This window comes from Xanthobacter versatilis (assembly GCF_043193975.1).
GTDB classification, from domain to species: Bacteria; Pseudomonadota; Alphaproteobacteria; order Rhizobiales; family Xanthobacteraceae; genus Xanthobacter; species Xanthobacter autotrophicus_E.
Genome location: NZ_JBAFVB010000002.1, coordinates 57,213 through 284,397 on the forward strand (window position 1 = coordinate 57,213; position 227,185 = coordinate 284,397).

Sequence of the window (227,185 nt, forward strand, 5' to 3'; positions counted from 1 at the left end):
AGCGGCCCAGGAAGCCGAGCCGGGGCAGGGGGGCGCCGATCCGGCGGTGCGCGAGATAGGCGAGCGCGTCGCGGATGGAGACCAGAAGCAGCCGCGCGCCTTCCCCCGCCTGCCGCAGGATGACAGGCGCGGTGCCGGGACGGGACGGGGGCACGCCGGGCGCGGCCTCTGCCGTCACGGGGCGGCCTCGTCGGAGCGGTAGACGGTGATCGCCACCTGCCGCCCGCCATTGTAGGTGAAGCCGGAAAGGGTGGCGACGGCGTGATATTTCAGGCCGATCTCGGTGGCCTTGGTCTCGAACCAGGTGTGGAAGCGGGTATCGATGAAGGCGAGGGCGCAACCGCCCTGCTTCAGCAGCACCGCCGCCGCGTCGGGCAGGATGTAGTTGATCTTGGTGCCGACCAGGAAGACGAGGCTCGGCTCCTGATAGGGGAAGGAGGCGATCTTCTCCGCAGGGCAGCCTTCCTCCCGCGCCACCTGGGCGAGGCGCTCGGAGATCCACAGAGCCCGCATCTGCGGCAGCATCACCTGATAGATGGCGAAGAACAGCACCAGCGTTCCCACCAGCGCGGTGAGGAACGCCCCCTCCACGCCCTCCCGCGGGAAGGCCCGCGCCGCGCTCCACAGCAGCACGACGGCGAGGGCAAGCAGCGGCCACGCCGCAAGGCCGAAGCCGCTGCCGAACCACAGATAGGCAGCCCCGAGCCCCAGCGACAGCACGATGGCGAGCACCGGCCAGATCCACACCAGGCCGGCGAGCCGGCTGCCCGCCTTGGCCATGGCGCCCCGCTCCACCGCCAGCGCGGTGAGGATGGCGAGGGCCGGATAGAGCGGCAGCACATAATGGGGAAGCTTGGTGACGGCGATCTCGAACACCAGCCAGGTGGGCACCAGCCAGCACAGCAGGAAGCGCACCTTCTCCTCCCGCCGGGCACGCCAGGCGAAGGGCGCGGCCATGGCCACCAGCACCACCGACGGCCAGAAGGTGCCCCAGGCGGCAAGGAAATAGGTGCCCGGCGGACCCCAGTGGCCCTCCGCCCCTTCCGCCACCTTGCCCAGCATGTCCACGCCCACGGCGTGCTGGTAGAAGGCGCCGTTGGTGATGAAATAGATGGCGACGAACCAGGGCAGCACCAGCAGGGCGCACCACGCGAGGCCCATAAGCGGCTTCAGCGGCTTCAGGAACCCGCCCGAGCGCTCCACGATCGCCAGCGCCAGGATGGGCAGCCCCACGAACAGGGGCGCCATGGGCCCCTTGATCAGGATACCGGCGGCAAGGCCCGTCCAGAAGATGGCGGCAAGCTTCAGGTCGCCCGCGCGCTCGGCGGCCGGGCGCATGTAGGCCCGCGCCAGCGCGCCGAAGGAGGCGATGATGGTGAAGAGCAGCACCGCGTCGGTCTTGGCGAGTCGCGCCTCCACCCCCAGTAGCACGCAACCGGCCATCATCAGGCCGGCGAGCAGCGCCCCCCGGCGGGTGACGAAGGCGAGCGCCGTCCAATAGGTGAGCAGCACCGCGCCGATGGCAGCGAACAGGGACGGCAGGCGATAAAGCCAGATGGAATAAAGCGCGGAGGGGCCGATGACCGCCTCGCCGGCCCGGACCGTCGCGGCCTGGAGCCAGTAGATGCCCACCGGCTTCTTGTGGCGCGCCTGGGTGTGGAAGCGGATGTCCACATAATTGCCGCTCTCCAGCATCTGCTTGGTGGCCTGTGCGAAGCGGGCCTCGTCGCGGTCGATGGGGGAGAGCTGGAAGAAGCCGGGCAGGAAGGCGAGCAGCGCCACGGCCACGAGCAGCAGGCTGGCGCGGCCATGGCGCGCCGAGGCACCGTCCAGGAGGCGCACGAGGCGCCGGGGCAGGTCGAGGTCGAACGCCCGGCGCGTGTTGGACGCGGGCTCTGAGATGGCCATGCTTCTGTCTGGATCCGCTGAAATCGGCGCGGACAATAGCAGAAACGCCCGTGCCGAAAAGGGCCGGGCAATCGGCGCGCGGCGCGCCTTTCCCCGGGGGCGGCCCTGATGCAGGCGAAACGCGGCAAAGGAAAGGCACGCGCCTTATTCCCATGGCCGCGGTCTTTGCCCCGGCGCCTGCACCGGGCGGCTATTTGGTGAGGATCAGCTTGTTCTGTGCCGTGAGGCGCAACTGGTAGGTGTGTTCCCCATGGGTGATGGTGATGAGGCGGCCCGCAGCGAACAGGTCGCGGCTGTCGAGCTGCGCATCGGTCATGGGAATGGTGCGGCAGGACCCCCGCGCGCCCCGCAAGGCGCCGTCATTTCCCATGGTCACGCCGAAGACGCCGGCGTTCGCGTGTTCATGCCTGCTCATTTTTGAATCGCTCCAGATCAGCAGGTGCACCCCTCAGCACAATCGGAGCATTGGGGCAGTTTAGAAGTATTCAATACTAGAATACCACTCCATATGATGGGCGTAATACATCGATGGCTTGAGATCAACTCCTCGCACGCTTGTTTGTCATAGCTCCATTTGAGCGAAGCGGTAGGCCGCATAGGGCGGGTGCCGGCGCCTCATCGCCGCGCGCTGGGCGGCCGTGTCGCCGCAGGGCTTGGGATGGCAGGATCGACGATGGGTGGCCGCATGTGCGGGCAAAAAACTGAGGCGCACGAAACGCCTTCCAACGGCCGACATCACCTGCGGGGCGGTGTGAAGGCGGGCCGGCCTTGCATGCCGGCTAGGGCCGGCAAGGCCGGCGGCATCGCTCATGCCGCCCGGCGCTTCCTTACCGGTGGTGTCCGAGTTGCGAGCGCCGCAGCCATCCCACCCGCTCGCGTCGGAGGGGTGGCTGCGGGAGGGGGGATCGGCTAGTCCGCAAGCACAGAGGCCGGCAGCGTGTGAACAGGAACAGCGTCCCGCTGCCCGGCCCCGCCTCAGTGCAGGATCTGGCTGAGGAACAGCTTGGTGCGCTCGTGCTGCGGATTGGAGAAGAAGGCGTTGGGCTCGTTCATCTCGATGATCTGGCCGGCGTCCATGAAGATCACCCGGTTGGCCACCTGACGGGCGAAGCCCATCTCGTGGGTCACGCACAGCATGGTCATGCCGTCCTGGGCGAGGCTCACCATGGTGTCCAGCACCTCCTTCACCATTTCCGGGTCGAGGGCGGAGGTGGGTTCGTCGAACAGCATGATGCGCGGGCGCATGCACAGCGCGCGGGCGATGGCCACGCGCTGCTGCTGGCCGCCGGAAAGCTGGCCGGGATATTTGTGCGCCTGGTGGGGGATCTTCACCTTCTCGAGGAAGTGCATGGCCAGGTCCTCGGCCTCCTTCTTCGGCATCTTGCGCACCCACATGGGGGCAAGCGTGCAGTTCTCGAGAATGGTGAGGTGCGGGAACAGGTTGAAGTGCTGGAAGCACATGCCCACCTCGCGGCGCACCTCGTCGATGCGCTTGAGGTCGTCCGTCAGCTCGATGCCGTCCACCACGATACGGCCCTTCTGGTGCTCCTCAAGCCGGTTGATGCAGCGGATGAGGGTGGACTTGCCCGAGCCCGAGGGCCCGCAGATGACCAGTCGCTCGCCGCGCTCCACCGTGAGGTTCACGTCGCGCAGCACGTGGAAGTCCCCGTACCACTTGTTCACGCCGGTCATCTCGACGGCGATCTTCGGGGCGGCGGCCTCGCTGGCCGCGATGATGGGATCTGCGCTCATGGGTCGCCCTTTCAATCAGTGCCGCTGAGCCCGGTCGAGGCGCTTTTCCAGCGCCATCGAATACCGGGACATGCCGAAGCAGAAGACGAAGTAGATGATGCCGGCGAAGCCGAAACCGGTGAACAGGGTGGTGGGCGAGGCCCAGTTGGGGTCGGTGAAGGCCGCGCGCATGGAGCCGAGCAGGTCGAAGATCGAGACGATCAGCACCAGCGTCGTGTCCTTGAACAGGCCGATGAAGTTGTTGACGATGCCGGGGATCACCAGCTTCAGCGCCTGCGGCAGCACCACGAGCCGCAGCATGAGCGAGGACGGCAGGCCCACCGCCATGGCGCCTTCATACTGGCCCTTGGGGATGGCCTGCAGGCCGCCGCGCACCACCTCCGCCATATAGGCCGAGGCGAACAGGGCGACGCCCACCAGGGCCCGAAGCAACCCGTCGATGGTCAGGCGCCCGGGCAGGAACAGGGGCAGCATGTAGGTGGCGAAGAACAGCACCGTGATGAGCGGCACGCCGCGCCAGAACTCGATGAAGATGATGGACAGCGCCTTCACCAGCGGCAGCTTCGAGCGCCGGCCGAGTGCCAGCAGGATGCCGAACGGCAACGACACCGTGATGCCGGTGACCGCGATGACGAGGGTGACCAGCAGGCCGCCCCACAGCCGGGTTTCCACCTGCGGCAGGCCCACGTCGATGTCCATGGCGAAGATGACGAGGCCGAGCAGGACGAAGACCGAAAGCGTGGTCTTCGCCGCTCCCGGCGCCGCCTCCGGCCCGGCGACGATGCGCGACACCAGATAGGCGATGCCGGTGACGATGGCGGTCGACAGCAGGAAGTCGATCCAGAAGCTGATGCGCATCCCCTGCACGATGCCGGCACCGGCGAACAGGTCGGTGGGGCCGAAATAGCCGATCAGGAAGCGCTGCATCTCCAGATTGCCGCCGGTGAGCAGCACGAAGGCCACCACCGGGTAGATGCCGAAGAACAGGATCGCGTTGAGGCGCTTGCCCGGCAGCTTCTGGATCAGCAGCGGCAGCAGCAGGATCACGCCCAGCGCATAGACCACGTTCACGCGCCAGCGCTCGCTGGCGGGATAGAAGCCGTAGATGAGCTGGTCGAGCTTCGCCCACACGAAGGGCCAGCAGGCGCCGACGGCGCGGCCCACCTTCTCGGGCAGGCAGGCCTCGCGGTTGGTGCCGGTCCACACCGCGTCGATCAGGAAGAATTTGATCATCGGCGGGACGGTCACATAGACCAGCCAGATGCCGAACAGGGTCAGGAGCACCTGCGGCACCGAGCCGACCAGGTGCTTGCGCACCCACAGCACGGGGCCGCGGGTGGCGACGGGGGCCGGCTCCTGCTCGCGCAGGGTTGTCGACACATAGGCCTGCGCGGGGGAGACCCGGGGGGCGGAGAGGGGCACGGTGGTGTCGCTCATCTCACCGCTCCACCAGCGCGACGCGCTTGTTGTACCAGCCCATGATCGCCGACGTGAGGATCGAGATGGTGAGGTAGACCGCCATGGTCACCGCGATGATTTCGATGGCTTGGCCGGTCTGGTTCAGCGTGGTGCCGGCGAAGACGGCGAACAGGTCCGGATAGCCCACCGCCACGCCCAGGGACGAGTTCTTGGTGAGGTTGAGATACTGGCTGGTGAGCGGCGGCACGATCACCCGCATGGCCTGCGGGATGATGACGAGGCGCAGCGTCGGCCCGTTCCTGAGGCCGAGGGAATGCGCCGCCTCGCTCTGGCCCTTGGAGACGGCGAGAATGCCCGAGCGGACGATCTCGGCGATGAAGCCGCCGGTGTAGATGGCGAGCGCCAGCAGCAGCGCGACGAATTCGGGGATGACCTTCAGCCCGCCGGCGAAGTTGAAGCCGCGCAGCTCCGGGGTTTCGATGGTGACGGGGTTGCCCGCCGCAAAGGAGGCCGCGAGCGGCAGGGCGATGAGGAGGGCGAGCCCCGCCCAGAACGCCGGGAACGGCTTGCCCGTGGCCTCGCGCCGCTTCTTGGCCCAGCGGGCGAGCACAAAGCTCGCCACCACCGCCGCGATCAGGGCGTAGAGGATGGCCATGGAGCCCTCCTCGAACACGGGACGCGGCAGCACGAGGCCGCGATTGTTCACGAACACGGAAGGCGCCGCCAGGCCCGCCGCGAAGTTCGATATGGGCGTACCGAGGAAACCCAGCCCGATGGCCGAGAGCCCGGAGCCGATGGCGCCGAACAGGGGCTGGAGGCCGAAGCCCCAGCTCTGCCGCGGGCCGGGCAGGGTAGAGAGCACCGCCAGATACCAGAACATGATCTGGAACAGGGGCGGCAGGTTGCGGGTGATTTCCACGTAGGCGGAGGCCAGCGCCTTGATCACCACGTTCTTCGAGAGGCGCGCGACGCCCATCACGAAGCCGATGAGGGTGGCGAGGACCACGCCGAGGAAGGCCACCAGCAGGGTGTTGAGCAGGCCCACCACGAAGGCGCGGCCGTAGCTCATGGATTCATTGTAGGGGATGAGCGTCTGGCTGATGGCGAAGCCGGCGCGATTGTCGAGGAAGCCGAAGCCGGAGGCGATGCCGAGGCGGGAGAGGTTGGCCTGCGCATTGGCATAGAAGGACCAGACCAGCCACACCATGATGAGAGCCAGGACGATCTGGATCACCGAGGAGCGCAGCTTGGGATCCGTCCATGACCAGCGACGGCGCGACGCCGCCGGTGGCCCCGAAAGGCGAACATCCGACATGGTACCCCCGAAAGTGTGGGCTTTTGAGCCCTTTATCTTTGGTGGTGGCGGGCGCCGCCCCGGGCGTCCGCCACCGTCAGCTTAAGTGTGCAGGCTGAGCTGGGTCAGCGCACCGGCATGCCGTACTGGATGCCGCCCTTGTTCCACAGGTTGTTGAGGCCGCGCTCGATGCCGAGCGGGGTGGCGGGGCCGACGTTGCGGTCGTAGATCTCGCCGTAATTGCCGGTGGCCTTGATGATGCGCACCGCCCAGTCGGCGGTGAGGCCGATGCCCTCGCCATACTTGCCGTCGGTACCGAGCAGGCGCTTCACGTCCGGGTTCTGGGAGTTGACCTGCTCGTCCACGTTCTTCTGGGTCACGCCCAGTTCCTCTGCGTTGAGCAGGGCGAAATAGACCCACTTCACGAGGTCGAACCACTGGTCGTCGCCATGGCGCACCAGCGGGCCGAGGGGCTCCTTGGAGATGGTCTCGGGCAGGATCACGTGATCGGCTGCATTGGTCAGCTTGAGGCGCACGGCGGCGAGCTGGGAGCGGTCGGCGGTGAACACGTCGCAGCGGCCCGATTCATAGGCCTTCACCGTCTCGTCGATGGTGCCGAACGCGATCACCTCGCCGTTCTTCATGTTGTTCGAGCGGAAGAAGTCGGACACGTTGAGCTCGTTGGAGGTGCCGGTCTGCACGCAGATCGAGGCACCCTGCAGCTCTTTGGCCGACTTCAGGCCCAGCGCCTTGCGCACGAGGAAGCCCTGGCCGTCATAATAGATCACGCCGGCGAAGTTGAATCCCAGCGTGGTGTCGCGCGACATGGTCCAGGTGGTGTTGCGCGACAGCACATCGATGGCGCCGGAGGTCAGCGCCGTGAAACGGTCCTTGGCGGACAGCGGGCTGAACTTCACTTTCGCGGGATCGTTGAAGATCGCCGCCGCAATGGCGCGGCAGAAGTCCACGTCCAGGCCGCCCCACTCATTCTTGTCGTTCGGGCTCGAGAAGCCCGGCAGGCCCTGCGACACGCCGCAGTTGACCGAGCCGCGCGCCTTGACCTCGTCGAGCGTGGCGGCATTGACGGCACCGGCCAGAGACAAAAGCCCAACTGCTGCGAAGAGGATGCGTTTCACGGAAGGTTCCTTCTCTGAGATGACGCCTCCGCCTCCCTGCCGTCCGGTCGAACCGCCAGGGCGGCGGGTCAGGCTCGACGGGGCGACCCAAGACGTCTATCCCGCCCATCACAGCCCCTCGGCGCGGGCGGGTCAATAGTAGGGCCGTGCACCGGCCGACCATCGGCACAGGAGAATTGCATGTCGCATGGGCACGATGATGGAACAGGCAGCGGCACCGGTCTGAGGCCTGCGACGAAAGTCGTACACTCCGGCCGTGATCCCAAGCGTTTCGACGGTTTCGTCAATACGCCGGTGGTGCGCGGATCGACCGTTCTTTCGGCAACCTATGACGATCTCATCCACCATCGCGGCCGCTACAGCTACGGCCGGCGGGGCAATCCCACCACCGAAGGCTTCGAGACGGCGCTGAGGGCTCTGGAGGGCGGCGATGGAATCGCCCTCACCCCGTCCGGGCTTTCGGCCTGCTCCATCTCCCTGCTCTCCGTGCTCGATGCCGGCGATCACCTGCTGATGGTGGACACCGCCTATCGTCCCACGCGCACCTTCTGCGACCAGGTGCTGAAGCGCCTCGGGGTGGAGACCACCTATTATGATCCGCTGGTGGGCTCAGGCATCGCGGAGCTTATCCGCGACAACACCCGCGCCATCTTCCTCGAATCGCCGGGCTCCCAGAGCTTCGAGATGCAGGACGTGCCGGCCATCACGGCGGTGGCGCGGGCGCGGGGCATCACCACTCTCATCGACAACACCTGGGCGACGCCGCTCTTCTTCAAGCCTCATGCCTTCGGGGTCGATATCTCGATCCAGGCCGGCACGAAGTACATCGGCGGCCATGCGGACCTGAATCTCGGCACCATCTCCGCCGTGGGGCCGGCGTGGAAGAAGGTGATCGCCACCCACGGCACCCTGGGCATCACCATCAGCCCGGATGACGCGGCGCTTGGCGCGCGCGGCCTGCGTACCCTTGCGGTGCGGCTGGCGCACCACCAGCGCGCCGGGCTGGAGGTGGCGCAGTGGCTTCAGGATCGGCCGGAAGTGTCGCGGGTGCTGCATCCCGCCCTACCCACCGATCCCGGCCACGCCATCTGGAAGCGCGACTTCACCGGCGCTACCGGCCTGTTCAGCCTGATCCTGAAGGAGGTGCCGGAGCGCGCCGTGGCGGCCTTCTTCGATGCCCTCGCCCTGTTCGGCATGGGCTATTCGTGGGGCGGCTACGAGAGCCTCGCCATTCCGTTCGATTGCCGCGACTATCGCACGGCGACGGTCTGGGACGTGGAAGGCCCCGGCGTGCGCCTGCACATCGGCCTCGAGGACGTGGCCGACCTGAAGGCCGATCTCGACCAGGCCTTCGCCAGGATGCGGGCGGCGGCCTGACGCTGCCCGTACATCCACCAACAGGGACCGTTCTCCCGGTCGGATAGGGTGCCCCGCCCGACCGGAACGTGCATCAGCCATGATCGTGCGGCCGCGACCGGGATTGCTCCGGCTGTTCTTCATCCTGCGGGGATCGGTGCTCCAGCGCATCTTCCCGCAGGTGGTGGTGGTGCTCGCGCTGTCGGGCGCAGTGGTGCTGGCCCATCGCTCCGATCCCGGCCGCATCCCGAGCTTCGACGGGGCGCCGTTCGCGCTGCTTGGCATCGCCCTGTCGGTGTTCCTCGGCTTTTCCAACAACGCCTGCTACGACCGCTGGTGGGAAGCGCGCAAAGCCTGGGGCCAGCTCATCGCCATGGCGCGGGACCTGCTGCGCCAGACCCTGCTGCTGGAGCAGCGCGGGCCCGAGGCGGTGGCGGGCCGTCGCCGGCTGGTGGACCTCGCCATTGCATTCCCCCATGCGCTGGTGGTGCATCTGCGCGAGGGGGCCGCGACGGCAGACCTTTTGCGGGTCCTTCCGGCCGGCCTGTCGCAGACGCCGCCGGGCGTGCCGGACCGGTTCCTGCCCGATCGCATCCTGCGCGAAATGGGCGCCGTGCTGGCCAGGCTGCGCAGCGCGGGCCATCTCTCCGACATGGAATTCGTCATGCTCGACGGAATTCTTGGCCGCATGACCGAGGCGCTCACCACCTGCGAGCGCATCAAGTCCACGCCGGTGCCCTTCGGCTATACCCTGCTGCTCCACCGCACGGCGTATCTGTTCTGTTTCCTGCTGCCGTTCGGGTTCGCCGATGTCTTGGGCTGGGGCACGCCGCTGGCGGCGGCGCTGGTGGCCTATACCTTCTTCGGCCTCGATGCCCTGGGCAGCGAGCTGGAGGAGCCATTCGGCACGCTGCCCAACGATCTGCCCATCGCGGCGCTGGCCACCGGCATCGAGATCATCCTGCGTGAGGGCATGGGCGAGAGCGGTCTGCCGGCGGCGCCCGAGCCCGTGGACTTCATGCTGCTGTAGGGACCTTCCGCGCCTTCCCCAGCGTTATCCCTGTTCGAGAGCAACGATCACGGAGAACGATCATGGAGACAGCGATGCCCGATCCCGCCGAAAGGAAGCAGAACCGCGAATTCCACCAGCCGGACACCCGCACGGCGGACGGCGGCGCGGTGAAGTCGGCGGTCCGTGCCCGGCAGGGCTTTTCCACCGGACGCATCCTGACGGTCCTGATCGTGAGCCTCGTGCTGGTGGTGATCGGTTTCGCCGCGAGCTACATGGGCGCCGTGTGAGGCGACGCGCGCCTCACGCCGGCCAGCCTCACACCGGGATGTTGTCGATGAGCCGGGTCTCGCCGAGCCACGCCGCCGCCAAGAGGCGGATGGGCTCGCGGCCGGCCTCCGGCCCTTCCTTCAGGGGCGCGAGGGTGTCGGCGTTGCGCGCGGCCACATAGTCCACCTTCAGGCCCAGCGCTTCGATCATGCCGCGGGCCACGCTGACCGCCGCCTGCGGCGCGGTGCCGGCGCGGATCGCGTCGGCGGCGCGGGAGAGGGCGGTGTAGATCACCGGCGCGATGGTGCGCTGCTCTTCGTCCAGATAGGCGTTGCGGGAGGACAGGGCGAGGCCGTCCTCTTCCCGGATGGTGGGCAGGCCCACCACCTCGACGCCGAGGTCCAGGTCCCGCGACAGACGGGTCACCACCTTGAGCTGCTGGTAGTCCTTCTCGCCGAACATGGCGTAGTCCGGCGCGCACTGGATGAACAGCTTGCCCACCACCGTGGCGACGCCGCCGAAGAAGTGCGGGCGGAAATCCGTCTCAAGCCCTTCCGAGGGGCCGCCCACCGCAATGCGGGTGACGAAGCCGGCCGGGTACATCTCGGTTGGCGTCGGTGCGTAGACGAGGTCCACCCCCACGTCCGCCAGCTTGTAGAGGTCGGCCTCCAGCGAGCGGGGATATTGCGAGAAGTCCTCGTGCGGGGCGAACTGGGTGGGGTTCACGAAGATGGACACCACGGTACGCTGGGCCAGCTCGCGTGCCTTTTCCGCCAGCGCCACATGGCCGGCGTGCAGCGCGCCCATGGTGGGCACCAGCGCCACCCGCGCGCCTTCCGCGCGGAATTCCGCCACTCGCGCCCTGAGGTCGCGAACGCGCCCCACCACCTTCGGCAATGTCGCCATGGTCTCAAGCCTCTCCTGCCGCCCGCCGGAACACGCGTTCAGGCCGGCAGCGCCGGGAGGAGATAGGGCGTCGGTGTCCGCGCATCAACTGCTGAGTTGGCGTTTCCGTGCAGGCGGCCCCGCCCCTTGGTTCAGCGGGCGGGCCGGCTTATGTGTGGACCAAGAGGCCCCGATGGCGAAGATCGACGACAAGTACGCGCGCCTGCCCAAGGCGAAGGATACGGCATCCCCGGTGGTTTCCGGCGCCGACGACGTGGCGCGATTCCTGGCGGCGGCGCGGGCCATGCCCCCGGCGCGGCCGGCGGACGGGCGCGGACGCCTCGCCTTCGCCCTCGATGCCACCGGCTCCCGCCAGCCCACCTGGACGCTGGCCTGCGACATCCAGGCCGACATGTTCGCCTCCGCCGCCGCCCATGGCGGGCTCGACATGCAGATCGTTTATTACCGGGGGCAGGGGGAATGCCGGGCCTCGCCCTTCGTGAAGGACGCGGCGACGCTTGGCGCCCTCATGCGCCGCATCGCCTGCCAGGGCGGGCTCACCCAGATCCATCGCGTGCTCGCCCACCTGTCGCGGGAGGCTGAGCGCTCCGGCCTCAAGGCGGCGGTGTTCGTGGGCGATGCCATGGAGGAGGATGCCGCCCGCCTCATAGAGGCGGCGGGCCAGCTGGCGTTGCGCGGGGTGCGGCTGTTCATGTTCCAGGAGGGGCGCGACAGCCGGGTGGAGGAGGTGTTCCGCACCCTGGCGGATGTCACCTCCGGCGCCTATTGCCGGTTCGATGCCCATGCCCCCGACGAATTGCGCCAGCTGCTCTCGGCGGTGGCGGCCTATGCGGCGGGGGGGCGCCTCGCCCTCGCCAACCGACGCGATGCCGGGGCGCGCCTGCTCATCGCCGCGCTCGGCCGCTGAGGCGGACATCCTGCGCCCACACCTTGAACCCGTTCGACCTGTGAGGTGGTTTTCGTGATCAGCCTGATTGCCGGTGCCCTGCTGCTGATCATCGGCCTCTACGGCCTCAAGATCTGGACCAAGGCCGACCCCAAGGTGCTGATGGCCATCCTCATGCGCTCGCTGGCCTATGCGGCCTTGCTGGGCGCGGCGGGGGCGCTGGCCATGGGACGGTTCGGGGCGGCGATCCCGCTGGCGGCGGTGGGCATCGGCCTGCTGGGCCGGCTCGATCCGCAGGGGGTGGGCGGCTATCTCGGCAGCCTGTTCCGCAAGCGAGGCGCACCGCAGGTCTCGAAGGTGCGCACCCAGCTGCTGGAGATGGAGCTGGACCTTTCCAGCGGCGAGATGAAGGGCGTCGTCGTTTCCGGTCCCGATGCGGGCACCACGCTCGATGCGCTGGACGTGCCGGCCCTGCTTGCCTTGCGCCGCATCTGCGATCCGCAATCGCTGGCGCTACTCGAAGCTTATCTCGACCGCCGGGCGCCCGCCTGGCGTGAGCACGCACAGGCGAATGCGGGTGGCGGGAATATGGGCGCGGGTGAGAGCGTCCGCGCGGGCAGCGACGCGATGACCGAAGAGGAAGCCTATCAGATCCTTGGCCTTGAGCCGGGTGCGGACACCGAGGCTGTCCGCGCGGCGCACCGCGCCCTCATGAAGAGGCTCCACCCCGACCTGGGCGGATCCAGCTATCTCGCGTCGAGGATAAATCGCGCCAAGGACGTGATCTTGCGCAAGCATGGCTGAGTCCCGTGCATGACTTCAATTCTTGAAAGTCATACAGTCGAAGTCATTACGCTTGAGTAAACGGCAGGCTTCGCGGGCGCCCTTTTCATCCAGCCCGGCAAAGCGGGCGCGGTAGAGGTCGGACGACCCCTTGGTCACCTTCTCGGTATAGGGATCGGCGCTGCCGAGCACCGACTTGGCGCGGGCCTTGGCGGCATCGAGCTTGGCCTTGGCCTCGCGCTCGGCACCGAAGGCGCCGATCTGGATCTGCCAGCCGGAATGGGCGGAGGCGGGCACCGGGGACTTCGCCGGGGCGGATTTGGCCGTGGCAGAAGTGGCTGTCGGCTCGGGGGCGGCCATCGGGACGAGGGAGGCGGTGCGCACCGGCCGGGCCGGGGCGGCGGCTGCCTGCTGCGGCGCGCTCTGGGTGCGCTGGGCGGCCTTCATGGCCTGGGCATAGGCGTCGTCCGGTTCCATGGCGGCGATGCGGGCGGCGCGCAGCGCCTGCTCGGAGGCGCCGCTGGCGACCGCCGAGGCAAGCCGCGAGGTGTCCTTGCCGGTGGGCGCTGCGGCCTGCGGGGCGGCTGCGGGCTGAAGGGACGCGGTCTGGACCGGAGCCTCCTTGACCGGAGCCTGCCGCGCATGGCCCTGGGCCACGGCCTGCACCGCAGAGGCGGCCGGCGAAAGGGTGTTGCCGGAGGGGCCGAGATAGCCGAGCACGCCGGCGGGGGCGGCAAAGCTCGCCGGGGAGGGAGCAACGGCCGTGGTCGTGGCCGACGCCTGGACCGGACGCTGCACCGCCACCGTCTTCACCGCCACCGGGCGGATGGGTTCGGCGGAACCGGGCTTCACCTGCTGGGTGGCGGGCTGCTGGTTCTGGCTCCGGTGGCTGGCCGGGGGAATGGAGGCGGTGGTCGCCGGCTCGGCGGCGGCGATCTGCACGGCGGCCGGCTTGGGCAGGGGGGCGACGGCGTGGGGCGTGTCGTCGTCGCGCTGGGCCACCACCGGCATGGGCGCGGCAAACGAGCGGTTCACGGGAATGGCGGCCTCGGCCACCTCGGTGACCTTCGGCGCGGTGCGCCCGCCGGCATAGGCGACGTTGAGGTTCTGGCTGATGAGATTGGTCATGCGCGCATCGCGCGCCCCGGCGCTGGAGCCGCCGAGCACCACGCCCACCAGAAAGCGCCCGTCGCGCTTGACCGAAGTGACGAGGTTGAAGCCGGAGGCCTGAGTGTAGCCGGTCTTGATGCCGTCCACGCCCTCCACCCGGCCGAGCAGGCGGTTGTGATTGCCGATGGCCTGCCCGCGATAATAGAAGGTGCGGGTGGCGAAATACTTGTATTGCTTGGGGAACCTGTCCTGGATCGCGCGCCCGAGGATGGAGAGGTCGCGGGCCGTGGTCACCTGGTTGGGATTGGGCAGGCCGGAGGCGTTGCGGAACACGGTGCGGCTCATGCCCAGGGCGCGGGCCTTGCGGGTCATCATCTCCGCGAATTCGGATTCCGAGCCGCCGAGGTTTTCCGCGATCACCACCGCCACGTCGTTGGCCGAGCGTGTCACCAGCGCCTTGATGGCGTCTTCCACCTCGATGGCGGAGCCGGGCTTGACGCCGAGCTTGGAGGGCTGCTGCGAGGCCGCCTTGGCCGAAACCTGAAGATCGCTGTCCAGCTTCAGGTTGCCTGCCTCCAGCTGCTCGAACAGGAGGTAAAGCGTCATGATCTTGGTGACTGAGGCGGGATGTCGCAGGGCGTCCGGATTATCCTCGTAGAGCACCTTGCCGGTATTTGCGTCCACGATGATGGCGGAGGATCCATACCTCCAGCGGCTGGCGTCCTCGCTGTCCTGGGCGGACGCGGGCTGGGTGGAGCGCTGTGCGGTGCGGCTCTTGGAACGCTCCTTCGAGCGCTCCACATGGGCCTTCTTGCGCGGCTTTGCGTCGGCCACGGTCGCGGTCAGGGAAAACGCCGCAAGCACCGCGAAAGCAAGGGCTTTCGAGGTCATGGAGAGGCCGGCCGACGATATACGCATGCACTTTTGTCCCGTGTCGCTGGTCGCAAACCTGAGCCAGTTCCCGCGCCCGTTGTGACACTGGAGCCTTGAGTAAGGCTTGTGCGTCGCACCGAGGGTTGGAGGAAGCGACCAAGTGCAGAGCGTAAAAACGCGGAGTTACCAAGGCGTAAACCTGGCGGCGCCGCCATATTGTGCGATGCACAAAAACTGCTTGACGTTCGTGCTGCAGTGCATATTATCCACAGCTGAGCGGAGGCAATAATCACTCTGCGCGGGGCCGGCCCATTTGCCGGCAAAAAAGGGGACTCCCAATGGTTCAGACCGCTGAAGAGCTGCAGAAGATCAGCAAGGACAACATCGAATCCGCCCTCAAGAGCTTCGGCACGCTGTCCAAGAGCGCCCAGGCGATCGCGGTGGAAATCGCCGACTACACCAAGACCTCCTTCGAGCAGGGCACCGCTGCCCTCGAGAAGCTGCTCGGCGCCAAGACCGTTGAGCAGGCCATCGAGATCCAGCAGACCTACCTGAAGTCGGCCTACGAAGGCGCCGTGGCCCAGGCCACCAAGCTCGGCGAGCTCTACACGGAGCTGGCGAAGGAGAGCTACAAGCCCTTCGAATCGACCCTCAGCAAGACCGGCTTCAAGTTCCCGGCCTGAGACTGACGTTTCGCCTGCAACAGGCATCGTGCCGGAAGGCTGTTCTCGCGTCCCTCCGGCGCGCCGGCTCCCTCGGGAGCCACGCGTAGGTGCGTCTGGCGTAAGTGCGTAACGCGTTCTGCGTATGCGTTCGGTTGCGTAAGTTGCGTAAAGAAGTGTTGCGTCACAAGGCCCGGCCCAGCGCCGGGCCTTAGTCGTTCTGGCCGCCCGCAGGGGGGCCTTGTACCGCCGCACCCGGCGTGGATGCGGCGCTGTGCGGCCCTGGATTGGGCCGTGGCACTGGCGAAGACGCGTCGCTCTTCCTATTATTCTCCTCATTCAGGGAGCTGCGCCAAACTCCGCCCGACGGCCGGAGCAGCGGAACAGGGCGCGACGGACATGATGCATATTTCCATTTCCACTTTTCAGGCGCCGGCTCTGGCCGGCCCCGACACGCCACCCCGCAGGGGCGGCGATGGTCCCGGCACGGCGGTCATTTCCCGCACCAAGCCGCAGACCAAGCGGCCCTCGCTCTATCGGGTGCTGCTGCTGAACGACGACTACACGCCCATGGAGTTCGTGGTGCATGTGCTGGAACGGTTCTTCAACAAGGACCGTGACCAGGCGAACACGATCATGCTCCACGTGCACAATCACGGGGTCGGGGAGTGCGGCGTTTTCACCTATGAGGTCGCCGAGACCAAGGTGACGCAGGTGATGGATTTCGCCCGCAAGCACCAGCACCCGCTCCAGTGCGTGATGGAAAAGAAATAAGCCGGCTCACGCCCTTCGCTAAAAAATCGTGATGAACGAATTTCGGGTCGCTGAGGCCCGGAATGCGAGGCGCTGTCTTGTGCTCGCCATGGGCGACAGGCTAAGGGAAGCGTTTTTCCATCGCAGGAGGGGCTTGCGCACTGCGGCATCCGGTACGAAGTTTGTGTGAATGGTGCACGCGCTCCCCAAGCTGGCGGGGTTTCCGAGGGCCGGGAGCGATGCGCGAAAGAGGTGTCGATGCCTACATTCTCACGCAGCCTCGAACAGTCGCTCCATCGCGCTCTGGCCCTCGCCAACGAACGCCACCACGAATATGCGACCCTCGAGCATCTGCTTCTCTCCCTGGTGGACGATCAGGACGCCGCCGCCGTCATGCGGGCCTGCAACGTCGACATGGAGAAGCTTCGTCGCAATCTCATCGAATACGTGGACACGGAACTGGAAAATCTCGTCCAGTCCGGCTCGGATGATTCCAAGCCCACTGCCGGCTTCCAGCGCGTCATCCAGCGCGCGGTCATTCACGTGCAGTCCTCCGGCCGGGAAGAGGTGACAGGGGCCAACGTGCTCGTCGCCATCTTCGCCGAGCGTGAGAGCCATGCCGCCTATTTCCTGCAGGAGCAGGACATGACGCGGTACGACGCGGTCAACTACATCTCCCACGGCATCGCCAAGCGCTCGGGCATGTCCGAGAGCCGCCCCGTGCGCGGCGCCGAGGAGGAGACCGAGACCAAGTCCGGCGACGACACCAAGAAGAAGGCCGACGCGCTCGACGCCTATTGCGTCAACCTCAACAAGAAGGCGCACGAGGGCAAGATCGATCCCCTCATCGGCCGCGACCAGGAGATCACCCGCACCATCCAGGTGCTGTGCCGCCGGCAGAAGAACAACCCGCTGTTCGTGGGCGACCCGGGCGTGGGCAAGACCGCCATCGCCGAGGGCCTCGCCAAGCGCATCAACGACGGCGACGTGCCGGAGGTGCTCGCCACCGCGACCGTGTTCGCCCTCGACATGGGCGCGCTGCTCGCCGGTACCCGCTATCGCGGCGACTTCGAGGAGCGCCTCAAGCAGGTGGTGAAGGAGATCGAGGCCTACCCGAACGCGATCATGTTCATCGACGAAATCCACACGGTCATCGGTGCCGGTGCGACCTCGGGCGGGGCCATGGACGCCTCCAACCTGCTGAAGCCGGCGCTCGCCTCGGGCAGCCTGCGCTGCATGGGCTCGACCACCTACAAGGAATACCGTCAGTATTTCGAGAAGGACCGGGCGCTGGTGCGGCGGTTCCAGAAGATCGACGTGGCGGAGCCGTCTGTCGCCGACGCCATCGAGATCCTCAAGGGTCTCAAGCCCTGCTTCGAGGACTATCACAAGCTGCGCTACACCAACGACGCCATCAAGGCGGCGGTGGAGCTGTCGGCCCGCTACATCCACGACCGCAAGCTGCCGGACAAGGCGATCGACGTGATCGACGAGTCGGGTGCGGCGCAGATGCTACTGCCCGAGGCCAAGCGCAAGAAGACCATCGGCCTGAAGGAGATCGAGGCCACCATCGCCACCATGGCGCGGATCCCGCCCAAGACCATCTCGAAGGACGATGCCGAGGTGCTGGCCACCCTGCGCACCACCCTCAAGCGCGTGGTCTACGGGCAGGACAAGGCCATCGACGCGCTGGCCGCCTCCATCAAGCTGGCCCGCGCCGGGCTGCGTGAACCGGAGAAGCCCATCGGCTCCTACCTGTTCTCCGGCCCCACCGGCGTCGGCAAGACCGAAGTGGCCAAGCAGCTCGCCTCCGTGCTGGGCGTGCAGCTGCTGCGCTTCGACATGTCGGAGTACATGGAGCGCCACACGGTCAGCCGCCTCATCGGCGCGCCTCCCGGCTATGTGGGCTTCGACCAGGGTGGCCTGCTCACCGACGGGGTGGACCAGAACCCGCACTGCGTGCTGCTGCTGGACGAGATCGAGAAGGCCCATCCGGACCTCTTCAACATCCTGCTGCAGGTGATGGACCACGGGAAGCTGACCGACCACAACGGCAAGCAGATCGACTTCCGCAACGTGATCCTGATCATGACCACCAACGCCGGCGCGGCGGATCTGGCGAAGCCCGCCTACGGCTTCACCCGCACCAAGCGCGAGGGCGACGATTCGGAGGCCATCAACCGGACCTTCGCGCCGGAGTTCCGCAACCGTCTCGACGCGGTGATCCCGTTCGGCCACCTGCCGCCCGAGGTCATCACCCAGGTGGTGGAGAAGTTCGTGCTCCAGCTGGAGGCCCAGCTGGCGGACCGCAACGTCACCATCGAGCTGTCCGACGAGGCCGGCGCGTGGCTGGTGGATCGCGGCTACGACGAGCACATGGGTGCACGGCCCATGGCCCGCGTGATCCAGGAGCACATCAAGACCCCGCTCGCCGATCTCGTCCTGTTCGGCGCGCTGAAGAATGGCGGCCATGTCCGCGTGGTGGTGGAGGGCGAGGGCACCGACTCGAAGCTGGGCTTCGAGTTCCCCGAAGGCCCCGTCACCCCCAAGCCGGACAAGATCGCCCCGGAACCGGCCAAGCGCCGCAAGCCGGCGGCCAAGGCGAAGGCCTCCCGCCCCGGGTCCAAGGGGCCCAAGAGCGGGCCCAAGGGGCCCAAGTCCGGCGGTCCCGCGGGTGGCTCCGGCCGTTCCGGCAGCCCGGTGCCCAAGCTGCCGCTGGTGAAGGCCTGAGCGCCCAACCGGCTGAGACAAAAAGAAAGAGGCGGCTTCGGCCGCCTCTTTTCGTTTCCGGGGGATGGTGCGGGAAATTGGAAGCGGGCGAAGGCGCCTATTCCGCCGCCTCGTTCTGCTTCAGGCTGCCGCCGTGCAGCTTCTTCAGCTTGGCCTTCAGGTCGGCGGGCGGCGGGGCATAGATGAAGCCGAAGGAGACGCAGCCCTCCTTGCCATCCACCGCATGGTGCAGCCGGTGGGCCTGCACCAGGCGCTTGAGATAGCCGTTGCGTGGCACGTAGCGGAACGGCCAGCGCTGGTGGGTGATGCCGTCGTGCACGAAGAAATAAAGGAAGCCGTAGACCGTCATCCCCACGCCCACCCACAGCAGCGCGCCGCCATTGCGGAACGCGTAGATGAGGGCGATGGCGATGCCGGCGAACAGCAGCGCATACAGGTCGTTGCGCTCGAACACGCCCTCGCGCGGCTCGTGGTGGGACTTGTGCCAGCCCCAGCCGAAGCCGTGCATGACATATTTGTGCGCGGCCCAGGCCACCCCTTCCATGGCGGCGACCGTGGCGATCACGATGAGCGCGTAGACGAGGAAGGCGAGGCTGGTGGACATGAGGTTCCCATCGGCTGCGGCCCGCGGGGGCATATGCGCGCCCGGCGGCAGGCTGGATATACAGCATCGGCCGGCCCGCCGCGCCCTGTGGCAGATCAATCCTGCGTACGGTTTCTTTCCATTCCCGGATCGCACCGCGCCGGTGGATACCGATGCGCGCACAGAAAATGCGACAAACAAATGAGATAGATAAGTCCCCCGGACCGGCCCGGCCGGACCCCGATCAAGGAGGCCATCCCATGACTGTCGACCGCAAGCACACCTTCAGCCCGGAAGAGATCGAGGCCCGCCTGAAGGCCGACCTGCCCCACTGGCGCCTTGAGGACGGCTGGATCCGCCGCACCTACAAGACCAACAGCTGGAAGGGCACGCTGATGGTCATCAACGCCGTTGGCCACCTGGCGGAAGCCGCCTGGCACCATCCCGACCTCACCGCCTCCTACGCCTGGGTCGAGGTGCGCCTCATGTCCCACGATGCCAAGGGCATCACGGTGCGCGACTTCGCTTTGGCGCAGAAGATCGAGGAGGTGGTGATGTGGCAGCCGGGCGCGGCGCCCGACGCCCCGCTGGAGGGCACGCCCCAGCACGACCTGCGCTTTTCCTACCTGAAGTACGATTGAGCGGGCCGCCGCCGGGGTTTCGGCTGCCCCGTCCGGATCCGGCAGCGGCCGCGTTCGGGCGGGGGAGACGAGGCAGAGATGGCTCGGCCGCAGGCTTGAAGTCGGATCGTGGTGCGCAGATGTGACCGGTTAAGGCCGCGTTCTTGCATGCGCATGCTGTCGCGATTGCCGCCGGTTTTTGTCGGCGCCGGAGGTGCCATGTCCCAGTCTACGTCCCAACCTGCGCCGGAGCCGCCCGGGGAAAGCGGCGAGACGCACCTTGCGCCCCTCGATTTTTCCGGCGCCTGCCTCGTCGCCACGGCCGAGCCGGCGCAGGGGCCTTTGGAGCCCGCGCCCAACCCGGATGCCGCCGCCCTCGCGGACCTGCTGGTGGCGCATTCCTTCGGCGACACCGCGGTGCTGCTGCCATCGGCGGCCACCGTGCGGCGGGTGATCCTCGACACCGTCCGTGCCCAGCACCGTATCGCTGGGCGGCCCAAGCGGCGGGAGTTGCTGGTCTGCGCCGGGGATGGGCCTTTGGCGCTGGAATTTGCCGGCGATGCGGAGGTCAGCCGCATGCCTGATGAGATCGGCGCCATCCGCGCCGCCATAGGGCCGAAGACGGCCGGCCTGTTCGTCGCTCCGGTCCGGCTTGCGGCGGGCATCGAGATGCTGCCGGGCTCCTTCCTCGCTGAACTGCGCGAGGCGGCGGACGAATATGGCCTCGCCCTGATCTTCGACGAGACCGACGCGGGCCTCGGGCGTACCGGCATGGCCTTCGCCCATGAATGGACCGGCGTGACGCCGGATCTCATGCTGGTGGGGGAGGGGGCAGGCCTGCCGCTGGCGGCCCTCGTGCTCACCGCCAAGTGGGCGCGCGGCCTGCCCGGCACCCTGCCCGTGGTTGGGGAGGAGGCGCTGGCCGACGAGGCCGGCATTCTGGAAACGGCCTTTGCCCCGGGCTTCGAGGGGCGGGTGCAGGGCCTCGGCTGGCTTCTGGAAGACCGCCTTGCGACCCTGCGCTACCGGCGGTCGGACCTGTTCAGCGGATTTGTCGGCACCGGGCTGGCGCAGGGGCTCGTGTGCGCCGTGCCGGCCGAGGATCTGGCGGTGCGCCTCGCCGGGGCGGGGCTTGTCGTCAGCCTGCTCGGCAACGTGCTGGCGTTCGTGCCGCCGCTCACGGTGACGGAGGCGGAGATATCCGCCGCGGCGGATATTCTGGAGCGCGTGGCGGCGGAGCTGGAGCCGGCCATGCCCTGAGGGGCGCGCCCCTCAGAACCCCACGGCGGTGCCGGAGAGGTCGTAGGGCCCGGCCGCCTCGATCTTCACGGTGGCGATCTCGCCCACGCGCAGGGGCCGGCGGGCGAACACCTTCACCGTGCCGTCGATCTCCGGCGCGTCGCCCTTGGTGCGGCCGATGCCGCCGTCGGGCGTCACGGTATCGATGATCACGCTCTGGCGGGTGCCCACCTTGCGCTTCAGGCGTCGGGCGGAAACCTTCTGCTGGGTGCGCATGAAGCGGTCGTAGCGCTCGGCCTTCACCGCGTCGGGCACGGGGTTTTCCAGCGCATTGGCATCGGCCCCGCGCACCGGCTCGAACTTGAAGGCGCCGGCGCGGTCGATCTCCGCTTCTTCCAAGAAGGCGAGCAGTTCCTCGAACTCGGCTTCGGTCTCGCCGGGGAAGCCGACGATGAAGGTGGAGCGCAGCGTGAGGTCCGGCACCGCCGCGCGCCACGCCTGGATGCGGGCCAGCGTCTTTTCCTGCGAGGCCGGGCGCTTCATGCGCTTCAGCACGGTGGGGCTCGCATGCTGGAATGGGATGTCGAGATAGGGCAGCACCTTGCCGGCGGCCATCAGCTCCATCACCGCATCCACGTGCGGGTAGGGGTAGACATAATGCAGGCGCACCCATGCGCCGAGGTCCCCCAGCGCGCCGGCCAGGTCCAGGAAGCGGGCGGCCACCTCCCTGTCGCCCCACGGGCTGGTGGCGTAGCGCAGGTCAACGCCATAGGCGGAGGTGTCCTGCGAGATGACGAGCAGTTCCTTCACGCCCGCCTTCACCAGCCGCTCGGCCTCCCGCAGCACGTCCCCCGCCGGGCGCGAGACCAGATCGCCGCGCAGCTTGGGGATGATGCAGAAGGTGCAGCGGTTGGAGCAGCCCTCGGAAATCTTGAGATAGGCATAGTGGCGGGGCGTGAGCTTCACGCCCTCGGCGGGCACGAGGTCGAGGAAGGGATCGTGGGCCGGCGGCACCGCCTCGTGCACGGCGGCGAGCACGCTCTCGTATTGCTGCGGGCCGGTGATGGCGAGGACGCTCGGGTGGACCTCGCGGATCTGCTCGGGCTCGGCGCCCATGCAGCCGGTGACCACCACCTTGCCGTTCTCGGCCAAAGCCTCGCCGATGGCATTGAGGCTTTCCGCTTTGGCGCTGTCGAGGAAGCCGCAGGTGTTCACCACCACGAGGTCCGCGCCCTGGTGGGTCTTGGTCAGCTCATAGCCTTCCGCGCGCAGCCGGGTGACGATGCGTTCTGAATCCACCAGCGCCTTGGGGCAGCCCAGCGAGACGAAGGAGATGCGGGGCGCAGCCTTGGATGGCGCGGAGTTCAGGACGGTGTCGGCCATGGGGCAGGCGGGTTTCTCTTGGGCAAGATGACAGCTGTGCGAAGGGCTGGCGCGTAACCGAGCGCCCGCGCCCCGTCAATCCCGCGACTTTGTGGCCGAAGCAGGGTGCGGGGGGAGAGAGGCGCCTCAAGAGGAGAGAGCACCGTCGCTGTCCGGCTTGGCCGGACGGCCAATGGACCGGCTGGGGCAAGGCTGCCGGGTTTGGACAAGTGGCGGGATGGGCTCTTCGGTCAAGCCGGAGGGCGACGATGGGGGGTGGGGAAGCGCCAGCCAGTCGCTCACCCGCCGCTCCGAAACCGGAAACATCCGGCTTTGGCTCTTGGGCACCGAACGCGGCACCAGCCGAGTTCGGGCGGGAGAGGGGACGAGATTGCCTCCGGGCAAGCGTCCGGGGTGCGTGTCCTCACACCGGCTTCAGCAGCACGTGCTTCTTCTTGCCCAGCGAGAGCTTCACCACGCCTTCCGGCGTCAGCGCGGCAAGGTCGAGCGTCGCCTTCTCGTCGGTGACGGCGGCGTCGTTCACCTTCAGGCCGCCGCCCTTGATCTGGCGACGCGCCTCGCTGGTGGAGGCGACGAGGCCAGCATCCACGAAGGCTTTGGCGACGGGAAGGCCAGCCTCCAGCGTCGCGCGCGGCACTTCCACCGTGGGCAGGTCCACCGCCAGTGCGCCGTCGGCGAAGGTGGCGCGGGAGGTCTCCTTCGCCTTCTCGGCGGCCTCGCGGCCGTGCAGCAAGGCGGTGGCCTCGGTGGCCAGCACTTCCTTGGCGTGGTTGATCTCCTGGCCTTCCAGCGCGGCGAGGCGGGCGATCTCGTCCAGCGGCAGCTCGGTGAAGAGCTTCAGGAAGCGCTCCACGTCGGCGTCGCCGGCGTTGCGCCAGTACTGCCAGTATTCGTAAGGCGACAGCAGGTCGGCATCGAGCCACACCGCGCCGCCGGCGGTCTTGCCCATCTTGGCGCCGGAGGAGGTGGTGAGCAGCGGCGTCGTCAAGGCGAACAGGTCGGCGCCGCGCATCCGGCGGCCCAGCTCCATGCCGTTGACGATATTGCCCCACTGGTCCGAGCCGCCCATCTGCAGGATGCAGCCGTGGCGGGCATTCAGCTCCACGAAGTCATAGGCCTGCAGGATCATGTAGTTGAATTCGAGGAAGGTGAGCGGCTGCTCGCGCTCCAGCCGCAGCTTCACTGAATCGAAGGTGAGCATGCGGTTGATGGTGAAGTGCGGCCCCACCTCGCGCAGGAGCGGGATGTATTTCAGCTCGTCGAGCCAGGACGCGTTGTTCTCCATCTTCGCGCCCGCCCCGAAATCGAGGAAGCGCGCGAACACCTTGCGGATGGAGGCGATGTTGTCCTCGATCTGCTGGTCGGTCAGCATCTTGCGGGCCTCGTCCTTGCCGGACGGGTCGCCGATCTTGGTGGTGCCGCCGCCCATGAGCGCGATGGGGTTGTGCCCGGTGCGCTGGAGCGTGCGCAGCATCATGATGGACAGGAGGTGCCCGGCATGGAGGCTGGAGGCGGTGGCGTCGAAGCCGATATAGGCGGTGATGGGCCCTTCCGCGGCCTTGGCGTCGAGCCGCTCGAGGTCCGAGCACTGGTGGATGTAGCCGCGCTCGGAGAGCGTGCGCAGGAAGTCGGAGCGGAAGGTCTGAGTGGTCATCGCTGGGTTCGGTCTTTGGATCGGACGTGAGGCGGGCGCTCACGCGCCGGAAAGGAGCGGTGGTGTATCAGGTCCGGCGCAAGATTGCACAGGGCGCGCTTTTTTGGGGCGCGCGTTCCTGGGGCAGGATGCTGGGGGTGAGCGGATGCGTGTAGTGGGCCTGATGAGCGGCACGTCCATGGACGGCATCGACGCCGCGCTGATCGATACCGACGGCGAAGAGGTGCAATGGCTCGGCGCCGCGCTCACCTTGCCCTATGACGCGACGACGCGGGCGCTGCTGGTTCAGGCCATGGAGGATGCGCGCGGCATCAACCATCGCACCGACCGGCCCGGCGTGCTGCGCGCGGCCGAAATCCGCATCACCGACCTGCATGCGCAGGCCGTGCGCCAGCTCCTCGACCAGCTGCGCCTCACCCCCTCCGACATCGACCTCGTGGGTTTCCACGGCCAGACTGTGTTCCATCGCCCCGACGCCCGCCTCACCGTGCAGATCGGCCTCGGCCAGCGTCTCGCCGAGAGCCTTGGCGTCCCGGTGATGGCGGATTTCCGCGCAGCCGACGTGGCGGCGGGCGGGCAGGGGGCGCCGCTGGTGCCGGTGTTCCACCGCGCGCTGGTGCGGCGCCTTTCGCTGCCCCATCCGGTGGCGGTGCTGAATGTGGGTGGGGTCGCCAATGTCACCGTGCTGGACGGCGACGCGCCGCCCGTCGCCTGCGACACCGGGCCGGGCAATGCGCTGATCGACGATTTCCTGTTCGCCCGCACGAAAGTGCCCTTCGATGCGGATGGCCGCACGGCGGCTCGCGGCACCGTGGACGAGGCGCGCATCGCCGAGGTGCTGGCGCATCCCTTCTTCCGCCAGCCGCCGCCCAAGTCCCTCGACCGCAACGACTTCCGCCTGTTTGTGGGCGAGCGCATGGGGCTTTCCGGCATGGGGCTGGAGGACGGGGCAGCGACCCTCACCGCCCTCACGGCCGCCACGGTGGTGGCGCTGGTTCCGCTGCTGGCCCGGCCGCCGGCAAGCTGGATCGTGGCCGGTGGCGGCGCGCGCAACCCGACGCTGCTCGCCATGCTTGCGGCGCGGCTGGGGGTAGACGTGCGCACGGCGGATGCGGTGGGCTGGTCCGCCGATGCGCTGGAGGCCCACGCCTTCGGCTATCTCGCCGCCCGCGCCCTCAAGGGCCTGCCGCTGACCTTCCCCACCACCACGGGGGCGCCGGAGCCTATGACCGGCGGGGTGCTGTTCCGCCCGTGAGGGAAGGGGAGCGGGACTGTGGGGTCAAGCGGTCCTCCATTTGGGTTTTTGCGCGCAGCATGACGTTGAGGATGGGGACCGGAGCGCGCCCTAAGGCGAAAGAGGAGTCGCCGTCTGGGCTTGACCGGACGGTCCATGGCCCGGCCAGGACCACGCGGCGAGGGCTTGGTACGCGGCGAGATGGTCCCTCCGGTCAAGCCGAAGGGCGACGGGGTGGGAAGTCGAACGACGGGGAAGGTACGCAGCGTCCTCCGTCGAGCCATCAGCCCCGGAATGCGCCCGGCGTTTCCTCTCCCACAAAAACACGCGGGTACCGCACGCGACAAGGTGCATGCGGCAGCGGTTCAGCTTAGTCTTCCGTATAGCCGGGGCCTGAAAGCCGGTGCGGGCGGGGGGATCGATGGGCAAGCTGAAGCGCGAGATCGGGCTGATCGGCCTCACCTTCGTGGCCGTGAGCGGCATCATCGGCTCCGGCTGGCTGTTCGCGCCGCTGCTGGCCGCCCAGCATGCCGGCCCCGCCGCCCTGATCGCGTGGGTGATCGGCGGGGCCGCCATGCTGCTGTTCGCCCTGACCTTCGCGGAAATCTCGGCCATGCTGCCGGTGGCCGGCGGCATCGCGCGGGTTCCCCAGTTCAGCCACGGCAATGTGGTGGCCATGGCCATGGGGTGGAGCGCCTGGGTGGGCTACAACACCACCGCCCCCATCGAGGTGGAGGCCATGCTGCGCTACCTCGGGCCCCATCTGGGCTGGCTCTATACGGCGCCGGGCAGCGGCACACTGTCGTGGGCGGGGGTGGCGGTAGCAGGGCTGATGATGGTCGCCTTCACCGTCATCAATGCCTTCGGCGTGCGCTTCTTCACCCGCGTGAACACCGCCATAACCTGGCTCAAGATCGCCATTCCCCTCGTGGTCGTCGCGGCGCTGCTGGCGGCGCGGTTTGAGCCGGCCAATTTCACGCAAGCGGGCGGCGGGTTCGCGCCGTTCGGGGTGGCCGGCGTGCTGGCGGCGGTGTCGTCCGGGGGCATCGCCTTTTCCTTCATCGGCTTTCGCCATGCCATCGACATGGCGGGAGAGGTGAAGAACCCCGGCGTCACCATTCCCATCGCCCTCGTGCTGGCGCTGGCCATCGCCTTCGTGGTCTATGGCGGCATCCAGTTCGCCTTCACCGGCGCGCTGCTGCCGGCGGATCTTGCCCACGGCTGGGGAGCGCTGGCGCTGCCGGGGGATTTCGGGCCGCTGGGCGCGCTCGCCGCGGCGCTGGGGATGCTGTGGTTGGTGAGCCTTTTGAACTTCGGCGCGGTGGTGGGACCGTTCGCCGGCGGCCTCGTCTCGGTGGGCTCCAACGCACGCCTCGCCTTCGCGCTGGCGGAGAACGGCTTTTTTCCCGAGCGCTTCGCCTCGCTCTCGGCGCGGGGCGTGCCGGTGGCCGCGCTGTTGCTGAACCTCGTGTTCTCGCTGGCCACCTTCGTGCTCTTGCCGTTCAGCGAGGTGGTGCAGCTGAACTCTTCAGCCGTCATCCTCTCCTTCGTGGTGGGGCCGGTGGCGGTGGTGGCCCTGCGCCAGCTGCTGCCCGACGCGACGCGGCCGCTGCGGGTGCCGGCGGTGAAGCTGGTGGCACCGGTGGCCTTCATCATCGCCACCTACATCATCTACTGGAGCGGATGGCCCACCGTGTGGCGCCTGGGCCTGTGCCTGCTGGCGGGTCTGGCGCTGTTCCTCGTCCATGCCCGCAATCGTGCCGCCGGCAGCCTGGATCTGGCGGAAGCGGTGTGGCTCGCGCCCTACCTCGCCGGGCTGGGGCTGGTGTCGTTCCTCGGCAGCTTCGGTGGCCGGGGCCTCATCCCCTTCGGCTGGGACCTGCTGGTGCTGGCCGCGCTCGGGGGCGGTGCGTTCGCGCTGGCGGTGCGTGAGCGGCTGAGCCAGGCCAAGTTCGATCGCTACATGAGCGAGGAGCGGGTCCTGGACGCGGCCACGGAGGAAGAGCCGGAGGTCCGGGTCTAGTCGGATCTTCTCGCAAAAACGGCCGACCCACAGGGCCGGCCGTTCAGGAAAGCTGGGACGGCGGAAGGATTGCCCTCAGGCGGCGCTGTCCTTGCTGTCCTTGCGGGTGCCGGGCAGGCGCTTGTCGAGATAGGTGCCCACCACGCCCATCAGGTCTTCGGTCTTGCCGTCGAAGAAGTGGTTGGCGCCGGGCACCACCTGCTGCTCGATGACGATGCCCTTCTGCGTCTTCAGCTTTTCCACCAGCGTCTGGACCGCGGAGGTGGGTACCACCGCATCCTTGTCGCCATGGACGAACAGGCCGGAGGACGGGCAGGGGGCGAGGAAGGAGAAATCGTAGAGGTTCGCCGGCGCGGCGATGGAGATGAAGCCCTCCACCTCCGGACGACGCATGAGCAGCTGCATGCCGATCCACGCGCCGAAGGAGAAGCCGGCGATCCAGCACGCCCGCGCATCCGGGTTGATGGACTGGGCCCAGTCGAGCGCCGCGGCGGCGTCGGACAGTTCGCCCGTGCCGTGGTCGAACGACCCCTGGGAGCGCCCGACGCCCCGGAAATTGAAACGCAGCACCGAGAAGCCGCGGTTCGCGAACTGGTAGTACAAATTGTACACGACAGGATTGTTCATCGTCCCGCCGAACTGCGGGTGCGGATGAAGAATGATGGCGATGGGCGCATTGCGGGTCTTGGCGGGCTGGTAGCGGCCTTCAAGGCGCCCCTTTTCGCCGGGGAAGATCACTTCTGGCATGGAAGTTTTACAACCTCTGGGTGGCAATGACGCACAGGATGAAGCGGATCCCGCCCGGAAAGCGCGACTCTCGGGGACGAACCTGCCAGCATCACCCTAACGACTTGACGCCGAAACGGTAATGCTTGACTTACAGATCGGAACGACCTATCGATTTAGAATAATTCTAATCTGTTCCTGCCGGCTGCGCGAACCGTAGGGCGCTGCAATGCGGGATCGGGTGAAGTTTGAGCTATGACCGAGATTGCCGGCAATTGCAAGTCTGGCGCGGGTCCGGAGCGTGTTTCGCGCGAGGGGCCAGGAGGCGGAGATGAGCGCGGGCGGCATCCCGGGATCGCAGGATCCTCGGTCGCAGGATCGGTCTGAGGTCGGGGCAGGTGTGCCCGCGGCCAATGCTGCCGCGCGCCGCGCCTATCTCGATCACAATGCCACCAGCCCCCTGAAGCGCGAAGCCCGTGACGCCATGCTCGCGGCGCTGGAATGCGTGGGCAATGCCTCCTCCGTCCATGCCGATGGCCGCGCAGCCCGAGCGCGCATGGAGGCGGCGCGGGCACATGTGGCCCGCCTCGTGGGCGCCGCGCCGCGTGGGGTGGTCTTCACCTCCGGCGCTACGGAGGCGGCCGCGCTGGCGCTGCATCCGGCGGTGGAGATGGCCGGCCGGCCCAAGCCCTGCGACGTGCTGCTCATGAGCGCGGTGGAGCATCCCGCCGTGCTGCGCGGCCATCGCTTTGCCGCCGAGGCAGTGGAGGTGCTGCCCGTGGACGGCGCCGGCCGCGTCCAACTCGATGCGCTGGAAGAAACCCTCGCCCGCCATGCCGCCGCCGGCCGCCGCGCTTTGCTGGCGCTGATGGCGGCGAACAACGAGACCGGTGTGGTCCAGCCGGTGGCGCAGGCTGCGCGGCTGGTGAAGGCGCGCGATGGCGTGGTGTTCTGCGACGCCGTGCAGGCCGCTGGCCGCCTGCCGCTGGACATGGCTGCGCTGGGCGTCGATTTTCTCAGCCTCTCTGCCCACAAGATGGGCGGCCCCCAGGGCACCGGAGCGCTGGTGGCGGCGGGGCCCGATGATCGCACACCGGCCCTCATCGCCGGTGGCGGCCAGGAGCGCGGCCGTCGTGCGGGGACCGAAAACGGCCCGGCCATCGCCGGCTTCGGCGCCGTCGCCGGCGTGGCGCGCGCCGATCTGGCCGAAGAGGCCGCCCGCCTTGCGACCTTGCGCGATGCGCTGGAACGGGCGGTGCTGGCCGGCGTTCCCGAAGCAGAGGTCATCGGTTCCGGGGTGGAGCGGCTACCCAATACCAGCATGCTCACTTTCGCCGGACTTCGGGCCGAGACACTGGTGATCGCGCTCGACCTTGCCCACGTAAGTGTCAGTGCGGGCTCGGCCTGCTCCTCGGGCAAGGTGGGTGCCTCCCACGTGCTGTCGGCCATGGGCGTTCCCGAGGACCGCGCGGCGGGCGCCATCCGCCTCTCGCTGGGCTGGTCCAGCACCCGGCAGGATGTGGACGAGGCGGTGGCGGCCTTGCAAAAGGTGGTGCCGCACCTGAGAAGCCGCGCGGTCCGCGCGGCGTAGAAGTAAGAAGTAAAGAGCCGGGACCCGCGCGTCATGCGCGGCATGAGACGTAAGACGTGAACTTGACCCGCGGGCCTTGACCCCGCGCGGGAGAGGAGAAGAGAAGATGCCTGCGGTTCAGGAAACGGTTGAACGCGTCCGCGCGCTCGACGTGGACCAGTACAAGTACGGTTTCGTCACGGACATCGAGAGCGAGAAGGCCCCCAAGGGCCTGTCCGAGGACACGATCCGCTATATCTCCGCCAAGAAGAACGAGCCCGAATGGATGCTCGAATGGCGGCTGGAAGCCTATCGGCGCTGGCTCACCATGGTGGAGCCCACCTGGGCGCGGGTGAGCTATCCGCAGATCGATTTCCAGGACTATTACTATTATTCCGCGCCCAAGGCGGCGCCCAAGTCCATCGACGAGATCGATCCGGAAATCCTCAAGACCTACGAGAAGCTGGGCATTCCGCTGCGCGAGCGCGACGCCCTGCTGGGCATCGAGAGTTCCGGCGGCTCGAAGGTGGCGGTGGACGCGGTGTTCGACAGCGTGTCGGTGGCCACCACCTTCAAGGCGGAGCTGGCCAGCGCAGGCGTGATCTTCATGCCCATCTCGGAGGCCATCCGCGAGCATCCCGAGCTGGTGAAGACCTATCTCGGCTCGGTGGTGCCGGTGTCGGACAATTTCTACGCCACGCTGAATTCGGCGGTCTTTTCTGACGGGTCGTTCGTGTACATCCCCAAGGGGGTGCGCTGCCCCATGGAATTGTCCACCTACTTCCGCATCAACGAGCGCAACACCGGCCAGTTCGAGCGCACCCTCATCATCGCCGACGAGGGAGCCTATGTGAGCTATCTGGAAGGCTGCACCGCGCCCCAGCGCGACGAGAACCAGCTGCACGCCGCCGTGGTTGAGCTGGTGGCGCTGAAGGGCGCCGAGATCAAGTATTCCACCGTCCAGAACTGGTATCCCGGCGACAAGGACGGCAAGGGCGGCATCTATAATTTCGTCACCAAGCGCGGCGACTGCCGGGGCGACAATTCCAAGATCTCGTGGACCCAGGTCGAGACCGGATCGGCCATCACCTGGAAGTATCCGAGCTGCATCCTGCGGGGCGACAACTCGCAGGGCGAGTTCTATTCCATCGCCATCTCCAACGGTCATCAGCAGGTGGACAGCGGCACCAAGATGATCCATCTCGGCAAGAACACGTCGAGCCGCATCATCTCCAAGGGCATCGCCGCCGGCCATTCGGAGAACACCTATCGCGGGCAGGTCTCGGCCCACCGCAAGGCGACCGGCGCGCGCAACTTCACCAATTGCGACTCGCTGCTCATCGGCGACCAGTGCGGCGCGCACACCGTGCCCTACATGGAGGCCAAGAACGCCTCGGCCCAGTTCGAGCACGAGGCCACCACCTCCAAGATCTCCGAGGACCAGCTGTTCTACTGCCTCCAGCGCGGCCTCGGCCCGGAGGAGGCGGTGGCGCTGATCGTCAATGGCTTCGTGCGCGACGTGCTCCAGCAATTGCCCATGGAGTTCGCCGTGGAGGCCCAGAAGCTCATCGCCGTGAGCCTCGAGGGAAGCGTGGGGTGAGCTTTTGGCCCTTGTAACGATGCGTCATGGCCGGGCTTGTCCCTGCCATCCACGCCCGGCGACCGGGAACAGGCTTCCCTCCAGTGCGCCAGCGGCACGGCGTGGATGCCCGGCACAAGGCCGGGCATGACGGCTTCCAGAACGACGCGGGGCGCGGCCCCGCAGCGCTGACATTCCCGCCCGGCCCGGCCGTGGCGCACCAACGGACACAGCACATGCTCGAAATCAAGAATCTCCACGCCCGCATTGGCGACAACGAGATCCTCAAGGGCCTCACCCTCACCGTCCCGGCGGGGGAGGTGCATGCCATCATGGGGCCGAACGGCTCCGGCAAGTCGACCCTGTCCTATGTCCTCTCGGGCAAGCCGGACTATGAGGTCACCGAGGGCACCGCCACCTTCAACGGGCAGGACATCCTCTCCCTCGCCCCCGAAGAGCGGGCGGCGGCGGGCGTGTTCCTCGCCTTCCAGTATCCCATCGAGATCCCCGGCGTCGCCAACATGCAGTTCCTGCGCGCCGCCATGAACGCGCAGAAGAAGGCGCGCGGGCAGGAGGAAATCTCCACCCCCGACTTCCTCAAGCTGGTGCGCGCCAAGGCCCCCGACCTCGGCATCACCCAGGACATGCTGCGGCGCGGGGTCAATGTGGGCTTCTCCGGCGGCGAGAAGAAGCGCAACGAAATCCTCCAGATGGCGCTGCTGGAGCCCAAGCTGTGCATCCTCGACGAGACCGATTCCGGCCTCGACATCGATGCGCTGAAGGTGGTGGCGCAGGGGGTGAACGCCCTGCGCTCGCCCGACCGCGCCATGCTGGTCATCACCCATTACCAGCGCCTGCTCGACCATATCGTGCCGGATGTGGTGCATGTGATGCACAAGGGCCGCATCGTCCGCTCCGGCGGCGCCGAGCTGGCGCTGGAGCTGGAGGAATCCGGCTATGCCGCCTACGGGCAGGATGCGGCGTGAGCGCGGCCATGAACATTCCCGTCCGTCCCGCCCGCACACCGGCCGAAGACGCCATCGCCGCCACGCTCCAGGCCCGGCTCGCCGTCGCGGCCGGGCAGGGGGACCTTGACGGGCGTCTCGGCGAGCTGAGCGCCGATGCGCTTGAGGCCTTCCGCGCCCACGGCCTGCCCAACCGGCGCGTGGAGGAGTGGAAATATACCGACCTGCGCGCTGCGGTACGCGACTTCCCCCCGCTCGCCGGCTCCCCCGGCACCGCGGCGGAGGCGGAGGCCGCCTCGCAGGCGCTCGACGTGCCCCATGCGGCGCGCCTCCTGTTCGTGAGCGGGGCGCTGGCGCGAGGCGCCTCCGACTTCGCCGGCCTGCCCGCCGGGGTCAGCGCCCTGCCGCTTGATGCGGCCAAGGCGGCGCACGATCCGCTGGTCGACCGCATCGGCTCGCTCCAGCCGGACCGCTATGACGGCGCGCTGGCGCTGAACACCGGCTTCCTCGGCGAGGGGCTGGTGATGAAGGTGGATGCCGGCACCAAGGCTGCAAAGCCGGTGCATCTCGCCTACGTCTTCCCCGCCGAGGAGGCTGTCGCCGGCTTCACCCGCACCGTGGTGGTGGTGGGCGACGGCGCCGAGCTGACGCTGGTGGAAAGCTTCACCGGCCGCGAGGGCGTGGCCTACCAGGCCAACCACGCGATGGAACTGGTGGTGGGCGATGGCGCCACCGTCAATCTGGTGCGGCTGCAGGAAGAGGGCGCGGCCGCGCTGCATCTGGGCACGCTCATGGTGGAGCTGGGCCGTGCGGCGAAGCTCAACGTGTTCTCGCTGGTGCAGGGCGCGGCGCTGTCGCGCCATTCCGTCTACGGCCGCTTCCAGGGCACCGGGACAAATCTGGGGGTGCGGGGCGCTACCCTGCTGAAGGGCCGCCAGCACGCCGACACCACCATGTTCATCGACCATGCGGTGGCGGGCTGCGAAAGCCGGGAGCTGTTCAAGACCGTGCTCTCGGACGAGGCCCACGGCGTGTTCCAGGGCAAGATCGTGGTGCGGCGCGATGCCCAGAAGACGGACGGGCGCATGATGAGCCAGTCTCTGCTGCTGAGCGACGGCGCCGAGATGGACAACAAGCCCGAGCTTGAGATCTTCGCCGACGACGTGCAGTGCGGCCACGGCGCCACGGTGGGCACGCTGGACGACAAGATGCTGTTCTACCTGCGCTCGCGCGGCCTGCCGCTGAAGGAGGCCGAGCGCCTGCTGATCCAGGCCTTCGTGGGCGAGGCCGTGGAATTTGTGGAGGACGAGGCCCTTCGGGAGGTCCTCATCGCCCGCATGGTGGCTTGGCTGGAGAAACGGGCGGCCTGAAGGGGCCTCTCCCGTTGTGTTCTCTACCTCTCCCGCCTGCGGGAGAGGGCTTAGCTCGCGATTTCACGAGGACAGGATTGCCATGAACACCGCGTCTTCCACCCTCCACCCGGCTGTCCGCAACGGCAGCTTCGACGTGGAGGCCGTGCGCGCCGACTTTCCGGCGCTGTCGCTGGAGGTGAACGGCCATCCGCTCACCTATCTGGACAATGCCGCCTCCGCCCAGAAGCCGCGGCAGGTGATCCAGCGCATGGTTACCGCCTACGAGCGGGAATATTCCAACGTCCACCGTGGCCTGCATTATCTCGCCAATGCCGCCACCGAGGCCTTCGAGCAGGCCCGCGAGAGCGTGCGCGGCTTCATCAACGCCGCGTCCGTGGACGAGATCATCTTCACCCGCTCGGGCACGGGGGCCATCAATACGGTGGCGAGTTCCCTCGGCCAGTCCATCGAGGCGGGCGACGAGATCGTGCTCTCCATCATGGAGCACCATTCCAACATCGTGCCCTGGAATTTCCTGCGCGAGCGCAAGGGCGCGGTGATCAAGTGGGCGCCGGTCACCGAGGACGGCTCGTTCGACTTCGAGGCGTTCAAGGGCCTGCTCACCGAGCGCACGAAGATCGTCGCCATCACCCAGATGTCCAACGTGCTCGGCACCGTGACGCCCATCAAGGAGATCGTGGCGGCAGCCCATGCGGTGGGGGCCAAGGTGCTGGTGGACGCCTGCCAGTCCATCGTCCACATGCCCGTGGACGTGCGCGACCTCGATGTGGATTTCCTCGCCGTCACCGGCCACAAGCTCTATGCGCCCACCGGCATCGGCGTGCTCTACGGCAAGCTCGACCTGCTGGCGCAGATGCCGCCCTATGAAGGTGGCGGCGAGATGATCCGTGAGGTCACGGAAGATTATGTGACCTATGGCGTGCCGCCCCACAGATTTGAAGCTGGAACTCCTCCAATTGTTCAGGCCATCGGGCTCGGCGCGGCGGTGGAATATGTGAACTCCATCGGCCGCGAGCGCATCGCTGCCCACGAGCATGATCTGTCCGTCTATGCGCACGAACGCTTGGGAGCGCTCAATTCCCTGCGCATCATCGGTACCGCGCCGGGCAAGGGCGGCATCATTTCCTTCGAGATGAAGGGCGCCCATCCCCACGATGTGGCCACCATCATCGACCGCTACGGTGTTGCAGTGCGAGCCGGCACCCATTGCGCCCAGCCGCTTTTGGCCCGATATGGGACAACAGCGACGTGCCGCGCATCCTTTGCCCTTTACAACACGCGCGCCGACGTGGACCGTCTGGTGGACGCTCTCGTCAAGGCGCAGGATTTGTTCGCATGACCGAGACGAAGACCACCGAGCAGGCGAATGCGCCGCAGATCAAGTCCTCCATCGCCGAGGCTGAGCTGGAGCGCCTGACTGACAGCATCGTCAGCGCGCTGAAGACCGTCTATGACCCGGAAATCCCCGTGGACATCTACGAGCTGGGCCTGATTTACAAGGTGGACATCGCCGACGACCGCACCGTCGCCGTGGAAATGACCCTGACCACCCCCAACTGCCCCGCCGCCGCCGAGCTGCCGGGCATGGTGGAAAGCGCCGTGGCGTCAGTGCCGGGCATTTCCGACGTGAAGGTGGACATCACCTTCGATCCGCCGTGGGACCAGGGCCGCATGTCGGAAGAAGCCCGCGCCACCCTCAACCTGTGGTGAGATGACGATGGGCGGCGGCGCTTCCAAAGCTCCGCCCCCGCTCGGCCGGGTGGTGGAAGCCGGTCTTTACGTGGACGACCTGCCGCGCGCCACCGCCTTCTATGAAGGCGTGCTGGGTCTGAAGCCCATGCTCTCCGACGCCCGCTTCGCCGCCTATCCGGTGGGCGACACGGTGCTGCTGCTGTTCAAGCGCGGCACGGCGGACGAAGCCATAGCGCTGCCGTTCGGCGGCGCCATTCCGCCCCATGACGGCGCCGGCCGCCTGCACTTCGCCTTCGCCGTGGCGGCGGACGACATCGAGCCGTGGCGCGCGCACCTTGCGGCCCATGGCGTCGCCATCGAGGGGGAGGTGCATTGGCCCAGGGGGGCCACCAGCCTCTATTTCCGCGATCCGGACGGCAACCTCGCCGAGATCGCCAGCCCGGGGCTCTGGGCGAATTATTGAGGGCTGGGGGAGGGGGCGACTCGGGACAGGACCGATCGCGGCGCCAACCCCCCAAAAGAAAAAGGCGAGGCCTGGTGGCCTCGCCTTGTTCAATCCACGGCGCCCTGCGCTGCCTGCGGATCTTAGTCCGCTTTCAAAGCCGCGCGGCCAAGCCGCTATGCCAATTCCGTATGCGCCAAGTCGTGTCACCATCGAGTGGCATCCACCAACAGGCGGCCTTCGGTCGGCTTTTCTTCGATTCCTCCCGAGACCCGGACCGCGTTCACCGTCCATCTGGCCGGCCGGTGACGATCCCCTTTCTTGTGCGAGGTCAAAATAGAACAAGATTCTGTCGTTTGTCATCCTTGCAGCGCAATAAGGCGCGCGCTGCAATGCAATATGGTTCTGGAGTGGCGCGTACGGCATGCCAACGGCGCATGGCTACCTCCATTCGCCGGTTTCAACAGGGTCCCGTAACGGAATAAGGACTAGGGAAAGCGATCGCGCACCGTGGAGATGGCCACAGGCCGGAGGCCCCTGCGCTCGCGCGCCGCCTCTTCCCGCGTGCCGCTGTTGCGGAAGTCGCCCGCGCGGCACCATCGCCGGCCGCTTGCTCTTGTGTTTTGGCTCCCCTTCCGCTTTCACTCGCGCCGACTTCGTTCCCAGGTTTGAGATCCAGAGCCCGCCCGATGCGCCTGTCCCGCTATTTTCTCCCCATCCTGCGTGAAGTGCCCAAGGAGGCGGAGATCGTCTCGCACCGCCTGATGCTGCGCGCCGGCATGATCCGCCAGGAATCGGCCGGCATCTATGCGTGGCTGCCGTTCGGCCTGCGGGTCCTCAACAAGGTGTGCAACATCATCCGCGAGGAGCAGAATCGCTCCGGTGCCATTGAGATGCTGATGCCCACCATCCAGTCGGCGGACCTGTGGCGCGAGAGCGGGCGCTATGACGACTACGGCAAGGAGATGCTGCGCATCAAGGACCGCCACGAGCGCGAGATGCTGTTCGGCCCCACCAACGAGGAGATGATCACCGAGATCGTCCGGGCCTATGTGAAGTCGTACAAGGCGTTGCCGCTCAACCTCTACCACATCCAGTGGAAGTTCCGGGACGAGGTGCGCCCGCGCTTCGGCGTGTACCGCTCGCGCGAGTTCCTGATGAAGGATGCCTATTCCTTCGATCTCGATGCGGCCGGCGCCCGCCATTCCTACAACAAGATGTTCGTCGCTTATCTGCGCACCTTCGCAAGGATGGGGCTGAAAGCGATTCCCATGGTGGCGGACACCGGTCCCATCGGCGGCAACCTGTCCCACGAATTCATCATCCTCGCCTCCACAGGGGAGAGCGAGGTGTTCTGCCATGGCGACTATCTGGAGATGGCGCCGCCCTCCGCCGACGTGAACTTCGACGATGCGGCCGGCCTCCAGTCGGTGTTCGACCGCTGGACCGAGCTTTATGCCGCCACCTCCGAAAAGCACGACGAGGCGGCCTTTGCCGCCATCCCCGAAGCCAGCCGCATGGCGGCGCGGGGCATCGAGGTGGGCCACATTTTCTATTTCGGCACCAAATATTCCGAGCCCTTCGGCGCCAAGGTGCTGGGCGCGGACGGGGCCGAGCACACCATCCACATGGGCTCCTACGGCATCGGCCCCTCGCGCCTCGTCGCCGCCATGATCGAGGCCAGCCACGACGACAACGGCATCATCTGGCCGGATGCGGTGGCGCCCTTCCAGGTCGGCATCCTGAATCTGAAGGCCGGCGACAGCACCACCGGCGCCGCCTGTGAAAAGCTTTACGCGGAATTGACCGCCGCGGGCTATGACGTGCTGTACGACGACACCGAGGAGCGGGCGGGCGCGAAGTTCGCCACCGCCGATCTCATCGGCCTGCCGTGGCAGATCCTGGTCGGGCCGAAGGGCCTGGCCGACGGCAAGGTGGAACTGAAGCGCCGCGTGGATGGCTCCCGTGAGCTGATCGCGCCCGGCGACATCCTGGAGAGGCTGAAGGCATGAGCGTCACCGGGTCCACGGCGGCAAGGGGCGGGACCAAGGGCGCCAAAGGCGGCCCGAAGGCCGGCAAAGGCGACGGTGAGGCCACCGGCACGCGCCCCTTCTCGGCATTCGAGTGGATGCTGTCGCTGCGGTATCTGAGGGCCCGGCGCAAGGAAGGCTTCATCTCGGTCATCGCCGGCTTCTCCTTCCTCGGCATCATGCTGGGGGTGGCGACCCTCATCATCGTGATGGCGGTGATGAACGGGTTCCGGCAGGAACTGCTCGGCAAGATCCTCGGCCTCAACGGCCATGTGCTGGTGCAGCCGCTGGAAAGCCCGCTCACCGATTATGCGGCGGTGGCGGACCGCATCGCCAAGCTCAACGGCATCCGCCTCGCGGTGCCGCTGGTGGAGGGGCAGGCGCTGGCGTCCTCGCCGTTCGGCGCCTCGGGCGTGCTGGTGCGGGGCCTTGCGGAAAAGGACCTGCGGGAGCTGCCCTCGGTGGCCCACAACATCCGCCAGGGCACGCTGGAGAATTTCGACCAGGGCCAGGGCATCGCCATCGGCAAGCGCCTCGCCGACCAGCTCTCCCTGCACGCGGGCGACAACCTCACCCTCGTCGCCCCGCGCGGGGCGGTGACGCCCATGGGCACCTCGCCGCGCATCAAGGTTTACAAGGTGGCGGCGGTGTTCGAGGTGGGCATGTCGGAATATGACAGCGCCTTCGTCTTCATGCCGCTGGCCGAGGCGCAGGCCTATTTCAACCGCAACGCCGACGTGAACGCCATCGAGGTCTACCTCAACAATCCCGACGACGTGGGCGAACTGCGCGGCGCCATCCAGAGTGCGGCGGAGCGGCCCGTGTATCTGGTGGACTGGCGGGTGCGCAACGCAACCTTCTTCAACGCGCTGCAGGTGGAGCGGAACGTCATGTTCCTCATCCTCACCCTCATCGTTCTGGTGGCGGCGCTGAACATCGTGTCCGGTCTCATCATGCTGGTGAAGGACAAGGGCCACGACATCGCCATCCTGCGCACCATGGGGGCGACCCAGGGCGCCATCATGCGGGTGTTCTTCATCACCGGCGCCGCCATCGGCGTGGTGGGCACCCTCTCCGGGCTGCTGCTCGGGGTGATCGTCTGCCTCAACATCGAGAGCATCCGCCAGTTCATCTCCTGGCTCACCGCCACCGAGCTGTTCTCGCCGGAGCTGTACTATCTGAGCCGCCTGCCGGCTGAGATGAATTTCGGCGAGACCACATCCGTGGTGGTGATGGCCATGGTGCTGTCCTTCCTCGCCACCCTGTATCCGTCCTGGCGGGCCGCCCGGCTCGATCCGGTGGAAGCCCTGAGATACGAGTGATGGATCAGCGCGCAAATCCCAATGGACGGCCCGAGGGACAACCGGGCCGGCAGGGCGGACGCCCGCCGCTGGCGCTGGCGCTCACCGGCGTGGTGCGGCGCTATCCCCAGGGCGCCGGGACCATCGATGTCCTGCGCGGGGCGGACTTCGCCATTTCCCACGGCCAGTCGGTGGCGCTGGTGGCGCCCTCCGGCTCCGGCAAGTCCACCCTGCTGCACATTGCCGGGCTTCTGGAGCACTCGGACGCAGGCGAAGTGTTCATCGACGGCACGCCCACCGCGCGCCTGCCCGATGCGGAGCGCACCCGCATCCGCCGGCTTTCCATCGGCTTCATCTACCAGTTCCACCATCTCCTGCCCGAGTTCACGGCGCTGGAGAACGTGGCCATGCCGCAGATGATCCGCGGCCTCTCCCGCAAGGAGGCCGAGGCGCGGTCCAAGGAGATGCTGTCCTATCTCGGCCTCGGGGCGCGCCTCGTGCATCGCCCGTCCGAGCTGTCGGGCGGCGAGCAGCAGCGCGTGGCCATCGCCCGCGCGCTCGCCAACGCCCCGCGCCTGCTCTTGGCGGACGAGCCCACCGGCAATCTCGACCCCAAGACCTCCGACCATGTCTTCGGGGCGCTCACCGAGCTGGTGCGCGCCACCGGCGTGGCGGCGCTCATCGCCACCCACAATCTGGAATTGGCGTCCCGCATGGACCGCCGCGTCACCCTTCGGGAAGGCAAGGTGGTGGAACTGGCCTGAATCCGGTTCCGCGCGCGCCCCTCGTTTCACAAGACCCCTTGTTTCAACGGAGCCTTCGGAGCGCCCATGGATTCCTTCTTCACGGCGTCCAAGGTGCTGTGGTTCTTCGCGACGCCCTCCAACCTGCTGGTCAGCCTCGCGGTGGTGGGGCTGGTGCTGCTCGGGTTCCGCCGCAGGCGGCTGGGCACGGGCCTGATCCTGACGGCGGTGGCCGGCTGGCTGGTGTTCGGCTTCTCGCCGGTGGCGCTGTACATGCTCTCCCCGCTTGAGGAGCGCTTCCCGCAGTTCAAGGACGACGGCACTCCCGTCACCGGCATCATCATGCTGGGCGGTTCTGAGAAGCCGGAAATCGGCAATGTCCGCGGCTTGCCCAGCTTCGGCGAGGCCGGGGAGCGCCCCATCGCCTTCGCGGCGCTGTCGCGGCGCTATCCGCAGGCGCGGCTCGCCTTCGTGGGCGGCAGCGGGCTGCTGTTTCCCAACGGCGACGCCGTCGAGGCGCAGATGATCCGCATGAGCCTGCCCGACCTCGGCATTCCCGAGGCGCGGGTGGAGTTCGAGGGCAAGTCGCGCAACACCGCCGAGAATGCCGAATTCGCAAAGGCGCTGCTCAAGCCCAAGCCGGGCGAGCGCTGGCTTCTGGTCACCAGCGCCTGGCACATGCCGCGCGCGGTGGGCTGCTTCCGCAAGGTGGGGTTCGACGTGGTGCCCTATCCGGTGGATTTCCAGACCGCGGCTCCGGACCGGCTGGACCAGCCCTTCTCCCGCGCCGCCGATGGCCTCGACAAGACCGACGTGGCGACCCGGGAATGGATCGGCCTCGTGGCCTATTACCTGTCGGGCAAGACCAGCGCCCTGTTTCCGGCGCCGTAGCCTACTCGTCGCGCGGGGCGCCGATGCGGTAGACGCCGCGCAGCTCGGCGGGGTCGATGGGCTTGCCCTTGCGATAGATGAGCAGGCGACCTTCCTGCGCCATGCGCACGGCGACACGGCGCACCACCGGCAGGGCGCGCTGCCATTCCGCCTCGGTCATCAGCGCCTGGGCCGCATCCATGGGGCTGATGGACTTGCCCGGACCGCACGCGGCGGTGAGGCGCAGCAGCGCCGCCTCGGTGGAGAGGTCATCAGGCAGGGTGGTGGGCGCGGCCGCGTCGCGGCGGGAATCGGTGCTCATGGCCGCCTTCATAGAGCATTTTGGCCGGCAGCGGCCATCGAAGCGCATGGCGGGAATGGGCGTAAACACACACCTCGGCTGCGCCCCGCGGCGACCCTCTCCCATGCGCTTTGGACAACCCTGCGAACCATTCGCACCCCCTTGTCCGGACGTTCACAAAACTTTAATCATTGTGCAGTGCGCAACGCACCGCGTGCCGCGGGGGCACGTGAAGAGATCAATGATCCCATCATGAATCTGAGCCAAGGCTATTCCCATCGCCGCTCCTGCTGGGGCGTCGCGCGTACCGCTTTCGCCGTTTTTCTGGTCGCGGTTGCGGTGGTCTATCTGTTCGGCGGCTTTGAGCAGGCCGTGATGCGGGTGGGCTAAGCCCCACCTTTCCGCCGTCGCCGGCGGATCGCCGAAAGGCTTTACCATAGAGAGCACGGATGCCGTCCGCGCGTTGCCTTGACGGGCGCGCGGGCCGATGATCCGCGCCCGTCGCCGGGGTGGCGCCCGCCGCCCCGGACGAACGATCGTGCCGGTGAGGAACCGGCAGTCCGAGGAATGCGGATGGAGGACGCCGGATGCAGTGGGTCGATCAGCTTCTGGGCGTGCTGAACGCGAGCTTTGCCGTTCCCGGCTGGGTCGCCGTCGCTGCGGCTGTGGCCGGCGTTGTCTTCGTGGTGCTGCTGTTCGCGCGCTCCGAGCCGAACGACCATCCGGTGACCATTCTGGTGCTGCTCGGCATGCTGGCCGGTGGCCTCGCCGTTGGTGGCGCGGTGGTGCGCGCCATCACCGGCACCGCTGCGGGCGGGCAGGCGCAGGCGCTGGAGCAGCGCGCCGCCACCCTCGATTCCGCCGCGGCACAGACCCCGGCGCTCGGCTGCCTCACGGCCGATACAAGCCTTGCCGTCGCGTGCGAGGCGGTGCTGTTCGAGCGGCCGGATTCGGTCTCCGCCGCGCGCGGGCTGGTGCGTGAGCGCATCGCCTTGGTGGAGGACGCCACCGACATCCTGCGCAAGGCGGACGTGCCGGGCCTGTCCGCCCGCGTCATGACCTGGCGCCGACCGCTGGAGCTGGACCCGTTCGGCTTCACCGCGGCGGTGCTGGCGGAGGAATTCGGCTGCACCCCCTCGTTCTGCCCGCCGGCGGTCGTGCTGGGGGACAGCACCCGCGTGGTCGCCAACATGACCGAGGGCCGCTACCAGTCGCTGGTGGCCAAATATGCCCCCATCTGGGAGCGCAACGCCCGCAACCGCGGCACTCTCAATCCTGCCCCGCCGGTGCGCACCGGACCGTTCGGCTTCGCCGTCGTTCCGCACGACAACGGGGCCCAGGGCGCGCCCCAGGATCGCACGGCTCAGGAGCGCCCGCCGGTGGCGAACCTGCCGGTGGAGGACGCGCCTGCCCCTCCCGCGCCCGCCGCAACCCCGGCCAGCCCGACCCCGCTTCCCCCGTCGCGGCCGTCGCGCCCAGCTGCAGCGCCTGCCGCCGCCCCGCCTGCTGCCCGTCCCGCCACCCCGCCCCGTCCGCGCCCGCAGGCGGCGCCCGCCGCACCGGCGCCGGATGCCGTCGAGCCGGCTGGCGACGAATAGGCCGAGCCGGTACATAGGCGGCCATGACGCTCCATCTCATCAAGCTGTGCGTGGGCGCGACCTCCATCGCCGACCTCGAAGACTGGATCGCCCAGCGGGCCGAGGCGGCGCGCAAGGCGGGCCAGCCGTTCGAGCAGATCCATGTGACCCGCATGGTACCGACCCGGCGCGAGGAACTGCTGGACGGCGGCGCGCTCTATTGGGTCATCAAGGGCGAGGTGGCGGCGCGCCAGCGCCTCCTCGACCTCCGCCCGTTCGTGGACGGCGACGGGGTGCGCCGCTGCGGCCTCGTGCTCGACCCGCAGGTGGTGCCGGTGGAGCCGCGTCCGTCGCGGCCGTTCCAGGGCTGGCGCTACCTGAAGGCGAGCGAGGCGCCGCGCGACCTTGCCCAGCCTGAGGATGGCGGGGCGTTGCCCGAGGGCCTCGCCCGAGAGCTGCGCGAGCTGGGGCTGCTGTAAGCGGCGCGCCTCATTCCCTGCCGGTTCTCTGACCTTCCGTCATCTCCCGTTCAGGAATGCTTCGCCACTGTGCGCCCCGCGAAGGGCCGGGCAGTTCGGGCCGCGGTTCGACGAGGGGATGAGACCTATGACCATACGCATCGTGCCGGCCACTCTCGCGTGCGCGGCGAGCCTTCTGGTGGCGGGCGTCGTGACCGGCGCCACCACGGGCACCGCCGCGGCCCAGCAGAGCCAGGCGCTGAAAGAGATTCCCGCCGACAAGGCGAAGCTCACGGGCGCCATGACCGTGGACTACAATTCCCGCTCCGCGCGCTCCACCAGCGGCATCGACCTCTACGAGATTTCCGATCTCTCCGTGGCCGACCTGATGATCCTGAAGGGCACGGTGCAGCGCACGCCGGGCAAGAGCCTCGTCTATTCGGTGAAGTTCGACGTGCTCAACCCATCGAACCCCTCCCAGATCGCGCGCGAGGTGGCGATCCTGCGCGGCGACCTGCAGATCGACAACAGCGGCCGCTACATCCCCGATGCCGGCCGGCTGCGCATCGACGTGGTGAAGGGCAACCAGAGCACCTCCGCGTTCGGCGGCTCCATTCAGGGCCGCAACGTGGTGCGCTGGTGGGAGGTGGGCGAGCAGATCCGCAAGGCCCAGAAGGAAGCCACCAAGATCTATTCGCGGGTGGTGGACGGCAAGACCGTGTCGATCCAGGTAAAGAACCCGGACCCGCTGCGCTTCGAGCGCACCCAGCTCGCCGCCGGTCCGTTCTCGTTCCTGCCGGAGACCCGTGTTTCCGGAAACCTCGATTATGATTATGAGCTGGGCAACTGGCTGACCGACGCCAACGGCGTGAGCTTCAGCTATGCGGTGGCCGACCGCTCCTTCACCGACCGGGTGTCCGGCTCCATCCGCTTCGTGGAGGAGAACGGCACCTTCAGCGACAAGGCCGGCAAGAAGAAGCCCTATACCGGCTATTACGAATACAACCTGCGCTGGAACGAGCAGCCGGCGAACACCGACCAGTCCTTCTTCGACGCCGGGGCGGCGCAGGCGCAGTCGGACGCGTTCTTCTCGGCGGCCGATCAGTCGAAGCCGGGCCTCTACGGCCGCGTCTACTACAATGACAGCGAGGATGCCTGCCGGCGCGTGAAGGGCGAGGATGGCAAGGACAAGTGCGTCGGCCCCACCCGCTCCGAGGTCACCTGGGACCTGAAGGCGGAAAAGCTCACCTACGCCCAGCTCGCCAACTGGGTGAAGCTGGAGCAGCTCATCCTCGGCCCGCTGACCGACGAGTGAGCGGGGCAGGGGGGCGGGCAGACGGATTGCACGGCCCTTGGCCTGTGCTCCTTCCCGTCCCTCTGTCGCTTCCTTCCGCAAGCAGCGGAGGTTGACAATCCCGGCCGCGAGGCCGGCGCGCCAAAAGACAGGGCACATCAAGCCGTCATGGCCGGGCTTGTCCCGGCCATCCACGCCGTGCCGCATGTGCGCCGTTCGTCGTTTCACGACCAGCCGTGCCGCGTGGATGCCCGGGTCAAGCCCGGGCATGACGATGGTTGGAAGCAATCTCCCTCCTCCGCAAGCGGGAGAAGGGTGGCGCCGATCCCGGCTGCCGCGCGCCTCAACGCAGGTCCATCACTCCAGCACGGCCGCCTTCAGCAGGCACACCATGAAGGCGCGGGCGGGGGCGTCGGTGCGGTTGCGGATGACGTGGCGGCGGTCGCAGCGATAGCGCACCGTCTCGCCCTCCTTCACCGTCTCGATGACGCCGCCCACCTCCACCTCCAGCGTGCCCTTGAGCACGGTGAGGCATTCCACCGAGCCGCGCTGGTGGCCGTCGGAATCCAGTTCGCCGCCGGGAGCGGCGTCCATATCGTAATATTGTAGCCACTCCACCGTCTTGATCCAGCCGATGATGGAGAGCCGCACCAGCCCGTCCTCCGACAGCAGGATCGGCGTGTCGGCGCGGGTCAGCTTCTCCACGAAGGGGGCGTCGTCGGAGGAGGCGAGCACCCGCTCCACCGTCATGTCCAGCGCCTGCGACAGGCGCCACACGGTGGCGAGCGTCGGATTGGTCTCGTTGCGCTCGATCTGGCTGATGATGGATTTCGCCACGCCCGACTGCTCGGCGAGGTCGGACAGGGACAGGTTATAGGCCTTGCGCAGGCGCTGGATGGTCTTGCCGAGCTGGCCGGTGATGACCTGCGCGCCGGTCTCGAGGGTGTTCCCGCGCTCCTTGACTGCCATGCCCCGCGATCCTTAATGCCGAACGAACGTTCGCTGAGCCGGACGATACTCAGCAAAGCCGCGCGAGGGAAGCGGCGCCTGCACGGAAAAGGTGATGCGCGGCGGGCCGGCGCTCATTTCCCCCATAGCTCGAAGAAATGATGCACCGGACCGTGGCCTGAGCCGATGTCCAGCTCGTCCGCCGCGGCGATGGCGCCGGAGATATAGGCCTTGGCCCGGCCGACGGCAGTCTTGAGGTCCGATCCGCCGGCCAGCCCTGCCGTGATGGCGGAGGAGAGGGTGCAGCCGGTGCCGTGGGTGTTGCGCGAGGGGTGGCGGCGGGCGGCAAAGCGTGTCACCGCGCCGGGAGTGATGAGAAGATCCACGCTCTCGGGGCCTGAACCGTGCCCGCCCTTCATCAGCACCGCGCCGGCGCCGAGGGCGAGCAGGGCCTCGCCCTGCCGGCGCATGTCGTCCTCGGTTTCGGCCATGCCCACGCCCAGCAGCTCCGCCGCCTCCGGAAGGTTGGGGGTGATGAGGTGGGCGAGCGGGATGAGCACGGCTTTCAGGTCATTGAGCGAATCGTCGGTGAGCAGGCGCGCGCCGGAGGCCGCCACCATCACCGGATCGAGCACCACCGGGCCGGCGCCGTGGCGGGTGAGCCCCTCCGCCACCGTGCGGATGGCGCCGGGGCGCGACAGCATGCCGATCTTCACCGCGTTGACGGCGAGGTCGGAGAAGACCGCATCCATCTGCGCGGCGATGAAGGCGTCGGGCACATCGTGGATGGCGCTGACCCCCAGCGTGTTCTGGGCGGTGAGGGCGGTGATGACGCTGGCGCCATAGGCGCCCAGCGCCGAAAACGCCTTCAGGTCCGCCTGGATGCCGGCGCCGCCGCTGGAATCCGAGCCGGCGATGGTGAGGGCGATGGGGACCTTCCGCGACATGGACCTGCCGTGCTCCGCTCTCGGGGGTGAGGAGTGCGGGCCACCCTTGCCAGTCCCGGCGGTTTTGTCCACCTTGGCGCCGCCGGCCCCGACCCCGCCGACCTTGTGGCGGGGCGTGTCGATGCAGCCTCAGCGGAGTTCAGCCGTGGTTCCCTTCTTCGTCCAGATCAAGTGTCAGCTCGGAAAATCCTACGAGGTGGCCGACGCCATCGCCAATGCGGAGATCGCATCCGAGATCTATTCCACGGCGGGCGAGTTCGATCTGCTCATCAAGTTCTACGTGGAAGAGGGCACGGACATCGGCCACTTCGTGAACCAGAAGGTGCAGACCTTCCCCGGCATCCAGGACACCCGCACTATCATCACCTTCAAGGCGTTCTGAAGCCTCACTTCTCGGTCTCGGTCAGCCCGCGCACGAACAGCCGCTGCAGCGCCGCGATCACCAGCACCGGCGGCACCAGCGCCAGGATGGCGGTTGCCATCACCAGGTGCCACACCGGGTCCGCCTCCGCCGCCGCGCCCACGAGGCGGCGGATGCCCATGACCACGGTGAAGTAGCTGGCATCCGTCGTCACCAGCAGAGGCCACAGATACTGGTTCCAGCCATAGAGGAACAGGATCACGAACAGGGCCGCGATATTGGTGCGCGAGAGCGGCAAAAGGATCGACCAGAAGAAGCGCAGCGGCCCCGCGCCGTCGATGAGGGCGGCTTCCGTCAGCTCGTCCGGAATGGTCATGAACACCTGCCGGAACAGGAAGGTGGCCGTGGCGCTGGCGATCAGCGGCACGGTGAGGCCGGCGTAGGAATTGAGGAGATCCAGCCGCGCTGCCACCTCGAAGGTGGGCAATATGCGCACCTCCACCGGCAGCATCAGCGTCATGAAGATGAGCCAGAAGGCCGGCACCCGCAGCGGAAAGCGGAAATAGCAGATGGCGAAGGCGGACAGGATGGAGATGGAGATCTTCCCCGCCGCGATCACCACCGCCACCACCAGCGAGTTCCACAGCATGGGGCCCACCGGCGGAATGCCCGCCGTGGACGATCCCGTGGTGAGCGCGAGGCGGTAGTTTTCCACCAGATGCGGGCCGGGCAGGAGGCCCACGCGGCCGGAGAGGAAATCCGAGCCCGCATAAGTGGAGGCCACGAACGCCACATAGAGCGGCAGCATCATCACCGCCGCCCCGGCGATGAGCACCAGGTGGGCCAGCAGCAGGGACAGGCGCGAGGTGCCGGCCATCAATAGCTCACCTTGCGCTCGATATGGCGGAACTGGAGCGCGGTCAGCGCCACCACGATCACCAGCAGCACCACCGACTGGGCCGACGAGCCGCCGAGGTCCAGCCCCTCGAAGCCGTCGCGGAACACCTTGTAGACGAGGATGGTGGTGGCCCGCCCCGGCCCGCCGCCGGTGGTGGCGTGGATGATGCCGAAGGTATCGAAGAAGGCATAGGTGAGGTTCACCACCAGCAGGAAGAAGGTGGTGGGCGCGAGCAGCGGCAGCACGATGTGGCGGAAGCGCTGGAAAGGCCCTGCGCCGTCCAGCGCCGCCGCCTCCAGCGCGCCCTGGGGAATGGCGCGCAGGCCCGCGTAGAAGAACAGGAAATTGTAGCTCACCTGCTTCCACGCCGCAGCGAGGATGACGAGGGTGAGCGCCTGCCCGCCGTCGAGCACGTGGTTCCAGGAGATGCCCATGGTGCGCAGGGCGCGGGCGATCATGCCCACCGAGGGGTCGAACATGAACAGCCACAGCACCCCGGCCACCGCCGGCGCCACCGCATAGGGCCACACCAGCAGCACCTGGTAGAGCCCGGCGGCCTTGCCCAGCGCATCCGCCGCCGCTGCGAACAGGAGACCGAGGCCCATGGCCAGCGCGGTGACGCAGAAGGCGAACAGGAAGGACACGCCCACCGCCTCCAGATAGGCCGGATCGCGCAGCAGGGCGGCGAAATTGCCGAGCCCCACGAAGGTGCTTCCCAGACCGAACGCATCCTGCGCGAACAAAGACGAGACCAGCGCCTCCCCCGCCGGCCACACGAAGAACATGAGCGTCACCGCCACCTGCGGCAGCAGCAGCAGATAGGGCGTGATCTTGCCGGGGAAGGTGACGCGCTTGGCTTGCATGGGGTTAGCGCGCCGTCATCGTGGGTTCCAGAATCCAGCGACGGCGCTGCCGGAGCCCACCACCGCTGGGGCCCGGCTCTCCTTGCGCTATCGCTTCAGTCGGCCGGGACACGAGGGCATCCCTCACGGATTGGCCTTCTCGAACGCCCGCAGTTGCTCGTTGCCGCGGGCTTCGGCGGCGGCGAGGGCGGCTTGCGGCGTCTTCTGGCCGGCCAGCGTCGCCTCCAGTTCCTCCTCGATCACGTCGCGGATCTGCAGGAAATTGCCGAAGCGCAGGCCCTTGGAATTGGCCGTGGGTGGGTTCAGCGTCATCTGGCGGATGGAGACGTCGGTGCCGGGGTTCTTCTCGTAGAAGCCCTGGGCGCGGGAGAGGTCGTAGGCGGCCTGCGTGATGGGCAGGTAGCCCGTGTTCTGGTGCCACCACGCCTGCACCTCGGGCCGCGAGAGATAGCCGAAGAACTTGGCGACACCCTTGTATTCCTCCGCCGGACGGCCGGTGAGCACCCACAAGGTGGCGCCGCCGATGATGGCATTCTGCGGCGCGCCCTTAACGTCGGGCCAGTAGGGCATCATGCCGTAGCCCAGCTCGAACTTCGAGTTGGCGAGGATGCCGGCCCGCGCCGCCGAGGAGCCGATGCTCATGGCGCATTCGCCGGAGAAGAATTTCGGGTCCGCCTTCGACTGGCGGCCGCCATAATCGTAGATCTTCGTCTTCTGCCAGCGGGCGAGGGCTTCCCAGTGCTTCTGGGTGAGCGGGTTGGCGATGGTGAGGCGGGTGGCGGTGCCGCCCAGCCCGTTTTCCAGCGTGCCCACGGGCACATTGTGCCAGGCGGAGAGGTTCTCGACATTCACCCAGCTCGGCCACTGGGTGGTGAAGCCGCACGGCACCCCGGCCGCCTGCACCTTCAGCGCGGCCGCCTCCACCTCGGGCCAGGTCTTCGGCGGGGTTTCCGGATCAAGGCCGGCTTTCCGGAACAGATCCTTGTTCACATAGAGGATGGGGGTGGAGGAATTGAACGGGAACGACAGCATGTTGCCGGCGGTGTCGGTGTAGTAGCCCGTGACTGCCGGCAGATAGGCCTTGGGGTCGAACGGCTCGCCGGCGTCGGCCATCAGCTTGTAGGTGGGATAGATGGCGCCCTTGGCGCTCATCATGGTGGCGGTGCCCACCTCGAACACCTGCACGATGGCTGGATGCTGCTTGGCCCGGAAGGCGGCGATGGCCCCGGTCATGGCCTCGGGATAGGTGCCCTTGAATACCGGGACGATCTTGTACTCGCCCTGGGTGGCGTTGAAATCGGCGGCGAGCTTTTCCAGCTTCTCCCCCAGCGGGCCGGCCATGGCATGCCACCACTGGATCTGGGTCGGGGTCTGGCTCTGCGCCGCCGCCGGCTGGGCGAGGGTCGCGGCGAAGGCGGAGACGACGAGCGCCGTGAGCACGCCGCGTCGGGACGAATGGACCATGTGAGCCTCCACGGAAAGCGGCGGTGCCGTGCGGCCCGCGTCAGATCCGGATGGATGAAGTCCTAGCGTTACCGTTCCATGACAGACGGCGATCAAAGCGCCAACGACACGCCTTGACCCGACCGCCGCCATCCTGCCGCACGGCATGCCCCCGGCGCCAGAGGCGGCGGAGCGCCGGGCGCTTCGAACCATCGTCACCCTCCGGCTTGACCGGAGGGGCGATCTTGCCGCCCCCCGATTTGCCGGCTCCGACCCGCTGGGTTATGGAAGGCCGGCGGAGAGGACGTGAACGCGTCACGGATCAGGGCGGAATCGGATGGGTTTGGCTTATCGGGCCGACGTGGACGGCTTGCGAGCGGTTGCGGTCGGAAGTGTCGTTCTGTACCACAGCCATATCCCGCCGTTTACTGGCGGCTATATCGGCGTTGATGTCTTCTTTGTCGTTTCCGGTTTTCTGATTACTTCGATCCTTTATCGGGAAATCAAGGCCGGCACGTTTTCACTACTGGATTTCTATGATCGCCGCATAAGGCGCATCTTCCCGGCCCTGTTCCTGGTGCTGGCGGTGACGACGCTGCTCGCCGCGCACATCCTGCTGCCGCGGCAGATGGTGCTGTATTCCAAATCGCTGCCGCCCTCGGCGCTGTTCTACGCCAACATCTATTTCGAGCAGACGCTCAATTATTTCGGGGCGAAGGCCAACGATACGCCGCTGCTGCACCTGTGGTCGCTGGCGGTGGAGGAGCAGTTCTACATCGTTTTCCCGCTGCTGCTGTTCGCCCTGCTGCGGCTCGGCGGGCGGATGCTGGCAGTGGGCGCCATCGTGGTCATCGCGGTGGCCTCGCTCGCCTATGCGCAGATGGCGCTGACCGATGCGCCCTCCATGTCGTTCTACATGCCTATGAGCCGGGCCTGGGAGCTGATGGCGGGATCGATCCTCGCCCTGGTGGCATGGCCGCGGGTGGCGCCGAAGATCGCGGCCTGGGTGGCGCTGGCGGGCATGGCGGCGATCATCGTGCCGGTCTTCGCCTATAACTACCTCACGCCCTTCCCGGGCTTTGCCGCCTTGCCCGCCGTGCTCGGCGCGGTGGCGGTGATCTGGGCCGGGGCCTGCGCGCCGGAGGGCGTGGTGTCGCGGGTGCTGAGCCTGCCCGGCTTCGTCTATATGGGCCGCATCTCCTATTCGCTCTATCTGTGGCACTGGCCACTGCTGGTGCTCGGGGTGGTGTGGAAGGGGCGGGCCCTCACCTATTTCGAGGCCGGCGGCGTGGTGCTGTTCGCGGTGCTGCTGTCGGCCCTGTCGCTGAAATATGTGGAGACGCCCCTGCGCCGGCCGCAGGCGCTGGGCGGCAGCCGGCTGGCGCGCTTCGGCGCGGGCGCTGCCGCCATCCTGGTGGCGGTGGGGGTTTCCGCCGGCATCGCGCAGGCGGGACGGGGCTTCTGGCCCATCTCCCAGCGCGGCGCGGCGGCAGAGGCGGCGGCCGACGACCAGAGCCGGTCCCAGAAGAACTGCAACAACATGCCCGAAGGCTGGCGCCCCCGTAACCTGACCGCCATCGCCGACTGCGCCCGCGGCTCCAAGGCCGCCGAGGGCCGCTACGACGCGGTGGTGTGGGGCGATTCCCATTCCGGCGCCGCCTTCATCGGCTTTGCCGAGGAGTTGGAGCGCCTGGGCCTGACCACGCGCATGGCGACCATGCCGGGCTGCCCGCCGCTGCTCAGCGCCGCGCGGTCGAGGGGCATCGGCCCGCCGGGGGCCTGCAACGCCTTCAACGAGGCGGTGCTGGCGGAGATCCGGCAGGTGAGGCCCAAGCTGGTGATTCTGGTGGCCCGCTGGTCCCTGGTCACGCGCGGGCCGGCGCTGAATGCCGCCCTCATGCGTGGCCGTGGCGGCGAGCCGCCGGAGGTGGACCAGCTCTTCAAGTCGCTGCTGGAGGGGCTGGACACCACCATCGAGGCGGTCACGGCCCTGGGCGCGCGGGTGCTGCTGGTGGGGCAGGCGCCGGAATATCGCTATGCCCCCAACCACTGCTTCGCGTGGAAGGAGTTCTACGGCGGCGATTCGAACGCCTGCCTGTCCCAGTCGCGGGCCGATGCCTTCTTCTACCTCGCCGACGGCAACGCCCTGCTGGCGCGGGCGGCGGCACGGCACCCGGGCACGGACGTGTTCCTGTTGTCCGACGTGTTCTGCGACCAGGACCGCTGCCGGGCCAGCAAGGGCGATGCCTTCTTCTACGTGGACGGCGACCACCTCTCGGCCACCGGCGCGCGGGTGTTCAGCGTCGACGACCGGCTGCGCCGCATCCTGACGGCGGCCCTGGCGGGGGCGGTTCGTCCGGGCGCCAGCGCTCAATAGGGCGGGCAGGCACGTCTCCGTCCCGTCGCCCTCCGGCTGGACCGGACGGCCCATCTTTGCGCGTCCCGGGCCTCCAACGTCTTGTCCCGGTCGCGCCATGGGGCGTCCGGTCCAGCCGGACGGCGACGGGGTGTGAATGCCCCCCATTTGCCGGCTCCGACCCGCTGGGCTATGGAACGTCAGCGGTGAGACGTGGAAACGGATCAGGGCGGTAAAGAATGGGTTTGGCTTACCGGGCCGACGTGGACGGCCTGCGGGCGCTTGCGATCGTGCCCGTCGTGTTGTTCCACATCCACCTGTCGGCCTTCCCGGGCGGCTATGTGGGCGTCGATATCTTCTTCGTGATATCGGGGTACCTCATTACGGCCATCCTGTTCCGGGACATCAAGGCCGGCCGCTTCAGCCTGCTCGATTTCTACGACCGGCGCATCCGCCGCATCTTCCCGGCCCTGTTCGTGGTGCTCGTCGCCACCACGCTGGCCGCCGTCTTCATCATGGTGCCGTCCGACCTGCTGCTCTATGCGCGCAGCCTCAGGGCCACCACCCTGTTCTTCTCGAACATCTATTTCTCGAAGAATCTCAATTATTTCCAACCTGAGGCCGACCTCAACCCGCTGCTCCATACCTGGTCGCTGGCGGTGGAGGAGCAGTTCTACATCTTCTTCCCGCTGATCCTGTTCGCGCTGATCCGCTGGGTGCGGCCCAACCTGTTGCGGCCCATCATCCTCGTGCTCATCGTGGTGTCGCTGGCCCATGCCGAGATCCGGCTGTCGCGCAATCCCATCGAGAGCTTCTTTTCCCTGCCCACGCGGGCGTGGGAATTGCTGATCGGCTCCGCGCTGGCGCTGGGGCTGGTGCCCTTGGTGACGCCGCGCAAGGGGGCCCTCCTGTCGCTGGCGGGCCTCGCGCTGATCGTTTGCGCCATCGCCTTCTATGACCGGCACACTCGCTTTCCCGGCCTTGCGGCGCTGGCGCCGTGCCTTGGGGCGGCGCTGATCCTCCATGGCGGGGCCTGCGGCGCGACGGGCGTCGTGCAGCGGATGCTGGCTTCCCCGGTGCCGGTGTTCTTCGGGCGCATCTCCTATTCGCTGTACCTGTGGCACTGGCCGCTGCTGGTGCTGGTCGGCTATTACCTTGAGCGGCGCCTGTCGCCCACCGAGGGGCTGCTGATCGCGGCCGTGAGCGTGGGCCTTGCCACGCTCTCCCTGTTCTATGTGGAAGCTCCGTTCCGCAAGCGTCACCGGGCCGGCACCAGCCGGTGGACGCCGGTGTGGGCGGGGGGCGCGGCCATGGCGCTGGTGGTGGCGTTCGCGGTCACCGCCATCGTCCGCGACGGGCGGTTCTGGCCCATGTCGGCCTTCGCCCAGCAAGCCGACGCGCTGGCCCGCGCGCAGGACCCCTATATGTCGTGGTGCAGCGCGCCGCTCAGCGGCCCCATGCGCATGCCGGCCAAGCCCGAATGCGTGGTCGGCCGGCAGGCGGCCGCGCCTGCCGGTGCGTCAGGGGAAGCCGCCCTGCCGCCCTTCGACGTGCTGCTGTGGGGCGATTCCCATGCCAGCGCGCTCATGCACGGGCTCGGGGAGGCCGCAGTTAAGGCCGATGCCTCCATCCGCCTGGTGATGTTGCCGGCCTGCCCGCCGCTGGACGGGGTGGTGACCCTGCACGAAAGCATCAAGGGGCTGGAGCGCCAGTGCCCGGCCTTCAACCGCGGTGTGCTGGAGCTGATCGCCGAGAAGCGGCCGAAGCTCGTCGTCATGGCCGGCCGCTGGTCGCCCTGGACCAGCCTGCAACCGGGATTCGCGCTCCGCGACGCTGATGGCCGCTATCTCTCGGCGGAGGAGGCGAGGGCCGAATTTGCCCGCGGGCTCAAGCGCAGCGTGGAGGGTGTGACGAAGCTCGGCATTCCGGTGGTGCTGGTGGGGCAGGTGCCGGAGTTCAGCTTCTCGCCGCCCCATTGCATCACCCGCGCCGAGTTTTCCGGCGCCGACACCGCCCGCTGCCTGAGCCAGGACCGGGAGAAGACGGTGGCCGGGCTTGCCGCCTCCAACCAGGCGCTGGTGGATCTCGCCAAAGGCAATCCGCTGGTGACCACGGTGCTGCTCTCCGACCGCTTCTGCGGCAAGGAGACCTGTCCCGCCATGGTGGACGGCACGCTGATCTATCGCGACCCCAACCATTTGAGCGTCGAGGGTTCGCGCATCGCCGCCGGCTTCATCAACCTCGCCGGAATTCTGCGCGCCGCCGCCGGTGGCCTGCAGGCGGCGGGGCAGGGGACGGGACAGGCCCCGCCCCCTGCCATCCGCTGAGGAAACCTGCCGGGCTCAGTCCTTGTCGAGCAGGCCGGCGAGCTTGAGGGCGACGCCCTGGGAGCCTTGCACCTTCAGCCGGCCGGTGGAAAACGCCATCAGCGGGCCCATGCGGCCGGTGATCAGCTTGTCCAGCGTGTCGGTGGAGAGCTTGAGCACTGCATCCGCCTCGCCCGAGCCCTCGCCCACCTCCACCGAGCCGCCGGTGGCATCCAGCAGGATGGCCTCGCCGGTATCGGTGAGATCGAAGCGCACCTTGTAGCCGAGCTCGGACAGGGCATCGGAGCGCTCGCGCATGGCTTCGACGAGAGAGGAAAGATCGGCCATCCGTGTCACCTCAAAAAAAGCCGCCCCGGAAGCGGGGCGGTGGGAGGAAGTCGAGAATCGGTACCTCGGGTTCCCGGGGGAATGATCCCTCAGAACATGGCCTCGTCGAGGGCCATCATGGAGGCCTTTCCGGCCTTGATGGAGCCCCACAGCGCCGCCACGTCCGGCAGCAGCTTCTCCATGAAGAAGCGCGCGGTGGCGATCTTGGCCTCGTAGAAGGCGGCGTCGTCCGGGTTGGAGACGCGCTTCTCAAACGCCACTTCCGCCATGCGCACCCACATGTAGCCCAGCGCCACCATGCCGAACAGGCGCAGATACTGGGTCGCCGCCGCGCCCGCCTCCTCCGGGTCCTTCAGGCCCTTCTCGGCGATGTGGGCGGTGGCGAGCTGGAGCGCGCCGAACGCCTTGGAGAGCGGGGTGATGAGCGGGCCGAGGTTCTCGTCGTCGAGCTTGGCGTCCATGTAGTTCAGCACGGGATGGAAGAAGGAGCGCAGATAGCGCCCCATGTGCGCCGGCAGCTTGCGGCCCACGAGATCGAGCGCCTGCACCCCGTTGGTGCCCTCGTAGATCATGGCGATGCGGGCATCGCGCACATATTGCTCCATGCCGTGGTCGCGGATGTAGCCGTGCCCGCCATAGACCTGCATGCCCATGGAGGTGGCCTCGAAGCCGAGGTCCGTGAACAGCGCCTTCACGATGGGGGTCATGAGGGCGGTGAAGTCCTCCGCCCGCTGGCGCTCCTGCGGGTCCTGCGCGTGCTCCATGAGGTCGAGCGCGCGGGCCACCCACCCGGCGAGGGCCCGGCAGCCTTCGTTATAGGCGCGCATGGTCATCAGGGTGCGGCGCACGTCCGGGTGCACGATGATGGGATCGGCCGGCTTGTCGGGATGCTTGGCGCCGGAGAGCGAACGGCCCTGCAGGCGCTCCTTGGCGTAGGCCACGGCGGCCTGATAGGCGGCCTCGCCGAGGCCGAGGCCCTGCGTGCCCACCGACAGGCGCTCGGAATTCATCATGGAGAACATGGCGCGCATGCCCTTGTGGGGCTCGCCCACCAGCCATCCGGTGGCCTCGTCGAACGACATCTGGCAGGTGGATGAGCCGTGGATGCCCATCTTGTGCTCGATGCCGGTGCAGGTGACGCCGTTGCGCGGGCCCACGGATCCATCGTCGCGCGGCAGGAATTTCGGCACCAGGAACAGGGAGATGCCCTTGATGCCCTTGGGCGCGTCCGGCAGGCGGGCCAGCACCAGGTGGATGATGTTCTCCGCCATGTCGTGCTCGCCGGCGGAGATGAAGATCTTGTTGCCGGTGACCTTGTAGCTGCCGTCCGGCTGCGGCTCGGCCTTGGTGCGCACGAGGCCGAGGTCGGTGCCGCACTGGGGCTCGGTGAGGCACATGGAGCCGGACCACACGCCGTCCACCATCTTCGGCAGGAAGCGGTCCTTCAGCTCCTGCGAGGCGTGATTCTTCAGCGCCTCATAGGCGCCGTGGGTGAGGCCGGGGCAGATGCCGAAGGCGAGGTTGCCGGAGCACAGCATCTCCTCCACCAGCTTGTTCAGGCTCGCCGGCAGGCCCTGCCCGCCATATTGCGGATCGCAGGCGATGCCGTTCCAGCCGCCCTCGCAGAACGCCTTGTAGGCCTCCTTGAAGCCCTTGGGGGTGCGCACCACGCCGTTCTCGTAGGTGCAGCCTTCGAGGTCGCCGGACTGGTTGAGGGGGGCGAGCACCTGCGTGACGAGTTTGCCGGCCTCTTCCAGCACGGCATCGATGAGGTCGGGCGTGACCTCTTCCAGGCCCTTGAGGGTGGAGAGTTCCGCGCTGCCGTGCAGCTCGTGGAGGACGAAGCGCATGTCGCGCAGCGGAGGAGTATAAACCTGCATGGCGTTGGCTCCCGAACTTATTGGATCTCGTTTTCGAACGCCGCTTGATGCGGTGTGTTGATACTGCGCGCCGTTGTGGCGAACGATCAGTCAGGGATGGCCTCGGGCGATAAAAGGAACCCCATCATAGATCGGGCTCTACCCCCTGGGCTGTTGTCGTCATCAGCACCGAGCACGACAAAATCGCCGAGCCCATAGCCAAGCACGCATCTGGGCGTCTCGGCTCCGCCGAGGCTTGAGAAGATTTGGCAGAGTTTGTCGCCTTCGATCACCCACCTTCCCGAGGCCGATCTCTGCACTCCGTCCCGATGGTCAGGCACCCACGTCACACGAAGGCGACCGTCCTCGAAGAAATCAAATTGGGCTGCTGTGTACAGCAATGTCCACGTCCACCGCCTGCCGGCGAAGAGGCGAGCGGCCTCGTCACCGCCGAGCCGACGGAACCGGGATGCGGGATCCAGAGGTGCCCCAGCCTTGTGGGCTGCCTCAACCATGGCGAATTCTTGCTGCATCTGCTCGCGCGGCAGCGGCACGCCAGCGGGAGTATTCTGCTGCGCGAGCGCCGGCCCGGAGAGGGCCAGACAAGCTGCGGCGGTATGAGCCCAGTGTCGCATTGCTCAATCGTCCTCAACGCGCAGCGTCTCGCAGGCCATGATGGCCTGAATATTCTTCTCCCCCGGCCCAGTGGCCGGGAGCGGTGCCAACCCTCCCCCGCAAGCGGGAGAGGGGGTGGGCCGGCGCTTAATTCCGCAGCGGCCGGCCTGTTTCGAGAATGTGCTCGATGCGGTCCAGCGTGGCGGTGGTGCGGATCAGCTTCATGAAGCCGTCGCGCTCCAGCTCCAGCACCCTGGCGGCGGGCACCGGTTCGATGTGGTCGGCGCTGCCGCCGGTGAGCACTTCCGCCAGCACGCCGGAGACCACCGTGTCGTGCTTCGTGGCCATGCCGCGCTTGGCAAAGCCCGCCACTGCCATGTCCATGGCCACCTTGCCGGTGGGACCCGGCAGGAAGAACTCCACGGGCTTGGGCGGCGCATAGCCGTCCACCAGCGCCAGGGCCTTGGCCTTGGCGTCGGCAAGCAGCCGGTCGCGGTTCATGGTGATGCCGTCGCTTTCGCGCAGGAATTTCAACTCCTTGGCCTCGGCGGCGGATTTCGCCACCGTGGCGGTGGAGACCGTCTCGAACACCTTGGAGGGCGCCGGCATGGGCCCCTTGGGGAATTTCGGGTCGGTGGCCCAGCGCTCCAGCATGGCGGTGCAGCCGCCCCAGGCGGGCAGCACGCCCACGCCGCATTCCACGAGGCCGATATAGCTCTCCGCATGGGCCTGCACGGCGCTGGCGTGGAGCAGGATCTCGCACCCGCCGCCGAGCGCCAGCCCAGAGGGGGCCGCCACCACCGGGAAGGGGGCGTACTTCATGTCCTGGTAGGTCTTCTGGCCGGTGGCGACTAGCTTCTCCACCTCGCCGAAGGCGCCGATATTGCAAGCGAACAGCGCGAGGCCGAGATTGGCGCCCACCGAGAAGTTTGAGCCCTCGTTATAGATGACGAGCGCCTTGTGCTTGTCCTTCACCAGCTTCAGCGCCTTGGCGAGCATCGTGATGATGCCCTCGTCCAGCGAATTGCTCTTGGAGGTGAATTCCAGGCACACCACCCCGTCGCCGATATCCCACAGGGCGGCGGAGCCATTCTTGAGCAGCGGCTGCGACTTCAGCTTGATGTCCGCGAGCAGCAGCACGCCTTCGGGGCGCACTATGTCGCGATAGCTGCCGTCCAGGGCGAGATACTGCCGCGTGCCGTTCTCCACCCGGTAGAAGGGCTTATCCGCCGCCAGGGCGAGCAAGGCCGGAACCTCCTCGCCATCGGCAGTGAGCAGGCTGGCGAGGCGGGCGGCGCCGATCTTGTCGATCAACTCGAACGGGCCGAATTTCCAATTGTAGCCAAGGCGCATGGCATCATCGATGGCGACGATGTCGTCCGCCGCCTCGGGCACGAGGCGCGCCGCATAGGCCAGCGTCTTCGCCATCACCGAGCGGGCATAGCGCCCCGCCGTTCCCGGCGCGGAAAGGAGGGCGAAGATGTCCTTGCCGCCGCCGTCCTCCAGCTCCGGCACGCTCGCCTTTTCCTGCGGGCGGTAGGCGCCGGTTGAAAGGTCGATGGCCTCCTTCGCCTTGCCGCCGTTCTCCCGGTTGAGCCGGTAGAAGCCGCCCTTGCCCTTGCGGCCGGTATAGCCGGTCTCGATCATCTTCGAGATCAGCGGCTCGTCGCGCAGGGTGGCGTGGAACGGGTCGGACAAGGGCAGGGCGCGCTTCAGGGAGCCCTGCACATGGGGCATCAGGTCGAGGCCCACGAGGTCGATCAGGCCGAACACACCGGTCTTGGGGAAGCCGAAGGGCCGGCCCATGACAGCGTCTGCCTCCTCCACCTTCAGGCCGAGGCGGAAGGCCTCGCCCACGGCGAGCTGCAGCCAGTAGGTGCCGAGCCGGTTGGCGATGAAGCCGGGGGTGTCCTTGCAGGTCACCACCGTCTTGCCCAGCTTCACATCGGCAAAGCGGGCGACGGCTTCCACGGTCGCCGGAGCGGTGTCGGCGCCGGCCACGATCTCCAGGAGCCGCATGTAGCGCGGCGGGTTGAAGAAGTGGGTGATGAGGAAGTCGCGCCTGAAGGTCTCCGGCAGCCCGGCGGTGAGATCGCCGAGCGGGATGGTGGAGGTGTTGGACGACACCGCCGAGCCCGGCCGGCGGGCGGCCTCGATCTTGGCGTAGAGCGCCTGCTTGATGTCGAGACGCTCGATCACCGCCTCCACGATCCAGTCGCAGGTGGCAAGATCTGAGAGATTGTCCTCGATGTTGCCGGCGGTCACGAGCTTGGCCGCGCGCTTCGACATGAAGGCGGCGGGATCGGCCTTCAGCAGCTTCTCCACCGCCTTCTCGGCGATGGCGTTGCGGTTGGCGGCGCCCTCCGGGACGATGTCGAGGAGCAATACCTCAATACCGGCATTGGCCACATGGGCGGCGATGCCCGCGCCCATGACGCCGGCGCCGATGACCGCCACCTTCTTGATGTCGAACCCGCCGATGTCGGCGAAGCTCTTGATATCGGTTTCGCTGGTCATGACGCGCCCCCTCAGACGCGTTCGAGGACGGTGGCGATACCCTGTCCGCCGCCGATGCACTGGGTCGCGAGGGCATATTTGCCGCCCTCCCGCTTCAGCAATGACGCGGCTTTGCCGACGATGCGCGCCCCGGTGGCCCCCAGCGGATGGCCGAGCGCGATGGCGCCGCCGTCGATGTTGAGGGTCTCGTCGCGGACGCCGAGTTCGCGTTGGCAGGCAAGGGCCTGGGAGGCGAAGGCCTCGTTCAGCTCCACCACGTCGATCTGCGAGATGTCGATGCCGGAGCGGGTCAGCGCCTTCTTGGTCGCCGCCACCGGGCCGATGCCCATGATCTCCGGCGCGCAGCCAGCAACCGCAACGCTTTTCAGGCGGGCGAGGGGCTCCAGGCCATGCTTCAGCGCATAGTCCTCCGAGCACACCAGCACGGCAGACGCGCCATCGGTGAGGGGCGAGGAGGTGCCGGCGGTGACGGTGCCATGCTCGTCAAAAGCGGGCTTGAGGCCGGCCAGCTGCTCGGCCGTGGCATCGCGGCGGATGCAGCCGTCCTGGGTCGCGCTCTTGCCATTTATGCGGATGGAAACGATCTCGTCGGCGAACTTGCCGGCGGCCTCGGCTGCCGTTGCTTTCGCATGGCTTTTCAAGGCGAAAGCGTCCTGGTCGGCGCGGGTGATCTGCCACTTGGCGGCGACGTTCTCCGCCGTCTCGCCCATGCCCATGTAGGCCTGCGGGAGCTTGGCGTAGAGCGCCGGATTGGGCATGGGATTGAAGCCGGTCATGGGCACGCGGCTCATGCTCTCGATGCCGGCGCAGATGAAGACTTCGCCGGCGCCCAGTTGGATCTGACCGGCCGCCATGTGCACCGACTGCATGGACGAGCCGCAGAAGCGGTTTACCGTTGCGCCGGCGACGCTGTCGGGTAGGCCGGCGATCATGCCGATCAGGCGCGCGATGTTAAAGCCCTGCTCCGCCTCGGGAAAAGCGCAGCCGACGATGAGGTCCTCGATGTCCTCGACCTTGACGCCGGTGCGGGCCACCAGCTCCGCCACCACCTGTGCGGCGAGGTCATCCGGGCGCACGCGCGCCAGTTCACCCTTCTTGGCAAGGGCGAAGGGCGAGCGGGCGTACCCCGCAATCACAACGTTTTGCATGGGCTCTCCTGCCTATATATCTTGTTGGTCCGCGTCTGATCCCGTTTTGACCAGATTGCTGTGCAATCAAATCAATAAAACGATCTCATTCTTTATTTTGGAGGCGTGATTTCTCGGATTTATACAATCCGAATCCATCCGACTCTGGCGCGGGACCGAAAGGGAATTCGGTCAGCCGGCGGCCTTTTTCTGGGCCGCCTCCTGTTCGAGGGCGGACAGGGTCTGCTCCTCGATTTCCTTCAGCTCGACGATGCTTTCCTCAAGCGCAAGGCGCTGGTCTTCCAGCATTTCGAGCCGCGTCTGCACCTTCTTGAGGAGCAGGCGCATCTGTTCTGCCTGGGTCGGGTCCATGTCGTAGAGATCAAGGTATTCCTTGATCTCGCGCAGGGAGAAGCCGAGTCGCTTGCCGCGCAGGATGAGGACCATCCGGGCCCGATCACGCTTGGTGTAGACGCGCATGGTGCCGGCGCGCCGCGGGGTGATGAGGGCCTTGTCTTCGTAGAATCGGATCGTGCGCGGGGTCACGGACAGGTCCCGAGCCAACTCGGTGACCGTGAAGAACGTGTCCGTCAGGGCGCTTCCGGCGCCGCGCTTGCCTGTGGATGCCACGGCCTCACCTATACGTCATCTATCCGCCCCGAAGATACATGCTTTGACCCTCGGCGCAAGCCCCGATGCGGCAGGATTTTATCGCGATTGCGTCATTGGCCATGCTGGACGCAGGCTCTGGCGAATCCGTTGTGTGGGTGGTGGCAGGGTTGGGGGGAGGGCGTGCCGAAGCGTGTGCTTTCGCTCTCGAATTGCGACGGCCCCGGCGGACCCTCTCCTCACCTCCGTCGGGGAAATTCGCGCCGGACGGCTGTGGCGCATTTGCAACGAGTTTGTCTTTCCCTTGCGATCATCTTCGAAGTTAAATGAACCCAGTTGACGCACATATTCGTTTAGGCATCTTAGATGACGTATAGGGCATCGATAAAACCAATACTGCACTGCAGCGTGCGGGGCCCAGAGGAAACTGTCTCAAGCGGGGGAAACCTAATGATGATGCGCGACTGGGCCGTGCGGGCGGCTCGAGTGCTTGTTCTTCCCATGGTCGCCGGGGCGGCCGGGCAGGCGCATGCCGGCGGCTTCGGCCTGCGCGAGCAAAGCTCCTATTACCAGGGCACGGCCTTCGCTGGCACCGCGGCAGGAGGCGACGGACTTGCCTCCATGTTCTGGAATCCGGCAGCCATCAGCTTCACGCCGGGCCTCAGCGTGGAAGGCAACGTCACCTACATTGCGCCGCACGCGTCCCTCGACGTCTATTCCGCCACCGCCCCCATCACCGGGGCTTCGCTTGGAACGACAGGCGCCAGCGACATCGTGGGCAACGGCGTGCTGCCGACCACGTACATCTCCTATGCTTGGGAAAAATGGGCAGTCGGCTTCGCCGTCACCTCGCCCTTCGGCCTCGTGACCGACGCGCCCTGCAACTTTTCGGGCCGGTATTACGGTTGCTACAATCGCATCTTTGACATGAATGTGCAGGCATCGGTGGCCTACAAGGTCAATGAGTGGCTGACCATCGGCGGCGGGTTGAACGTCAATTACATCGATGCCAAGCTGACCAACGCGCAATTCGCCGGATTTACATCGCCCCTGAACAATCTGTACGCCGAGGTGAACGGCGACGACCTGGGCGTGGGCTTCAATCTCGGCGCATTGTTCACGCTGGCGCCGGGAACGACGCTCGGCATCGGCTACAAGTCCTCGATCGACCAGAATCTCTCGGGCAACCTGAACCTGTCGGTGGCCAACATCACCACGGTCAACCAGGTGGCCGCCAGTGCGGGCCTGACCCTGCCGGACCAGGTGACGGCCTCGTTCCGCTCGCAGCTGACGCCGCAATGGACCGTGCTCGGCACGGTGGAGTGGACCAACTGGTCCACGGTGCAGCAACTGGTGGTGACCTCGCGCGGCATCCCGGTGAGCACGCTGGACCTCAAGTGGAACGACGGCTGGTTCTTCTCCGGCGGCGTCGAATACCAGTGGGATCCCAAGCTCGCGCTGCGCGCCGGCATTGCCTACGAGCTGACCCCGGTGCCGGACGAGACGCGCTCGCCGCGCCTGCCCGATACCAACCGCCTGTGGCTGTCGGGGGGCTTCACCTACAACTTCACGCCGCAATTCTCGTTCGACTTCGCCTACAGCCACATCTTCGGCGAGAACAGCCCCATCAACCTGTCCGCGTCCGATCCCGCGAATGCGCTGCGCGGCTCGCTGGTGGGCGAGGTGAACGATGGCTATGTGGACATCGTCTCGGTGGGCCTGCGCTACAAGTTCGGTGCCCCTGTGACCGCCGCGCTGATCACGAAGTGAGCGCACCCGCGGCCGTCCGCTCTCCAGCGGATGGCCGCGGATCACAGCCGGCTGCGGCGCACCCATCCTGATCCGGGCGCAATCGCGGCCGATACTGGGTGACGTTGCGTGAGATGCGGGAGCTATTTCGCGACACAAGACCGTGCGAAATGCCTCTCAGCCGTTGATTTGGCCTATTTTCATACGAACCGGTGCCCACCCGGCGCGGGCATGCCTCTCGTCGGATGTGCGGGATGCAATAAGTTGGCACCGGCGGAAGGAGGGACGTCCATGCTCCATCGCACCGATGGCGGGGCCGTGGCCTACGCGCCCGTGCCCGAGCTTCTCGACACCAGCGTCGCCGAATTCGGCGACCGCACCGCGCTCAGCTTCTTCGGCCGCAAATGGACCTATGCCCAGCTCGGCAAGCTGGTGGACCAGGTGGCGGCCGGGCTCCAGGCACAGGGCGTGCACAAGGGCGTCAAGGTCGGCCTGTGCCTGCCCAACACGCCGTATTCGGTCATCTTCTTCTTCGCCATCATGAAGGCCGGCGGCACGGTGGTGAATTTCAGCCCGCTCTATGTGGAGCGTGAGCTGAGGCACCAGATCCGGGATTCCGGCACCATGATCATGGTGGTGCCCGACCTGAAGCTGATCCATTCGCGGGTCGCGGCGGTGGCGCAGGAAGCGGGCCTGAAGACCATCGTCGTGTGCCCCATGTCCGGCATCCTGCCATTTCCCAAGGGGCTGCTCTTCAACCTGTTCAAGCGCAAGGAGAAGGCCGAGTTCAGCCTCGGCGACGGCCTGCACCTGGCCTATGGCGCGCTGCTGCGTCACGGCGACCGGCCGCAGCCGGTGGAGGTGGATGTGGAGAACGACGTGGCGGTGCTGCAATATACCGGCGGCACCACCGGCGTTCCCAAGGGTGCCATGCTCACCCATGCCAATATCTCCGCCAATGCGGAGCAGGTGATCACCCATGCCGATTGCCGGCGCATCGGGGTGAAGCGGGTGCTGGGCGTGCTGCCCCTGTTCCACGTCTTCGCCATGCAGACGGTGATGCTGATTCCCATCTGCCTCGGCGCCGAGATCATCCTGGTGCCACGCTTCCAGCTTTCCGACCTGCTCGACCGCATCGAGCGGGAGAAGCCCACCATGTTCCCCGGCGTGCCCACCATCTATGCCGCCATCAACGGCGTGGCCGACATCGACAAGCGCGACCTGAAATCCCTCACCCTGTGCATTTCCGGCGGCGCGCCGCTCCCGGCGGAGGTGCGCGAACGCTTCGAGGACCTCACCGGCTGCAAGCTGGTGGAGGGCTACGGCCTCAGCGAGACCTCGCCGGTGGTGACCGCCAACCAGCCCCTCGGCCGGGTGAAGGACGGTTCGGTGGGCACGGCGCTGCCGCAGACTGTGATCGAGATTCGCGATCTTGAGGATGTGCGGCGCATCGTCCCTCAAGGCCAGAAAGGGGAGGTCTGCGTGCGCGGTCCGCAGGTGATGAAGGGCTATTATAATCGCCCGGACGACACCGCCTCCGCCTTCATTGACGGCGCGTTGCGCACCGGCGACGTGGGCTATCTGGACGAGGACGGCTACCTCTTCCTCGTGGATCGCATCAAGGATGTGATCCTGTGCGGCGGCTACAATGTCTATCCACGGGTCATCGAGGAGGCGCTTTATCTCCATCCGGCGGTGGCGGAGGCGGTCGCCATCGGGGTGCCCGACCCCTACCGTGGCCAGGCGCCCAAGGCTTTCGTCACCCTGCGCGCCGATTCTGAAGCGACCCCCGGCGAGCTGATGGACTTCCTCACGGCCCAGATCTCCAAGATCGAGATGCCGAAGGCGGTGGAGATTCGCGACAGCCTGCCCAAGAGCGTGGTGGGTAAGCTCTCCAAGAAGGAGCTGGTGGAGGAGGAGCGCCAGCGCGAGCAGGGGTAGGGCGCCTTTCCCTGCTTTAAAGGCCGGAAAGCCTGCCCGGCTTACCTCCGGCCGCACTTGCCTCGGGAAGCCGGCTCGCGTATATGGCCGGCCATCCCGCACGCGGACATCAGGCCATCTGGCCATCCGGTGCCCTCTCCCTATTAGGGGGTGGGGGTACGTCCGCGGAGGCTCAACCGGAGAATACCCAAATGGCGCTTCCCGATTATTCGATGCGCCAGCTGCTTGAAGCTGGCGTGCACTTTGGACATCAGTCCCACCGTTGGAACCCGAAGATGGCGCCGTACATCTTCGGCGTGCGCAACAACATCCACATCATCGACCTGTCGCAGACCGTGCCCGCGCTGCATCGCGCGCTGCAGGCCGTCTCCGACACGGTGGCCCAGGGCGGCCGCGTGCTGTTCGTCGGAACCAAGCGCCAGGCCCAGGAGCAGGTGGCTGACGCCGCCCGCCGCTCCGCCCAGTATTATGTGAACTCCCGCTGGCTCGGCGGCATGCTCACCAACTGGAAGACCATCTCCAACTCCATCGCCCGGCTGAAGAAGCTGGAGGAGATGCTGTCCGGTCCCGAGCAGGGCTCCGGCTACACCAAGAAGGAGCGTCTGACGCTGTCCCGTGAAAAGGACAAGCTCGACAAGGCGCTCGGCGGCATCCGCGACATGGGTGGCCTGCCCGACCTGCTGTTCGTCATCGACACGAACAAGGAAGACATCGCCGTGAAGGAGGCCCAGCGCCTCGGCATCCCGGTGGCGGCCATCCTCGACACCAATTGCGATCCGGACGGCATCGCCTTCCCGGTTCCCGGCAATGACGACGCCGGCCGCGCCATCCAGCTCTACTGCGAGCTGGTCGCCCGCGCCGCCATCGACGGCATCGGCCGCGGCCATTCCGACCTCGGCATCGACGTGGGCGCCGAAGAGGCCCCGCTGGTGGAAGACCTGCCGGTGGAAACCGGCGCCTGGTCGTCCTTTGAGCCCCTGTCGGGTCCGCGCGGCGTTGCCGACGACCTGAAGAAGCTCACCGGCGTCAGCCCCGAGATCGAGCAGAAGCTCAACGATCTCGGCGTGTTCCACTTCGGCCAGGTGGCCGGGCTCGATGCGATCGACGCCCACCGCATCGGCGAGGAAGTGGGACTGCCCGGCCGCGTGGACGGCTGGGTGGCCCAGGCCAAGGAGCTGTCTGCCGAGGTCGAGTGACCTTGTCGCAGATCTGATAGCGAATCGAGAGTAATGGGGCGCCTGGGGCGCCCCCACGGCCGGCTCGGGCACCCCCTGGCCGGCCGTGGCGCGAGAAGAAGGGATTTTTGACATGGCTGCGATCACCGCCGGGCTGGTGAAGGAACTGCGCGACAAGACCGGCGCAGGCATGATGGATTGCAAGTCTGCGCTCACCGAGACGAACGGCGACATCGAGGCCGCCATCGACTGGCTGCGCAAGAAGGGCCTCGCCAAGGCCGCCAAGAAGGCCGGCCGCGTGGCTGCCGAGGGCCTGGTGGCGGTGGAATCCTCCGGCCACTACGCCGCCGCCATCGAAGTGAATGCGGAAACCGACTTCGTCGCCCGCAACCCGGACTTCCAGGCGTTCGTGCGCGAAGCGGCCAAGGTTGCCCTCAACACCGACGGCACCGTGGAAGCGGTGGCCGCCGCCAAGTTCCCCGGCGAGAGCGTCACCGTCGCTGAGCGCCTGACCGCGCTCATCGCCACCATCGGCGAGAACATGACGCTGCGCCGCTCGGCCAAGCTCTCCGTGTCGGCCGGCGTCATCGCCAGCTACGTGCACGGCGCGGTGGTGGAAGGCCAGGGCCGTATCGGCGTGCTGGTGGCGCTCGAGTCCACCGGCGACGTGGAGAAGCTCTCCACCCTCGGCCGCCAGATCGCCATGCACATCGCCGCGCTGAACCCGCTGGCTCTGGACGCGTCCGGCATCTCCGAGGAGACCATCGCCCGCGAGAAGGCCATCCTGCTCGAGAAGCACCAGGGCAAGCCCGCCAACGTGCAGGACAAGATCGCCGAGAGCGGCATCAAGAGCTTCTTCAAGGAGGTCACCCTCCTTGACCAGGCCTTCGTGCATGACGGCTCCAAGTCGGTCTCCCAGGTTCTGAAGGAGGCCGAGGGCCAGGTCGGCGCGCCGCTCAAGCTCACCGGCTTCGTGCGCTTCGCGCTGGGCGAGGGCATCGAGAAGGAAGAGACGGACTTCGCCGCCGAGGTGGCTGCCGCCGCCGGCCAGTCCTGATCAACGTCCGCTTCTGACAAGAGCGCTTTCCGTTCGCCCCGGCTCACGGGAAGCGCTCTAGAGACTCGTGCTGACGCGTTTTCTTCACGCGAGCCGGTATCCACGCCGCTCGAAAACGCTCTAAAGGGCAAGGGGGGCTCTCATGACCGCTTCCACGGCGGACGACTCGGACTTCCCGGAGCCCCCGGTGCCGTTCGCGGCATCGGGCCTCCCTTATCCCCGTATCCTGGTGAAGGTCTCCGGCGAAGCCCTGATGGGCTCGGAGCCCTTCGGCCTCCATCCGCCCACCGTGGCCCGCATCGCCCGTGACCTGGTCGCGGCGCGTGCGCTCGGCTGCGAGGTGGCGGTGGTGGTGGGCGGCGGCAACATCCTGCGCGGCGCGCGGGTGGCGGGCGAGGATCTCGACCGCGCCACCGCCGACCACATGGGCATGCTGGCCACCGTCATGAACGGCCTCGCGCTCGAGGCCGCCATCGAGGCGGCGGGCGCGCCGGCCCGCACCCTGTCCGCCATTCCCATGCCGACTGTCTGCGAGCCCTATGCCCGCCAGCCGGCCAACCGGCACCTGCGGCGCGGGCGCATCGTCGTGCTCACCGGCGGCACCGGCAATCCGTATTTCACCACGGATACCGGCGCGGTCCTGCGCGCCGCCGAGCTGGATTGCGACGCGGTGCTGAAGGCCACTAACGTGGACGGTGTCTACACCGCCGACCCCAAGAAGGACCCGACCGCCACGCGCTACGACCGCATCACCCACGACGAGGCGCTCGCCCGCGACCTCAAGGTGATGGATGCGGCCGCCTTCGCCCTTGCCCGCGAGGCGTCGTTGCCGATAATCGTGTTCGATATTCGCGAGCCCGGCGCCATCGCCACGGCCGCGAAGGGTGAAGGCCGTGTGACGGTCGTCGCTCCCTGAACCTGTACTGCGCGGGGCGATTGCGCTTCTGCGCATTGTCGGGTCAAGGGGTGCCGGTCGTCGGCTGGGATCTTGGGTTGGGGTTCAGGCTGGAATCGGGGGACCGGGAGCGCACCGCGAGGGCGGGGCGGTTTGGCGTGGCCTTTGCCGCACCTCTGCCGCGCGCTTCGCATCGCATCCCTCGCACTGCCATCAAGAAGCCGTACCATCCTGTCATCCGCGCCGGCGCCAGTCCTTTGCCCGGAGCTCCGCATCCTGACGCGGGGTTCGGCCATTGGCATGGAAACAGAAACGTTTCCATGCCAATGGAGCGGGCCCCGACAACAGACTACAGAGGTTAGCCATGACCACCGGGACCTTCGACATGTCCGATCTGAAGCGCCGCATGCAGGGCGCTGTCGGCGTGCTCAGGGACGAACTGGGCGGGCTGCGCACCGGGCGCGCCTCCGCCAGCCTGCTCGACCCCATCACCATCGATGCCTACGGCGCGCGCATGCCGCTGAATCAGGTCGCCACCGTATCGGTGCCGGAAGCGCGCCTGCTGTCGGTGCAGGTGTGGGACCGCGGCATGGTGAGCGCGGTTGAGAAAGCCATCCGCGACAGCAACCTTGGCCTCAACCCGAACACCGAGGGCCAGGTGCTGCGCCTGCGCATTCCCGAGCTGAACCAGGAGCGTCGCCAGGAACTGGTGAAGGTCGCCCACAAATATGCCGAGGCGGCCAAGGTGGCGGTGCGGCATGTGCGTCGCGACGGTATGGACCACCTGAAGAAGGTGGAAAAGGACGGCGAGATGAGTTCCGATGATCTCGACCGCCTGTCCAAGGACGTGCAGAAGGCCACCGACGAAACCATCGCCGAGATCGACCAGACGCTCGCCCAGAAGGAAAAGGAAATCCTTTCGGTTTGAGGAGCCGCTCTTGAGCCCGGAGCAAGCCATGTCCCTACGCGCCGCTGCGGGCGAGGCCGCCGTTACCGAACGGTCGCCGGCTGTCGTCCCGGTGCATGTGGGCGTGATCATGGACGGCAACGGGCGCTGGGCCACTTCGCGCAAGCTGCCGCGGGTGGAGGGCCACCGGCGCGGGGTGGAGGCGCTGCGCCGCTGCGTGCGCGCCGCCCGCGAGGTGGGGATCCGCTTCCTCACCATCTACAGCTTCTCGTCGGAGAACTGGTCGCGGCCACTGACCGAGGTACGGGAGCTGATGGGGCTCCTGAAGCTGTTCCTGCGCCACGACCTCGCTGACCTGCATGCCGACAATGTGCGGGTGAAGGTGATCGGCGAGCGGGACAATCTCGCCCCCGACATCCGCCAGCTGCTGGTGGATGCCGAGGCCCTGACCTGCAACAACACCGGCCTCACCCTGGTGGTGGCGTTCAATTACGGCTCGCGGCAGGAGATCGCGGCCGCGGTCTCGCGCATCGCGGCGGATGTCGCCGCCGGCCGGGTGCGGCCGCAGGACGTGGATGTGGACATGATCTCCCAGCGGCTCGAGACCGCAGGCATCCCCGATCCCGACCTCATCGTGCGCACCTCCGGCGAGCAGCGGCTCTCGAACTTCCTGCTGTGGCAGGCGGCTTATTCCGAATTCGTGTTCCTGCCCATCTACTGGCCCGATTTCGACAAGGCCGCCCTGCTTGCGGCCATTGACGAATATGCCCGGCGGGATCGCCGCTTCGGCGGCGTCACCAAGTGTCCGGGACCCTGACCCCCGTGAATTTCGGTTCCGATCTGAAGCATCGGACGCTCTCCGCGCTCGTCCTCGTGCCGGTTGTGCTCCTCGCCGCCTATCTGGGCGGCATTCCCTTCGCCATCCTGTGGGTGCTGGCCGGGGGCGCGATTCTCTATGAGTGGGCGACTCTCGCGCGGCTCGACAACCGGCCGGTCTATCTCGGTATCGGCGGGCTCACGCTGATCGCCGGCGGCGTCCTCGCCGTGTCGGACATGCCAACTTACGTCTTCAGCGCCGTTGGCCTTGGGGCGGCGGCCGCGGCGCTGGCGACCCCGCGCCAGAGCGGCTGGGCCATGACCGGCCTCATCGTCGCCGGCAGCGCGGCCCTGCCGGTGGTGATCCTGCGCGGTGAGACGCCGCTCGGCCTCATCGCGGTGCTGTTCCTGTGCGCCGTGGTGTGGGCGACCGACATCTTCGCCTATTTCACCGGCCGCGCCCTGGGCGGGCCGAAGCTGTGGCCGCGTGTTTCCCCCAACAAGACCTGGTCGGGCGCCATCGGCGGCAGCCTCGCGGGCATGGCGGCCGGCGTGCTGGTGGCGGCGATCCCCGGCGGGGCCGCTCTGCTGCCCGTGGCCGGTCTTGCGCTGGGGCTCAGCATCATCAGCCAGGCGGGCGATCTGGCCGAATCCGCGCTCAAGCGGCTGTTCGGCGTGAAGGATGCGAGCCGGCTCATTCCCGGCCATGGCGGGCTGCTTGACCGGCTCGACGGATTCGCCGCCGCGTCCCTTGCCGCCGTGGTGGTGGCGCTCCTGCGCAGCGCCAGCGACCCGGCGGCCGGGCTGCTTTTGTGGTAGGACCTCATTCATGAAGCGCCTTTCCATCCTCGGGGCCACCGGCTCCATCGGCCGCAGCGTCCGGACCCTCCTGGCCGATGCGCCCGGCCTCTACGAGGTGGAAGCGGTCGCCGGCGGACGGGATGTCGCGGCACTGGCCGAGACCGCCCGTGCGCTCAATGCGCGCTTTGCCGCCATCGCCGATCCGGCGGCGGGCAGGGCGCTCGCCGAAGCGCTGGCCGGCTCCGGCATCGCCAGCGGCGCCGGTCCCTTGGCCCTGATCGAGGCGGCCCAGCGCGAGGCGGACGTAGTGGTAAGCGCCATCGTCGGCGTGGCGGGCCTTGCGCCCACCGTGGCTGCCTTCGCGCCGGGCCGGCGCATCGCGCTGGCCAACAAGGAATGTCTGGTGGCCGCCGGTGCCTTCTTCATGGCCGAGGCAGCGCGGCAGGGCACCGAGATCCTGCCCGTGGACAGCGAGCACAACGCCATCTTCCAGGCGCTGGAGGCCGGCCCACGCAAGGCGGTGGAGAAGATCACGCTCACGGCCTCGGGCGGCCCGTTCCGGCTGAAAAGCCGGGAGGAGATCGCACGGGCGCTGCCGAAGGATGCGCTCAAGCACCCCAACTGGTCGATGGGCGCCAAGATCACCATCGATTCGGCCACCCTCATGAACAAGGGCCTCGAACTGATCGAGGCGATGCACCTGTTCGCCCTGCCGCCCGAGCGCTTCGATGCGGTGGTGCATCCCGAGTCGGTGGTCCACGGGCTGGTGTCGTTTGTCGATGGGTCCGTGACAGCCGGCCTCGCCATGCCCGACATGTGCGTGCCCATCGCCCATTGCCTGGCGTTTCCGGATCGAATCGTCACCTCCTGCCGCCGGCTGGACCTGGTGGCCCTGGGCCGCCTCAGCTTCGAGGCGCCGGACGAGGCCCGCTTCCCCGCGCTGGCGCTCGCCCGCGCCGCCATGGCCGCCGACGGGATGGCCGCAACCATTCTGAACGCGGCCAACGAGGTGGCGGTCGCGGCCTATCTTGAGGGGCGGATTGGCTTTTACGGCATCACCGATACCGTGGCCGCGACGCTGGACCGCATCAATGGCGGTCCTGCGCCCGCCAGCGTCGCCGATGCCATGGAGGCGGATGCACAGGCGCGCCGTGCTGCTGCCGTGCTCTTGCCTAAGTTTTCCGCAAAGGCATCTTAGGAACAGTTTGCCGCCTCGGCGGACGGTAGGCTTTTATTCCGTCCGTTTTGGCGGACGATGGTCTTGATGCCGGGCGGCCCGGCAGCATCTGGTCGGCTCAAGGCACGGGACTTCCCTCGTGCCGGGTGCCGCCCGCGGGAAATGAGGTTCCGATAATGGATGTGCTTTCCGGTCTCGGCGCGCACCTGGGCAGTCTCTCGTCCTCCCTTCTCGGATATATCGTTCCCTTCCTGTTCGTTCTGACCCTCGTGGTGTTCTTCCACGAGCTCGGCCATTTCTGGGTGGCGCGGCGCGCCGGCGTGAAGGTGCTCACCTTCTCCCTCGGCTTCGGGCCGGAGATCGCAGGCTTCAATGACCGGCATGGCACCCGCTGGCGGCTCGCGGCGGTGCCGCTGGGCGGCTATGTGCGCTTCTTCGGTGACGAGGACGCCGCCTCCACCCCCAATCAGGCGCGCCTCGCCGAAATGACGCCGGCCGAGCGGCGCGAGAGCTTCTTCTTCCAGCCGGTGGCCTGGCGTGCCGCCATCGTGGCCGCCGGACCGATCGCGAACTTCCTGCTCGCCATCGTCATCTTCGCCTTCGTCTTCATGGTGTTCGGCAAGCAGGTGACGGCGCCCCGCGTGGATCAGGTGAACCCCGGCAGCGCGGCCGAGAGCGCCGGCTTCAAGCCCGGCGACCTGGTGCTGGAGATCGACGGCGCCAAGGTGGAGAGCTTCTCCGACATGCAGCGCATCGTCGGCAGCCGTGCAGGGGAGGGGCTCGCCTTCACCATCGAGCGCGGCGACCGGCAGCTCACCCTCACCGCCGTGCCCGAGCTGAAGGAGGTGAAGGACCCCTTCGGCAATGTGCACCGCACCGGCCTGCTCGGCATTTCTCGTTCCCTTGCGGCAGGTGACGTGACCACCCACCGCTACGGCCCCATTGAGGCGGTGGGGCTCGGCGTCCAGGAAACCTGGTTCGTGGTGACCCGCACCTTCGGCTATCTGGGCGGGCTGATCGCCGGCCGCGAGTCGGCCGACCAGCTCGGTGGACCCATCCGCATCGCCCAGGTGTCCGGGCAGGTTGCGACATTTGGTATTGGGGCACTCCTATCTCTGGCAGCAGTGCTGTCCGTTTCCATTGGATTGCTTAACCTCTTTCCCATCCCGTTGTTGGATGGCGGCCACCTTCTGTTCTACGCTTTCGAGGCGATCCGCGGGCGTCCGCTGAGCGCGCGCACACAGGACATCGGCTTCCGCATCGGCCTCGCGCTGGTGCTGATGCTGATGATTTTCGCCACATGGAATGACGTGCTGCATATTGCTGCAATGTAAGGGTTTTTGATTTGCCGCACCGGGGTCGTGGCGTGAGCGCAACGGTCCTCCGGAAAAGGCAGGCTGGAGGGGCGGTTCGGTTTGCACCGCAGGTAAAAGCCTGTACAAGCGGCAACGCAGGGTGAGAATCCGTCATTGCCCTTCACAGGCTTTCGGCGGCTTCGAGAACAACGAAATTTCAAGGTTGCGCACCATATGACTGCTTCGCTCCGGGTCTTGAGAAATCTGGCTGCCGCCTTTGGGCTCGCCGCGTGCGTCGCGGGAGTTTCGGTGGCCGGTTCCCTCGTCGTGGCAAGTCCTGCCGCCGCGCAGTCGAGCTCCATCGTCGTCGAGGGCAACCGTCGCGTCGATGCTGAGACCATTCGTTCCTATTTCGGTCCTGGCCCCTACACGGGCGCCAAGATCGACGAGGCCTGGAAGGCGCTCTACGCCACCGGCCTGTTCTCCGACGTGCAGGTGTCCCAGTCCGGCGGCCGCATCATCGTGCGCGTGTCCGAGAACGAGGTGATCAACCGCGTCGTCTTCGAGGGCAACCGCAAGATCAAGGACGAGGTGCTTGAGGGCGAGGTTCAGTCCAAGGCCCGCGGCGCCCTCTCCAAGGCCACCGTCCAGTCCGACACCCAGCGCATCATCGAAGTCTACCGCCGCTCCGGCCGCTCCGGCGTGCGCGTCAATCCGGTGACCATCGATCGCGGCAACGGCCGCGTGGATCTCGTGTTCGAGATCACCGAGGGTGACAAGACCGGCATCAAGGACATCAAGTTCGTTGGCAACAAGGCCTTCTCGGACTGGAAGCTGAAGGACGTGATCTCGACGACCGCCACCAACTGGCTGTCGTTCCTCAAGTCCACCGACGTGTATGATCCCGACCGGGTCAACTCGGACCAGGAATTGCTGCGCCGCTTCTACCTAAAGAACGGCTATGCCGACTTCCGCATCATCGGCGCCTCTGCCGAGATGGATCCGGCCGGCGGCGGCTACACCATCACCTTCACCTTGGACGAGGGCGAGCAGTATCGCTTCGGCAAGGTGGATGTGGTCTCCAACATCCGCGATGTCTCCGGTGAGTCCCTGCGCCGCTCCGTGCGCGCCACCGAGGGACAGGTCTACAACGCGGAACTGGTCGAGAAGTCGGTCGAGAACCTGACCATCGAGGTGTCGAAGAGCGGCTACGCCTTCGCCCAGGTGCGTCCCCGTGGCGATCGTGACTTCGAGGCCAAGCGCATCAACATCGTGTTCGTGGTCGAGGAAGGCCCGCGGGTCTACATCGAGCGCATCGAGGTGCGCGGCAACACCCGCACCCGCGACTATGTGGTGCGCCGCGAGTTCGATATCGGCGAGGGCGATGCCTATAATCGCGTGCTGGTGGATCGCGCCGAGCGCCGCCTGCGCAACCTCGGCTACTTTAAGACCGTCAAGATCACCACCGAGCCCGGCTCCGCGCCCGACCGCGTGATCCTGGTGGTGGATGTGGAAGACCAGCCCACGGGTGAGTTCGCCATCTCCGGCGGCTACTCCACGGCGGATGGCGTCATCGCCGAGGTCTCCCTGGGCGAGAAGAACTTCCTCGGTCGCGGCCAGTACGTGAAGGTGTCCGGCTCTATGGGCCAGAACGCCCAGGGCGCGGAGTTCTCCTTCACCGAGCCTTACTTCCTCGGCTATCGCCTGGCTGCCGGCTTCGACCTGTACTGGAAAGAGACCAGCACCACGAGCTACACGCCGTATGGCACCACCACCATCGGCGGTGGCCTGCGCTTCGGCCTGCCCATCACCGACGAGATCACGCTGGCGCTGCGCTACAACCTCTACCAGCGCGAGATCAATCTCTGCGACAGCTACGTCCAGGGTACGCCTTGGTACGATACCTGCGCGGTGGGTGTGTCGTGGGCCATCCGCGATGCGGCGGCTCAGGGCGCCACCATTACCTCTGCGCTGGGTTACACCCTGTCTTTCAACGGGCTGGACAACAACCTGAACCCGACCCAGGGCCTCTATGCGGAACTGAAGCAGGACTTCGCCGGCATCGGCGGTGACGTGAACTTCATCCGCACCACCGGCGACATCCGTCACTACACGCCGCTGTGGGGCGACTCTGTCCTCATCCTGCGTACTCAGGCCGGCTATGTGACCTCCTGGGGCGGCGATCAGCTGGACGTGTTGGACAACTTCTACATGGGTCCGAACCTGGTGCGCGGCTTCGCCCCGTCCGGTATCGGCCCGCGTGACGCTGCCCCGTGCGCTGCCTCCAACTACAATCCGCTGTCCCCCATCGCTTACAATTGCCAGAACAATTCGCTGAATGCGCTGGGTGGGACGACCTATTGGGGCGTGTCGGCTGAAATACAGTTCCCCTTTGCCTTCCTGCCCAAGGATATTGGCATGAAGGGCGCGATCTTCGCGGATGCCGGCTCATTGTTTGACTATGGTGGACCGACTGCGTTCCCTGGCGTGTACAATTCTTATGCAAACCCTGCGCTGGGTTGGTCTGGTAACAACGTGTACGGCGGACCGAACTACGTGACCTGCCCTGCCGGTTCGAAGAACACGTCTGGCAACGTTTGCGTGGTCCAGAACGACGACACGGTCCGTTCCTCCATCGGCGCCAGCCTGATCTGGCAGTCGCCCTTCGGACCGTTGCGCTTCGACTACGCGTGGGTGTTGTCGCAGGCCCAGTACGACCGGACCCAGGCGTTCCGCTTCTCCGGCGGCACGCGCTTCTGATCCCGATCCTTTAAGGCGGGCGCCGGCGGGTGGTGGCTATTGCCCCAACCTCCGGCGCCCGCCGCGTTCTAGCGCCCGGGCGTATCCTTCCCATGAGCCATGACGTCTTCTTCCCGCTTCCGGCGCCCCTCACCCTTGCGGAGGTGGCGGCCCTCAGCGGGGCGCGGCTGGCCGTCGCCGATGAGGCGCAGGCTGCCGAACTGGGTGCTCGCACCATCACCGGCGTCGGCACCCTGGAGACGGCGGGACCGGACGAACTCGCCTTCTGCGATACGGTCCAGTTCGCCGAGAAGCTCGGCACCGTGCGGGCCGGCGCTGTCATCACCGCCGAGCGCTTCGCCGCCAAGGCGCCTCCCGGCCTGACCCTGCTCATTGCGGCGCGGCCCGCGGCGGCCTTTCTCGCCGTCACCCGCACCCTGTTTCCCTCGGCCCTCAAGCCACTGTCCATCTTCGGCCAGGACGGCGTCGCGCCGGGCGCTCAGGTGCATCCCAAGGCCCGGCTCGAGGACGGGGTGACGGTGGATCCCGGCGCCGTGATCGGTCCCGGCGCTGAAATCGGCGCGGGCACTATCGTTTGCGCGGGCGCCATCATCGGACCGAATGTCCGCATCGGCCGCAACTGTGCCATCGGGCCCGGCGCCAGCGTCATCCATGCGTTTCTCGGCAACGGCGTCATCATCCATGGCGGCGCGCGCATCGGCTCGGACGGCTTCGGCTACCAGCCAAGCCCCAGGGGCCATGTGAAGGTACCGCAGATCGGCCGGGTGGTTATCCAGGACGACGTGGAAATCGGCGCCAATACCACCATCGATCGCGGCGCCCTGACCGATACGGTCATCGGCGAGGGTACCAAGATCGACAATCTGGTGCAGATCGCCCACAACGTGGTGACCGGCCGCCATTGCATCATCGTGTCCCAGACCGGGATTTCCGGGTCCACCACGCTGGGGGATTTCGTGATGCTGGGCGGTCAGGTGGGCGTGGTGGGCCATGCCACCATCGGCACGGGCGCGCAGATCGCGGCCTCCAGCAATGTGAAGGGCGATGTGCCGCCGGGCGTGCGCTGGGGCGGTTCGCCGGCCAAGCCGGTGCGCGAATGGTTCCGCGAGGTAACGACCCTCAAGCGCCTCGCCGCGGCCAGCGCCCGGCGCGGCGGCAATGACGGGGAAGGGGAAGGATCGGGGGAATGAACGATACGACGCATGCCGCCGAAGGTGCGGAGCCGAAGGTGCTCGCCAGCGCTGACATCCTGAAGGTGCTCACCTGTCTGCCCCACCGCTATCCGTTCCTCATGGTGGACCGCGTGGAGCAGATCGACGGCGACCTTTCCTGCGTCGGCATCAAGAATGTGACCGCCAACGAGCCGCACTTCCAGGGCCATTTCCCCGGCAACCCGGTGATGCCGGGAGTGCTCATCATTGAGGGCATGGCGCAGACCGCCGGTGTCGTTTGTGTGCTCGGCAAGGACAAGGAAAAGCCGTCCCTGGTCTATTTCATGACCATCGACGAGGCGAAGTTCCGCCGTCCGGTCGTGCCAGGTGACGTGCTTGAATATCACATGACGCGCATCTCCCGCCGCCGCAACATGTGGTGGTATCGGGGCGAGGCCAAGGTGCGCGGCGAGATCGTCGCGCAGGCCAAGGTGGGCGCCATGATCATGGAGAACAGCTAGTGGCGAAGATCGACCCCACCGCTCGGGTGGAGAACCCGGCGGGGCTCGCGGATGACGTGGAGATCGGCCCCTACGCAGTTCTCGGTCCTGATGTGGTGCTCAAGGAAGGGGTCAAGCTCCTCGCCCATGTGAACATCCAGGGCGTCACCACCATCGGCGCGCGCACCACGGTCTTTCCGTTCGCCTCCCTCGGCACCGCGCCCCAATCGGTGCACTACAAGGGCGAGCGAACCGAGCTTTTCATCGGCTCCGACTGCATCATCCGCGAGCATGCCACCGCCAGCATCGGCACGGCGGGCGGCGGCGGCGTCACCCGCATCGGTAATGGCGTCATGATGATGACCGGGTCCCATGTGGGCCACGACTGCACTGTGGGCGACAGCGTGATCTTCGCCAACAATGCGGTGCTGGGCGGCCATGTGAGCGTCGGGGAGTTCACCTTCCTGGGCGGGCAGTGCGCGGTGCACCAGTTCACTCGCATCGGCGCCCAATGCATGATTTCCGGCCTCACCGGCGTGCGCGAGGATGTCATCCCCTTCGGCAATGTGCTGGGTCAGGCCGGCAAGCTGGTCGGCCTCAACGTCGTCGGCATGAAGCGGCGCGGTTTCTCCAAATCCGACCTGCATGCGGCGCGGGCGGTGTATCGCGATCTGTTCTTCGGCGAGGGCACGTTCGAGGCCCGGCTCGAAACCGTGCGCGAGCAGGCGGAGACTTCCGCCTTCGCCGCGGCCGTGGTGAGCTTCATCGACGCCGACCGCAAGCGGCCGATCTGCCAGCCGTCGCGAGGCGTCATCAAGGAGGAGTGAGGCGTGAGCCTTCCAGGGCAGAACGGGCAGGGTCCGGCGCCCGGCCCGGACACCCTGAAGGCGGCCGGCAGGGGGCCGGTGGGCATCGTTGCCGGCGGCGGCGCCTTTCCGGCGGCGGTCGCCGAGGCGGTCATTGCGCAGGGCCGCGATGTTCTGCTTCTCCTCATCCGCGGGTTCGCCGATCCGGCGCTGGAGCGCTATCCCCACCAGTGGTTCCGCCTGGGTTCGCTCGGCTCCGTCACCGCCATGGCCAAGGCGCGCGGTGTGCGCGACGTGGTGATGGTGGGCGCGCTCACCCGCCCGCGGGTGTCCGATCTCGGCTTCGACTTGACCATGCTGCGCCTGCTGCCGCGCATCGCCCGGCTGTTCCGGGGTGGCGACAACCACCTGTTGTCCGGGGTGCTGGGACTGGTGGCGGAACAGGGCTTCAACCTTGTCGGCGCGCATGAGGTGGCCCCCGGCCTGCTGCTGCCGCAGGGTGTGCTCGGCGCGCGGGCGCCCTCGGCGCAGGACCGGCAGGACATGGCCCGCGGGCTCGATGTCATCCGCACCCTCGGCCCGTTCGATGTAGGGCAGGGGGTGATCGTGGTGGACGGCTTCGTCGCTGCCGTGGAGGCGGCGGAAGGCACCGACCAGATGCTCGCGCGCTATGGCGAGATGCGCCGCACCGGTCGCCTGCGGTTTCACGCCGGACGCGGGGTGCTGGTGAAGGCGCCGAAGCCCGGGCAGGATCGCCGGGTGGACCTGCCGTCCCTCGGGCCGGCCACTGTGGCGCGCGCGGCCGAGGTGGGGCTTGGCGGCATCGCCTTCGAGGCCGGCGGCGCCATCGTGCCGGATGTGCAGGCGCTGGTGGCGGGGGCCGACGCGGCCGGCCTGTTCATCTACGGCATGGACCGGAGCGGAACGGTGAGCGGCCAGCCATGAGGGTGGACGGGGAGAAGGCGCTCCGCGTCTTCATGGTCGCAGGCGAAGAATCGGGCGACCAGCTCGGCGGTGCGCTGATGGAGAACCTCCATGCCGCGGCACCGGGCATCGCCTTTCGCGGTGTGGGGGGCCGGCGCATGGAAGCGGCGGGGCTCACAAGCCTTTTTCCCATGGAGGACCTCACCGCCATCGGCATCGCCGCCGTACTCGGCAAGCTGCCCACCATCCTTCGGCGGCTTCGGGAAACGGTGGCGGCAGTGCTGGCCGATCCTCCGGACGTGCTGGTGCTGGTGGATGCGCCCGATTTCACCCATCGCGTCGCCGCGCGGGTGCGGGCGGCCAATCCGAACATCCCCATCGTGAAGTATGTTTCCCCCACCGTGTGGATCTGGCGTCCGGGACGGGCGGCGGCCATGCGCCCGCATGTGGATGCGCTGCTGGCGCTGCTGCCGTTCGAGCCGGAGGTGCATCGCCGCCTCGGCGGGCCGCCGACCTTCTATGTGGGCCACCCTTTGCTGGAGCGGCTCGACGAACTGCGCCCCTCGGAGGCGGAGGCCGAGCGCCGGCGTGAGCCGCCGCCCCTGGTTCTGGTGCTGCCGGGGAGCCGACGGCGCGAGATCGTCCGGCTCGGGGCGGACTTCGGCGCCGCGCTGGCGCAGGTGGGCCGGAAGCGGCCCATGGACCTCGTCCTTCCCACCTTGCCGCGCCTGGAGCCGCTGGTGCGCCAGACCATCGCCTCCTGGCCGCTGAAGCCGCGCATCGTCACCACGGAGGCGGAGAAGTACGCCGCGTTCCGCAGCGCGCGGGCCGCGCTCGCCGCGTCGGGAACGGTCACTCTGGAACTGGCGCTGGCCGGCATTCCCCATGTGGCGGCCTATCGCGTGGGGTGGCTCGAGGCGCAGATCGCCCGGCGCATCCTGCAGGGCACCACGGTCATTCTCGCCAATCTGGTGGCAGGCGAAAATGTGGTGCCTGAATATCTGCAGGAATATCTGACCGTGCCGGTGCTCGCGGACGCCCTCGACAAGGTCATCGGCGACACCCCCGAGCGGGCGCGGCAGGACGCCACCTTCGCACGGTTCGATGATATTTTCGGCATCACCGGGCCGAGCCCCAGCGCGCGTGCGGCCGAGGTGGTCCTGCGCCTCGCCCGCGACGGGCGCACCAGCGCGCTGCCGCCACCAGCCTGACGCGATCGCCCGACGACACCTTCTCCGGCGTTGCGCACCCCAATGTCTTGGCGCAGCCCAATGTCTTGCACACAAACGAAAAGCGCGGCCCTGAGGCCGCGCTTTCCACATTTCAACCGGCCTTGAAGGTCGGCCTTTGGATCACTTGCGCTTGGACATGGCGACGTAGTCGCGCAGGGCGGCGCCGGTGTAGAGCTGGCGGGGACGGCCGATGCGCTGGCCCGGATCCTCGATCATCTCCTTCCACTGGCCGATCCAGCCCACGGTGCGCGCCAGGGCGAACAGCACGGTGAACATGGTGGTGGGGAAGCCCATCGCCTTCAGGGTGATGCCCGAGTAGAAGTCGATGTTCGGATAGAGCTTCTTCTCGATGAAATAGTCGTCGGAGAGCGCGATGCGCTCCAGCTCAACGGCCACGTCCAGAAGCGGATCGTCCTTGATGCCCAGCTCGCCGAGCACTTCATGGCAGGTCTGCTGCATGATCTTGGCGCGCGGGTCGTAGTTCTTGTAGACCCGGTGGCCGAAGCCCATGAGGCGGAAGGGGTCGTTCTTGTCCTTCGACCGCTTGATGTACTCCGGGATGCGGTCCACATGGCCGATCTCGGTGAGCATCTTGAGGGCGGCCTCGTTGGCGCCGCCATGGGCGGGTCCCCACAGGCAGGCGATGCCGGCGGCGATGCAGGCAAACGGATTGGCGCCGGAGGAGCCGGCGAGGCGCACCGTGGAGGTGGAGGCGTTCTGCTCGTGATCGGCGTGGAGGATGAAGATCTTATCCATCGCCTTCGCGAGGATGGGGTTGACCTTGTAATCCTCGCACGGAACGGCGAAGCACATGTTCAGGAAGTTCGACGTATAGTCGAGTTCGTTCTTGGGGTAAACGAACGGCTGGCCGATGGAATACTTGTAGGCCATGGCCGCCAGCGTCGGCATCTTCGCAATCATGCGAATCGACGCGATCAGGCGCTGGGTGGGGTCAGAAATATCAGTGGAGTCGTGATAGAAGGCGGAGAGCGCGCCGACGGATGCCACCATGATCGCCATGGGGTGGGCGTCGCGGCGGAATCCCTGGAAGAAGCGCGTCATCTGCTCGTGAACCATCGTGTGACGGGTCACGGAGAGGTCGAACTCGGCCTTCTGGGCGGCGGTCGGCAATTCGCCGTAGAGCAGGAGATAGCAGGTCTCGAGGAAGTCGCCGTTCTCGGCCAGCTGCTCAATGGGGTAGCCGCGGTAGAGCAGCACGCCCTCATCACCGTCGATATAGGTGATCTTGCTTTCACAAGAAGCGGTGGAGGTAAAGCCGGGGTCGTAGGTGAACAGCCCGGTCTGACCGTAGAGCTTCGAGATATCGACCACGTCGGGGCCGATGGTCCCTCCGTGGATCGGCAGGTCCCAGCTCTTCTCCCCCAAGCTCAGCTTGGCCGCTTTTGCCCCGGTATTGGTGGTGGCGTCCATGGATCCCTCATCCTTTGGGCGGACAAGAACCGGATCTCCACGCGGATCCGGAGGTGGCGATCCGGTTCCTCAAGTGGCAAGTCCGTCCCCGCTCTGGCGTCTTCGCGAATGCGAAGCTGCCGTGGTGCAGTCCTAAACCCTCCCCATTCCTGCCGCAAGCGTGACCATGCTTCATTGCCGGGCAGTCCGGCGAATCTCTGCAATGGCAAGGTCTTCCGGTGTGTTCACATTGAAGAAGGGGTCGTCCGGCTCACTGTCCCATCCCTCTGTTACGGCGTTCAGGGTGTCCAGGAGAAGCCCGACTTTCAGCCGTCCCGCCATTAGGCTATGCCGCAGCGCGGTGCGCGCCGAGGCCGGCCAGAGGGCGATCACGGGATGGCGCTGGCCCTGTGACCCGGCGCAGACCACGCCCCCCGTCTCCGCCTGACGCGCCTGCAGGCGCGCAGCGAGATCGGCGGGCAGGAAAGGCGTGTCGGCCGGGACTGTGAGGAGGCTCGCCTGCTCATCGTCCGCCGCCAGCCGCTCCAGGCCCGCCAGCACGCCCGCCAGCGGACCGGGATGGCCGGAAATGGTGTCTGGCACCAGTTCGCACCCAAAGCCGGCGTAGGCCTGCGGGTCGCCGTTGGCGTTGATCCAGAGCTGGCTCACCTGCGGCCGCAGCCGGGCGATCACATGGGCGATGAGCGGCATGCCGCTGAGCCGCACCAGCGGCTTTTCCGGCGCGCCGTGGGCGAGGGCGTCCATCCGCCGGCCGAGGCCGCCGGCGAGGATCAGGGCATGGGGCGGAGGAAAGGGGCTCATGCGCCTTCATACGGCGTAACGGGGTCGGGCGGAATCGCCTCTGCTTTGCAGGGCGACGTGGGCCTCGGGTGCCGGCCGCCGAACGCTTGCCCCTGAAATGAAAACGCCCGGCGCAGGGCCGGGCGTTCGGGATTGCAGCGTCAGCCGCGCGAGCCTCAGTCCGCGACGGCGGGCGGGGGCGTCAGGCCGGGACGGCGGGGGGCCAGGGAGAGCTTGGCGCCGAGAGCCCGCCAGAAGGCGACCTGGTTGAAGCGCGAGGGCTCGAAGGCGCCGATGAGAGCCGCGGCGACGAAGGGCAGGCTCTGCACCATCAGCGCGATGCCGTAGAGGTTGATCTCTCGGATGTGGCGCCAGTCGTTCTTGGTCAGCGCCACGCCCGGCCAGTTGTTCAGGACCAGCAGCGCGATGCCGGCCAGCAGCAGCAGGCCGCCCAGCGTCGCCTCCGGCAGGGCCGGGAAGGACCGGGCCGCGCCGGCGAGCCAGTTGTTGCCCTTGGCGGTGCGGGCGAAGGCGAGATCCTTGTAGCGGAAGCCGTCCAGCACCGCCTTGGCCACTGTGTACTGTACCGCGCTCGCCGCCACCGCCGCGCCCAGCATGCGCATGGGCGTGGTCTCCACCCGCAGCCGGTAAAGGCTGACGAAGTGCATGAGGTAGACGAGGAAGGTGATCAGGATCGGCAGCGTCAGCACATGGGCTGGCACCGACACGCCGAACAGCAGCACGAAGGGTACGAAGGCCAGCGAGGCGATGGCCATCACCGCGCCCACCGATTCCGAGCCGAGCCAGGAAATCCAGCCGAGCACGAAATGGCGCTTCTGGGCCGTGGTCAGGCGCGAGCGGTTGGGCAGGAACTTGCGCCAGTGCTTCTTGATGATCTGGAAGCCGCCATAGGCCCAGCGGTGACGCTGCTTCTTGAAGGCCTCGAACGAGTCGGGCAGCAGGCCGTAGCCGTAGCGCTTGCGGGTGTAATGGGTCTTCCAGCCGTTCTCGGCGATGGTGAGGCCGAGGTCGGTATCCTCGCAAATGGTGTCGGACGACCAGTTGCCGGCCTCCAGCATGGCGGCGCGGCGGATGAGGCACATGGTACCGTGCACCACGATGGCGTCGTCTTCGTTGCGCTGGACCATGCCGATGTCGAAGAAGCCGGCATATTCCGCGTTCATGGCCTCGTGCAGCAGGCTGCGGTCGGCATCGCGATGGTCCTGGGGCGCCTGGACCAGACCCACGGTGGGGTCGTCGAATACCGGCACCAGCTCCTTCAGCCAGTCGGGCGTCACCACATAGTCGGCGTCGATCACACCGATGATCTCGGCGTCCGGGGCCGTGGCGTCGAGCGCGATGCGCAGGGCGCCAGCCTTGAAGCCCGCCACCTTCTCCGCATTGATGAACTTGAAGCGCTCACCCAGCGCCGCGCAATACTCGCGCACGGGCTCCACCATGGCCGGGTCGGGCGTGTTGTTGATGATGATGATGGCCTCGAAATTGGGATATTCGAGCGCCGCCAGGGCATCGATGGTCTGCTTCAGCATCTCCGGCGGCTCGCGATAGGCGGGCACATGAATGGAGACCTTGGGGAAGCGCGAGGGCACCGTCGGCACGACGACAGCCTTGCGCGCGTCGATCAGGCGGCGGGGTCCGCTACCGAAGGCGATCGCCGCCATCTCCTCGATGCGGTAGAGCAGCACGAAGACAAGGGGCACCAGCATCACCACGCTGAGCGCCAGGGTGACGTAGTCGCCGCCGGTCACATAGTGGTTGAGCCAGTAGTCCACCACCATTGCAAGCCAGGCCGCGACACCGTTGGCGGCGCCCGCCAGCACCAAGCCCTGCGACATGGTCAGTTCACGCATGCGCAGCAGCGGCAGGGTGAACAGCACGCCCAGCAGCAGCGCCAGAATGGTGGTCTGGTTGTAGGTGTGGTCGTAGATTGGGCCACTGAGCGGGAACTTCAGGTCGCGGTCGGCGTCGAACACGCCCCAGTACTGGCCCACCGAGCCTTCGTTCTGCTTCTTGGGCAGGTCGAACGCCTCGATGATGTTGTATTCAATGCCCAGCGCATCGGCGCGGGCGACGAAATCGCGGATGATCATGGCCTGCGCCAGCGGATCGGGCACCGAGGCGCCGCGATTGTAGCCGTGGGAGGGCCAGCCGAACTCGCCGATGACAATGCGCTTGCCGGGATAGGCGGCGCGCAGGCGGTTGTAGGCGTCGATGGTGTAGTCGACCACCTTGTCCGCCGGCACGTCCTCCCAGTACGGCAGGATGTGGGCGAGGATGAAGTCCACCGAGGAAGCCACTTTGGGGTGGTCGAGCCAGGTGTTCCAGATTTCGCCGGAGGTTACCGGCACGTTCACCTGCCGCTTCACGCTGCGGATCAGCTCAGCCAGCTCGTCGTCGCTCATGTCGCCGCGCAGCAGGGTCTCGTTGCCGACGACCACGGCCTGCACGTTGCGGTTCTGGCGGGCCACCTCGATCACGCCCGCGATTTCGCGGTCGTTGGCGGCCTTGGCCTTGGGGATGATTTCGCCGGTGTCCTTGTCGCTCTGGCGGTTCAGCCACGCGCCCGCGGTCACCCGGATGCCCTGCTCGCCGGCGATGGGGGCGATCAGTTCCTTGCCGTTGGTGGAGGAGTAGGTTCGAACGCCGCGCGTGTAAGGCGCCACCACCTGCATGTCGGAGCGGATCTGCGCCGCATTGGTAGGCGCCTCGCCCTCGGGGCTCATGTCCCGGCTGAAGGGGGCGAAGGACAGGCTCTGGAAGCGGTCCGTGATGTTCGGAGCGCTCACCTCGGGACGCAGGGAAAGCCACATTGCGGCGTGGATCGAGGTCACAACCGCAATGACCGCCGCCGCAGCAGCAAGACCGGGACGCATGGCGATGCCCACCCTAGAGGGGAAGTGGAACCGGGAACGCCGGCTGGCGGCGAAAGGTTCCGGGAAACGGCTTCGGGGCACCCTTTCGACCTGCCCCCGCGGTCGGCAATGCAGCGTTAAGGATAAGTTTACGCTGCATTGCGACGAGACACTAACATGCTCACCGTTGGAGATAAATCCCGATCATGGCGCCGCTGGGACGCCGTTGCGTCAGCGCCATGATCGCCCGGTGGTCTTATTGTTGCGCGGGGGCGGGCGCCGCGGCGGGAGGCTGCGGGGCGGCCGCGATATAATCCGGATTGACCCAGCACTGGTGCACCCGGCCGCCGAGCCGCTCCTGCGCCTTCGGATCGATGTTGCCCTGCCGCACCAGGCAGCGGAAGGCGAGCTTGAGGTGCTCGGTGGGGCAGCCAAACTGCTGGTACATCTCCAGATGGCGGCGCGCGGTGTCGATGTCGTCGCGCCACAGCAGTGCGGCGATCCGCCGCCCTGTCCAGACACATTCCGGCAGGCCGGCGGTTCCCGGCAGCTTGGACGCCTCGGTGAACTCCTCCACCGAGCGGCGCTGGGCTTCGGCGGCGGCTTTCTGCTCCGGCGTCAGCTGTTCCGCAGCGGGCTTCTGGTCGGCCGGCTGATTCTGCGCGGCGGCCGGCGAAAGGCAGGCGAAGACGATGGCGGCCGCGAGGAGCGGAAGTCGAAAGCGTTGCATGAGTGCCATTTTCTCAGAAGGAACGCGGAGAGAACCGCAGCGACACGTTAGGAGAAGGGCGCGATTTTGTCAGCATGACGGCGCTGCGGAAGTGGGGGTGCCGCAACGATGCCCGCGGCTGCGGGAAGGCTTCACACCGCCGGTGCAAGGCTCTATGTGGCGGCGGGGCCCTCTCGTCTCGTCTGGAGTTTCGATGCCTTCCTCCGTGCGGCTGCCCGTGGTGCTCGCGCTCGTGGTGGCCGGCCTCATCGCCGGCCTTTGGACCCTTCTCGGACGGCCCGTGGCCATGCCACCCTCGCCGTTGGCACAGGGCGAGAAGCTGCCGTGCGTGTCCTATGCTCCGTTCCGCGACGGCCAGTCGCCGTTCCAGAAGGGGCTGGTGATATCGGAAGCCCAGATCGACGAGGATTTTGCCCGCCTCGCCAAGATCACCTCCTGCGTGCGCACCTATTCCATCGAGATGGGGCTGGACAAGGCGCCGGCCATCGCCCGTAAGCACGGCCTCACCATGCTGCTCGGCATCTGGCTGGGGCCGGACGTGGACCGCAACCGCGTCGAGCTCGACACCGGCATCCGCCTTGCCCAGGAAAATCAGGACGTGGTTAAGGCCGTGGTGGTCGGCAACGAGGTGCTGCTGCGCGGCGAGATGTCCGCCACCGAGTTGGCCAGTACCATCGCCAGCGTGAAGCGGCAGGTGGCCCCGGTTCCGGTCACCTATGCCGACGTGTGGGAATTCTGGGAGCGCAACAAGGGCCTCACCGAGAACGTGGATTTCGTCACCATCCACATCCTGCCCTATTGGGAGGACCTGCCGGTATCCGCTTCCGAGGCCGGTCCCCATGTAGACGAGATCCGCCAGCGCATGGCCGAGGCATTTCCCGGCAAGGAAATCCTGATCGGTGAGACCGGATGGCCGAGCGCCGGCCGCATGCGCGAGGAGGCGCTGCCCTCGCCCTCCAACCAGGCGCGGGTGATGCACGACGTGGTGGCGCTGGCCAAGCGCCAGGGCTACCGGGTCAACGTCATCGAGGCGTTCGACCAGCCGTGGAAGCGCCGCAGCGAGGGCACCGTCGGCGGGCACTGGGGCATTATCGATGCCGATGCCCGCATGCCGAAATTCGCCTGGGGACAACCGGTGGAGGACTACCCCGGCTGGCGCATGCACATCGGCGTGGGCCTGGTGGTGGTGGCCGGCGTGTTTGCCAGCGCCTTCGCCGGCGGCCGCAAGCGTGAGGACGGGCTGCAGACGCGGGACTGGTTGGCCGTGGCAGGGATTGCGCTGTTCGGCGGCGCGACGCTTGGCGCCGCTCTTTCCGCCATGCCACTGGAGAGCCTTGGCTTCTTCGGCTGGCTGCGGAATGGCCTGCTGTTCGCCGTGGCGGTCGCGAGCCTGATCGTGATGCCGGCGGTGATCGGGCGGGGGCAGGGGCTGGCACCGTTCTCGGTGGCGCTGGATGCCCGCCGCTGGGCGGTGTCCTCGGGCGCGGCCATTGCCGCCGCTTTGATGCTGGCGCTCGCCGCTGTGGCCGTCGGGTCGGTGGCGTTCGAGCTGGTATTCGACCCACGCTACAAGGATTTCCCGGTGTTTCCGCTCACCGCCATCGTGGCGGCGGTCGCCGCGCCCATGCTGGTGCGCCGGGCGGAGCGGGACGGGGCGGGCCTCGGCGAGGTCATCGCCACCTGGGGCCTGCTGGTGGCCGGCGTCTACGTGCCGCTGAACGAGACGCTCTCCAACTGGCAGGCGGCCTGGTTCGGCACGCTCTGCCTCATTCTTTCCTTCACGCTGTGGCGGGTCCAGGCCGTGCAAAGGAAAGGATGAGCATCATCGCCGCCAGCGCGCCGGCCACCTCGTTGTGGAACACCAGCGCGAAGGCGGTGAACACCATCCCCACCGAGAAGGTGGCAAGGCCCGGCGCGATCAGCTGGATCAGCGCCACCACCAGCGCCACCGCGCCGAACACGTTCCACAGCGACAGCGCCAGAACCGCCGCGCGGCCATAGCAGCCGGCGCTTTCGAGCCCCGCCTCGCAGGCCAGCGAAACCAGCGTCGGTTCCACCACCATGTAGCGCATGTAGAGCGCCCACCCGACGGCGCCCATGCCCAGCGGGATCATCCAGTTGAGGGTGTGCGGGCCGGGGCGGAAGAGCGGGCGCTCGGAATAGGGGAGGTTCGGCATTCAAGGTCTCTTCGGCCGGCGGAACGGAGCATGCTCCTTATGAAATGGCGCCGGACGGGTCCAGTGGCAAGCCGGCCGGCAAAGGCGGGATGGCGCATGCGGCTGAGCCGGGGTAAGGGACAGCGCTTCGCCGAGGAGGGGTGAGAATGAGTGACCGGAGCCTGCTCGTTGTGGTTCTCGCGGCCGGGGAGGGCACGCGGATGGCCTCACGGCTGCCGAAGGTGCTGCACAAGGTCGCCGGCAGAACCATGCTGCACCACGTGCTGGCCGCCACCCGCGCCGCCGGCGCCACCCGCACCGCGGTTGTGGTTGGTCCGGGCCGGGACGATGTTGCCGCCGAGGTGCGCAAGATCGTGCCCGACGCCGAGGTGTTCGAGCAGTCCGAACGGCTCGGCACCGCCCATGCCGTCCTCGCCGCCCGCGCCGCGCTTGAGAAGGGCGCCGACGACGTGCTGGTGCTTTATGCCGACACGCCTCTGGTGCGACCGGAAACCCTCGGCCTGCTGCGCGCGCCGCTCAAGGCCGGCGCGGCGGTGGCGGCCCTCGGCTTCGAGCCCGCGGACCCCACCGGCTACGGTCGTCTCGTGACGGCCGGCGACGAACTCGTCGCCATCCGTGAGGAAAAGGACGCCAGCGCTGCGGAAAAGGCCATCCGGTTCTGCAATGCCGGCCTGATGGCGCTCGCCGGCGCCCACGCCCTCTCCATTCTGGAGCGCATCGGCAACGCCAATGCCAAGGGCGAATATTACCTCACCGACGCGGTGGAGATTGCCCGCGCCGACGGTCTTTCGGCCGTGGCCGCCCGGGCGGATGCGGACGAGGTGGCCGGCGTCAACAGCCGGGTCCAGCTCGCCGAGGCGGAAGCCATCCTGCAACGCCGCCTGCGCCTTGCCGCCATGGCCGGCGGCGCCACGCTGGTGGCCCCGGAGACGGTGTTCCTGAGCGCCGACACGGTGCTGGGCCGCGACGTGATCGTGGAGCCCCACGTGGTGTTCGGCCCGGGGGTGAGCGTCGGCGATGACGTGGTCATCCACTCCTTCTGCCACCTGGAAGGTGCGCGGCTGGAATCGGGAGTGACCATCGGTCCCTATGCACGGCTGCGGCCGGGCACCCAGCTGGATTCGGGGGTGCGCATCGGCAATTTCGTGGAGACCAAGGCCGCTCATATTGAAAGCGGCGCCAAGGTGAACCACCTGTCCTACGTGGGCGACGCCCATGTGGGGGCGGACGCTAATCTCGGCGCCGGGACCATCACCTGCAACTATGACGGCTTCGGCAAGTACCGCACCGAGATCGGGGCAGGGGCTTTCATCGGCGTGAATTCCGCGCTGGTTGCGCCCGTGACGGTCGGGAAGGGCGCTTTTGTCGGCACCGGCGCTGTCATCACCTCGGATGTGCCGGAGGATGCCCTCGCCATCGCCCGTAGCCGGCAGGTGGTGAAGGAGGGCTGGGCCAAGGCGTTTCGCGCCGCGCGCAGCAAGCCGAAGGGCTGAGATTACTCTTGGGACCTGTCCTGACAGGAAGCGAAAGCGGAAGTGATGCCGCCTGGGCTTGAGTGAACGGGCGGGAACGGTCCATTCAGCTTTGGAGTGGACTTTTGGGATCAGGCGGGCGCCGACCTTTGGCGACCGGAACCAGCGGAGCTTTTGTGCATGTGCGGCATCGTCGGCATTCTCGGGAAGGGCGCTGTCGCGGACAAGGTGGTGGAGGCGCTGCGCCGCCTCGAATATCGCGGCTATGATTCCACCGGCATCGCGACCCTTGAGAACGGCCACCTGGAGGTTTGCCGGGCCGAAGGCAAGCTCAGGCACCTGGAAGCCAAGCTCGACAAGCATCCGCTGAACGGCCATTCGGGCATCGGCCACACCCGCTGGGCCACCCACGGCAAGCCCTCCGAACGCAACGCCCATCCTCATGGCACCAAGCGCGTGGCCGTGGTGCACAACGGCATCATCGAGAACTTCCGCGAGCTGAAGCAGGAGCTGGAAGCCCAGGGCGTCAGCTTCAAGAGCGATACCGACACCGAGATCGTCGCCCAGCTGGTGGACCGCGAGCTGCTCGCCGGCAGCGAGCCGGTGGCGGCGGTGGCCGCCGTGCTGCCGCGCCTGAAGGGTGCCTTCGCCCTGGCCTTCCTGTTCGACGGCAAGACCGACCTTCTGATCGGCGCCCGCCGCGGCTCGCCGCTGGCCATCGGCTACGGCAAGGGGGAGATGTTCCTCGGCTCGGACGCCATAGCACTCGGCCCGTTCACCGACACCATCGCCTATCTGGAGGAGGGCGACTGGGCCGTCCTCACCCGCGAGCGCGTCGAGATTCGCGACGAGACCGGGCGGCTGGTGGAACGCACCATCCAGAAGGTGCCGGCCGGTGCCATGCTGGTGGACAAGGGCAACCACCGCCACTTCATGGCGAAGGAGATCTACGAGCAGCCGGAGGTCATCTCCCACACCTTCGGCCACTATCTGGACCTCGCCGCCGAGACCGTCACCCTGCCGGAGCTGCCGTTCGACCCCAAGACGGTGACGAACATCTCCATCACCGCCTGCGGCACGGCGCTCTATGCCGGCGCGGTGGCGGAATACTGGTTCGAGCGGTTCGGCCGGGTGCCGGTCTCCACCGACATCGCCTCCGAATTCCGCTATCGCGAGACGCCGCTTACGCCGGACGGCATCACTATCGTCATCTCCCAGTCGGGCGAGACGGCCGATACCCTAGCTTCCCTGCGCTATGCCAAGGAGTGCGGGCAGAAGGTGGTGGCCGTGGTGAACGTGCCCACCTCAACCATCGCCCGCGAGGCGGACGTGGTGCTGCCCATCCTCGCCGGGCCGGAGATCGGGGTGGCCTCCACCAAGGCCTTCACCTGCCAGCTGGCGACGCTGGCCTGCCTCGCCGTGGCGTTCGGGCGGGCCAAGGGCGTGCTGGAGGAGGCGGACGAGCACAAGCTGGTGCGCGCCTTCATGGAAGTGCCGCGCCTGATGACCGAGGCGCTGAAGCTCTCGCCGGAGATCGAGGTGCTGGCCCGCACCCTCGCCAAGGCACGGGACGTGCTCTATCTCGGCCGCGGCTCCAACTATCCGTTGGCCCTGGAAGGCGCGCTGAAGCTCAAGGAAATCTCGTACATCCACGCCGAAGGCTATGCCGGCGGCGAGCTGAAGCACGGCCCCATCGCCCTCATCGACGAGAAGATGCCGGTGGTGGTCATCGCTCCCCACGACCGCATCTTCGACAAGACCGTCTCCAACATGGAGGAGGTGGCGGCGCGCGGCGGCCGGATCATCCTCGTCACCGATCCCCTGGGCGCCGCGGCGGTGGACGTGGGCGCGGTGCAGAAGCTGATCCTGCCGGAGATGCCCTCCACCGTGTGCCCCATGGTCTATTCCATCCCGGTGCAGTTGATCGCCTATCACACCGCGGTCATCATGGGCACGGACGTGGACCAGCCGCGCAACCTCGCCAAGTCGGTGACGGTGGAATAGGCTGAAAGGTGCATCGCTCCGCGGCGCGCCCGGCGCTGACGTCAAAGTCGCATCGTGCTTATGGTGTGCGCTCACCGTGTACGGACGACGCCGCATGCACGCCGCCGCGTTTACACTGTTCATGAACGTTGCCGTCGCGGGGCTCTTTGCGGCGAGCTACGCGACAATCGCCTTAATGCATCCGGCGCAGCGGGCACCGATCTGGTTCGCGGTCTGCTATGGGCTGGGCATGGTGACGCCGCTGGCGCAGTTCGGTCTCGCCTACACCGCCTGGACCACCTTTTTCGGCGCCGTCATCTTTCTCAGCCTCGCCTTCGCGCTTCTGCTGCTGGTGCCGGCGCTTGCGGTCTTCTACGGCAGCCGCAAGCCATGGCCGGTGCTGGGGGCAATCGCGGCGCTCACCCTGCTCCTGCCGTTGATCCGCGCGGGCCTGCCCTACCATCCACTGACCTACCAGCTGATGTATCAGGCTCCGTTCACGCTCGCGGTCGCCGCCTGCGCCTGGGTGGTGCTGCGCGACAGTCCTCGCCACCGCAGCGATTTCGTGCTTGCCGGGATGTTGGTGGTATTGGCCGCGCACTTCCCGGTGAAGGCCTATCTGCTGGTACAGATGGGCACGTCGCGCACGGCGAAATATATCGACACCACCTATGCCCTCGTCTCGCAGGTCAGCTCTGGCATCCTGTTCCTGGCCACCGGGCTGATCCTGCTGCTGAAGTCGGTGCAGGCCGTGGTCCGTGAAAGCCAAATTGCTGCGGAGACCGACGTGTTGTCCGGCCTGCTGAACCGGCGCGGCTTCGACAGCAGGGCCGAGCGCCTCATCGCCCAGGCCAAGGGGCGGCCGGTGGCGCTCCTCATCCTCGACCTGGACCACTTCAAGAGTGTCAACGACAGGTTCGGCCACAGCACCGGAGATGCCGCCATCCGGGCCTTCGCAGTGCTGCTTTCGCGCACTGTGCCTCCCTCTGCTCTGATTGCCCGCCTCGGCGGCGAGGAGTTCGCCGTGCTCCTCGATCGCACCGGGCTGGAGGCCGCCCGGCTCCAGGCGGAGGCGATCCGACTCGCCACGTTCCACCATCAAGAAGTGGGCCTGCCGAAGCTGACGGTGAGCATCGGCGTTGCGGCCCTTGCCTCGTCCCACCTCCTGCCGGAGGCCATGGAGCGGGCGGACGCCGCGCTCTACGAAGCCAAGCGCGCCGGCCGGAACCGGGTCTGTTGCGCGGCGGAAAAGGCGGCGCCGGCGGTTCCCCTGGCCGTAGTGGCGCAGCGCAACGCGACCTGACGCTTTGCCGCAATCACCGGTTCGGCCGGGTGGCGATAAATACCGCGAGGGCGATGAACACCACGCCCAGCACCGCCAGCACCGGCACCGGCGCGCCGAAATACCAGGAGCCGGTGAAGGTGCCGACGAAGCTCGCCAGGGCGAACAGCTTCACCATCGGTGGAATGGCGCCGGTGTCGCGCCAGCGCACCACGCCGGGGCCCAGATAGCGGTGGTTCAACAGCCACGCCTCGAAGCGTGGCGAGGAGCGTGTGAAGCACCATGCGGCGAGGATCAGGAACACCGTCCCCGGCAGCATGGGCACCACCATGCCGATGGCGCCAATGACCAGAAAGACGAGGCCCGCCGCAAACAGCAGCTTGCGGTAGATGGCTGCGCGCGACCAGCGCCGCGTCGCCAGCCGCTCGCTTTCCGAGTGATGCGGCAGGCCAGCGGGTGGCGGAGCACCGGAGGTGTCTGGATCAGGCATCATGGCCGGACCATGATCCCTCATCCCGCCGAGAGCAAGCGCATGGCGGCGTCGCGCTCGGCCAGATGCAGCAGGGTGTGGAGCGGGCCGGATTGTGGTGCCGCAAGGTCGGGATCGGCCTTGACGCGCTGGGCGGCCGCGTCGCGCGCCGCCTCGACCTCGCCGGAATGGAATTCGAGCCGCGCGGTGCGGAAACCCGGCATGCCGCTCTGCCGCGTGCCGAGCACGTCGCCTTCGCCCCGCAGGCGCAGGTCTTCCTCGGCGAGGCGAAAGCCGTCCTGGCTCTCGCGCAGGATGGCGAGGCGCGCCTTCGCCGTCTCGCCCAGAGGCGAGCGATAGAGCAGGAGGCAGACGGAGGGCTTGTCGCCGCGCCCCACCCGGCCGCGCAGCTGATGGAGCTGGGCGAGGCCGAAGCGTTCCGCGTGCTCGATCACCATGACGGTGGCCTCGGGCACGTTCACCCCCACCTCGATGACGGTGGTGGCGACCAGAAGCCGGGTCTCACCCGAGGCGAAGCGCGCCATGGCCTCATCCTTGGCGGTGCCGGACATGCGGCCGTGCACCAGCCCCACCTTGTCGCCGAAAATGGATTTCAGCACCTCGAACCGCTCGGTGGCGGCGGCGAGGTCCGAGGTGTCGGTCTCCTCCACCAGCGGGCAGATCCAGTAGGCCCGGGCGCCGGATGACAGGGCGCGGCCGGCCGCCGCCACCACCTCGTCCAGTCGGTCGAGGGGGATGGCGCGGGTGTCGATGGCCTGCCGGCCGGGCGGCTTCTCGCGCAGCTCGCTGGAATCCATGTCGCCGAACAGGGTGAGGACCAGGGTGCGCGGGATGGGGGTGGCGGTCATTACCAGCATGTCCACCGCCTCGCCCTTGCGGGCCAGCGTCAGCCGCTGCTCCACGCCGAAGCGGTGCTGCTCGTCTACCACTACCAAAGCGAGGTCGCGGAAGATCACGTCGTCCTGAATCAGGGCATGGGTGCCGATGACCATGTCGGTGCGGCCATGCTGCAGTTCGGTGAGCACGGCGGTGCGGGCGCGCCCCTTCTCCCGCCCGGTGAGCACGCTGACGGAAAGGCCCGCCGCCTCGGCCAAAGGCGCGATGGTCTCGTGATGCTGGCGGGCGAGGATTTCCGTGGGCGCCATCAGGGCGGTCTGGCGGCCCGCCTCGGCCACGGTGGCGGCCGCCATCAGCGCCACCACGGTCTTGCCGGAGCCGACATCGCCTTGCAGCAGGCGCAGCATGCGGGTGTCGGCGGCAAGATCCGCGCGGATGGCCGCCACCGCCTGCTCCTGCCCGCCCGTGAGGCAGAAGGGCAGGGCGGAAAGAAGCTGCGCGCTGATGTGCCCGTCGCCCACGGTTGCGCGCCCGCCGGCCTTCTCCTCCTGCGCCCGCAGCAGCGCGAGGGTGATCTGGTGGGCGAACAGCTCGTCGAAGGCCAGCCGCCGCCATGGCCCGCCCGCCGGCGTGGCCTCATGGGGATTCGCGGGCCGGTGCACCCGTGCCAGCGCCTCCCGGAAGGCGGGCCAGCCGCGCTCGGCCAGGAGGTCCTGGGGAATCCACTCTGGCAGCTCGGGCACGCGCTGGAGCGCGGCCTCGATGGCGCGGCGCACATGGCCGGCGGCGAGGCCCTCCACCAACGGGTAGACCTGCTCCACCGCCGGCAGCCGGGCGAGGCCCGCCGCATCGAGCACCCGGTCGGGATGGGTCATCTGCCGCATGCCGTCATAAAGCGAGATGCGTCCGCACAGCCAGCGGGTCTGGCCCACCGGCAGCATGTGCTCGAGCCGCGCCGGGTCCATCTTGAAATGCACCACCACCATGTCGCCGGAGGCGTCCGACACGAAGGTGCGGTGAGGCGCGCGGCTGCCGGGGGGCGGGGGCTGGTGGCCGTCCACCCGCACCTCCAGCGTCACGTCGGTCTCGGGCAGGGCCTCGGCGATGGTGGGGCGGGCGCGCCGATCCACGAAGCCGGACGGCATGTGGAACAAGAGGTCGAGGACGCGCGGCATCTCCCGTCCGAGCAGCCGGCCATAGGGCCGCACCAGTTTCGGGCCGATACCGGGCAGGCTGGTGAGCGGCGCGAACAGGGGGAGGAGGGCATCCGGGCGCATGGCGGCGGAAGGTGTCCTGTTCGCCTGCGCCGTGCAAGCCGCTCCTGTTCCGCTTCAACTGGAGGTCACAGGCGATCTCCTATATCTATCAACATTCAACCCTCAGCGATGAGTGTCCCGCATGAGCACTGGCGAAAGCGAAGGCGAACAGGCGGAACGCATGGCCTTCATCCTTGGCCTGCGGCAGCGGGGGATTCGCGATGTAGGCGTATTGCGCGCCATGGAACTGGTGCCGCGCCCGCTGTTCGTCGATCCCGCGCTGCGCCGGCATGCCTATGACGACGTGGCCCTGCCCATCGCCTGCGGCCAGACCATGTCCCAGCCCAGCCTCGTCGCCGCCATGACGGAGGCGCTGTCGCTGACCGCCGACCATTCGGTGCTGGAGGTGGGGACGGGATCAGGTTACCACGCCGCCGTGCTCTCCCACCTCGCTGCGCGGGTGGTGACGGTGGATCGCTACCGGTCTCTGGTGGCGGAGGCGCAGGCACGCTTCGAGGTGCTGGGTCTGCGCAATGTCACCGCCTATGTGGGCGACGGTACCTTGGGCATGCCGGCCCGCGCCCCTTTCGATCGCATTCTGGTGACGGCGGCGGCGCCCGACATTCCCTTTGCCCTGATCGACCAGCTCAAGTTCGGCGGCGTCATCGTGATGCCGTTGGGGGCGCCGGAGGAGATCCAGACCCTCGTGCGCTACGTGAAGGAGCAGTCCGGGCGCACCCGCACCGAACTCATGAAGGTGCGGTTCGTACCGCTGATTCCGGGCGCTGCGGCCACACTTTGATGGAAAGCGCCACGCCGGCGCCCCATTGGTCCCATCTTACGCTGCGCTGCGGTTGCCGCCGGAGGGTGGGTCCGCTATCGAACCTTTACGTTTGGTTTCGGGGGATGAGCAGCGTGGCGGTGGTCGTTTGGCGCCAAATGTGGCGGGTCCTGGCATGCGCGATGCTCTTCGGCGCCCTTTCGGGCTGCGGGGGCCGGGTGTCCGGCGTGCTCATCCCGGTGCCGGACGACGTGCCGGGCACCTCCCGCGTCAACATGGTGGTGGCCACTGTCCGCGAGCGCGCCGACGGGCCGGACATCTTCAGCGGCGAGCGCTCGCGCAAGTCGAGCTTCGCCGAGGTTACCGTCTCCATCCCGCCGGACACCGCCCGCAAGCCGGGCGACGTGCAGTGGCCGAAGTCCGTCCCCGGTAATCCGGCGACCGACTTCGTCACCACCCAGCTCGATGAGTTGACCCAGGACCAGGCCATCAAGTGGTTCCACCAGCGCATCAGCCGCACGCCGAACCGGCAGGCGCTGGTGTTCGTCCACGGCTTCAACCAGCGCTTTGACGACGCGGTGTTCCGCTTCGCCCAGATCGTCCACGATTCCAACGCCCCGGTGACGCCGGTCCTGTTCACGTGGCCGTCGCGCGGCAGTCTGCTCGCCTATGGCTATGACCGGGAGAGCACCTCGGTCTCGCGCGATGCCCTGGAGCGGCTGCTCACCTTCATGGCGAAGGACCCGAACGTGGGGGAGATTTCCATCCTCGCCCACTCCATGGGCAACGTGGTGACGCTGGAAGCGCTGCGGCAGATGGCCATCCGCAACGGCCGCATCCTGCCCAAGATCAAATATGTGATGCTCGCCGCGCCCGACGTGGACGTGGACGTGTTCGCCTCCTTCTTCAATGAGATCGGCCCGAACCGGCCGGCCTTCACCCTGTTCGTCTCGCAGGACGACAAGGCGCTGGCACTCTCGCGGCAGGTGTGGGGCGACGTGCCGCGCGTGGGCGCGGTCAATCCGGAGCTGGAGCCCTACCGCTCCGAGTTCGAGCGCAACAACATCAACGTCATCGACCTTACCAAGCTGAAGACCGACGACGCGCTGGCCCATGGCAAGTTCGCCGCCAGCCCGCAGGTGGTGCAGGCCATCGGCGCCCGCCTCGCCGAGGGCCAGACCATGACGGATTCCCGCGTGGGCGTGGGCGAGCACATCATCCAGATGACTTCGGGCGCGGCCACCACGGTGGGTACGGCCGCCGGCCTCGTCATTGCCGCGCCGGTCGCGGTGCTGGACGAGAACACCCGCGCCCATTACGGCCAGCACATGAACAAGCTCGGCGATTCCGTGACCGAAACCGCCACCAGCGGCGCCAATGTGGTGACGGCCCCGGCCGCCCACTGATCCGGGCCTGATCCGGCGGCGCCTGCGCGTCCGCCGGTGTTGCTTCCGGGCAACGGACCAGGTGAAACATTGACGGCGGCGCGCCGGTTCGGGCTGACTTAAGCCGCCGTTTACGCATGGGACCCTTAACTGCCCGCATGTATTTCGTTGCGTGCGAGTTCGATCACATGCGTATTTCCAGCGAGACTCACGGGCGTAATGTCTTCGCGCGACTGGCGCTGGTCGGGCTTGTGTCCGGTACGGTTGCCGGGTGCAGTTCGGACTCGACCCGGTTCCTGACGGATGGCTTTGCGCCCCCGCCCCAGCAGCAGGCCAATGCCGGCTATGGCGGTGGCTACCAGGGTGGCGGCTATCAGGCCCAGCCCGGTGGCGGCGATGTCACCGGCTCCCTCGGCGCCGCGCCGTCGGGCCGGGTGGATTCCATTCCGTTGCCCCCGCCCGGCCAGGGTAGCGCGGGCATCCAGACGTCTTCCTATGCCGCCTCCGGCACGGCCCAGCCGCTCTATGGCGCGTCGGGATATGGCGCCACGGCGCCCGCTCCGGTGACAGCCTCTGCCCGCCCGGCGGTGCCGGGAACCCATGTGGTGGTGGGTGGCGAGACGCTGGCCTCCGTCGCCCGCATGTATGGCGTGACCCCGGCGGCGCTCGGCGCGGCCAACAACATCCCGCCGGGCCATACGGTGCGCACCGGCCAGACCCTCGTCATTCCGCCCGGCGGCAACGGCGCATCCCAGGCCCACGCTCAAGCTGCTGCCCAGCCGGCTTCTGCGGCCAAGCCGCCGCAGGTGGCCGCGGCCCCCAACACCCTGACAGTGCCCGGCAAGCCCGCCAGCCAGCCGGCGACTGTCGCCGCCAAGCCGCTGACGACCGCTCCGGTGCTGTCCCAGAACCTGACGCCGCCTCAGGCATCCCCTGCTCCGGTCGCGACCGCCTCCGCCAAGCCGGCTCCTGCCGGCAAGCCCGCAGCAGCCCCCACCCAGGCGGTGGCAAAGTCCTCGGCGCCTGAGCCGAAGGTGGAAACCGCCGCCAAGGTGACCCCCGCCGACGATGCGGACGACGGCCCCCGCGCTTCGGGTTCAGGTCCCCAGTTCCGTGCCCCGGTGCGCGGGCGCGTCATCGCCTCGTTCGGTCCCAAGCCGGGCGGCGCCCACAATGACGGCGTGAACTTCGCCGTGCCGGAAGGCACCGGCGTGCGCGCCGCGGAAGACGGCACGGTGGCCTATGCCGGCAACGAGCTGAAGGGCTACGGCAACCTGGTGCTGGTGAAGCATGCGGATGGCTACGTCACCGCCTATGCCCACAACAGCGAGCTGAACGTGAAGCGCGGCGACACCGTGCGGCGCGGCCAGATCATCGCCAAGGCCGGCCAGAGCGGCAACGTCAACTCGCCGCAGCTGCACTTCGAGATCCGCAAGGGCTCCACCGCCGTGGACCCGAGCCGCTACGTGGCCGGCCTCTGAGCCGACCCGAATTTCTCCAGACGACGGCCGGGCTTGCCCGGCCGTTTTCATGTCCGGGATCCTGTTCCGGCATGGACGGACGGGGAGGGGCGTGGTGCCGGCGCGTCTTCCCGAACTTGACGGCGCTTCCCCCCGCTTATAGGCCCAGCATATGACCTCCCGCGCCTTCATCGCCGGCTGCGCCGGTCCGCACCTGACCAAAGACGAGCGCGCCTTCTTCGCGGATGCCGCGCCGTGGGGCTTCATCCTGTTCGCACGCAATGTGGAGACGCCGGACCAGGTCCGTGCCCTGGTTGCGGATTTGCGCGCGGCGGTGGGCTGGCAGGCGCCGGTGCTGATCGACCAGGAGGGCGGGCGGGTGCAGCGCCTGCGGCCGCCGCACTGGCCGGAATACCCGCCGGCCGAACCGTTCGGCGCCCTCTACCTGAGTGATCCCGTGGCGGCGCTGGAGGCGGCGCGGCTCAATTCCCGCGCCATCGCGGCCGACCTCTACGCCCTCGGCATCGATGTGGATTGCCTGCCCTGCGCCGACCTGCGGCACCCTGACGGCCACGGCATTATCGGCAACCGCGCCTATGGCACCGAACCCGGGCCGGTGGCCGCGCTCGCCCGCGCGGCGGCGGTGGGGCTGCTGGAAGGCGGCGTGCTGCCGGTGCTCAAGCACATTCCCGGCCATGGCCGGGCCCCGGCCGACAGCCATGAGCGGCTTCCGGTGGTCACCGCCCCCCGCGCCGAGCTGGAGGCGGCGGACTTCGCCGCTTTCCGCCTGCTCGCCGACCTGCCCCTCGGCATGACCGCCCACGTGGTCTATGCCGACATCGACCCGGAGCGGCCCGCCACCACCTCGCCGAAGGTGATGGACGAGGTGATCCGCGGAAGCATCGGATTTACCGGCCTGCTCATGAGCGACGACCTGTCCATGGGCGCATTGGCCGGCGACATGGCGACCCGTGGCCGCGATGCGCTTGCCGCCGGGTGCGACCTGCTGCTCCACTGCAACGGCCGCCTGGACGAGATGACCATCGTGGCCGGCGTGTCGCCGCAGCTCTCGGGTGCGGCGCTGGAGCGGGCGGACCGCGCCCTCGCCCTGCGCCAGATTCCAGCGGAGGTGGACGCCGCAGCGCTGCGCGAGGCAGTGGCGGCGCACATCGGGCAGGTCGCCTGACCATGGCGGGCGAGGCCGCACCGGACCCCTTCGAGGCTGGCGCCGACCGCGTCGAGCCCGGGTCCGGCGAGGCCTTCATGGTGGATGTGGACGGCTTCGAGGGTCCCCTCGACCTGCTGCTCGCCCTCGCCCGCACCCAGAAGGTGGACCTCACCCGCATCTCCATCCTGGCGCTGGCGGACCAGTATCTCACCTTCATCGAGGAAGCTCGGCGCGGTCGGCTGGAGCTGGCCGCCGACTATCTGGTGATGGCGGCCTGGCTCGCCTACCTCAAATCCCGCCTGCTGCTGCCGGCCCCGCCGCAGGAGGATGGGCCGAGCGCCGAGGAGCTGGCTGCCGCCTTCACCCGGCGCCTGCGGCACCTGGAGCGCATCCGCAAGGCCGCGCAGGAGCTGATGGCGCGTCCCCAGATGGGCCGGGACAGTTTTCCCCGGGCCGTGCCGCCCACGTCCGACCAGCCGCTCTACACGGTCTGGACAGCGACCATCTATGACCTCCTGTCGGCCTATGCCCGGCAGCGGCAAACGCAGGTTCTGTCTCACGTCACGCTCAAGACGCGCGCGGTCTGGTCGCTGGCGGACGCACGGGCACGGCTCGAACGGTTGCTGGGGGCGGATGCCGTGGGCGAATGGATGCGGCTTGACCAATTCCTGCTAGATTACATGGCTGAGCCCGAGCAGCGGGCGACCGCGCTCGCGTCGAGCTTTTCCGCCAGCCTGGAAATGGTGCGCGAAGGCATGCTGGACATCCGGCAGGATGCCCCCTTCGCGCCCCTGTGGCTGCGGCCGCGCCCGGCGGAGCCCGTGCTGCCGTTTGAGGCGCCCCATGAGGCGCCCGGAGAGGAGACATGACCCGGCCCGCACCGCGCATCGACCTGTTCGACGTGCGTCCGGAGGACGAGCGCGCCTATGCTTTCGCGCGCGACCTGCGCGTGATCGAGGCGCTGCTCTTCACCTCCTCCGGGCCGGTGGACGCGCGCGCGTTGAAGCCGCATCTCTCCAATGAGGCAGATCTCGCCGCATTGATGGAAGCGCTGACCGCCGATTATGCCCGGCGCGGCGTCAACATTGTGAAGGCCGCCGGCGGCTGGATGCTGCGCACCGCCCCGGACCTTGCCCGCGTGGTGGCCGGCCCTGTACCCGAGGCGCGCAAGCTGTCGCGCGCCGCCATCGAGGTGCTGGCCATCGTCGCCTATCACCAGCCGGTAACGCGGGCCGAGATCGAGGAGATCCGGGGCGTGTCCACCTCGAAGGGCACGCTGGATGTGCTGCTGGAGACTGGATGGGTGCGCCTGCGCGGTCGTCGCAAGGCCCCGGGTCGCCCTGTCACCTATGGCACCACGCCCGCCTTCCTGGTCCAGTTCGGCCTGGACGCGGTGCAGGACCTGCCGGGCCTCGACGAGATGAAGGGCGCCGGCCTCATCGACGGGCGCCTGCCGGCGGGCTTCGCCATGCCGCTCCCCTCCGACGATCCTTCGCTCAGGGAGGACGAGGAGGCTCTGGAGCCCGAGGCCCTCGATTTCACCCTTTCCCCACCCCCGGACGAGGACGGAACGGATACGCCCGACGAGGCTTGATACCATCGGCCTCGGTATTCGACCGATGCCAAGTGGATACGCTCAAGCGCCGCGCGGGCTTGACCAATGCCCGTGAGTCAAGCTCACGGGCATTGGTATGAGAGGAAGAGTTGCGGTGCTGATCGACGACATCGTGGAGACCAATTCCGTGCGCAGCCGCACGCCAGCCGCCATCGCCAAGGGCCTCGCCTTCGATGCCGTGGAACTCGCCTATGGCGGCGTGCCTGCCGTGAAGGGCGTGAGCCTTGCCGTTAAGCCGGGGGAGGTCTTGTGCCTGCTCGGCCAGTCGGGCTGCGGCAAGACCTCGCTGCTGCGCCTCGCCGCCGGCATCGAGCGGCCGGACCGGGGCCGCATCCTCATCGACGGAGAGGCGGTGGCGGGGCAGGGTACCTTCGTGCCGCCGGAGCGCCGGGGCGTGGGGCTGGTGTTTCAGGACTATGCGCTGTTTCCCCACCTCACCAATCTGGAGAACGTGCTGTTCGGCCTCGGCGGCCTGAAACGGGCGGAGGCCGAGCGCGAGGCCCGCCTGGCGCTGGCCCGAGTGGACCTCGCCGATCTTGCCGACGCCTATCCCCACGAGCTCTCCGGCGGCCAGCAGCAGCGCGTCGCGTTGGCCCGCGCGATGGCGCCGCGCCCGGGCATCCTGTTACTCGATGAGCCGTTCTCCGGGCTCGACAAGCGGCTGCGCGACCAGGTCCGCGCCGACACGCTGGCGGTGCTGCGGGACGCGAAGGCCACCGCCATCATCGTCACCCACGATCCGGAAGAGGCCATGCGGCTTGCCGACCGCATCGCTCTGTTGCGCAAGGGCGAATTGGTACAGCTTGGCCCGCCGGCGGAGCTGTATCGCCGCCCGGCGGACCTCGGCGTCGCCCGCTTCTTCTGTGAATTGAACGAGATGGAGGCGGTGGCGCTGGAGGGACAAGTGGACACCCCGCTCGGCCGCTTTCCCGCTCCCGCCGGGCAAAGGGAGGGCGAGGTGGTGGTGGCGGTGCGCCCGCAGGGCATCGCGCTTGCGCCCGCTGGCCTCGGCATCGCCGGCCGGGTGGTGGAGCGGCGCTTCCTGGGCGAGCTCGATCTCGTGGAAGTGATCGTGGACGGTCTCGAGCGTCCGCTTCTGATCCGCCTTCGGGATGCAGGCGCCGTGCGCAAGGGCGACGAGGTGGGGCTTGTGGTCGACCCCGCCGATGTCCTTGTTTTCGCCGCGGGCGGGGCCTAGTGTCCCCCTCCGAGAAAATCCGTGCGCGAAAATCGCGCGAGGGCGAAAAAGCTTCCTTGGAGGACGTTAAATGGGTTCGCTGAGCATCTGGCACTGGATCGTGGTGCTGGCCGTGGTGCTCCTCCTGTTCGGTCGTGGCAAGATCTCCGATCTCATGGGCGACGTGGCGAAGGGCATCAAGTCCTTCAAGAAGGGCCTGGCGGAGGACGACGAACCGGCGAAGACCCCGGCCGCCCCGCCCGAGGCGCCGCGCCCCCTTCCGCACCAGACATCGAGCGCCGCCGAGGCCGAGAAGAAGCCCGTCTGACGACGGGCTCCCCTTAACCCTTGAGGAGGGCGGCGGCGGGTCCGCCGGGTTCAGGCGCTCATGTTCGATATCGGCTGGTCCGAACTGATGCTGATCGGCATTGTCGCGCTGATCGTCATCGGCCCTAAAGAGTTGCCTTCGGTGCTGCGCACCGTCGGCCGCACCGTCACCAAGGTGCGCCGCATGGCCGGCGAGTTCCAGGGCCAGTTCCAGGAGGCCCTGCGCGAGGCCGACCTTGCGGACATGCGCAAGGAAATCTCCGACGTCACCGAAAGCGCCCGCTCCACGCTGGCCACCTCGGAGATGTTCGACCCGCTGCGCTCCATCCGCGAGGAAATCCGCACCACGGTGGAAGGCGGCAATCCGCCGCCCAAGGCGCCCGAGGCACCGGCCGTGGAGGCGTCTTCGGCGCCGCTGGAGCTGCCTGCCGCGGCTCCCGAGGCGGTTCCGGACCCCATGGCCGCGATCCGCGACGAAATCCGCCGCATGGTGGAGGCGGGGTCGCCCGCCGCTTCTCCCACCACACCCGTTTCCGCCCCCGCCGCCGGTGAGACCAAGAGCGCGTCATGAGCGACGAGGACGATATCGACGCCTCCAAGGCCCCGCTCATCGAGCACCTCATCGAACTGCGGTCGCGGCTCATCAAGTCGCTGATCGCGTTCCTGATCGCCTTCTTCGTCTGCTTCATGTTCGCCAAGCAGATCTACAACATCCTGTTGTGGCCCTATGAGTTTGCATCCGGCTTCGCGCCGGGCATCAAGCTCATCTACACGGCGCCGCAGGAGTTTTTGTTCACCCAGATCAAGCTCGGCATGTTCGGAGCGGCGTTCATCTCGTTCCCGGTGGTGGCGACGCAGGTCTACATGTTCGTGGCGCCGGGCCTCTACAAGCACGAGAAGAACGCTTTCAGGCCCTATCTGGTGGCCACCCCCATCTGCTTCCTCATCGGCGCGGCGTTCGTCTATTTCGTCGCCATGCCGCTGGCGATGAAATACTTCCTCGCCATGCAGCAGGTCGGCGGCGACGGGAAGGCGGAAATCTCGCTGCTGCCGCGGGTGTCGGAATATCTCTCCCTCATCACCACGCTCATTCTCGCCTTCGGCATCTGCTTCCAGCTTCCGGTCATCCTGACGTTGCTCGGGCAGATCGGGGTGGTGACGCAGGACATGCTGCGCAAGGTCCGCCGCTACGCCATAGTCGGCGTGTTCATCGCAGCGGCGGTGCTCACCCCGCCGGATGTCATCAGCCAGCTCTCCCTTGCCCTGCCGACGCTGCTTCTCTACGAGGTGTCGGTCTATCTGGTGGGCATCGTCGAGAAGCGACGGCTGGTGGCAGAGGCGGCGCGCAACGCGGCCGACGCCGCGACGGCCGACTGACGACGGGGCTTCCGGATCGTTGGAATTTTCTGGGCGCGCGGTGGTTCTCCCCCATGCGTCATGGCCGGGCTTGACCCGGCCATCCACGTGGATGGGCCGGGACGCGCACTGTCAATCTGGTGCAGTCGGCCGGACGTGGATGCCCGGCACAAGGCCGGGCATGACAGTGGTGCGGGGGGCCGGCGCTGTCCCCATGCGGAGCCTTGCCATGCACGACATCAAATGGATCCGGGACGAGCCGGACGGCCTCATCACCGCGCTGGTGCGGCGCGGCGGCGGGTCCGATGAGGCGCGGGATCATAACGAGAAGCTGGTTAGGTCGCTTATTGGTCTCGATGAGGCCCGCCGTAAGACTCTGACTGAGCTCGAAGGTAAGCTTGCCCGTCGTAACACGGCCTCAAAGGAGATTGGCCAGGCGAAAGCCCAGAAGGATGAGGAGAGGGCCTCGCGCCTCATGGCTGAGGTCGCCAATTTGAAGGCTGATATTCCAACGCTTGAAGCGCTGGCGAAGGACTGGGAAAAATCACTCGATAAAGCTCTCGCTGCCATCCCCAACGCTCCGCTCGACGACGTGCCGGATGGCGCAGACGAGCACGACAATGTGGAGAAGAGCCGCTTCGGCGCGGCGCGCTCCTACGCCTTCACCCCGAAGCAGCATTTCGAGGTGGGCGAAGCCCTCGGCCAGATGGATTTCGAGACCGCCGCCAAGCTCTCCGGCGCCCGCTTCGTGGTGAACAAGGGGCCTTTGGCGCGGCTGGAACGCGCGTTGGGGCAGTTCTTCTTGGACGTGCACACCGGCGAGCATGGCTACATGGAAGTGAACCCGCCATTGCTGGTGCGGGATGATGCGATGTTTGGGACCGCGCAACTGCCCAAGTTCCGGGAAGATCAGTTTTGGGCAACACGTTGGCTTTCGCCCGATGACAATCAAGAAATCATGGCAGCAGCACTTCGCGGAGATGATGAGCGCCTCGAAACGGCGCTCGCTAAAGAAACTTTGGCATCTGAAGGCCACTGGCTCATCCCCACCGCCGAAGTCCCCCTCACCAACCTTGTCCGCGAATCCATCCTTTCGGAAGAGGAACTGCCCCTGCGCCTCACCGCCTGCACGCCCTGCTTCCGGGCCGAGGCGGGTGCGGCGGGGCGGGATACGCGGGGCATGATCCGCCAGCACCAGTTCACCAAGGTGGAACTGGTCTCCATCACCACGCCGGAGAAGTCGGCCGAGGAGCACGAGCGCATGCTCGCCTGCGCCGAGGCGGTGCTGAAGAAGCTCGACCTGCATTATCGCGTGGTCACGCTGTGCACCGGCGACATGGGCTTCGCCTCGCAGAAGACCTACGACATCGAGGTCTGGCTGCCGGGGCAGGGGGCGTTCCGCGAAATCTCCTCCTGCTCGGTGTGCGGCGATTTCCAGGCCCGGCGCATGAATGCCCGCTACCGCCCGGCGGAGGGCAAGAGTCCGCGCTTCGTCCACACGCTGAACGGCTCGGGCGTGGCGGTGGGCCGCGCGCTGGTGGCGGTGCTGGAAACCTACCAGCAGGAGAACGGTGCCGTCACAGTTCCGGATGCACTCCTGCCCTATATGGGCGGGCTGAAGACCATCGAGAAGCTGAAGTAGAGGCGGCCCTCGGTTGAGGGCGCCCGCGACACCAAAGTCGTCCCCCGGCTCGACCGGGGGGCTAACCCCTCCGCGACACAAGTGACAGACGCCGAAGAGCCGGCGCGCCAGCCCCATGGATCACCCGGTCAAGCCGGGGGATGACGACGGTTCGGGGCAAGGGCGCCGGTCACGGAAGTTCGGTGGCTGCGACATCAAGCTACGGAAAAGGTCCCATGCGCATCCTGGTCACCAATGACGACGGCATCCACGCGGCGGGCCTCGAGGCCTGCGTCCGCATCGCCCAGAGCTTCACCGACGACGTGTGGGTGGTGGCGCCCGAGTTCGACCAGTCCGGCGTCGCCCACTCCCTGTCGCTCAGCGATCCCCTGCGCCTGCGGCAGGTGGAGGAGCGCCGCTATGCGGTGAAGGGCACGCCCACGGACTGCGTGATCATGGCGGTGCGGCACATCCTGGCGGACACCCCGCCGGACCTCGTGCTCTCCGGCGTCAACCGGGGCCAGAACATCGCCGAGGACGTGAGCTATTCGGGCACGGTGGCGGGGGCCATCGAGGGCACCATCCTCGGCATCCCCTCCATCGCCTTGTCGCAGGCCTTCGGCATCAAGACCCGCGAGAACCCCAACTACATCACTGCCGAGACGCATGCGCCCAAGATCATCCGTACCCTGCTGGGCGAGGGCATTCCCCCCGGCATCGTGATGAATGTGAACTTCCCGGATCGCGCGCCGGACGAGATCACCGGCATCGCCGCCACCTTCCAGGGCAAGCGCGACCAGCGCCTCATGCGCATCGACGAGCGCCGCGACGGGCGGGGCAATCCTTATTACTGGATCGCCTTCGAGCGCCGTATCTTCGAGACCTCCCCGGGCTCGGACCTGCGGGCGCTGGACGAGGGCCGCATCTCGGTCACCCCCCTGCGCCTCGACATGACCGACGAGCCGCAGATGACGCGGCTCGCCCTGCTGTTCGACGCGAAGTAGGGGCGCGGGCGTTCAGCCCTCCGCCTCGTCCGCGAAGGGCAGGCGGATGGTGGCGCTGGCCATGGCGGCGATGCCTTCCCGCCGGCCGGTGAAGCCCAGCTTCTCGGTGGTGGTCGCCTTCACCGAAACGCGGGCGAGGGGCACGCCGGTGATAAGCGAAATGGCGGCGCGGATGGCGTCGCGGTGCGGCCCCACCTTCGGCGCCTCGCAGATGAGGGTGAGGTCGAGATGGGCGATGCGCCCGCCCCGCGCCGTCACCTTCTCCACCGCATGGGCAAGGAAACGGTCGGAGGACGCGCCCTTCCATCGCGGGTCGGACGGCGGGAAATGGGCGCCGATGTCGCCATCGCACAGCGCACCGAGCAGCGCATCGGTGAGGGCGTGTAGGCCCACGTCCGCATCGGAATGGCCGACGAGGCCGGCGCTGTGGGGCACCGCGACCCCGCCGAGCATCACATGGTCGCCGGGGCCGAAGGCGTGCACGTCGAAGCCGGTGCCGGTGCGCACGTCGCCAAGATCTGCGAAGGAGGCGCCGGCGGCGCGGGTCATGTCTTCCGGGGTGGTCAGCTTCACGTTGGTGCTCTCGCCTTCGAAGGTGGCCACGGGCTGGCCGGCCCATTCCATCACCGCCGCATCGTCGGTCAGCGTCTCCACCCCGGCAGCGGCGGCAGCGGTATGGGCGGCGCGCAGGGCTTCGAAGCGGAACGCCTGCGGGGTCTGCACCGTGCGAAGCGCCGCGCGGTCGAGGGTCTCGACCACGATGCCGTCGGTATCCACCCGCTTCACCGTGTCGGTTACGGGGAGCACGGGAATGGCGGCATCCGCGGCCTGCGCCGCCGCCACAGCGCGGGCGATGAGGTCCGGCGAGGTGTAGGGGCGCGCCGCATCATGCACCAGCACCAGGTCCGGGCTGGTGCACGATGCGGCGGCAAGGGCTTCCAGCCCCGCGCGGACAGACGTCTGGCGGGTCGCGCCGCCGAAGGCCGGTGCCAAGATCTTGGGCAGATCGCGGGCCGTGTCCGCAAAGCGGACAGAATCATCGCTATGGATGACGGCCAGCACGGCTGTGATCTGTGGATGGGTCGCGAAAAGGCGCAGCGTGCGGCGCAGCACCGGCTCGCCGCCGATGGCCTGATATTGCTTCGGCAGCGGTCCACCGGCGCGTGTGCCGCGTCCGGCGGCGACGATAATGGCCACGCATGAGGGATTCGCCACTTCGCTCATGCCCGGCTCTCCTGGTGCGAGCGGGGGTGAATCCCGTCCCGGCATGGGTCGGGGCACCGGTGCAGGTAACCGGCGATGGGGTAAATTCTGCTGCGCTGCACTTCCACGCAGACTGCCCTTGCTTGTGTCGCGCACTTGTCTAAGATGTAGGCAGAAGCGAGGTGGCCTAATTTCTGTGCAAGAGACTGTCGCATTTTCCATTCCGGCGTTGCGGATCGGCTTCCACGCGCTGCCCAATGCGGTGATCCTCGCCCCCATGGCGGGAATCACGGATGCACCGGTGCGGCGGATGGCTGTTCGTTACGGAGCCGGCCTCGTCATATCAGAAATGGTGGCGAGCGAAGCGCTGCTGGAAGGCCATCCCGAGATGGTACTTCGCGCGGAGGGGGAGGGCGTGCCGCTCCACGCCGTGCAGATCGCCGGCAATGACCCGTACCTGATGGGCGAGGCTGCCCGCGTGGCCGAGGCGGCGGGGGCGGGCATCATCGATATCAACATGGGCTGCCCGGCCAAGCGCGTCACCACCGGAGCGGCCGGCGCCGCCCTGCTGCGCGACCTGCCGCTGGCCCAAGCGATTCTGGAGGCCGTTCGCGGCGCGGTCTCGATCCCGGTCACGGTGAAGACCCGGCTGGGCTGGGACGATACGGCTTCCACGGCAGTGGATCTGGCGCGCATGGCGCAAGAAAGCGGCCTTGCCATGGTCACCATCCATGGCCGCACCCGCTGCCAGTTCTATACCGGCCGCGCCGACTGGGCGGCCATCCGCGCAGTGAAGGACGCCGTCTCCATCCCGGTGATCGCCAATGGCGACGTGGTGGCGCCGTCGGACGGCCCCGCCATCCTCGACGCCTCCGGGGCGGATGGGGTGATGATCGGGCGCGGGGCGCAGGGCCGGCCGTGGTTTCCCGGCCGGGTGGCCCGTGCCATCGCCGGTCAGCATGACACCGCCGATCCGGACCTGGACGAGCAGCGCGCGGTTTTGCTGGAGCTTTATGAGGGCTGGCTCGAGCTTTATGGCCGGGCGTTGGGGGTGAGGCAGGCGCGCAAGCACGTGGGCTGGGCGCTGGACGCGGCCGCCGGCGGCACCGGCGCGGCGCGGGCCGGCATCGTGGCGGGCTGGCGCAAGCGTCTCCTCGTATTGGAGAACCCCGCCCAGGTGAAGGCCGGCATCGGTGCCGCCTTCGACGACATCATGTGGAGGGCCGCGGCATGACGGCCGAAGCCAGAAAGCAAGACACACGGAAGATGGATCAAAAGCGCAAGGCTGAGCAGGAGATCGGCAAGGATCAGGGGATGCCCCGCGCCATCCTGGACGCCGTTCCGCACCCTGTCTTCACCATTGCCAGCAACGGGCATGTGGCGGAGGCGAACGTGGCGGCCGAGGCCTTCTTCGAGGTCAGCGCGCCGCTGCTGCGCCGCCGGCCCCTGGCCGACCTCGTGCCGTTCGGGACCCCGCTGCTCGGCCTTATCGAGCAGGTGCGCCAGCGCGGCGCGCCGGTGAACGAATATCGCGTGGATCTCGGCACCCCCCGCAACGGCGGCGAGCGCATCGTGGACATTCACGTGGCGCCGGTGTCGGAGCATCCCGACCAGGTGGTGGTGATGCTTCAGGAGCGCACCATCGCCGACAAGATGGACCGCCAGCTGACCCATCGCGGCGCCGCCCGCTCGGTGAGCGCGCTGGCCTCCATGCTGGCCCACGAGATCAAGAACCCGCTCTCCGGCATCCGTGGCGCGGCGCAACTGCTGGAGCAGTCGGCGGACGACGACGACCGCGCTCTGACCCGCCTCATCTGCGAGGAAGCCGACCGCATCGTGAAGCTGGTGGACCGCATGGAGGTGTTCTCCGACGAGCGCCCGGTGGAGCGCGAGCCGGTGAACATCCACGCGGTGCTGGAGCATGTGCGTACCCTCGCCGCGTCGGGGTTCGCACGGCATATCCGCATCGTGGAGGAATACGACCCCTCGTTGCCGCCGGTGCTCGCCAATCGCGACCAGCTGATCCAGGTTTTCCTGAACCTGGTGAAGAACGCGGCCGAGGCCATCGACAGCGACCAGGACGGCGAGATCCAGCTCACCACGGCGTTCCGGCCGGGCGTGCGCCTGACGGTTCCCGGCGCCTCCACGCGGGTGAGCCTGCCTCTGGAATTCTGCGTCCGCGACAACGGCAAGGGCGTGCCGGACGACCTCATTCCCCACCTGTTCGACCCGTTCGTCACCACCAAGCCCACGGGCAGTGGCCTCGGTCTTGCTTTGGTAGCGAAGATCATCGGCGACCACGGCGGCATCGTCGAATGCGACAGTCAGCCCCGCCGTACAACCTTCCGCGTGCTCCTGCCCATGTATCGCGGCAAGAGCACGGCTCAAGAGGATAACTGAGGTGTCGATGCCTACCGGAAGCATCCTGGTCGCCGACGACGACGCCGCGATCCGCACCGTGCTCAACCAGGCGCTGTCGCGCGCCGGCTACGAGGTGCGGTCCTGCGGCAACGCCGCCACACTCTGGCGCTGGGTGAGCCAGGGCGATGGCGACCTCGTCATCACCGATGTGGTGATGCCGGACGAGAACGCCTTCGATCTCCTGCCGCGCATCAAGAAGGCGCGGCCGGACCTGCCGGTCATCGTCATGAGCGCGCAGAACACCTTCATGACCGCCATCCGCGCTTCCGAGCGCGGGGCCTATGAATATCTGCCCAAGCCGTTCGACCTGAAGGAGCTGATCTCCATCGTCGGCCGCGCCCTGGCCGAGCCGAAGAAGGGCGATGGCCACCACCATTCCCACGAGGAGCAGGACAATATCCCGCTGGTGGGCCGCTCGCCCGCCATGCAGGAGATCTATCGCCTCCTCGCCCGGCTGATGCAGACCGACCTCACCGTGATGATCGCGGGCGAGAGCGGCACCGGCAAGGAGCTGGTGGCCCGTGCGCTCCATGATTACGGCAAGCGCCGCACCGGGCCGTTCGTTGCCATCAACATGGCGGCGATCCCGCGCGACCTCATCGAATCGGAGCTGTTCGGCCACGAGAAGGGCTCGTTCACCGGCGCCACCACGCGCAATCCCGGCCGTTTCGAGCAGGCGGAGGGCGGCACGCTCTTCCTCGACGAGATCGGCGACATGCCTATGGAGGCGCAGACCCGCCTGCTGCGCGTGCTCCAGCAGGGTGAATACACCACCGTCGGCGGGCGTACGCCCATCAAGACCGACGTGCGCATCATCGCCGCCACCAACAAGGATTTGCGCACCCTGATCCAGCAGGGCCTGTTCCGCGAGGACCTGTTCTTCCGCCTGAACGTGGTGCCTCTGCGCCTGCCGCCGTTGCGCGAGCGCTCGGAAGATGTGCCGGACCTGGTGCGCCACTTCTTCCTCCAGGCGGAGCGGGAGGGCCTGCCGGCCAAGCAGATCGACACCGCCGCCCTCGACCGGCTGAAGCGCTACCGCTGGCCCGGCAACGTGCGCGAGCTGGAGAACCTGGTGCGGCGCCTCGCGGCGCTCTATCCGCAGGAAGTGATTACCCCCGCCATCATCGAGGCGGAGCTGTCAGAGCCCATGCCGAGCGCCCTCTCGGAGGAGGGCCCGGTGGATGCGACGCTGGCGGCCTCGGTGGAGCGTCACCTCAACACCTATTTCTCGGGCTTCGGCGAGGACTTGCCGCCCCCGGGCCTCTATCACCGCATCCTGAAGGACGTGGAATACCCTCTGCTTTCGGCGGCGCTGGCGGCTACGCGCGGTAACCAGATCAAGGCCGCGGAGCTTCTGGGGCTGAACCGCAACACCCTGCGCAAGAAGATCCGGGATCTCGATATCCAGGTCATCCGCACGTCCAGATGATTCGGACCTCCAGATGATTCGGATATCCCGCTAGGAGCGGGAGGGCGGCTTTGGCCGCCTTCCGGTGTTTTTCGAATCGCGCTTGGCGTCGCTTCGCCGCGCCTCGCCTTAGGCCCGAGCCCCACGAGGGCCCGGCGCCCTGTGCACAACGCCCGGTAAAATGGACCCCGCTACCCACTCCCAGCATCGGGTGCACGAATTCGGGCCGCGTTAGGTCCTCTGTCACATTTTTGCACCAGTGTCGTTCCACTGCATCACCCCCGTCGCGTGACTCGGCTCGCGACAGGGGCGGAAGCCTGGGGGACTGTGGCAAGGATGACGGACGCGCCGGTCAAGGACGCAGTGGAAGGCGTTGTGCCCCGTCGCGGCATCGCCGCCCGCCTGTTCGCGCCCATCGTTGTGGTCCTGTCGCTGGTGCTGGCGGTCGCCACCTTCCTGATCTTGATGGGCCTCACCTCCATCGTGCCGACGCCGCAGGTGGTGGTGGGCGTGCTCACCGCATCGGGCATCGCGGTGCTCATCCTGCTGGCCATCATCGGCCGGGAGGTGTGGCGAATCCTGCGGGCACGGGCGCGCGGGCGGGCCGCCTCGCGGCTGCATGTGCGCATCGTCGGCCTGTTCGCGGGCGTGGCGGTGGTGCCGGCCATCGTGGTGGCGCTGGTGGCCAGCCTCACCCTCGACCGCAGCCTAGATCGTTACTTCTCCGGCCGGACCCGGGAGATCGTCGGCACCGCCGCTTCGGTGGCGCAGACCTATGTGCGCGAGCACGCGCTCTCCATCCGCGGCGACGTGCTCGCCATGAGCAATGACCTGTCGCGGATGAAGCAGCTCTACGACACGGATATCGAGAAGTTCCGGCAGATCCTCACCGCCCAGGCGGCGCTGCGCAACGTGCCGGGCGCACAGATCGTCCGGCGCGACCTCTCGGTGGTGGAGCGGGCGAACCTGCGGACGGACCGCGAATATATCGTCCCCTCCAACATCGCCATCGCCGAGGCTTCCACCGAGCAGCCCATCATCTATCTGCCGTCGGACGCGGACTTCGTGGGCGCGGTGGCGCCGATCGCGGGATTCGACGACCTGTTCCTTTACGTGGCGCGGCCCGTCGACCCGCGGGTCATCGGCTTTCTCAAGGTGACGCAGGACACCCTTGCCGATTACCGGGCGCTGGAGGAGCGGCGCTTCAACGTGCAGCTCGCCTTTGCGCTGATGTATTCCATCGTCACGCTCATCGTGCTGCTGTCGGCGGTCTGGCTCGGGATCAACTTCTCCAAATGGCTGGTATCGCCCATCCGGCGGCTCATGTGGGCGGCGGGACGGGTGGCGGCGGGCAATCTGGAAGTGCAGGTGCCGGTCAACCGGGCCGAGGGCGACCTCGCGACCCTGGGCGAAACCTTCAACAAGATGACGGTCGAGCTGAAGACCCAGCGCAACGCGTTGGTGACGGCGCGCGACCAGATGGACAGCCGTCGCCGCTTCACCGAGGCGGTGCTCTCCGGCGTCGGCGCGGGCGTCATCGGCATCGATGCCGAGGCGCAGGTCACCATCCTCAACCGCTCCGCCGAGAAGCTCCTGGGCCTGAGCGAGGACGAGGCGCTCGGCCGCAAGCTCGCGGATGTGGTGCCGGAAACCGACGCCCTGGTGGCCGAGGCCATGGGCGCGGGCCAGCGCGCGGTCCAGGGCAACATCACCATCCAGCGGGACGGCCGGGAACGGATTTTCGCCGTCCGGGTCACCACCGAGCAGTCCACGGCCGAGGATCACGGCTGGGTGGTGACGCTGGACGACATCACCGCCCTGGTCTCGGCCCAGCGCACCTCCGCCTGGGCTGACGTGGCCCGGCGCATCGCCCACGAGATCAAGAACCCGCTGACCCCCATCCAGCTCTCCGCCGAGCGGCTGAAGCGCAAGTACGGGCGCCACATCACCCAGGATCGCGACGTGTTCGACCAGTGCACCGACACCATCATCCGTCAGGTCGGCGACATCGGCCGGATGGTGGACGAGTTCTCCTCCTTCGCCCGCATGCCCAAGCCCGTGGTAGATGCGCAGGACCTTGCCGAGACCGTGCGCCAGGGCGTGTTCCTCATGCGCGTCGGCCATCCTGACGTGACCTTCGAGACCGAGCTGCCGCCCTCCATGCCGGCGCGGTTCGACCGGCGCCTGATCTCCCAGGCGCTCACCAACATCCTCAAGAACGCCGCCGAGGCCATCGAGGGGGTGCCTGAGGCCGAGCGCGGCAAGGGCCTCATCCGCGTGCGCGTCGTTGCGGAGGGCGAGGACCGCGTCATCGACGTCATCGACAATGGCGCCGGACTGCCGAAGGAAAAGCGCAGCCGGCTGCTGGAGCCGTATGTGACCACCCGCGAGAAGGGCACCGGGCTCGGCCTCGCCATCGTGGGGAAAATCATGGAAGAGCACGGCGGCTTCATCGAACTCAACGATTCCCCCGAGGGCCGGGGGGCCTGGATCCGGCTTCGGATGCGGGCAGACGGTCAACCACCGGCCGGCGCGGGCGGGGCGCAACCGGTCCCTGAAACAGGGAGGGCCTGACACATGGCCATGGACATTCTCATCGTGGACGATGAGGCCGACATCTGCGAACTGGTGGCCGGCATCCTGGAGGACGAGGGCTATGCCGCCCGCACCGCCCGGGACGCCGACAGCGCCCTCGCGGCCATCTCGGCGCGGCGGCCTAACCTGGTCTTCCTGGACATCTGGCTGCAGGGCTCGCGGCTCGACGGGCTGGAGCTGCTGAACGAGATCAAGGCCCAGCACCCAGAGGTGCCGGTGGTGATGATCTCCGGCCACGGCAACATCGAGACCGCTGTGGCGGCCATCAAGCGCGGCGCCTACGACTTCATCGAGAAGCCGTTCAATGCCGACCGCCTGGTGATGGTGGCCGAGCGCGCGCTGGAGACGCTGCGCCTGAGGCGCGAGCTGAAGGAGCTGAAGCAGTTGGCGCCCCACGGCCATGTGCTGGTGGGCCGCTCCAGCGCCGTCCAGCAGCTGAAGGCCACCATCGACCGGGTCGGGCCCACCAACAGTCGCATCCTCATCGTCGGCCCTTCCGGCTCCGGCAAGGAGCTGACGGCCCGGCTGATCCACACCACCTCGACCCGCGCCCAGGGGCCGTTCGTGGTGCTGAACTCTGCGGCCATCACCCCGGAGCGGCTGGAATTCGAGCTGTTCGGCGTGGCGGAAGGGGAGGGGCGAGAGCCCAAGCGCGGGGCGCTGGACGAGGCCCACGGTGGCACGCTGTTCCTCGATGAAATCTCCGACATGCCGCGCGAGACCCAGAACCGGGTGCTGCGCGTGCTGGTGGAGCAGACCTTCTCGCGCATCGGCTCCAACGACAAGGTCAGCGTGGACGTGCGCATCATCTCCTCCACCGGGCGCAACCTGGAGGAGGAGATCGCCAAGGGCCGATTCCGCGAGGATCTCTACCACCGCCTCTCGGTGGTGCCGATCCGGGTGCCGCCGCTGTCCGAGCGGCGCGACGACATTCCGGACCTGGTGGAATTCTTCGTCGACACCATCTCGCAGACCACCGGCCTGCCGCGCCGGCCCATCGGCGAGGATGCCATGGCGGTGCTCCAGTCCCACGACTGGCCGGGCAACGTGCGCCAGCTGCGCAACAACGTGGAACGGCTGCTGATTCTCGCGGGTGGCGACCTGGAAGCCACCATCACCGCCGCCATGCTGCCGCCGGACGTGGGCGCGCTGGTGCCTAACCTGCCCAACGGCAATGGCGGCGAGCATCTCATGGGCCTGCCGTTGCGTGAGGCGCGCGAGGTGTTCGAGCGGGAATACCTTGCCGCCCAGATCAACCGCTTCGGCGGCAACATCTCGCGGACGGCGGAATTCGTCGGCATGGAGCGCTCGGCCCTTCATCGAAAGCTTAAGGCTCTCGGGGTAGGCTGACGGACCAGTTGACGGGATACCCGAAAAAGGGGCTGCATCTGAGCTGAGGCTCAAGGTGCGATCGGTTTTGCCGCGATCTTTCAGGTCGCGATTCGCCTGGGCGCCGGGGGAGGGTTCATGAAGGTCGTGATCTGCGGCGCGGGCCAGGTGGGGTTCGGCATTGCCGAGCGCCTCGCCGGTGAGCAGAACGACGTGTCCATCATCGACACGAGCCCACGGCGCATCCAGATGGTGACCGAGCAGTTGGACGTGCGCGGCGTGGTGGGGCAGGGCTCCCATCCGGACGTGCTGGCGCGCGCCGGGGTCGAGGCCGCCGACATGCTCATCGCGGTGACCCTCCACGACGAGGTGAACATGGTGGCCTGCCAGGTGGGACACGCCTTGTTCAACGTGCCCACCAAGGTCGCCCGCATCCGCGCCCAGACTTATCTCGCGCCGGAGTGGCGCGACCTGTTCTCCCGCGACCAGCTGCCCATCGACGTCATCATCTCCCCCGAGATCGAGGTCGGCGAGATGGTGCTGCGCCGCCTGTCGCTGCCCGGGGCCACCGATACGGTGAGCTTCTCCGACGGGGCGGTGCAGGTGGTGGGCGTGCTGTGCGGCGAGGACTGCCCGGTGGTGGATACCCCCCTCAGCCAGCTCACCCAGCTGTTCCCGGACATGCCGGCCACCATCGTGGCCGTGAGCCGGAAGGGCAAGACGCTGGTGCCGCGCTCCAACGACCAACTGGCGGTGGGCGACATCGTCTATTTCGTCGCCCAGGCAGACCAGGTGCAGCGCGCCCTGTCCCTGCTCGGGCACGACGAGGTGCCGGGCCAGCGCATCGTCATCGCCGGGGGCGGCAACATCGGCTATTACGTGGCAAGCGAGCTGGAGCGGCGCAATGCGGCCGCGCGGGTCAAGCTCATCGAATTCTCGCGCGAGCGCGCCCAGACCATCGCCGAAGTGCTCTCGCGCACGGTGGTGTTGAACGGCGACGCGCTGGAGCGCGCCATCCTCGACGAGGCCGGCGTGCGCGAGGCGGACACCATGATTTCGCTCACCAATGACGACCGGATCAACATCCTGTCCTGCCTGCTGGCCAAGCAGATCGGCGCGAAGCGCATCCTGGCGTTGCTGAACGAGCAGGGCTACGCCACCTTCGCCCGGGGCCTGGGCATCGACGCCCATGTGAATCCGCGCCAGATCACCGTTTCCAAGGTGCTCCAGCATGTGCGGCGCGGGCGCATTCGCGGCGTCCATGCGCTGCTCGACGGCTCCGGCGAGATGATCGAGGCGGAAGCGCTGGAAACCTCGCCGCTGGTGGGCAAGCCGCTGAAGGACCTCGACCTTCTGGAGGGGCTGCGCATCGGCGCCATCGTGCGGAACGGACAGGTGCTGCTGCCGCGCGGCGATTTCGTCGTACGGGCCCACGACCGGGTGGTGCTGTTCGCCCTCGCCGATCGCATCAAGCGCGTGGAACAGCTGTTCCGCGTGGCGCTCGAATTCTTCTGATCCTCTAAGGCCTTTCCGTTTCCCAGTTCTCCTGGTCGCCAAGTTCTCCTGCTTGCAAGGCGCATATGGTCAACGCCGCTCGCCCACTTGCCGCCGGTCTCCTCGCCGTCGGCCTCCTTGCGCTTCCGCCGGCCGTGGTCGCGGCGCGGGGCGGGGAGGGGCATGTGCCGGTCTTCCTTGCCACCTGCGGCTTCTGCCTGTTCCTCGCCGGGCTGCTGCGCTTCACCACCCAGGACACTCCCATGCGTCTGACCCGGGCGGGCGGCGTGGGGCTGGTGGCGGCCCTGTGGCTGCTGCTGCCGCTGGCGGCCACGCCGGCGGTCGCCGTCGTCTCCGGCCTGCCGCCACTGGCCGCCTGGCTCGAGGCGGTGTCCGCCTTCACCACCACCGGGGCCACAGCGCTGCGGCAGGGGCCGGCGAGCCTCTATGTGTGGCTCGCCCTGCTGCAATGGACCGGCGGGCTGCTGACCATCGTCGCAGCGGTGGCGGTGCTCGCACCTGCCGGGCTCGGCGGCCTGCCCGACCGGACCCCGCGCGGCGGCACCACCCTCGATGTGGTGGATCTTACCGCGGTGCTGCGCGAGATCGCCCCCGCCTATGTGGGCGCCACCCTGCTCGCCGTGATCGTGCTGCTGGTGAGCCGGGAAAGCCCCTATGTGGCCTTCACGCTGGCCACCGCAGTGGTCTCCGCCGGCGCGCACCTGCCGCCGGAAGCCCAGCTGGCGCTGACCCTGGACGAAAGTCCGAAATGGCTGCTGCTGCCGTTCCTGCTGTGGAGCGCCACCAGCGTGCGCTGGCATCGCGCGCTGCTGACGCGGCGCATCAATGCCGCCCCGGAGCAGACCGAAAGCCTCGTCATCCTCGGCTGGTGGGCGGTGCTCGGCATCGTGCTCGGCGCCATCCTCTACCGTTCGGCCGATGCGCCCACGCTGGAGGCGATCCGCGACGGCCTGTTCTCGGCCGCCTCGCTCATCTCCACCAGCGGCATCGGCCCGCGCGAGGGCACCTATATGAGCCTGCCGCTGGGCCTCGTCATCCTGGTGGTGCTGCTCGGCGGCGGGGCGCTGTCGGTGGCGGGCGGGCTGAAGATGCTGCGGCTGCGCGCCATTCTCCTCAATACCCGGGGCGGCCTGATGCGCCTCGTTTATCCGCACCTCGTGCAGCCGGCCGCCTATGAGGGCGGCGTGGGCTCGGTGATGCTGGGCATCTGGGCCGGCGCGGCGAGCCTTGCTTTGGTGTTCGGCATCTGCGCCATCGCGCTGAGCCCCGGCCTGCCGGGCCTCGATGCGGCTCTGGCCGCCGCGGCGGCGGTGGTGACCAATACCGGGCCGGTCTATGACGCCGGGGGCGCCGGCTGGCCGCCGCTGTCCTCATTGCCCGCCGGCTCCGTCGTGGTGGCCGGGCTCGGCATGGTGGCGGGGCGGCTGGAGATGATCGGCCTCCTCGTCGTCATCCACCTTGCTCTCTGGCGCACCTGAAGAAGCGTTTTTGCCATGTCCCGCATCGCCTATGTCAATGGCCGCTACCTGCCGCACCGCCATGCCAGCGTGCATGTGGAGGATCGCGGCTATCAGTTCGCCGATGGCGTCTATGAAGTCTGCGAAGTGCTCAACGGCCATCTGGTGGACGAGCGGCGCCATCTCGACCGGCTGGAGCGTTCGCTGCGGGAGCTGTTCATCCCCACGCCCATGAGCCGGATCGCCCTCGCCAACGTGCTGGCGGAGGTGGTGCGCCGGAACGGGGTGCGCGACGGGCTGGTCTATCTCCAGATCACACGCGGCGTAGCCCGGCGCGACCATGCCTTCCCGCCGGCCGGCACCAAGCCTGCGGTGGTGGTGACGGCGCGCCGGTCCGACCGCAAGGGGCAGGAGGCGCTGGCCGCCAAGGGCGTCGCCGTCATCACCGTGCCGGAGAACCGCTGGCCGCGCGTGGACATCAAGTCCACCTCGCTGCTGCCCAATGTGCTGGCCAAGCAGCAGGCGAAAGAGGCCGGCGCACGGGAAGCCTGGTTCGTGGACGGCGCGGGCTTCGTCACCGAGGGCGCCTCCACCAACGCCTGGATCGTGACGGGCGGCAAGACCATCGTCACCCGCCCGGCGGAGAGTGGTATCCTGCGCGGAATCACCCGCACGGTGGTGTTTGAGGTGGCGGCCGCCCTCGGCTACACGGTGGAGGAGCGTCCCTTTATCGTTGCGGAAGCTTTGGCCGCGGACGAAGCCTTCATCACCGCCGCCACCACGGTGGTAATGCCTGTGGTGCGCATCGACGGCCATGCGGTGGGGGACGGCAAGCCCGGCCCCGTGGCGACCACTTTACGCTTGAAATTCCACGATTTTTCCGAAATTTTCTGAGGTATCCACGGCCGCGCTCATGTTGCGGGGCAAAATAATATTGCGCCGCCATGGAGCTGTGCCATTCTAGGAGGCCAACTCCCGTGGCGGCAGCACATTATTTTTGTGCGTCTGCGACGGACTTAACGCCCAAAAAAACGGATACGAAAATGGCGGCGGAACGGACACAAAATCTCCAAGACACCTTCCTCAATCACGTCCGCAAGAACAAGACGCCCCTCACCATCTTCCTGGTGAACGGGGTGAAGTTGCAGGGCGTTGTCACTTGGTTCGATAATTTTTGCGTACTCTTGCGTCGCGACGGACATTCCCAGCTTGTTTACAAGCACGCGATTTCCACCATTATGCCCGGTCATCCGGTGCAATTGTTCGATCCCACCGACGACGTGGGCGAGAAGGCTTAAAGCAGCGTGGAGCGTGCCACCGGCAAGGGGTCCAGAACGACGTTGAAGACAGGGTCCAAGCTGGGGTCCAAAGGGGGCGCCACCACTCGGGGCGTTTCAGCTCAGAGTGCTGCCGAAACCCGCGGGGGCGTGGCCGATGCCGCGACCTCCGGCGGTTCCGGCGACTTGCCGGTGGACGTTTCCGTATCTGCACCTGCGCGGGAAGAGGGCCGCGGCGGCATTGACCGCCGTGCGCCGCCGACGCGGTGCGCCGTCATCACGCCGGCGCTGACGAAACGTGCCACCCGCGGCGCGCCGGAACGGCGCAGCCCACAGTCGCGGCTGGAGGAGGCGGTGGGTCTTGCCGCCGCCATCGACCTCGACGTGGTCTACTCCGCCACCATTCCCCTGTCGGAGATCCGCCCCGCCACCTTCCTCGGCTCGGGGAAGGTGGAGGAACTGGAAGGCGTGGTGCGTGCCGAGGCGGTGGACCTCGTGTTTTTCGACGCGGCGCTCTCGCCGGTGCAGCAGCGCAACCTGGAAAAGGCTTGGTCCGCCAAGGTGGTGGACCGCACGGCGCTGATTCTCGAAATCTTCGGCATGCGCGCCCGCACCAAGGAAGGCGCGCTGCAGGTGGAACTGGCCCACCTCAATTACCAGCGTTCGCGCCTGGTGCGCTCCTGGACCCATCTGGAGCGCCAGCGCGGTGGCTTCGGCTTCCTTGGCGGTCCCGGTGAGACCCAGATCGAGGCCGACCGCCGGCTCATCGGCGAGCGCATCGTGCGCATCGAGAAGGAGCTGGAGCAGGTCAAGCGCACCCGCGGCCTGCACCGGGCCAGCCGCAAGCGCGTGCCCTATCCCATCGTCGCGCTGGTGGGCTACACCAATGCCGGCAAGTCCACCTTGTTCAACCGCCTGACCCGGGCGGAGGTGATGGCGAAAGACCTGCTCTTCGCCACCCTCGATCCGACGCTTCGGGCGGTGGACCTGCCCCACGGCACCCGCATCATCCTCTCCGACACGGTGGGCTTCATCTCCGAGCTGCCGACCCAGCTGGTGGCCGCCTTCCGCGCCACGCTGGAGGAGGTGCTGGAGGCTGATCTCATCCTGCACGTGCGCGACATCTCCCATCCGGACACCGACGCCCAGGCCGCAGACGTTTCCGACGTGCTGGAGGATCTTGGCGTCGATCCCCAGCCGGGTGGGCGCGTGATCGAGGTCTGGAACAAGATCGACCGGCTGGCGCCGGACGAACGCGAGCAGGTGGAAAACCGGGCCGCCCGTGGCGGCGCCGAAGCGCCGGTGCCGGTTTCCGCGCTGACCGGGGAGGGGACCGACGACCTGCTCGGCCTCATTGAGCGCCGCATCACCGCTGGACGGGTGACTGTCTCGGTGACGCTGGCGGCGGAGGACGGGGAGGGGCTCGGCTGGCTCTATCGCCACGGCGAGGTGCTGGAGCGCACCACGGACGAGCATGGCGCCATCCACGTGGCCCTGCGCATTCCGCCCGATCGCGCTGGGCTGATCACCCGCCGCTTCGGCGCACGGCGCGTGCATCCGACCTGAGCAACTCAGCCTGCCGCGCCTTTGGCCGGCCGGTTTCAGTGAGGCAGGGCAGGGGCTGGAACGCCGTCGCGCTCACGCGCCTTCCCGCTCCTTCTGCTTCGCCTCCTGCCAGAGGGCTTCCATCTCATCCAGGCTCGCCTGCTCCGGGCGGCGGCCGGCGGCCGCGAGCCGGTGCTCCACATGGCCGAAGCGGCGGGTGAACTTGTCGTTGGTGCCGCGCAAGGCGTCCTCCGGGTCCACGCCGGCGTGGCGGGCAAGGTTCACCACGGCGAACAGCAGGTCACCTATCTCGTCCCGGATCGCGGCGAGGCCGCCGTCTTCCAGCGCCTCGGCGACTTCCTGCGTTTCCTCGCGGATCTTGGCCAGCACCTGGCGCGCATCGTTCCAGTCGAAGCCCACGCGGCTCGCCTTTTCCTGAAGCTTCAGCGCGCGGGTGAGGGCAGGGAGCGGCAGGGGGACGCCGGCAAGGGCGCCCTGCTGCGCCTCCTCCACCGGCAGACCCGTCGCCGCCCGCGCCTGGGCCAGTTCGCGTTTTTCCTGCGCCTTGATCTCGGCCCACAGGCCCTTCACCGCCTCCGGCGACAGATCCCGCGCCGTGCCGAACACATGGGGGTGCCGGCGGATGAGCTTGGTGGTGATGGCTTCCACCACGCCGCCGAAATCGAATGCGCCGTCCTCCTCCGCCATCCGGGCGTGGAAGACCACCTGCAGCAGCAGGTCGCCCAGTTCTTCCCTCAAGTCGCCCATGTCGGCGCGGGCGATGGCGTCGGCCACCTCGTAGGCTTCTTCCAGCGTGTAGGGCGCGATGGTGGCGAAGCTCTGTTCCAGGTCCCACGGGCAGCCGGTTCCGGGCGTGCGCAAGGCGGCCATGATCTCGATGAGGCGCGCGATGTTGCGGGAGGGGTCCATGAGGTTCTCCAGGCTCGGGTGCGATCTTTACCGCAGGCTGGACCGTCCTATGCTCCGCCCAGCGAGGAAGAGGAAGAGACCATGGTCGAGATCGCGCCCGCCGGCCCTATCGATGATGACATGCGGCCGGGTGAAAAGGCCGTGGCGCTGCCGGAGCGATTCGACGCCGGGCTCTATTTCATCGGCCGCATCCGTACGCCCTGGACCGAGCGCGGCAGCTGCCCCCGCCGTGGCGACCCGGAGGAGGGCCCCGTCTGCACGCTGGAGATCGACCCGCGCTGGGCCGAGGCGCTGACCGGCATCGCCGACTGTCCGCGTCTGCAGGTGCTCTACTGGATGAACCGGGCGCGGCGGGACCTCGTGCTCCAGAGCCCGCGGCATGACGGCGACACCCGCGGCACCTTCGCCCTGCGCTCGCCGGTGCGGCCCAATCCCGTCGCGTCGTCGGTGGTGCGGCTGGTGGGCGTGGACGGCCTGCGGGTGCAGGTGCGCGGGCTCGACTGCCTCGACGGCACGCCGCTCATCGACCTCAAGGTGCAGCACGACTGAGCCGACAGCCGGCCAAGACTGGCGGGGAATGAGAGAGGGTTCGGCCGTCGCTCTCACCCTCAATCTAAGAATCGCAGAAGAGATATTATGGAACGCCGCCGTTGCCCCGGGCGGGGAAGGGCGAAGGCGGATGGTCGCTGCCATCATAGCTGAACACCCTTCAGCGCTCCTGAATATTTACAAAAATATCGTTTTTAAACAATGCTTTGCATCAGCATCTGAATCTATCGAGCGAATCGCTTGAGGCGCCACATCAGGGTCATGGGGCGCGGGTTATCCGCCGTGTCAGCCGCTCGCAACGGTATCGGCGGATGCGGCGTGCGAGCAGCTGTGGGATTCGAATTTCAGGCCGTCATAGGCCGGCACGATGCCGTCGGGCAGGCGTGCTTCCAGCGCGGCATAGTCGAGATCGGTGTGGAGGTTCGTGAGGATCGTGCGCTTCGGCTTCATGAGCGCCACATGGTCCAGCGCCTCCTGAAGGGTGAAGTGCGACGGATGGGGCGTCTCGCGCAGGGCGTCGATGACCCACACATCCAGATTGTGAAGATGGGCCAGGCTGTTCTCCGAGATCCCGTTGACGTCGCTGGAATAGGCCACGTCGCCGAAGCGGAAGCCGAAGGAATCGATGTCGCCGTGCCGCTGGCGGAACGGCAGGGCGCTGATGATGCCGCCTGCCCCGTCCACCACGATCTCCCGCCCCTCCCGGAAGCGATGTTCGGTAAGGATGGGCGGATAGGCGCTGCCGGGCGGCGTGGAGAAGCAGTAGCCGAAGCGCTGATGCAGCATGCGGGAGGTATCTTCGTCCGCATATATGTCCACCCGCGCGCGATTGTGGATGGCGAGCGGGCGCAGGTCGTCTATGCCGTGGGTGTGGTCGGCGTGCTCGTGGGTGTAGAGCACGGCGTCGATATGGGTCACGCCCTCGCCGATGAGCTGCTCCCGCAAGTCTGGCGAAGTGTCCACGAGCACAGTGGTTTTGCCGTTCGGCCCGACGCGCTCCACGAGCATGGAGCAGCGGCGGCGGCGATTGCGGGGATTGAGGGGATCGCAGGCGCCCCACCCCTGCCCCACCCGTGGCACGCCGCCGGACGACCCGCATCCCAGGATGGTGAAGGTGAGGCTTGCGCCGGTTTCGCTGGGCAAAGGCATGACTGGCGACCTCGCTGCGTCTGCTGCTCGGGTCAGGGATCAGGGCGGAATCGGCCCGCAGCCTGATCCAAATTCGTCCCGGAGTCACACCCGAGGGCCCAAAGATCATTCAGCGGCACTGAAAATCAGCATTTCCAGCCAGAAGGGGTACTTGGCGGATAACTCTGCACTCACGGGGTTGCGATAGCGATAGTTCATCCGACCACCAAGGCAAATGTATCTGGTTCTGGCGCCACTTATCGGTATCGATTCGCTTGCATTCTCAGGTGAGCCGCCGGTCATAAGTGGCAATGCGGTGCCGCCTTCCGTTTTGAATCCAGCGGTGCTCACCGGCCCGGCCGGAGCCCTGACGCGGGCGCAAAAGGAGAAGAGCGTGGAGCGTGGAGGGGGTGAGGTGGGCGCCCGTTGCCGCGCAGGACACCATCCGCGACCGAACAAATGCGCACGCCACGGCCGCCGGGGGCCGGCGGCGTGGCAAGGATGGGATTGGATGGGGAAGATCGGGGTTTGAATGGTCGGAGCGAGAGGATTTGAACCTCCGACCCCTAGTCCCCCAGACTAGTGCGCTAACCGGGCTGCGCTACGCTCCGACTGAGGATGGGAGGCTTAGACCATCGATCCGGCGCGGGCAAGCCCCCTTGCGCAGGTATCCCATGCTCTCCCCAGGGACTTGTCCGCCGGCCCGAAATTCCCGGCCAAGCTACAGCTTGAGGTTGTCTTTCCCGCGTCGAATTCCGGCGGGATTGTGTCCGCGATACCCGAATCATCACTTTTTCGCCGGCAAATTGGGACGCTATCGCCCCATTGCGACGCCATTCGGCAATCATCTGAAACTACACGGAAGATTGATTGCATGAAGATACGCGTGGTCCTGTCCTGCTTCGCCCTGTCCCTCTCGGCCGGAATGGCCGTCTCGAACACCGCAAAAGCGGACACCTCCACCGGCGTCGCCTCTTACTATTGGCAAGGCCGCAGCACCGCGAGCGGCGAGCGCTTCAACCCCTCCGCCATGACGGCGGCGCACCGCTCCCTGCCTTTCGGCACCAAGGTGCGTGTCACAAATCTGCGCAACGGACGCACTGTCGTCGTGCGCATCAATGATCGCGGCCCCTTTGTCCGCGGCCGGGTGATCGACGTGTCCCGCGCCGCCGCCTCGGAGCTCGGCTTCACCAACTCGGGCATCACCCGCGTTGCCCTCGCCGTGATGGACTGACCCGCGGCAGGGATTTTAGGACCAATCAGGCCTGACGGGGCCGCGCGTCTGGATGGAGGCACTCTCCGGCGCGACCTCGTCGCCTTTGTGTATTGATGGCATGACCGCCGCGCGGATTGCGCCTTGCCAAACGGGCGAGGCACCGCGCGGCGGAAACAGCACCGCCGCGGCGGATGCTTGTCACTCGCCCGGACGCTCGGTGTCCCGGGGCGCCAGAACCTCTTCCATCAGCCGCCGGCATTCGCCGAGCTCATAGAGCGCCGATTGCATGCGGTGCACGTCATCGCGCGAGAGCACAGGCGCGGCCATCGGCGGCTGGCCCGCCATCCGTGGCTCCGACCGCAGATGCGGCGGCAGATATTGCTCGGGCGGACCTGAACGCAGCGGCTCGCGCGGCACCCTCTGAGCCGGTGGCTCCGGTTCAGGGGCATAGGCGGGCGCCTCCGCCCTCGCCGATCCGTCGCGGAAGGACGGATTGGGCAGGTCTACGGGCGCCTCGGCCCGGCTCCAGGGCGGCGGGCCACGCCGCTGCGCCACATAGGGATCGGGGGCGACGGCCCGGCCGGACATGCGCTCGGCGATGCGGCGCTGCTCCGACTCGGGCAGCACGCCCGAGTTCGGGTCATCCTCGTCTTGGATCGGACCGATGAGCGGCCCGACCCGGCTTGCCCGCGGCAGGGACTGCGGTGCGCCCTCGCCCCAGCCTTCGTCCCACACCCGCCGCACCTCCTCGTCAGCCCAACCAGCCGGAGGCCGGGCGTGCGCTGGCACCGCCGATGCTCCTGCGGCAGGCGCATGGGCCATCGGCGCACGACCTGCCGAGGGGCCAATGGGCGGCGCGCTCATGGGCGGCGCTGCACTCATGGAAGGCTCGCGCCACTCACCACGGGGCGGCGAAAGTGGGGTGCGGCGCCGCTCCTCGTTCATCATCTCGGTCTCCGGATCGGCGGCCATGGCGGAATGGCGCTGCTGGGCGCGCGACGGCCGTTCGATGGGGCGATAAAGCGGCTCATCCTCTTCGGATCGGGCTTCGGTCCCCGGCAGGCCGGCGGGGTTCTCGGCTGCGCCGTGCCATGTGGCCTCCACCCAATCGGTCTGCCGCCATTCGCCATCCTGCACGATCCGGCTCTGGCGTGGATCCTGGCGCGCCTCCCGGCGCGGCTCTTGGGCCGGCTCCTGGAACCCGGGCTCATGGAACCGCGGCTCCGAGCGTGCGGCCGCCGCGGCCCGCCGTTGCGGCGCCAGCGCAGGCGGGTTGCCATCATGCTCATAGGATTTGGATTGAGGGCTGCGGCGGGGATGGGGGGAAAACGGGTCGTCGAACGGCTCGTCGTCCAATCGCTCGTCGTCCAATCGCTCCTCGTCCTCCCATGCCGGGCGCCGGGCCTCGGCGGGTGCGGAAGAACGGCGCGGGGCGGCACGCATCGTCGCCGCCTCCTCATGCGGGAGGTCCAGCGGCGATGGCGCGCGGCGCTCGTGCGGCTGGATGTCCTCTCCGGGGCCCTCAACCTCCTCCAGTGTCTCGTGCGGGCGCATGGGACGGCGTTCCTGCGCGCGCAGGCGCTGGATGCGCGCCTCGATGGGCTCGGACACGGCGGAGACCGTCACCGGCGTGTCGTCGAGGAATGGCAGCAGCGGGTCGTCGAAAGCAGGCGGATGGGACGGTGCCGCCATGCCCTCGGCATCCCGCTGGGATACGCGCGCGGCGGGGCCCCGGCTCGGCCGCTGAGGGGCGAGGACGGGCTCCACGCGCTCCCGCGTTCGCGGTGGCGCGCCCTCTCGTGCCCCATGTGGACCGCCGGAGGGCGGAAGCGGTAGGTCCTCGCCCAGGGTCGGCTCGCGTCGCTGGCCCGGCGCCTCGAACGCGGCGGCGCGTCGCTCATCCCGAAGTTGGGGCTCGCGCTCGCGGTGCCGGCCAGCGGGCCGGAAGGCGATGGGGGGCTCGGGCGGTTCGTCCGCGAGATCGCGGTCGGCCTCCGCATCAGGGAAAGGCAGGGGCAGTTCGGCTGCTTCGGGCAACTCGGGGAGGAGGTCGTCGTCCTCCCCTGCCCTGCCACCCTGTGCCTTGGGCCGGCGGCGGGGCAGAAGTCCGAGCAGGCCGCCGAAGGTGACGCCGTCACCGGCCTCGCCGCGCGCGGGTTTGGCCGAGCGCATGACCGCTACCTCGCGCTCGATGCCGAGATCCTGCACGTAGCGCACGCCCTGATCCTTCAGGATGCGTTGCGCGCCCTTGATGGTGAAGCCGTCGGTATAAAGCAGGTGGCGGATGCCGCGCAGGAGGTCCACGTCCTCCGGCCGGTAGAAGCGCCGGCCGCCGGCCCGCTTGATGGGCTTGATCTGGGGGAAACGGGTCTCCCAGAAGCGCAGGACGTGTTGCGGAAGGGCCAGGTCGTCGGCGACCTCGCTGATGGTCCGGAAGGCGTCCGGAGCTTTCTCCGTGTCGCGCGCGTCCACCGTGTCTCCCGCCTCAATCGACCGAATCGCCCCGAAGTCCTGGCGGAATCATACGGGTGAACGCGGCGTGCGGGAAGTTGTGGTGGCACCCTGCGCGGCGGCGCGTCGCGCCTTGTCCCCCGCCCTTTGGACGGGTCGTCCTCGTCCCCTGCCCATTGGGTGGGATCAGTCCTCGTCGAGGCCGTCGCCGACGGTCCCGTTGATGCGGTGCTTGAGGATGCTGGACGGCTTGAAAACCATGACGCGGCGCGGCTCGATCGGCACTTCCTCGCCGGTCTTGGGATTGCGGCCGACCCGCTCGCCCTTCTCGCGCACCACGAAGGAGCCGAAGGAAGACAGTTTCACCGTCTCGCCGCGGGCCAGGCAGTCGGCAATCTCCTTCAGAACCATTTCCACCAGCTGGGCGGATTCGGTGCGAGACAGCCCCACCTGCTGATAGACGGCCTCACACAGATCCGCCCGCGTTACGGTCCGACCAGCCATTTGTCACCCCGGCCCCAGAAAGATGGCGAACCGCTCGAAGCCCCGTTCGAAGGATGCGGATCGCAGAACTTCGGCAATTTTAACAGAGCACACTTCAGGAATGTGACGGAAAGATCGCCGCACGCCGTAAAGCGACCCAGTACTGGCGAAGGATGTGCGACGCAAACTAGCCGCGCTTGCCAAGGTCGGTCAACGACTTAAATCAATTACCAGCGCAGGAGGGCCGATCCCCAGGTGAAACCTCCGCCCATGGCCTCCAGCAGCACCAGATCGCCCCGCTTGATGCGCCCGTCCCTGACCGCAAGGTCGAAGGCCAGCGGAATGGAGGCGGCTGAGGTATTTCCGTGCTGGTCCACCGTGGTCACCACCTTTTCGGGGGCGATGCCCAGCTTCAGCGCGCTGGCGTCGATAATGCGGCGATTGGCCTGATGGGGCACGAACCAGTCGATGCTCGCGGCGCTTTCGCCGGTGGCGGCGAAGGCGTCCTCGATCACGTCGGTGATCATGCCCACCGCATGCTTGAACACCTCGCGGCCCTCCATGCGCAGGTGGCCCACGGTTCCCGTGGTGGAGGGGCCGCCGTCCACGAACAGCTTGGTGCGGTGCCGCCCGTCCGAGCGCAGGTGCGAGGTGAGAAGGCCGGCGCCGTGGGCGTCGTCCTCCCGCACCGCTTCCAGCACCATGGCCCCTGCCCCGTCGCCGAACAGCACGCAGGTGCCGCGATCCTCCCAGTCGAGGATGCGGGAAAAGGTCTCCGCCCCGATCACCAGCGCCCGGTCGAAGGCGCCGGTCTTCAGATAGGCATCGGCGGTGGCGAGGGCGAACACGAAGCCGGAGCACACCGCCTGCACGTCGAAGGCGGCGCCGCGGGTGATGCCCAGCTCCGCCTGCACCGTCACCGAGGTGGCGGGGAAAGTCTGGTCCGGCGTGGCGGTGGCGAGGATGATGAGGTCAATGTCGCGCGCGGCAAAGCCAGCGTCGGCGAGCGCCCGCTCGGCCGCCTTCAGCGCGAGATGCGAGGTGAACTCGCCCTCGGCCGCGATATGGCGCTGGCGGATGCCGGTGCGCTGCACGATCCAGTCGTCGGTCGTGTCGATGCGCCGCGCGAGATCGTCGTTCGAGAGCACCCTCTCGGGGAGATAGGACCCGGATCCCCGGGCGACGGACCTGATTCCGCTCACGATTGGCCTTCCACCCCTGCGGCCTGCGGCCGGCATGCTGCTACGTCCGGCGGCTGACGGCCGACGAGGCTCTTTTCAATACGCGCGAGAAGCTCGTTACGCACCATGTCGTAGGCGAGATCCACGGCGGCGGCGAATCCCTCCGCGTCGGTCCCGCCGTGGCTCTTGATGACGATGCCGTTGAGGCCCAGGAACACGCCGCCGTTGGCCCGGCGCGGATCCATCTTCTCCCGCAGCACACGGAAGGCGTCGCGGGCAAGCAGGTAGCCGATTCGCGCCCGCCACGTCCGCCCCATGGCCGCGCGCAGGTAGGAGCCGAGCTGCTTGGCCGTGCCTTCCGCCGTCTTCAGCGCGATGTTGCCGGAAAACCCCTCGGTGACCACCACGTCCACGGTGCCGGCGCCGATGTCGTTGCCCTCGACGAACCCGCGATAATTCACGTCCAGATTCTCCTCGCGGAGAATGCGGGCGGCCTCCTTCACCTCCTCGACGCCCTTAATCTCCTCGACGCCCACATTGAGCAGCCCCACGGTCGGGGCCTCGAGGTCGAACAGGACGCGGGCCATGGCCGAGCCCATGATGGCCATCTCCACCAGGCTCTTGGCGGTGGCGCCAATGGAGGCGCCCACGTCCAGCACCACGCTTTCCCCGCGCAGGGTCGGCCAGATGGCGGCGATGGCCGGGCGGCTGATTCCCGGCATGGTGCGCAGGTTGAAATTGGCCATGGCCATCAGCGCGCCGGTATTGCCGGCGGAGACGGCCACGTCCGCTTCCTTCAGCTTCACCGCGTCGATGGCGCGCCACATGGAGGATTTGTAGCGGCCGCGGCGCAGGGCCTGGCTCGGCTTGTCGTCCATGCCCACCACCACGTCGGTATGGACGATGCGGGATACGGCGGCGAGCTTGGGGTGGCTTTTCAGCACCTCGGTCACCCGCGCCTCGTCGCCATACAGGACGAAAGAGGTGTCCGGATGGCGCCAGAGGGAGATTTCCGCCCCGGCAAGGACCGTCTCGGGTCCATGGTCGCCGCCCATGGCGTCGAGGGCGATGCGGACGGGTGCGGTCATTTCAGGCAGGTGTCCCTTGGGCTTTCTTGCGGGTTCAAAGGCGGCGCCGCCTGGGGGGTGAAGATCCTCCCCGCATCACGGCCGGCGCTTCGGCGGGCGGACAATAGCGTCTCGCGCCCGCATCGCAACTGTCGGGCGGCGTTCAATGGATGCCGCAGCGAAATTGGCGTCACTCGCTGCCCTTCAGCCGGGACAAGGCGGCGAAGGGCGAGGCGGCGGCATCCTCGGCCGGGGGCTCGAACACCGCGCCCGGCTTGCGGGGATAGGGATCGATGCCGAGGATAAGGAACTCATACACCAGCGCACCGGCGTCGATGTGCCCGTCCACCGTCTCGTCGGGCGGGTCGATCTCGTTCTCTTCCTCGGCCACCGGGGGCTTGTAGGTGCCGGGCGGCACAAAATGCACGTCGATCTCTTCCGAGAGCGGCGCATCAAACGGCTCCAGCGTGACCCCGCAGGTCTGGCGGATGGTGGCCGTGACCCGGCCGGTCACATGCGCCCCTGCCCCGCCCTCAGGCGCCAGATGAAGGGTCGCCTTCACGTCTTCCACTGCGATCACCCCGGCAAGGCGGGCGATGGCGGCGCAGGTCGCGGCGTCCGGGGTGAGCGTCAGGTCGAAGCCGCCGGGAGGCAGGTCGAGCACGGAGAAGGGATGGGAATAGGGCAGATCGGTCATGTCTCGTTCTCCCGCACGGCGGGGTCGGGCAGCTCCAGCACGCCGCGGGCCAGGACCTCGAACGGCGTCGCATGGAGCTTCGCCGTGGCGGCGCGCACATAGGCGGCGAGCGCAGCGGCTTCAGGCGAAGGTTCAGCCTCGCCGGCGGAAAGGATATTGCGGGACACCGCCTGAATGAGGGCGGCATTGTCCGGCTCAGCCAGGGCCGCGTCATAGGCGGCGGCGCGACCATAGAAGGCCTCGCCGATCTTCTTCATCTTCTTGGGCACGGTCAGGTCGCCGATGCCGATCTCGCGCATGGCGGCGTCCATGTCGGCGGCGAAGGCATCGAAGATGTCCTGCGACATGGAGCGTTCCGGCGTGTCGCCGCCCTTCAGGCGATGGCAGACGAGCACGGTGTGGAGAACCACCATCTCGAACCGGCCTTCCAGCGTATCGGGCACGCCGAAGTCGGTGTAGAAGTCCGGCCGCCGCGACTGTGCCACGATCGCGCCATACAGGCGCTCAATGGTCGCGCGCGACATCGCGCGGGTCTTGGACGAGCGGAACAGGTTGAACATCGCAAATCCGGGGCGAGACGGTCCAGGCGGTGGGACTGGCATTCGGCCAAGCGGCGTAACGCGCCGCCGGCCCTGTGGCAAGGGGCGGTGATACGGCGGCGGCAGGCGCCGGCCTGTCAGGGCCGGGCGAGCGAACATATGGGGAAGCGTGTGGCGTCACATGAGATGAAGGACATGCGGGGCGGCATGAATTCCGAAAACGCGAGGTCCGAGCGCCTGATGGTCCGGTCCAGAATCGCCACCACGGGGCTGCTTCTCGCGGCGCTCGGGCTCGCCGGCTGCGGTGACATGGTGAGCGGCAGCGGCACCAGCATTTCCGGCATCACCCGCACCTACCAGCGCGGCTACGTGCTGGCCGAGGGCGCGCTGGACCAGGTTCCGGTGGGATCGAGCCAGGAGCAGGTGCTGCTGGTGCTCGGCACCCCCTCCACCGTGGCGACGGTGAACGGCGAGGCCTTCTTCTATATCTCGCAGACCGCGCAGAAGGTGGCCTTCCTGAAGCCGGAGATCACCGAGCAGAAGGTGCTGGCCATCTATTTCGACAAGAACAAGCGCGTCAGCCGCGTCGCCCAGTACGGGCTGAAGGATGGCAAGGTGTTTGATTTCGTGTCGCAAACCACGCCCACCAGCGGCGAGGAGCTGAGCCTCATCAAGCAGATGATCGGCCTCATCACCTTCTGACGGTTTGAACGAACGCTAGAGCCGGAACCCGGATATCCGGGTTCCGCGAACGCCGTCGCGAGCGGTCTTCCAAGTGGCCGTGGCCTTTGATGCGGCGCGGGGGAGACTTCGCGCCCCGCCGCGCCGCCTTCTCACCGCGCCGGGGTGGCCCGGGCGATGGCGAGGAAATCCGCCGCCTTCAGGCTGGCGCCGCCCACCAGTGCGCCGTCCACATCGGCAACGGCCATCAGGGTCGCCGCATTGTCCGGCTTCACCGAGCCGCCGTAGAGGATGCGAATACCGTCAGCCTCGGCGCCGAACTGTGAGCGGAGCACGGAGCGGATGGTGCCATGGATGTTGGCCACGTCCTCAGGGGTGGGCGTGCGGCCGGTGCCGATGGCCCAGACCGGCTCGTAGGCGATGACCAGGTTGGATGCGGTGCAGCCTTCCGGCAGCGACTGGTGCACCTGGCGCGTCACCACCCCCACGGCCTCGCCGGCATCGCGCTCCTCGGCGGTCTCGCCGACGCAGACGATGGGCAGCAACCCGAAGCACCACGCCGCCTTCACCTTGGCCATCACCACCGCATCGCTCTCCGACAGGTTGGTGCGGCGCTCGGAATGGCCGACGATGACCGACGTGACGCCGGCATCCTTCAGCATCTCGGCGGAAATGCCGCCGGTGTGGGCGCCCGCGGGGGCCGGATGGCAATTCTGGCCGCCCAGCTGCACCCCGGAGCCGGCGAGGCGCTCGGCGGCGGAGATTAGGAGCGTTGCGGGCGGGCAGACCAGCAGGTCCAGCTTGGCCTTGAGGTCGCCGTCATAGCCCGCGGCCAGGGCCTCGATCTCGGCGAGGGAGCTCTTCAGCCCGTTCATTTTCCAATTGCCGGCGATCAGGACGCGGCGGGAAGCGGGCATGGTTCGGCTCTCCTTTAAGGTTGATCGGGGTTCGCTCTATCAGAGCCCTTTCCCGGCCAAAAGGCATCAAGATGCGCCGTTGCGGGAGCAGGATGGCCTCACTATCATGCGCCGCTTCGCGCCGGACCCGGCCAAAACGAGAACGAACCGTCGATGGTACTTCAGACCCTTCGTAAGGGCGCGTCCGGCTGGATCGCCAAGATCTTCCTCGTCATCCTCACGCTCAGCTTCCTGGTGTGGGGCATCGCGGACGTGTTCCGCGGCATGGGCGCGACCTCGGTGGCGAGCGTCGGCGCAACCGAAATTTCCGCCGATGCGTTCCGTCGTCAGTATCTCGATCAGCTCCAGCAGATCAGCCGCCGTGCCGGCCGTCCGATCTCGCCGGACCAGGCCCGCGCCTTCGGCCTCGACCGGCAGATCCTGAACCAGATGATCGCCGACGCCACGCTGGACGAGCAGGCCTCCCGCCTCGCCCTCGCCGTGTCCGACGAGCAGATCGCGCGCGAGATCGCCGACAATCCCAATTACCGCCGTCCCGGCGCCACCAGCTTCGATCCGGCCTATTTCCAGCAGCTGCTGCGATCCAACAACCTCACCGAGCAGCGCTTCGTCGCCTCCGAGCGCCAGCGCGCCGTGCGCGACCAGCTGCTGAAGTCGCTGGGCGCTGGTGTCGCGGTGCCGCAGGTGCTCATCGATGCGGTGGGCCGCTTCGAGAACGAGACCCGCACCGCCTCCTACGTGCGTGTCACCCCGGCCGCCGCCGGTCCCCTCGCCGCCCCCACGGACGAGGTGCTGCGCGCCTATTTCGACGCCCACAAGGTCACCTTCCGCGCGCCGGAATACCGCAAGATCAGTGTCCTGGCGCTGACCCCGGCGACGCTCGCCGCCGCCGAGACCGTGACGGAGGCCGACGCCAAGGCTGACTACGAGCGCAACCTTTCCCGCTTCGGCACGCCGGAGCGCCGGGAGGTGCAGCAGATCGTCTTCACCTCCGCCGCCGATGCCCTGGCCGCCGACGAGAAGATCAAGGCCGGCGCGAGCTTCGCCGACATCGCCGCCGCCCGCGGCCTGACCGCCAAGGACACCGACCTCGGCCTCGTGGCGAAGTCCGCCATCCTCGATCCGAAGATCGCCGACGCCGCCTTCTCCATGCCCGAGGGCGCGGTGAGCGCGGTGGAGGGCCGCTTCGGCACGGTGCTGGTGCATGTCACCAAGGTCGAGCCCGGCGCCCGCCAGCCGTTCGAGGCAGTGAAGGACCAGATCAGCGCCGACCTGCGCCTCGATCGCGCCCGCCGGGCGCTGCTCGACAAGCACGACCAGGTGGAGGACGAGCGCGCCTCCGGCTCGACCCTTGCCGAGGTGGCGCAGAAGCTCGGCCTCAGGCTCCAGACCTTCGACGCGGTGGACCGCTCCGGCCACACCCCGTCGGGTGACCCGGCCGACGTGCCCGGCGGCGCGGACGTGCTGTCCGGCGCCTTCGCCGCCCAGCCGGGTGTGGAGACCGACACCGTCCAGCTGCCGCAGAACGGCGGTTTCGTCTGGTACGAGACCAATGCCATCACCCCGGCCCGCGATCGCACCTTCGACGAGGCCAAGTCCGCCGTCACCGCCCGCTGGACCGAATCCGAGACCGAGAAGGCAGTGGAAGCCAAGGCCACCGCCCTGCTCGACAAGGCCAAGGCCGGCACCCCGCTGGCCCAGGTGGCCGCGGAGGCCGACCTGCCGCTCCAGATCGCCGAAGGCCTGCGCCGGGGCCGGGCCGCCGGGCCGTTCAGCGCCGAGAGCATCGCCAGCGTGTTCGACGTAAAGGAAGGCGGCTTCGGCATTGCGCTCGCCGCCACCGAGCCGGACCGCGTCGTCTTCGAGGTGACCAAGATCATGGTGCCGCCGCCGGACATGGACACCTCGCGCGCCTCCGCAGAGCTGTCGCGCCAGATCGAGAATGACGTGTTGCTGCAGTATCTTTCCGCCATCCAGAAGGAGATCGGCGTGAAGATCAACGACAAGCTCTTCGCCCAGGCCACGGGCGCTGGCGCGACCAACTGAAGGTGGGCCACAGCGTGAACGCACCCACCGATTTCGACCTCTTCACCTCGCGCTACCTGAAGGGCGAGGCGCAGGTGGTTTCCACCACCCTGGTGGCCGACCTGGAAACCCCGGTCTCGGCCTTCCTGAAGCTCGCCGGGGACACCCCCAACGCCTTCCTCCTCGAATCGGTGGAAGGCGGGCAGACCCGCGGACGGTATTCCATGATCGGGCTCGCGCCCGACCTTATCTTCCGCGCCTCCGGCGATACGGCGGAGATCAACCGCACCCCGGCGGCGGACAAGGACGCCTTCGTCCCCTGCCCCGAGCCGCCGCTGAAGGCGCTGCGGACCCTGCTCGCCGAATCGGCCATCGACCTGCCGGCCGGTGCCCCGCCCATGGCGGCGGGCGTATTCGGCTATCTCGGCTACGACATGGTGCGGCAGATGGAGAAGCTGGCCCCCGCAAAGCCGGACCCCATCGGCGTGCCGGAGGCGCTGCTCATCCGCCCCACCCTCATGGTGGTGTTCGACGCGGTGAAGGACGAGCTGACCGCCGTCACCCCGGTGCGCCCGAAGGAGGGTGTCTCCCCCCGCGCGGCCTATGAGGCGGCGCTGGAGCGGCTCGACCAGGTGGTGGCGGGGCTGGAGCGAGCCATCGCCCATCCGGCGCCGGAGCCCTTCCACGGCGAGGTTCTGCCGGTCTCCAACACCAGTGCGGACGAGTTCTGCGCCATGGTGGACAAGGCAAAGGACTATATCCGCGCCGGCGACATCTTCCAGGTGGTGCTGTCCCAGCGCTTCGAGAGCCCGTTCACCCTGCCGCCCTTCGCCCTCTACCGGGCTCTGCGGCGCGTGAACCCGGCGCCGTTCCTGGTCTATCTCAACTTCGACGGCTTCTCCGTGGTGTGCTCCTCGCCCGAGATCCTGGTGCGGCTGCGCGGCGGGCAGGTGACGATCCGTCCCATCGCCGGCACCCGCAAGCGCGGCGCCAGCCATGTTGAGGATGACGCGCTGGCCGCCGAGCTTCTGGCCGATCCCAAGGAGCGCGCCGAGCACCTCATGCTGCTGGACCTCGGCCGCAACGATGCCGGACGAGTGTCGCAGATCGGCACGGTGAAGGTGACCGACAGCTTCTTCATCGAGCGCTACAGTCAGGTGATGCACATCGTCTCCAACGTGGAGGGCACGCTGGACCCGCGCTTCGACGCGGTGGATGCGCTGGCTGCCGGCTTTCCCGCCGGCACCGTCTCCGGCTCGCCCAAGGTGCGCGCCATGGAGATCATTGACGAGCTGGAGAAGGACAAGCGCGGCATCTATGCCGGTGCCATCGGCTATTTCGGCGCCAATGGCGAGATGGACACCTGCATCGTCCTGCGCACCGCGGTGGTGAAGGACGGCCGCATGTATGTGCAGGCCGGTGCCGGCATCGTCTACGACAGCGTGCCCGAGAGCGAGCAGCAGGAATGCGTGAACAAGGCCAAGGCCCTGTTCCGCGCCGGGGAAGAGGCGGTGCGCTTCGCCGCCCGCGCCGGCAAGGGGCAGTGAAGGCGATGGGTGCAGGCCACGCCGACGCACCGCTGGTTCGGATCAGGCACGCGGGCATGGCCGGCGTCGTAGCGGCCCGATGGCGTGGGTCGCCCCGCACACCCTTCGCCGCCCTTGCTTGACCACACCCGCCGGGCCACGCATTAAGCCCGGAAATCCCGAGATCCTCGGGGCCTGGAGTGCCCATGACCAACGTCACGCTGATCGATAATTACGACAGCTTCACCTACAACCTCGTGCATTACCTGGGCGAGCTGGGCGCGAACGTCACCGTCCATCGCAACGACAAGGTGACCATCGAGGAGGTGCTGGCCGAGAAGCCCGACGCCATCGTGCTGTCCCCCGGTCCCTGCACCCCCAACGAGGCGGGCATCTGCCTCGACCTCATCGCCAAGGCCGGCGAGAGCGTGCCGATCTTCGGCGTGTGCCTCGGCCACCAGGCCATCGGGCAGGTGTTCGGCGGCGACGTGGTGCGCGCGCCCACCCCCATGCACGGCAAGTTGAGCGAGATCCTGCACGAGGGCAAAAGCGTCTTCCGCGGGCTCAACCATTCGTTCCAGGCGACGCGCTACCACTCCCTCGTGGTCGAGCGCGACACCCTGCCCGACGCTCTGGAAGTGACGGCGCACACGGCGGACGGGCTGATCATGGGCCTCGCCCACAAGAGCCTGCCCATCCATGGCGTACAGTTCCACCCCGAGAGCATCGCCTCGGAGAACGGCCACGCGCTGATCCGCAATTTCCTCGACATCGCGGCCGCCTTCAATGCGCAGAAGGCCAAGGGCTGAGCACGAGAGGCTGAGGACGAGACATGAACGAGTTCAAACCCCTCCTCGGCAAGGTGGCCACCGGCGCGAGCCTCACCCGCGACGAGGCCGCCTATGTGTTCGACAAAATGATGTCGGGCGAGGCCACCCCCTCCCAGATGGGCGCGCTGCTCATGGGCCTGCGCGTGCGCGGCGAGACGGTGGAGGAGATCGCCGGCGCGGTCTCCGTCATGCGGTCCAAGATGCTCACCGTCGAGGCCCCCAGTGAAGCGGTGGACGTGGTGGGTACCGGCGGCGATGCCTCCGGCTCCTACAACATCTCCACCTGCGCCTCCTTCATCGTGGCGGGGGCCGGCGTGCCGGTGGCCAAGCACGGCAACCGGGCGCTGTCCTCCAAGTCGGGGGCGGCGGACGTGCTGGCGGCGCTGGGCGTGCGCATCGACCTTGACCCGGCCGGCATCTCCCGCTGCATCGCGGAGGCCGGCATCGGCTTCATGTTCGCGCCCTCCCACCATCCGGCCATGAAGCATGTGGGACCGACGCGGGTGGAGATGGGCACGCGCACCATCTTCAACCTCTTGGGGCCGCTCTCCAATCCGGCCGGCGTCACCCGGCAGATGGTGGGCGTGTTCGCCAAGTCCTGGATCGTGCCGCTGGCAGAGGTGCTGCGGACGCTCGGGTCGCAAAAGGCCTTCGTGGTGCACGGGTCCGACGGGCTGGACGAGATTACCATCTCCGGCGGCACCGACATCGCCGTGCTGGACGAGGGCCGCATTCACACCTTCACCATCATGCCGGAGGACGTGGGCCTCAAGCGCCATCCGGCCGAGGACCTGAAGGGCGGCGACGCCGTGCATAATGCCAAGGCGCTTCGGACCGTGCTGGACGGAGCCGAGGGCGCCTATCGCGACGTGTCCCTGTTCAATGCCGCCGCTGCCCTGGTGGTGGCCGGCCGGGCCAAGGACCTGAAAGAGGGGGTCGAGATGGCACGGGTCAGCCTTGACACCGGCTCCGCCCGCGCGCGGCTGGAGCACCTCGTGGCCGTATCTGAGAAACTGGCGCCGGAGGCGGCCCAATGACCGATATTTTGAAGAAGATTGAAGCCTACAAGCGCGACGAGATTGCCGTCGCCAAGCATGCCCGTCCGCTGGGAGAGATCGAGGCGGCGGCCCGTGCCGCGCCGCGCGTGCGGCCGTTTGCCGGAGCCATCGCCGCGAGTCTGGCGGAAGGGCGCACCGCGCTCATTGCCGAGATCAAAAAGGCGAGCCCCTCCAAGGGCCTGATCCGGGCGGACTTCGATCCACCGGCGCTGGCCCGCGCCTACCAGCGCGGCGGCGCCACCTGCCTGTCCGTGCTCACCGACACTCCCTCCTTCCAGGGCGCGCCGGAATTCCTCGGCTCCGCGCGCGCGGCGGTCGACCTGCCGGTGCTGCGCAAGGACTTCATGTACGACACCTACCAGGTGGCGGAGGCCCGCGCCTGGGGGGCGGACTGCATCCTCATCATCATGGCCGGGGTGGACGACCTGCTCGCCCGTGACCTCGCTGATGCCGCCGCCGCTTATGGCATGGATGCCATCGTGGAGGTGCACGACGACGCCGAGCTGGAGCGGGCGCTGGACCTGCCGTGCCGGCTCATCGGCATCAACAACCGCAACCTGCGCACCTTCGAGACTTCGCTGGAAACCTCCGAGCGCCTCGCCCCCCGCGTGCCGAAAGACCGGATCGCCATCGGCGAGAGCGGCATCTTCACGCCGCAGGACGTGGCGCGGCTCGCGAAGGTTGGCATCGGCACCATCCTCGTAGGCGAGAGCCTGATGCGGCAGGAGGATGTCGCTTCCGCCACGTCCCAGCTCCTTGCGGTCTAGACTTGCCGTATACGTAAAGTTCCGCCTTAATGGGCATGACGGTTCCGCAAGTGGGCCGCACCCAAGGGAGGACTTTCATGAGATTGCGCCTGTTCGCCGGCATTGCCATTGCCGGCCTGTTCTGCGCCCCGGCCTTGGCCGCCGACCCTGTCGGCCTGTGGCAGACCCCCTCGCGGGGTGGCCAGGTGGAGATTTCCAAGTGCGGCGCCAGCCTGTGCGGCCGCCTTGTCTCCTCCGAGGGAATCAAGGCCGATCCCAACCTCAAGGACGTGAACAATGCCAACGCGTCCCTGCGCAGCCGTCCGGTGAAGGGTGTCACCATCCTTACCGGCTTCTCGGGCGGGCCGAAGGAATGGAGCGGCGGCAGCATCTATAATGCCGAGGACGGCAAGACCTATTCCGGCTCCATCACCCTCGATGGCGACGACACCCTGAAGCTGCGCGGCTGCGTGGTGGCGCCGCTCTGCAAGACGCAGACCTGGACCCGGCTGCGCTGACGCGCAGGCCGCTTTCACCTCGCGAACGCCCCGGCGATCTTCTGTCTGCCTTGCCAAGGTGGACAGGACCCGCCGCGGGCGCCATCTTCCGTCCCGCACGAAACGATTCCGGGACGCACCGACGGCCATGGCGAGCCTGACCCATATCGATGCCGAGGGCTCGGCCCGCATGGTGGACGTGTCCGACAAGGCCGCGACCGCCCGCGAGGCTGTGGCCGAGGGCCGCGTGGCCATGGCTCCGGCGACCCTTGAGCTCATCCTCTCCGGCAACGCCAAGAAGGGCGACGTGATGGGCGTCGCGCGCCTCGCAGGCATCATGGCCGCCAAGCGCACCCATGAGCTCATCCCCCTGTGCCACCCACTGATGCTCACCAAGGTGGAGGTGGAGGTCGTGCCCGATTCCGCCCTGCCGGGCCTTCATGTCACCGCGCGGGCCAAGACCACGGGCCAGACCGGCGTGGAGATGGAGGCGCTGACCGCGATCTCGGTGGCCTGCCTCACCATCTACGACATGGCCAAGGCGGCCGACCGTGGCATGCGCATTGAAGGGATCCGGCTTCTGGAGAAATCCGGCGGCGCCAGCGGGCATTTCCGCGCGGAACCGCCCACGGACTGAAGAGGCCGAACCACTGATGGAACCGAGCACGACAACGGGCGCCGGGAAGCCGGCGGGCAAGAAGGCGCCCCTCATGACCGTCGAGGAGGCCATAGGCCTCGTGACGGCCGGGGTATCGGCCCTGGGTGTCGAGCAGGTGCCCGTGGCGCTGGCAGATGGACGCGTGCTGGCGCAGGACCTGCCCGCCCGCCGCACCCAGCCGCCCGCCGACATGTCGGCCATGGACGGCTATGCGGTGCGCGGGAGCGACATCGCACAGACCCCTGCCCGCCTCACCGTGATCGGCGAATCGGCGGCCGGCCGGCCATTCGCGGGCGCCGTGGGGCCGGGCCAGGCGGTGCGCATCTTCACCGGCGCAGTGGTGCCGGAGGGCGCCGACACGGTGGTGATTCAGGAGAACACCAGCCGCGACGGCGATACCCTCACCACCACGGCCCCCACCGCCGCCCTGCGCAACGTGCGCAAGAAGGGCTGCGATTTCACCGCGGGCACGCCGGGCCTGTTGGCCGGGCGGCGGCTGACCGGCCGCGACGTGATGCTTGCCGCCGCTATGGATCATGCGGTCCTGCCGGTGGCGCGGCGCCCGCGCGTGGCGGTGCTGCAGACTGGCGACGAACTGGTGCTGCCCGGCACCGGCACCGGTCAGGACAGCGAGATCGTCGTTTCCAACGCCTTCGGCCTCGCCACCCTCGCCCGCCGCGCCGGCGCGGAGGTGACGGACCTCGGGCTGGTGCGGGATGACCTTGCCGCCATCCGTGCCGTGGTGGCGCAGGCGCTTTCGGGCGACTTCGATCTCGTCATCTCCTCCGGTGGCGCCTCGGTGGGCGACCATGATCTGATGGCGCCGGCGCTGCGCGCCGAGGGGGTGGAGCTGTTCGTGCACAAGATCGCCCTGCGCCCGGGCAAGCCGCTGATGTTCGGTGGCAAGGACGGCGTGCGGGTGCTCGGCCTGCCGGGCAATCCGGTCTCGTCCCACGTCTGCGCCATGGTATTTCTGGTGCCGTTGCTGCGCGCGCTTCAGGGCGACGCCATGCCTGGTCCCCTGACGGCGCCGGCGCGCCTCGCGGTGGACATCCCGGCCAACGACGTGCGCCGTGATTTCATGCGCGCCCGCATGGACCGCCACCCCGACGGAACGGTGCATGTGACGCCTTGCGCCTCCCAGGACAGCGCCATGCTGAGCGTTCTGGCCGCCGCCGACTGCCTGCTCATCCGCCCGCCCTTCGCGCCTGCCGCCACGGCCGGAGACCCTTGCGAGATCATTCCCTTCGATGATTGAGCGGTCTTAACCCTGCCTTCACCCCTTGCGGAACACAAAAGGAACAGATAGAAACCGTTCATGATTTGTTTCGCGGCGCACAGGCTGGCGCCAGCAGGGGGCGAGAGATGCTGACGCGCAAGCAATATGACCTGCTTCGCTTCATTCATGAGCGGCTGAAGGAGACCGGCGTGCCCCCCTCCTTCGACGAGATGAAGGAGGCGCTGGACCTGCGGTCCAAGTCCGGCATCCATCGCCTGATCACGGCACTGGAGGAGCGCGGTTTCATCCGCCGGCTGCCCAACCGGGCGCGCGCCCTCGAGGTGGTGCGCCTGCCGGACAGCGTCGCCCCCGGCCTCGCCACGCCCCGCTCCGCCAGTCGCGGCTTCTCTCCCTCGGTGATCGAAGGCAGCCTCGGCAAGGTGCGTCCGGCTGCGGATGATGACGAAGGCGCAGGCCAGGTGGTCACCGTTCCGGTTATGGGCCGGATTGCGGCGGGCTCGCCCATCTCCGCCATCCAGACCCGCAGCCACACCCTCAACATTCCGCCTGAGATGCTGGGCAGCGGCGAGCATTTCGCCCTGGAGGTGCGCGGCGACAGCATGATCGAGGCCGGCATCCTCGACGGTGACACGGTTCTCATCCGCAAGTGCGATACGGCGGACACCGGCGACATCATCGTGGCGCTCGTGGACGACGAGGAAGCCACGCTGAAGCGCCTGCGCAAGAAGGGCGCCTCCATCGCCCTCGAAGCCGCCAATCCCGCCTACGAGACACGCATCTTCGGGCCCGACCGGGTGCGCATCCAGGGCCGCCTCATCGGCCTCATGCGCCGCTATTGATTTTCGCTTCCTCCCCGGTGGGGAGGCCGCGACGGGGTGAGGGGCGTGGCGGTCACCATGCTCAACGGGACCGGCTCCTCTGGAGCGACGCTTCTCACCCCAGCTTTTTGAGCCGTCGATGCTTTTGGCCGCTTCACTCCGATGCGGCGTCGGCTTCCGGATCGTCCGTCGCCGGGCGCTGCGGGGCGGGCTCAGGTGGCAGGGGCGGCATCCAGGGGCGCTGGACGTTGGGCTTGCGGGTCGGCTCGATCTGCCAGTTCCCGCCGCTTGCCCCCTCGCTGCTTATTCCCTTACGGAAGTGATAGGCCAAAGTGCCGGTGCGCTGCAGCGTTTCAGGCGTCACCACCTGGGCCGGGCAGCGCCGGGGCGGCACATCCCGTGTGACGACGATGCGCGATTCCAGGCAGTCTGCCTCCAGGCTTTCCGCCCGCCGCGATACGGCGATGGTGCCGCCGCCCGGCAAGGGAGCGGTGCAGCCGAGGGGATCGCAGGTGAACAGCGCGGCAAGCCCTTCGGCACCCGCCTTTCGCATGTCACCCTCCCGCGTCATCCACTGCTCCACCACCAGCCGCTGGCTGCGCGCGCCGAGCACCGAGAGCCGCCCGTCGGGCCCGCGCACGGCCACCGTCTGGGCATCGGGTGCGATGAGAATGTCCGGGCGCGGCGGCGCGCCGGACATGAGCAGGGCGAGGGCGAACGGCACGATCGCGACGGCCGTGAGCCATCCGCGCAGCAGGCAAAGCGCCGTCAGGCCCAGGCTGAACAGCGCGAGCGTCGGCGGTCCGACCGGATCGACCCTGCCGTCGGCCCCTGGCAGCACCGCGATGGCGTCCGAGACCGCCACCATGATCTCGATGCCTTTGCCCATCACCGGCCAGGCCAGATGATCGAATCCGAACGGCATCAGCAGCACGCCCAGCAGGCCGAAGGGCATCACCATGAACGACACTGCCGGCATGGCGGCGAGATTGGCGAGCAGGCCATAGGGCGCCACGCGCTGGAAGTGGAAGATGCCGTAGGGCGCCGTCGCCAGCCCCGCCACCAGGGAGGTCAGCGCCGTCCCGCCCACCAAAACCGCGAGCCAGATGGCGGCCTGCCCGACCCATCCGTCGGGTCGCGGCAGGGCGCGCATGGGCCGCAGGCGCTCATAGGCGGCAACGAGGGCGAGGGTGGCGGCGAACGACATTTGCGTGCCGGGATCGAGCGCCGCCTCGGGGGTGAAGGCGAGCACGCAGACCCCGGCCACGCCCACGGTGCGCAGGGTCAGCGCCGGCCGGCCCACCAGCACGCCGCTCAATACCAGCGCCGTCATCACGAACGAGCGCTGCGCCGGAACGTCATTGCCGGACAGCACCAGATAGGCGGCGCTGCCGGTGAGGGCAACGACGGCCGCCAGCGACTTGATGGGGAAGCCCAGCGCCAGCGCCGGCACCAGAGCGAGGCCGCCGCGCATGAACGCGAACAGCGTGCCCGCGACCAGCGCCATGTGCAGGCCAGAGATGGACAGGATGTGCGTGAGCCCGGACACGCGCATGCTCTCTTCCACCTCCGGCGCGATCGCGGAACGGTCGCCCGCTACCAGCGCCACGGCGATTTCCGCCGGCGTGCCGGACAGCGAGGCCCGGATGCGGCGGGACAGGCTGTCGCGCACGGCCTCCACCGCCATGGCGAGGCGTACCGGCAGGGGTGGTTCCGCTGGCTCCGCGAGCTTGGGCCGCCCCAGGCCGTAGCCCACGCCGCCGATGCCCGCGAACCAGGGGTTCCGGCCGAAATCATGGGAGCTGGGCATGGCCGGCCCGAGCGGCGGCAGCAACTGGGAGAGCTGGGTGACATGGGTGCCCACCGGCGGCGCCCAGCCCTTGCGCAGGGTGAGGCGGACGAGGCGCGGAACCTTGTCCAGTCCCTTCACCGGCCTGGCGTCGAGACGCAGCAGGATGCGATCTCCCTTTGGGCGATGCTCCACCCGCTCCACGAAGCCCGACAGCCGCACCGGCCCCTTGCCCGGCGTGGCGATCTCGTGCGCCACCAGCGCGGTGCGCACGCTCGCGGTGGTGAAGCCCGCTGTTACGGCGGCAAGGGCCACCATCGCGCCGAACGCCACCGGTCGCGCCCGCAGCAGCACCGCGCCCCCGCAAAGAGCGGCCAAAAGCACCCCGGCGACGGCAAGGGACGGCTCCTGCGCCGCCCCGAAGTAGATGAGGATGCCAAGGGTGAATGCCGCCGGAAGCCAGAGGATCAACCGGCCGGAGGCGGCCTCGGCGGCAAGATCCGCGGCGAGGCGGGCGCGCAGGGCGTCCAGCACGCGGGCGAGGCCGGGGGGCATCGCCCGGCGCGCGGCGGTGCGCGCGCCGCCGAGAACGGCGGCCCGTCCGCTGGTCCGCGCCGGACGCTGGTCCTGCTGCGTCATGTCGCCCCAGATGCCCCGCTGCGGGTCGTTCCGATCCGTGGGCGTCCGGCGCCCGGCCCGCCGGACAAGGCGGCCGTGTTCCTTGTGCCCGGCGCCTATGCTACACGGGCGCCTCCCGCGTGCCAGGGTGCGTGCATTCATGCGCGCTCGGACGTGAGGCTCGTGCTGGAGCCCCTGCCCCGGTCGACCCCGCGTACCGCCCGGGTGCTGCCCCGCCCCGTCCACCCCCTGGACCGAGCCTCGTCGAGTTCCCCATGTCGCAGATCGTCACCCGCTTCGCCCCCTCCCCCACCGGCTTCCTGCACATCGGCGGGGCGCGCACGGCCCTTTTCAACTGGCTCTATGCCCGCCACACCGGCGGCAAGATGCTGCTGCGCATCGAGGACACCGACCGCCAGCGCTCCACCAAGGAGGCGATCGCCGCCATCATCGAGGGCCTGGAGTGGCTGGGCATCACCTGGGACGGCGATCCCATCTACCAGTTCGCCCGCGCGGAGCGGCATCGCGCCGCTGTTGAGGAGATGCTGGCCAAGGGCAATGCTTATCGCTGCTACGCCACGCCGCAGGAGCTGGACGAGATGCGCGAACTGGCCCGCAAGGAGGGCCGCCCGCCGCGCTATGACGGCCGCTGGCGCGACCGCGACCCGTCCGAGGCACCCAAGGATCGCGACCCGGTCATCCGCCTGCGCGCGCCGCAGGAGGGGGAGACCGTGATCGACGACATGGTGCAGGGCACCGTGACCTTCCCCAACAAGGATCTCGACGACCTCGTCCTGCTGCGCTCGGACGGCAATCCCACCTACATGCTGGCGGTGGTGGTGGACGACCACGACATGGGCGTCACCCATGTGATCCGGGGCGACGACCACCTGACCAATGCGGCGCGCCAGACCCAGATCTACCGCGCGCTGGGGTGGGAGGTGCCGCGCATGGCCCATATCCCGCTCATCCATGGGCCGGACGGCGCCAAGCTCTCCAAGCGCCATGGCGCGCTGGGGGTAGATGCCTATCGCGACATGGGCTACCTGCCGGCGGCGCTGCGCAACTATCTGGTGCGGCTCGGCTGGAGCCATGGCGACCAGGAAGTCTTCTCGACCGAGGAGATGGTCTCCTTCTTCGACCTCGACAAGGTGGGCCGCTCCGCCGCGCGGTTCGATTTCCAGAAGCTGGAAAGCCTCAACGGCCATTACATGCGCGCCTCCAGCGATGCCGAGCTGCTGTCGGCCATCGACGCGCTGGTGCCCCACCTGCCCGACGCCGAGCACCGCCTCGCCCGCATGACCCCGGAGCGCCGCGCCCAGCTCGCCGCCGCCATGCCGGGGCTGAAGGAGCGCGCCAAGACGCTGGTGGAACTGGTGGACAACGCCGAGTTCATTTTCGTGGAGCGCCCGCTGCCGCTGGACGATAAGGCCGCCGCCCTGCTCTCGCCCGAGGCCCGCGCCCATCTCGCCCGCCTCGTGCCGGCGCTGGAGCAGGTGGAGTGGACCGCCGCGGCCACCGAGGCTGCCGTGCGCGCCTATGCGGAGGCGCAGGGTGTGAAGCTCGGCGCCGTGGCCCAGCCGCTGCGGGCCGCGCTCACCGGCAAGCCGACCTCGCCGCCCATCTTCGATGTGCTCATGGTGCTGGGCCGGGACGAGAGCCTGGCGCGGCTGAAGGACCAGGCGGCTTGAAGGCGCGCCCTCCCGAGCCCGAACGGGTGGAGCTGGACCTCAGGGGGCTGAAATGCCCCCTGCCCGCCCTGCGTACCCGCAAGGCGCTGAAGGCAGCGGCCGCCGGAACGCGCCTCGTGGTCACCTGCACCGATCCCATGGCGGTGATCGACATTCCCCACCTGGCGCAGGAGACCGGCGCCGCGCTGGAAGAGCGCACGGTGGCGGAAGGGCTCCTCACTTTCGTCCTGCGCAAGCCGGGCTGAAGGCCCGGCAACCGCTGACGTTTCCGGGCTGAAGGCCCGGTACCGGCTCAGACCGAGAGCGGCAGGGCCCGTTCCACCAGCCGCACCCAATACGACGCGCCGAACGGAATGGCGGCATCCGCGAAGTCGTATTCCGGATGGTGCAGGTCGGCGGACGGGCCGTTGCCGATGAAGATGTAGGCGCCGGGCTTTTCCTCCAGCATGAAGGCGAAATCCTCCGCCGCCATCAGCGGCGGGGCGGCGGCGTCCACCTCCGACAGGCCGGCCACGTCGGCTGCGACCTCGGCCGCGAACGCGGTCTGCGCCGCGTGGTTGCGGGTGACGGGATAGCCCTGGGAAAAGCTCACCGTCGCCGTGGCGCCGTGGGCCGCCGCCACCCCTTCCGCCACCGCCACGATGCGGGCGCGCAGCACCTCGCGCACATGGGGATCGAGGGCGCGCATGGTACCGGCGAGCCGCGCGCTGGGCGGCAGCACATTGTCCGCCTCCCCCGCATGGAACATGGGAATGGAGATGACCGCGGCGGCCAGCGGATCGAGATTGCGCGATACCACATGCTGAAGGGCGGTGACGATGGCGGCGCCGGTGAGCACCACGTCCACCCCCTGGTTGGGCCGCGCGGCATGGGCGCCGCGGCCGTCCACTAGGATCTCGATGCGGTCGGACGAGGCCATGATGCCGCCCTGCCGCATGGCGAAGCGGCCCACGGGCAGCCCCGGCAGATTGTGCATGCCATAGACCTCGCTCACCGGGAAGCGAGCGAACAGGCCGTCGTCGATCATGGCCTTGGCGCCGGCCCCGCCCTCCTCCGCCGGCTGGAAGATGAGCACGGCGGTGCCGGAGAAGGCGCGGGTTTCCGCGAGGTGGCGCGCCGCTCCGAGCAGCATGGCGGTGTGGCCGTCATGGCCGCAGGCATGCATGACGCCGGGGGCCTGCGAGGCATAGGCGGCGCCCGTCTGCTCGGTGATGGGCAGAGCGTCCATGTCGGCCCGCAGCCCGATCATGGGCCCGTCCCCACGTCCGCGCACGATGCCGACCACGCCGGTGCACCCGAGCCCGGTGATCACCTCGTCGCAGCCGAAGGCACGCAGCTTATCGGCCACTGCGGCGCTGGTGCGGGGCAGCTCGTACATGAGCTCCGGGTGGCGATGGAAATCCTGGCGCCAGGCCGCGATCTCGTCGGCGCCGGAGGCAATATGATTATGGACGGGCATGGCAATTCCAGGAGCAATGAGGGGCCATGGTGGGCACGGGCCGCCTGCCGGTCAATGGGCTTGGGATATGCACAGCCCACGCCACCCCGCGCATCTTTCCCAGGGCGCTGCCGCTGCCGGCCTTGACCCTGCCGTCTTGGCATCCTAACCACAGCGGCGAGTGAGCCCGTAGCTCAGCCGGTAGAGCACGTGACTTTTAATCATGGGGTCTCGGGTTCGAATCCCGACGGGCTCACCAACGAATTTCGTAATAGCAAAAACTTGGACGCGTAAAATCGCGGGGCTGCGAAATGCTGCCCTTTGGCGCACGCGGAGGGCTCCGGGACGGCCGACCTCGGGATGCAGCCCTGTGAGAGCGCAGCCGGAACATTTCGTTTTTCTGGACCGTTGATGCGGTCATGACGACGACCGCTGAGGCCACGCCTCGCCCATCCGATGAAACAACCTTGCCTGTCGAATCCGAACTCGACAGCGTGATCGCGGAGGATGGTCACCCCGTCGAACCGCCCCCGCCCGCGGCCATCGAGCCGGATCCAGCGCTCGCCCCTGAAGAAATAGAGCGCCTGCGCAAATCCTACCTGCTGACCCGCTTCTGGATCAGTGCGCGGGGCTACTGGGGCGCCAAGGGGGATCGCCTGGCGTGGGTATTTACCATCGGACTGCTGCTGCTGATCGTTGCCAATGTCGGCGTCCAGTATGCCATCAACGTCTGGAACAGGTCGATCTTCGACGGCATCGAGAAGCGCGATGCCGCCACCGTGTTCTATCTCACCGCAGTTTTCTTTCCCCTGGCCATCGGCAGTGTGGCGCTGGGCGTGGCGCAGGTCTATGCGCGCATGGGCATGCAGCGGCGCTGGCGCGCCTGGCTGACGAACGCCGTAGTGACGCGCTGGCTCGCTGCCGGCCGCTACTACCAGCTGAACCTCGTGAGCGGCGACCACAAGAACCCCGAATATCGCATCGCCGAGGACCTGCGGGTCGCCACTGAATCGCCGATCGATTTTCTCGCCGGGGTGACCGCCGCCTTCCTGTCGGCGGCGACATTCATCGTAGTGCTATGGACCATCGGCGGCGCGCTGACCCTGAAGCTCGGCGGGGCCGATATCACCATTCCCGGCTTCCTGGTGGTGGCGGCGGTGCTCTATGCGCTGATTGCCTCGGGCTCGATCCTGGTCATCGGTCGGCGCTTCGTCGAGGTGTCCGAGGAGAAGAACCAGGCAGAGGCGGACTATCGCTACATGCTGACCCGCGTGCGCGAGAATGGCGAGAGCATCGCCCTGCTCGGCGGCGAGCATGAGGAACGGGAGGGCATCAACAGCACCTTTTCCGGCGTGCTCCGCCAATGGGCGCGCCTCGCCGGGCAGTATATGCGCACCACGCTGGTGTCGCAGGGCTCCAGCCTGATCGCGCCCGTGGTGCCCCTGCTCCTGTGTGCGCCGAAATATCTCGAAGGCCAGATGTCGCTCGGCGAGGTGATGCAGGCGGCGTCTGCCTTCACCATCGTGCAGACGGCGTTCGGTTGGCTGGTGGATAATTATCCGCGTCTTGCGGACTGGAATGCCTGCGCCCGCCGCATAGCCTCCCTGATGATGTCCCTTGACGGGCTGGAGCGGGCGGAGAGCGGGGACGGCATCGGCCGCATCCGGCGGGGCGAGACGGACGGTGATGCCATGCTGACCCTGCGCGACCTCTCGGTGACCCTCGACGACGGCACCGCGGTGGTGGACCAGACCGAGGTCGTCATCGAGCCGGGCGAGCGGCTGCTGGTGGCCGGCGCCTCGGGTAGCGGCAAGAGCACGCTGGTGCGCGCCATCGCCGGGCTTTGGCCGTGGGGCAGCGGCAGCGTCAATTTCCATCCCGACGCCCGCCTCTTCATGCTCCCGCAGAAGCCGTATGTGCCCTCGGGAACGCTGCGCCGGGCAACCACCTATCCGGGCGCGGCCGAAGACTGGACCCCCGAGGAAATCTGCGACGCCCTGCACAAGGTCGGGCTCGATCACCTGAAGGAGAAGATCGAGGAGGATGTCCCCTGGGACCAGACCCTGTCTGGCGGCGAGAAGCAGCGGCTGGCCTTCGCCCGCCTGCTGCTGCACCGGCCCGACATCATCGTTCTGGACGAGGCCACTTCGGCGCTCGACGACAAGGGTCAGGACAACATGATGGAGCTCGTCACCTCGACGCTTCCCGACGCGACCATCATCAGCGTTGCGCACCGTGCGGAACTCGAGGCCTTCCACAGCCGCAAGATCGTGCTGGAGCGGCGCAAGGGCGGGGCAAAGCTCATCACCGACATCGCCCTCATTCCGCATAAATCAAAGCCCCGGCTCCTGGGGCAATTGTTGGGGCGTCGGACGCGCTCGAAGCCGGCGGGGCCGGAGTGACGCCACTTCTTCTCCCCGACATTTCCGGTCGAGGACCGATGTGCTTTCTGGCCCGAGGTCAACCATGGCGACGGACAAGCTCTCCACCTACAAGGCGAAGCGCGATTTCCAACTGACGCAGGAGCCGAGTGGCAGCGCGACAGCAAGCGCCTCGAACCGCCGCCGCTTCGTCATCCAGAAGCATGACGCCACGCGGTTGCACTACGATCTGCGACTGGAACTCGACGGTGTCTTCAAGTCCTGGGCGGTGACCCGCGGTCCTTCCCTCGACCCCCACGACAAGCGCCTCGCCGTGGAAGTGGAAGATCATCCGCTCGACTATGGCGACTTTGAAGGGACGATCCCCAAGGGCCAATACGGCGGCGGCACGGTCATGCTCTGGGACCGGGGCTACTGGGAGCCGGAAGGCAAGATGAGCCCCGAGCAGGCGCTGGCGCAGGGCGATCTCAAGTTCACCCTCGACGGGGAGCGGCTGCATGGCAGCTTCGTGCTGGTTCGCATGGCCAATGACCGCGACCGGGGCAAGCGCACAAACTGGCTCCTGATCAAGCATCGCGACGAATTCGCGGTCGCGGCGAACGGCGCTGCGATCCTCGACGACAACGACACGTCCGTCGCGTCGGGCCGCACCATGGCGGCCATCGCCACGGGCAAGGGGCGCAAGCCCAGCGCCTTCATGGTGCAGGGCGGCAAGGTTGAGTCCGATGCGGTCTGGGACAGTCGCACAGGCCCCGCGGCCGAGGCGCGCAAGGCGCCGGCACGGCGAAGCAAGACGCCGGACAAGATCGCGACCGCCGATCTCCCCGATTTCATCGCCCCGCAGCTGTGCCAGACCGTGGAGCGCCCGCCTTCTGCGGCCGGTTGGATTCACGAAATCAAGTTTGACGGCTACCGCGTCCAGATGCGGGTGCGTGACGGCAAGGTGACCTTGAAGACCCGCAAGGGTCTCGATTGGACCGCAAGATTTGCGGCCATCGCGCGAGCCGCCGGTAAGCTGCCGGACGCGATCATCGATGGCGAGATCTGCGCCCTGGACAACAACGGCGCCCCGGATTTCGCGGCGATTCAGGCAGCCCTCTCCGAGGGCAAGACCGATGGACTCGTCTATTTCGCCTTCGACCTCCTGTTCGAAGGGGGCGAGGATCTGCGGTCCTTCCCACTGGCCGAGCGCAAGGGTCGATTGCAGCACCTCCTGATCGGTGCCGGCGAGGATGCCCGGCTGCGGTTCGTCGAGCATTTCGACACCGGCGGCGAGGCGGTGCTGCGCTCGGCCTGCCGCCTATCGCTTGAGGGCATCGTGTCGAAGCGGGCGGATGCGCCCTACGTCTCCGGGCGAACGGACACCTGGGCAAAGTCCAAGTGCCGCGCGGGACATGAGGTGGTCATCGGTGGCTACGCGACCACCGCCGGAAAATTCCGTTCGCTCCTCGTTGGCGTCCACCGTGGCGACAGCTTCGTCTATGTGGGGCGCGTCGGGACGGGGTACAGCGCGGCGAAGGTCAGGGGCCTCCTGCCGAAGCTTCAGGCGGTCAAGAGGGCGAAATCGCCCTTCACCGGCATCGGCGCGCCGAAGCAGGAGCCCGGCGTGGTCTGGCTCAAGCCCGAACTTGTCGCCGAGATCGAGTTCGCCGGCTGGACGTCCGACGGCCTCGTCCGCCAGGCCTCCTTCAAGGCCTTGCGCGAGGACAAGCCGGCGGATGAGGTGCAGGCCGACACGCCGGCTGCGCCCGAGACGGCTGAGGTGCCGCAGCCGGCGCCGCGTAAGTCGTCCGAGAGCACTGAGCCGTCGAAGTCAGCCCGCCGCGGCGGCAAGGTCGACGTCATGGGTGTGTTGATCTCGAGCCCCGACAAGGTGCTCTGGCCGGACGCCAACGACGGCCGGCCAGTCACCAAGGAGGATCTGGCCCGCTATTACGAAGCCGTAGGCCCTTGGCTGATCGACCATATCCGGGGCCGGCCGTGCTCCATCATCCGGGCGCCGGATGGGATCGGCGGCGCGCAATTCTTCCAGCGCCACGCCATGCCGGGAGTGTCCAGCCTGCTGGAACTCGTGACCGTCTTCGGCGACAAGAAGCCTTATCTTCAGATCGATCGCGTGGAAGGGCTGGCCGCCGTCGCCCAGGTGGGCGCTTTGGAGTTGCATCCCTGGAATTGCGTGCCCCAGCATCCGGAAGTGCCCGGTCGCCTCGTCTTCGATCTCGACCCTGGCCCGGACGTGCCGTTCTCGACGGTCGTCGAAGCCGCGCGGGAGATGCGCCAGCGGTTGGATGCTCTCGGTCTGGTGAGCTTCTGCAAGACGACCGGCGGAAAAGGCCTGCATGTCGTCACGCCGCTGGCGGTCGCCAGGCGCAATCCGGTCTCCTGGCCTCAGGCCAAGGGCTTCGCGCGGGATGTCTGCCTACAGATGGCGCGCGACAATCCGGAGCTCTATCTGATCAAGATGACCAAGGCCCTGAGGACAGGACGTATCTTCCTCGACTATCTGCGCAACGATCGCATGGCGACCGCCGTGGCGCCGCTTTCTCCCCGCGCTCGGCCCGGCGCCACCGTCTCCATGCCCCTCACCTGGGACGAGGTCACAGCCGATCTCGACCCGAGGCGCTTCACGCTCCGCACCGTTCCCGGGCTGTTGGCGAAAAACGCGCCCTGGGATGGCTACAGCGACGGCGAGCGCCCGCTGGAGCCGGCCATCAGGCGGCTGGGCAAGGCCATGAAGGCTGCGTGAGCCGCCGGGACGGCGATCTCAATGCCGTTCTCCGGCCAGGGTCTCTCCGGTCGGGTCCACGCGCTCTGCGCCCTGCGCCTCGTTCGGCCATTCGGAATTGGCATGGGCGACACGGTCTTTGGCCTTGAGCTGCTCCACGTTGGAGTCCTTGTCCTCGTTGGGATTGGGGCGCCCAAGGTTACCACTCCGCTCGCAGGGGAATGGCTTTGCGGTTCGTTCCGGGTCGCCGCCCTCCTCATCGCCGACAAGGCGGCCGGGCAAGGACTGGGGTTCATTCTGATCAATGCCGGCGCTTTGTCGCTGGCTGACGGCGGCCTTAGCCTTTGGAGTGGGCGCTTCGTGGGGTGATACTTCGCCGTCCAGCGGCGGACGCTGACCGCCGATCGCATTCGTCTGATCCTTGCCACCGGGCTCGCGCGGCGGGAACTGTAGGTCGGGCGCAGATCGGCGCCGATTGTCCGGGTCCATTCCAATTCTCCGTTTTAAAGATGTGACCGTCGGCACAGGACCGGCAAAACCCCGCTCCTTACGGGAGGAGCGGGGTCGGTCGGGTACGACAGATCACCGGCGCAAGGGATTGTCCCGATTTTGGCCGGGACGATCCTCGTCAGTCTTGCCGTGCTGACTCTTCTGGTCCGGCCGCTCGCCACCCTGCTGCTTGCCGCCGGCGCCGGACTGCGATTGCTGCTTGTGGGGATCCTGATGCTTGGCCGGATCATTCTGGCCCATCTGCTTCTGCTGATCCGACTGGCCGCCCTGCTGGCGATTGCGATCCTGATCGCGGTCGTTGGGATTGCCCATGATGCGTTTCTCCTGGTTCGGGATTGGCTCCCGTAACTGAAACGCCGGGACGCAGCCTGCGTTTCAGCTTGGCTGGAGAAATGGATGGTCAGGAGTGGCGGAGCCGTGGCGAAGTAGACTGGCTGCGCCTGCCACTAACGCTTGCCTGTCTGGGTCTCTGCCGCGACGGATTTGCGCAGGGCGTCCATGATATTGACGACATTATTGGGCATGGCCTTCGGCTCAGAGGACCTGGTCTTTGCCGGCCGCTTGGTCTTCTTCCGCTTGGCCTCAATGATCTCAAGCAGCTTGTCCTGCACCGGGTCGGCCACCAGCTTGCTGTCCCAGTGGCGGGTCTCTTTCCGGATCAACTGCTCGATAAGCGGCATCAGCTCGGAATCGGACGGTTCATCGTCGATCCCGCCGAAATAGTCCGCCTCGTCCCGGACCTCGTCGCCATAGCGCAACGTCCAAAGGACGATGCCCTTGCCTCGCGGCTCCAGCATCACAGCGCGCTCGCGGCGCGAGATCACGAGACGGGAAATCCCCACCATGTGCTCGGCGGCCATGGCGTCCCGGATCACCGAGAACGCCTCCTGGCCGACCGGGTCGTCCGGTGACAGGTAGTAAGGCGTGTCGAGCCAGATCCAGTCGATGGAAGCGTGCGGCGCGAAGACATCGATGTCGATGGTCTTCGTACTGTCGAGCGCGACGTTCTCCAGTTCCTCGTCTTCGAGGATGATGTAGTCGTTTTCCCCGCGCTGATAGCCTTTCACTTCGTCGTCTTCCCCGACCTCCTTGCCCGTGACCGCGTCCACGTAATGGCTGACGACGCGGTTTTGGGTCTGGCGGTTCAGGGTGTGGAAACGCACCTTTTCACTCTCCGATGTCGCCGGCATCATCTGGACGGGGCAGGTGACGAGGGAGAGCTTGAGATAACCCTTCCAGTAGGGACGCAACGCCATGACGGCCTCCGATCAGGCGGCTCGCTTGGAGCGTGATGTTTTGGAGCGGGAGGTTTTGGTCCGGGAGGCGCGCTTCGCCTTCGGGGGGCTCTCGCCGGCGTCGGCCTTTGCGGCAGTGCGCCTTGGCTTGCGGGACGATGTCACGCCAGCGCTCTCGCGCAGTGCCTCCAACAGGTCACTCGGCTTCGAGGGCGGGGGCGCCTTCCTTTTCGGCAGGGTCCGGCCTTCGATCTTCGCCTTCACGAGTTCGGCGACGGCGGCCTCATAGCGATCATCGAAGGCCTTGGCGTCGAACGTGCCCTTCTTGGTATTGATGATGTGCTTGGCGAGGTCCAGCATCTCTCCTTCGATCTTCATCTCCGGCAGATCCTCGAAGGCCTCGGCGGAAGATCGCACTTCGTAATCGAAGTTCAGCGTCGTTCCGACCAGTCCCTTGCCATGAGGACGGATCAGGACTGTCCGCAGGCGCCGGAACAGAACGGTTCGCGCCAGGGCGGCGACCTTGGCCTGCCGCAGACCGTCGCGCAGCAGCTTGAAGGCGTCGGCGCCCATTTTGTCGGGCGCGAGATAATACGGCTTGTCGAAATAGACGTCGTCGATCTCATCGCAGGGAACGAAGGCCTCGATCCGCAGCGTCTTGTCGCTGTCCGGCACGGCGGAGGCGACTTCGTCGGGTTCGAGCACGACATAGCCGCCATTCTCGATCTCGTACCCCTTGACCTGGTCGTCCCGCTCCACTTGTTGTCCGGTCTCGCTGTCGACGAATTCCCGGCGCACGCGATTTCCGGTCGACCGATTGAGCGTGTTGAAGGCAATGCGCTTGGAGGAGGACGCGGCGGTGTAGAGCGCCACCGCGAACGTGACGTCTCCGAACCTGATGAAACCTTTCCAATTGGCCCGCGCTGTCGCCATCCTGCACACTCCGACACAAGCACCGCGTTGAACGAACGGGTAGCCCGGGGTGTTGGTTCCCGGCAGGGTCCAAGTATGGCCTCCTTGGGAGTTGGCCCCGTATTGAGAAGCCGTGACCGGCCCACGGACCCTGCACGACGTTTTGCCGCGCTCAAGAACCTGCAAAACCGGGCATTCGAGCCGCGGCTGCGGCGCCAAGGCCGCTTGATGCCGGTAGCTGGATCGGCCATTTTTGCGCTAGATCAAATTCCGCACCTGGAATGTAGATCAAGTCAACGCATATTCGGGTTCGATCATGGAAACTGCCGCGCGCGTCGCTCTTCGTGTTCCCGTCTTCGGGTGGTTCCTGAAGGATGCCATCTATGGAGCGCCGGACGCCAAATATTATTTCATCGCAAATCTTGTGGTTTGCTTTGCAGCGCTCGTCTATTTTTTCGGTTATCCCTTCCTCATCATTTATGCCCTGACGGCGACTGCCGTGGCCCTGGTGTCACTCATCATCCTCACCGCGTCGGACATGTTCCGAAAGGGCGGCGAAGACGGCGCGGGCGTCTCCAAGCCGGTCGGCCGCAGCACCAAGGCGCGCTGAAGACCCATCGTCACAATGGCGGCGGAGGGGGGCTTCCCCGCTCCGCCTTATGGCGACGTTCTCATCCCGGTGTTCTCATGCCGGCGTTCGGCCAAGCTCCTGTTTGAGCTGGTAGATGTTGCGGATGAGGTCGAAGATCTGCCCGATCTCGGCCGAGGAATCGCTGGCGCGGCAGCTCATGATGAGCGGGGACGTGATCCCCGCCTCCAGCAGCGGGCGATAGGTGACATCGTCGCGATGCAGGTGCCGCACCGAGTCCGGCACCAAAGTGATGCCAATGCCCGCCGCCACCAGGCCGAGCGCGGTCTGCAGCTCGCGCACCTCCTGCGCGATGACTGGCGTGCAACCCCGGTCGCCGAAGAAGGACAGCACCTGGTCGGCATAGCTCGGCCGTGGCGACTTGGGGTAGAGCACCAGCGGCTCCCCGACGATGTCCTGGAATGACACACCGTCTGCGGCGAGCAGCCGGTGGTCCGGCGGCAGGGCCACCAGCAGGGGCTCTTCGGCGATCACCTCGCGCCTGATGGCGGGATCGTCGAAGCGGATGCGCCCGAAGCCCACGTCGATGCGCCCCTCCTTCAGGGCCGCGATCTGCTCCACGGTGCTCATCTCGATGAGCGCCACCTCAAGCCCGGCATAGCAGGCGCGAAAGCCCCGGACCACGTCGGGCAACCCGCCATAAAGCACCGAGCCCACGAACCCGATCAGGAACTGGCGCCGGCCCGCCTCGCCGAAGCGCCGGGTGGTGATGCGCAGTTCCTCCGCCCGCTGGAGGATCTGCAACGCATGTTCGTTGAAGAAGCGCCCGGCCGCGGTGAGGCGCACCGGGCGGCTCGGCCGCTCGAACAGGGTGACGCCCAGATCCTCCTCTAGCTCGCGCATCTGCCGGCTCAGGGGGGATTGGGCGATGTGGAGCTTCTCCGCCGCGCGGGTGAAGCTGCGCTCGCGGGCCACGGTTGTGAAATACCTGAGGTGGCGCAGTTCCATATCCAGACCTATTAGGTATGCAAACCGACCGAGACTGTCTTTGACGCGCGCCCCGTCGGCGTGATTTTCCTTATGCCGAACATAAGGACACTCCACGGATGCAGACCGGCGTCGCAGTGCGTATCGACCGTATCGAGACCTTTATCGTCGATATCCCAACCATACGCGCCCATCACCTGTCCATGCACACCCTGCGCAGCCAGACGCTGGTGCTGGTGAAAGTGTCGTGCTCGGACGGCACGGTCGGCGTCGGCGAGGGCACCACCATCGGCGGCCTGAGCTATGGCGAGGAGAGCCCGGAAGGCATCAAGCTGACCATCGACACCTATATCGCCCCCCTGCTGCTCGGCGCCGACGCCACCCGGGTGGCCGCGCTGATGGCCAGCGTGAAGCGGGCCGTGAAGGGCAACCGCTTCGCCCGCTGCGCCGTGGAGACCGCCCTTCTCGATGCCCACGGGCGCCGCCTCGGGGTACCGGTGTCGGAATTCTTCGGCGGTCGCCAGCGCGACACGCTGGAGGTGGCCTGGACCCTCGCCAGCGGCGACACCGCCACGGACATCGAGGAGGCCGAGGCCATGCTGGCGGCCCGCCGCCACCGCATCTTCAAGCTGAAGATCGGCAAGCGCGAGGTGGCAGCGGACGTGGCCCATGTGGCCGCCATCAAGGCGGCCCTGGGCGACCGTGCCAGCGTGCGGGTGGACGTGAACATGGCCTGGAGCGAACATCAGGCCCGTCGCGGCATCGCCGCGCTGGAGGCGGCCGGGGTCGATCTCATCGAGCAGCCAGTGAGCCGGGAGCAGCGCGGCGCCCTCGCCCGCCTGACGCGCCGGTTCGACGCGGCCATCATGGCCGACGAAGCCCTTCAGGGCCCGGCCGAGGCCATGGATCTGGCGCGCGACCGTGCCGCCGGGGTGTTCGCGCTGAAGATCGCCCAGTCGGGCGGCCTGTTCGAGGCCCAGCGGGTGGCGGCCATCGCCGACGCGGCGGGCATCGAGCTTTATGGCGGCACCATGCTGGAAGGTGGCATCGGCACCGCGGCGTCGGCCCAGCTCTGCGCCACCCTGCCGACGCTCACCTGGGGCACCGAGCTGTTCGGCCCCCTGCTGCTGGCCGAGGAGATCCTGGCGATGCCGCTCGCCTATGCCGATTTCGCCCTGATCGTTCCGAGCACTCCGGGCCTCGGCGTCGAGCTGGACATGGACCGGGTGGACTTCTTCCGCCGCGACCGCCCGGCCCCCCGCCTCAGCCCCGTTCGCCAGTCCGTGGGGGCCTGAGACCCCCTGCCCTTTCGACCGATGCCCCAGCGCACGGCGTATAAAAAATGCCCCATAAGGAGAACGCCCATGGAAAAAGCCGCCATCGATGCCCTCTTGAAGGAGATGCAGGCGCCCACCCGCGGCGAGCCCACGCCCCGCGTGAAGGCGATCGTGGACCGCATCGTCCGCGACCTATTCTACGTCATCGACGAATATGACGTGGAGCCGAGCGAGTTCTGGAGCGCGGTCAATTACCTCACGCAGGCCGGCCGCAACGACGAGTATGGCCTGATTGCCGCTGGCCTCGGCTTTGAGCGCTTTCTCGACGTGCGGCTCGACGCAGCGGAGGAAGCCGCCGGCCTTACCGGGGGCACCCCGCGCACCATCGAGGGGCCGCTCTATGTGGCCGGCGCGCCCCTGTGCAAGGGCGAGGCGCGGCTCGACGACGGCTCGGAAGAGGGCGAGATCCTCATCATGCACGGGCAGGTGCGCGACACCGACGGCCGCCCGGTAGCTGGCGCCCATGTGGAGGTGTGGCACGCCAACACGCGGGGCAATTACTCCTTCTTCGACAAGAGCCAGAGCCCCTTCAACCTGCGCCGGACCATCGAGACCGACGCCGAGGGCCGCTACCGTTTCCGCACCACGATGCCATCGGGCTATGCGGTGCCCCCCGAAGGCTCCACCGACACGCTGCTGAAGCAGCTCGGCCGCCACGGGCACCGTCCGGCACACATCCATTTCTTCGTGAGCGCGCCGGGCTTTCGCAAGCTCACGACGCAGATCAACATCGACGGCGATCCCTATCTCCACGACGATTTCGCCTTCGCCACCCGCGATGAGCTGATCCCCGCCGTGGAGCGCAACCAGGACCCCGACGCCATCGCCGAGGCCGGGCTGAATGCCCCGTTCGCGCGCATCGCCTTCGATTTCGAGCTGAGGTCGGAGGCCGTCGCCCTGCCCTCCGCCGAGGTGCAGCGCCCGCGCGCGGAAGCCGCCTGACCCCAAGGCATCCTGCGCTTCAGGACACCCGGCGCGGTCCGACCCGCGCCGGTTCGCCTGATCCCGACACAGCCCAGAACCGCAAGATCAAGAACCCCTTGGAGGATACAATGGCGGGTGGAAAACAAAGCATCCAGGACCTGCTCGACGGCGAGCCCATACGCGGGCGCCAATGGCTGGTCTTTCTCATGTGCTTCTTCGTGGCCGCCCTCGACGGCTTCGACACGCAGTGCATCGCCTATACTGGCCCCGCCATCGCCAAGGCGTTCGGCATGGCGCCGGCGGACATGACCTATATCTTCATCTCGGGCACCCTCGGCATGGCCATCGGCGCCATGGCGCTGGGCTCCATCGGCGACAAGATCGGCCGGCGCACCGCCATCCTCGGCGCCATGCTGCTGTTCGGGGTGTTCTCCCTGGCCATCGCGTTTGCCACCTCGCCCACCCAGATCGTGATGCTGCGCTTCCTCACCGGCCTCGGCATGGGCGGCGCCACCCCGGTGCTGCTGGCGCTGTCCGCCGAATACGCCCCCGGCCGCGCGCGGGGCACCGTGCTCACCGGCGTGCTGCTGGGCCTGCCGCTCGGCGCGGTGCTGGGCGGCCTGCTCGCCTCGGGCTGGATGCCGGTGATCGGCTGGCAGGGCATCTATCTGGTGGGCGGCTCGCTGCCGCTGGTGATGCTGGTGGTCTGCCTCATCGTCCTGCCGGAATCACCCCAGCTTCTGGTTGCTCGCGGCAAGCCCGGTGACCTGGAGCGAAGCCGGTCACTGGTGGAGAAGATCCTGAAGCGCCCGGTGCCGGCCGGAACCCAGTTCGTGCCCGCCGAGAAGGTGGCCAAGGGCTCGGTGGCGGCGCTGTTCGCCCCCGCCTACCGCATCCGCACCATCGCGGTGTGGGCGACCTATCTGTTCAACTGGATCGCCTGGTTCATGCTGCTTTTGTGGCTGCCGACAGTGCTCACCACCTCCGGCCTGCCCGCCGCCACCGCCGCGTTCGGCACGGTGACCGTGAACACCGCCTTCATCATCTGCGCCATCCCGCTCTCCCTCGTCCTGCCGAAGGTGAACGCACGGCTGCTGCTGCTGGGCATGTTCGCCCTGGGCATCGCCATCTGCATTGGTCTGGCGCTGGCCGGTACCAACTGGACGGCGGTGTTCATCCTGGTGGCGGCGGCGGGCTTCGGCGTCGGCGGCCAGCAGCTGGCGCTGAACTACCTCATCTCGGGCATCTACCCCACCGAGCTGCGCGCCACCGGCACCGGCTGGGCCATCGGCATCGGCCGCACCGGCGCCATCGTTGGCTCTGCTACCGGTGGATGGTTCCTGCAGATGGGCGGGGTGCCCGGCTATTATCTCGGCATCGCCGTGCCGCTCGCCATCGCGGCGCTGGCGGTGGCGTTGATCCGCTCGCGGCCCTCGGCGCAGCCGGAAGGCGCGCTTTCGGCGGCGCACTGACTGGAAATGGCCGCCGGCGCGATCCGGCGGCCGCACCTTTTCAAGAGGAGACCACAGGTGTCAGACAAGCGCTTTGCCGACAAGGTCGCCCTGGTGACCGGCGCGGCGCAGGGCATCGGCCGCGTCACGGCGCTGCGGCTGGCGCGCGAGGGGGCGAAGCTCCTGATCGTGGACCGCTCGGCCGAGCATAACGAGAGCGTCCGTGCGGAGATCGAGGCGGCCGGGGGCGCAGCCCGTGCCCTGTCCGCCGACCTTGAAACCTTCGATGGCGCGCAGGCGAGTGTCGCCGCAGCGCTCGAGGCCTATGGCCGGATCGACGTGGCGGTTCACAATGTGGGTGGCACCATCTGGTCGAAGCCGTTCTGGGAATACCAGCCGGAGGAGATGGAGAAGGAGATCCGCCGCTCCCTGTGGCCGACCCTGTGGAGCTGCCGCGCCGTCATCCCGGTGATGATGCGCCAGAAGGCGGGATCCATCGTGAACGTGGGCTCCAACGCCACCCGCGGCATCTATCGCGTGCCCTATTCGGCGGCCAAGGGCGGCGTGCATGCCATGACCACCTGCATGGCGCTGGAGCTGGCCGAGCACGGCATACGGGTGAATGCGGTCTCCCCCGGCGCTATCGACAATGGCACCCGCGCCATCCCGCGCAATCCCACGCCCCTGTCCGAGCAGGAGAAGCAATGGGGCAAGGAGATGTACGAGGATATCCTCGCAGGCACGCCCCTGCGCCGCATGGGCACGCAGGAGGAAGTGGCCGCCACCATCTGCTTCTTCGCGTCTGAAGAAGCCGGCTACATCACCGGCCAGACCTGCTTCGTCGCCGGCGGCACCATCGGCTGAGCGCCCTATCCGCCGCGTGGCGGGCGGCGGATATCCTCATAGAAGGTGTGCAGGCGTTCCAGCGATTTCAGGGACCGGTCAGGCTCGGTGGCGGCAAGGCCGATGACCAGCATTTCAAGGCACACGAGCATGAGGCCTTGAAGCGGCTCCGTCTCCGACGTGCCGTGCGGCACCTGGATCACCACCTGCGCCCGCTGGCCGAAGGCGGGGCAGGCCGAGCCGGACAGCAGGATCACGGGCACCTCCAGCCGCCGCGCCTCCTCCAGCGTGGCGGCGCCCTCGCAGGGGGCGCTGGCCTCTTCCATCATGACCAGCACGTCGCCGCGCCGCATGGCAAGGAGTTGCTCGCCGAGGCTGATGCCGGTGCGGTTGAGGGCATAGGCGTGGCGCCCGTTGCGTATGAGCAAGCGGGCGGCATAGTCGGCGAGGAAGGCCGCCGCGCCGATGCCGAAGAGGCCGATGCCGCTCGCCCCGCGCATCAGCTCGATGGCGGCAAAGAGGGCCCGCCGGTTTTCCGGCCTAGTCACTTCCGCGATGCCGATGACGTGGCCGTCGCGCACGAAATCGATGGAGGCGTCGATATCGCGCTCCAGCGTCTGCGTGGTGGTGGTCATCCTGTCTTCTGACGAGATGGCCGCGCCAAGATGCCCGGCCAGCGTGCGCTTCAGATCTTTGAGCCCATCAAAGCCCAGGGCCTGCACGGCGCGGATGACGGTGGCGTCGGAGGTCGCGGTCTGCGCCGCGATTTCCAGCGCCGACTGGCCCAAAACGGTGCGGCGGTTCCCGTTGATATAGTCGGCCACCGCCTTGAGGCCCGGCGACAAGGTTGAACCGCGCAGGCGCAGGCGCTCGCCGAACCGGTCCACCTTGCTCCTGCGGCCTTGCGACGGCGTCGTCATCTCGCCCTTTGCTTTCGCTGGGAAAACAATGCCTGGCCATGCTGGCACAGGGCGGGAGGCTTTTCCAACCGGGGCCTCAGCCAAGCCAGCGCAGCAGCCGCAGCGAGCGGCCTTCGCGGCAGACGTTCGTCAGGCCGGGCCGGGCCCGCGTGTCACTCCCCATGAGCGGCGGGTGCATCCGGCGTCGGTTGCACCTTCGGTCGGGAGCCGGGGCGCAGCTTCTCGCGGATGCCCTGGAACAGCACATAGAGCGGAGGGATGACGAAGATGCCGAGGAAGGACGCGGCGATCATGCCGCCGAACACCGGCGTGCCCACGTTCTGCCGCGCCATCTGCGCCGCCCCCGTCGCCACCACCAGCGGGTAGAGGCCGAGGATGAAGGCGAGCGAGGTCATCATCACCGGGCGGAACCTGAGCCGGGAGCCCTCGGTGGCGGCCTGCAGCAGATCCTCCCCGTGCTCGCGCCGCTCCTTGGCGAACTCGACGATGAGGATGCCGTTCTTGGCCGCGAGGCCGATCAGCACGATCATGCCGATTTGCCCGTAGAGGTCGAGGGTGAGCCGGCCGACGACGATGGCCGCGAACGCCCCGAGCATGCCCACGGTGACCGAGAGCAGCACCGGCACCGGGATCGACCAGCTCTCATACAGCGCCACCAGGAACAGGAAGGCGAACAGCACGGCGAAGGCGAGGATGATCCCGGTCTTGCCCTCCGCCCGCTTCTCCTGGAACGAGGTGTCCGTCCACGCGCCGGAGAAGCCCTGCGGTAGGGTCTTGGCTGCCACCTCGTCCATGGCGGCGAGCGCCTGGCCGGAAGAGACGCCTTCCGCCGGCGCGCCCTGCACTGTCACCGCCCGCTTGTTGTTGTAGCGGATCAGCGCCGGCGGGCCGATCTCCACCCGCACCTCGACGATGGAGCGCAGCGGGATCATCTCGCCTTTGTCGTTGCGCACATGGATGCGGTAGATGTCGTCGATGCTCTTGCGATCCTCCGCCTCCGCCTGCACCTGCACCTGCCAGGTGCGGCCGTAGAGGTTCATGTCGTTCACATAGAGCCCGCCCAGCGAGGTCTGGAGCGCCTGGAACACGCTGTCCAGCGGCACCCCGAGCACCTGGGCCTTGTCCCGGTCGATGTCGAGTTGGATCGAGGGGTTGGACGCGGAATAGGTGGAGAACACGCGGGTCAGGCGCGGGTCCTGGTTGGCGGCCACCAGCAGGCCGCGCAGCACCTGCGCCAGCGCCTTCGGGTCCCCTGCCCGCAGATCCTGCAGCACGAAGCTGAAGCCGCCGCCGGTGCCGAGGCCAACGATGGGCGGCGGTCCCAGCGGCACGACGGAGCCGCCGGAGATGGCGCGCATCTTCGGCCCGAGCCGGGCGAGGATGGCGGCGGCGCCGTTCTCCGCGCCATGCCGCTCCTCGAACGGCTTCAGCGTGACGACGATGAACGCGGCGTTGGGCTGGGAATAATTGTCGATGAAGTTGAGGCCGATGACGGAGGTGAAGTCCTCCACCGTGTGCTCTTCCTTCAGCAGCGCCTCGGCCTTGCGGATCACCTCCGTGGTGCGGCCCACGGAAGCGCCGCCGGGCAGTTGCACCACCACGAAGAAGGCGCCCTGGTCGTCCTCGGGCAGGAAGCCGGTGGGGGTCATCTTGGACAGGGCGAAGATGCCGCCGGACGCTACGAACACGCACACCAGACCGATGAGCGAGAAGCGAACGAGGCGCGCCACCGCCGCGCCATAGGCATCGCGTACCTTGTCGATGCCGCGCATCACATAGCCGATGGGGCCCTTCTTCGGCCCGTGGGAAGGCTTCAGCAGGATGGCGCAGAGCGCCGGCGAAAGGGTGAGCGCGTTGATGGCCGACAGGAACATGGCCACCGCCACCGTCACCGCGAACTGCCGGAACAGCTCGCCGGAGATGCCGGGAATGAAGGCCACCGGCACGAACACGGAGAGCAGCACCAGGGTGATGGCGATGATGGGCGCGGTGATTTCCGCCATGGCCCGCTTGGTGGCCTCGGCGGGGGTGAGCTCTGGATGCTCCTCCATCACGCGCTCGACATTCTCCACCACCACGATGGCGTCATCCACCACGATGCCGATGGCGAGCACGATGGCCAGCAGCGACACCGAGTTCGCCGAATAGCCGATAGCATTGAGCACGATGAAGGTGCCGATGAGGCTTACCGGCACCGCGAGCGTCGGGATCAGGGTCGCCCGGAAGCTGCCGAGGAAGAGGTAGACCACCAGCACCACGAGGATGAACGCCTCGATCAGGGTCTTCTGCACCTCGTGGATGGTCTCCACCACGAACGAGGTGGGGTCGTAGGTGACCTTCCAGGCGAGGTCCTCGGGGAAGGCCTTCGACAGCTCATCCATGCGCTTGCGCACGGCGTTGATGGTGGTGATGGCGTTGGCGCCGGGCGACTGGTAGAGCGCCAGCACCGCCGCTGGACCGCCGTTGAACAGGGTCTCGCGGTCGAGGTTGGCCGCGCCCAGTTCCAGCCGCGCCACGTCGCCGAGGCGCAGCACCGAGCCGTCCTCGTTTGTGCGCAGGACGATCTTCTCGAATTCCTCGATGCTGGACAGCCGACCCTTGGTACGCAGGTTCAGCTGCAACTGCTGGTCGTCGGAGACGGGTCGCGCGCCGATGCGGCCCACCGCCGCCTGGATGTTCTGGCCCCGGATGGCGGCGACGATGTCCTGGGTGGTGAGGCCGAGGCCGGTGAGCCGGTCGGTCTTTACCCAGGCCCGGACCGCATAGTCCTGCGGACCCCAGAGCGCGGCATCGCCGACGCCCGGAATGCTCTTCAGCTCGTCGAGGATGTTGATGGTGACGTAGTTGGAGATATAGAGCGGGTCCCAGGTCTTCTTTGGTGAGGAAATGGCCAGCACGCCAAGCAGCGCCGACGACTTCTTCTTCACCACCACGCCCTGGCGCTTCACATCCTCCGGCAGCTTGGACTGCGCCACCTGGACGCGGTTGTTCATGTTGACGGTGTTGATGTCCGGGTCGGTCCCCAGCTCGAACGAGCCGGTGAGCGTGTAGCTTCCGTCATCGCCGGACACGCTCTTCATGTAGATGAGCTTGTCTACGCCCACCACCTGGGCCTCGATGGGCTGGGCGATGGTGGAATCCACCACCTCGGCGGAGGCGCCGGGATAGGCGGTGGTCACCGACACCTGCGGCGGGATGATATCCGGATACTGCGCCACCGGGATGGCCAGCAGCGAGAGCAGGCCGGCAATCGTCGTGACGATGGCGATGACGATGGCGAGCCGCGGGCGGTCGACGAAGACGGAGGAGAGCATGGCTCAGCCTTTCAGGCCGATGGCCGTCGGGGTCGCGCGCACCGCGATGCCGGGCTTCAGGCTCTCGAAGCCCTCCACGATGACCGGCTCGCCGGCCTTCACGCCGTCGGTGATGATGATGTTCGGCCCCTGGGTGGCGCCGGTTTTCACCCGGCGCACCACAGCCTTGCCGTTCTCCACTACGAACACATAGACGCCGGCCTGGTCGGCGATCAGCGCCGCCTGCGGGATCACCACCCGTTCTTCCGGCGTCCCCGCCTTCAGCTCCACACGGACAAGCTGGCCGTCCACCAGCTTGCCGCTCGGGTTGGGCACGTCGGCGCGCAGGATCATGGTGTCGGTGGTGCGGTTGACCGACACGTCCACGAAATTCACCCGCCCCACCTCGCCATAGACCGCGCCATCGGAGAACTTGATGCGCACTTCCACGTTGGCGAGGTCCACCTTCCCCTCGTCCTTCTGCGCCTCCAGATAGTCGCGCTGGCTGACGGGGAAGGTGACGTACATGGGATCCTGGCTCACCACGGTGGCGAGCACGCCACTCTCCGGACCCACGATGTGGCCGCGGGTGACCGCCGAGCGGCCGATGCGGCCGGTGATGGGGGAGACGATGTCGGTGTAGCCGAGATTGATCTGCGTGGTGTGGAGGCTGGCTTCGGCGGACAGCAGCGCGCCCTTGGAGGATTCCTCGTTCGCCACCGCCTGGTCGCGGGCCACCACCGTGCCGGCATTCTTCGCGACCAGTTCCTCGGCGCGCTCGCGCTGGATCTTGGCCAGGCTCAGGGCGGCCTTGGCCCGCTCCACGTTGCCTTCGGCATTCTCCACATCCGCCTGGAACAGCGGCTTCTCGATGCGGTAGAGCGGCGCGCCCTCCTTCACCGTCTCGCCCTCCTTGAACAAGACGGCTTCCAGCATGCCCTTCACCCGGGCGCGGATCTCGACGCGTTCGGGCGCCTCCACGCGGCCGACGAATTCCATGGCGTCGGAGATGGGCTTGAGCGCGGCAGGAACGACGCCCACCGGAATGCCGCCCTCCTGGGCGCGCGCAACGCATGGAGAAAGGAGACCGAGCAACAGCAGCGAAACGATGCGGGCAGCACGGGCGCGCGACATGTCGGTCCTCCCCAGATCCTCGGAACATCCCAGCGGCGTTTTTGGTCGGGCATTTCCCAGATCACGCCATTACACCGGATGGTGTATGTGGCGTGGGAAGTGTCATCGCCCGCGAAACAGCCGCAGGTGTCGGTGATTTTGTCGGTCTACTTGCGCGAGGTACCTAAATACACGGGCAGGCGAGCGATGTGACCTTAATCCCGATTCGCCATCTTGGGGAGAGCAACGGACGGCCGACAGGGGCACGCCCGATCGCGCCGTGGCGCGTGCGGCGCCAAAATCGGGGCGCGAACCGCTTCAACCGCAGAATCTCAGCCGCGCGATCTCAGCTGCGTGCCTTCCCGGCGCGTGAGGCGATGCCACCGCCCTCGATACGGCGCAGGGAGATTTCGAGGCGCGCATCGGCGGCCGCGATCTCGGCAATGACGCGCTGGGTATAGCTCATATGTGCCTCGGCGCAGCGGCCAGCCGCTTCCGGATCGCGGGCCATGATGGCTTCGTAGATGGCGCGGTGCTGGTCGCGCAGCACGTCGCGCACCTCCGGCCGGGCATAGAGCTTTTCGCGGTTGTGGAAGATGCCCTTGCGCAGCATGCCCGACAGGGCCCGCATGATGTGGAGCAGGACCAGATTGTGGCTCGCCTCGTAGACAGCCAGGTGCAGGTCCACGTCGGCTTCCGCCTCATCGCCTGCATCGGCCTCGCCATGGGCGCGGTCGATGCGCTCCATGGCTTCCCGCAGGATGGCGCGGTCCACATCGTTGGCGCGGGTGGCCGCAAGCGTGGCCGCCATGCGCTCGAGGGTGGCGCGCAGCTCGAGATAGTCGTCCGTCACCGCCTCGCCGGACGACAGGAGATCGATCAGCGGGTCGGTGAAGCTGATCCCGAGCGGAGCCACAACCCGGCTGCCGTTGGTGTCGGCGACCAGCAGGCCCTTGTCCTCCAGCATCTTCATGCCCTGACGCAAGGTCGGGCGCGAGACGTTGAGGCGCAGGGCCATCTCCCGTTCCGGAAGTAGCGGCTCCCCCGGGCGCAGCGCACCCTCGACGATCAGTTCCTCGATGTGGCGCGCGGTGCTTTCGGCGGCGCTGGCGCCCTTGATGCCGTCCTTGGTCATCCTGCCCATCTGCTCTGCCGCTTGAGGAGAATCAAGAGTTTAGCGGCCTTCTTGCGATTTGAACTGATTTTAGCCGCCGCTTTGTGGCGGTGAAAGAGATTTCTCCAGTTGACACGCATGGTCAAAGTATTTTACCGAAATGACGATACTGGTTCATTAGAAGACCAGACTACCATATCCGGAGGAAAAGATTGACCGCGGTGCGCCTGTGGTCGTTCGCCATACTCACATACCGAAAAACACCGCTCAGAGGCAGCAAAGAAGGCACGGACCGCATCGCGGGTCCGAACGCCCCCGCTTGTCCTGAGGCTGGAGGGGCACCCGATGATCTGGTCTCAAGTCTATGACCCCATGGGCAGCATGTTGCTGTCCACCTTGCTCGCGGCCATACCGGTCGTGGTCCTGCTCGGCGCCATCGGCATCTTCGAGATGCGCGCGCATCTGGCGGCGCTGCTTGGCCTCGCCAGTGCGCTCGTGGTGGCGGTACTGGCCTTCGGCATGCCGGCGAAGATGGCGGGGATGTCCGCCCTTTACGGTGCCGCCTTCGGGCTCATGCCCATCGGCTGGATCATCGTCAACGTTATCTTCCTGTACCAGCTCACCAGCGAGAAGGGGGAGTTCGACGTTCTCCAGCGCTCCATCCGGGGCATCTCGGACGATCGGCGCCTGCAGCTCCTGTTCATCGCCTTCTCGTTCGGCGCCTTCTTCGAGGGCGCGGCCGGCTTCGGCACCCCGGTGGCGGTCACCGCCGCCATGCTGATCGGCCTTGGCTTCTCGCCGCTCGCCGCGTCTGGCCTCTCGCTCATCGCCAATACCGCGCCGGTGGCTTATGGCGCCCTGGGCACGCCCGTGATCGCTCTCGCCGCCGTCACCGGGCTCGACCTGCAGCAGCTCTCGGGCATGATCGGCCGGCAGTTGCCGTTCTTCTCCCTGATCGTGCCGTTCTGGCTGATCTGGGCCTTCGTCGGCTTCCGCAAGATGCTTGAGGTGTGGCCGGCGCTGCTCGTGGCCGGCCTGTCGTTCGCGGTGCCGCAGTATCTCGTCTCCAACTTCCACGGCCCGTGGCTGGTGGACGTGGTGGCCGCCATCTCCTCCATGGTCGCCCTGGCCCTGTTCCTGCGGGTCTGGCAGCCCAAGCGCCCCATGACCGAAGCGCCCCGCGATTGGTCGTCCAAGGACATCGAGGACACCGGCCACATGCCCGTCACCGAGGCTCAGAAGCCCGGCGCGGTGTTCAAGGCCTGGCTGCCCTGGATCATCCTTTCCGTGTTCGTGTTCATCTGGGGCGTGCCCGAGGCCAAGGCCTTCTTCGACAGCATCTGGCTGGCCAAGTTCCCGGTGGAAGGCCTGCATCAGCTGGTGCAGAAGGTTCCCCCGGTGGTGGCCGCGCCCCATACCGAGGCGGCGGTGTTCAATCTCAACCTGGTCTCGGCCACCGGCACCGGCATCCTGCTCGCCGGCATCGTCTCCGGGCTCGTGCTCGGCTACAGCCCGGCGGGCCTCGTGAAGATGTACGGCAAGACGCTGTACATGATCCGCTACTCGCTGCTCACCATCGCCTGCATGCTGGCGCTGGGCTTTGTCACCCGCTATTCGGGGCTCGACGCCACGCTGGGCCTTGCCTTCGCCCATACCGGCTGGTTCTACCCGCTGTTCGGCACCCTGCTCGGCTGGGTCGGCGTGGCGGTGACGGGCTCGGATACGGCGTCCAACGTGCTGTTCGGCGGCCTGCAGAAGATCACCGCGCAGCAGCTTCACCTGAACCCGGTGCTGATGGCCGCCGCCAACTCCTCCGGCGGCGTGATGGGCAAGATGATCGACGCCCAGTCCATCGTCGTCGCCTCCACTGCCACCAAGTGGTACGGGCATGAAGGCTCCATCCTGCGCTATGTGTTCTTCCACTCCATCGCGCTGGCGGTGCTGGTCGGCTTGCTGATCATGGCCCAGGCCTATCTGCCGCCCTTCACCAGCATGGTTCCCACCGTCATCGCTCCGGTGGTGGGCCACTGACCGACGCATATCCGCCGGCGCGGCCCTCGCGCCGGCGGATCGCCGTTCCCGGACGAAGGGAGGGGCTTCAAAGGCTTTTGATATCCACGCCGGTCCCCGCGCCACGGGGCGCCGCCTGCAGCCAGGCCAGCACAAGCGTGTAGCCCAGCGCCAGCACCACCGGCCCGACGAACAGGCCGAGCACGCCGGAGGTGAGCAGCCCACCGATGGCGCCGATGAACACCACCAGCATGGGCACATCCACCCCGCGCGCCAGCATCAGCGGCCGCAGCACGTGCTCGATCAGCGATACGCCCGTGCACCACACCGCGAACACCACGGCGGGCACCGGATCGAGAATGGTGAAGGCGTAGATGACCACCGGCAGCAGCACCAGCACTAGCGGCAGCTGCACAATGGCGATGATCAGACACAACAGCGCCAGCAATCCCGCCGCCGGGATATCCGCCGCCAGGAAGCCCAGGCCCGCCAGCAGCGACTGGATCAGGGCGACGCCGATGATGCCCTTGGTGACGCTGCGGATGGTGCGCACCGCGAGATCCGCATAGCTGCGCCCGCCTTCGCCCGCGAGCCGGATGGCGACATCCCCGGCGATCCGCTGCCCGCTCGCCGCATTGGCCATGAACGCCGCCGCCACGAAGATGGCGATGATGAATTCAAGGAAGCCTACCAGCACATCTGACACCCCCGAGACCATGGAGCGCCCCATGGTGGTCAGCTCCGGGGTGATCGAGGCGAAAGCCTGGTCGAGATTGGTGGAGGAGAGCAGCCAGAAGCGGTGAATGGGGTCCCCCACCAGGATCCAGGTGCGCACCGAATCCGGCGGCGGCGGGACCCGCAGGGTTCCGTCGGCGAGGTGGTGGGCCAGAAGCTTGAGGCTCACGATCAGCGTATCGGCGAGGAGATAGGCCGGCAGCACCAGCAGCGCGAGGGCCAGCAGCACGTAGAGCGTGGCCGCCACGGCGGTGCGGCCGTGCACCGCCGCCCGGAGCCGGACGAACAGCGGGTGAGACGCAATGGCGATGATGAGGCCCCACAGGATAGGGTTGAGGAACGGCTTCATGATGGTGAAGCACCAGATGAGCAGCAGCGCCAGCGTCCCGAACCGCAGCGCAAGGCGCAGCAGGGGTTCGAAGGTCTCGGGGCTTTCCAGCCGCGCGCGCATCTCGTCCATCTCGCCCTCCCCTCCCGACCTGCCTCAGTGGTGGCCCCGGCGGAGGCGGGGGTCAAGCCGTCGATCGCCCTGTTCTGGCAGGCCTATTGCATCGGGCTGGCCGGGCGACGGTTGTCCAGTATTTCTCCGCCGCCCCTGAAGCAAACACAGCGCAAACAGCGCATGCGAGGATCGCAGCATGTCCGACCATAAGGTCACCGTGGATCAACTGCCCAACGGCAAGTGGGCCTGTTTCCTGCACGTGACGGGACACGACGAGCCCATCAATCTCGGCCGGGAATTCAAGAACGACGAACAGGCGGAAAACTGGCTGAACGTGTCGGAATCCGTTACCGCCATCGAGATGATGCTCCGCAAGTACAAGAAATAAGTGCGGACTGTCGCGGATCGGACAGTTGGTGCGGAGGCCGACACGGGCGGTGCCTGGCGGCCTTCGCACGCCGTCGCTCTGCCGGCGTCGGGAGGTCTCAGGTGCAGCCGGCTCGTGAAGCCGGCGAGCCGCCTTCCGGCGTCCCCCAGTCATTGTGCGGCACGGCGGTGAACGGCGGCCCGAACTCCTGCTTCACCATGGTGAAGGCGGAGGGCTGGCCGGTCTGGGCATCGAAATCGATGATCCAGAAATAGTCGTAGGTGTCGCTCGGCCACGTGTACGGCACGCCTTTGATCCGATCGAGGTGCAGCAGATCGTAGATGGTGATCCGCTCCACCGGCTCGCTCCGGTCCTTGGCCGCGTCGCGGGCCGCCGCGAGGTGGTCCCGGTCAAGCTTGGTCTTGGCGATGTGGTCGTGTTCCCAGTCCACCACCAGCGTCTGCCCGGCCCATTCGGGCTTGGCCAGAATGTCCCGCACCGCTTCGCGGGTGCGCTGGTTCAGCCGCTCGACGCTCAGGTGGAAGCCGTCGCCCCGTGGCTCGGGCATGGCGCTGTAGAAGGTGACCGGCATCTCCCAGCTCTCGGCGACGGGGAAGATGGTATCCAGCGTATGCATGGAGATGGCGAGGATCGCCTTCGGCGATTCGCCCGGCCGGAACAGGGACTTCTGTGCGTTGCGCCCGAGATAATAGGCCGAAAGTGCCCGCGCCCGCTCCATCCCCAGCGCGCATAGCTGCCAGGGGCCGGCCTTCTCGCCATGCCGCAGCAGGATGATCCGGGCCGGCGCCGCCTGGGCCTCCACGATGGCGGCCATGCTGGCCGCGAGGATTATTCCGGCGAGGAGGCGCGTCACCATGCGCCGTGACCGCATCATTGGAGACCTCCGCAGCAAGGTCAGGGACCGAACCCGCCTTCCCCTTCGACGCGAAGATGCAGCGACGGCGCAGCTTGGGCAATTGTCTTTGGTGTCTTCCTCCAACGCCATCGCGATGGCGGCGGCACACCCCTTCACACCCCGCCGGGAACGTGCTTCAAGGCGGCAGCCGGCGGTGTCGCTCGGCGGGATGCGGGACGGTATCATGGCGCATGTGAGCTGGGGAGCGAACGGCACCGCGGGAGCGATGCTGCTGGCGATTATGGCGGCGGCCGCCGTCCAGGCTTCGGCGCAGACCTATTCGTCCGGCCAGCGGATCCAGGTGTCGCCGCGTGTCATCCAGCTGCCGGTCATCCCCCAGGGCAATTATCTGGATCCCGGTCCCGGCCCTGCCATCCGGCCCGACGTGAAGATCGGCAACGACCGCAACAACGATTATGTGTTCCCGCCGGATCTCTCGGGCGGCTACGGCTCCGGCCCGCCCGGCGACCCCACCGTCAACGGCCAGTGGAGCCCCCTCGACGGCGACACCCCGAGCTTCTGACGCGGCCCCGCTCCTGTGGGCGGCGTGGTCCTATTCCAGAGTGTTTGCGCATGGCCGGGCTCGTCCCGGCCATTTGCGTTTCGGCGGCGCTGATTGGAATGCCCAGGCACCACGCGGCGCGCAAAAGAAAACGGCGGGACCAGAGGTCCCGCCGTTCGCATGTCTGTCGAAGCGTTCCAAGCGATCAGCGCTTGGAGAACTGGAACGAACGACGGGCCTTGGCGCGGCCGTACTTCTTGCGCTCGACCACGCGGCTGTCGCGGGTGATGAAGCCGCCCTTCTTGAGGGGGCTGCGCAGCTCGGGCTCGTAATAGGTGAGCGCCTTGGAGATGCCGTGGCGCACCGCGCCGGCCTGGCCGGAGAGGCCGCCGCCGGAGACCGTGCACACCACGTCATACTGGCCTTCACGCGCAGCCGCCTGGAAGGGCTGGTTGATCATGAGGCGCAGCACGGGACGGGCGAAATACACCTCGATGTCCCGGTCATTGATGGTGACCTTGCCGGTGCCGGGGCGAACCCACACGCGGGCCACCGCGTTCTTGCGCTTGCCGGTGGCATAGGCGCGGCCGTACTTGTCCAGCTTCTGGACATGGACGGGGGCATCGGGCTGGACGGCGGCAACGTTGGCCGCGCCGAGAGCGTCGAGGGACTGGAGAACCTCGGCCATGTCAGTTCCTCACGTTCTTGCGGTTGAGCGCCGCCACGTCGAGGGCGACCGGCTGCTGGGCCTCGTGCGGGTGGGACGGGCCCTTGTAGACACGCAGGTTGCCCATGATCTTGCGACCCAGCGGGCCGCGGGCGAGCATGCGCTCCACCGCCTTCTCGATGACACGCTCCGGGAAGCGGCCTTCGAGCACGAACTTCGCGGTGCGTTCCTTGATGCCGCCCGGGAATCCCGTGTGATGATAATAGACCTTCTGGTCCTTCTTCCGGCCCGTGAACACCGCCTTCTCCGCGTTCACCACGACGATGTTGTCGCCGCAGTCCACGTGGGGGGTGTAGATGGGCAGGTGCTTGCCCTTCAGGCGCATGGCAATGATCGTCGCGAGCCGGCCGACGACGAGGCCGCTGGCGTCAATCACCACCCACTTCTTCTCGATTTCGGCAGGCTTGGCCGAATACGTCTTCATGGGATGCTTCCGAATAAGAAGGCCGGTCGCGACGGCCCTGCGGCCAATCGCGATCCGGCGATGAACGGCTTCTAGTGGAGCCCCGCGGATCCGTCAACGTTTCGATGACAGTAAAACACGTTATAAAACAACGCACTATAAAAATGGTGTAATAACACCATCAAAAAACGCCCTATAATCCCATGGCCTTGCCCTATCTGCCGGCGCGGCCGAGGGCCTCCATCCGGCCAAGCCAGCGCTGGCGTTTTGCATCGCCTGCCGCCTCGACACCGCCGAGCACAGTGGCGCGCACCGGGGAAAAGCCAACGAAGCCCAGGATGTTGCGCGTGAGTGCCGAGAGCCCTGCTCCGAGATACCACAGCCGGAAGATCAGCGCCGGCATGCCCATGGTGACCACCACCCGGGCCGACCGGCCCTCCAGCAGCATGCGCGTGCCACCGCCCTCGATATAATTGAAGGCGAAGCCCGGCCGCAGCAGCTGTTCCAGGAAGCCCTTGAGCACCGCCGGCATGCCGCCGAGCCACAGCGGGAAGAAGAGCGCCACATGCTCGGCCTCCGCCAGCGCCGCGCGGGCGGAAGCGAGGGCATGAAGCGGCGGGGCATGGAGAAAATCGTGCTGGCTGTGCAGCAGCGGGATGTCCAGCCGGCCGACATCCACCCGCAGCACGGCATGGCCGGCGGCCTGCGCCCCGGCCGCGTAGGCGTCCGCCAGCGCGTGGCACAGGTGGCCGCCTCCGGGATCGGGATGTCCCTGAATGATCAGGATGGTCGCCATGGCCGCCTCCCTTTTTGCGCTCATGCCTAACCGGCGGCGCGGGCGGCGTCCTTGACGGGGATCAGGCTCCCGGCCGATCCGGGATGGAATAGGTGGCGACGCAATGGGCGACCAGTTCGTCGCTGCCCGGCCCCCGCAGCCCCACCTCGCCAACCGCAAGGCGCTTGCCCAGCTTGATCAGCTTGGCGTCGGCGAACATGGGCCCCGGCGCCGGCTTGCGCAGGAAGTTGATGGAGAGGTTGGTGGTCACGGCGAGCCCCACCGGCCCGATCTGGCCCAGCAGCGCCACATAGATGGCGACATCGGCCAGCGCCATCATGGCCGGGCCGGACACGGTGCCGCCGGGCCGCAGGTGGCTTTCGTCCGCATCGAGGCGGACGGTGGCGACGTTGCGGCCGACGCTCTCCACATGGTGCGGCTTGCCCGGGCCGAAGGCCTGGGGAAACTCCAGCGTGAGGAAGGCTTCCAGCTCCTTCACCGACATCACCGCACCGCGCGCCGCGTCCATGCCATCCATCTCCTGCCCCTGACTGCGCTTTGGCCCGGCTCGCACCGGTCGCGTCTTATGCATAGGATAGTACCCTGAAGGTCAAACAGAAGAGGGCGCAAACCCATGTCGGCTGAACCATCGGCCCACCGCGTCGCCGGCGCGGCGGCCCCCGTCGTGACGACCAGCCGCGACGGTGGGGTCCTGACCCTCACCCTGGCGCGGCCGGAAGCGCGCAACAGCCTCTCCGAGGCGATGATGGCGGCGCTCACCTCCGCCCTCGCGGCCATCGCGGCGGACACCGCCGTGCGCGCGGTGGTGCTGGCGGCGGAAGGCCCGGTCTATTCCGCCGGCCACGACCTCAAGGAGATCCAGGCCCACCGCGGCGATGCCGACCGGGGCCGGGCCTATTTCGAGGATGTGCTGAAGCGCTGCGCCACGCTGATGACCGCCATCGTCCGCCTGCCCCAGCCGGTGATCGCCGCCGTGGAAGGCATGGCCACCGCCGCCGGCTGCCAGCTGGTGGCGAGCTGCGACCTCGCGGTGGCGGGCGAGAAGGCGCGCTTCTGCACGCCGGGCGTGAACATCGGCCTGTTCTGCCACACCCCCATGGTGGCGCTCTCGCGCAACCTGGCGCGCAAGCACGCCATGGAGATGCTGCTTTTGGGCGAATGGGTGGAGGCGGAGGAGGCCCGCCGCATGGGCCTCGTCAACCGCGTGGTGCCGGCCGGCGACGCCCTGTCCACTGCGCAGGCCCTCGCCCGCCGCATCGCCGAGAAGTCCCAGGTGCCGGTGAAGCTCGGCAAGGCCGCCTTCTACACCCAGATGGAGATGGGCCTCGACGACGCCTATGCCTATGCCTCCCGCGTCATGGCCGAGAACATGCTGGCCCGCGATGCCGACGAAGGCATCTCCGCAGTACTCGCCAAGCGTACACCCAGCTGGGAGGACCGGTGACGGCCCTGCCGTGCGAACGGCTCTGACAGCCTTGTTTACCAACCATCAACCATAATCCGCTCAACTCGATGCATGCTGGTGCGACTCGCGCCGCCAGCGTGGGGCCGTTCCGACGGGGTGCTCACACCTCTGGCCGGAGAAACGGTCCCTGCCTCGAAGGTTCGGGACGGTCCGGGTGGCTTGTGAGCCGCGTCGGGTCCGGCTCCGGGGAGAGCGGCCCAATGGTGCACACCGACGTGGCGTACACGCATGAGGCTGAAGCCCGCTCCGCGCGGTGGGCAAAGGCGCGCGCCTGGCGCCCCGGCCTCTGGCAGGTGGCGTGGATCTCCCTTCTCCTGGCCGTCGCTGCGAGCTTCTTTCCCCTGCGTTTCACCGCCACTGCCACCATCGATTTCGATGTGGGCACCCAGCCGCCCGCCGCTGCCTCGCGCGGCGTGGCGCAGGTGCTCGCCTCCCGCGAGCTGGCCTATGCCGCCGCCGGCCGGCTCGCACCCGAGGACCGCGCGCGGCTGGCGGAGGGGCTGTGGCGCCAGCTTGGCGGCGCCCGCGCCGAGGCGCAGGACCGCCCGGAAGCCGTGCGTGCCGCCTGGCGGCTGCTCGACGATCTCTCTGTCACCACCATCAACGGCGGGCGCGGCCTGAGCCTCTCCCTGTCCGCGCCGATGCCGGGGGTAGCGGTGCGCGCCGCCGACGCCTATGTGGCCGCCTTCTTCGCCCTGGATGCGACCACGCGGGCCGCATCGGATGAGCCGGCGGTCCTTCCCGCCCTGCGTCGCGGGGAGCCGGCGCGCGTGGCATTCCTGCCCGATCCGCCGCGCCCGCTGGCGCTTGCCCTGCTGCTCGCCGCCGCCGCGACCCTCCTGATCGCCCAGCACAACGCCACCGCCGCGCCCGAGGCCCAGGGGCCGCTGAACGGCACCGACCTGCCGCTGGAGCTCAAGGGCAGCCATCGCATCGCCTGGCTCGGGGGACCGGATGGCGGGCTCCAGATCGAGCCGGCCGTGGCCCGGCTTGCGGTGCAACTGACACGGTCCGGTGCCTCCCCCCTCGTCATCCTCAGTTCGGACGATCTGCCGGAGGCTTCGGCCACCTGCGCCATCGCCCTCGCCCGGCGATTGTCGGAGGAGGCGCGCGTGGCGCTGGTGGCGCTCGACGGCGGCTCCGCCTGCCTCGCCCGGCTCGTTCCCGATTCCTTCGCGCCGGGCATGAGTGAACTGCTGTTCGGCGTGGCCGGCTTCGGCGAGACCATCCATCGCGATGCCCGCTCCCGCGCCCATGTGATCCCGCCCGGCCGGGACGCGCGTGGCGGGTCGTTCGTGGTGGGGGCCGAGCGCCTCGCCCTGGTGCTGGGGGCGCTGACGCGGACCTATGACTACGTGATCGTCGCCGCGCCGAGCCTGTCCGGTGCCGACGGCGGCGACCGGCTTGCTGCCCTCGATCCGCTGGTGGTGTGCCTGACCGCTGACACCGCCCCCTCCACCGCCGCGGTGGAAAGCTTCGACGCTCTGGCGCAGCAGCGCTTTGCCCGGGTGGTGATGCTGTGCCTCGCCGAGCCGCGAGACGCGGACGATGAGGACAAGGGCGACGCACGGCCGCTGCCGACCATTGAGGCAGCGGCGGTTGCCGCGCGCCGCCGCGAAGCGCCGCTGCGCTATGCCGGCGCCGCGTGAGTCTGCAACCAAATCAATAGCCGGCGAATTATTCTATTCAGCCGACTAATGATCAGACTGAAAACGACCGCCCTTTTGATTGTGCGGCGCAGCAAATTTGCCAAGCCGACTTCAAGGCCCGCTTGAGCTGTCAAGCGTATCATGCTGAACAAAATGGAGTTTATGTGTCAGATCTTCCGGTCTGGCCGTTCCATCCACCGGATCAGAAGGCCGGCGGGGACGATCCAGAACGCCCCCAGCAGCGTGTAGCAGATCATCTGCAGGAACCAGCCGAGCTCGGTGACGCGGCCTTGAGCGAAGGCCATGGCTGAGAGCGCCCAGAACACCACGAGCAGGAGCAGCAGCACCGTGCCGATGAGCTTGCGGATGCGTTGGGGCATGGACTTCGTCTCCCTCGTCTCGCGGCCGCGCAGGGCGTGCACCCCTGGGCATGCGGCACCCGCGCCCTTGCGCGCCATAGGCGCCCTCTATAACGGATCGAACCTGAGGGGCCAGAGCACATCCCCGCCGGCCCCCTGTCCGGCCGGCAGGAACATGCGATCATTCGTCTTGCGCGCATCGCGGGAGAGGACGCGGATCGGCCTCACCGATCCTGATCCAGCCCCGGGATCGTAGGGAAACTGAGGGACACATGCCGCACGTCGAGGCCATCACACTCACCCGCGACCGACGCGGCCCCGGTCTTGGCGCCGTGCGCCTGTGGCTTTATGCCGTCGCGGCGCTGATCATCGCCATGGTGGTGGTGGGGGGCGCGACGCGCCTGACCGAATCGGGACTCTCCATCACTGAGTGGAAGCCGGTCACCGGCGCCCTGCCCCCGCTCTCACAGGCCGACTGGCAGGCCGAGTTCGACAAGTACCAGGCCATTCCCCAGTACGAGATCCTCAACAAGGGCATGGGGCTGGAGGCTTTCAAGCGGATTTACTGGTGGGAATGGGGCCATCGCCTGCTCGGCCGCCTCATCGGCTTTGCCTTCCTGTTGCCCTTCCTCTGGTTCGCCTGGCGTGGCGTGCTGCGCGGGCGCCTTCTGGCAAAGTGCCTGGTCCTGTTCCTGCTGGGCGGCCTTCAGGGTGCGGTGGGCTGGTGGATGGTGGCGTCGGGCCTCACGGCGCGGGTCTCGGTGAGCCAGTACCGCCTCGCCATCCACCTGACGCTGGCCTGCATCATCCTGTCCGCCATCGTGGCGGTCGCCCGCTCCCTGTCGCCGGAGCCGCGTCAGGTGGTGGGTGGGCGTCTGCGGGCCACGGCGTGGCTGCTGGTGGCGCTGGTGCTGGTGCAGATCTTCGCCGGCGGGCTGGTGGCCGGGCTCGATGCCGGTATGGCCTTCAATACGTGGCCGCTCATGGACGGCCACCTCATTCCCCCGGCAGACCAGCTGGCGGCGGCGGACCCGTTCTGGCGCAATCTGTTCGAGAATGCGCTGACGGTGCAGTTCAACCACCGCATGATCGCCTATGCCCTATGGACCCTCACGCTGCTCCATGCGCTGGATGCCCGGCGGGCGGGTGGCGCTGCGGCACAGCGGGCGTGGGTGCTGTTCGCGCTCGTCACCGCGCAGGCGTCGCTCGGCATCCTGACGCTGATCCACCAGGTGCCCATCGATCTGGCGCTGGCCCACCAGTTCGGTGCCACCCTGGTGCTGGTGGTGGCGACGCTGCATCTGGGCGGGCTTTCCGGGCAGGTGGAACCGGCCACGCCCAAGCTGCGGTTGGTGAAAAGGTGAGACCTGGAAAATCCTGTTTTCCCCGAATGCTGTAGCCGGATCCTCTCAGATTGATTCAATCTGTGAGGATCCGGCGCCAACCCTCAGGCCATCAAGGCGGAGACCACGGGCGCCATCAGCACGTTGAACAGGCCGGCGAGCACCATCACCAGACCGGCGATGGACCCCTCCTCCCCACCGATCTGATGGGCGCGGGCGACGCCGGCGCCATGGGCGCCCATGCCGAACAGGGCGCCGCGCGCCAGCGATGAGCGCAGCGGCATCAGCTTCATCACCAGCTCCCCGAGGGCCGCGCCGCAGATGCCGGTGACGATCACGAACACCGCGGTGAGATCCGGCAACCCGCCGATGTCGCTGGAAACGCTCATCGCGAAGGGGGTGGAGGTGGAGCGCGGCATCAGGCTGAGCTGCAACGTGTGCGACAGGCCCAGAAGGTCCGCCAGCAGGAAGGCGGTGGACATGGCCAGCGTCGAGCCCACCAGCACGCCCACCAGCAGCACCGGCCACTGGCGGCGGATGAGCGCGCGCTGCTCATAGATGGGAATGGCGAAGGCCACAGTCGCCGGGCCCATCATCAGCACCAGCCAATGGGTGCCGCGGATATAGTCCGCATAGCCCGTGTGCAGGCTAAGCGCGACGATGCCCACCGCCACCGGGGTGAGGAGCAACGGCGAGGTCCACCAGAAGCGCCAGCGCCGGGCGATGAGCCGCGCCGCCGCATAGCAGCCGATGGTGACGGCCGACCAGAACAGGGCGGCGAACAGCGGATCACGCAGCATGGCCCACCTCCGGCGTCGCCGAACGCATGCGCCAGCGGTAGCACAGGTCCACCGCCAGCGCGGTGCCACCCATGACCATGACGGTGCCGGCGAGGATCACCGCGGCGATCTTGAGGCCGACGAGGCCCATCAGCTCGCCATGGTCGAGGATGGCCATCACCGCCGGAACGAAGAACAGCAGCATTTCAGCCAGCAGCCACCCTGCCCCGCGCCGCACCACGGCGGGCCGGATGTGGCCGGTGCCGAGCAGCGCCAGCACCACCACCATGCCGACAATGCCGCCAGGCAAAGGCAGATGGGTGAGCCGCACGGTAGCCTCCCCGACGGCCCAGAAGCCGGCGAGAACCGCGATCTGGAGGATCATGCTGCGATGCAACGTAATGCGCATGCTGCGCAGCATGTTGCGCAACATGGGCAGGCGAGACAAGGACTGTGAAGTCGTCGAAGTAGGCTTGGGGGCAGACATCGGGGCAGACATGGGCAAACACCGTTCAGCACCTGAAGTGCCATTGCCGGCAACATAGTATGCGATGCACCATGATGAAAATGAATTGACTGAATTCATTTCATTCCATAATCGCATAGTATGGAACTGCGCTCCCTGAGGGTCTTCGTCGAGGTGGTGCGGCAGGGTGGATTTTCCGCCGCCGCCAAGGCGCTGTTTTCCACCCAGCCCACCGTTTCCAAGGCGGTGAAGCAGCTGGAGGACGAGCTGGGCGTTCCCCTGCTCGATCGCATCGGCCATCGCAGCCAGCTAACCGCGGCGGGGGAGATCGTCTATCGCCGCGCCCTCACCCTGCTGGCGGAGCGGGAGGGGCTGGTGGCGGAGTTGGACGACCTCAGGGGCCTGAGGCGCGGCAGCCTGCGCCTCGGCCTGCCGCCACTCGGCGCCAGCACGCTGTTCGCGCCGCTGTTTGCCATTTTCCGCGCGCGCTATCCCGGCATCGAGATCCGCCTCACCGAGCACGGCTCGAAGCGGCTGGAGGAAATGCTGCTGGATGGCGAGGTGGAACTGGCCGGCGCGCTGATGCCGGCGCGCGAGGGGTTCGACGGCCAGCCGGTGCGGCACGAGCCGCTGATGGCCGTTCTGCCCAGGACCCACCCGCTGGCCGGGGCGGAAAGCATCGGCATCGCAGCGCTTGCGGCCTCGCCCTTCATCCTGTTCGAGGGCGGATTCTCGCTCAACCAGGTGCTGGAGGATGCCTGCGCCCGCAACGGCTTTGCGCCGCAGGTGGCGGCGCGCAGCGGGCAGATCGATTTCATCGTGGAACTGGTGGGGGCGGGCCTCGGCGTCGCCTTCCTGCCCCGCACCATCGCCGAGCAGCGGGCGACGCCCTCCATCGCCCTCGTCCGGCTCGATGAGCCGGGCACGGAATGGCAGATGGCCATTGTCTGGCGGCAGGGCAGCTACCTGTCCCACGCCGCCCGCGCGTGGCTGGATCTCACCCGCGAAGTCTATGGCCCCGAGGGTTCGGGCTGAGGCGGCGTCGGCCCGGCGTCGGGTCCGAGGAAGGCAAAGGGCGCGCTTGGCGCGAAAGCGCTGTTCACCTCGCCCGAAAAAATGTTGCCCTGGTTGGGTCCCAGATCAAGCTTGCGGACCGTTCCGGTCTCCGCTGAGAAGTCTACCTGAGCGAGATCGATCCAGAAGATGTTCGGCGCCAACGCCGATTCGAAAAAATAGAGATTCTGGTGGTGGTGGGCGACGGTGCGCCAGCGCGTGGAGGAAATATTCGGCTCATTGGGTGTCGAAATGCCCAATGGCACCGACACGTTACGGATCACGCTGAACACTCCCGCAAGGGAAATCTTGGGATCTTCCACCTTCGGAATGGCATTCACATAGAACGAAGCACGGGCAAAGCGATCCGCCGCGCGGTTGGTTCCGGGCAACATCACGGTGCCGCTGATCTGCTGCCAATACTCGTTCAGCGCGAGCTGTTTTTCGAAGACCGGGGAATTGGTCATCACCTGATAGCTGCGATCATGATGAATGACCTGGCGGCCGCCGATATATTCGATGATCGCGCTGTCGCCGCTCTTGTCGGAAATGGACAGATGCAGGGTGGCAAGGCGTTTTTCGCCCGGAACGCCATCGGTTACAAGGATGAACGGCTCATCCTTCAGGGCGTCGACGGTCTCCTGCACGGTGGCGAAACTGTCGAGCACATATTGCGCCCAGGCTGCGATGGAGAGCCCGGGCCTGGCCTTGTCGAGGGCTGGATATTCCGATTCCACCAGCCACAGCAGGTTGGCCGACAATCCTGCTTCATTCAGGCCATCGGTGGTCGCGATGTCGTAGCCCGACGCAATGACGCTGCCGTATCTGGACGTCCAGGTCAGGGAGTTCGGACCAGCCTTGCCGTCGCGCACCATGCCCCGCGGGAAGATCCACAGATTGGTGCCGATGTCGTCTTTCCAGTCCATGGACCTGGCCGTCAGGTTATTTCCGTTGGGCCCGAGATAGACAACACGGGTGCACATCCAGGCTTTCCTGTTTTTCGGGATGACGTGGTCTGCAACGAACTGGAGCATGGAGCATTTTCGCGACGGACTGTATCGCGAAAATGCTCCTGCAGCCTCAGACCTTGGCCAGTGCCTGCTCCAGGTCGCCGATGATGTCGGCCACGTCCTCGATGCCCACCGAGAGGCGCACCACCTGCGGCCCGGCGCCGGCCACCACCTTGGCCTCGTCGGTGAGCTGGCGATGGGTGGTGGAGGCCGGATGGATAATGAGGGAACGCGTGTCGCCGATATTGGCGAGGTGGGAGAACAGCTCCACGCTCGACACCAGCTTCACGCCCGCCTCGTAGCCCCCCTTCAGGCCGAAGGTGAAGACCGCGCCCGCCCCCTTGAGCAGATACTGCTTCGCCAGGGCATGGTAGCGGTCGCTCGCAAGGCCCGGATAGCTCACCCATTCCACCTTGGGGTGGGCGGCGAGATATTCGGCCACTTTCAGCGCATTCTCGCTGTGCCGCTGCATGCGCAGCCCCAGCGTCTCGATGCCGGTGAGGATGAGGAAGGCGTTGAAGGGCGACAGCGCCGGGCCTAGATCGCGCAGGCCCAGCACCCGGGCCGCGATGGCGAAGGCGAAATTGCCGAAGGTCTCGTGCAGCACCATGCCGGAATATTCCGGCCGCGGCTTGGAGAGGAACGGATAGCGATCGGTGGCGGACCAGTCGAATGTGCCCGCGTCCACGATCACGCCGCCGATGGAATTGCCGTGTCCGCCCAGAAACTTGGTGGCCGAATGGATGACGATGTCCGCGCCGTGCCTGATGGGCTGCCACAGGTAGGGCGTCGCCAGCGTGTTGTCGACGATGAGCGGCACGCCGGCCTTCTTCGCCACCGCCGAGATGGCGGCGATGTCGGTGACCACGCCGCCGGGATTGGCGATGCTCTCGGTGAAGATGGCCTTGGTCTTCGGCGTCACCGCCCTCTCGAAGGAGGAGATGTCGTCAGGATCCGCCCACACCACGTTCCAGCCGAAGCTCTTGAAGGCGTGGTTGAACTGGTTGATGGAGCCGCCATAGAGCTTGCGGGAGGCAATGAACTCATCCCCCGGCGTCAGCAGCGTGTGGAACACCAGGTGCTGCGCCGCGTGACCCGAGGCCACCGCCAGCGCCGCCGTGCCGCCTTCCAGCGCCGCCACGCGCTCTTCCAGCACCGCATTGGTGGGGTTGGTGATGCGCGAATAGATGTTGCCGAAGGTCTGGAGGCCGAACAGTGCCGCGGCATGGTCCACGTCGTCGAAGACGAAGGACGTGGTCTGGTAGATAGGGGTTGCCCGTGCGCCCGTGGTCGGGTCCGGCTGCGCGCCCGCGTGGATGGCGAGGGTGGCAAAACCCGGCTCGTGCGGCGGCGTGCTGGTCTCGTCGGTCATAAGCGCGTTCTCCCAGTGGCTGACGCCGATCCGTGATAGCCCGGCGCGGATTTTTATTTAATACAGCAAATCGACGGAAGTTATGATATTTTAGGTCCACGCGGAGCGATGGAGAGCCGCTGCACCCCCTCCCCAAGCCGCAGCGGCTTGCGCGAGGAGATGGTGCGGGAATTCACCCCGGTCCAGCCGATCTCGCCGGAGAGGCGGCCATATTCGATCTTGGGGCAGCGGTTCATCACCACCTGCAGCCCGGCCTCTTCGGCCCTGGCGGCGGCCTCGTCATTGCGCACGCCAAGCTGGGTCCACAGCACCTTGGGCAGCGGATCGAGCTTGAGCACCTCGTCCACCACTGCCGGTACGTGCTCCGGCGCGCGGAACACGTCCACCATGTCGATGGGCTCGGGCACGTCCGCGAGCGTCGCGACGAAGGTGAGGCCCGCCACCGTCTTTCCCGCCTGCCCCGGATTGACCGGGAACACGCGATAGCCGCGCTCGGACAGGTATTTCATGACGAAATAGGACGGCCGGGCCGCATTGGCGCTGGCGCCTACGATGGCGATGGTCCGCACCTGCGACAGGATGGTGCGGATATAGGCGTCGTCGTAACGATCGTGGTTCACCGGGCGCGTCCTCTTGGTGTCAGGGCTGGCTTTTCGCCTTGGAGAACAAAGTGAAGAAGTTCCGCGTGGTGGCCTGCGCGAAGTCCTCGAACGCCTCGCCCCGCGCCTCGGCCAGCACCTTGGCGGTCTCGCGCACGAAGGAGGGCTCGTTGCGCTTGCCGCGATAGGGCGTCGGCGCGAGGAAGGGGGAATCGGTTTCCACCAGGATGCGGTCGGCCGGCACGCTGGCCGCGATGGCCCGCAGGTCCTCGCTCTTCTTGAAGGTCACCACGCCGGAGAAGGAGATGTAGCCGCCCAGCGCCAGCGCCCGGCGCGCCAGATCCGGCCCCGCCGTGAAGCAGTGGAGCAGGAAGGGGAAGGCGCCCCTGGCGCTCTCCTCCTCCAGGATGGCGGCCACGTCCTCGTCCGCCTCGCGGGCGTGGATGACCAGGGGCAGGCCGGTCTCCCGCGCCGCTGCGATATGGGTGCGGAAACCCTGCTCCTGCGCGTCGCGCGGGCTGGTGTCGTAGTGATAGTCGAGCCCGGCTTCGCCGATGGCCACCACCTTGGGATGGCGGGAGAGAGCGACGATCTCGCCCAGGGTCACGTCCAGCTCCTCCGCCGCCTGGTGGGGATGGGTGCCCACCGAACAGGACACCTGATCGAACCGCTCGGCGATGGCGAGGATCTGCGGAAACCGCCGCACCCGGGTGGAGATGGTGACGAGATGAGACACCCCGGCCGCGCCGGCGCGGGCCACCACGTCGGGCAGTTCGGCGGCGAAGTCGGGAAAATCGAGATGGCAATGGCTATCGACAAGCATGGCATTCACATTCGAAAGGTCGGCCTCACATAAGCGCATCCCCCCGCCACGTCGAGGTGGGGTGGGTCAGGCGAGCGGCCGCGCTTTGGCGCCGCGCGGGCCTGATACCCCAGGCGACGGCGTTGACGGAGGCCGCCGCTTCGGCCTTTGTGCGGGCGTTGCCGCAACTGGTCTCGCACATGCCATCGCCCGTCCTCCCCTTCCGTCCCGCCCTCGCCCGTCTCGCCGATTATTCCGCTGCCTGGGCGGTCGCCGGGCTGGTCGTGGGCGTCGCCCTGCTGGCCTGGAGCGCGCAGATCTCCATCCCGATCAAGCCGGTGCCCATCACGCTGCAAAGCTATGTGCTGATCACCCTCGCTGCGCTGATGGGCTGGCGGTTCGGCGGCTTGACCGTGGCGATTTATCTGTTTGCCGGACTCATGGGCCTGCCGGTGTTTTCTGGCGGCCGCAGCGGGCTTACCATGCTCACCGGGCCGTCAGGCGGCTTCATCGTCGGCTTCCTGCTGACGGCGCTGCTGGTGGGCTGGCTGCAGGAGACATGGGCGCGGCTTAAGCCCCTGCCCCTCTTCGGAGTCCTGGCCCTTGGTCATCTGTTGCTGATGGTGATCGGCGCCGGCTGGCTCGCCACCAAGGTCGGGCCGGCGGCGGCGCTGGAGAAGAGCCTCCTGCCGCTCCTTCCCGGTGCGGTGGTGAAGACGGTGGCGGCGCTCGCCACCGTTATCCTTGTCGAGCGCCTCGCGGGGACCGAGCGGCCGCGCTGAAATCCCTCAGCCGGACGCGGAGATTTCCTGCTTGAGCGCGTCGGCATCGGCGGCCGGCATGGTGATGGGATGCACCTGCTCACCCGGCCGTCCCGGATTGGTGACGATGGAAGCTTCGAGCGAGACGGTGACGGTGCCGCCGGAGGTGTTGAAGATGTAGTCGAGCCGGAACGCCGCATCCTGGCTCTGGCCATTGGTGCGCTTCAGGGCCTCGTCCGGCGTCAGGCGCTTTTCGGCGACGAGCTGGGACGGCTGGTCCACGGTGATGTTGTACTGCCGCGCCCGGCGTGAGGTGGAAATGCGCGCGCGCACCAGTGTGGAATCGGCGTTCGGCAGCTTCACCTCGATGCGCGGAACCGCCGGGCCTTCCGGCAGGGGGGCCTGTTCGGCGGGCATCATGGGCGGGATGGGGTCCAAGGATGCCTGGGGCGGGGCGCGGTCGTACCGTTCGCCGCCGCAGCCCGCGATAAGCAGCACGAGGGCCACCGCCGAGATCCCTTTTGCGCCCGTCATCCGCACGGCTTCCGCTGCCTCCGCTGTCGCGCGCTCGCGGCGCGTCTTCGGTTGAAACTGCCGGATCAGGTTAAGCCCATGTACAGCATGAGCGAAATGGATCCCGATCGCATCAGCATGACCAGAGCCCCGTATAGGACACTTTAGGGTCCGCCATCCATCCCGTCGCGCGGTTTTGCGCTCACGAGGCCGTTTCCGGCTCCACATAGCGCGGGAACACGCCCACTGGGGCGGGCAGAACGCGGCCGGCAGGCAGCCGGTGGCCGGCGCCTAGTTGGTCGAAGCCGCGCTCGTCCGCCGGCACCACCACGAGGTCGAGCAGCCTGGCAGCGCTTTCGGGCATCACCGGCTGCACCAGGATGCCCACCTCGCGGATCAGCTCGGCGGTCACCCACAGCACGGTGGCCATGCGGGCGGGATCGGTCTTGCGCAGGGCCCACGGAGCCTGGGCGGCGAAATAGCGATTGGCCTCGGCCACCACATTCCACACCGCGGCGAGGTAGTGGTGGATCGCCTGGCCTTCCATGGCCTCACGGCTCTTCTCCAGCATGCCGTCGGCCAAAGCGAGGATGGCCTCGTCCTCCGGCGAGAGTGGGCCGGGCTGCGGCACCACGCCATCGAGGTTCTTGGCAATCATGGACAGGGAGCGCTGGGCCAGGTTGCCGAGATCGTTGGCAAGGTCCGCATTCATGCGCGCCACGATGGCCTCGTGGCTGTAGGAGCCGTCCTGCCCGAACGACACCTCGCGCAGGAAGAAGTAGCGGATGGCGTCCACGCCGTAGGTGGCGGCGAGATCGAACGGGTCGATCACATTGCCCACCGACTTGGACATCTTCTCCCCGCGGTTGAACAGGAAGCCGTGGCCGAACACGCGCTTCGGCGCCTCCAGCCCCGCCGACCACAGGAAGGCCGGCCAGTAGACCGCGTGGAAGCGGATGATGTCCTTGCCGATCACGTGCAGGTTCGCCGGCCAGAACCGCTTGAACAGCTCCGCCTCCGTGTCCGGATAGCCGAGCGCGGTGATGTAGTTGGTCAGCGCGTCCACCCACACATACATGATGTGCTTGTCGTCGCCGGGCACCGGGATGCCCCAGTCGAAGGTGGTGCGGGAGATGGAGAGGTCGGTGAGGCCGCCGGAGACGAAGCTCACCACCTCGTTGCGCCGGGCCTCCGGCATGATGAAGCCGGGATTCTCCGCGTAGTAAGCCAGAAGCCGGTCCTGATAGGCGGAGAGGCGGAAGAAGTAGCTTTCCTCCTCCACCCATTCCACCGGCGTGCCCTGGGGACCGAGGCGGACGCCCTGCTCGTTCAGCTGGGTCTCGTCCTCTGCGTAATAGGCCTCGTCGCGCACCGAATACCAGCCGGCATAGGTGGATTTGTAGATGTCGCCGTTGGCGGCCATCTTGGCCCAGATGGCCTGGCTGGAGGCGTGGTGCCGCTCCTGGGTGGTGCGGATGAAGTCGTCGATGGAGAGGTTGAAGGCCTCCACCATGGCCTCGAAGCGCGGCACGTTGCGCGCCAGCAGCTCACGCGGGGTGACGCCGGCCTTCTGGGCGGTCTGGAGCATCTTGATGCCGTGCTCGTCCGTGCCCGTGAGGAACCGCACGTCATAGCCGTCAAGCCGCTTGAAGCGCGCGATGCAGTCGGTCGCGATCGCCTCATAGGCGTGGCCCATGTGGGGCACGCCGTTGGGATAGGCGATGGCGGTGGTGATGTAGAAGGGGGGCTTCGCGGACATCGGGCGCTCGAAACAGGCTGGCTCGGAAAAGGGCTCCGGCCCCGCGCGTCGCGGCGGCTTCTCAGCGCACGGCTTCGGCGAGATCGGCAAAGACACGGAACACCAGCGCCTTGCGATCGAGATTGAAGACATCCGCCTCGCGCGCGCTGCGCCGCACCTTCTCCCATACCTCGCCGAGGCGGACAAGGCGATGGCGCGGCTCGTCACCCTGCGTCGCGCGGGCGGCCACATAGTCGCTCACCGCCTCGATGAAGAGGTCGAGCCCGTCGGAGCGGTCACCCTGGAGGCGGGCACCCAGCGCGTGAAGGTCTTCCGGACGGGGCCGGGGCAACTGCTCCAGCGCCTTCAGGGTGGCAGAGCGCACCTCCATCCCCTCCCCGCGCGCCAGCACGATGGCCCGGCGCACACTGCCGCCGCTGGCCTCGGCGGCGGATGGCAGGGTGGCGGCGTCGAGATCCGCCATCTCCTCCTTGAGGTGATCGAGGGCAGCGAGCACGTCGGCGCTGCCCAGCGGGCGCATGCGCAGCAGGCGGGTGCGGGAGCGGATGGTGGGCAGCACCCGGCCCGGAGCGTGGGAGATGAGCAGGAACAGCGCCCTGGGCGGCGGCTCCTCCAGCGTCTTTAGCAGCGCGTTGGCGCCGAACGGATTGAGCTCGTCCACCGCGTCCACGATGCAGACGCGCCAGCCCCCGGCCGCCGCCGTGGCGCCGAAGAAGCTGCGCACGCGGCGCACCATCTCGGCTGGTATGACGGTGGGGATCTTCTCCTCCCCCGCCTCCGGCACCCGGTGCAGCACCAAAAGGTCCGGATGGCTCTGGGACGCCACCTGCCGGAACACGGGATGGGTGACGGGCAGATCCAGCGAATGGCTGCCGGCCTCAGGTCCGCCGGACAGCACCATGCGGGCGAGGCGATAGGCCAGCGTCGCCTTGCCGATTCCTTCCGGCCCGCCGATGAGCAGGGCATGGGGCAACCGGCCGGCGCGGAAATCGCCGATCAGGTCGGCTTCCACCACCCCGTGGCCGAACAGCCGCGCCTGGTCGCGCGGGTGTGGCGCGCCGGGCAGCACATCGCCGGAGACAATCTCGCTCACGGCCTGGGCCATCAGGACGCCTCGGCCGTGGCGTGAAGTCCGAGGCGGGCGGCGACGATGCCGGCGATCTGCGCCGCGACCGCGTCCGGATCGGGCGTCGCGTCCACCAGAACGCACCGCGCGGGCGCCTGCGCCGCTCGGGCGACGAAGGCCTCGCGCACGGCGGCATGATAGGCGGCGCCTTCCTTCTCGAACCGGTCCAGATCGCCATTGCCGCGCGCGGCGGCGCGGGCCAGCCCGGTTTCCGGCGGCACGTCCAGGATCAGGGTGAGGTCCGGCCGGGTGCCGCCCGTCGCCATCTCTTCCAGCGCATCGAGGAGGGGCGGCGCCACCTGGCCCACCGCGCCCTGGTAGACCCGGGTGGAATCGATGAAGCGGTCACAGATCACGATGGTGCCCGCCGCCAGCGCCGGACGGATCAGCGTTTGCACATGGTCGGTGCGAGCGGCGGCGAACAGCAGCGCCTCGGCCACCGGCCCCAGCGGCTCGGCCGCTCCAGAGAGCAGCACATGGCGCACCGCCTCCGCCCCCGGCGAGCCGCCGGGCTCGCGGGTCTCCACCACCGTGTGGCCAAGGGTGCGCAGATGCGCCGCGAGGCGGCGGGCCTGGGTGGACTTGCCGGTCCCCTCCCCGCCTTCCAGCGTGATGAATCGCCCCTGGGTCATTTGTGAATCTTCGCCAGAGCGCGCTTGGCCAGATCGCGCACGCTGTCGCCCATCAGCGTCAGCCCGCCGTCGAGGGCGCGATCCGTCAGCGAACCCACCGGCACGTCCTCCTGCGTATAAAGAGGCATTTCCAGCACCTTGGTCTGGCCGCGCGTGACTTCCAGCCGTCCCACCTGGGTGCCCTTGGTCACCGGCGCCAGCAGCGGCCCGTTATAGACCACGCGGGCGGTGATACGCTCATTGCCCGAGCGCGGGGTGAGCACGGTCACCGGCCGTGACCCCACGAGCCCGACGGTGCCGGAGGCGCCGCCGAACACCTGGGCGCGGCCCACCTCCTGGTCGGCTGTGAAGATCACCCGCTGCCGGAACGACTGGAAACCCCACTCCAGCAGCTTCTTGGCCTCCTCGAGCCGCTCCTTCTCGGTCTTGGCCGCCAGCACTACCACGATGAGCCGCTGGCCGTTCTGCACCGCCGAGCCGAGGGCATGGTAGCCCACATCCTTCACCCAGCCGATCTGCAGCCCGTCGGCGCCGATGCCCGCATCCAGCAGCACGTTGCGGTTGCGCTGCTTGATGCGGCTCCACTCGATGCTGGGCCGCGCGAACACCGGATAATAGTCGGGATAGGTGCGGATGACATGCTGGGCCAGCACCGACAGGTCGCGGGCGGTGGAGAACTGGCCCGGATCGGCGAAGCCCGTGGCATTGCGGAACTCGGAATTGGCCATGCCGATGGCCTTGGCCCGCTCCGTCATCTGCTGGGAGAACTCGGTCTCCGTGCCGCCGACGCCCTCCGCCAGGGCGATGGCCGCATCATTTCCAGAAACCACCAGCATGCCGGCGAGCAGTTCGACCACCGGGGCCGGCTTGTTCACCTCGGCGAACATGGCCGCCCCGCCCGAGGGGCCTCCGCCGCGGCGCCAGGCGTTGACGCTCACGGTGAACGGGGTGTCGAGGGCGATCTTGCCGGCCTTGAGCTGAGAGAACACCACGTCAGCCGTCATCACCTTGGCGAGGGTGCCGGGGGCGATGCGGCGGTCGGCATCCTTTTCGAAAAGGATGGTCCCGGTTTCGTAATCCACCAGGATGGCGGAGGGCGCCTGGGTCTGAAAGCCGTCAGCCGCCCGCGCGCTCGAAGCGCCGGCAAGCGAGGCGAGGGCTGCGAAAAGAAGGGTGAAGCGCAGCTTCGGCAGCATGTTGATCCACCTGGCTATCCCGAACCAGCCAAGGCCGCCGCAGGCAAGACTCGTCGGCCGAGACTCGCCCGCGCAGCCGGCGGTGCGCGGCGATCATCATCCAAGGTCGGGAGACGGGTAAAGCCCCGGCGCGGACTAGGGCAGGAAAATGCAGTTCAGCGCGCGCTTTCGGCGGGCACGCCGGCAAAGCCCAGCCCGCTGACGGGGGCCGGACCGGAGGACCAGCCCGATGCGCTGGCCACGGCCACCGAGCCGGCGTTGGACGCCGGGCTTCCGGAGGTGCCGAGGTCATAGGGCCGCGAGGGCGGGATCGGCGCCTCGGCGCTGGGCGGGGCGGAGGCCGGAACGGCGCGAACCGATGGCACGTCCGGCACGAAGGGACGGGCGGACGCCACCATGACCGGCGACGTGCCCTTCAGGTCCGCGAGGGTGCCGTCCGTGCGCAGGGTGGAGGCCAGCTTGATGTCGTCGTCCTCGTCGATGGGCGCGCGGCCCATGTAGTCCACCCGCACCCGGGCGACACCGAACTTCGCGAAGCCGAGCATGTCGGCGGCGCGATAGGACACGTCGATCAACCGGTCGCCCACATAGGGACCGCGATTGTTCACGCGCACGATGATGGAGCGTTTGTTGGCCAGATTGGTGACACGCACATAGGACGGCATCGGCAGCGTCTTGTGAGCCGCCGAGATGGAGCCCATGTCGAAGATCTCGCCGTTGGCGGTCTTTCGCCCGTGGAAGTCCTTGCCATACCAGGAGGCGAGGCCCTCGGCGGTGTAGTTGGGGTTTTCAGCCGGCACATAGGTGCGCCCGGCGATGGTATAGGGCTTGCCCACCTTGTATCCGCCGCCGCCGCGCGGCACCGGATCGCCCTCCGCCACCACGCGGGGGCTGGCCGAGACGCCATAGAGCGGATCGATCTTGCTGCCGAGGGTTTCAATGGAGCCACAGCCTGCCACGGCAAGGCAACCGGCGAGCGCCGCCGCCAGCTTCGCTCCCGCACCGCTCCCGGCTGTCGCCGCGCCCGCGCGGGGCGGGCAGGACTGATGCAACGCAGCCGGAATTCGCGGTAGGAAGTGCAACGACGGTCCCCTCTTCATCGATGCCCGGGTCTCCTGCTTGCGCCGAAACCCGGCCGGGATGTCTTCAAGGCGCGCGCCATCCTTGAGCCGGACAACCGCATTCTCCGCCAAAAGCATGGCTAATGACGGCGAAAATGGGGCGAAGCCGCGGCCATGGTTAATGGAACGCGCCTTTCGTGGAGGCCTCGACGGGTGCCGGCGGCTGGGCTAGATGAGGGTTTCAGCCGGACTCGGGACCGGGCATCTACGCCCCGGATGCCTCTCCGGAAGGGTGGCCGAGTGGTTTAAGGCAGCGGTCTTGAAAACCGCCGTGGGTGGAAGCCCACCGTGGGTTCGAATCCCACCCCTTCCGCCAGTTTTCTTGCGGTGTCATTCGTTGCTATTAGCAATACCGAGCAGGCGACGGATACCTTCCGTTTTCACCTGCAATCGCGGCCCAGTGTGTCCCTCAACATGAACAACAAGACGAATACTGCGTTCGTGCGCTGCACTATCCGGCTCGACAAAAATCCCATAATCTCGCGTGCGATATTCTGAAAGAAGGCTTTGCGGAACATACGCAACTGTTTCTGCGCGAGATCCAATTAGATCCGCGACAGCAGATGTTATGACGTCAAATAGCGATCTTATATTGGTAACGACAAGGCATTTTGAACCCTCTGGACCTGAAAGGCGCTCATTCGTCGTCAGCTCGATGTAGTATCGCCCCCGAACCGAAGCGTCAGTATTGTCGGGAAGATCATCAGTGCAAGCCTGATCCATCCAGTGTTTTTCAAGCGATTTTAATCCGATTTCACCCTGTTCAAAGAGCCTAAAACTGTCATCACTAAGCCATAAATATGCATTTTGTTCAATGTTTTGCTCAAGATCCCAGACGAATCCAGGACAATTTAGCTGTCGAAACACCGCATTGTTAATTAGGCCATACATCCCGCCACCGCTTCCGGTGATGTGCGCAGTCCCTCCCAACGACCAAATGTTTCCCTTTGTTCCGATTGCGTACATACCATCATTTTCAACTTTCCACCCCATGCCACCCGAGACAAAACATGCAGTGTGGAGAGCGACATGATCGTTGGCGATATCGATATCAAGGATAATTTTTCCTAGACCTTCCCGAATCTTCAGACGCGCTCCAACGTATTCGTAATCCCATACATTTGAAGATACGCTCATTTGACCGTGATCGACGTGAAGCAAAATATTGCCAAACTCGTCCGTGACCATCATCGAAAATGTGAGCCAGCCATCCTCATAATGAAGAGAGAAGTGGCTTTCTCCTGAAATCCATATGACATGACAAATCGCACCCGATTCTCCAGGGGACCAATGAAGCTCGTTACTACCAGCTGCAACCAGGATCTCAGCGCCTTTGTCGAGATCATACGTTGATGTAAATGACTTATTTGCATTATACGGATTGTCTCTATAATACATAAGTCGTTTATTTGATAAACGCTTTCGCGTCTTTGCCGAGTGATGGTTCGGACAAAGTATAATCAGATTTTCTGCCTCGTGTTCCCGAACCGCTGAAAAGGGAACAATGTGATCGTAATCGAAAACTGGGCTCCCACATACTGCACAACCAAAGCGATATCGCTGCCGCACGGTTCGCTTGATCCCTTCTGGAATCGGGGGCCGCACGTCGTCAGAGCACATGAATTCCATATCCATATAGTGTTGAGCTTGGTTAACCACTGGGTTTGGCATTTTGCGCTTTTTCCATGCCCACCCCTAAGCCGCCTCCAGCGTGCTGTCCGGGACCTGGCCGAAGCTGGCGATCAGGACCGGCGGGTCGGCATCGTCCGAGTCGGGATCGACATCCCGGGAGAAGGCGATGGCGCCGGCATTCACGATCGCCATGCGTCGCGCGATGCGTTCGGCGTCGGCGGCCGTGCGGGCTTCCATGGCCCGCCCGGCCTGCAGGGCGCCGCGCTTGCCCAGCTCGAACGGCTGGACCACGTAGAACGTCTTCTTTGCCATGGCCGACTCTCTCCTCGCGACGATGGCAGGCTGCACCGGGTGATGGAACAAATCAAGAACTAAAACCCTCACACCCCCGGGCGCAACGCCCCCTGTGCGTTGACATAGATGGCGTAGAGAGAGGTCTGGGCGGTGATGAACAGCCGGTTGCGCTTGCGCCCGCCGAAGCACAGGTTGGAAACGGCCTCGGGAATCGCGAGCGTGCCGATCAGGCTGCCGTCCGGCGCGTAGCAGTGCAGGCCGCCGTAGGCCGACGTCCATATGTTGCCGAAGGTGTCGCAGCGAAACCCGTCATAGAAGCCGTCCGGCAGGGTGGCGAAAGTGCGTGGATTGGCGACGGTGCCATCGGGCCGCGTCTCATAGGCCACGATCGAGCGCGGATGCTCGGGCGCGTGGCTCGCGCCGGTGTCGGCCACATACAGGGTCCGCTCGTCCGGGGAAAAGGCGAGGCCGTTGGGCTGCAGGCGGTCGGTCACCATCGCTGCGAGAGCGCCGGTGCTCGGATCGAGGCGGTAGACATTCTGTCGTCCAAGCTCGGACGGCGCGGCATCACCCTCGTAATCGCTGTCGATGCCGTAGGTGGGATCGCTGAACCACACGCTGCCGTCGGATTTCACCACGATATCATTGGGCGAATTGAACCTTTTGCCTTCGAAATGGGTCGCAAGGGCGGTGATGCTTCCATCATGTTCGGTGCGGGTTATGCGGCGTCCCAGTTGCTCGCAGGTGACCAGCCGGCCCTCCAGGTCGATGCTGTTGCCATTGCCGTTGCCGGAGGGCGCGCGGAACACCGAAACCACGTCATTGGTCTCGTCGTAGCGCATGAGGCGGTCGTTCGGCACATCCGAGAAGATGAGGAAGCGCCCGGCGGGAAAATAGGCCGGGCCCTCCAGCCATCGCCCTCCGGTCCACAGGTGCTCGAGCCGGGCCGAGGCGATGACCAGCCTGCCGAAGCGGGGATCGAGAACCTCGAACGTGCCCATGTGCCCCCCGCCCCTCCGCCGCGATTGCCGCTCCTTCGGACATCAGATCTCAGACGCCCAGCAGCGCGCCATAAGTCTCGAGGGCATCCGCATGGTTCGCATCGGCCCGGAGGCCCACATGGCCGTCGGGCCGGACGACCAGGAGCGTGATGGCGCCGACCCCCAGCCGGTCCGCCACGGCGGGCTCGACGCGCCCGTGTCCGTCGGCACCGTCCGGGCGGGCGGTCAGCGCGAAGCTGGCTTCGAGCACGGCAAGGCCGGGGCGGGAGCGGATGGCGTCGTGGACCTGCGCCAGTTCCTCCTGCGGCGTCGAAGGGCTGCCGATCAGGATGGCGGTGTGGCCCGGCCGATTGGCGAAATCATTGAGCATGCAGGCCCCGCCATCGGCAGCCCGGGCCGCGATCCGGTCCGGAAGCCGCTGGCCCGGCGCGAGCGCGGTGTGCCGGTCACCCATAACGATGGGCGAGCCGCCATAGTCGATGTCCAGCTCCGCCTCGGCGACCGCCTCGTGATGGCGTGAGGTGGGGTCAGCGAACACCGCGCGGATGGCGGCATCGCGGGCGCGGCGCTCGTCGGGATCCTTCACGCTCTGGAGCCTCTCGGCAGCATCGCCCGAGGCCGTCACCAATTGGGCCACCGGGCGGCGTTCCGCGTCATAGCTATCGAGCAGGGTGTCGGGGCAGACGCCCTGGCACACCAGCGCCAGCTTCCACGACAGGTTGAAGGCATCCTGCAGTCCGGTATTCATGCCGTGGCCCTGGGCCGGGCTGCAGGTGTGGGCGGCATCCCCGGCCAGCAGCAGGCGCCCGACCCGGAAGCTGCGCGCCACGGTGGTGTGGCAATGGAAGCGCGTCGGGTTGGCCACGTCCTCGAACCGAAGGCCGGGCACGTAGCGCCCGAGGGTGATCGCGGCATCGGCGGTCAGGTCGGAGGCATCGGAACTCGGCCGCAGATAGACCCGCCAGCGCTGGTCCGGCAGCGCGGTCAGAATCACCGGAATGGCGTCGAGATAGGCGTAATTGGCCTCATAGGATTGGGTCCAGCCGCCCACGGTGGTGTCGAACACCGCCCAGGGCTCGGCGATGTCGTGCCCGTCCCGCGCGATGCCCGCCAGCATCCGCACCGTGCTGCGGTTGCCGTCGCATCCCACCACCCATTGGGCGAGGACCTGTGTGGTTGCGCCCTCGCTCTCCATGGTCGCCAGCACGCCGTCGGCGCGCTCCTCCAGGCCGACGAGGCGGGTCGCGCGGGTGACCGTGCCGCCCAAACCGGTCAGGTAGTCGGTCAGGACCGCCTCCGTCACCTCCTCCGAGACGCCGAGATTGAAGGCATAGCGGCTGCCGCAGAGCGCGAGGTCGATATCCCCCAGCACGCTGCCATCGGAATGAATGCGCGCCAGCCGCTGCTTGACCCCGGCCGCCAGCAGCGGCTCGACAATGCCGAGGGCATCGAAGATCTCAAGCGAACGGGGGTGCACGACGGTGGCGCGGTCCCAGTCCAGCGGGCTCTCATGGGCGTCGATGAGGAGGCAATCCACGCCGCGCCGCTGGAGTTCCGCAGCCAGCAGAAGCCCGGTTGGGCCGGCGCCCACCACGAGGACCGTTACAGCAGCAACCACGGCGCATTCTCCCCGAAAAAGCCTGGCCATCATGACCGGCGGCGCCATAAGAGCAAGGGCTTGGCCGTGGGCTGGAGGCCCGGCCGGCGGCTACGGTGGATACGCTCCCACAGGGCGAACCCGCCGGCGCGGCGGGAACGGGTGCCATCCGCCGCACTCCCGTGTAAATGGGCAAGCGGAACGCCGCGTGCCCCTCGCGCGATGTAGAAAGAGCACCGCGTCATCGCGCGGCTGGATCGGGTACCGTCATTCACAGGCTCACAGGCCATCGCGAAAGGACACCGGGCGTGGAGATCGTCGCTGTCGATATCGGGGGCACCCATGCCCGCTTCGCCCATGCGGAGGTCGCGGACGGACGGGTGGTGTCCCTCGGCGAGCCGGTGATCAAGCATGCCGCAGACCATGCCAGCTTCCAGCTCGCCTGGCAGGCGTTCGCCGAGACCGTGGGCACGCCCCTGCCCCGGGCGGCGGCCATCGCCATCGCCTGCCCGGTGGAAGGCGACGTGCTGAAGCTCACCAATAATCCCTGGGTCATCCACAAGCACCTGATCCCGGAAAAGCTCAGCGTGGACACCTGGACGCTGGTGAATGATTTTGGCGCCATCGGCCATGCGGTGGCGCAGATCGGCGAGGATGGGTTCGCGCACTTCGCCGGGTCTGACCGGCCGCTGCCCGAGACTGGGGTCATCAGCATCATCGGGCCCGGCACGGGGCTCGGCGTTGCCCATGTTCTGCGTCAGGATGGCCGCTACAACGTCATCGAATGCGAGGGCGGGCATATCGATTTTGCCCCGCTGGATTCCCTGGAGGAGGCGATCCTGCATCGCCTGCGCCAGCGCTATCCGCGCGTGTCGGTTGAGCGGATCGTCTCCGGCCCGGGGCTCGTCAACATCTATGAGGCGCTGGCCGCCATCGAGGGGTGTCAGATCGACCAGCTGGAGGACAAGGCCCTGTGGGCGCTTGCCACCGAGGGCAAGGATGGGCTCGCCGCCGCCGCCCTCGACCGCTTCTGCCTGAGCTTCGGCGCCGTGGCCGGCGACATCGCCCTGGTGCAGGGCGCCAAGGCTGTAGTGATCGCCGGCGGCATCGCCCCGCGCATCGCCCACCTCATCCCGCAGTCCGGCTTCGCCAGCCGCTTCTCAGCCAAGGGCCGGTTCGCGCAGCGGATGGAGGACATCCCGGTCCGCCTCATCACCCATCCCCAGCCCGGCCTCTATGGCGCGGCCGCCGCCTTCGCCGAGCAGCATACGCGGTGAGGCAAGGGGTCGGCGCTTTAACGCCGTCCCGCCGCCAGCAGCAATGCGGCCCCGCCCACGAGAATGCCGGCTGAGACCCTATCTGCGATGCGGGTGAAGCGGCCGGCGAGCGCCGCGCGGGCCTTGTCCGCCACCACGGCCCACAGCACGTCGCCCACCAGCGCGATGGCGGCGAAAACCGCCGCCAGCAGCGCGATCTGCGGCACGGGATCAGCCCTGTCGGTGATGAACTGGGGCAGGAAGGCCGCGTGGAACAGCAGGGTCTTGGGATTGGCGAAGGCCACCGCCAGTCCCCGGCCGAAGGCGGCGCGGGCCGATGGCATGGGAGCCTCGCGCCCGGCTCCCGCCCCGCGCCATTGCAGTACGGCGAGCCAGACCAGATAGGCCGCACCCGCATAGCGCACGAGGTCGAAATTGCGGGAGAAGGTCTCCACCACATAGGCGAGGCCCGCCGCCACGAGCGCCAGCTGGGCGATGAGCCCCACATTCACGCCGGTGGCGGTGAGGATGCCGGCCCGCCGCCCGTGCTTGAGGCTGGTGCCGACGATGAGCGCCACGTTCGGCCCAGGCGTCGCGGCAAGGGCGACGCAGGCAACCACGAACAGGGCAAGGCTTTCCGCAGATATCATCGCCATCCCCCGTTCCGGCGGCAGTCCGATCGCCCATTGGCGCGCTGACCAACGATGGGCTCAGCTACGCTCCGGCATCGCAGGATGCCGGAGCGGCGGTCGGCTTTACGCTTCGGTTGCCTCGCCCGGCTCCTCGCCGTCGCTGTTCTCGGCTCCGGCATCGTCGCTGATATGCTCCACGGAGACGACACGCTCGCCCTCCGCCGTGTCGAACACGATGACGCCCTGGCTGGCGCGACCGACGATGCGGATGCCGTCCACCGGGCAGCGGATCAGCTGCCCGCCGTCGGTCACCAGCATGATCTGGTCCTGGTCCTCCACCGGGAAGGAGGCGACGAGGCGGCCGTTGCGCTCGTTCACCGCCATGGCGACGATGCCCTTGCCGCCGCGGCCGGTCACCCGATACTCGTAGGACGAGGTGCGCTTGCCGTAGCCGTTCTCGGAGATGGTGAGGATGAACTGCTCCTTGGCGCCCATCTCGGCGTAACGGTCCTGGCCGAGATGGCCGTTGCCGCTGGCGCCCTCCTCCGCCTCAACGTCGCCGGCCTCGGTGGCTTCGCCCGCCAGCGCGCGGCGGCGCTTGATATAGGCGAGGCGCTCCTCGGCCGAGGCATCCACATGGCCGATGATGGCCATGGAGATGATGGTGTCGCCATCTTCCAGCCGGATGCCGCGCACGCCCACGCTGTCGCGACCCTTGAACACGCGCACATCGGTGACCGGAAAGCGGATGCAGGCCCCCGCCGCCGTGGTCAGCAGCACGTCGTCATCTTCGGTGCACAGCCCCACGTCGGCGATGGCCTCGCCCTCGTTGAGCTTCATGGCGATCTTGCCGTTGCGGTTCACCTGCTGGAAATCGGTGAGCGCATTGCGCCGCACGGTGCCGCCGGTGGTGGCAAACATGATCTGCAGGCGCTCGTTCTCGTCCGAATCCTCCGGCAGCAGGACCACCGATGTGATGCGCTCGTCCTGCTCCAGCGGCAGGATGTTGATGAGTGCCTTGCCGCGGGCCTGCGGCGCCGCCAGCGGCAGGCGCCACACCTTCAGCTTGTAGACCTGCCCCTTGGAGGAGAAGAACAGCACCGGCGCGTGGGTGGAGGCCACGAACAGGCGGGTGACGAAATCCTCGTCCCGCGTCTGCATGGCCGAGCGGCCCTTGCCGCCGCGCCGCTGCGCCCGATAGGTGGAAAGCGGCACCCGCTTGATGTAACCGGCGTGGGAGACGGTGACCACCATCTCCTCGCGCTGGATGAGGTCCTCGTCCTCCAGGTCGCCGAAGCCTTCCACGATCTCCGTGCGCCGCGGCGTGCCGAACTCTTCCTTGATGGCGATGAGCTCGGCGCGGACGATGGCGCGCATGCGCGGACGGCTGGCGAGAATGTCGAGATAATCGGCGATCTCGACAGCCAGCTTGTCCAGTTCCTCGGCGATCTCGTCGCGGCCGAGCGCGGTGAGGCGCTGCAGGCGCAGGTCGAGGATGGCGCGGGCCTGCTCGAAGGACAGGCGATAGGTGTCGTCCGGGCCGAGCTTGTGGCGCGGATCGGCGATGAGCGCGATCAGCGGTGCCATGTCCTTGGCCGGCCAGTCGCGCGCCATCAGGGCTTCGCGGGCGCTCGCCGGGTCCGGCGCGGTGCGGATGAGGCGGATCACCTCATCGATATTGGCGACGGCGATGGCAAGGCCCACCAACACGTGGGCTCGGTCGCGGGCCTTGCGCAGCAGGAACTTGGTGCGCCGGCTGATGACTTCCTCGCGAAAGGCGATGAAGGCGGTGAGCACGTCGTGCAGCGTGAGCACGCCCGGCTTGCCGCCGGACAGCGCCACCATGTTCACTCCGAACGAGGTCTGCAGCAGGGTCAGGCGGTAGAGGTTGTTGAGCACCACGTCGGCCTGGGCGTCGCGCTTGATCTCGATGACCACGCGCATGCCGTCGCGGTCGCTCTCGTCGCGGATCTCGGCGATGCCCTCGATGCGCTTGTCGCGCACCAGCTCGGCCATCTTCTCGATCATCGTCGCCTTGTTCACCTGATAGGGAATTTCGGTGACGATGAGCGCCTCACGCTCCTTACGGATGGTCTCGATGGCGACCTTGGCCCGCATCAGGATGGAGCCGCGCCCGGTCAGATAGGCCTGGCGGATGCCGGTGCGGCCGAGAATCAGCGCGCCGGTGGGAAAATCGGGGCCGGGCAACAGATCCAGTAGCGCCTCGGGCTCGAGCGTCGGATCGTCGAGCAGGGCGACGGTGGTGTCGACGATCTCGCCGAGATTGTGCGGCGGGATGTTGGTGGCCATACCCACCGCGATGCCGCCGGCGCCGTTGACCAGCAGGTTCGGGAATTTGGCCGGGAGGACGGTCGGCTCGTGCTCGGAATTGTCGTAATTGTCCTGGAAGTCGACGGTGTCCTTGTCGAGATCGTCGAGAAGGGCGTTCGTCACCTTCTCCAGGCGCACCTCGGTGTAGCGCATGGCCGCCGGGGCGTCGCCGTCCACCGAGCCGAAATTGCCCTGGCCGTCCACCAACGGCAGGCGCATGGCGAACGTCTGCGCCATGCGCACGAGGGCATCATAGACCGACTGATCGCCGTGGGGGTGATACTTACCGATGACATCGCCCACCACGCGGGCCGACTTGCGATAGGATTTGTTCCACTCGTACCCGTTCTCGTGCATGGAGAACAGGATCCGCCGATGCACCGGCTTCAGGCCGTCGCGCACGTCGGGCAACGCGCGGGCGACGATGACGCTCATCGCATAGTCGAGGTAGGAGCGCGACAGCTCCTCCGTGATAGAAACGGGCCTGATGTCGGACGGCGGCTCGCCGCCGGGCTTCGGCGTCTCGGAATCGGCCAAAAGTCAGCACTCTCAATCGTGGAACGCGGTGCTTCCTTCTAGCCGATTCACCCCTGCGACGCCAGCGAAACCCCTACGACGCAACGATTTTTTATCTTTTAATCTCAATGGCTTGTCGAAGACTTGCTGCGGGACACGCCGACAATTTGACCCTTTTGCGTCGAACCCACCTTCAGGTACGGTCAGCGGACCCGTCCCGGAGAAGCTCCAAAGGCACCATTTTGTGCATTCGGCCGGTCAGAATACGCCGGAAGAATGAGCCTCGACCGTTGCCCATCATGTTGTCCGTCCCCGCTCAGTACCGCTAAGCGCCAGTAAGCGCCAAGAGGCTTCAGAACGGGATTTCGTCGTCGAGATCGGCCGCCGGGCGCCCGCCACCGGCGACGCCGCCCGAGGATCCAGCCGGGGCGCCCGACATGCGCCGGCTGCCCCCTGAGCCACCGCCATACCCCCCGCCCATGGGGCTTGCCGATCCGAAGTCCGAGCCGGCGGCATAGTCGTCGCCGCCCGCTCCAGCCCCTTCGCCGCGCCCGTCAAGCAGGGTGAGCTCGCCACGATAGGGCCGCAGCACGATCTCGGTGGTGTAGGTTTCCCGCCCGTCCTTCTCGTACTTGCGGGTCTCAAGCTGGCCCTCGATGTAGACCTTTGAGCCCTTCTTCAGAAAACGCTCGGCCACACCCGCCAAATTCTCGTTGAAGATCACCACGCGGTGCCATTCGGTGCGCTCGCGGCGTTCGCCGGACGCCTTGTCGCGCCAGTTTTCCGAGGTGGCGACCGACAGGTTGCAGACCCGTCCGCCGTTCTGGAAAGATTTGATTTCCGGATCACGGCCGAGGTTGCCGACCAGGATCACCTTGTTGACGCTGCCGGCCATCCCGTTGCTCCTCGTTCGTGGTCGTTTGTCATCAGCCCGCACCCTACCGCCCGCGGCGCGGCAGGCCAGCCCAAAGCCGACTTTTCCCCATGATGAACCGCGTGAACGCGCGCGCCACACAAAGTGAACGCGAGATGTTCATGATGTGTTCCTATCGCTTTGGCCGCTCGGACGCAAGCGCCTTGTTTCAACGGGACGCGGTGCCCGTGCCGGATTTTTGGCTGGTCGAGTGAAAAAGTTCCTGATATGTTCCCTACCGCATTGCACGCGACCGCTTACATTTGGGCAATGACCATGAGCGAAGCCGAGACGCCGCGATCGTATTTCTCAACCGTTCCGCCGGAGGTCTCGTGTCGTTCCGTTAGGTGCGATTGGCCCGGCGCGCTCCATGATGCGCAGTGCGACAACAAGCCTTGTCCGGCGCTCATCCTTCACCCCGCAGATCGCGTATTCACCCCTGGCGCCCTGTTTCAGGCGACCACCCTTTTGTCCTGACCTTTCAGCGCCCGCGGGCGCCAGCGGAAATCCATGTCTGATCGCGCTTTTCCCACGCGGGCGGTTTCCGCCCCTGATACCGCCGGCCGCCGGGACGCGCGCACCCTGACGGTGCGCGGCGCGCGCGAGCACAACCTCAAGAACGTGGACCTCGAGATCCCGCGCGACAGCCTCGTGGTCTTCACCGGGCTCTCCGGCTCGGGCAAGAGTTCGCTGGCCTTCGACACGATTTATGCCGAAGGCCAGCGCCGTTATGTGGAAAGCCTCTCGGCCTACGCACGGCAGTTCCTGGAGATGATGCAGAAGCCGGACGTGGACCAGATCGATGGCTTGTCCCCGGCCATTTCCATCGAGCAGAAAACCACCTCCAAGAATCCGCGCTCCACCGTGGGCACGGTGACAGAGATCTACGATTACATGCGCCTGTTGTGGGCGCGCACGGGCGTGCCCTATTCCCCGGCCACCGGCCTGCCCATCGAGAGCCAGACCGTCTCCCAGATGGTGGATCGCACGCTGGCCCTTCCGGAAGGCACGCGCCTTTATCTGCTGGCCCCGGTGATACGCGGACGCAAGGGCGAATATCGCAAGGAACTCGCCGAGTGGATGAAGAAGGGCTTCCAGCGAGTGAAGATCGACGGCGCCTTCCACGAGATCGCGGAGGCGCCCACGCTGGACAAGAAGTTCAAGCACGACATCGACGTGGTGGTGGACCGCATCGTGGTGCGGCCCGATCTGGCCGCGCGGCTCGCCGACAGTTTCGAGACGGCGCTGGCTTTGGCGGATGGCATCGCGGTGGCCGAGTATGCGGATGAGAAGGACGAGGCGGGGTTGCCGCGGCGCATCCTGTTCTCCGAGAAGTTCGCGTGCCCGGTTTCCGGCTTCACCATTTCGGAGATCGAGCCGCGCCTGTTCTCCTTCAACAATCCCTTCGGCGCCTGCCCGGCCTGCGACGGGCTCGGCGTGGAGCAGACCATCGATCCCGATCTTGTGGTGCCGGATCGGATGCGCTCGCTGAAGCAGGGGGCCATCGCGCCATGGGCAAAGTCCACGTCGCCCTATTATGGCCAGACGCTGGACGCGCTGGCCAAGCACTATCATTTCAAGCTCAATGTGCCCTTCGCCGACCTGCCGGAACAGGCGAAGGAGGTGTTGCTGTTCGGCTCGGGCACCGAGAAGATCACCTTCGCCTATGACGACGGCATGCGCGCCTACGAGACCTCCAAGACCTTCGAGGGCGTGGTCCGCAACCTGGATCGGCGCTGGAAGGAGACCGACAGCGACTGGGCGCGGGAGGAGATCTCGAAATATTTCTCCACCGTCCCGTGCAAGGCCTGTTCAGGCTACCGCCTGAAGCCGGAGGCCCTCGCGGTGAAGGTGGCCGGCAAGCATATCGGCGAGGTGGGAGAGCTTTCGGTGCGGGCGGCGTCCGCTTGGTTCGAGGCCCTGCCCGGCGCGCTCACCGACAAGCAGAACGAGATCGCCGGCCGGATCCTCAAGGAGATCCGTGAGCGTCTCATCTTCTTGCTGGATGTGGGGCTGGAATATCTCACCCTCGCCCGCGCCTCCGGCACCCTGTCGGGCGGCGAGAGCCAGCGCATCCGCCTTGCCTCGCAGATCGGCTCGGGCCTGACTGGCGTGCTCTATGTGCTGGACGAGCCCTCCATCGGCCTGCACCAGCGCGACAACGCGCGCCTTCTGGACACGCTCAAGCACCTGCGCGACCTCGGCAATACGGTGATCGTGGTGGAACACGACGAGGACGCCATCCTCGCTGCCGATTATGTGGTGGATGTGGGCCCCGGTGCCGGCATCCACGGCGGCCGCATCGTCGCCCAGGGTACTCCCGCGCAGATCCTGGCCGACCCCAATTCCCTCACCGGCCAGTACCTCACCGGCCAGCTGTCCGTGGGCGTGCCGGCGCGGCGCAAGCCCAACCCGAAACGCGTTCTCAAGCTTTCGGGCGCGCGGGGCAACAATCTGAAGGACGTGACGGCGGAGATACCCCTCGGCCTGTTTACCTGCATCACCGGCGTGTCGGGGGGCGGCAAGTCCACTCTGCTCATCGACACCTTGTACAAGGCGGTGGCGCGGCGGTTGAACGGCGCCAGCGAGGCCCCGGCCCCGTTCGACCGGCTGGAGGGGCTTGAGCACCTCGACAAGGTGATCGACATCGACCAGTCGCCCATCGGCCGTACCCCCCGCTCAAACCCGGCGACCTACACGGGTGCCTTCACCCCCATCCGCGAATGGTTCTCCGGCCTGCCGGAGGCCAAGGCGCGGGGCTATGGCGCCGGGCGCTTCTCCTTCAACGTGAAAGGGGGGCGCTGCGAGGCCTGCCAGGGCGACGGCGTCATCAAGATCGAGATGCACTTCCTGCCGGATGTCTATGTCACGTGCGATGTCTGCAAGGGCAAGCGCTACAACCGCGAGACCCTGGAGGTCACCTTCAAGAACAAGTCCATCGCCGACGTGCTGGACATGACCGTGGAAGAGGGCGCGCAGTTCTTCAAGGCGGTGCCTTCGGTCCGCGAGAAGCTGGAGACCCTGCATCGCGTGGGACTCGACTATATCAAGGTAGGCCAGCAGGCGACCACGCTCTCCGGCGGCGAAGCGCAGCGCGTGAAGCTCTCCAAGGAGCTGTCCAAGCGCGCCACCGGCCGCACCCTCTACATCCTCGACGAGCCCACCACCGGCCTGCACTTCCACGACGTGAAGAAGCTGCTCGAAGTGCTGCATGAGCTGGTGGAGCAGGGTAATACCGTGGTGGTGATCGAGCACAATCTGGAGGTCATCAAAACCGCCGACTGGATCCTCGATCTCGGCCCGGAAGGGGGAGACGGCGGCGGCGAGATCGTGGTGGCGGGCACGCCCGAGCAGGTGGCGCAGCACCCGAGGTCCCACACCGGGCACTTCCTGGCGGAAGTTCTGGCGCGCCGACCCATGGTCAAGGCTGCGGCGGCGCCCTCGACGGCAAAGGCAGCCGAGCGGAAGGCCGGCTCCCGCAACGCCTCTGCCGGGAAGACGCCGGCATCTGCGGAACCGGCGGCAGATCCACAGCCTGCGGCAGAGGTCGTGGAACCGATCGAGGACAGCGCCAAGCTCACCAAGACCGCCGCCCGTGGACGGGGGCGGCGACGGCAGGCGGCGGAGTAGGCGTCACCGGGCCACGAGCAGAGGCATCGCGCGGTGCTTGTCCTCGTTTCTCCCCACAGCGGAAGCTCAGCCGGCCAAGCTCCATGCACATCCCGCAATGCTGCAATGCATGATCAGCTCTATGGCAATGCAGCAAGGAGGCGTATCTAAGAGGGGAAAGTCGCGGAAGCACAAGACACGCTTCCGCAAAGTGGAGAAGACCAATGTTGCTCTGGGGTTTCCTGGCTCGCCAGTTCCGCCGGTGGCAGACGTATAATCGCACTGTCACTGAGCTGTCCAAGCTCGATGATCGCAGCCTCGCGGACATCAATGTGTCGCGCAGCGAGATCCGCGCCCTCGCCCGGCACGCTTCCGCCGCCGTCTGATCCGACGACGCTGACATAGCCCGGCCTCCCGGCCGGGCATCGATGGTGGCCCCGTTCGGGGCCATTTTCGTTTTCAGTGCGCGTATACTGCCCGCCCGATCCGGCGCAGGGGTTGAAGTCTTCGGGGCGCCTGTGGCACATGGCACGTCCCGTCGGCACGTCCCTCGCGCCCCAGCCTTCAAGGCCCCTTCCCCGGCGGAGCGGAGAACTAATGCCTCAGTCAGCCGACCCCGTGCATGTTGTCGGCGGCGGCCTCGCCGGATCCGAGGCGGCCTGGCAGATCGCGACCCGCGGCGTCCCCGTGGTGCTGCACGAGATGCGGCCCCAGCGCACCACCGATGCCCACCTGACCGACGGGCTCGCCGAGCTGGTCTGCTCAAATTCCTTCCGCTCGGACGATCCCGAAGGCAATGCGGTGGGCGTGCTGCATGCCGAGATGCGGCAGGCCGGCTCGCTCATCCTCGCTGCCGCCGACCAGAACCAGGTGCCCGCCGGCGGCGCGCTGGCGGTGGACCGGGACGGCTTCTCCCGCGCGGTTACAAAGGCTCTGGAAGACCACCCCCTCATCGAGATCCGGCGCGAGGAACTCACCACCCTGCCGCCGGCCGAGTGGGACAAGGTGATCCTGGCCACCGGCCCCCTCACCTCCCCGGCGCTGGCAGAGGCGGTGCTGTCGCTGACGGGCGAGACGGCGCTGGCCTTCTTTGATGCCATCGCGCCCATCGTGCATTTCGACTCGATCGACATGGGCAAGGCCTGGTTTCAGTCGCGCTATGACAAGCCGGGGCCGGGCGGCACAGGGGCGGACTATATCAACTGCCCACTGGACGAGGCGCAGTACCACGCCTTTGTGGATGCGCTGATCGCCGGCGAGAAGGCGCCCATGCGCGACTTCGAGGCCAAGACCCCCTATTTCGATGGCTGCCTGCCCATCGAGGTGATGGCCGAGCGCGGCCGCGAGACGCTGCGCTTCGGTCCCATGAAGCCGGTGGGCCTCACCAATCCGCATAACCCGACCGTCAAGGCCTATGCCATCGTCCAACTGCGGCAGGACAACAAGCTGGGCACGCTCTACAATATGGTGGGTTTCCAGACCAAGCTGCGCCATGGCGAGCAGGCGCGCGTCTTCCGCACCATTCCCGGGCTGGAGAATGCCGAGTTCGCGCGCCTCGGCGGCCTGCATCGCAATACCTATCTCAACTCCCCGCGCCTGCTCGACGGCACCCTGCGGCTGAAGGCCGATCCGCGTCTGCGCTTCGCCGGCCAGATCACCGGCTGCGAGGGCTATGTGGAAAGCGCGGCCGTGGGCCTCATGGCCGGGCGCTTCGCTGCCGCCGAACGGCGGGGAGAGGCGCTCGTGCCGCCCCCGCTCACCACGGCGCATGGGGCGCTGCTCGCCCACATCACCGGCGGGCATGTGGAGGCGGAGGAGGCCGGCGCGCCGCGCTCCTTCCAGCCCATGAACATCAATTTCGGCCTGTTCCCGCCGCTGGAGGAAGCCCCCCGCGGCGAGCCCGGCAAGCGCCTGCGCGGCGCGGAAAAGACGCTGGCGAAGAAGAAGGCCATGGCCGCGCGGGCGCTGGCCCACATGGCCGCGTGGCTCGACACGCCGGCCCGGGCGGCTTAAGAGGCGCCGATGCCGCGCATTTCGAGCCCGCCGCCCCCCGTGGAATACCACGCCGATCCGGCCCGTTTCGCCGTGGACACGGTGCTGAAGCGCGACGTGTTCTCCACCGTCGAGCGCGGCGTGTGGACCGACCGGAACGGGCGTGACTGGCCGGCCGTGCGCCGGCGCTGGAACGAGGTGTCGCTCTGGCTGGGGCCGCTCGCCCGGCGCCTCGCGGCGTTCGAGGTCAAGGCGCTGGAGCGGGTGACCAAAACCGGCGTGACCACGCCGCTGCTGGCGGTGGGCGACCGCTTTCTGGTACGCGGCTGGGTGGAGGGGGCGCCGCTGCAGATCGCGCGGCCCACCGGCGACCTGCATTTCTTCCACTCGGCCCGCTCGGCGCTGCATAAGCTGCATGCCGCGGGCTATGTGCACAACGACCTTGCCAAGCAGCAGAACTGGCTGCGTGGGGCCGATGGTGAAGCCTGGCTCATGGATTTCCAGCTCGCCCTGCCCATCAGCCGGCGCTGGAAGCTTGGCCGGGTGCTGGCCTATGAGGACATCCGCCACCTGCTGAAGCACAAGCGCACCTATTGCCCGCAGGCGCTCACGCCGCGCGAGAAGAAGGTGCTGGCGACCAAGAGCCTGCCCACGCGCATCTGGATGGCCACGGGCAAGAAGGTCTACCGCTTCGTCACCCGGCGGCTCATGTCCTATTCGGATACCGAGGGGCGTGGCCCGCGGGTGACGCAGGTGGCGCCGCGCATCGCGGCGGCGCTGGCCGCCCATCCGGCCGTGGCCGAGGTGCACATGGCCGATTTCCAGACCCTGGGGGGCAAGGTGGGGCTCTATGCCTTCGTTGCCGCACGCGCGCCGGTGACGGTGGAGGCATTGCGGGCGCATCTGGCGCAGGCACTGCCGGACCGGCCCCATCTCGACCAGCTCCAGCTGGTGGACGCCCTGCCCCACGGTGCGGACGGTGCGATTCGCGACGACCTGCTGCTGCTCATCGCCCGCAACCAGATCGAGATGCTGGATGCGCTGGCGGGCTCGGAGGCGGTGCGCCTCCAGGTGGCGGAAATCGCCCGTGGCCGGCTCAACCTGACGGACCGGATCACCCGCCCGGCGGCGTGACGGACAGCTTCAGAACCACACCTTCCCGGCCGCGGCACGCCGCGCCGCGCGCCAGAGCGCGAACTGGCGGCGAAAGGGCGAAAGCCCGGCCACGGCGCTGAACGGGTCCCTCACCCGCGCCAGCGCCTTAAGATCACCCGCCACCAGCGCCAGCGGCAGATAGGGCGCGGCGATGGCCGCCGACGGGCCAAGACGCTCCGCCGCCCCCCGCGCCGCCGCAAGGTGCCCTGCCGCCATGCCGCGAAATTCGGCCAGCGCCGCCAGCAACGGCGGCGAGACCTTACCGGATACCGCCTCCTCCCGCCCGATGCCGTGGCGGGCCAGAAGATCGAGGGGCAGGTAGCATTGCCCCCGCGCGGCATGGATGGGGAAGGCACGCATGAGCCCGGTCATGGCGATGGCGACCCCGCCGTGTCCGGAGAGGTCGCCGGCCCCGGCAGAGGCCTGCGGCGACAGCACCAGCGCGGACAGCTGGAGCAGCGCGGCAGCGGTCTCGCCCGCATAGCCCTCCAGATCCGCAACCGTGGGCATGGGGTCGTCGTAAAGGTCGAAGATACGGGCATCCACGAGCGCGGTCAGGCTGGCGCGCGGCAGGGCGAAGCGCTCCGTCGTGTCGAGCAACGCCGCGGCGACCGGATGGCCTTCCACCTCGCCGCGCCCCTCCCCCTCGATCACCTCCCGCCACCAGGCAAGGCGCACTTCGCCGGGCAGCGCCTCGCGCACCACTTCGCGCACGCGCGCCACGTCCAGGTTGAAGGCATAGAGGGCGAAGAGATGCCGGCGCTTGTCCTCGGGCGCGAACAGGGCGGCGAGGAAGCGGTCGCGGTCCTGCGCCCGCACCTGCTCGGCGCAATAGGCATAAGCTGTGGAGAGGATGGCGGCGTCCGGCATCGCCGGATCAGACGGCGATGAGGGCGGCGCCGACGCGGCGGCCCTCGCCGAGCAGCACATTGTAGGTGGAGGCAGCGCTCGCGGTCGGCATCAGCTCGAAGCGCAGGCCTTTCTCGCGCAGGAGCTGCTTCAGGGGCTCCTTCAGGTGCGCGGGATCGCGGCCGGTGCCCAGAAGCAGCAGCTCGAAGGTGCCGGCCTCGGCGAGGATCGGCGCCAGCGCAGCGGGATCGACCTCAGCCATCGCCGTGGGCACCCAGGCGCGTATTCCGGAGGGCAGCGCAAGGATGGAGCCGGCATGGGACATGCTGGCGAAGTGGAAGAAGCGGTCGCCATAGCCATCTATGGTGACCTGCCGGGGGAAGAAGGGCACGCCGGGCGGGCTTGCCACCGCATCACGCCTTGGCGGGACGGGCGGGCGGACGCTTACCGCCCTTGGCGCCCTTGCTGCCGCCCTTGGCCGGAGCCGGAGGCACCGGCTCGTCCACCACTTCGGCTTCCGCCTCGGAGAGCTTGGCCGCCTCGTCCACGCCCAGCACCGCTTCCGGCTCGCTCTTGGCCGGGCCGGCCACCGTCGACGAGCGCAGGCCCAGGTGGATGAGGATGGGCGCCGCCACGAAGATGGTGGAATAGGTGCCGATCACCACGCCCACCGTCATGGCCAGCGAGAAGCCGCGCAGCACCTCGCCGCCGAAGAAATAGAGGGCGAGGGTGGCGAAGAATGTGGTGGTGGAAACGATGATGGTTCGCGAGAAGGTGGCGTTCACCGCGATGTCGAGCAGCTCCGGCAGCGGCAGCTTCTTGTAGCGGCGCAGCATCTCGCGGATGCGGTCGTACACCACCACCGTGTCGTTGAGCGAATAGCCCATGATGGTGAGGATGGCCGCGATCGACGTGAGGTCGAAATCGATGCCGAAGGCCGAATAGATCATCAGGGTGACGAAGATGTCGTGCATCGTCGTCACAATGGCGCCCACGGCGAACTGCCATTCGAAGCGGAACCACAGATAGGCGAGCACCGCCACCGCGCCGAGCACCAGGGCGAGAATGGACTGGCGCACCAGTTCGCCCGACACGCTCGGGCCCACCGTCTCCACGCGGCGCACGCTGTATTCGGCGCCGAGCACGTCGCGCACCTTGGTGATGATCGCCTGCTGGGCCTCATCGGTAGTGCCGAACGCGCCGACGCGGATCAGCACGTCGCGGGGCGAGCCGAATTCCTGGATCTGCACGTCGCCCACGTCGAGGTCGGTCAGGTGCTCGCGCAGGGCACCCACGTCGGCGACCTGCTGGCTGGTCTGCGCCTCGATCAGGGTGCCGCCCTTAAAATCGATGCCCAGGTTGAAGCCATGGATGGCGAACAGCACCACGGCGACGATGGATATCACCGCCGAGAACGGGAACGTCCAGTGGCGCAGGCGCATAAAGTGGATGTTGGTCTGCGCCGGAATGTAATCGATCAAGGGCATGTGCGGCGGACCTTCAGATGGGCAGCTTTGCCGGCCGCCGCCACTTCACCCAATAGGCGATCATCAGCCGCGTCAGGGTATAGGCAGTGAACATGGTGGTCAGAAGGCCGAGGATATAGGTCACCGCGAACCCGCGCACGGGGCCGGACCCGCCCATGAGGAACAGGATGACGGCGGTCGCGAGCGAAGTGACGTTGGCGTCGAGGATGGTGCCGAGCGCGTTCACGAACCCCTTGTCGATGGCGGAAATGGCCGACCGGCCTTCCCGCGCCTCGTCGCGCATGCGCTCGAAGATGACGACGTTGGAATCCACCGCCATGCCGATGGTGAGCACCACGCCGGCGATGCCCGGCATGGTCAGCGTCGCGCCCAGGATCGACTGGAGCGAGAACATCAGCATGATGTGGACCGCAAGCGCAACCAGCGCGAACAGGCCGAACAGGCCGTAGACCGCGATCATGAACACCGCCACCAGCGCTGTCGCCACATAGGCGGCGACCTTGCCGGCATGGATCGAGTCGGCGCCGAGGCTCGGGCCAACCGTGCGCTCTTCCACCACCTTCAGCGGGGCCGGCAGCGCGCCGGCGCGCAGCAGGATGGCGAGGTCGTTGGCCTGCTGCACGGTGAAGGAGCCGGAAATCTGCCCCGAGCCGCCGAGGATGGGCTCGCGGATCACCGGGGCGGAAATCACCTGGTTGTCGAGCACGATGGCGAAGGGCCGACCCACCGCGTCCTGGGTGGTGGCGGCGAAGCGCCGGGCACCGTTGTTGTTGAAGCGGAAGGAAACGATGGGCTCGCGGGAATTGTGGTCGAAGCCCGGCTGGGCATCCACCAGGTCCTCACCGGACACGCGCACCTGCTTCTCGACCAGATAGGGCTGGCCGTCCTGGCCTTGCAGCACTTCGGAGTCCGGCGGCGGACGGCCTTCCAGCGCCTGCTGCGGCGACATGGACTGGTCCACCATGCGGAACGAGAGCTTGGCGGTCTGGCCGAGCAGATTCTTCAGCCTCTGCGGGTCCTGAAGGCCGGGCACCTGCACCAGGATGCGGTCGAGGCCCTGGCGCTGGATATTGGGTTCCACCGTGCCGAGCTGGTCGATACGGCGGCGGATGATCTCGATGGACTGCTCCACCGCCGAGCGCATGCGGGCGTTGAGCCCGGCCTCGCTCAGTTGCACCGTCACGGCGCCGTCGGAGCTGGAGGAGACCAGGAGATCCAACTCGCCGGACGAATTGCCGAACAGCGCGTTGGTCACCGGCACCGCCAGCTTGCGCAGTTCGGCGACCGCCTTCTGGGTGTCGGCGGGATCGCGCAGCCGCAGGCTCACCGAGGTGTCGCGCACCGCGAGGTTGGAATAGCCGATCTTCTGGTCACGCAGGACGCGGCGGATCTCGTCGCGCACCTGCTCGGTGCGTTCCTTGCGCAGCGCCGAACCATCCACCTCGAGCAGGATGTGCGAGCCACCCTGAAGGTCGAGGCCCAGCGTCACGCGGCTGGAGGCCAGCCACGAAGGCAGGTGCGCCAGCGCGCTCTGGGGCAGGACGTTGGGCAGCGCGAACAAGAGTCCCACGGCGATGGTGAGGAGGATCGCCGTGGTCTTGAGGCGGGAGAAGTGCAGCATGTCGCGCGTTTATCTCAAAAGGGAATCGGCGGCTCAGGCCGCGGGCGCTTCGTCCTTGGCCGGCTCGCCCTTGGCGCGGACGGTGGCGATCTGCGTACGCAGCTGCCGCACGCGGACATTGTCGGCGATCTGCAGCTCGATCTCAGCGTCGTCCACCACGCGGGTCACCTTGCCCACGAGGCCGCCGGCGGTGACGATCACGTCGCCGCGACGCAGGGCGCCGACCATTTCCTGGTGGGCCTTGGCGCGCTTCTGCTGCGGCCGCAGGATGAGGAAATACATCACCACGAAGATGAGCAGGAACGGAGCGAGCTGAATGAGCATGTCGGCCCCGCCGCCGGCTCCCGTGGCGCCTTGGGCGAAAGCGGGCGTAATGAACATTTGCGTCCTCGTTCGGTCGGTGGTGGGAATCCCTGCCGCGCCGGGGTCCGGCGGGGCGGCGGGACTATAGCGGCCGGCCCGTCGAATGCAAACGAGGGGCCGAAGCAATCACGGAACTGTTGAAAAGGCGAGGCCGGCGGGCAGGCCGGACCCACATGTTACGCCACCTCCGGGTAGGGTGGTGCCGCCTGCCCGAGCCAGTGCGCGCAAGGGCGCGGCCCGGTAGCAGACCGGCCGGCGCATCAGGGGAGACCGACCCATGGATGAGGAAACCTATGGCCGTGCCGTCACGGTCCTCGAAGCCTTTCGCGCCCGCGGCCTCACCCTCGCCACCGCCGAATCCTGCACTGGCGGCCTCGTGGCGGCGGCGCTGACGGAGGTGCCGGGCTCCTCCGATGTGGTGGACCGGGGGTTCGTCACCTATTCCAACCCCGCCAAGACGGCCATGCTCGGCGTTCCCGAGGCGACGCTTGCCGCCTATGGCGCCGTGAGCGAGGAGACCGCCCGTGCCATGGCCAAGGGCGCCCTGGAGGCGGCCGGCGTGGATGCGGCGGTGGCCATCACCGGCATCGCGGGGCCGGGCGGTGGCTCGGCGGAAAAGCCGGTGGGGCTGGTGCATTTCGCCTGCGCCCGCAAGGACGGCACCGTGGAGCACCGGGAAAAGCGCTTCGGCGAAGTCGGGCGCGGCGAGATTCGCCAGCTCTCCGTGCTGGAAGCCCTCGACCTGCTGGCCCGCGCGGCGTCCTGACGCGCCCGGCAGGCTTCTACGCGCGCCCTACCCTTCCGCGATCACGGCGAGGAACTGGCTACCGTAGCGCGTGAGCTTGGCTTCGCCGATGCCGGAAATCATGCCCAGCGCCTTCATGGAATCGGGCTTCAGCTCGGCCAGGGCCATCAGCGTGGTGTCGTGGAAGATCACATAAGGCGGCACGCCCTGGGCGCGGGCGATCTCCAGCCGCAGCGTCTTGAGCTTGCGGAACAGGGCCTCGTCCGCCGGGTCCGACAGCACCGGCCCCGCCCCCCGCGCGCCACCGGTGACGCGGGCCGGGCGGGTGCGCGCCTCCGCCTTCAGCTCCACCTTCTCGGCGCCACGCAACACGGCGCGGCATTTTTCGGTGAGACCCAGGCTGCCGTGGCCCTCCACATCCACCCACAAATGGCCCATGGCCACCAGCTGGCGGACGATGGCGCGCCACTCGTCCCGCGAGAAATCCTTGCCGATGCCGAAGGTGGAGAGCTTCTCGTGGCCGAACTTCAGCACCTTGTCGTTGGCCTCGCCCTTGAGCACGTCGATGACGTGGCCGGCGCCGAAGCGCTCGCCGGTGCGGTAGACGCAGGACAAAAGCTTCTGTGCCGCCTCGGTCCCATCGAAGGTGCGCGGGGGCGAGAGGCAGGTGTCGCAATTGCCGCAGGGCTCGGGGAGGTCCTCCTCGAAATATTTCAGCAGCACCTGGCGGCGGCAGCTCGCGGTCTCGCACAGGCCGAGCAGGGCATCGAGCTTGCCGCGCTCCACACGCTTCCTCGCCTCGGGCGAGTCGGAGGATTCCACGAACTGGATGAGTTTCGCCACATCCTCCACGCCGTAGAGCAGCAGCGCTTCGGAGGGCAGGCCGTCACGACCGGCGCGGCCGGTCTCCTGGTAATAGGCCTCGATGCTTTTCGGCAGGTCGAGATGGACCACGAAACGCACGTCCGGCTTGTCGATGCCCATGCCGAAGGCGACGGTGGCCACCATCACCACCCCCTCCTCCTTCAGGAATCGGTCCTGGTGGCGGGCGCGGGTGTCGGCGTCGAGGCCGGCATGGTAGGGCAGCGCGGTGCGGCCCTCGGTGGAGAGGATCTCGGCGGTGGCCTCCACCTTCGCCCGGCTCATGCAATAGACGATGCCCGCCTCGTCCGCGTGGGCGTCGAGGAAGGCCCGCAGCTGGGCCCGGGGATTGGCCTTCGGCTCGATGCGGTAGTGGATGTTGGGCCGGTCGAAGGAGGAAAGGAAAACCCTGCCCTCCTCCAGCGCCAGCCGCTCCATGATCTCGCGGCGGGTGGGCCCGTCCGCCGTGGCGGTGAGGGCGAGCCGCGGCACGCCGGGGAAGCGCTCGTGCAGGATGGTGAGCTGGCGGTATTCGGGCCGGAAGTCGTGCCCCCACTGGGACACGCAGTGGGCCTCGTCGATGGCGAAGAGCGAAATGCGCGCACCATCCAGCAGGGTCAGGAAGCTGTCGGTCAGGAGCCGCTCGGGCGCCACGTAGAGCAGGTCGAGGTCGCCCATGGCGAGGGCCCGTTCCACCTGCCGCGCTTCGCCGGGGGCGAGCGACGAATTGAGCATGGCCGCCTTAACACCCAGCTGGCGCAGGGCCTGCACCTGGTCGTGCATCAGAGCGATGAGGGGCGAGACGACGATGGCGGTGCCCGGCCGCACCAGCGCCGGCACCTGATAGCACAGGGACTTGCCGCCGCCCGTGGGCATCAGCACCAGGGCATCGCCCCCCGCCGCCACGTGCTCCACGATCTCCTTCTGATGCCCGCGAAAGGCCTCGTAGCCGAAGACATGGCGCAGGACGCGGAGCGGATCGGAATCAGGGGCGGCTTCAAAGGCGGGCATGGCGCCTTATAGACCCGTCGGCCGGCCGGGCAATGCGGGCGGAAGCCGCGCCGCGGCTGACGCTGCGCAATGACACGGGGCGGTGTCGTCGAAGTGTCAAGAAGAGGTCGTAGTCAGCACGCTCGAAGATCCAGCTCCATCGGCCCGGACGGGCCGTGCCGCCCCATGTGAGCCGGATTTCAAAGTCGCGCGCCGGACCCGATCCGGCTGGGGAAGGCGGTGCCATGCGAAAATCCCAGATCGTCGAAGAGCTTGGGGAAGGCGAACTGCTGCTTCCCGCCCTCATAGAGGCGGCGCTTCAGGCCAACGACCGGGCGAAGCTGCGCATGACCGCGCTTCAGGAAGCCGTGGCCCACGCCAAGGCGCCGCTGCGCCCGGTCCGCCTGATGGCTGCGGAGGCCCGCGCCGCCGGAGCCACCGAGGATGGCCTCGATGCGACCGTCACCGGCGCCCAGATTGTGGACGGCGGAGGTTATGCCATCCCCGGCGCGCGCCGGCTGATGGATGGCATCCTCGACGATATCGCCACCATGGCCGCGCCGCTGGATGCGGCTCAGGTGCCCGCCGCCTCCGGCTTTTCCGATCGCCTCGCCGCCTTGCGCTCGGCCTTCGCCAGCATCACCGGAGATATGCTGGATGAGCCTGCACTGGTGCGCCTCACCTCCGCCCGGCGCGGCGGCGAGGACAGCGCCCACCTCGTGGTCATGGACCTGCACAAGGCGCTCAACCAGCTTTCCGCCGCCGTCGCCGCCGAGACCATTGCTGGAGCCCGCGCGCTCGGCGTGCGTGCTGAGGACCACGACCGGATCGAAGCCTTCATGGCCGGGCTCAACCGTACCCGCGGCCTTGCCTTCGGCCATCCCGGGCTCGACACCACGGCCAGCCGTTCGGGCGCACGGCTGATCCTCCAGAACGACATCGGCACCACCGATGCCCATGTGATCATCCTGGCGGTGGAGGGGCTTGACGCCACAGTCACCTACACCGACGTGCACCGCTCGCGCGCCAAGTTCTTCATCTCCCTGTTCCGGGATTTTTCCGCCACCTGGACGCCGCTGGCCGAACGCAGCGTGGCGGGCCTCGCCGAGGGCGGGAGCTTTTTCCTGGTAACGGGCCGCTACACCGCCCGGGACACGGCTGATCTCGACTCCTTCCTCGATGCGGTGGGCGCCCACCTCGTCTTCCTGATCGACTGGAACAAGGCGCGCAAGACGCTCCAGACCTTCGTCGACAAGGCCACAGCCATCCGCCTCCTCGCCGATGCCGCGCGGGCCCACTTCGGCCACCGGGCCTTCCTGGAGCTGGGCGGGGCGGAACTGATCTTCGACGCGGTCCGGCGCAGCGCCGAGGGCCGCGTGCCCTACGGCGCCCGTCTCGACCGGGTTCTCGGAGCTGGCGCGGTGGCGCGGTTGCTGGGCGAGGTGCTGCGGCTGACCAGCGAGGGGCTCGGAGCCCAGCGCTCGGTCCGGCTCATCAAGGACGAGGTGCGGGCGGAACTGGCCCGCAGCTTCGGCTCGGCCGAGCAGGAAGTGCTTGCCATGGCGCTCACCCAGCTCGGCCTCGCCCGGATGCTCGCCGCCGAGGTGGCCGAAGCCCTTGACGAACCGGGCGAGAGCACCGACGGCGTCCGCGCCGCCTTCCAGCGACGGGCCAAGCGGCTGGAGGAGAAGGCGGATCGGCAGGTGCTGGCGGCCCGGGATCTGGCGAGCGGCCCCTTCGGCCGGGGCCGGCGATTCCTGCCGCTCGCCGAATGGGTGGAGGAGGCGACCGACTCGTTCGAGGAAGCCGCCTTCCTGCTCGGTACCCGTTCAAGGCGGGAGACCACGGATGCCGCCTCCCCGCTCGCGGAGCTGGTGAGCGTGGCCATGGCCTGCTGCGGCGACCTGGTACGCGCCGTGGCCGCCGCCTGCGAGGGACCGGCGGGCCGGCGCGAGGACATCACCGACGCGCTCGAAGCCATCGACGCCGTGATGGAAGGCGAGCGCCGCGCCGATGAGGCCCATCGCCGGGTGGTGGCAGCCGTGCTTGGCGATCCGGCTCCGGTGCCGGCGTCCGCGCTGGTCGCGACCATGGAGGTGGCCCGCGCCATGGAAACCGGCACCGACCATCTCGCCCGCGCCGCCCTGGCGCTGCGCGGCTGTGTTCTGGAGGAGGTGGGATCGTGACAACCCTCAGCGCGCGCCTGTCCGACGCGGACGAACCGCACGGCTCCCACCGGGCAGCCTCGCCCCTGATTGGCTTCATCGGTCCCGGCGGCGACACCCAGCCGCTCTCCGCCCACGCCTTCGGCTCCAAGGCCGCGCAGCTGTGGCGCATGAATGCCCTCGGCCTCAACGTGCCGCCGGCGTTCGTGCTCTCCACCGCCCTGTGCGGGAAGCCCCATGCCGAAAAGCGCATAGGCGCCCTGCTGGAGCAGGGCATCGCTTATCTCGAACGCGTCACCGCGCGCGGCTTCGGCGACCGGCGCCGGCCTCTCCTCGTCTCGGTGCGCTCGGGGGCGGAAAAGTCCATGCCCGGCATGCTGGAAACGGTGCTGGACGTGGGCATGACCGCAACGACCACCCGCGGCCTGATGCGCCTTTACGGCAATCCGCGCCTTGCGGCCGATTGCCGGCGGCGCTTCATCGAAGGCTATTGCGAGGTGGTGGCGGGCCTGCCGCGCGGCCCGTTCGAGGACGTGCTACGCGCCGTTCAGACCGCCGAGGATGTCACATCCGACCGGGAGCTGGATCCAGAGGCGTTGGACCGGCTCGCCGGCCTTTATCTCGATCTTGCCCGCGACCGGTTCGGCACCGCCATCCCGGAGGAGCCCATGGACCAGTTGCGGGCGGCGGCCGAGGCCGTTTTCCGCTCGTGGGATGCGCCCAAGGCGCAGGACTATCGCCGCCTCAACCACCTGGAGAACCTGTCGGGCACGGCGGTGACGGTGCAGGCCATGGTGTTCGGCAATGCCAGCGCCCGCTCGGGCTCCGGCGTCGCCTTCTCCCGCGACCCCGCCACGGGGGCCAATGGCCTTTATGCGGACATGCTGTTCGAGGCCCAGGGCGAGGACGTGGTCTCCGGCCGCCGCCAGCCGGTAGGGCTCGGCCGGCTCGAGGCCCTGCTGCCGGATGTGGCGACACAGCTCGCCGCAGGGGTTGGCGCGCTGGAAGCGGCCTATCGCGACGTGCAGGACGTGGAATTCACCTTTGAGGATGGCCGCCTGTTCTTCCTCCAGACCCGTTCCGCCAAGCGCACGCCCCGCGCGGCGCTGAAGATCGCGGTGGATTTCGTGGCCGAAGGGATGCGGACAGAGGCGGAGGGCCTCGCCCTGCTCGACGGCATCGACCTGTCGCAAGTGGGAACCACACGTTTCACCGGGACGGCGGAGGTTGCGGCTCAGGGCGTGGCCGCCTCTCCAGGCACGGTAAGCGGGCGTGTCGCTTTCGACGGCGAGGCCGCCAAGCGCCTCTCGGAAGGCGGCGATCCCGTCATCCTGGTGCGGCCTGACGTGGCGACCGACGATATCGCCGGCATGGCGCTGGCGGCCGGCGTGCTCACCCGTGTCGGGGGTCGCACCGCCCATGCGGCGGTGGTCGCGCGCCAGCTCGGGCGCGTCTGCGTGGTGGGGTGCGCCGCGCTTGCCATCGATTTCGAGTCACGCAGTGCCCGCCTCGGCCCGGCGCAGGTCCAAGAGGGCGACTGGCTATCGCTGGACGGCGACGAAGGAACGGTCTTCGTCGGCCGCCGCGAGAGTGTCGTGGACCGTCCCGAGGCGGAGCTGGCCACGGTGGCAGGCTGGGCGGCGCGCGCGAGATAGCGGCCGTTCAGCCGTACCCGGTCAGCGCTTGCGTTCGGAAGAGCTGAAATTGCTCGCGTGCCCTTCCCGCGCAGCCTGGGCGCGCCACACCTTGGCGGCGGCGGCGAGCTTCGCCTCCGGCGCGATGCGGCCGATCATCCGCTCCAGCTTCTGGCTGCCGCAGGACGGGCAGACGGGCGTTTCCGACGCGCCCACGAGCAGTTCGGTGTCCTTGTCGCAATCGGGACAATGAAAGTTGTAGAGCGGCACCGCCGTATCTCCGTTCCTGCCATGGTCACGTCCGGCTCAATGCCCGCAAATCATTGATCTGCGGTGCATTTGCGCCAAAGACGAACGGTCGCGCGCCACACCGTCGTCGCCCGGTGCGGCTGCGCCTCATGTAGGACAAGCAGGAAGCGGGCCAGATCAGTCAGCGGCTTCGGTCTCGATGCCGAGCACCTGTTCCAGCACGCCGGCGGGGTCGGCGTCCTTCATCATCGCGGTGCCGATGAGCAGGGCCTTGGCCCCTGCGGCACCCAGCCGCTCGCGGTCGGCGGCGGTGCCAAGGCCGCCTTCCGCCACCACCAGCGCCTTGGCCGCTGGAATGAGCGGGATCAGCGTCTCGCAGGTGCCCGGAACCAGCTCGAAGGTGTGGATGTTGCGGTTGGTGGCGCAGACGAAATCCGCCCCGGCGGCCAGCGCGGCTTCCACCTCCTGCCGGGTGTGGACCTGCACCAGCGCATCCATGGCGACGGAGGCCGCCCGCTCGCGGAATTCGGCCAGCTGCGGGCCGAGCAGGGCGGCGGAGAGCACCACCGCGTCGGCGCCGGCGAGGCGCGCCTCAAGGATCTGGTAGAGATCGAAGATGATGTCCTGCGCCAGAAGCGGGATGTCCACCGCGTCGCGCACCGTGGCGAGATCCGAATAGGAGCCGCGGAAGGCCTGCCGCTCCACCGCCACCGAGAGCGCCGCCGCGCCCACCGCCTCGAAATCCTCGGCCAGCGCCTTGTAGGGCACCATGGTGCGGAACGAGGGATCGAACGGCGAGCCGCCCTTGAGCTCGGCGATGATGCCCGGCGCGCCATTGGCCTTGAAGGAGGCGGCAAGGGCGCCCTGGAAGCCGCGAGTCATGGGCATGTCGCCCACCTTGCCCTGGATCTGGCCGAGGGAGCGGCGGACCTTGGCCTTCGCGAGCTGGTCGCGGCGCTGGAGGATGAAGGGCTTGAGCGGGCTGGCGTCTGGCAAAATCATGAAAAACGTCCGTCTCCAACGGGGCAACGGCGCCCCGGCGCGAAAAATGCCCCTTGAACTTCCCAGATTTTGCCGCGCTTCGCCACCGTCGCGGTTGGGGCGCGGCATGGTTTCCTCTTCCCTCGGGCGCCATCACGAGCGATCATGGCGCTATTCTTCGCCCGAGAGATTTTTCTGAGATGTTCACCCGCGTCTGCAAAGCAGAAACCGTGCCCGAAGGCGGCATGCGGCTCGTGATCGCCGACAATCACCTCATTGTCCTGGCCTGGCCCGACAATGCGGAGGAGATGAAGGCGTTCCAGGGCGTGTGTCCCCACTCCAACACGCCCCTCAACGAGGCCGAGTTCGACGGCACGATCATCACCTGCCCGCTGCATTACTGGACCTGGGACCTCAACAGCGGCGATCCCGTCGAGCCGCAGGAATGCCCGCTCGCACAGTATCCGGTGAAGGTCGAGGACGGCGTCGTCTATATCGACACCGAAGGCGTCACGCCCCTGTTCGCGGCCCCCTGAGCCGGGGTCCGGCCCCGCCGGCTGTAACCGCCGGGCCGGTTGATCCGTAAGATGATGGATGCAGAGGCCATCCCCGCCGGGAGCGCACCGCTCGCGGGTGGAGCGGTCGCAAGCCGGAGTTCGATCCGTGACACAGGAAACCGCCGTTATTGTCGGTGCCGGCAAGGGCCTCAGCGCCGCCCTCGCCCGCCGCCTCGCCAAGGATGGCTTTCGCGTCGTGCTCGTGGCCCGCGACGTGGCGAAGCTTGCGCCCCTCGTGGCGGAAACCGGCGGCCAGGCCATATCTGCCGACGCGCAGAGCCCGCAGGCCATCGAGGCCATGTTCGCCGAGGTGGACCGCACTTTCGGCACGCCCGACCTCGTAGTCTTCAACGCCGCCATGCGCTATCGCGGCCCCATCGAGGTGCTCGACCCGGCGGACGTGATGGACGCATATGCGGTCGGCGCCTTCGCCGGCTTCGTCACCGCCCAGGCGGCGGCGCGGCGCATGCTCCAGCGCGGCAGCGGCTCCATCTTCTTCACCGGCGCCACCGCCAGCGTGAAGGCCATGCCCCACTCGGTGCCGTTTGCCATGGCCAAGTTCGCCCTGCGCGCCCTCGCCCAGGGCCTCGCCCGGGAGCTGGGGCCGCGCGGCATTCACGTGGCCCATTTCATCATCGACGGCGGCATCTCCTCGTCGTGGGCGACGCAGGGAGAGGCCGGGCCGCCGGACAAATGGCTCGATCCCGCCGCCATCGCCGAGACCTATCTGGCCGTGCATCGCCAGCACCGCTCGGCCTGGACGGCTGAGATGGAACTGCGCCCCTGGGTCGAGAAGTTCTGATCAAGCCTGCCCGTGCACAGCCCTCCCGAGCGTTGTGGGCGGCCTGAGGGCGTGCCATCTTCCCCCTCTTGCAGGAGATCCCGGACCGGCTGATGCCTCCGGGGGCTCTTTGCTCATGCGCCGAACGGGCGCGGCCGGTGGATGGGCGACCCATCTGGACCGGCGTGAAAGGGGAGAGGACTGTTGCCGTATTCCTTGGTGAGCGGACGCCAGATCAAGGCCGCGCGGGCCCTGCTCGGCTGGTCGCGCAGCGAACTGGCGGACCGCACCGGCGTCACCGCTCCGACAGTGAAGGTGGTGGAGCAGGATTCGGGCGTGCTCGACGAGCTGGCCTCGACCCGCGCCCGCCTCTGCAACGTGCTGGCGGCGGAAGGCGTGGCATTCCTCAACGGCGGCAGCATCGGCGTGCAGCTGGTGCAGAAGGGCGAAGGCCTGCGCACCGAAGACCTCAACGCCTCAAACGACGACTGAGCAGCGCCATGATCCTGCACAAAGTCGCCGCACGGCATTGGATTCTCGTCGCGATCATCCTGATCATCGCCACGCTGGCCTATCTCGGCAGCTGGTCCTGAGGACGAGGCGCCGGGACCGAGTCTTCCGGCGCCCTTTTTCTGGGTTTACTCCACCAGCAGAAGCGCGAAGCCGTCATAGCCCTTGGCGCCCACGGTCTGGACCGCGGTGGAGGACAGGCGCGGGTCGGCGCCCGCGAGGTCGAACAGGCGTCGCACGCCGATGACGTTGGCGTCACTGCTTTCGGAATCCAGCACCCTGCCGCTGCGCACCACATTGTCGCAGATGATGACCGTGCCCGGACGCGACAGCCTCAGCGCCCAATGGAGATAGTCCGGATTGCTGGGCTTGTCGGCGTCGATGAAGATGAGGTCGAACGGCCCCTGCCCTTCCTCTTCCAGCTTGGGCAGGGTGTCGATGGCCCGGCCCACGCGCAGGTCAACCTTGTCGGAAAGGCCGGCACGGGCGAGGTTCGCGCGCGCGACCTCGGCATGGCGCGGCTCGAATTCCAGCGTCACCAGTTTGCCATCCGCCGGCAAGGCGCGGGCGAGGAAGATGGCGCTGTAGCCGCCCAGGGTGCCGATCTCCAGGATGCGCCTCGCCCCGATCATGCGGGCGAAGAGATGCAGCATCTGCCCCTGCGCTGCCGACACGGAGATGGCCGGCAGCCCGGCCTTGGCGGAGGCCGCGAGCGCCTCGTCCAGCACGGGGTCCGCCGGCAGCAGGCGCTCGACGATATAGTCGTCCATCTCGGCCCAGAGGGTCGCGCTCATGGTTCCGTCTCCGTGCATTCCGGGGAGTAATACCAAAGGCCCTTGAGCTTGGCTCACGGGCCTTTGGTAAAGCCCGCGCGGCTCCTGAGCGAAACCCACTCGGCATCGGTCAACGACCGATGCCGATGGTATAAAGTCGGTCAGTCCTGATCGCTCTCGCGCGCGGCGCGGATGGAGAGCACCGCATAGGCCACCACCAGCGCCAGTTCCACCAGGGTGAACAGCAGCAGCCGTGTCATGCCCGCCGGCGCCCAGGCGCCGAGCACCACCTGCGCCAGCGTGGCGATGAGCCACAGCACCACCGCCCATCCCGCCCGAAGCCACAGCCCGACCCCGGCAATGGGATCGACGATGGCGGCCCATATGATGGCCGCCTGCGCCGCCGTGGGCATGGATTCGAACCGGCTCTCCGGCCCGTCACCGATGCCGAGAATCACCGCCCAGTGGATAATTCCCTCGATAAGCAGGAACGCAGCGACGCCGCGCAGGAACAGGAACAGCCGCCGCCGCCAGGGCGTCAGGTTTTCCCACTGGGCGCGGGCGCTGGCATCGATGGGATCGTAATGGCTCATGCACCCGGTGCCAGTAATTCCAGTTCGTTGGGGATGGGATCGAAATGCGCCGCAATGACGGCGCTGTCCACCTCTTCGAGCTTTGACGGCTGCCATTTCGGGGCATTGTCGCGGTCCACCAGGACGGCGCGCACGCCCTCGTAGAAGTCGTGGCCGGCCATGACGCGCGTCACCACGCGCAGTTCCAGCTTCAGGCAGGCGCCAAGATCCAGCGCCCGGCCCCGGCGCATCTGCTCCATTGCGATG

Annotated in this window: 201 protein-coding genes, 3 tRNA genes and 1 pseudogene (2 of these 205 only partly in view); 115 read left to right on the forward strand and 90 right to left on the reverse strand. The window is 67.6% G+C overall.

Translation table 11 applies throughout. The features are described 5' to 3' along the window. From V5F66_RS03955 to V5F66_RS03985, 7 genes are all read right to left on the reverse strand, one after another. Positions 1–178: the beginning of a phosphatase PAP2 family protein gene (locus V5F66_RS03955; protein WP_394093306.1), read on the reverse strand. 752 nt of this gene lie to the left of the window's left edge; the window shows 178 of its 930 coding nt (coding positions 1–178); it begins with the start codon at positions 176–178; its stop codon lies off the left edge, out of view. After that, complete coding sequence (locus V5F66_RS03960; RefSeq protein ID WP_394093307.1) at positions 175–1,908, reverse strand: ArnT family glycosyltransferase; 1,734 nt, start codon at positions 1,906–1,908, stop codon at positions 175–177. The genes V5F66_RS03955 and V5F66_RS03960 overlap by 4 nt, the downstream gene beginning before the upstream one ends. Before the next feature lie 190 nt (positions 1,909–2,098). Beyond that, a complete protein-coding gene (locus tag V5F66_RS03965; RefSeq protein WP_012116521.1) occupies positions 2,099–2,323 on the reverse strand; it encodes a hemin uptake protein HemP in 225 nt (74 codons plus the stop codon). A 560-nt stretch (positions 2,324–2,883) separates the two neighbouring features. Then, positions 2,884–3,660 (reverse strand): amino acid ABC transporter ATP-binding protein, encoded by a 777-nt coding sequence (locus tag V5F66_RS03970; protein WP_012116520.1) that lies wholly within the window; start codon positions 3,658–3,660, stop codon positions 2,884–2,886. A gap of 15 nt (positions 3,661–3,675) precedes the next feature. Next, positions 3,676–5,097: an amino acid ABC transporter permease gene (locus tag V5F66_RS03975; RefSeq protein ID WP_394093308.1), complete on the reverse strand. Its 1,422-nt coding sequence runs from the start codon at positions 5,095–5,097 to the stop codon at positions 3,676–3,678. Between the two features lies 1 nt (position 5,098). Then, the gene (locus V5F66_RS03980) at positions 5,099–6,394 is read right to left on the reverse strand and encodes an amino acid ABC transporter permease (RefSeq protein WP_012116518.1); all 1,296 of its coding nucleotides are present in this window, start codon (positions 6,392–6,394) and stop codon (positions 5,099–5,101) included. Positions 6,395–6,498: 104 nt separating this feature from the next. Next, positions 6,499–7,509 (reverse strand): amino acid ABC transporter substrate-binding protein, encoded by a 1,011-nt coding sequence (locus V5F66_RS03985; RefSeq protein WP_012116517.1) that lies wholly within the window; start codon positions 7,507–7,509, stop codon positions 6,499–6,501. 180 nt (positions 7,510–7,689) lie between these two features. Between V5F66_RS03985 and metC the strand changes: the two genes are divergently transcribed. The 3 genes from metC (at position 7,690) to V5F66_RS04000 (ending at position 10,164) form a co-directional block, all read left to right on the forward strand. Further along, positions 7,690–8,886, forward strand: a complete 1,197-nt coding sequence (metC, locus tag V5F66_RS03990) for a cystathionine beta-lyase (RefSeq protein ID WP_394050812.1) — start codon at positions 7,690–7,692, stop codon at positions 8,884–8,886. A 79-nt stretch (positions 8,887–8,965) separates the two neighbouring features. After that, entirely contained in the window at positions 8,966–9,895 is a 930-nt protein-coding gene (locus tag V5F66_RS03995) for a bestrophin family protein (RefSeq protein ID WP_393999814.1), read from the forward strand. A gap of 62 nt (positions 9,896–9,957) precedes the next feature. Further along, positions 9,958–10,164 carry a hypothetical protein gene (locus tag V5F66_RS04000; RefSeq protein WP_012116514.1) on the forward strand — a complete coding sequence of 69 codons (207 nt, stop codon included), beginning with the start codon at positions 9,958–9,960 and terminating at the stop codon, positions 10,162–10,164. Between the two features lie 28 nt (positions 10,165–10,192). Here V5F66_RS04000 and panC read toward each other — a convergent pair whose 3' ends face one another. Then, positions 10,193–11,050, reverse strand: coding sequence for a pantoate--beta-alanine ligase (gene panC / locus V5F66_RS04005; protein WP_012116513.1), 858 nt, complete (start codon positions 11,048–11,050; stop codon positions 10,193–10,195). 172 nt (positions 11,051–11,222) lie between these two features. Between panC and V5F66_RS04010 the strand changes: the two genes are divergently transcribed. Together V5F66_RS04010 and V5F66_RS04015 are read left to right on the forward strand one after the other, a co-directional pair. Beyond that, positions 11,223–11,957, forward strand: a complete 735-nt coding sequence (locus V5F66_RS04010; RefSeq protein ID WP_394093309.1) for a VWA domain-containing protein — start codon at positions 11,223–11,225, stop codon at positions 11,955–11,957. A gap of 54 nt (positions 11,958–12,011) precedes the next feature. Continuing rightward, a complete protein-coding gene (locus V5F66_RS04015) occupies positions 12,012–12,740 on the forward strand; it encodes a J domain-containing protein (RefSeq protein ID WP_394093310.1) in 729 nt (242 codons plus the stop codon). Between the two features lie 15 nt (positions 12,741–12,755). Here the strand turns inward: V5F66_RS04015 and V5F66_RS04020 are convergent, their stop codons facing one another. Continuing rightward, positions 12,756–14,747 (reverse strand): serine hydrolase, encoded by a 1,992-nt coding sequence (locus V5F66_RS04020; protein WP_394093311.1) that lies wholly within the window; start codon positions 14,745–14,747, stop codon positions 12,756–12,758. 293 nt (positions 14,748–15,040) lie between these two features. Between V5F66_RS04020 and V5F66_RS04025 the strand changes: the two genes are divergently transcribed. The 3 genes from V5F66_RS04025 to clpA all read left to right on the forward strand — a co-directional run bounded on the left by V5F66_RS04025 (position 15,041) and on the right by clpA (position 18,847). Beyond that, complete coding sequence (locus V5F66_RS04025; protein ID WP_012116509.1) at positions 15,041–15,385, forward strand: phasin family protein; 345 nt, start codon at positions 15,041–15,043, stop codon at positions 15,383–15,385. Positions 15,386–15,763: 378 nt separating this feature from the next. Then, a complete protein-coding gene (gene clpS / locus V5F66_RS04030) occupies positions 15,764–16,138 on the forward strand; it encodes an ATP-dependent Clp protease adapter ClpS (RefSeq protein WP_012116508.1) in 375 nt (124 codons plus the stop codon). A 237-nt stretch (positions 16,139–16,375) separates the two neighbouring features. Further along, the gene (gene clpA / locus V5F66_RS04035) at positions 16,376–18,847 is read left to right on the forward strand and encodes an ATP-dependent Clp protease ATP-binding subunit ClpA (protein ID WP_012116507.1); all 2,472 of its coding nucleotides are present in this window, start codon (positions 16,376–16,378) and stop codon (positions 18,845–18,847) included. A 97-nt stretch (positions 18,848–18,944) separates the two neighbouring features. Here clpA and V5F66_RS04040 read toward each other — a convergent pair whose 3' ends face one another. Then, positions 18,945–19,451 carry a sterol desaturase family protein gene (locus tag V5F66_RS04040; RefSeq protein WP_394093312.1) on the reverse strand — a complete coding sequence of 169 codons (507 nt, stop codon included), beginning with the start codon at positions 19,449–19,451 and terminating at the stop codon, positions 18,945–18,947. A 239-nt stretch (positions 19,452–19,690) separates the two neighbouring features. Between V5F66_RS04040 and V5F66_RS04045 the strand changes: the two genes are divergently transcribed. Both V5F66_RS04045 and V5F66_RS04050 read left to right on the forward strand, forming a co-directional pair. Then, complete coding sequence (locus V5F66_RS04045) at positions 19,691–20,071, forward strand: 4a-hydroxytetrahydrobiopterin dehydratase (protein WP_012116505.1); 381 nt, start codon at positions 19,691–19,693, stop codon at positions 20,069–20,071. A 198-nt stretch (positions 20,072–20,269) separates the two neighbouring features. Next, positions 20,270–21,310, forward strand: coding sequence for an aminotransferase class III-fold pyridoxal phosphate-dependent enzyme (locus tag V5F66_RS04050; RefSeq protein ID WP_394093313.1), 1,041 nt, complete (start codon positions 20,270–20,272; stop codon positions 21,308–21,310). A 12-nt stretch (positions 21,311–21,322) separates the two neighbouring features. On the opposite strand, the gene rimO is transcribed toward V5F66_RS04050, so the two are convergent. Further along, positions 21,323–22,672, reverse strand: a complete 1,350-nt coding sequence (gene rimO / locus V5F66_RS04055; protein WP_394093314.1) for a 30S ribosomal protein S12 methylthiotransferase RimO — start codon at positions 22,670–22,672, stop codon at positions 21,323–21,325. Positions 22,673–23,075: 403 nt separating this feature from the next. Continuing rightward, positions 23,076–24,326 carry a tyrosine--tRNA ligase gene (gene tyrS, locus V5F66_RS04060; protein WP_394093315.1) on the reverse strand — a complete coding sequence of 417 codons (1,251 nt, stop codon included), beginning with the start codon at positions 24,324–24,326 and terminating at the stop codon, positions 23,076–23,078. 145 nt (positions 24,327–24,471) lie between these two features. On the opposite strand from tyrS, the gene V5F66_RS04065 reads away from it, so the two are divergent. Together V5F66_RS04065 and V5F66_RS04070 are read left to right on the forward strand one after the other, a co-directional pair. Next, a complete protein-coding gene (locus V5F66_RS04065; protein WP_394093316.1) occupies positions 24,472–25,581 on the forward strand; it encodes an anhydro-N-acetylmuramic acid kinase in 1,110 nt (369 codons plus the stop codon). A 400-nt stretch (positions 25,582–25,981) separates the two neighbouring features. Then, complete coding sequence (locus V5F66_RS04070) at positions 25,982–27,583, forward strand: APC family permease (protein WP_393999833.1); 1,602 nt, start codon at positions 25,982–25,984, stop codon at positions 27,581–27,583. A 75-nt stretch (positions 27,584–27,658) separates the two neighbouring features. On the opposite strand, the gene V5F66_RS04075 is transcribed toward V5F66_RS04070, so the two are convergent. Beyond that, complete coding sequence (locus V5F66_RS04075; RefSeq protein WP_012116441.1) at positions 27,659–28,330, reverse strand: alpha/beta hydrolase; 672 nt, start codon at positions 28,328–28,330, stop codon at positions 27,659–27,661. A gap of 310 nt (positions 28,331–28,640) precedes the next feature. Between V5F66_RS04075 and V5F66_RS04080 the strand changes: the two genes are divergently transcribed. From V5F66_RS04080 to V5F66_RS04130, 11 genes are all read left to right on the forward strand, one after another. Further along, a complete protein-coding gene (locus tag V5F66_RS04080; RefSeq protein ID WP_394093317.1) occupies positions 28,641–29,900 on the forward strand; it encodes a cysteine desulfurase family protein in 1,260 nt (419 codons plus the stop codon). A gap of 106 nt (positions 29,901–30,006) precedes the next feature. After that, positions 30,007–31,479, forward strand: a complete 1,473-nt coding sequence (sufB, locus tag V5F66_RS04085; protein ID WP_012116439.1) for a Fe-S cluster assembly protein SufB — start codon at positions 30,007–30,009, stop codon at positions 31,477–31,479. A gap of 215 nt (positions 31,480–31,694) precedes the next feature. Further along, complete coding sequence (gene sufC / locus V5F66_RS04090) at positions 31,695–32,444, forward strand: Fe-S cluster assembly ATPase SufC (protein WP_394050834.1); 750 nt, start codon at positions 31,695–31,697, stop codon at positions 32,442–32,444. A gap of 8 nt (positions 32,445–32,452) precedes the next feature. Beyond that, positions 32,453–33,793: a Fe-S cluster assembly protein SufD gene (gene sufD, locus V5F66_RS04095; RefSeq protein ID WP_394093318.1), complete on the forward strand. Its 1,341-nt coding sequence runs from the start codon at positions 32,453–32,455 to the stop codon at positions 33,791–33,793. An 82-nt stretch (positions 33,794–33,875) separates the two neighbouring features. After that, on the forward strand, positions 33,876–35,135 hold the full coding sequence (locus V5F66_RS04100) for a cysteine desulfurase (protein ID WP_394093319.1): 1,260 nt from the start codon (positions 33,876–33,878) through the stop codon (positions 35,133–35,135). Then, positions 35,132–35,506 (forward strand): SUF system Fe-S cluster assembly protein, encoded by a 375-nt coding sequence (locus tag V5F66_RS04105; RefSeq protein ID WP_012116435.1) that lies wholly within the window; start codon positions 35,132–35,134, stop codon positions 35,504–35,506. Before V5F66_RS04100 ends, V5F66_RS04105 begins: the two co-directional genes overlap by 4 nt. A 7-nt stretch (positions 35,507–35,513) precedes the next feature. After that, entirely contained in the window at positions 35,514–35,951 is a 438-nt protein-coding gene (locus tag V5F66_RS04110) for a VOC family protein (protein WP_394050838.1), read from the forward strand. 668 nt (positions 35,952–36,619) lie between these two features. Further along, entirely contained in the window at positions 36,620–37,942 is a 1,323-nt protein-coding gene (gene proS, locus V5F66_RS04115) for a proline--tRNA ligase (protein ID WP_012116433.1), read from the forward strand. Positions 37,943–38,058: 116 nt separating this feature from the next. After that, the gene (locus V5F66_RS04120; RefSeq protein WP_049776189.1) at positions 38,059–39,282 is read left to right on the forward strand and encodes a lipoprotein-releasing ABC transporter permease subunit; all 1,224 of its coding nucleotides are present in this window, start codon (positions 38,059–38,061) and stop codon (positions 39,280–39,282) included. Then, positions 39,282–40,025 (forward strand): ABC transporter ATP-binding protein, encoded by a 744-nt coding sequence (locus tag V5F66_RS04125; protein WP_012116431.1) that lies wholly within the window; start codon positions 39,282–39,284, stop codon positions 40,023–40,025. The genes V5F66_RS04120 and V5F66_RS04125 overlap by 1 nt, the downstream gene beginning before the upstream one ends. A gap of 66 nt (positions 40,026–40,091) precedes the next feature. After that, positions 40,092–40,895, forward strand: a complete 804-nt coding sequence (locus tag V5F66_RS04130; protein WP_394050840.1) for a YdcF family protein — start codon at positions 40,092–40,094, stop codon at positions 40,893–40,895. Between the two features lies 1 nt (position 40,896). Here V5F66_RS04130 and V5F66_RS04135 read toward each other — a convergent pair whose 3' ends face one another. Further along, positions 40,897–41,196, reverse strand: coding sequence for a DUF3253 domain-containing protein (locus V5F66_RS04135; RefSeq protein ID WP_041577700.1), 300 nt, complete (start codon positions 41,194–41,196; stop codon positions 40,897–40,899). Between the two features lie 231 nt (positions 41,197–41,427). On the opposite strand from V5F66_RS04135, the gene V5F66_RS04140 reads away from it, so the two are divergent. The 4 genes from V5F66_RS04140 to V5F66_RS04155 all read left to right on the forward strand — a co-directional run bounded on the left by V5F66_RS04140 (position 41,428) and on the right by V5F66_RS04155 (position 44,525). Next, the gene (locus V5F66_RS04140) at positions 41,428–41,565 is read left to right on the forward strand and encodes a hypothetical protein (protein WP_188079552.1); all 138 of its coding nucleotides are present in this window, start codon (positions 41,428–41,430) and stop codon (positions 41,563–41,565) included. 197 nt (positions 41,566–41,762) lie between these two features. After that, positions 41,763–42,773, forward strand: coding sequence for a hypothetical protein (locus V5F66_RS04145; RefSeq protein ID WP_394093320.1), 1,011 nt, complete (start codon positions 41,763–41,765; stop codon positions 42,771–42,773). 23 nt (positions 42,774–42,796) lie between these two features. Further along, the gene (locus V5F66_RS04150) at positions 42,797–43,231 is read left to right on the forward strand and encodes a DUF1489 family protein (RefSeq protein ID WP_012116426.1); all 435 of its coding nucleotides are present in this window, start codon (positions 42,797–42,799) and stop codon (positions 43,229–43,231) included. Between the two features lie 127 nt (positions 43,232–43,358). Beyond that, the gene (locus V5F66_RS04155) at positions 43,359–44,525 is read left to right on the forward strand and encodes a hypothetical protein (RefSeq protein WP_012116425.1); all 1,167 of its coding nucleotides are present in this window, start codon (positions 43,359–43,361) and stop codon (positions 44,523–44,525) included. Between the two features lie 336 nt (positions 44,526–44,861). On the opposite strand, the gene V5F66_RS04160 is transcribed toward V5F66_RS04155, so the two are convergent. Together V5F66_RS04160 and thiD are read right to left on the reverse strand one after the other, a co-directional pair. Further along, positions 44,862–45,473 carry a helix-turn-helix domain-containing protein gene (locus V5F66_RS04160; protein ID WP_012116424.1) on the reverse strand — a complete coding sequence of 204 codons (612 nt, stop codon included), beginning with the start codon at positions 45,471–45,473 and terminating at the stop codon, positions 44,862–44,864. 113 nt (positions 45,474–45,586) lie between these two features. Further along, the gene (gene thiD, locus V5F66_RS04165) at positions 45,587–46,399 is read right to left on the reverse strand and encodes a bifunctional hydroxymethylpyrimidine kinase/phosphomethylpyrimidine kinase (protein ID WP_394050844.1); all 813 of its coding nucleotides are present in this window, start codon (positions 46,397–46,399) and stop codon (positions 45,587–45,589) included. A 145-nt stretch (positions 46,400–46,544) separates the two neighbouring features. On the opposite strand from thiD, the gene V5F66_RS04170 reads away from it, so the two are divergent. Beyond that, a complete protein-coding gene (locus V5F66_RS04170; protein WP_041576108.1) occupies positions 46,545–46,781 on the forward strand; it encodes an Lrp/AsnC ligand binding domain-containing protein in 237 nt (78 codons plus the stop codon). A 4-nt stretch (positions 46,782–46,785) separates the two neighbouring features. Here the strand turns inward: V5F66_RS04170 and ugpE are convergent, their stop codons facing one another. The 3 genes from ugpE to ugpB form a co-directional block, all read right to left on the reverse strand. Further along, a complete protein-coding gene (gene ugpE, locus V5F66_RS04175) occupies positions 46,786–47,637 on the reverse strand; it encodes a sn-glycerol-3-phosphate ABC transporter permease UgpE (protein WP_394050846.1) in 852 nt (283 codons plus the stop codon). Continuing rightward, positions 47,637–48,521: a sn-glycerol-3-phosphate ABC transporter permease UgpA gene (gene ugpA / locus V5F66_RS04180; protein WP_394093321.1), complete on the reverse strand. Its 885-nt coding sequence runs from the start codon at positions 48,519–48,521 to the stop codon at positions 47,637–47,639. Before ugpA ends, ugpE begins: the two co-directional genes overlap by 1 nt. 123 nt (positions 48,522–48,644) lie before the next feature. Further along, positions 48,645–49,985 (reverse strand): sn-glycerol-3-phosphate ABC transporter substrate-binding protein UgpB, encoded by a 1,341-nt coding sequence (gene ugpB, locus V5F66_RS04185; RefSeq protein WP_394093322.1) that lies wholly within the window; start codon positions 49,983–49,985, stop codon positions 48,645–48,647. 316 nt (positions 49,986–50,301) lie between these two features. On the opposite strand from ugpB, the gene V5F66_RS04190 reads away from it, so the two are divergent. Together V5F66_RS04190 and V5F66_RS04195 are read left to right on the forward strand one after the other, a co-directional pair. Further along, positions 50,302–52,341 carry an acyltransferase family protein gene (locus V5F66_RS04190; RefSeq protein WP_394093323.1) on the forward strand — a complete coding sequence of 680 codons (2,040 nt, stop codon included), beginning with the start codon at positions 50,302–50,304 and terminating at the stop codon, positions 52,339–52,341. 218 nt (positions 52,342–52,559) lie between these two features. After that, positions 52,560–54,647 carry an acyltransferase family protein gene (locus tag V5F66_RS04195; protein ID WP_394093324.1) on the forward strand — a complete coding sequence of 696 codons (2,088 nt, stop codon included), beginning with the start codon at positions 52,560–52,562 and terminating at the stop codon, positions 54,645–54,647. Between the two features lie 15 nt (positions 54,648–54,662). On the opposite strand, the gene V5F66_RS04200 is transcribed toward V5F66_RS04195, so the two are convergent. The 5 genes from V5F66_RS04200 to V5F66_RS04220 form a co-directional block, all read right to left on the reverse strand. Further along, positions 54,663–54,974, reverse strand: a complete 312-nt coding sequence (locus V5F66_RS04200) for an SCP2 sterol-binding domain-containing protein (protein WP_394093325.1) — start codon at positions 54,972–54,974, stop codon at positions 54,663–54,665. Positions 54,975–55,063: 89 nt separating this feature from the next. Further along, positions 55,064–56,854 (reverse strand): acyl-CoA dehydrogenase C-terminal domain-containing protein, encoded by a 1,791-nt coding sequence (locus V5F66_RS04205; protein ID WP_394093326.1) that lies wholly within the window; start codon positions 56,852–56,854, stop codon positions 55,064–55,066. Positions 56,855–57,595: 741 nt separating this feature from the next. Further along, complete coding sequence (locus V5F66_RS04210; protein ID WP_394093327.1) at positions 57,596–59,965, reverse strand: 3-hydroxyacyl-CoA dehydrogenase/enoyl-CoA hydratase family protein; 2,370 nt, start codon at positions 59,963–59,965, stop codon at positions 57,596–57,598. A gap of 11 nt (positions 59,966–59,976) precedes the next feature. Then, entirely contained in the window at positions 59,977–61,113 is a 1,137-nt protein-coding gene (locus V5F66_RS04215) for a thiolase family protein (protein ID WP_394093328.1), read from the reverse strand. Between the two features lie 171 nt (positions 61,114–61,284). Further along, positions 61,285–61,722, reverse strand: a complete 438-nt coding sequence (locus tag V5F66_RS04220) for a MerR family transcriptional regulator (RefSeq protein ID WP_393999869.1) — start codon at positions 61,720–61,722, stop codon at positions 61,285–61,287. A gap of 465 nt (positions 61,723–62,187) precedes the next feature. On the opposite strand from V5F66_RS04220, the gene V5F66_RS04225 reads away from it, so the two are divergent. The 16 genes from V5F66_RS04225 (at position 62,188) to lpxB (ending at position 80,866) form a co-directional block, all read left to right on the forward strand. Then, on the forward strand, positions 62,188–63,471 hold the full coding sequence (locus tag V5F66_RS04225; protein ID WP_393999871.1) for an OmpP1/FadL family transporter: 1,284 nt from the start codon (positions 62,188–62,190) through the stop codon (positions 63,469–63,471). Between the two features lie 270 nt (positions 63,472–63,741). Beyond that, positions 63,742–65,391 carry a long-chain-fatty-acid--CoA ligase gene (locus V5F66_RS04230; protein WP_394050860.1) on the forward strand — a complete coding sequence of 550 codons (1,650 nt, stop codon included), beginning with the start codon at positions 63,742–63,744 and terminating at the stop codon, positions 65,389–65,391. Between the two features lie 191 nt (positions 65,392–65,582). Further along, the gene (locus tag V5F66_RS04235; RefSeq protein WP_012116409.1) at positions 65,583–66,587 is read left to right on the forward strand and encodes a 30S ribosomal protein S2; all 1,005 of its coding nucleotides are present in this window, start codon (positions 65,583–65,585) and stop codon (positions 66,585–66,587) included. Positions 66,588–66,699: 112 nt separating this feature from the next. Next, on the forward strand, positions 66,700–67,623 hold the full coding sequence (gene tsf, locus V5F66_RS04240) for a translation elongation factor Ts (RefSeq protein ID WP_012116408.1): 924 nt from the start codon (positions 66,700–66,702) through the stop codon (positions 67,621–67,623). A gap of 142 nt (positions 67,624–67,765) precedes the next feature. After that, positions 67,766–68,539, forward strand: a complete 774-nt coding sequence (gene pyrH, locus V5F66_RS04245; protein ID WP_012116407.1) for a UMP kinase — start codon at positions 67,766–67,768, stop codon at positions 68,537–68,539. 343 nt (positions 68,540–68,882) lie between these two features. Then, positions 68,883–69,446 (forward strand): ribosome recycling factor, encoded by a 564-nt coding sequence (gene frr / locus V5F66_RS04250; RefSeq protein ID WP_394093329.1) that lies wholly within the window; start codon positions 68,883–68,885, stop codon positions 69,444–69,446. Positions 69,447–69,474: 28 nt separating this feature from the next. Then, positions 69,475–70,242, forward strand: coding sequence for an isoprenyl transferase (locus tag V5F66_RS04255; protein ID WP_393999876.1), 768 nt, complete (start codon positions 69,475–69,477; stop codon positions 70,240–70,242). A 5-nt stretch (positions 70,243–70,247) separates the two neighbouring features. Further along, positions 70,248–71,060, forward strand: coding sequence for a phosphatidate cytidylyltransferase (locus V5F66_RS04260; RefSeq protein WP_394093330.1), 813 nt, complete (start codon positions 70,248–70,250; stop codon positions 71,058–71,060). Between the two features lie 10 nt (positions 71,061–71,070). Beyond that, positions 71,071–72,240, forward strand: a complete 1,170-nt coding sequence (gene dxr, locus V5F66_RS04265; protein ID WP_394093331.1) for a 1-deoxy-D-xylulose-5-phosphate reductoisomerase — start codon at positions 71,071–71,073, stop codon at positions 72,238–72,240. A gap of 155 nt (positions 72,241–72,395) precedes the next feature. After that, positions 72,396–73,553, forward strand: a complete 1,158-nt coding sequence (rseP, locus tag V5F66_RS04270; RefSeq protein ID WP_012116402.1) for an RIP metalloprotease RseP — start codon at positions 72,396–72,398, stop codon at positions 73,551–73,553. 195 nt (positions 73,554–73,748) lie between these two features. Beyond that, positions 73,749–76,274: an outer membrane protein assembly factor BamA gene (gene bamA, locus V5F66_RS04275; RefSeq protein ID WP_394093332.1), complete on the forward strand. Its 2,526-nt coding sequence runs from the start codon at positions 73,749–73,751 to the stop codon at positions 76,272–76,274. Positions 76,275–76,366: 92 nt separating this feature from the next. Continuing rightward, positions 76,367–77,464 carry a UDP-3-O-(3-hydroxymyristoyl)glucosamine N-acyltransferase gene (lpxD, locus tag V5F66_RS04280; RefSeq protein ID WP_394093333.1) on the forward strand — a complete coding sequence of 366 codons (1,098 nt, stop codon included), beginning with the start codon at positions 76,367–76,369 and terminating at the stop codon, positions 77,462–77,464. Beyond that, a complete protein-coding gene (gene fabZ, locus V5F66_RS04285; protein ID WP_012116399.1) occupies positions 77,461–77,946 on the forward strand; it encodes a 3-hydroxyacyl-ACP dehydratase FabZ in 486 nt (161 codons plus the stop codon). The genes lpxD and fabZ overlap by 4 nt, the downstream gene beginning before the upstream one ends. Next, entirely contained in the window at positions 77,946–78,752 is an 807-nt protein-coding gene (gene lpxA / locus V5F66_RS04290) for an acyl-ACP--UDP-N-acetylglucosamine O-acyltransferase (protein WP_393999886.1), read from the forward strand. The genes fabZ and lpxA overlap by 1 nt, the downstream gene beginning before the upstream one ends. 3 nt (positions 78,753–78,755) lie before the next feature. Then, complete coding sequence (locus tag V5F66_RS04295) at positions 78,756–79,676, forward strand: LpxI family protein (RefSeq protein ID WP_394093334.1); 921 nt, start codon at positions 78,756–78,758, stop codon at positions 79,674–79,676. Continuing rightward, a complete protein-coding gene (lpxB, locus tag V5F66_RS04300; protein WP_445329420.1) occupies positions 79,673–80,866 on the forward strand; it encodes a lipid-A-disaccharide synthase in 1,194 nt (397 codons plus the stop codon). The genes V5F66_RS04295 and lpxB overlap by 4 nt, the downstream gene beginning before the upstream one ends. Positions 80,867–81,007: 141 nt before the next feature. On the opposite strand, the gene gltA is transcribed toward lpxB, so the two are convergent. From gltA to V5F66_RS04320, 4 genes are all read right to left on the reverse strand, one after another. After that, on the reverse strand, positions 81,008–82,318 hold the full coding sequence (gene gltA, locus V5F66_RS04305; protein ID WP_012116395.1) for a citrate synthase: 1,311 nt from the start codon (positions 82,316–82,318) through the stop codon (positions 81,008–81,010). Positions 82,319–82,489: 171 nt separating this feature from the next. Continuing rightward, entirely contained in the window at positions 82,490–83,119 is a 630-nt protein-coding gene (gene mobA / locus V5F66_RS04310; protein WP_394093336.1) for a molybdenum cofactor guanylyltransferase MobA, read from the reverse strand. 155 nt (positions 83,120–83,274) lie between these two features. Then, a complete protein-coding gene (locus V5F66_RS04315; RefSeq protein WP_394005791.1) occupies positions 83,275–85,992 on the reverse strand; it encodes a glycosyltransferase in 2,718 nt (905 codons plus the stop codon). A gap of 235 nt (positions 85,993–86,227) precedes the next feature. After that, the gene (locus tag V5F66_RS04320) at positions 86,228–86,710 is read right to left on the reverse strand and encodes a hypothetical protein (RefSeq protein ID WP_012116392.1); all 483 of its coding nucleotides are present in this window, start codon (positions 86,708–86,710) and stop codon (positions 86,228–86,230) included. Positions 86,711–86,894: 184 nt separating this feature from the next. On the opposite strand from V5F66_RS04320, the gene V5F66_RS04325 reads away from it, so the two are divergent. Next, the gene (locus V5F66_RS04325; protein ID WP_012116391.1) at positions 86,895–88,520 is read left to right on the forward strand and encodes a glycoside hydrolase family 17 protein; all 1,626 of its coding nucleotides are present in this window, start codon (positions 86,895–86,897) and stop codon (positions 88,518–88,520) included. Here the strand turns inward: V5F66_RS04325 and V5F66_RS04330 are convergent. Next, positions 88,480–88,878 carry a hypothetical protein gene (locus tag V5F66_RS04330; protein WP_394093337.1) on the reverse strand — a complete coding sequence of 133 codons (399 nt, stop codon included), beginning with the start codon at positions 88,876–88,878 and terminating at the stop codon, positions 88,480–88,482. The two genes, V5F66_RS04325 and V5F66_RS04330, sit on opposite strands and share 41 nt — an antisense overlap. A gap of 146 nt (positions 88,879–89,024) precedes the next feature. Between V5F66_RS04330 and glmU the strand changes: the two genes are divergently transcribed. From glmU to V5F66_RS04345, 3 genes are all read left to right on the forward strand, one after another. After that, complete coding sequence (gene glmU, locus V5F66_RS04335; RefSeq protein WP_394093338.1) at positions 89,025–90,371, forward strand: bifunctional UDP-N-acetylglucosamine diphosphorylase/glucosamine-1-phosphate N-acetyltransferase GlmU; 1,347 nt, start codon at positions 89,025–89,027, stop codon at positions 90,369–90,371. Positions 90,372–90,530: 159 nt separating this feature from the next. Then, positions 90,531–92,354 (forward strand): glutamine--fructose-6-phosphate transaminase (isomerizing), encoded by a 1,824-nt coding sequence (gene glmS / locus V5F66_RS04340; protein WP_012116388.1) that lies wholly within the window; start codon positions 90,531–90,533, stop codon positions 92,352–92,354. A 94-nt stretch (positions 92,355–92,448) separates the two neighbouring features. After that, complete coding sequence (locus V5F66_RS04345; RefSeq protein ID WP_394050876.1) at positions 92,449–93,636, forward strand: GGDEF domain-containing protein; 1,188 nt, start codon at positions 92,449–92,451, stop codon at positions 93,634–93,636. Positions 93,637–93,649: 13 nt separating this feature from the next. Here V5F66_RS04345 and V5F66_RS04350 read toward each other — a convergent pair whose 3' ends face one another. Together V5F66_RS04350 and recG are read right to left on the reverse strand one after the other, a co-directional pair. Further along, positions 93,650–94,108, reverse strand: a complete 459-nt coding sequence (locus tag V5F66_RS04350; RefSeq protein WP_394005784.1) for a YbaN family protein — start codon at positions 94,106–94,108, stop codon at positions 93,650–93,652. A 17-nt stretch (positions 94,109–94,125) separates the two neighbouring features. Beyond that, positions 94,126–96,219, reverse strand: coding sequence for an ATP-dependent DNA helicase RecG (recG, locus tag V5F66_RS04355; protein ID WP_394050878.1), 2,094 nt, complete (start codon positions 96,217–96,219; stop codon positions 94,126–94,128). A 121-nt stretch (positions 96,220–96,340) separates the two neighbouring features. Between recG and V5F66_RS04360 the strand changes: the two genes are divergently transcribed. The 12 genes from V5F66_RS04360 (at position 96,341) to surE (ending at position 108,092) form a co-directional block, all read left to right on the forward strand. After that, on the forward strand, positions 96,341–97,000 hold the full coding sequence (locus V5F66_RS04360; protein ID WP_012116384.1) for a protein-L-isoaspartate(D-aspartate) O-methyltransferase: 660 nt from the start codon (positions 96,341–96,343) through the stop codon (positions 96,998–97,000). A 137-nt stretch (positions 97,001–97,137) separates the two neighbouring features. After that, positions 97,138–98,385, forward strand: a complete 1,248-nt coding sequence (locus V5F66_RS04365) for an alpha/beta hydrolase (RefSeq protein WP_394093560.1) — start codon at positions 97,138–97,140, stop codon at positions 98,383–98,385. A gap of 167 nt (positions 98,386–98,552) precedes the next feature. Further along, on the forward strand, positions 98,553–99,845 hold the full coding sequence (locus tag V5F66_RS04370; protein WP_394093339.1) for a peptidoglycan DD-metalloendopeptidase family protein: 1,293 nt from the start codon (positions 98,553–98,555) through the stop codon (positions 99,843–99,845). Positions 99,846–99,996: 151 nt separating this feature from the next. Then, positions 99,997–101,010, forward strand: a complete 1,014-nt coding sequence (gene nagZ / locus V5F66_RS04375; RefSeq protein WP_394093340.1) for a beta-N-acetylhexosaminidase — start codon at positions 99,997–99,999, stop codon at positions 101,008–101,010. A gap of 2 nt (positions 101,011–101,012) precedes the next feature. Next, a complete protein-coding gene (locus V5F66_RS04380) occupies positions 101,013–101,861 on the forward strand; it encodes a segregation and condensation protein A (protein WP_394005774.1) in 849 nt (282 codons plus the stop codon). Continuing rightward, positions 101,858–102,586, forward strand: a complete 729-nt coding sequence (scpB, locus tag V5F66_RS04385; RefSeq protein WP_394093341.1) for an SMC-Scp complex subunit ScpB — start codon at positions 101,858–101,860, stop codon at positions 102,584–102,586. Before V5F66_RS04380 ends, scpB begins: the two co-directional genes overlap by 4 nt. A 97-nt stretch (positions 102,587–102,683) precedes the next feature. Continuing rightward, positions 102,684–103,805, forward strand: coding sequence for an ABC transporter ATP-binding protein (locus tag V5F66_RS04390; protein ID WP_012116378.1), 1,122 nt, complete (start codon positions 102,684–102,686; stop codon positions 103,803–103,805). Between the two features lie 70 nt (positions 103,806–103,875). Next, positions 103,876–104,112 carry a twin-arginine translocase TatA/TatE family subunit gene (locus tag V5F66_RS04395; RefSeq protein WP_012116377.1) on the forward strand — a complete coding sequence of 79 codons (237 nt, stop codon included), beginning with the start codon at positions 103,876–103,878 and terminating at the stop codon, positions 104,110–104,112. A 60-nt stretch (positions 104,113–104,172) separates the two neighbouring features. Continuing rightward, entirely contained in the window at positions 104,173–104,682 is a 510-nt protein-coding gene (gene tatB, locus V5F66_RS04400) for a Sec-independent protein translocase protein TatB (RefSeq protein ID WP_012116376.1), read from the forward strand. Continuing rightward, positions 104,679–105,488: a twin-arginine translocase subunit TatC gene (tatC, locus tag V5F66_RS04405; RefSeq protein WP_394005769.1), complete on the forward strand. Its 810-nt coding sequence runs from the start codon at positions 104,679–104,681 to the stop codon at positions 105,486–105,488. Before tatB ends, tatC begins: the two co-directional genes overlap by 4 nt. A gap of 208 nt (positions 105,489–105,696) precedes the next feature. Then, positions 105,697–107,109 carry a serine--tRNA ligase gene (serS, locus tag V5F66_RS04410; RefSeq protein ID WP_394093342.1) on the forward strand — a complete coding sequence of 471 codons (1,413 nt, stop codon included), beginning with the start codon at positions 105,697–105,699 and terminating at the stop codon, positions 107,107–107,109. A 215-nt stretch (positions 107,110–107,324) separates the two neighbouring features. Beyond that, positions 107,325–108,092 carry a 5'/3'-nucleotidase SurE gene (surE, locus tag V5F66_RS04415; protein WP_394075715.1) on the forward strand — a complete coding sequence of 256 codons (768 nt, stop codon included), beginning with the start codon at positions 107,325–107,327 and terminating at the stop codon, positions 108,090–108,092. A gap of 12 nt (positions 108,093–108,104) precedes the next feature. Here the strand turns inward: surE and V5F66_RS04420 are convergent, their stop codons facing one another. After that, positions 108,105–109,316: a bifunctional 2-C-methyl-D-erythritol 4-phosphate cytidylyltransferase/2-C-methyl-D-erythritol 2,4-cyclodiphosphate synthase gene (locus tag V5F66_RS04420; protein ID WP_394050891.1), complete on the reverse strand. Its 1,212-nt coding sequence runs from the start codon at positions 109,314–109,316 to the stop codon at positions 108,105–108,107. 175 nt (positions 109,317–109,491) lie between these two features. Here V5F66_RS04420 and dusB point away from each other — a divergent pair, with 175 nt between their 5' ends. The 10 genes from dusB (at position 109,492) to hflX (ending at position 122,863) form a co-directional block, all read left to right on the forward strand. Further along, complete coding sequence (dusB, locus tag V5F66_RS04425) at positions 109,492–110,529, forward strand: tRNA dihydrouridine synthase DusB (protein WP_394093343.1); 1,038 nt, start codon at positions 109,492–109,494, stop codon at positions 110,527–110,529. A gap of 32 nt (positions 110,530–110,561) precedes the next feature. Then, positions 110,562–111,695 carry a two-component system sensor histidine kinase NtrB gene (locus V5F66_RS04430; RefSeq protein ID WP_049776187.1) on the forward strand — a complete coding sequence of 378 codons (1,134 nt, stop codon included), beginning with the start codon at positions 110,562–110,564 and terminating at the stop codon, positions 111,693–111,695. Positions 111,696–111,702: 7 nt separating this feature from the next. Beyond that, positions 111,703–113,145: a nitrogen regulation protein NR(I) gene (gene ntrC, locus V5F66_RS04435; protein ID WP_041577670.1), complete on the forward strand. Its 1,443-nt coding sequence runs from the start codon at positions 111,703–111,705 to the stop codon at positions 113,143–113,145. A 315-nt stretch (positions 113,146–113,460) separates the two neighbouring features. After that, complete coding sequence (locus tag V5F66_RS04440; protein WP_394093344.1) at positions 113,461–115,698, forward strand: sensor histidine kinase NtrY-like; 2,238 nt, start codon at positions 113,461–113,463, stop codon at positions 115,696–115,698. A gap of 3 nt (positions 115,699–115,701) precedes the next feature. Beyond that, the gene (ntrX, locus tag V5F66_RS04445; protein WP_012116367.1) at positions 115,702–117,069 is read left to right on the forward strand and encodes a nitrogen assimilation response regulator NtrX; all 1,368 of its coding nucleotides are present in this window, start codon (positions 115,702–115,704) and stop codon (positions 117,067–117,069) included. Positions 117,070–117,186: 117 nt separating this feature from the next. After that, positions 117,187–118,563, forward strand: a complete 1,377-nt coding sequence (gene trkA / locus V5F66_RS04450) for a Trk system potassium transporter TrkA (protein ID WP_012116366.1) — start codon at positions 117,187–117,189, stop codon at positions 118,561–118,563. Positions 118,564–118,628: 65 nt separating this feature from the next. Then, complete coding sequence (locus V5F66_RS04455; RefSeq protein WP_394093345.1) at positions 118,629–120,041, forward strand: hypothetical protein; 1,413 nt, start codon at positions 118,629–118,631, stop codon at positions 120,039–120,041. A 15-nt stretch (positions 120,042–120,056) separates the two neighbouring features. Further along, on the forward strand, positions 120,057–120,914 hold the full coding sequence (locus tag V5F66_RS04460; RefSeq protein WP_394093346.1) for a D-amino-acid transaminase: 858 nt from the start codon (positions 120,057–120,059) through the stop codon (positions 120,912–120,914). 149 nt (positions 120,915–121,063) lie between these two features. Next, positions 121,064–121,318: an RNA chaperone Hfq gene (gene hfq / locus V5F66_RS04465; RefSeq protein WP_041576100.1), complete on the forward strand. Its 255-nt coding sequence runs from the start codon at positions 121,064–121,066 to the stop codon at positions 121,316–121,318. Between the two features lie 171 nt (positions 121,319–121,489). Continuing rightward, positions 121,490–122,863, forward strand: a complete 1,374-nt coding sequence (hflX, locus tag V5F66_RS04470) for a GTPase HflX (protein ID WP_394093561.1) — start codon at positions 121,490–121,492, stop codon at positions 122,861–122,863. A 72-nt stretch (positions 122,864–122,935) separates the two neighbouring features. Here hflX and mazG read toward each other — a convergent pair whose 3' ends face one another. After that, the gene (gene mazG, locus V5F66_RS04475; protein ID WP_394093347.1) at positions 122,936–123,772 is read right to left on the reverse strand and encodes a nucleoside triphosphate pyrophosphohydrolase; all 837 of its coding nucleotides are present in this window, start codon (positions 123,770–123,772) and stop codon (positions 122,936–122,938) included. A gap of 81 nt (positions 123,773–123,853) precedes the next feature. Here mazG and V5F66_RS04480 point away from each other — a divergent pair, with 81 nt between their 5' ends. After that, positions 123,854–124,321 (forward strand): SAM-dependent methyltransferase, encoded by a 468-nt coding sequence (locus V5F66_RS04480; RefSeq protein ID WP_394005754.1) that lies wholly within the window; start codon positions 123,854–123,856, stop codon positions 124,319–124,321. A gap of 285 nt (positions 124,322–124,606) precedes the next feature. Here V5F66_RS04480 and V5F66_RS04485 read toward each other — a convergent pair whose 3' ends face one another. After that, positions 124,607–125,470: an MBL fold metallo-hydrolase gene (locus V5F66_RS04485; protein ID WP_394093348.1), complete on the reverse strand. Its 864-nt coding sequence runs from the start codon at positions 125,468–125,470 to the stop codon at positions 124,607–124,609. 512 nt (positions 125,471–125,982) lie between these two features. Further along, a tRNA-Pro gene (locus tag V5F66_RS04490) sits at positions 125,983–126,060 on the reverse strand. Positions 126,061–126,323: 263 nt separating this feature from the next. Here V5F66_RS04490 and V5F66_RS04495 point away from each other — a divergent pair. Continuing rightward, positions 126,324–126,683, forward strand: a complete 360-nt coding sequence (locus V5F66_RS04495; RefSeq protein ID WP_012116358.1) for a septal ring lytic transglycosylase RlpA family protein — start codon at positions 126,324–126,326, stop codon at positions 126,681–126,683. Between the two features lie 2,180 nt (positions 126,684–128,863). Here V5F66_RS04495 and V5F66_RS22315 read toward each other — a convergent pair. The 6 genes and pseudogenes from V5F66_RS22315 to V5F66_RS04525 form a co-directional block, all read right to left on the reverse strand. After that, positions 128,864–129,137: pseudogene (locus tag V5F66_RS22315) on the reverse strand (MerR family transcriptional regulator); the annotation flags it as partial. Between the two features lie 165 nt (positions 129,138–129,302). After that, a complete protein-coding gene (locus V5F66_RS04505; RefSeq protein WP_012116356.1) occupies positions 129,303–129,620 on the reverse strand; it encodes an integration host factor subunit alpha in 318 nt (105 codons plus the stop codon). A gap of 206 nt (positions 129,621–129,826) precedes the next feature. Beyond that, complete coding sequence (locus V5F66_RS04510) at positions 129,827–130,801, reverse strand: beta-ketoacyl-ACP synthase III (protein WP_012116355.1); 975 nt, start codon at positions 130,799–130,801, stop codon at positions 129,827–129,829. Further along, positions 130,798–131,868, reverse strand: a complete 1,071-nt coding sequence (gene plsX, locus V5F66_RS04515; RefSeq protein WP_012116354.1) for a phosphate acyltransferase PlsX — start codon at positions 131,866–131,868, stop codon at positions 130,798–130,800. The genes V5F66_RS04510 and plsX overlap by 4 nt, the downstream gene beginning before the upstream one ends. A gap of 169 nt (positions 131,869–132,037) precedes the next feature. Beyond that, a complete protein-coding gene (locus V5F66_RS04520) occupies positions 132,038–132,544 on the reverse strand; it encodes a YceD family protein (RefSeq protein WP_012116353.1) in 507 nt (168 codons plus the stop codon). Then, positions 132,541–133,104: a ubiquinol-cytochrome C chaperone family protein gene (locus V5F66_RS04525; RefSeq protein WP_394093350.1), complete on the reverse strand. Its 564-nt coding sequence runs from the start codon at positions 133,102–133,104 to the stop codon at positions 132,541–132,543. Before V5F66_RS04525 ends, V5F66_RS04520 begins: the two co-directional genes overlap by 4 nt. A gap of 219 nt (positions 133,105–133,323) precedes the next feature. On the opposite strand from V5F66_RS04525, the gene V5F66_RS04530 reads away from it, so the two are divergent. Next, the gene (locus V5F66_RS04530) at positions 133,324–133,785 is read left to right on the forward strand and encodes an outer membrane protein assembly factor BamE (protein WP_012116351.1); all 462 of its coding nucleotides are present in this window, start codon (positions 133,324–133,326) and stop codon (positions 133,783–133,785) included. A 131-nt stretch (positions 133,786–133,916) separates the two neighbouring features. On the opposite strand, the gene tpiA is transcribed toward V5F66_RS04530, so the two are convergent. Further along, positions 133,917–134,681, reverse strand: coding sequence for a triose-phosphate isomerase (gene tpiA, locus V5F66_RS04535; RefSeq protein ID WP_012116350.1), 765 nt, complete (start codon positions 134,679–134,681; stop codon positions 133,917–133,919). A gap of 153 nt (positions 134,682–134,834) precedes the next feature. On the opposite strand from tpiA, the gene V5F66_RS04540 reads away from it, so the two are divergent. The 9 genes from V5F66_RS04540 to lexA all read left to right on the forward strand — a co-directional run bounded on the left by V5F66_RS04540 (position 134,835) and on the right by lexA (position 144,100). Further along, positions 134,835–136,727, forward strand: coding sequence for a peptidylprolyl isomerase (locus V5F66_RS04540; protein ID WP_012116349.1), 1,893 nt, complete (start codon positions 134,835–134,837; stop codon positions 136,725–136,727). 14 nt (positions 136,728–136,741) lie between these two features. Next, positions 136,742–138,253 carry an anthranilate synthase component I gene (trpE, locus tag V5F66_RS04545; protein WP_393999937.1) on the forward strand — a complete coding sequence of 504 codons (1,512 nt, stop codon included), beginning with the start codon at positions 136,742–136,744 and terminating at the stop codon, positions 138,251–138,253. A 185-nt stretch (positions 138,254–138,438) separates the two neighbouring features. Next, complete coding sequence (locus V5F66_RS04550; RefSeq protein ID WP_393999939.1) at positions 138,439–139,041, forward strand: anthranilate synthase component II; 603 nt, start codon at positions 138,439–138,441, stop codon at positions 139,039–139,041. Positions 139,042–139,064: 23 nt separating this feature from the next. After that, a complete protein-coding gene (trpD, locus tag V5F66_RS04555; RefSeq protein ID WP_394005744.1) occupies positions 139,065–140,099 on the forward strand; it encodes an anthranilate phosphoribosyltransferase in 1,035 nt (344 codons plus the stop codon). Then, complete coding sequence (gene trpC / locus V5F66_RS04560; RefSeq protein WP_393999943.1) at positions 140,096–140,887, forward strand: indole-3-glycerol phosphate synthase TrpC; 792 nt, start codon at positions 140,096–140,098, stop codon at positions 140,885–140,887. The genes trpD and trpC overlap by 4 nt, the downstream gene beginning before the upstream one ends. A gap of 77 nt (positions 140,888–140,964) precedes the next feature. After that, complete coding sequence (locus V5F66_RS04565) at positions 140,965–141,384, forward strand: DUF2147 domain-containing protein (RefSeq protein ID WP_012116344.1); 420 nt, start codon at positions 140,965–140,967, stop codon at positions 141,382–141,384. A 127-nt stretch (positions 141,385–141,511) separates the two neighbouring features. Continuing rightward, complete coding sequence (gene moaC, locus V5F66_RS04570) at positions 141,512–142,000, forward strand: cyclic pyranopterin monophosphate synthase MoaC (protein ID WP_393999945.1); 489 nt, start codon at positions 141,512–141,514, stop codon at positions 141,998–142,000. 73 nt (positions 142,001–142,073) lie between these two features. Beyond that, positions 142,074–143,279 carry a molybdopterin molybdotransferase MoeA gene (locus V5F66_RS04575; protein ID WP_393999947.1) on the forward strand — a complete coding sequence of 402 codons (1,206 nt, stop codon included), beginning with the start codon at positions 142,074–142,076 and terminating at the stop codon, positions 143,277–143,279. 107 nt (positions 143,280–143,386) lie between these two features. Then, a complete protein-coding gene (gene lexA, locus V5F66_RS04580) occupies positions 143,387–144,100 on the forward strand; it encodes a transcriptional repressor LexA (protein ID WP_012116341.1) in 714 nt (237 codons plus the stop codon). Between the two features lie 133 nt (positions 144,101–144,233). Here the strand turns inward: lexA and V5F66_RS04585 are convergent, their stop codons facing one another. Beyond that, a complete protein-coding gene (locus V5F66_RS04585; RefSeq protein WP_394093351.1) occupies positions 144,234–146,507 on the reverse strand; it encodes a ComEC/Rec2 family competence protein in 2,274 nt (757 codons plus the stop codon). 254 nt (positions 146,508–146,761) lie between these two features. Here V5F66_RS04585 and gltX point away from each other — a divergent pair, with 254 nt between their 5' ends. After that, the gene (gene gltX / locus V5F66_RS04590; RefSeq protein ID WP_393999952.1) at positions 146,762–148,177 is read left to right on the forward strand and encodes a glutamate--tRNA ligase; all 1,416 of its coding nucleotides are present in this window, start codon (positions 146,762–146,764) and stop codon (positions 148,175–148,177) included. Next, a complete protein-coding gene (locus V5F66_RS04595) occupies positions 148,174–148,422 on the forward strand; it encodes a sulfurtransferase TusA family protein (protein ID WP_012116338.1) in 249 nt (82 codons plus the stop codon). Before gltX ends, V5F66_RS04595 begins: the two co-directional genes overlap by 4 nt. A 47-nt stretch (positions 148,423–148,469) precedes the next feature. On the opposite strand, the gene V5F66_RS04600 is transcribed toward V5F66_RS04595, so the two are convergent. Continuing rightward, a complete protein-coding gene (locus tag V5F66_RS04600) occupies positions 148,470–149,636 on the reverse strand; it encodes a M20 aminoacylase family protein (RefSeq protein ID WP_394093352.1) in 1,167 nt (388 codons plus the stop codon). 162 nt (positions 149,637–149,798) lie between these two features. On the opposite strand from V5F66_RS04600, the gene V5F66_RS04605 reads away from it, so the two are divergent. From V5F66_RS04605 to ligD, 3 genes are all read left to right on the forward strand, one after another. Beyond that, a tRNA-Lys gene (locus V5F66_RS04605) sits at positions 149,799–149,874 on the forward strand. A 160-nt stretch (positions 149,875–150,034) separates the two neighbouring features. Continuing rightward, a complete protein-coding gene (locus tag V5F66_RS04610; protein ID WP_394093353.1) occupies positions 150,035–152,017 on the forward strand; it encodes an ABC transporter ATP-binding protein/permease in 1,983 nt (660 codons plus the stop codon). Between the two features lie 64 nt (positions 152,018–152,081). Beyond that, a complete protein-coding gene (ligD, locus tag V5F66_RS04615; RefSeq protein ID WP_394093354.1) occupies positions 152,082–154,742 on the forward strand; it encodes a DNA ligase D in 2,661 nt (886 codons plus the stop codon). 18 nt (positions 154,743–154,760) lie between these two features. Here ligD and V5F66_RS04620 read toward each other — a convergent pair whose 3' ends face one another. The 4 genes from V5F66_RS04620 to ku (V5F66_RS04635) all read right to left on the reverse strand — a co-directional run bounded on the left by V5F66_RS04620 (position 154,761) and on the right by ku (V5F66_RS04635) (position 157,399). After that, entirely contained in the window at positions 154,761–155,210 is a 450-nt protein-coding gene (locus V5F66_RS04620) for a hypothetical protein (protein WP_394093355.1), read from the reverse strand. Between the two features lie 93 nt (positions 155,211–155,303). Further along, on the reverse strand, positions 155,304–155,543 hold the full coding sequence (locus V5F66_RS04625; protein ID WP_394093356.1) for a hypothetical protein: 240 nt from the start codon (positions 155,541–155,543) through the stop codon (positions 155,304–155,306). 134 nt (positions 155,544–155,677) lie between these two features. Further along, positions 155,678–156,487, reverse strand: a complete 810-nt coding sequence (gene ku, locus V5F66_RS04630) for a non-homologous end joining protein Ku (protein WP_394093357.1) — start codon at positions 156,485–156,487, stop codon at positions 155,678–155,680. A gap of 12 nt (positions 156,488–156,499) precedes the next feature. Next, entirely contained in the window at positions 156,500–157,399 is a 900-nt protein-coding gene (ku, locus tag V5F66_RS04635; RefSeq protein ID WP_394093358.1) for a non-homologous end joining protein Ku, read from the reverse strand. Between the two features lie 295 nt (positions 157,400–157,694). Between ku (V5F66_RS04635) and V5F66_RS04640 the strand changes: the two genes are divergently transcribed. After that, positions 157,695–157,988, forward strand: a complete 294-nt coding sequence (locus tag V5F66_RS04640) for a hypothetical protein (RefSeq protein WP_394005726.1) — start codon at positions 157,695–157,697, stop codon at positions 157,986–157,988. Between the two features lie 75 nt (positions 157,989–158,063). Here V5F66_RS04640 and V5F66_RS04645 read toward each other — a convergent pair whose 3' ends face one another. After that, positions 158,064–158,975 carry a LysR family transcriptional regulator gene (locus V5F66_RS04645; protein WP_394093359.1) on the reverse strand — a complete coding sequence of 304 codons (912 nt, stop codon included), beginning with the start codon at positions 158,973–158,975 and terminating at the stop codon, positions 158,064–158,066. Between the two features lie 98 nt (positions 158,976–159,073). On the opposite strand from V5F66_RS04645, the gene V5F66_RS04650 reads away from it, so the two are divergent. From V5F66_RS04650 to V5F66_RS04665, 4 genes are all read left to right on the forward strand, one after another. Continuing rightward, a complete protein-coding gene (locus tag V5F66_RS04650) occupies positions 159,074–160,249 on the forward strand; it encodes a muconate/chloromuconate family cycloisomerase (RefSeq protein WP_394093360.1) in 1,176 nt (391 codons plus the stop codon). 69 nt (positions 160,250–160,318) lie between these two features. Next, positions 160,319–161,233 (forward strand): catechol 1,2-dioxygenase, encoded by a 915-nt coding sequence (gene catA / locus V5F66_RS04655; protein WP_394093361.1) that lies wholly within the window; start codon positions 160,319–160,321, stop codon positions 161,231–161,233. Positions 161,234–161,343: 110 nt separating this feature from the next. Beyond that, the gene (locus tag V5F66_RS04660) at positions 161,344–162,687 is read left to right on the forward strand and encodes an MFS transporter (protein ID WP_012116326.1); all 1,344 of its coding nucleotides are present in this window, start codon (positions 161,344–161,346) and stop codon (positions 162,685–162,687) included. A gap of 6 nt (positions 162,688–162,693) precedes the next feature. Beyond that, positions 162,694–163,530, forward strand: a complete 837-nt coding sequence (locus V5F66_RS04665; RefSeq protein WP_394050949.1) for a 1,6-dihydroxycyclohexa-2,4-diene-1-carboxylate dehydrogenase — start codon at positions 162,694–162,696, stop codon at positions 163,528–163,530. A 5-nt stretch (positions 163,531–163,535) separates the two neighbouring features. Here V5F66_RS04665 and V5F66_RS04670 read toward each other — a convergent pair whose 3' ends face one another. The 4 genes from V5F66_RS04670 to V5F66_RS04685 form a co-directional block, all read right to left on the reverse strand. After that, positions 163,536–164,429, reverse strand: a complete 894-nt coding sequence (locus tag V5F66_RS04670; RefSeq protein ID WP_394050951.1) for a MurR/RpiR family transcriptional regulator — start codon at positions 164,427–164,429, stop codon at positions 163,536–163,538. Positions 164,430–164,581: 152 nt separating this feature from the next. Continuing rightward, positions 164,582–167,743 carry an efflux RND transporter permease subunit gene (locus tag V5F66_RS04675; protein WP_394000061.1) on the reverse strand — a complete coding sequence of 1,054 codons (3,162 nt, stop codon included), beginning with the start codon at positions 167,741–167,743 and terminating at the stop codon, positions 164,582–164,584. Between the two features lie 3 nt (positions 167,744–167,746). Beyond that, the gene (locus V5F66_RS04680; protein ID WP_394000063.1) at positions 167,747–168,856 is read right to left on the reverse strand and encodes an efflux RND transporter periplasmic adaptor subunit; all 1,110 of its coding nucleotides are present in this window, start codon (positions 168,854–168,856) and stop codon (positions 167,747–167,749) included. Positions 168,857–169,181: 325 nt separating this feature from the next. Next, complete coding sequence (locus V5F66_RS04685; protein ID WP_041576087.1) at positions 169,182–169,970, reverse strand: FCD domain-containing protein; 789 nt, start codon at positions 169,968–169,970, stop codon at positions 169,182–169,184. Positions 169,971–170,294: 324 nt separating this feature from the next. Here V5F66_RS04685 and V5F66_RS04690 point away from each other — a divergent pair, with 324 nt between their 5' ends. After that, the gene (locus V5F66_RS04690; protein ID WP_394000065.1) at positions 170,295–171,980 is read left to right on the forward strand and encodes an L-lactate permease; all 1,686 of its coding nucleotides are present in this window, start codon (positions 170,295–170,297) and stop codon (positions 171,978–171,980) included. A 67-nt stretch (positions 171,981–172,047) separates the two neighbouring features. On the opposite strand, the gene V5F66_RS04695 is transcribed toward V5F66_RS04690, so the two are convergent. Next, positions 172,048–173,154, reverse strand: coding sequence for an AI-2E family transporter (locus V5F66_RS04695; protein WP_012116319.1), 1,107 nt, complete (start codon positions 173,152–173,154; stop codon positions 172,048–172,050). Between the two features lie 178 nt (positions 173,155–173,332). On the opposite strand from V5F66_RS04695, the gene V5F66_RS04700 reads away from it, so the two are divergent. Continuing rightward, positions 173,333–173,524, forward strand: a complete 192-nt coding sequence (locus V5F66_RS04700; RefSeq protein ID WP_012116318.1) for a hypothetical protein — start codon at positions 173,333–173,335, stop codon at positions 173,522–173,524. 97 nt (positions 173,525–173,621) lie between these two features. On the opposite strand, the gene V5F66_RS04705 is transcribed toward V5F66_RS04700, so the two are convergent. After that, complete coding sequence (locus tag V5F66_RS04705) at positions 173,622–174,398, reverse strand: histidine phosphatase family protein (protein ID WP_394093362.1); 777 nt, start codon at positions 174,396–174,398, stop codon at positions 173,622–173,624. Between the two features lie 205 nt (positions 174,399–174,603). On the opposite strand from V5F66_RS04705, the gene V5F66_RS04710 reads away from it, so the two are divergent. Beyond that, a complete protein-coding gene (locus V5F66_RS04710) occupies positions 174,604–174,942 on the forward strand; it encodes a hypothetical protein (protein ID WP_012116316.1) in 339 nt (112 codons plus the stop codon). A gap of 184 nt (positions 174,943–175,126) precedes the next feature. On the opposite strand, the gene rpsI is transcribed toward V5F66_RS04710, so the two are convergent. The 4 genes from rpsI to V5F66_RS04730 form a co-directional block, all read right to left on the reverse strand. Beyond that, entirely contained in the window at positions 175,127–175,609 is a 483-nt protein-coding gene (gene rpsI, locus V5F66_RS04715; protein ID WP_012116315.1) for a 30S ribosomal protein S9, read from the reverse strand. 1 nt (position 175,610) lies between these two features. Continuing rightward, complete coding sequence (gene rplM, locus V5F66_RS04720) at positions 175,611–176,072, reverse strand: 50S ribosomal protein L13 (protein ID WP_012116314.1); 462 nt, start codon at positions 176,070–176,072, stop codon at positions 175,611–175,613. 193 nt (positions 176,073–176,265) lie between these two features. Next, positions 176,266–176,847, reverse strand: a complete 582-nt coding sequence (locus V5F66_RS04725; protein ID WP_394050955.1) for an NAD(P)H-dependent oxidoreductase — start codon at positions 176,845–176,847, stop codon at positions 176,266–176,268. A gap of 61 nt (positions 176,848–176,908) precedes the next feature. Further along, positions 176,909–177,364, reverse strand: a complete 456-nt coding sequence (locus V5F66_RS04730) for a PaaI family thioesterase (RefSeq protein ID WP_394000073.1) — start codon at positions 177,362–177,364, stop codon at positions 176,909–176,911. A 96-nt stretch (positions 177,365–177,460) separates the two neighbouring features. On the opposite strand from V5F66_RS04730, the gene V5F66_RS04735 reads away from it, so the two are divergent. Then, complete coding sequence (locus tag V5F66_RS04735) at positions 177,461–178,291, forward strand: enoyl-CoA hydratase (RefSeq protein WP_394093363.1); 831 nt, start codon at positions 177,461–177,463, stop codon at positions 178,289–178,291. A 221-nt stretch (positions 178,292–178,512) separates the two neighbouring features. Beyond that, positions 178,513–179,961, forward strand: coding sequence for a hypothetical protein (locus V5F66_RS04740; protein WP_394093364.1), 1,449 nt, complete (start codon positions 178,513–178,515; stop codon positions 179,959–179,961). 167 nt (positions 179,962–180,128) lie between these two features. Here V5F66_RS04740 and V5F66_RS04745 read toward each other — a convergent pair whose 3' ends face one another. Beyond that, a complete protein-coding gene (locus V5F66_RS04745; RefSeq protein WP_394050959.1) occupies positions 180,129–180,341 on the reverse strand; it encodes a DUF2842 domain-containing protein in 213 nt (70 codons plus the stop codon). A gap of 251 nt (positions 180,342–180,592) precedes the next feature. Between V5F66_RS04745 and V5F66_RS04750 the strand changes: the two genes are divergently transcribed. Beyond that, positions 180,593–181,684, forward strand: a complete 1,092-nt coding sequence (locus V5F66_RS04750; protein ID WP_394050961.1) for a COX15/CtaA family protein — start codon at positions 180,593–180,595, stop codon at positions 181,682–181,684. Between the two features lie 83 nt (positions 181,685–181,767). On the opposite strand, the gene V5F66_RS04755 is transcribed toward V5F66_RS04750, so the two are convergent. Further along, a complete protein-coding gene (locus tag V5F66_RS04755; RefSeq protein ID WP_012116306.1) occupies positions 181,768–182,463 on the reverse strand; it encodes an LrgB family protein in 696 nt (231 codons plus the stop codon). After that, positions 182,453–182,875: a CidA/LrgA family protein gene (locus tag V5F66_RS04760; protein ID WP_394093562.1), complete on the reverse strand. Its 423-nt coding sequence runs from the start codon at positions 182,873–182,875 to the stop codon at positions 182,453–182,455. Before V5F66_RS04760 ends, V5F66_RS04755 begins: the two co-directional genes overlap by 11 nt. Positions 182,876–183,049: 174 nt before the next feature. Between V5F66_RS04760 and V5F66_RS04765 the strand changes: the two genes are divergently transcribed. Beyond that, positions 183,050–183,943, forward strand: coding sequence for a LysR family transcriptional regulator (locus V5F66_RS04765; protein ID WP_012116304.1), 894 nt, complete (start codon positions 183,050–183,052; stop codon positions 183,941–183,943). Here the strand turns inward: V5F66_RS04765 and V5F66_RS04770 are convergent. The 4 genes from V5F66_RS04770 to V5F66_RS04785 form a co-directional block, all read right to left on the reverse strand. Beyond that, complete coding sequence (locus V5F66_RS04770) at positions 183,919–184,995, reverse strand: linear amide C-N hydrolase (protein WP_394093365.1); 1,077 nt, start codon at positions 184,993–184,995, stop codon at positions 183,919–183,921. The two genes, V5F66_RS04765 and V5F66_RS04770, sit on opposite strands and share 25 nt — an antisense overlap. A 46-nt stretch (positions 184,996–185,041) precedes the next feature. Further along, positions 185,042–186,343, reverse strand: a complete 1,302-nt coding sequence (locus tag V5F66_RS04775; protein WP_394093366.1) for an O-acetylhomoserine aminocarboxypropyltransferase — start codon at positions 186,341–186,343, stop codon at positions 185,042–185,044. An 80-nt stretch (positions 186,344–186,423) separates the two neighbouring features. Next, entirely contained in the window at positions 186,424–186,963 is a 540-nt protein-coding gene (locus V5F66_RS04780) for a CoA-binding protein (protein WP_394000086.1), read from the reverse strand. Positions 186,964–186,982: 19 nt separating this feature from the next. After that, positions 186,983–187,765: a TatD family hydrolase gene (locus tag V5F66_RS04785; RefSeq protein ID WP_282639577.1), complete on the reverse strand. Its 783-nt coding sequence runs from the start codon at positions 187,763–187,765 to the stop codon at positions 186,983–186,985. A 179-nt stretch (positions 187,766–187,944) separates the two neighbouring features. Here V5F66_RS04785 and V5F66_RS04790 point away from each other — a divergent pair, with 179 nt between their 5' ends. Beyond that, a complete protein-coding gene (locus V5F66_RS04790; protein WP_394000088.1) occupies positions 187,945–188,526 on the forward strand; it encodes a biotin transporter BioY in 582 nt (193 codons plus the stop codon). Positions 188,527–188,532: 6 nt separating this feature from the next. On the opposite strand, the gene V5F66_RS04795 is transcribed toward V5F66_RS04790, so the two are convergent. The 6 genes from V5F66_RS04795 to V5F66_RS04820 form a co-directional block, all read right to left on the reverse strand. Further along, positions 188,533–189,039 carry a hypothetical protein gene (locus tag V5F66_RS04795; RefSeq protein ID WP_394000090.1) on the reverse strand — a complete coding sequence of 169 codons (507 nt, stop codon included), beginning with the start codon at positions 189,037–189,039 and terminating at the stop codon, positions 188,533–188,535. 181 nt (positions 189,040–189,220) lie between these two features. Beyond that, a complete protein-coding gene (gene metG / locus V5F66_RS04800; protein ID WP_394000092.1) occupies positions 189,221–190,777 on the reverse strand; it encodes a methionine--tRNA ligase in 1,557 nt (518 codons plus the stop codon). 61 nt (positions 190,778–190,838) lie between these two features. Beyond that, positions 190,839–191,882: a DNA polymerase III subunit delta' gene (locus V5F66_RS04805; protein ID WP_012116295.1), complete on the reverse strand. Its 1,044-nt coding sequence runs from the start codon at positions 191,880–191,882 to the stop codon at positions 190,839–190,841. After that, positions 191,882–192,535, reverse strand: a complete 654-nt coding sequence (gene tmk, locus V5F66_RS04810; RefSeq protein WP_394093367.1) for a dTMP kinase — start codon at positions 192,533–192,535, stop codon at positions 191,882–191,884. Before tmk ends, V5F66_RS04805 begins: the two co-directional genes overlap by 1 nt. Further along, complete coding sequence (locus V5F66_RS04815; RefSeq protein WP_394093368.1) at positions 192,532–193,731, reverse strand: D-alanyl-D-alanine carboxypeptidase family protein; 1,200 nt, start codon at positions 193,729–193,731, stop codon at positions 192,532–192,534. Before V5F66_RS04815 ends, tmk begins: the two co-directional genes overlap by 4 nt. A gap of 155 nt (positions 193,732–193,886) precedes the next feature. Next, complete coding sequence (locus V5F66_RS04820) at positions 193,887–194,690, reverse strand: septal ring lytic transglycosylase RlpA family protein (RefSeq protein ID WP_394000098.1); 804 nt, start codon at positions 194,688–194,690, stop codon at positions 193,887–193,889. 388 nt (positions 194,691–195,078) lie between these two features. On the opposite strand from V5F66_RS04820, the gene V5F66_RS04825 reads away from it, so the two are divergent. After that, positions 195,079–195,168: transfer RNA gene (locus V5F66_RS04825), tRNA-Ser, on the forward strand. 14 nt (positions 195,169–195,182) lie between these two features. On the opposite strand, the gene V5F66_RS04830 is transcribed toward V5F66_RS04825, so the two are convergent. The 4 genes from V5F66_RS04830 to V5F66_RS04845 form a co-directional block, all read right to left on the reverse strand. After that, positions 195,183–196,472: an HNH endonuclease gene (locus tag V5F66_RS04830; protein ID WP_394093369.1), complete on the reverse strand. Its 1,290-nt coding sequence runs from the start codon at positions 196,470–196,472 to the stop codon at positions 195,183–195,185. A gap of 75 nt (positions 196,473–196,547) precedes the next feature. Further along, positions 196,548–196,796: a hypothetical protein gene (locus V5F66_RS04835; RefSeq protein ID WP_012116291.1), complete on the reverse strand. Its 249-nt coding sequence runs from the start codon at positions 196,794–196,796 to the stop codon at positions 196,548–196,550. A 68-nt stretch (positions 196,797–196,864) separates the two neighbouring features. Continuing rightward, the gene (locus tag V5F66_RS04840; RefSeq protein ID WP_394093370.1) at positions 196,865–197,779 is read right to left on the reverse strand and encodes an SMP-30/gluconolactonase/LRE family protein; all 915 of its coding nucleotides are present in this window, start codon (positions 197,777–197,779) and stop codon (positions 196,865–196,867) included. Between the two features lie 49 nt (positions 197,780–197,828). Continuing rightward, positions 197,829–199,397, reverse strand: a complete 1,569-nt coding sequence (locus V5F66_RS04845) for an FAD-dependent monooxygenase (protein ID WP_394093371.1) — start codon at positions 199,395–199,397, stop codon at positions 197,829–197,831. Between the two features lie 287 nt (positions 199,398–199,684). Here V5F66_RS04845 and glk point away from each other — a divergent pair, with 287 nt between their 5' ends. Then, positions 199,685–200,653 (forward strand): glucokinase, encoded by a 969-nt coding sequence (gene glk / locus V5F66_RS04850; RefSeq protein ID WP_394093372.1) that lies wholly within the window; start codon positions 199,685–199,687, stop codon positions 200,651–200,653. 17 nt (positions 200,654–200,670) lie between these two features. Here the strand turns inward: glk and V5F66_RS04855 are convergent, their stop codons facing one another. From V5F66_RS04855 to ssb, 3 genes are all read right to left on the reverse strand, one after another. After that, entirely contained in the window at positions 200,671–201,288 is a 618-nt protein-coding gene (locus V5F66_RS04855) for a LysE family translocator (protein ID WP_394002249.1), read from the reverse strand. Positions 201,289–201,387: 99 nt separating this feature from the next. After that, on the reverse strand, positions 201,388–204,132 hold the full coding sequence (gene gyrA, locus V5F66_RS04860; RefSeq protein WP_394093373.1) for a DNA gyrase subunit A: 2,745 nt from the start codon (positions 204,130–204,132) through the stop codon (positions 201,388–201,390). Between the two features lie 331 nt (positions 204,133–204,463). Beyond that, entirely contained in the window at positions 204,464–205,006 is a 543-nt protein-coding gene (gene ssb, locus V5F66_RS04865; RefSeq protein ID WP_012116285.1) for a single-stranded DNA-binding protein, read from the reverse strand. 89 nt (positions 205,007–205,095) lie between these two features. On the opposite strand from ssb, the gene V5F66_RS04870 reads away from it, so the two are divergent. From V5F66_RS04870 to V5F66_RS04890, 5 genes are all read left to right on the forward strand, one after another. Then, positions 205,096–205,239 (forward strand): hypothetical protein, encoded by a 144-nt coding sequence (locus V5F66_RS04870; RefSeq protein ID WP_394093374.1) that lies wholly within the window; start codon positions 205,096–205,098, stop codon positions 205,237–205,239. A 295-nt stretch (positions 205,240–205,534) separates the two neighbouring features. After that, entirely contained in the window at positions 205,535–208,654 is a 3,120-nt protein-coding gene (uvrA, locus tag V5F66_RS04875; RefSeq protein ID WP_394093375.1) for an excinuclease ABC subunit UvrA, read from the forward strand. A 203-nt stretch (positions 208,655–208,857) separates the two neighbouring features. Next, positions 208,858–209,019, forward strand: coding sequence for a DUF1127 domain-containing protein (locus V5F66_RS04880; protein WP_081437109.1), 162 nt, complete (start codon positions 208,858–208,860; stop codon positions 209,017–209,019). 211 nt (positions 209,020–209,230) lie between these two features. Continuing rightward, complete coding sequence (gene trmFO / locus V5F66_RS04885) at positions 209,231–210,646, forward strand: methylenetetrahydrofolate--tRNA-(uracil(54)-C(5))-methyltransferase (FADH(2)-oxidizing) TrmFO (RefSeq protein WP_394093376.1); 1,416 nt, start codon at positions 209,231–209,233, stop codon at positions 210,644–210,646. Positions 210,647–210,655: 9 nt separating this feature from the next. Then, complete coding sequence (locus tag V5F66_RS04890) at positions 210,656–211,759, forward strand: serine/threonine protein kinase (RefSeq protein WP_394093377.1); 1,104 nt, start codon at positions 210,656–210,658, stop codon at positions 211,757–211,759. 9 nt (positions 211,760–211,768) lie between these two features. Here the strand turns inward: V5F66_RS04890 and V5F66_RS04895 are convergent, their stop codons facing one another. The 5 genes from V5F66_RS04895 to yajC are packed head-to-tail and all read right to left on the reverse strand — an operon-like array spanning position 211,769 to position 216,118. Continuing rightward, positions 211,769–212,650 carry a phytoene/squalene synthase family protein gene (locus V5F66_RS04895; protein WP_394093378.1) on the reverse strand — a complete coding sequence of 294 codons (882 nt, stop codon included), beginning with the start codon at positions 212,648–212,650 and terminating at the stop codon, positions 211,769–211,771. Between the two features lie 7 nt (positions 212,651–212,657). Beyond that, positions 212,658–213,038, reverse strand: coding sequence for an Mth938-like domain-containing protein (locus V5F66_RS04900; protein ID WP_041576070.1), 381 nt, complete (start codon positions 213,036–213,038; stop codon positions 212,658–212,660). Between the two features lie 4 nt (positions 213,039–213,042). Then, a complete protein-coding gene (gene secF / locus V5F66_RS04905; protein WP_012116279.1) occupies positions 213,043–214,116 on the reverse strand; it encodes a protein translocase subunit SecF in 1,074 nt (357 codons plus the stop codon). 13 nt (positions 214,117–214,129) lie between these two features. Then, a complete protein-coding gene (secD, locus tag V5F66_RS04910) occupies positions 214,130–215,737 on the reverse strand; it encodes a protein translocase subunit SecD (RefSeq protein WP_012116278.1) in 1,608 nt (535 codons plus the stop codon). A gap of 33 nt (positions 215,738–215,770) precedes the next feature. Beyond that, a complete protein-coding gene (gene yajC / locus V5F66_RS04915) occupies positions 215,771–216,118 on the reverse strand; it encodes a preprotein translocase subunit YajC (RefSeq protein WP_012116277.1) in 348 nt (115 codons plus the stop codon). A 259-nt stretch (positions 216,119–216,377) separates the two neighbouring features. Between yajC and V5F66_RS04920 the strand changes: the two genes are divergently transcribed. After that, positions 216,378–216,866: a CinA family protein gene (locus tag V5F66_RS04920; protein WP_394005661.1), complete on the forward strand. Its 489-nt coding sequence runs from the start codon at positions 216,378–216,380 to the stop codon at positions 216,864–216,866. 27 nt (positions 216,867–216,893) lie between these two features. Here the strand turns inward: V5F66_RS04920 and recQ are convergent, their stop codons facing one another. After that, positions 216,894–218,717 carry a DNA helicase RecQ gene (gene recQ, locus V5F66_RS04925; RefSeq protein ID WP_394093379.1) on the reverse strand — a complete coding sequence of 608 codons (1,824 nt, stop codon included), beginning with the start codon at positions 218,715–218,717 and terminating at the stop codon, positions 216,894–216,896. A gap of 224 nt (positions 218,718–218,941) precedes the next feature. On the opposite strand from recQ, the gene V5F66_RS04930 reads away from it, so the two are divergent. Both V5F66_RS04930 and V5F66_RS04935 read left to right on the forward strand, forming a co-directional pair. After that, positions 218,942–220,882: a hypothetical protein gene (locus V5F66_RS04930; RefSeq protein ID WP_394051015.1), complete on the forward strand. Its 1,941-nt coding sequence runs from the start codon at positions 218,942–218,944 to the stop codon at positions 220,880–220,882. Continuing rightward, positions 220,879–222,516, forward strand: a complete 1,638-nt coding sequence (locus V5F66_RS04935) for a PEP/pyruvate-binding domain-containing protein (RefSeq protein WP_394093380.1) — start codon at positions 220,879–220,881, stop codon at positions 222,514–222,516. The genes V5F66_RS04930 and V5F66_RS04935 overlap by 4 nt, the downstream gene beginning before the upstream one ends. A 21-nt stretch (positions 222,517–222,537) precedes the next feature. Here V5F66_RS04935 and V5F66_RS04940 read toward each other — a convergent pair whose 3' ends face one another. Next, the gene (locus tag V5F66_RS04940; protein ID WP_012116272.1) at positions 222,538–222,765 is read right to left on the reverse strand and encodes an FmdB family zinc ribbon protein; all 228 of its coding nucleotides are present in this window, start codon (positions 222,763–222,765) and stop codon (positions 222,538–222,540) included. Positions 222,766–222,921: 156 nt separating this feature from the next. Next, on the reverse strand, positions 222,922–223,746 hold the full coding sequence (locus V5F66_RS04945) for an indole-3-glycerol phosphate synthase TrpC (RefSeq protein WP_394093381.1): 825 nt from the start codon (positions 223,744–223,746) through the stop codon (positions 222,922–222,924). A gap of 179 nt (positions 223,747–223,925) precedes the next feature. Here V5F66_RS04945 and V5F66_RS04950 point away from each other — a divergent pair, with 179 nt between their 5' ends. The 3 genes from V5F66_RS04950 (at position 223,926) to V5F66_RS04960 (ending at position 225,555) form a co-directional block, all read left to right on the forward strand. Then, positions 223,926–224,261: a Rieske 2Fe-2S domain-containing protein gene (locus V5F66_RS04950; protein ID WP_012116270.1), complete on the forward strand. Its 336-nt coding sequence runs from the start codon at positions 223,926–223,928 to the stop codon at positions 224,259–224,261. Between the two features lie 127 nt (positions 224,262–224,388). Beyond that, positions 224,389–225,084: an SDR family NAD(P)-dependent oxidoreductase gene (locus V5F66_RS04955; protein WP_394002226.1), complete on the forward strand. Its 696-nt coding sequence runs from the start codon at positions 224,389–224,391 to the stop codon at positions 225,082–225,084. 183 nt (positions 225,085–225,267) lie between these two features. After that, the gene (locus V5F66_RS04960) at positions 225,268–225,555 is read left to right on the forward strand and encodes a helix-turn-helix domain-containing protein (RefSeq protein ID WP_012116268.1); all 288 of its coding nucleotides are present in this window, start codon (positions 225,268–225,270) and stop codon (positions 225,553–225,555) included. Positions 225,556–225,701: 146 nt separating this feature from the next. Here the strand turns inward: V5F66_RS04960 and V5F66_RS04965 are convergent, their stop codons facing one another. From V5F66_RS04965 to V5F66_RS04975, 3 genes are all read right to left on the reverse strand, one after another. Next, complete coding sequence (locus V5F66_RS04965; protein WP_394093382.1) at positions 225,702–226,367, reverse strand: O-methyltransferase; 666 nt, start codon at positions 226,365–226,367, stop codon at positions 225,702–225,704. A gap of 140 nt (positions 226,368–226,507) precedes the next feature. Beyond that, positions 226,508–226,939, reverse strand: coding sequence for a DUF6163 family protein (locus V5F66_RS04970; protein ID WP_012116266.1), 432 nt, complete (start codon positions 226,937–226,939; stop codon positions 226,508–226,510). After that, positions 226,936–227,185 carry the 3' portion of an enoyl-CoA hydratase/isomerase family protein gene (locus V5F66_RS04975; RefSeq protein WP_394093383.1) on the reverse strand. The gene runs 821 nt beyond the window's last position, so the window shows 250 of its 1,071 coding nt (coding positions 822–1,071); its start codon lies beyond the right edge, outside the window; its stop codon occupies positions 226,936–226,938. Before V5F66_RS04975 ends, V5F66_RS04970 begins: the two co-directional genes overlap by 4 nt.

Excerpts from the sequence above, each read along its gene's own strand:
- V5F66_RS03960 (WP_394093307.1), bottom strand. The coding sequence starts at position 1,908 with ATGGCCATCTCAGAGCCCGCGTCCAACACGCGCCGGGCGTTCGACCTC.
- V5F66_RS03965 (WP_012116521.1), bottom strand. The coding sequence starts at position 2,323 with ATGAGCAGGCATGAACACGCGAACGCCGGCGTCTTCGGCGTGACCATG.
- V5F66_RS03970 (WP_012116520.1), bottom strand. The coding sequence starts at position 3,660 with ATGAGCGCAGATCCCATCATCGCGGCCAGCGAGGCCGCCGCCCCGAAG.
- V5F66_RS03975 (WP_394093308.1), bottom strand. The coding sequence starts at position 5,097 with ATGAGCGACACCACCGTGCCCCTCTCCGCCCCCCGGGTCTCCCCCGCG.
- V5F66_RS03980 (WP_012116518.1), bottom strand. The coding sequence starts at position 6,394 with ATGTCGGATGTTCGCCTTTCGGGGCCACCGGCGGCGTCGCGCCGTCGC.
- metC (WP_394050812.1), top strand. The coding sequence starts at position 7,690 with ATGTCGCATGGGCACGATGATGGAACAGGCAGCGGCACCGGTCTGAGG.
- V5F66_RS03995 (WP_393999814.1), top strand. The coding sequence starts at position 8,966 with ATGATCGTGCGGCCGCGACCGGGATTGCTCCGGCTGTTCTTCATCCTG.
- V5F66_RS04000 (WP_012116514.1), top strand. The coding sequence starts at position 9,958 with ATGGAGACAGCGATGCCCGATCCCGCCGAAAGGAAGCAGAACCGCGAA.
- panC (WP_012116513.1), bottom strand. The coding sequence starts at position 11,050 with ATGGCGACATTGCCGAAGGTGGTGGGGCGCGTTCGCGACCTCAGGGCG.
- V5F66_RS04010 (WP_394093309.1), top strand. The coding sequence starts at position 11,223 with ATGGCGAAGATCGACGACAAGTACGCGCGCCTGCCCAAGGCGAAGGAT.
- V5F66_RS04020 (WP_394093311.1), bottom strand. The coding sequence starts at position 14,747 with ATGCGTATATCGTCGGCCGGCCTCTCCATGACCTCGAAAGCCCTTGCT.
- V5F66_RS04025 (WP_012116509.1), top strand. The coding sequence starts at position 15,041 with ATGGTTCAGACCGCTGAAGAGCTGCAGAAGATCAGCAAGGACAACATC.
- clpS (WP_012116508.1), top strand. The coding sequence starts at position 15,764 with ATGATGCATATTTCCATTTCCACTTTTCAGGCGCCGGCTCTGGCCGGC.
- clpA (WP_012116507.1), top strand. The coding sequence starts at position 16,376 with ATGCCTACATTCTCACGCAGCCTCGAACAGTCGCTCCATCGCGCTCTG.
- V5F66_RS04040 (WP_394093312.1), bottom strand. The coding sequence starts at position 19,451 with ATGTCCACCAGCCTCGCCTTCCTCGTCTACGCGCTCATCGTGATCGCC.
- V5F66_RS04045 (WP_012116505.1), top strand. The coding sequence starts at position 19,691 with ATGACTGTCGACCGCAAGCACACCTTCAGCCCGGAAGAGATCGAGGCC.
- V5F66_RS04050 (WP_394093313.1), top strand. The coding sequence starts at position 20,270 with ATGTCCCAGTCTACGTCCCAACCTGCGCCGGAGCCGCCCGGGGAAAGC.
- rimO (WP_394093314.1), bottom strand. The coding sequence starts at position 22,672 with ATGGCCGACACCGTCCTGAACTCCGCGCCATCCAAGGCTGCGCCCCGC.
- tyrS (WP_394093315.1), bottom strand. The coding sequence starts at position 24,326 with ATGACCACTCAGACCTTCCGCTCCGACTTCCTGCGCACGCTCTCCGAG.
- V5F66_RS04065 (WP_394093316.1), top strand. The coding sequence starts at position 24,472 with ATGCGTGTAGTGGGCCTGATGAGCGGCACGTCCATGGACGGCATCGAC.
- V5F66_RS04070 (WP_393999833.1), top strand. The coding sequence starts at position 25,982 with ATGGGCAAGCTGAAGCGCGAGATCGGGCTGATCGGCCTCACCTTCGTG.
- V5F66_RS04075 (WP_012116441.1), bottom strand. The coding sequence starts at position 28,330 with ATGCCAGAAGTGATCTTCCCCGGCGAAAAGGGGCGCCTTGAAGGCCGC.
- V5F66_RS04080 (WP_394093317.1), top strand. The coding sequence starts at position 28,641 with ATGAGCGCGGGCGGCATCCCGGGATCGCAGGATCCTCGGTCGCAGGAT.
- sufB (WP_012116439.1), top strand. The coding sequence starts at position 30,007 with ATGCCTGCGGTTCAGGAAACGGTTGAACGCGTCCGCGCGCTCGACGTG.
- sufC (WP_394050834.1), top strand. The coding sequence starts at position 31,695 with ATGCTCGAAATCAAGAATCTCCACGCCCGCATTGGCGACAACGAGATC.
- sufD (WP_394093318.1), top strand. The coding sequence starts at position 32,453 with ATGAACATTCCCGTCCGTCCCGCCCGCACACCGGCCGAAGACGCCATC.
- V5F66_RS04100 (WP_394093319.1), top strand. The coding sequence starts at position 33,876 with ATGAACACCGCGTCTTCCACCCTCCACCCGGCTGTCCGCAACGGCAGC.
- V5F66_RS04105 (WP_012116435.1), top strand. The coding sequence starts at position 35,132 with ATGACCGAGACGAAGACCACCGAGCAGGCGAATGCGCCGCAGATCAAG.
- V5F66_RS04110 (WP_394050838.1), top strand. The coding sequence starts at position 35,514 with ATGGGCGGCGGCGCTTCCAAAGCTCCGCCCCCGCTCGGCCGGGTGGTG.
- proS (WP_012116433.1), top strand. The coding sequence starts at position 36,620 with ATGCGCCTGTCCCGCTATTTTCTCCCCATCCTGCGTGAAGTGCCCAAG.
- V5F66_RS04120 (WP_049776189.1), top strand. The coding sequence starts at position 38,059 with ATGCTGTCGCTGCGGTATCTGAGGGCCCGGCGCAAGGAAGGCTTCATC.
- V5F66_RS04125 (WP_012116431.1), top strand. The coding sequence starts at position 39,282 with ATGGATCAGCGCGCAAATCCCAATGGACGGCCCGAGGGACAACCGGGC.
- V5F66_RS04130 (WP_394050840.1), top strand. The coding sequence starts at position 40,092 with ATGGATTCCTTCTTCACGGCGTCCAAGGTGCTGTGGTTCTTCGCGACG.
- V5F66_RS04135 (WP_041577700.1), bottom strand. The coding sequence starts at position 41,196 with ATGAGCACCGATTCCCGCCGCGACGCGGCCGCGCCCACCACCCTGCCT.
- V5F66_RS04140 (WP_188079552.1), top strand. The coding sequence starts at position 41,428 with ATGAATCTGAGCCAAGGCTATTCCCATCGCCGCTCCTGCTGGGGCGTC.
- V5F66_RS04145 (WP_394093320.1), top strand. The coding sequence starts at position 41,763 with ATGCAGTGGGTCGATCAGCTTCTGGGCGTGCTGAACGCGAGCTTTGCC.
- V5F66_RS04150 (WP_012116426.1), top strand. The coding sequence starts at position 42,797 with ATGACGCTCCATCTCATCAAGCTGTGCGTGGGCGCGACCTCCATCGCC.
- V5F66_RS04155 (WP_012116425.1), top strand. The coding sequence starts at position 43,359 with ATGACCATACGCATCGTGCCGGCCACTCTCGCGTGCGCGGCGAGCCTT.
- V5F66_RS04160 (WP_012116424.1), bottom strand. The coding sequence starts at position 45,473 with ATGGCAGTCAAGGAGCGCGGGAACACCCTCGAGACCGGCGCGCAGGTC.
- thiD (WP_394050844.1), bottom strand. The coding sequence starts at position 46,399 with ATGTCGCGGAAGGTCCCCATCGCCCTCACCATCGCCGGCTCGGATTCC.
- ugpE (WP_394050846.1), bottom strand. The coding sequence starts at position 47,637 with ATGGCCGGCACCTCGCGCCTGTCCCTGCTGCTGGCCCACCTGGTGCTC.
- ugpA (WP_394093321.1), bottom strand. The coding sequence starts at position 48,521 with ATGCAAGCCAAGCGCGTCACCTTCCCCGGCAAGATCACGCCCTATCTG.
- ugpB (WP_394093322.1), bottom strand. The coding sequence starts at position 49,985 with ATGGTCCATTCGTCCCGACGCGGCGTGCTCACGGCGCTCGTCGTCTCC.
- V5F66_RS04190 (WP_394093323.1), top strand. The coding sequence starts at position 50,302 with ATGGGTTTGGCTTATCGGGCCGACGTGGACGGCTTGCGAGCGGTTGCG.
- V5F66_RS04195 (WP_394093324.1), top strand. The coding sequence starts at position 52,560 with ATGGGTTTGGCTTACCGGGCCGACGTGGACGGCCTGCGGGCGCTTGCG.
- V5F66_RS04200 (WP_394093325.1), bottom strand. The coding sequence starts at position 54,974 with ATGGCCGATCTTTCCTCTCTCGTCGAAGCCATGCGCGAGCGCTCCGAT.
- V5F66_RS04205 (WP_394093326.1), bottom strand. The coding sequence starts at position 56,854 with ATGCAGGTTTATACTCCTCCGCTGCGCGACATGCGCTTCGTCCTCCAC.
- V5F66_RS04210 (WP_394093327.1), bottom strand. The coding sequence starts at position 59,965 with ATGACCAGCGAAACCGATATCAAGAGCTTCGCCGACATCGGCGGGTTC.
- V5F66_RS04215 (WP_394093328.1), bottom strand. The coding sequence starts at position 61,113 with ATGCAAAACGTTGTGATTGCGGGGTACGCCCGCTCGCCCTTCGCCCTT.
- V5F66_RS04230 (WP_394050860.1), top strand. The coding sequence starts at position 63,742 with ATGCTCCATCGCACCGATGGCGGGGCCGTGGCCTACGCGCCCGTGCCC.
- V5F66_RS04235 (WP_012116409.1), top strand. The coding sequence starts at position 65,583 with ATGGCGCTTCCCGATTATTCGATGCGCCAGCTGCTTGAAGCTGGCGTG.
- tsf (WP_012116408.1), top strand. The coding sequence starts at position 66,700 with ATGGCTGCGATCACCGCCGGGCTGGTGAAGGAACTGCGCGACAAGACC.
- pyrH (WP_012116407.1), top strand. The coding sequence starts at position 67,766 with ATGACCGCTTCCACGGCGGACGACTCGGACTTCCCGGAGCCCCCGGTG.
- frr (WP_394093329.1), top strand. The coding sequence starts at position 68,883 with ATGACCACCGGGACCTTCGACATGTCCGATCTGAAGCGCCGCATGCAG.
- V5F66_RS04255 (WP_393999876.1), top strand. The coding sequence starts at position 69,475 with ATGTCCCTACGCGCCGCTGCGGGCGAGGCCGCCGTTACCGAACGGTCG.
- dxr (WP_394093331.1), top strand. The coding sequence starts at position 71,071 with ATGAAGCGCCTTTCCATCCTCGGGGCCACCGGCTCCATCGGCCGCAGC.
- rseP (WP_012116402.1), top strand. The coding sequence starts at position 72,396 with ATGGATGTGCTTTCCGGTCTCGGCGCGCACCTGGGCAGTCTCTCGTCC.
- bamA (WP_394093332.1), top strand. The coding sequence starts at position 73,749 with ATGACTGCTTCGCTCCGGGTCTTGAGAAATCTGGCTGCCGCCTTTGGG.
- lpxD (WP_394093333.1), top strand. The coding sequence starts at position 76,367 with ATGAGCCATGACGTCTTCTTCCCGCTTCCGGCGCCCCTCACCCTTGCG.
- fabZ (WP_012116399.1), top strand. The coding sequence starts at position 77,461 with ATGAACGATACGACGCATGCCGCCGAAGGTGCGGAGCCGAAGGTGCTC.
- lpxB (WP_445329420.1), top strand. The coding sequence starts at position 79,673 with ATGAGGGTGGACGGGGAGAAGGCGCTCCGCGTCTTCATGGTCGCAGGC.
- gltA (WP_012116395.1), bottom strand. The coding sequence starts at position 82,318 with ATGGACGCCACCACCAATACCGGGGCAAAAGCGGCCAAGCTGAGCTTG.
- mobA (WP_394093336.1), bottom strand. The coding sequence starts at position 83,119 with ATGAGCCCCTTTCCTCCGCCCCATGCCCTGATCCTCGCCGGCGGCCTC.
- V5F66_RS04315 (WP_394005791.1), bottom strand. The coding sequence starts at position 85,992 with ATGCGTCCCGGTCTTGCTGCTGCGGCGGCGGTCATTGCGGTTGTGACC.
- V5F66_RS04320 (WP_012116392.1), bottom strand. The coding sequence starts at position 86,710 with ATGGCACTCATGCAACGCTTTCGACTTCCGCTCCTCGCGGCCGCCATC.
- V5F66_RS04325 (WP_012116391.1), top strand. The coding sequence starts at position 86,895 with ATGCCTTCCTCCGTGCGGCTGCCCGTGGTGCTCGCGCTCGTGGTGGCC.
- V5F66_RS04330 (WP_394093337.1), bottom strand. The coding sequence starts at position 88,878 with ATGCCGAACCTCCCCTATTCCGAGCGCCCGCTCTTCCGCCCCGGCCCG.
- glmU (WP_394093338.1), top strand. The coding sequence starts at position 89,025 with ATGAGTGACCGGAGCCTGCTCGTTGTGGTTCTCGCGGCCGGGGAGGGC.
- glmS (WP_012116388.1), top strand. The coding sequence starts at position 90,531 with ATGTGCGGCATCGTCGGCATTCTCGGGAAGGGCGCTGTCGCGGACAAG.
- V5F66_RS04345 (WP_394050876.1), top strand. The coding sequence starts at position 92,449 with ATGCACGCCGCCGCGTTTACACTGTTCATGAACGTTGCCGTCGCGGGG.
- V5F66_RS04350 (WP_394005784.1), bottom strand. The coding sequence starts at position 94,108 with ATGATGCCTGATCCAGACACCTCCGGTGCTCCGCCACCCGCTGGCCTG.
- recG (WP_394050878.1), bottom strand. The coding sequence starts at position 96,219 with ATGCGCCCGGATGCCCTCCTCCCCCTGTTCGCGCCGCTCACCAGCCTG.
- V5F66_RS04360 (WP_012116384.1), top strand. The coding sequence starts at position 96,341 with ATGAGCACTGGCGAAAGCGAAGGCGAACAGGCGGAACGCATGGCCTTC.
- V5F66_RS04365 (WP_394093560.1), top strand. The coding sequence starts at position 97,138 with ATGTGGCGGGTCCTGGCATGCGCGATGCTCTTCGGCGCCCTTTCGGGC.
- V5F66_RS04370 (WP_394093339.1), top strand. The coding sequence starts at position 98,553 with ATGCGTATTTCCAGCGAGACTCACGGGCGTAATGTCTTCGCGCGACTG.
- nagZ (WP_394093340.1), top strand. The coding sequence starts at position 99,997 with ATGACCTCCCGCGCCTTCATCGCCGGCTGCGCCGGTCCGCACCTGACC.
- V5F66_RS04380 (WP_394005774.1), top strand. The coding sequence starts at position 101,013 with ATGGCGGGCGAGGCCGCACCGGACCCCTTCGAGGCTGGCGCCGACCGC.
- scpB (WP_394093341.1), top strand. The coding sequence starts at position 101,858 with ATGACCCGGCCCGCACCGCGCATCGACCTGTTCGACGTGCGTCCGGAG.
- V5F66_RS04390 (WP_012116378.1), top strand. The coding sequence starts at position 102,684 with ATGAGAGGAAGAGTTGCGGTGCTGATCGACGACATCGTGGAGACCAAT.
- V5F66_RS04395 (WP_012116377.1), top strand. The coding sequence starts at position 103,876 with ATGGGTTCGCTGAGCATCTGGCACTGGATCGTGGTGCTGGCCGTGGTG.
- tatB (WP_012116376.1), top strand. The coding sequence starts at position 104,173 with ATGTTCGATATCGGCTGGTCCGAACTGATGCTGATCGGCATTGTCGCG.
- tatC (WP_394005769.1), top strand. The coding sequence starts at position 104,679 with ATGAGCGACGAGGACGATATCGACGCCTCCAAGGCCCCGCTCATCGAG.
- serS (WP_394093342.1), top strand. The coding sequence starts at position 105,697 with ATGCACGACATCAAATGGATCCGGGACGAGCCGGACGGCCTCATCACC.
- surE (WP_394075715.1), top strand. The coding sequence starts at position 107,325 with ATGCGCATCCTGGTCACCAATGACGACGGCATCCACGCGGCGGGCCTC.
- V5F66_RS04420 (WP_394050891.1), bottom strand. The coding sequence starts at position 109,316 with ATGAGCGAAGTGGCGAATCCCTCATGCGTGGCCATTATCGTCGCCGCC.
- V5F66_RS04430 (WP_049776187.1), top strand. The coding sequence starts at position 110,562 with ATGGATCAAAAGCGCAAGGCTGAGCAGGAGATCGGCAAGGATCAGGGG.
- ntrC (WP_041577670.1), top strand. The coding sequence starts at position 111,703 with ATGCCTACCGGAAGCATCCTGGTCGCCGACGACGACGCCGCGATCCGC.
- V5F66_RS04440 (WP_394093344.1), top strand. The coding sequence starts at position 113,461 with ATGACGGACGCGCCGGTCAAGGACGCAGTGGAAGGCGTTGTGCCCCGT.
- ntrX (WP_012116367.1), top strand. The coding sequence starts at position 115,702 with ATGGCCATGGACATTCTCATCGTGGACGATGAGGCCGACATCTGCGAA.
- trkA (WP_012116366.1), top strand. The coding sequence starts at position 117,187 with ATGAAGGTCGTGATCTGCGGCGCGGGCCAGGTGGGGTTCGGCATTGCC.
- V5F66_RS04455 (WP_394093345.1), top strand. The coding sequence starts at position 118,629 with ATGGTCAACGCCGCTCGCCCACTTGCCGCCGGTCTCCTCGCCGTCGGC.
- V5F66_RS04460 (WP_394093346.1), top strand. The coding sequence starts at position 120,057 with ATGTCCCGCATCGCCTATGTCAATGGCCGCTACCTGCCGCACCGCCAT.
- hfq (WP_041576100.1), top strand. The coding sequence starts at position 121,064 with ATGGCGGCGGAACGGACACAAAATCTCCAAGACACCTTCCTCAATCAC.
- mazG (WP_394093347.1), bottom strand. The coding sequence starts at position 123,772 with ATGGACCCCTCCCGCAACATCGCGCGCCTCATCGAGATCATGGCCGCC.
- V5F66_RS04480 (WP_394005754.1), top strand. The coding sequence starts at position 123,854 with ATGGTCGAGATCGCGCCCGCCGGCCCTATCGATGATGACATGCGGCCG.
- V5F66_RS04485 (WP_394093348.1), bottom strand. The coding sequence starts at position 125,470 with ATGCCTTTGCCCAGCGAAACCGGCGCAAGCCTCACCTTCACCATCCTG.
- V5F66_RS04495 (WP_012116358.1), top strand. The coding sequence starts at position 126,324 with ATGAAGATACGCGTGGTCCTGTCCTGCTTCGCCCTGTCCCTCTCGGCC.
- V5F66_RS04505 (WP_012116356.1), bottom strand. The coding sequence starts at position 129,620 with ATGGCTGGTCGGACCGTAACGCGGGCGGATCTGTGTGAGGCCGTCTAT.
- plsX (WP_012116354.1), bottom strand. The coding sequence starts at position 131,868 with ATGACCGCACCCGTCCGCATCGCCCTCGACGCCATGGGCGGCGACCAT.
- V5F66_RS04520 (WP_012116353.1), bottom strand. The coding sequence starts at position 132,544 with ATGACCGATCTGCCCTATTCCCATCCCTTCTCCGTGCTCGACCTGCCT.
- V5F66_RS04525 (WP_394093350.1), bottom strand. The coding sequence starts at position 133,104 with ATGTTCAACCTGTTCCGCTCGTCCAAGACCCGCGCGATGTCGCGCGCG.
- V5F66_RS04530 (WP_012116351.1), top strand. The coding sequence starts at position 133,324 with ATGGTCCGGTCCAGAATCGCCACCACGGGGCTGCTTCTCGCGGCGCTC.
- tpiA (WP_012116350.1), bottom strand. The coding sequence starts at position 134,681 with ATGCCCGCTTCCCGCCGCGTCCTGATCGCCGGCAATTGGAAAATGAAC.
- V5F66_RS04540 (WP_012116349.1), top strand. The coding sequence starts at position 134,835 with ATGGTACTTCAGACCCTTCGTAAGGGCGCGTCCGGCTGGATCGCCAAG.
- V5F66_RS04550 (WP_393999939.1), top strand. The coding sequence starts at position 138,439 with ATGACCAACGTCACGCTGATCGATAATTACGACAGCTTCACCTACAAC.
- trpD (WP_394005744.1), top strand. The coding sequence starts at position 139,065 with ATGAACGAGTTCAAACCCCTCCTCGGCAAGGTGGCCACCGGCGCGAGC.
- trpC (WP_393999943.1), top strand. The coding sequence starts at position 140,096 with ATGACCGATATTTTGAAGAAGATTGAAGCCTACAAGCGCGACGAGATT.
- V5F66_RS04565 (WP_012116344.1), top strand. The coding sequence starts at position 140,965 with ATGAGATTGCGCCTGTTCGCCGGCATTGCCATTGCCGGCCTGTTCTGC.
- moaC (WP_393999945.1), top strand. The coding sequence starts at position 141,512 with ATGGCGAGCCTGACCCATATCGATGCCGAGGGCTCGGCCCGCATGGTG.
- V5F66_RS04575 (WP_393999947.1), top strand. The coding sequence starts at position 142,074 with ATGACCGTCGAGGAGGCCATAGGCCTCGTGACGGCCGGGGTATCGGCC.
- lexA (WP_012116341.1), top strand. The coding sequence starts at position 143,387 with ATGCTGACGCGCAAGCAATATGACCTGCTTCGCTTCATTCATGAGCGG.
- V5F66_RS04585 (WP_394093351.1), bottom strand. The coding sequence starts at position 146,507 with ATGACGCAGCAGGACCAGCGTCCGGCGCGGACCAGCGGACGGGCCGCC.
- gltX (WP_393999952.1), top strand. The coding sequence starts at position 146,762 with ATGTCGCAGATCGTCACCCGCTTCGCCCCCTCCCCCACCGGCTTCCTG.
- V5F66_RS04600 (WP_394093352.1), bottom strand. The coding sequence starts at position 149,636 with ATGCCCGTCCATAATCATATTGCCTCCGGCGCCGACGAGATCGCGGCC.
- V5F66_RS04610 (WP_394093353.1), top strand. The coding sequence starts at position 150,035 with ATGACGACGACCGCTGAGGCCACGCCTCGCCCATCCGATGAAACAACC.
- ligD (WP_394093354.1), top strand. The coding sequence starts at position 152,082 with ATGGCGACGGACAAGCTCTCCACCTACAAGGCGAAGCGCGATTTCCAA.
- V5F66_RS04620 (WP_394093355.1), bottom strand. The coding sequence starts at position 155,210 with ATGGACCCGGACAATCGGCGCCGATCTGCGCCCGACCTACAGTTCCCG.
- V5F66_RS04625 (WP_394093356.1), bottom strand. The coding sequence starts at position 155,543 with ATGGGCAATCCCAACGACCGCGATCAGGATCGCAATCGCCAGCAGGGC.
- ku (WP_394093357.1), bottom strand. The coding sequence starts at position 156,487 with ATGGCGTTGCGTCCCTACTGGAAGGGTTATCTCAAGCTCTCCCTCGTC.
- ku (WP_394093358.1), bottom strand. The coding sequence starts at position 157,399 with ATGGCGACAGCGCGGGCCAATTGGAAAGGTTTCATCAGGTTCGGAGAC.
- V5F66_RS04640 (WP_394005726.1), top strand. The coding sequence starts at position 157,695 with ATGGAAACTGCCGCGCGCGTCGCTCTTCGTGTTCCCGTCTTCGGGTGG.
- V5F66_RS04645 (WP_394093359.1), bottom strand. The coding sequence starts at position 158,975 with ATGGAACTGCGCCACCTCAGGTATTTCACAACCGTGGCCCGCGAGCGC.
- V5F66_RS04650 (WP_394093360.1), top strand. The coding sequence starts at position 159,074 with ATGCAGACCGGCGTCGCAGTGCGTATCGACCGTATCGAGACCTTTATC.
- catA (WP_394093361.1), top strand. The coding sequence starts at position 160,319 with ATGGAAAAAGCCGCCATCGATGCCCTCTTGAAGGAGATGCAGGCGCCC.
- V5F66_RS04660 (WP_012116326.1), top strand. The coding sequence starts at position 161,344 with ATGGCGGGTGGAAAACAAAGCATCCAGGACCTGCTCGACGGCGAGCCC.
- V5F66_RS04665 (WP_394050949.1), top strand. The coding sequence starts at position 162,694 with ATGGCCGCCGGCGCGATCCGGCGGCCGCACCTTTTCAAGAGGAGACCA.
- V5F66_RS04670 (WP_394050951.1), bottom strand. The coding sequence starts at position 164,429 with ATGACGACGCCGTCGCAAGGCCGCAGGAGCAAGGTGGACCGGTTCGGC.
- V5F66_RS04675 (WP_394000061.1), bottom strand. The coding sequence starts at position 167,743 with ATGCTCTCCTCCGTCTTCGTCGACCGCCCGCGGCTCGCCATCGTCATC.
- V5F66_RS04680 (WP_394000063.1), bottom strand. The coding sequence starts at position 168,856 with ATGTCGCGCGCCCGTGCTGCCCGCATCGTTTCGCTGCTGTTGCTCGGT.
- V5F66_RS04685 (WP_041576087.1), bottom strand. The coding sequence starts at position 169,970 with ATGACCAAGGACGGCATCAAGGGCGCCAGCGCCGCCGAAAGCACCGCG.
- V5F66_RS04690 (WP_394000065.1), top strand. The coding sequence starts at position 170,295 with ATGATCTGGTCTCAAGTCTATGACCCCATGGGCAGCATGTTGCTGTCC.
- V5F66_RS04695 (WP_012116319.1), bottom strand. The coding sequence starts at position 173,154 with ATGGACGAGATGCGCGCGCGGCTGGAAAGCCCCGAGACCTTCGAACCC.
- V5F66_RS04700 (WP_012116318.1), top strand. The coding sequence starts at position 173,333 with ATGTCCGACCATAAGGTCACCGTGGATCAACTGCCCAACGGCAAGTGG.
- V5F66_RS04705 (WP_394093362.1), bottom strand. The coding sequence starts at position 174,398 with ATGATGCGGTCACGGCGCATGGTGACGCGCCTCCTCGCCGGAATAATC.
- V5F66_RS04710 (WP_012116316.1), top strand. The coding sequence starts at position 174,604 with ATGGCGCATGTGAGCTGGGGAGCGAACGGCACCGCGGGAGCGATGCTG.
- rpsI (WP_012116315.1), bottom strand. The coding sequence starts at position 175,609 with ATGGCCGAGGTTCTCCAGTCCCTCGACGCTCTCGGCGCGGCCAACGTT.
- rplM (WP_012116314.1), bottom strand. The coding sequence starts at position 176,072 with ATGAAGACGTATTCGGCCAAGCCTGCCGAAATCGAGAAGAAGTGGGTG.
- V5F66_RS04725 (WP_394050955.1), bottom strand. The coding sequence starts at position 176,847 with ATGGCGACCATCCTGATCATTCAGGGACATCCCGATCCCGGAGGCGGC.
- V5F66_RS04730 (WP_394000073.1), bottom strand. The coding sequence starts at position 177,364 with ATGGATGGCATGGACGCGGCGCGCGGTGCGGTGATGTCGGTGAAGGAG.
- V5F66_RS04735 (WP_394093363.1), top strand. The coding sequence starts at position 177,461 with ATGTCGGCTGAACCATCGGCCCACCGCGTCGCCGGCGCGGCGGCCCCC.
- V5F66_RS04740 (WP_394093364.1), top strand. The coding sequence starts at position 178,513 with ATGGTGCACACCGACGTGGCGTACACGCATGAGGCTGAAGCCCGCTCC.
- V5F66_RS04745 (WP_394050959.1), bottom strand. The coding sequence starts at position 180,341 with ATGCCCCAACGCATCCGCAAGCTCATCGGCACGGTGCTGCTGCTCCTG.
- V5F66_RS04750 (WP_394050961.1), top strand. The coding sequence starts at position 180,593 with ATGCCGCACGTCGAGGCCATCACACTCACCCGCGACCGACGCGGCCCC.
- V5F66_RS04755 (WP_012116306.1), bottom strand. The coding sequence starts at position 182,463 with ATGCTGCGTGATCCGCTGTTCGCCGCCCTGTTCTGGTCGGCCGTCACC.
- V5F66_RS04760 (WP_394093562.1), bottom strand. The coding sequence starts at position 182,875 with ATGTTGCGCAACATGCTGCGCAGCATGCGCATTACGTTGCATCGCAGC.
- V5F66_RS04765 (WP_012116304.1), top strand. The coding sequence starts at position 183,050 with ATGGAACTGCGCTCCCTGAGGGTCTTCGTCGAGGTGGTGCGGCAGGGT.
- V5F66_RS04770 (WP_394093365.1), bottom strand. The coding sequence starts at position 184,995 with ATGCTCCAGTTCGTTGCAGACCACGTCATCCCGAAAAACAGGAAAGCC.
- V5F66_RS04775 (WP_394093366.1), bottom strand. The coding sequence starts at position 186,343 with ATGACCGACGAGACCAGCACGCCGCCGCACGAGCCGGGTTTTGCCACC.
- V5F66_RS04785 (WP_282639577.1), bottom strand. The coding sequence starts at position 187,765 with ATGCTTGTCGATAGCCATTGCCATCTCGATTTTCCCGACTTCGCCGCC.
- V5F66_RS04790 (WP_394000088.1), top strand. The coding sequence starts at position 187,945 with ATGCCATCGCCCGTCCTCCCCTTCCGTCCCGCCCTCGCCCGTCTCGCC.
- V5F66_RS04795 (WP_394000090.1), bottom strand. The coding sequence starts at position 189,039 with ATGACGGGCGCAAAAGGGATCTCGGCGGTGGCCCTCGTGCTGCTTATC.
- metG (WP_394000092.1), bottom strand. The coding sequence starts at position 190,777 with ATGTCCGCGAAGCCCCCCTTCTACATCACCACCGCCATCGCCTATCCC.
- V5F66_RS04805 (WP_012116295.1), bottom strand. The coding sequence starts at position 191,882 with ATGGCCCAGGCCGTGAGCGAGATTGTCTCCGGCGATGTGCTGCCCGGC.
- tmk (WP_394093367.1), bottom strand. The coding sequence starts at position 192,535 with ATGACCCAGGGGCGATTCATCACGCTGGAAGGCGGGGAGGGGACCGGC.
- V5F66_RS04815 (WP_394093368.1), bottom strand. The coding sequence starts at position 193,731 with ATGCTGCCGAAGCTGCGCTTCACCCTTCTTTTCGCAGCCCTCGCCTCG.
- V5F66_RS04830 (WP_394093369.1), bottom strand. The coding sequence starts at position 196,472 with ATGTGCTCTGACGACGTGCGGCCCCCGATTCCAGAAGGGATCAAGCGA.
- V5F66_RS04835 (WP_012116291.1), bottom strand. The coding sequence starts at position 196,796 with ATGGCAAAGAAGACGTTCTACGTGGTCCAGCCGTTCGAGCTGGGCAAG.
- V5F66_RS04840 (WP_394093370.1), bottom strand. The coding sequence starts at position 197,779 with ATGGGCACGTTCGAGGTTCTCGATCCCCGCTTCGGCAGGCTGGTCATC.
- V5F66_RS04855 (WP_394002249.1), bottom strand. The coding sequence starts at position 201,288 with ATGGCGATGATATCTGCGGAAAGCCTTGCCCTGTTCGTGGTTGCCTGC.
- ssb (WP_012116285.1), bottom strand. The coding sequence starts at position 205,006 with ATGGCCGGCAGCGTCAACAAGGTGATCCTGGTCGGCAACCTCGGCCGT.
- V5F66_RS04870 (WP_394093374.1), top strand. The coding sequence starts at position 205,096 with ATGATGAACCGCGTGAACGCGCGCGCCACACAAAGTGAACGCGAGATG.
- uvrA (WP_394093375.1), top strand. The coding sequence starts at position 205,535 with ATGTCTGATCGCGCTTTTCCCACGCGGGCGGTTTCCGCCCCTGATACC.
- V5F66_RS04880 (WP_081437109.1), top strand. The coding sequence starts at position 208,858 with ATGTTGCTCTGGGGTTTCCTGGCTCGCCAGTTCCGCCGGTGGCAGACG.
- trmFO (WP_394093376.1), top strand. The coding sequence starts at position 209,231 with ATGCCTCAGTCAGCCGACCCCGTGCATGTTGTCGGCGGCGGCCTCGCC.
- V5F66_RS04890 (WP_394093377.1), top strand. The coding sequence starts at position 210,656 with ATGCCGCGCATTTCGAGCCCGCCGCCCCCCGTGGAATACCACGCCGAT.
- V5F66_RS04895 (WP_394093378.1), bottom strand. The coding sequence starts at position 212,650 with ATGCCGGACGCCGCCATCCTCTCCACAGCTTATGCCTATTGCGCCGAG.
- secF (WP_012116279.1), bottom strand. The coding sequence starts at position 214,116 with ATGCCCTTGATCGATTACATTCCGGCGCAGACCAACATCCACTTTATG.
- secD (WP_012116278.1), bottom strand. The coding sequence starts at position 215,737 with ATGCTGCACTTCTCCCGCCTCAAGACCACGGCGATCCTCCTCACCATC.
- yajC (WP_012116277.1), bottom strand. The coding sequence starts at position 216,118 with ATGTTCATTACGCCCGCTTTCGCCCAAGGCGCCACGGGAGCCGGCGGC.
- V5F66_RS04920 (WP_394005661.1), top strand. The coding sequence starts at position 216,378 with ATGGATGAGGAAACCTATGGCCGTGCCGTCACGGTCCTCGAAGCCTTT.
- recQ (WP_394093379.1), bottom strand. The coding sequence starts at position 218,717 with ATGCCCGCCTTTGAAGCCGCCCCTGATTCCGATCCGCTCCGCGTCCTG.
- V5F66_RS04930 (WP_394051015.1), top strand. The coding sequence starts at position 218,942 with ATGCGAAAATCCCAGATCGTCGAAGAGCTTGGGGAAGGCGAACTGCTG.
- V5F66_RS04945 (WP_394093381.1), bottom strand. The coding sequence starts at position 223,746 with ATGATTTTGCCAGACGCCAGCCCGCTCAAGCCCTTCATCCTCCAGCGC.
- V5F66_RS04950 (WP_012116270.1), top strand. The coding sequence starts at position 223,926 with ATGTTCACCCGCGTCTGCAAAGCAGAAACCGTGCCCGAAGGCGGCATG.
- V5F66_RS04965 (WP_394093382.1), bottom strand. The coding sequence starts at position 226,367 with ATGAGCGCGACCCTCTGGGCCGAGATGGACGACTATATCGTCGAGCGC.
- V5F66_RS04970 (WP_012116266.1), bottom strand. The coding sequence starts at position 226,939 with ATGAGCCATTACGATCCCATCGATGCCAGCGCCCGCGCCCAGTGGGAA.